Consider the following 230,686-nt stretch of genomic DNA (forward strand, 5'->3'; position numbering starts at 1 on the left):
TCTATTTCCCCGGCAATAGGCAATACCATCGCAATTGGTAAACGCTCTGGACGAGATCCTACTTGATCAATTGCTTCCAATATTTTCTCTTCTGTTTTTTTACCGAAACCTGCTAAAGCTTGTACTTTATTTTCCTCACAAACAGCTTTTAACGTTTCCATATCGACAACACCAAGCTCTTTGTATAACTTAGCTACCTTCTTACCCCCAAGGCCTGGTAGTTTTAATAGCGGTAATAAACTGCTCGGTACTTCTTTTTCAAGTTCTTGTAGTACTTCAGATGTTCCCGATTCTATATATTCTTGAATTACCGCTGCGGTTCCTTTTCCGATGCCCGGAATCTTTGTGAAATCTTCAATTTCAGAAAGACTACGGTCATCACTTTCTAGCGCTGCCGCCGCTTTACGGAATGCAGATATTTTAAATGGATTTGCGCCCTTTAATTCCATAAATAGGCCGATTGTCTCCAATAATTTAATAACTTGTTTTTTATTTACTTTCATCATTGCCCCCGCCTTTCTTTCATAGAAAAAAACTTCTCTTTCCGAAAAAAGAGAAGTTATACTCTGCTACCTGTCTGCCATAGTTCCTTCACCTTTTCAGAAAGAATCGGTGTATCGTCTATAATTATTTTGCTAATTGATGATTTTTGTAATGGTGTTTGCAATTGTTCAATTGGAAGAATTGTTCCAACAATAATTAAGACAAACAAAATAATATACACTTCTAAAAATCCGAGGATTGCCCCCGCAAGTGCATTCACTTGCTTTAAAACCGGTATTTCTGCAAACATATTTAACAAATTACCAAGTAATGAAAGTGCGATTTTTGTAATAATAAATAATACGATAAACGCAATTGCTTGATAAAATACTGTTTCAATATTATTTGCATCAATCCATTCTGGAACAGATACGTTTTTATCAAATGGATACGGAATAAATTTCGCAAGTGTTGGCGCTAAATCTTTACAGTACCAGTATGCAACAAGGTATGCGATAATAAAGCTTGTTAACTTTATAAGTTGCAAAATGAACCCTCTGCGTAAGCCAAGGAAAAATCCCATAACAAGCAGTAAAATGATAATAATATCAATCATGTTATTCCATTCCTTTTTTTGTCATACTTTCTTTCAGCTTCTCATGTTCTTCTTTTAATTTTATGTAATCGTGTATGACGTTTACCGCCGTCAATACCGCTAGTCTACTCGTATCAAGCGAAGGATTCTTGGCATTGAGTTCGCGCATTTTATCATCCACAATCGCTGCTACCATGCGGATATGACTTGTACTTTCATCGCCAACAACTGAATATTGCTGACCATAGATTTCTACATTAATTCGACTTTTCTTTCCCTTTTGTTGTGACAACTCACCGGCCTCCAATCACGTACAGAATCCTAAAGTTTATCATACCATGAACCATCATAATATGGAAACAGAAAGAACAATCCGATATGATAAAAATAACAATATAAAAAAGGAGCGACCATCTTGTCAAATTCTATCGTATTACAAACAAGTTCTACAGTAATTGAAGACATGAAACAACAATATAAACAGGCGCTTAGCCCGAAAATTCCGCAAGGCGGTATCTTTATGGCAAAAGTTCCATCTTGCACGATTACAGCATATAAATCAGGCAAAGTGATGTTCCAAGGTGGCCGTGCTGAAGCAGAAGCTACTCGTTGGCAAACTGTCTCTCAAGCACCAAAATCAGCTGTAAAAAAATCGGCTAACTCACATCGTTATGCCCCGCCCTCTTCCATCGGTACAATGTCTATTGTAGGATCCGATGAAGTAGGTACTGGCGATTACTTCGGCCCGATGACGGTCGTTGCTGTATATGTGGACGCAAAACAGATTCCACTTTTAAAAGAACTTGGTGTAAAAGACTCTAAAAACTTAAACGATGCCCAAATTGCTGAGATTGCAAAACAACTCCTTCACGTTGTTCCTTATAGCTCTCTCGTTCTTCACAATGAAAAGTATAATGAGCTATTTGATAAAGGAAACAACCAAGGTAAACTGAAAGCTTTACTACACAATAAAGCCATCACAAACTTATTAGCAAAAATTGCGCCTACAACACCAGAAGGCATCTTAATCGACCAATTTACGCAACCTGATACATACTATAAATATTTAGCGAAACAAAAACAGGTACAGCGTGAAAATGTTTATTTCGCTACGAAAGGTGAGAGCGTTCACTTAGCGGTAGCCGCTGCTTCCATTTTGGCTCGTTACTCATTTGTAAAACAATTTGACGAACTAAGCAAAAAAGCTGGTATGCCACTTCCGAAAGGTGCTGGCAAACAAGTAGATATTGCCGCTGCTAAACTCATTCAGAAGCTTGGAAAAGAAAGACTACCTGAGTTTGTGAAACTGCATTTTGCTAATACAGAAAAGGCGTTTCGCTTATTAAAATAGTATCGACAAAAACAGGAGCCTACAAACTCCTGTTTTTTGTTTCATATTGCCTCGATTCAATATAGTTGCATTTACTATTTTCCTCTCTAACATATCGCTCAACCACCTCATTTTTACTAATTTCCCTATATAAAAGGGAGAGTCACCACGACTCTCCCTTTTATATTAGCTTCGTTTTTGCTTCTTATTTGATGAAGATACTTTATGAGAACCAGTTTCATGTGTCGTTGTTCCTTGTCCTTCCACTTCTGGAGAACCTAGGCTTGATCTAGAATGATCTTTTTTCACTTTTTTACCCATTTACATTCACCCCTTCGCGTTACTATTTGCTGCGAGGTAATAAACTATTCAAAATAAAAAAGCGAGAGGATTCCCTCTCGCTTTTTTATATTTTAGAATTCAGAAGAACCTGGAGTTCTTGGGAATGGAATTACGTCACGGATGTTAGCCATGCCAGTGATGTACATTAGGAAGCGCTCGAAACCTAGACCAAATCCAGCGTGTTTTGTACCGCCGTATTTTCTAAGTTCTAAGTACCACCAGTAGTCCTCTTCGTTCATACCTAATTCTTTAATTCTGTCTACTAAAACGTCCATTCTTTCTTCACGTTGGCTACCGCCGATTAATTCGCCGATACCAGGAACTAGAAGGTCAGTAGCAGCTACTGTTTTTCCATCTTCATTAAGGCGCATATAGAACGCTTTAATGTCTTTCGGATAGTCAGTTACGAATACAGGGCGTTTGAAGATTTCTTCTGATAAGTATCTTTCGTGCTCTGTTTGTAAGTCAATACCCCATTCTACTGGGTATTTGAATTCAGCGCCTGACTCTTGAAGTACTTTAATTGCTTCTGTATATGTGATGCGACCGAAGTCAGAGTTGATTACGTTGTTCATACGTTCTAGAACTGTTTTATCAACGAAGCTGTTGAAGAATTCCATTTCTTCAGGTGCATGCTCTAATACGTATTTCATTGCATATTTCAGCATATCTTCTGTAAGGTTCATTACATCACCTAATTCAGCGAATGCAATCTCAGGCTCAACCATCCAGAACTCAGCTGCGTGGCGAGTTGTGTTAGAGTTTTCCGCACGGAATGTAGGTCCAAATGTGTACACATCACGGAACGCTAATGCATAAGCTTCAGCATTCAGCTGTCCACTTACCGTTAAGTTTGTTTCTTTACCGAAGAAGTCTTTTGATTCATCAACTTGTCCGTCTTCACCTTTTGGTACGTTGTTTAAATCTTGCGTTGTTACGCGGAACATTTCGCCTGCACCTTCTGTATCACTACCAGTGATAATTGGTGTGTGAACATGTACGAAACCACGCTCTTGGAAGAATTGATGGATCGCAAACGCTGCGATAGAACGCACGCGGAATGTTGCTGAGAATGCATTTGTTCTTGGACGTAAGTGAGCGATTGTACGTAAGTATTCAAACGTGTGACGCTTCTTTTGAAGTGGGTAATCAGAATCTGATAAGCCCTCAACATCAATTTTTTCTGCTTTAATTTCAAATGGTTGCTTTGCTCCAGGTGTTGCAATTACTTTCCCCTCTACTTTAACTGAAGAGCTTAGTGGAAGCTTCGCAATTTCTTTGAAGTTATCTAATTCTGTATCGAAAACGATTTGAACACTTTTGAAAAAGCTACCGTCGTTTAATTCGATGAAACCAAATGCTTTTGAATCACGTAAGTTACGAATCCAACCTGATACTTGTACTGTTTGATCTGCGTATTTCTCTGTATCTCTATACAGACTTTTTACTAATGTGTTTTCCATAGTGAAATTCTCCTTTGCTGATATATTTAAATACAAAAAAACCTTTCATCCATAAAGGGACGAAAGGTTAAACTTCGCGGTACCACCCAATTTGTCATAAAGACCAACTTTAACTCGTATGTAATACATACTTCCCGGTTTGTAACAGGCCGGATTCCCGTCTAAGTCTACTCTTGAATACAAGCTTCAATTTCGGTTAGCAACTCCAAGGTGTTCTTCACATATACCGCCTCATCAGGCTCTCACCGCCCCTGACTCGCTTTGGATTATAGTATATACTACTTTTCCTTATCATCGTCTTTCATTTTGTTAAACTAAAATTAATGTACTACATTCGAGGAAAAGATGCAAGATGTCGGAAAATATATCAGCGATTTTTATCATATATCGACCGTAACTCGAAATATATCAGCGATTCAACATAGAATATCGACTTACCGACAGTAATCGACAACCGCTCTACTAAAAAAATTGCCGGAATTAATCCGGCAATTTTTTATTACTTACGTAACTCCGCACCAAATTTTTCTTCTACCGCTGTTAATACACGGCTATGTGCTTCTGTTACTTCTTCGTCTGTTAATGTACGTTCTGCATCGAAGTAGTTCATAGAGAATGCAAGTGATTTCTTTCCTTCTTCCATTTTCTCACCTTCGTATAAGTCGAATAGTGTTACTTCTTTCAGAAGTTCTCCGCCAGCTTCAGCAATTACTTGCTTCATTTCACCAGCTTTTGTTTCTGTTGTTACCACAACAGCCATATCACGTGTCATAGATGGGAAACGTGGAATTGCTGAGTAGTAAGTTTCTTCAACGTCTGCACCGAATACTTTTACAAGAGATAGTTCGAATACAAATGTATTTTTCACATCTAGTTGTTTTTCTGTTTCTGGGTGCAATTGACCGATGAATCCAATTACTTCGCCATCTAATAAGATGTCAGCTGTACGGCCTGGATGCATACCTTCACGTTTTGCTGGTGCATAAGTGATTTGGTTTGCAACGCCAAGTACGTCGAATAATCCTTCTAACACACCTTTAACAACGAAGAAGTCTACAACTTTCTTCTCACCTTGCCATGCATGGTGAAGAGCAAGGCCTGTCATAACACCTGCAAGATGTTGTTCTTCTTTCGGAAGTTCTCCTGCTACTGTTGGTAAGAAGATAGAACCTACCTCGTATAAAGCAACGCTGTCGTTTTTACGTGCAACATTGTATGAAACTGCTTCTAACAATTGTGGCACTAAGCTTAAACGAAGTTGGCTACGCTCTTCACTCATTGGAAGCGCAAGATTTACAGGTGCTTTTTCGTTCGGCTCAACCATATATTGTTTCGCTTTTTCAGCACTTGTTAATGAATATGTGATTGCTTCATATAAACCAGCGCCTTCTAGGAAGCGGCGTACTTTACGACGTTTCGTTTGAGCTGCTGTTAATTTACCACGTGTCATTGTTCCAGCTGGTAATGTAACTGGAATGTGATCATAACCGTACAAACGACCTACTTCTTCTACTAAGTCTTCTGAAATTGTAATGTCAGGACGGCGCGCTGGTACATTCACATGGAATGTTCCTTCTACTTCTGTGAATGGGAATTTCAAGTTTGTGAACATTGTACCCATTTCACTTGTAGAAATGTCTGTACCTAATACACGATTTACTTTCTCAGCTGTAACAGATACTGTACGCTCTTCTACTTGTAAGTTATCAACTTCTACTACACCTTCAAGCGCTTCTCCGCCAGCATATTTTGCCATTAAAGCAGCAGCGTGTTGAATTGCTTCAAATGTACGTGTTGGGTCGATTCCTTTTTCAAAACGTGCACTTGATTCGCTACGAAGACCTAAGTCTTTTGATGTACGGCGCACTGTTTGACCTGCAAAGTATGCAGACTCAATTAAAACGTTCACTGTATTACTATCAACTTCAGAATCCGCTCCGCCCATTACACCAGCAACAGCTAAAGCTTTTTCACCGTTTGTAATAACAAGGTGGTGGCTTTGTAATGTACGCTCTTGATCATCTAACGTTTGAATCTTTTCGCTTTCTTTAGCTAGACGAACAACGATTTCTTTTGAACCTAATTTATCGTAATCGAATGCATGTAACGGTTGACCATATTCCATTAAAATGTAGTTTGTAATATCAACTACATTACTAATTGGGCGAATGCCAGCTGCCATAAGGCGAGTTTGCATCCACATTGGTGATGGACCAATCTTTACGTTCTTAACCATTTTCGCAATGTATAATGGATTCTCTTCTTTCGCTTCTACACTTACAGAAATATAATCAGATGTTTTTTCAGCTGATTCTTGTAAGTTGATAGCTGGAAGTTTTACTTCACGGCCGTAAATAGCAGCTACTTCATATGCAACACCTAGCATGTTTAAGCAATCTGCACGGTTTGGTGTTAAACCAAGCTCAAGTACTTCATCATGTAAGTTTAAAATCTCAAGTGCATCTGCACCAACCTCAGCGTCACTTGGGAAGATGAAGATACCATCTGCGTATTCTTTCGCAACTAGTTTCCCATCAATACCAAGCTCTTGAAGAGCACAAACCATACCGTGAGAAGCTTCCCCGCGTAGTTTCGCTTTTTTAATTTTGAAGTTACCTGGAAGTACAGCGCCAACTTTTGCAACTGGTACTTTTAAACCTTTTGCAATGTTAGCAGCACCACAAATAATTTGTACTGGTTCTTCTTCACCGATATCGATTAAGCATTTGCTTAATTTATCAGCTTCTGGGTGTTTTTCACATTCTAATACGTGACCAACTACAACACCTTTTACACCTTTATTTAATACTTCAACGCCTTCTACTTCAATACCACTTTTCGTGATTTTGTCTGCTAGTTCTTGTGCTGTTACATCTTTAATATCTACATACTCTTGTAACCAACGATATGATACGAACATATTTATCCTCTCCTTCCCTTACGCTCGTTTGAATTGTTGTAAGAAACGTACATCATTTGTATAGAAATGACGAATGTCATCTACGCCGTATTTCAGCATTGCGATACGCTCTGCGCCCATACCGAATGCGAAGCCTTGATATTCTTTTGAATCATAACCAGCCATTTCAAGTACGTTCGGGTGAACCATACCTGCGCCTAAAATTTCGATCCAGCCAGTTCCTTTACAAGTGCCGCAACCTTTGCCGTGACACATCATACAAGAAATATCCATCTCTACAGATGGCTCTGTGAATGGGAAGAAACTTGGACGAAGACGGATTTCGCGATCTTCACCGAACATCTTTTTCACGAATACTTGTAGTGTACCTTTTAAGTCACTCATACGAATGTTTTTATCAATTACAAGACCTTCAATTTGCATGAACTGGTGTGAATGCGTCGCATCATCATCATCGCGGCGATACACTTTACCAGGACAAATAATTTTGATTGGGCCTTTTTCTTTATTATTTTCCATCGTACGTGCTTGCACAGAAGATGTATGTGTACGTAGTAACGTTTCTTCTGTAATGTAGAATGTATCTTGCATATCACGCGCTGGGTGATCTTTCGGTAAGTTTAATGCTTCAAAGTTGTAGTAGTCTTTTTCTACTTCTGTCCCTTCAGCTACTTCATAACCCATACCGATGAATACATCTTCAATTTGCTCAACAACAGCTGTTAACGGATGGTGACAACCTGTTTCAACAGGACGACCTGGCAGTGTAACATCAATTGTTTCAGTAGCTAATTTTGCTTCGATTACTGCTTTTTCTAAGTTGCTAATTTTGTCTTCTAGACGCGTTTGAATCGCTTCACGTACTTCATTTACTAATGCTCCCATACGTGGACGCTCTTCTGCTGATAATTTTCCCATGCCGCGTAATACTTCTGTAATTGGACCTTTTTTCCCTAAATACGCTACGCGTACGTCGTTTAAGCCCTTTAGCTCTTTCGCTTCTTCAATAAGCTCTAACGCTTTTTGCTTTAGCTCTTTTAAACGTGCTTCCATTTGGAACCCTCCTAATTTTAAAAATAAAAAAACCTCGCTCCCAAAAAGGGACGAGGTAAATTCGCGGTACCACCCTAAATTGACAGAACAAGTCTGCCCACTTCATTAGTTATAACGGCCAGCTTTGGCCGGAACGCCTTTACATATAAATGGTCCTGGCGTCAACTCCAGAGGTGAATTCACTTTCGTCTACCATAAGAATGCTTTCAGTCTACGGCACTCTCTCCCTATATGGCGATTTTGTAAGCTACTCTTCTCTATCAACGTTTTTCATTATTTAACTTTTATTATATGTTCATTACGAACATGTACTTCAACTTATTATAAGAAGTTTTTTATTTGTTCGCAACTGGGCTTTGTAAATAATACGTTAAAATCCCTGCTGCAACCGCAACATTTAGTGATTCTGCCCCGCCGTAAATCGGAATATACAAGTTTTGATCAGTTTTCGCAAGAATTTCTTGGCGTACGCCACTTCCTTCATTTCCTACAATTAATGCAAAACTTCCTGTTGGTGTTACTTCACCATATGGAACTCCATTTTCAAGAGCTGTTCCATATACAGGGACGTTATTTTCTTTTAACTTGTCTACCCATTCTTCTAAGTTCCCTTTCACAATCGGTAAGTGGAAAATAGAACCTTGTGTAGAGCGGAGTACTTTACTATTATAAACATCAACGCAACCTTCTCCAAGCACAACGGCATGAATACTAGCTGCATCAGCTGTACGAATAATCGTCCCTAAATTACCTGGGTCTTGAAGACCGTCTAATAAAAGGAATTTCCCATCAGTAAGAGCTACTTCTTTCTCCTGTTTTTCACAAACAGCAAATACACCTTGCGTTGTTTCTGTTTCACGAAGTACCTTTACAATTGCTTCAGGCACGATATACATTTCAACATCATTAACTGTCCAATCTTTCGGAAGGTCTGTCTGATCTGAAACGATAAGTTCTGTTACAACTCCTGCCTTTAAAGCTTCCTCTACTAAATGGAATCCTTCTACAAAAAATAAACCTTTTTTATCGCGCTCTTTTTTCGTCTGCAGCTTTTTCCACTGCTTCACACGCGGGTTTTGTACTGAATCAATGTTTTTCATAATATGTATTTCCCTCTCTTCTTGTCTTATCATTATAGCCTATTTTTCATACATATTTACATAAAAAAGAACAAAAACTAACGTCAGTTTCAATTCTGAAGAAGAGGTGAAAGTAATGAATTTTAATTTACGCGGCGCTGTATTAGCGAATATATCTGGAAATTCACAAGACCAATTACAAGAAACGATTGTCGATGCAATTCAAAGCGGTGAAGAGAAAATGCTTCCAGGTCTTGGCGTTTTATTCGAAGTCATTTGGAAAAATGCTGATGAAAATGAAAAACACGAAATGTTAGAAACGCTGGAGCAAGGATTAAAAAAATAAATACTAAAAGGTCACCTTAGAAAAAACTAAGGTGACCTTTTATGTCTATAAAATTTTTCTTCTCCTAAACATTTCTACTTTACTAACGCTGATCGATGGAGTACAATGTTCAAAATACATTTAAACCGATCGATTTTCTTCATATACATCAATAGATAAAAGGAGTGAATGTTTTATGCACCGTATTACGCTTGAACAAATTTTCAAACATCATATTACACAAAAATACGTAAATCGTTCTGGGATGGTCCACGCGATTGCTGTCGCTTACCATGCGTTTCACTTAGCCAAAAAGCATCACGCCTCAGTCGACGCTGCAACAAAAGCTGGTTTCCTTCATGATATCGGACATCATACATGGTATACAGGCGGAGAATGGGACTATGAATTGTATAAAAAGAATGATATACATGCAATTAAAGGGGCGGAAAGAGCTCATAAATTATTAATCCGATTAGGAGAACATCCGAAGCAAGCAAAAGAAATTTCTGTTGCAATTCTATTGCACACTGATTCTTTCTTAGTAGAACAAACACTTGAAAGAACACCTCTACAAAACATTATTAAGTGGGCGGATGAAGCAGACGAAGAACCAGGCGGAGCTCACCATTACCGAACTATTTCTTATGAAAAAGCCCTAAAGGCAATTCAGCAATTAGATCGATTGGTAGAGCGTGAATTACAAATAGAGCAAAAGAAATTAAATAAAACAACAGAACACATTTACCAATGAAAAAGAGGCATCACTACAGAGTGATACCTCTTTTATTATTTTACCTTAAAAAATAAACAGAATTTTTCGATAATTTGTTTTCACAGAACATCAATATAAGATTATTACTGTCTGTAAATAGTGAAGTCAAAAATATACCTTTTACTATAGTAATGACTTTTTCTTACATATATTCTATAATCTTTATATACAATTTCGATATATAAGGATAGGTGATTCACTATTATACAACAAGCCACACAACTAACTTACTCACAAAAACATCCTATGTCACTCTCACAATTTCTATTTTCAATCGTTTTTGCGATTTGGGGAACAGGATTCCTGGCCGACCTTTTCATAGGCCTTCCTACTGTTATTTATACAGAAGGCCTAACCGATCCAAAACAAATTGCTTTAACCAAATCCCTTACTACTTCTGGAAGAAATTTATTTGTATTGTGCATTTTATTAATTTTAATTTATTCATACAAACCATTAAGAAATTTAATTGTCCCAACGTTAAACTTTACACCATTAAAAAAAGTAAGCACATATATATATATAATCCTTTTCTATGGACTATATATTGTTAGTGATATATTTATAATTACTAATCTTTTTCCTGATGCGGCAAAAGAACAGTCATCCGCTTTAAACCTAGAAATGTTAAAACAATACAAACTGTTATTGCTACTAGGCAGCGCTATCTTTGTACCTATTTTTGAAGAACTTATAGTCCGCGGTATTATTCTTCACTTCCTACAACAGCGCTTCCCTTTTTGGATTGCAGCACTTGGGTCTAGCTTCCTCTTCGGAATAGGTCATACATATTCAACTGGTGTTATGTTTAGTATGTTCATCATGGGTCTATTTATGGCTATTTTATGCAAAAAGACAAATTCAATTATCCCAGCTATTTTATTGCACATGCTGAATAATACCCTAGCATTATTATAAAACTTCCATCAGTGGTGGATTCTTTATCCTCCACTGATTATTTCTCACTTAAAAATCAAATTTATTGAAGACACCCCCATCCCACCTTTTTACTATCAAGAAATAAAATCAATATATAAATAAAAAAGAAAGGGTTTTTCATATGCAATCAAATGCACAGTTTTCAGATACTCAAAAACAATCCATGTCATGGGGACAGTTTATTCCCTCTGCTCTATTTGCATTTTGGGGCACTGGTTTTATAACTGGATTCCTTATACTCCCACTAATAATTTATAAAAGTTTTTTTGCAGATAAATCACAAATCGCCTTATGCGAATCTATTATAGATACGACTAGCATTGCACTACAACTGACTATTCTATTGTTCTTCATATTTAAATACGAGCCTGCCAAAAGGTTATTATTATCATCATTTAACTTTAGAGTATTAAAAGGATGGCGTACATACGCATATTTACTCATTTTCTTCTCATTAAATATCCTTTTCAATTTATTCGTATTAGAAAACGTATTTCCAGATGCATTAGAAGAACAAACGGCTGCATTAAACTTACATATTTTAGAGCAATATCAAATATTGTTACTTATTGGGTCCGCAATACTTACACCCATTTTTGAAGAACTTATTTTCAGAGGTTTTATGCTTCGCTTCTTCTCGGAGCGGTTCCCATTCTGGATTGCTGCAATTTTGACAAGTTTATTTTTCGGAGTCGCCCATACATACTCACTCGGGATAATGGTGAGTGCTTTCTTCGCAGGACTAATGATGGCCATTTTATACAAGAAAACAAATTCCATCATTCCAACCATACTATTTCATATTATAAATAATATGGTAGCATTTTTAGGATAAAGAGAGGTATCATCACGATACCTCTCTAACGTTCTCTACATCTATTAATTCGTATCGTTACTACTCATTTCTATCAAATTATACATATTTATTAATAATATCCAAAATAAACCTCATGTAGTAAAATATAACTTAATTAATATAAAGGAGTTTACATATGTTCAGTATTATTTGGATATTTTTTATGCCGCTTCTCTTATTATGTGGAATTGCTGGTGGTATTTTTTTAGTAGTAACAGGAATTATTCATCAAAAATTACTTGTTATCTTAATGGGGATTATTTGTTTCTCATTCGTTATAATGCCTTTTATTTTTTTGAGCAAAGGTATCAATGGAGAGGACATTCTTCACATTCCAACTGTTCTATATTGGATGCTTTTCTCTTTAGCTGGTCTATTAGCAGGAATTAATGGAGCACGTTCAAAAATTAATAGTATACGCAACATGGGATTCATTATTTTCTCAATAGGACTGTTCGCAGCTATTTGTTATCAACTCATGTCTATGCCTGATTCATTTTTCATTCGTTAAGGAGTTATTATACATGGAATCTACCGGATTATTTATTTGGCTTATCTTAGCCCCTATTTTATTGTTATGTGAAATCATCGTTGGTATTTTCTTAATTGCTGCCGGAATTAAATATCGTAAATTACTTACCATTATAGCTGGATTGATTAGCGTATTATTTATCGTTGTTCCTATCATTTGTATAGGTAACGGAATAGATTTAGAGGGGAGTCTCCCAATTTCAGGAACTTTATATTGGTGTTTCTTCTCTTTAGCTGGACTATTAGCTATTATAAGCGGAAGACAAATATCAAGTATTCTTTCTATGGGGACGATTTTGTTTATAACAGGATTATGCTCCGTGATTGGTTATCATTTTTTATATCTAACTCTTTAAAAAGACAAAAAAGCAGGGAATTTAATTCCCTGCTTTTCTATTTGGTTTATTGCCTGATGGTAAGAAGAACGATAATACCCAAGCAACGCCTGCTAATATCGTTGCAATTAAGAAGGCATCGTTAATACCGTTAATTGCAGATAGCTTTGAAATTTGTCCGAATAATAGTTGCGTGCTCATCGCATCTCCTGCTTGAGCTGATCCGGCTAATGCCGCTAAGCTTTGGCCCATACCGTGTACTTTATCAACTAAAATTGGGTTTGACGTTGTTAACATATTGCCGTAATCCGCTACGTGAGCAGTCGTTTGTTGCGTCATAAGCGTGATTAATATCGCTGTTCCAATTGAACCAGCTACTTGTCTTGACGTATTTTGTGTTGCTGTACCGTGAGAAATTAATTTCATCGGTAACGCGTTCATACCAGCTGTCATAATTGGCATCATAATGAATGACATACCAATTGAACGTATAATATAATCCGTCATAATAACGCTATACGGTGTATCCATCGATAACGTTGTAAATTTATATGTCGCAAATGTTGTAATGGCTAATCCGACAATTGCTAACGGACGAATACCATACTTATCAAATAGTTTACCTGCAACTGGTCCCATAATTCCCATAATTAATGATCCTGGAAGTAATAATAACCCTGATTCCATCGGTGTAAAACCGCGAATGTTTTGCAAGTATACTGGAAGTAATAACATACCTCCGAATAAGGCCATCGTAACGATTGCATTGATTACTAAAGTAAAAGTAAATACTGGATATTTAAACACTTGTAAATCAAGCATTTTATTGTCCGTTGTTAGCTCTCTCCAAATAAATACAGCTAAACCAATGACACCGATGATAAGTGTTATAACAACTTCTGCACTAGTCCAGCCATTATTTCCAGCTTCACTAAATCCGTACAGTAAGCTACCTAGTCCAATACTTGAACTAATAACACCGAATACATCTAACTTTGTTTTAGACACTGGCTGGGCTAGTGTAAAGAATTTTAAAGATAAGAACGTAATAATTAAACCGACAACAAACATCCCATAGAACATTAAGTTCCAGCTATAGTTTTCAATTACCCAACCTGTTACAGTTGGTCCGATAGCTGGTGCTAAAATCATCGCTACCCCTAATAGTCCCATAGCTGCTCCGCGCTTATTAGGCGGGAATAATGTCATGAAGATATTCATACCAACTGGCATTAAAATACCCGCACCAACCGCTTGAATAACGCGGCCCGTCATCATCATTGTAAAGTTACCTGATGTAGCACAAATGATAGATCCTACAGTGAAGAATAACATTGCTGCTACGAATAATTTACGATACGTAAACCGTGAAACTAAAAATGCACTAATCGGTACTAAAATTCCGTTTACAAGCATGAAGCCTGTAATTAACCATTGTGCTGTTGAAGTTGATACATTAAATTCGTTCATTAATGGAGGCAATGCAACATTAATGATCGTTTGGTTTAAAATAGAAACGAACATACCGAGAATTAATACAGCTACAACTGCCTTTACGTTTACATTCTCTAGAGGCATAGACATTTGTTTTTTCGGCACTTCTATTTCTTGTTTTACTTCTTCTTGCTTCCCTGTTTCTAATTCAACAACATTAGAAAGTTCTGTTTCTTGTTTTGATTCAATTTCTTTCTCTACTGTTTCTATCTTACTTACTTCTATCTTACTTACGGCTGGGACTTGTTCTTCTCCCACATTCGTTTTTTTCTTTCGTAAAAGACGATTTACAAGGAAGAAGACGATTATACAAAATAGCGCATATCCTACAATTGCAATTGAGGACATCTCATCTCCCCCTTACTTATGAATACGAACTGACACATTCATTCCAGGAACAATATTTACTGATTTACTATGATCTAAAGAAATTTTAACTGGTACAACTTGCTTTACTTTCGTATAGTTCGCTGTTGCGTTACTTGATGGTAACATCGAGAATGTATTTGCTGTTGTTAATCCAACCTGTTCTACTTTTCCTGTTAACGTTGTATCTGGGTATGCATCTACATACACATCTACTGTTTGACCTTTTTGAACATCATCAATATTTGTTTCTTCAATGTTTGCTGTTACCCATAAATTATTCATATCAAATGCGTAAGCAATTGGGCTTCCTGCTCCAACGAACGCATTTGTTGTTGCGTTTGATTGTACAACTGTTGCATTTTGTGGAATCGTTACGTCTACTGTTTGCTCACCATTTGCTCCTGCTACAGTAACAGCACCTAATTTATCATTTTCATTATAATTTTTACCTACTTCAGCTTTCCAGTCTGTTAATTTACCTGCTACTGGTGATGCAATTGGGATTACTTTCCCGTCAATCTTTGCATTTTCTGTCTTTAAATAATTTTCTGTTTGATTGTAATAGTAATAACCGCCAATACCGCCGCCAACTAATACAATTAATGTGATAATGTTGATAATTACCATTCTTCGAAACTGATTCATTGCATTCCTCTCCTTATATCGCATATAATTTTTTTCTAAACTATTTATATCCTTTTTGTTTAGATTGCTTAATTGTTAATTATATTAACTTTTAAGCAAAAAAATCACACCATCTGCAGTGTAAACCGTAGTTCATCTGCCTGCGATCGGTGCTGATTTCTAAAGGACTATCGTTTATAATTATAAATAATTATTCCGAATCTACAACCGACAATTTAAACATATATGTTGTTTAAACAACATTACACTATACATGTGTTGTTTAAGTAAAAAAAATTAAACGAGGTGAAGTAAAAATGTCTATTAAAAATACAAATGATCCACGCGTGAAACGAACGAGACAACTCATACAGGATGCTTTTGTCGCTTTAGTAGGCGAAAAGGGCTTTGAAAGTGTATCCGTTCAACATATCGCAGAACGCGCCCCCGTAAATCGCGCTACATTTTATAGCCATTATCACGATAAATATGACTTATTAGAAAAAAGCATAGAAGAGATGTTAGAAAAGCTAGTCGAGGTGATTAAGCCAGAAAAGCGCAGTAAAGAAGACTTTCAGCTTACGTTTGATTCTCCACATCCGACCTTTTTAGCTTTATTTGAGCATATCGCAGAAAATGCTAATTTCTATAACATTATGCTCGGTGATAAAGCAGCCGGAAACTATACTTATAAAATGATGAAAGCAATTCAAACACATTTAACGTTAAGTTTATCCATTTCACAGCCTAACGACGAAAAGCTTATGGTCCCTCGTGATATTCTCATTAGTTATGTTACTGGTGCTCATCTCGGAATGATTATGTCATGGCTAAAAAAGGGCATGATCTATACCCCGCATTTTATGGCAATGCAGTTAACGCGCTTAATTATTTTAGGAGCTCATACGGCAGCAGGATTAGAAAGACCCTTTTAACATAAAAAAAGCGAAGGAAATTCCCCTTCGCTTTTTTTCTATTAATTAAATGTAATGTTATGTACAGCCTCTTTATCAAGACGTTTAATAACTTCTACAATTAACTTCACTGCGTTTTCATAATCATCACGATGTAACATCGCTGCATGAGAATGAATGTAGCGTGTCGCAATCGTAATTGCCATAGACGGAATACCGTTTACAGAAATATGAATTGCTCCTGCATCCGTTCCGCCACCCGCTACAGAGTCATATTGATACGGAATTTGTAATTCGTCAGCAACATCCACAACGAAATCACGTAAACCTGTATGACCAATAACAGAAGCATCATATAAAATGATTTGTGGGCCATCACCCATTTTACTTTGTGCTTCTTTCGCCGTTACACCTGGTGTATCACCAGCAATACCAACATCTACAGCGAATGCGATATCTGGCTTAATATAGTTTGCAGATGTTTTCGCACCACGAAGACCAACTTCTTCTTGTACAGTCCCAACGCCGTATACAACGTTTGGATGCTTTTCATCTTTTAATTGTTTTAATACGTCAATTGCAATTGCACAACCAATTCGGTTATCCCATGCTTTTGCAAGTAACATTTTTTCATTCTTCATTACTTGGAATTCAAAGTAAGGTACAACTTGATCTCCTGGTCGTACGCCCCACTCCATCGCTTCTTCTTGGCTAGAAGCACCAATATCGATGAACATATCTTTAATGTCAACTGGCTTTTTACGAGCTTCTGGAGGTAAAATGTGCGGTGGTTTGGAACCAATTACACCTGTTACATCTCCTTTACGCGTTACAATCGTTACACGCTGCGCAAGCATAACTTGTGACCACCAGCCTCCAACCGTTTGGAAACGAAGGAATCCTTTGTCATCAATTTGCGTAATCATAAAGCCAACTTCATCTAAATGACCTGCAACCATAATTTTCGGGCCGTTTTCTTCCCCAACTTTTTTCGCAACTAAACTTCCTAAATTGTCAGTAGAAAGTTCATCTGCAAACGGCTCAATATATTTCTTCATTACTTCACGTGGTTCGCGCTCGTTACCCGCAATACCGCGTGCATCTGTTAATTCTTTTAGCATTGTCAATGTCGCGTCTAATTTTGTCATTGCCAACACCCTCCTTTTTCTTCAGTCACTTCATTATACAATAAGTAAATTGAAATATTCAAAAAATAACTTAGTATCCTTGTGTTTGACGCTGATGATTTACTTCATTTTTATCTAAGTATGCTTTTTCAATTTCTTCTTGTTCAAATTCAAGTGCTTGTCCAAGGCGAAGATAGCTTGTAAATAATTCAATATAGTTCGTAATAGAAGGTTGATCTGTAAAACGAATTACTTTCGCATATGTGTCTAAGAAAATTTCTACTTGTGTTTTATTCGTTTGCGCACATTTATAGAATAAGAAGTTTTTATCAATTCCTAAATCGATTCCGATTGATAAAATAAAATGTAGGCCATCTACGTATTCTTCTAATATTACTTCACGTTCTGATGCTGGTTTATTGCTCCAATATTTAAAACAACGTGTTTCATTTGCAAGTTCTCCAATTTCTACAAGAAGAGCTAACATTTTTTCTTTTAACAATTTCTTCGGTTGTAAGTCATGCTCTTTCACAATACGATCGTCTAATTCTTTTTGTAATTTAAATAGTTGTAGTAAGTCCATTCTATTGTCCTCCTCCAACATCGCATTTTCCGCAACAATGTTGTTTCATCTCAAAGTTCATTATTATTTTTCGTTTCTTATTAACAAGTCAGCTACCTACATCTTTATAAAGATAGCTTGTCCTTAATTTGCAAATACGTTTCAATCATCATTCATAGATTATTCATCTGATGAAAGTTCCATATCATCTTTCCATTATAGCAGTGTCGTTTCTGCTAGGAAAGGTACACTTCCTCACGAATGAGTGCAAATAAAAAAGTCAGGAGGATTCCTCTGACTTCATATGTATATTCTTCTATATTGCTATAACTTTTATATTGATTTTGTCATATCGATAACGACACGCCCGTAGATCTTTCCTGCTTTCATGTAAACACCTCTTCGTTATCTTTCCAAAAGTCCTTACAAGCACATACTAATATACTGAGGCGCGAAATAACGCACTCAACTGTGACGATATCACGTAGGGAATTTTATAAATTATTGAATAATTATAATGAATACAAATAAAAAACCTTAGAAGAAAAATCTTCTAAGGTTTTAAACAATTAGTTAATGTTGTTTTTTGCAACTGTTGCTAATTCAGCGAAAGCTTTTTCGTCATGAACAGCTAAGTCAGCAAGCATCTTGCGGTTAACTTCGATGCCAGCATTTTTTAAACCGTGCATTAAGCGGCTGTAAGAAAGACCATTCATACGAGCTGCTGCGTTGATACGTGTAATCCATAATTTACGGAAGTCACGTTTCTTTTGACGACGGTCACGGAATGCATACATTAGAGATTTCATAACCTGTTGGTTAGCAACCTTAAATAATGTGCTCTTAGAACCGTAGTAACCTTTTGCTAATTTTATAACTTTTTTACGACGTTGACGAGTAACTGTACCACCTTTTACTCTTGGCATAATATTACCTCCTATTTGTTCTATATATCAGCCGAACTTATTTTAAGTTGTCAAGCATTTGACGAATGCGTTTGAAGTCACCAGCGCTTACTACACCAGCTTTACGTAATTTACGTTTAGCTTTTGTAGATTTGTTAGCGAATAAGTGGCTTGTGTAAGCGTGAGAACGCTTCAGTTTACCAGATCCAGTCTTTTTGAAACGCTTTGCAGCGCCGCGATGAGTTTTTTGTTTAGGCATAGGTATTTCCTCCTCTATCTATTACTTATCGTTTTTCGGTGCTAAAACTAAGAACATACTACGTCCTTCCATTTTAGGCTTAGATTCAATTGTACTAACTTCAGCACAAGCTTCTGAGAAGCGATCTAAAACACGTTGACCGATTTCTTTATGAGTAATGGCACGTCCTTTAAAGCGAATTGACGCTTTAACCTTGTCGCCTTTCTCTAAAAACTTGATAGCATTACGAAGTTTTGTGTTAAAGTCGTGTTCATCAATTGTTGGACTTAAACGAACTTCTTTCATGCTAATTACTTTTTGATTTTTGCGCTGTTCTTTTTCTTTCTTTTGTTGCTCAAAGCGGAATTTACCGTAGTCCATAATGCGGCATACTGGCGGTTTCGCATTTGGAGCAACCAATACTAAATCAAGATTAAGATTTGCAGCTAAGTCTAAAGCGTCATTACGAGACTTGATTCCAAGTTGATCGCCGTTCGCGCCAACTAAGCGTACTTCACGTGCACGAATTTGCTCGTTAATCATCATATCCTTGCTAATAGTAAGCCACCTCCAAGGTTTTCTTAGAATACGTTTTGTAATTGTAGAACCCGAACAAAAAAAGTGCGGGCATACGGCACCCACACTTGTAATATCTTTAGTAAGAAATACATTTACCTGCTAACTGCGAATGCGTCCATCAGGTGAGAAGCGGGTGCTTCTACTTGTTCCAAAACCATATTCTATTATCCTTGATGAGTTTATCATAGGACATGACGTCTGTCAAGAAGACGCGATGTATTTTACTAACAACAAGAAATATTGTAACAAACAACTAGCATACTTGCAATACTTTTTTATGATAAGTATTGTTTGGTTATTTTTTCTAGATTTTCTTATTTATAATACATAAGAAAGCCGCGGTATACCGCGGCTCTTTCTTATCGTTTTCCTTCTACTTTAATCATGTCAACAAACGCATCTAATGCGATTGTTTCTGATTTTTGTTCACCATATTTACGTACGTTTACGCCATTTTCAGTCACTTCATTGTCACCTACTACAAGCATGTACGGGATCTTTTGCATTTGTGCTTCACGGATTTTGTAACCAATTTTCTCTTCACGAGTATCTACTTCAACACGGATACCAGCACGTTGCAGGTCTTCTTGTACTTTCTTCGCGTAGTCTAAATGTACTTGCGGAGAAACTGGAATTACTTGCGCCTGAACTGGAGCTAACCAAGTTGGGAATGCACCTTTGTATTCTTCAATTAAGAAGGCAACGAAGCGTTCCATAGTTGATACAACACCACGGTGAATTACAACTGGGCGATGTTGTTTACCATCTTCACCTACGTAAGTTAATTCAAAGCGTTCTGGAAGTAAGAAGTCTAATTGTACAGTTGAAAGTGTTTCGTCTTTTCCAAGTGCAGTACGAACTTGAACGTCAAGTTTCGGACCATAGAACGCTGCTTCACCTTCAGCCTCATAGTACTCAAGACCCATTTCATCCATAGCTTCTTTTAACATACCTTGTGCTTTTTCCCACATCTCATCATCAGCATAATACTTTTTAGTATCTGCTGGGTCACGATAAGATAGACGGAATGAATAATTTTCTAAGCCGAAATCTTTGTATACTTCTAAAGTTAAGTTTACAACGCGTTTTAATTCTTCTTTAATTTGGTCTGGGCGAACGAAAATGTGTGCATCATTTAAAGTCATCCCGCGTACACGTTGTAATCCAGATAATGCTCCAGACATTTCATAACGGTGCATTGTTCCAAGTTCCGCAATACGGATTGGTAGTTCACGGTAGCTATGAATATCATTTTTATAAACCATCATATGGTGAGGACAGTTCATTGGGCGAAGAACTAATTCTTCATTATCCATTTCCATTGATGGGAACATGCCATCACGATAGTGGTTCCAGTGACCAGAAGTTTCATAAAGCTCTCTGCTTCCTAGTACTGGAGTGTATACGTGGTCATATCCTAAGCTTGCTTCTTTATCAACGATGTAACGCTCAATAATGCGGCGGATTGTTGCACCTTTTGGTAACCAAAGTGGTAAACCTTGTCCTACTTTTTGGCTATTAGTAAATAGTTTTAATTCTTTACCTAATTTACGGTGATCGCGCTCTTTTGCTTCTTCAAGCATACGTAAGTGCTCATCTAATTCTGCTTTCTTAACGAATGCAGTACCGTAAATACGTTGTAACATTTTATTATTGCTATCGCCGCGCCAGTAAGCACCTGCAACGCTTAATAATTTAAATACTTTAATCTTTCCTGTAGATGGAAGGTGAACACCACGGCAAAGGTCGAAGAATTCGCCTTGCTCGTAAATTGAAATAACTGCATCTTCTGGAAGATCGTTAATTAAATCTAATTTTAACTCATCGCCAACTTCTTCGTAACGACGAAGTGCTTCTGCACGTGGTACTTCATGACGAACGATTTCTAAGTTCTCGTTCACAATTTTTTGCATTTCTTTTTCGATTTTCTTGAAATCTTCAACTGTAATTGCTTCTTCCATATCGATATCGTAGTAGAAGCCATTTTCGATTACTGGACCGATACCAAGCTTAACATCTTTATATAAACGTTTTAACGCTTGCGCTAAAAGGTGGGCTGTTGAGTGGCGTAAAATATATAAGCCATCTTCAGAATCTAATGTAATGATAGAAACTGCACCATCTTCTTCAATTGGTGTAGAAAGATCGATCATCTCATCATTTAACTTTCCAGCCACAGCTTTTTTCTTTAAGCCTGGGCTAATAGAAGCTGCGATTTCTTCAGTTGTTACTCCTTTTGGAAACTCCTTCACAGCTCCATCAGGGAAAGTAATTTTAACTACATCTGCCATCACTGGTCACTCCTCTTTTTTTCAAAATAAAAAACACTCATCCCATAAAAAGGGACGAGTGTTGAATTCGTGGTTCCACCCTTGTTCCAATTAACTTTATTGTTAATTGCTCAAGTTCAACATAACGGTGTTGTCCGTTAGCAATTACTAGAAAAAGGTTCACTGCTAAAGTTTAGAGGTGGTAAGTAATAATCCCGTACTAGGAAGCTCACACCCTAAGGCTTCCCTCTCTGAAAATCGTAGAAAACTACTCATGTCCTCATCATAACATTTCGATATATTTCATTTATGTAGGTAATTATATGCTCAAAAACTTAGAAAATCAAGGGCGTTACCCTTATTTTTTAAATTTTTCACGTTGCGCTCAAATTCATGTAATCCATGTAGTTGTACTCGTTCTTGAAATACATTTCGCAAAGTAATAATCATATTATGATCTTGTTCTTTCGTATATAAATAAATCTTTTTCGGCGAAATGGAAAGAAGTGGTGCAATTACTTTCGTATCGATATATACATCCTTTTGCTTTAATAATTCTTCATCTATATATTGAACCAATTTCTCCTGCTTTAAACGTCTACCTTTATCATCATAGAAAATAAAACTTTCATCAAAAATAAGATGCACACAGGACAAACGCGATTTCCGGCTCCTTACTTGTTGGCGAAGTGTCTCAATGAACATTTGATATTCCTGCTCCATCTTATACTCATCAATTGCAACTTCAGCAAGCCGATCTACCATTTCCCTATATGTACGAAGACGAAAACGAACGTATGATGAAAATGAAAATGAGAGCGGATCACAAAGCCAATCATTTAAAGACGACGCAATATAAGATTCAAATTTATGACGCGTTAAATCACTAGCTACCCCTTTTCTTCTTTCCTTTAAAATCTCATGTGCCATATGCAATATTTGATGACACTCTTCTTGTTCTTCATAAAAAAACTTTTCCTTTAAAATGGTATGAATCCATTCATTTTGTTTCACATTCATAATGAAATATAGTAATACTGGCAATAAAATCTTTTCAATATAATTCGATTCACATAATGGCATATGAATAACAACCTTTTGTTCATTTAAATATACACTTGTTTCCTTGTATAAGGATTCCATTTTTTTCGTTAGTTGTCTGTATACGTGCACAGCATCATTTTTTTCTTCGAAGCAAATTTCAATCACTTTTGTCCCCCCTTTTATCCCCGCTCTAAAGGATTTAAAAACCCTATAAGAGTCCGATCCGTGGCAAAGTCTCTCAGCAGAAACAATCTTCTACCCTTAGACAACCCACTCGATACAACTTGCTAATTTCATATATATTAAAGGAGAGAGAAAAAAATGATACAAGCCAATTTAATTTTTTTATTGTATAATTTACCCATTAATAAAAAGGGGTATATAAATATTTGAATATAAGTTTGTGAAAATCGAATTAACCTGGGGTTTTACCCGCTCGAAACCAGCTGAAGATTATCAAAAAATTATTCAAGAACATGCTAGAGACGGATGGAGGTTCGTGCAGATTTTCGCCCCTGCAATCGGTAGTTCCGGACAACCTGAATATTTCGAGCTCATATTTGAAAAGAAAATAACACTATAATAAAAAAGAGCAAGCTTCTCAGCTTGCTCTTTACTTATGACGACGGTTCTTTCCACCAATAGAAATGGGCTTCGCTAAATATTGAATTCGTTCCATAATACGGGCCGCTTTCATCTCTTCTGCTTCACCACGCTGTGTATACGTTAAATGATGTTCTAACTGTTTGAAATCAAAGTTAGACGTAAAGAACGTCGGTAAGTTTTCTAACATACGGAATTGCAAGATTGCACCAAGAACATCATCACGCACAAAACTTGACATTGCTTCCGCTCCGATATCATCTAACATTAATACTTGTACGCGTTTTACCGCATCAATCTTTTCACCAATCGTATTATCTTGAATCGAGCTTTTAATTTCACGTAAAAATTCTGGGAAGTATACGATCATTGAACTTATTTTCCTAAGAGCAAGCTCATTTGCAATCGCCCCTAAAAGATATGTTTTCCCTACACCAAATTTACCGTACAGATATAAGCCCTGCACTTTTTTCCCTGGTTCATATGCACGTAAAAATTCATTCGCTGCACCAATTGCATCAATACGCGCATCTAAATCTGAAGGGTCTAAGTTTTCCATAGACGCCTGTAAAATATCATTTGGCATATACACACTTTGAACAAGTTTTTCATGTTTCTTTCTCTCATCATATGCTACTTTTCTTACGCAGCGATCATATTGAATATCAATCATCTTACCTTGGATGACAAGCTTCGGCTCATATCCTTGCAGCATATTTTTACATGACCCTAAATCTGGACAATCAGCGCACCCTACACTTTGCCCAATATATTCATATAACTTCACAAGACTTCGTTCAATCATCGAAGTCGTTACTTCACCTTTATGTTCGTCTATAAATTCTTTCACACGAGGGTGCGCCATCACTTCTGCCTTTAAGACTTCATATCTATTCTTAAAGTTTTCATTCTCCATTAATTTCGCAAACGAATTTTGAATATGCTCCATTTCCTCACCTCAAAGAGCGTTCATTCTCTTCTATTAATCACGCTTATATTTTTTCAATACTTCTTCTAATCGTTTTCGTTCATCTTCTAACGTACTTGCATTTTTTTCCACACTCAAGTCATTTTTCACAGTTTCTTTCGCTTGTTCTTTCGGCTCTTCTTTAAGCCAATCAGGTACCATTTCTTTACGCACCGTTTTCTTGGTCGTACGGCCTTTCTTCTTCGTCTCAGCCCACTCTTGATATTGACGATTCTCTTCTTTTGCTAGCGCCATTGCTTCGCCTACTGTACCAACCTTTTTTCGCGCCCAATGCCCAGCAATCTTCTCAACATACGTTTTAGCAAGCTTCATATCTGAGCGTAGCATAACGTAATAAATAAGTACATTCACAACCCCTGGCGTTAATTTTTGGTTTATCATTACATCCTCGACAATTTGCAAGTCCGCCTTCGTCGCCTCTGCACCGCCCGAAATCTCCTTCAATAGTTGTTTTGGCGAGATTTCCTCTAACTGCTTCATTAGCATCTCTTCTTGCGTAGATGGCTCTTTCTCTTTCATTGTACGAGCAGCATGAGGTTGCACCCTTTCACTTAATACAGGTAATGCTTGACCATTTTCGAATTGATACCAATCGCGTGCTCCCTTTCGAAGCCTTTCAATATCAATTGTTTGCATCTCTGTCACTGCGCCAAGAACGATATTTTGCATCGATAACACATCCACACCGTACACATAAGAGAGTGTAATGACACATTCTCGCACTTGATCTGTAATCGCCTTTTTAGGAACAAGCGCTGATAATCCTTCTACAAATAAAGAGAAATCAAAGAAATCATTCCAAACTTTCGGAGCATCCCCATTCTCATTACTTGGCATAGTTGTCGTTTTCGGGATACGAAGTTCTTCTTGCGCATACTCAAACTGACCTGGGTTAAATGAATCAAATACATCATTGAAGGAGCGCGTAACATTTTCATAAGAAGCAAAATCGAATTCTTCTTCTAAGAAATATTGCTTTACTTGGTTGTATTTTGTCCGACTCAATCGATTGTATAAAAAGATACTTAAAACAATATCATCAAAAAACTGCTTCGGAGATAAAGGTGGTTGCAATTCATATATAAACATTCGAATATCTTTTTCTTTCTTAATATATACATTTAAAAGCCCAATCGCCTCTAACTTTACTCGTTCCCCATATATTTCAGGAAGTTGCATTTGCATGGTCACCATAAGGGAGTGATGTGTATTCTCTTTTCCAAACACACGATCTTGCTCTAACTCTCCCCATAGCGTCATGTATAAGCTAAAAGCTCTACTACCTACTAACGGCTGATACAACATCGTTAACACTTTCCGGTCGTAATTATGTAGCAACCCTTTCGCACTTACTTTATAACGATCAATCGGCAATAGCTCCATCCATGACTGTTTTTCCATTCTTGCTTTCCTTTCTCTCATCCAATCTAACCTATATTTCATTCGTTCTATCTTCATTATATAATTTCTTAGCGAAAAAGAGCTATTAGCTTCCGCTTCTAGCTCTCTTATCTCGTTTACTTACAGTATATAAAGAGAATGGATTACACCTTCTACTCTCTCTCTTTTTGCAGTATATCTTTTAATTCTTCAATAAATACATTTAAATCTTTAAATTGACGATATACAGAAGCAAAACGTACGTAAGCAACATCATCGATATCGCGAAGTTCTTCCATAACAATTTCACCAATCATATCACTTTTCACTTCTGATATACCTAAGTTACGAAGTTCACGCTCTACACTTTGCGTTACTTCCTCTAACTGCCTTAAAGATACAGGTCTTTTTTCACACGCTTTAATTAAACCGCGTAAAATCTTCTCTTTATTAAACTCTTCTCGTGTTCCTTCTTTTTTAACAACGATAAGAGGTGATTCTTCTACCCTTTCAAATGTCGTAAAGCGACTTAAACAACTCTCACACTCTCTCCTTCTTCGAATAGAGCGCCCCTCGTCTACCGGACGCGAATCTAACACTCTTGTGCCATTATGAAAACAGGATGGACAACGCAATTCATTCACTCCTTTACAATATACTCTTTATTTTTTACGATTCATCTACACGTGAAAATATATATACAATATTATATAACTCATTCTTCTACACTGACCACTCTAAGTTAATACATATCATGATCTTATTTTATATAAACTAAAAAAGAGGTGCATTATACACCTCTTTACATTTTAAATCAATTATGTTCTTTTTTAAAGAGCTTTTGTTTCTCTCTGCTTAATTTCGAAGCTACCAGTGCCTCGAGGAAGCTCGATGCTCTCACGCGTTTTCGCGTTTAAACCTTCTGCAATATATTCTGCAGCAACATTTGGATCAATACGATCCCCACAAGTATAAACATCAATACTTGCGTAACCGTGCTCCGGAAAGCTATGAATTGTTAAATGTGATTCCGAAATAATTACTACTCCACTTACACCTTGTGGTGCAAATTTATGAAAAGCAACCTCACGTACTTCAGCACCAGCTCTTAGTGCTGCATCCACAAATAATTGTTCAATATACGGCATGTCATTAAGCTTGTCGAAATCGCAATCCCAAAGTTCAGCGATCACGTGACGACCCATCGTATCCATAGTATCCATTCTACAGTTCCCCCTTGTAAATTTAATCTAACTGTTCGAATTGAAAACTAATTTGCAATTTGGCTTGCTCCACTACCACGGGGGAAAGTTAGTCCAGAGAGGTCCTAACCCTTTAAGTAGTGACTACGTACCTCAGCTCTTAAGTTTACGAGTGTTAGTATACTTTGTTTATTTTCATTTTGCAACAACAGTTTTTTCGATTTTCTGTCATATTTTCCTCTTTACTTTTCCCTAAAAAAAATAAACCATTCACAAATGCAGTAATCCCAATGGTTTTTGGTATGTCCACTTTTTGAAAATATACTCATATAATTTTTTCCCTTTTCAGAAAAAAATAAAAAAGAAGGCAAATATTTACTTGCCCTCCCTTTATTTCACTTAAATGTGTTGAACATTTTCTTGTTTCGCTAATTCATTAACAACTAACGTTACAAGATCTACAACACGACGAGAGTAGCCCCACTCGTTATCATACCAAGCAAGCACTTTCACTTTACGATCACCCATTACCATTGTAGATAAACCATCAATAATAGCTGAGTGTGTATTTGTATTAAAGTCGATAGACACTAAAGGCTCTTCGCTGAATTCTACAATTCCTTTTAATGCACCGTTTGCAACAGTTTTGAACGCTTCATTAATATCTTCAACTGTCACATCACGTTTTACGTCTACTACTAGGTCAACTAGAGACACGTTTGGTGTTGGTACACGAAGTGCCATACCATGAAGTTTTCCGTTTAAGTGTGGAAGAACTTTTGCTAGCGCTTTCGCAGCACCCGTCGTTGTCGGAATGATAGACTGTCCGCAAGCACGTGCTCTTCTTAAATCTTTATGTGGATTATCAATATTTTTTTGGTCATTTGTATAAGCATGAACAGTTGTCATTAAACCGTTTTCAATTCCGAACTGCTCATCTAACACCTTTACAACAGGCGCTAAACAGTTTGTTGTACAAGATGCATTTGAAATAACAGTATGTTTTGTAATATCTAATTGGTCATCGTTCACACCAACTACAATTGTTACATCTTCATTTTTACCAGGCGCTGTTAAAATAACTTTTTTCGCTCCAGCCTCAACATGAAGAATTGCTTGTTCTTTCGAATTAAATTTACCAGTTGCTTCAATTACAACTTCAACACCTAGATCTTTCCAAGGCAATTCCTTTGGATCGCGGTTGTTTAAAAGGCGAATCATTTTCCCATCAACTAGTAGGTGATCTTCAAATGCTTCTACTGTTCCGTCAAACTTACCATGAACTGTATCATATTTAATTAAATGTGCTAACGTTTCGGATGGATAGCTTGCATTGATTGCTACAATTTCGAATGCGCTTTCTTTTATTGCTTGACGAAATACCATTCTCCCAATACGTCCAAATCCATTAATTGCCACACGAGTCATAATATGTTATCCCCCTTGAATGCGTTATACTATTTATCTCCAATCCCAATAATAGTATAACACAAAAAGGAGATATGTCACTAAGCATTTTCATTAATTTCACAATTTTTTAATCAATAATGTTCCATTCTTTCAAAATAGCAGCTAATTGTGTTTTCGTTTCAACAATTGTGCCATCATTATAAATTACTTCATCCGCCATCTTTACCTTTTCTTCTAGTGGCATTTGAGATTGAATACGTGCCGTTGCTTCTTTTTCTGAAAAATCATTCCGTTTCATTAAACGTTCTAATTGCGTATTCGGCGTAACCGCTACAACTAATACTCGATCAACGAGATTTGTTAATTTACTTTCAAACAAAAGAGGGATATCTAACACCACCGCTTGCATACCTTCTTTTATGTACATCTCCTTTTGTTCATTCATTTCTTCACGCACCGCAGGATGAACAATTTTGTTTAACTGCAATCGTTTTTCTTCATTATAAAAAACAACACTTCCAAGCTTCGGTCGATCAAGTTCTCCATCTTTTTGTAACACTTCCGTTCCAAAAACTTCTACAATTTTGTTATATGCTGGTTTTCCACGTTCTACAACTTCTCGCGCAATAATATCGGCATCAATGACTGGTATATTTATTTCACGAAACATTTGTGATACTGTACTTTTCCCACTCGCAATGCCTCCTGTTAATCCAACTACAACTGTCATAATAATCCTCCTCATAATAATAGGCGCGAAACTAATGTTCCACGCCCATACTTACATTTTCCAAATTCCAATAATAATGAGTAAAACCCCAGGCAGGAATGTAAATTTTTGTAACCATTTCATATTCGATAAAACCGTACCGAGCTTCATTCCAATAAATAAAAATAAAGAACTCATAACCGCAACTATCGTCGCCATCATCGCAGGTGCATACCCTAATAAAGATGCACCAATTCCAGCACCAAACGAATCCACAGAAAGAGCAATACCGAGAAGTAGCGCTTCTCCTGCAGAGATGATTCCTGATTTATCAAAATCCGCAACAGTCGGTTTTCGCAAAATTTGAACGACTAGCCCTAACGAAGCAATTTCTAACTTCCAAACTTTCTCTTCTTGCTTCGGTTCTTCTTTTTTATCGCCCCGAAAAAACTGATATAGCACCCAAATACCTATTCCAATAAGAACAAGCCCACCGATACGCGTTGCGATAACAGGTGAAAATATTTTCGCAATCATATGTCCAATTCCCATGGAAACGAGCATGACAGCTGCTGAACAGATCCCGATAATTATAATGGATCTTAGCGGAATTCTTACGCTTCTTAACCCGTATGTCAGCCCTACACTACAGCTATCTAAGCTTAATGTAAAAGCTAATAAAATAAGAGATAAATAAAGGTACATCGGTAAGCTCCTCCCTTATACATAGCTCTGCTGTATGTATATGACAAATGCCTATCCGATGTTATCTCTTTTCTATATTCTAGGCTGGCAAGTTGGGCAGTAATGCGTTCCTCTTCCACCAACCACTGTTTTTTCTAATATCGTGCCACAAGTTACACACGGTTCTCCTTTTTTTCCATAAACATTCAGAAGCTCTTGGAACGAACCGATTTGACCTTGCGAATTAATATACGTTCTAATTGTACTTCCTCCGCGTTTAACAGCTTCTCCTAATGTCGTAACAGTCGCTTCATAAATTCTTTCTATTTCATCTTCTGTTAAAGATGCCGCTTCTCGCTCCGGATGAATTTTAGAACGGAACAACACTTCATCTACATATATGTTTCCAAGCCCCACCAAAAGACGCTGATCTAATAATACAACTTTTATTTTACGATTTGTCTTTTGTAGTCTTTCCCTTAAGTACTGCGGTGTCAATTCAGCATCAAATGGTTCTGGCCCTAAATCTGCAAGAGGCATTTGAGCAAATTCTTCACCTTTCTTAAAGAGATGCATCGTACCAAACTTTCTCACATCTTTATAATGCAATTCAGTTCCATCTGTAAATAAGAAACGCACATGTGTATGTTTATCGATTGGCTCATCCTCTTGATGAAGTAAAAACTTACCTTCCATACGCAAATGTGAAACAATTACATAGTTCGTTACATATAAAAGTAAAAACTTACCTCTTCGTTTTATATTTTCAATCGTCTCGCCTCTCAGCATTTCTTTAAAGATTTCTGCATCGTCCGGTCGTTTCACTATTTTTGGATAAGTGACAATTACATCTTCAATTACTTTTCCCGTTACAAGATTTTCAAGTGTCCGTCTAACGTTTTCAACCTCTGGTAATTCAGGCATTTTATCACTTCCTTATTTCGCGTCGTACCAAGTTGAGCCGTAAGAATAATCAACTTTTAATGGAACTGCCAACTCAATTGCATGCTCCATTACTTCTGGTACAAGCTTCTCTAATTTTTCCACTTCTTCTTTTGGTGCTTCAAAGATCAATTCATCGTGTACTTGCAGAAGTAGACGCGCTTCTAATCCTTCTTCTTCTAAACGATCCACCATAATAATCATAGCCTTTTTAATAATATCCGCCGCACTACCTTGAATTGGTGTATTCATTGCAGTACGCTCTGCAAAGCTACGCAAATTAAAATTACGGCTCGTAATTTCTGGAATGTAACGACGACGATTTAATAGCGTTGAAACATATCCTTTTTGCTTCGCATCTTTTACAATGTCATCCATATATTCTTTTACGCCAGGGAAGCTTTCTAAATACTTTTCAATAAATTCTCCTGCCGCTTTTCGAGTAATCCCCAAGTTTTGCGAAAGTCCGTAATCACTAATACCGTACACAATACCAAAGTTTACAGCTTTTGCTTGTCGTCTCATATTAGATGTCACTTCATCTTTTCCAACGCCGAATACGTCCATAGCTGTTTTCGTATGAATATCCATATCATGTTTGAAGGCTTCAACTAATCCTGGATCATTTGCAATGTGAGCAAGCACACGAAGCTCAATTTGTGAATAATCGGCCGCATACATAACCCATCCTTCTTCTGATGGAACGAATGCCTGACGAATCTTTCTACCTTCTTCTAATCGAATCGGGATATTTTGTAAGTTCGGATCTGTTGAACTTAATCGCCCTGTTTGCGTTAACACTTGATTAAAACGAGTATGAATTTTAGATGAATCTTCATGTACAACTTTTAATAAACCTTCAATGTATGTTGAATTTAGTTTCCCTAATTGACGATAGTGTAAAATATTCGGAATGATTGCATGATGATCCATAAGCTTGTCTAGTACATCAGCAGACGTAGAATAACCTGTTTTCGTCTTTTTAATAACAGGTAAGTTTAAGTTCTCAAACAGGATAACTCCAAGCTGCTTCGGTGAATTAATATTAAACTCTGTTCCTGCAAGCTCATAAATCTCTTGTTCCATTTCCTTCAGTCTGCCAGCTAGCTCTTCTCCCATATTACGAAGACGCTCCGTATCAACTTTCACACCTTTTACTTCCATATCAGCTAATACTCGAGCAAGCGGTAATTCTAATTCGGTAAACAGTTCATATTGCTCGTTCTTTTCTAATTCTTCCTCGAATGTTTGCTTCACATCATATAATACATGTACTTTACGGGCAACATGCTCAGCTACTACCTCTTGTTCTGGGACAGCACGCTTCGCACCTTTACCGTATACTTCTTCATCAGACTTTACCGCATGTGTTTCTTTCATTTTTGCTACAGTACGAAAATCTTTATCTGTATCAGCTGGATCAAGTAAATAAGCAGCAATTAATAAATCAAAGTCAATCCCTTGAATATCTACACCTTTCCAGTTGAGAGCAACGATAGCACGCTTCGCATCAAATGTATGTTTCCTCATTTCTCCATTCGCTAGCCACTCTTTGAAAGCATCTGATTTAAGAGCGACGTCTGTCGGAATAAAGTAACAACCATTTTCATTTTGAATACCAAAACCCTGAATATCAGCTTTATGGTAATTATCTTCTTGCACTTCCACAATAATCGCGCTATCTTGCCCGAGCATTTCTTCTGTAACTTCTTCGGCAATATCAAATGAAATATCATCTAGTTCAGCAGGAGCTGTTTCTTCTGGCGTAACACCTAACTTATTTAAAAGAGATGTAAATCCTAAATTCTCGAACATCGGAATAACATCACTTGCTTCGTATCCTTTATATTCCATATCATCTACATGCACAGTAATGGGTGCATCCGTAATAATAGTCGCCAAATCTTTACTCATAAGAGCTTGTTCTTTATTTGCTTCTAACTTTTCTTTTAATTTCTTGCCACTTACTTGATCTAAGTTTTCATATACAGCTTCTACTGTTTCAAATTGTGTTAACAATTTAATCGCAGTTTTTTCACCAACACCTGGTACGCCAGGAATGTTATCTGATTGGTCTCCCATTAAACCTTTCATATCGATAATTTGTTTTGGTGACAAGCTATATTTCTCAAATAAAGCTTCTTTCGTATATTCATCTACTTCCGTAATCCCTTTGCGAGGAATACATACGAGTGTATTATCTGAAACAAGTTGAAGTAAATCTTTATCTCCTGAAATAACTTTAACATGAAACCCTTGCTCACTTGCTTCTTTCGCTAACGTCCCCATAATGTCATCCGCTTCATAATTTTCTAACTCATAACGCGGAACATTAAATGCATCAAGTAGTTCACGAATAAACGGGAATTGCTCCGATAGTTCAGGTGGAGTCTTTTGACGCCCTCCCTTATAATCACTATATGTTTTATGACGGAATGTTGTTTTTCCCGCATCAAATGCTACAAGCATATGCGTCGGTTTTTCTTCCTCTAATATTCTCATTAACATCATCGTAAAACCATAAATTGCGTTCGTATGTATACCCTTGTCGTTATTTAAAAGCGGTAGTGCAAAGAAAGCACGATACGCGATATTATTACCATCTACTAATACGACTTTTTTTTCCAAACTGCAAACCTCCCCATACAAATTTGAAACGATTTTTCCACAGAAAAAAAACCGTTCCTTTCCTCTCTCTATATTAACATGACTAATAGAGAGAAGAAAAATAACGGTTTTTTCTATTATATATAAACAGACTTATATTGGCATAAAGGGAAGTGACGAGAATAGCATAACTACTCTCGTCCAAAATTACTCCTTGGATGAAGGGGTTTTCATGTATTATATTAACAGAACTTTATTAATATTTAATTAAGCAATTGTTAATATATTGTAAACATCCTTCGCCCTATTTTACAGTTGCCGATTTTGGTAAAACAACTGTAAATGTTGTTCCTTCTCCAACCTCACTATCCACTGTAATCGTACCTTGATGTGCTTCCACTAAATGTTTAACAATGGACAAGCCAAGACCTGTTCCACCTGTATTTCTACTTCTCGCTTTATCTACTCGATAAAAACGTTCAAAAATACGAGGGATTTCTTCTTTACTAATACCAATTCCAGTATCCGATACTTTTATATAAGCATTATATTTATCTTCTGCTAATTCAACAGAAACAACGCCTCCAGCTGGCGTATATACGATTGCATTATTAATTAAATTAATAAAGATTTGTTTTAAGCGGCTAGGATCTCCAATAACAGAAACTCGTTTCAATACATTCACTTGTAAAGAGATTTCTTTTTCTCCTGCTTTATTATCAAGCACCATGTGAATGTCTTCAAGAAGCCCCTTCATATCAACCGTACCCATATTCAACTTAAATCCTTGTTGCTCGATCTTTGACAAATCTAATAAATCCTCAATTAATCCTTGCATGCGTTCACTTTCTTTTAGAATAATATGTAAGAAATGTTCACAAAATCTTTTGTTATCCATCGCTCCATCCAAGAGCGTTTCTGAAAAACCTTTAATAGAAGTAATCGGTGTCTTCAATTCATGAGAAACATTCGCTAAAAAGTCTTTTCTCATTTGTTCTAATTTCTTTAGCTCAGTAATGTCATGGAATACGAGAACAATTCCCTTCCATTCATGGTTCGTCCCAATAATTGGCGCTCCATATACTTCGAAATGCTTTCGCTCAATGCCAAGCGGCAATAACATTTGTTTACGCACTTTCACTTCCGTCATAAAAATTTCTTCCACAAGTTCAATAATTTCCGTATGGTGAAACGATTCATAATATAAACGATTTAAATATTCTTCATCAGTTACGTGGAAAGTTTCCTTATAAGAACGGTTTACAAGGTTTATATATCCACGGCTATCAATTAAAATCATTCCGCTTCCCATATTTTCAATTAATGTGTGCAAACGATCTTGTTGCATTTCTTGTTCGAGTGTCATCTCTTGTAAATTACGAGCTAAAATATTAATCGCTTTACTCAGCATTCCAGTTTCATCTGAATGACTTTCATATGCACGCGCTTTATAATTCCCCTTCGCTAATTCAATCGCAACTTTCGTAACCGATTCAATCGGCCTAATATATTGCCCTGTAATTTTCATACCAAGGAATACAACTACGAGACAAGCGATGACAAATCCGATAATTAATAATCCCCACGTTTTTTGGTGAATGTCCCTCAAAGGTTCAATCGTACTTTTCACCAAAATATATCCTTGTTTCCCTGCTACATCCTGAACGAACACCGCATGATAAAATGCATTCTTTTGATCTGTTTTTTTCGTAATGACTTTATTTCTTTGGTTTGCTGTTTCGGAAGAAAGTTCTTTAATCGTCTCTTGACTAAATGCAGATTGTTGCCCACTGCTATATTGAACCTTCTTTTTTTCATCAACAAATAGAATAGAAGCTGGTATTTGTTCTTCTAACTTTTCAAATACATACGGCTTTTTTAAAACAGCATCAAACCCTTGCTCTTCTGCTAATAACGCAACATACTGCGTCTCTTTTACCATTCTCTCTTTAGCATGATCTATATAGTAATTTTCAAATACAGTTTCTAATAACACACCTAGTCCAACTAAAATAAAAACAATGAGAGAAACAAATGTAAAAAGAAGCCTGGAGCGAAATTTATTCATCCCCTTTTGGCTCCTCTAATTTATAACCTAAACCACGTATCGTTTTAATGTACGTCGGTTTTTTCGTATTTTTTTCAATTTTATCGCGCAAATGGCTAATATGGACATCAACAATCCTTGTATCACCGGCAAAATCATAATTCCATACAGCACTTAATAATTGATCACGAGTTAATACACGACTTTTATTTTTCGCAAGATAAACAAGCAGCTCAAATTCTTTCGGCGTTAACTCCAGCTTTCTCCCTTGGAAGTACGCTTCATAAAACTCAGGTAAAATTTTCAGTTCTGCAATCATGATGCTATCTTCATCTGGCGCTTCTGAAACTTGTTCTTCCTGTTGTAATTTCGTACGACGCAAAATCGCCTTCACACGAGCAACAACTTCCCTTGGACTAAATGGCTTCGTCATATAATCATCAGCCCCAAGTTCAAGACCTAGCACCTTATCAAATTCATCATCTTTTGCTGTTAGCATTAGAATCGGCGTCATAACACGCTGCAATCGTAATTCTTTACACACTTCCATACCATCCATTTTCGGAAGCATTAAATCTAATATAATTAAATCTGGGCGTTCTGTAGTCGCTTTTTGAAGCGCCATTTCTCCATCCATCGCCGTTATAACTTCAAACCCAGCTTGTTGTAAATTAAATTCAATTAAAGTTAAGATAAACTCTTCATCATCAACTACTAAAATACGATTGTTCATTCTTTTCCTCCAAGTTATAGACTTGAAACCTTCTTCACCCTAGTATTTTCCCCGTTATTCTCATCATACTAGAAAACAGGTTCCCCCTCAATAAAATTGTCTATTCATGAAGCTCAATTATAATAAAGTTGTTCCGAAAAATCGAAATAATTACAATTTCACTTTAGTGATCCAGTTGTTATCCAAACCTTATAAATCATCCTATCTTTTTTACAACTCACTTCTGTACAAACTATAAAATCTTGATTTTGCGCTAGGAAAAACGAAAGAGCATATGCTATTTTATAATCTGATGTTTCATATCCATCAAATACTCTCCCATACATTTCATTCGCGATCGAATCTGCCCATACTTCAGCTTCTCTCATCGTTTCAAAGATCGTGTCTTCACTTTTCCATCTCATTCCTCTAAAAACCACTCCTTCATTTGACTTCCATTATTTAATAATGCGATAATTAAAGTTAAAAATCACCATATATAAATTTAAAAGAAGCGAGGTTTTATTATGCGACTAGTACTACCTATTTTATCTTTAGTGGTAACATGTATTCTTACTTTTAACATCTCAAACTGGGATACAATTAAAACTAACTGCTCAGATTTCGCCCAAGGATTCGTAGATGGATTCTTCAACTAAAAATAGCGCTAGCATCTCTTTAATACAGGGATGCTAGCGCTATTCATATTTTCATGTTTTAAAAATTATCTAATGCTTTTTCCATAATAGAGACAGATTTAAAAGGTGGCGTTACTGTTAATGAACCTTTTACAACCTTCTCTTCTTGTTCATCATAAGCTGATACAAGCATATCAATTGTATGTTCCTCCTCAGAAACAGCCACAACTTCAAAGTGGATTTGTAACGTTTCATAATGGTGAACAGGCTTCACGAACGTAAGGTCCTTCCTAATAATATGACTACCTGGACCTGGCAAATATTTCGTAACCGCCGTTGTAATCATCCCTGTTAGCATAATGCTTGGTACAATCGGCTTTTCATACGGAGTTTGGGATGCGTAATCATGCTGAATATATAATGGATTGGCATCATTCGTTAACCCTAAATACAATAACAAATCTTTATCCTCAATTTTTTCAGTGATAGATAGTTTCTCTCCTACTGTAATTTCATCCATTCTACGACCAATTTGAACTTTTTTCTTTAACATGTTACAACCCCCTCCGATTTTTTCACCTTATTATCCTACTAAAAGCGATACCTTATCCGAAAATTACTATGATGAGGGCAATGTATAGTATAAGTCTATAGTTTCATTATAGGATCCTACAAATGATAGCGTTTTCATATTATTTTAAAAAAACAATTCAGTAAATAGTAGAAAAAGATTCGGGGCCCCGAATCTTTTTCTATCTATATTTAATTATTAAACAAGAACTTTCATAACGTTACGTACAGATTCTACAGAGCGATCTAACGCTTCTCTTTCATCTTCAAGAAGTTCTAATTCAATAATTTTTTCAATTCCGTTACCACCTAGAATTACTGGTACCCCCAAGTAAAGGTCACTATAACCATACTCACCTTCAAGGTATGCAATAGCTGGTAATACACGGCGTTGATCTTTCAAGATTGCTTCTGTCATTTCAACTAAAGATGCTGCTGGCGCATAATATGCACTACCGTTTCCTAATAGGCCTACAATCTCACCGCCACCTTTACGTGTACGTTCTACGATTGCTTCTAAACGCTCTTTCGGAATTAATGTTTCTAACGGTATACCACCTGCATATGAGTAGCGTACAAGAGGTACCATATCATCACCATGTCCTCCAAGAACAAATCCTGTAATATCTTTAACAGATAGATTTAATTCTTGCGCAATGAATGTACGGAAACGAGCTGTATCTAATACACCTGATTGACCAATAACACGCTCTTTCGGGAACCCAGCCTCTTTAAATACAGAATATGTCATTGCATCAACTGGATTTGTTAACACAACAATAATTGCGTTTTGTGAATGTTTTGCAATATCACGCGTAATACTTTTCATAATTTTAGAGTTTGTTGCTACTAAATCATCACGGCTCATACCTGGTTTACGCGCAATACCTGCTGTAATAACTACAACGTCAGAATCAGCAGTATCCGCGTAGTCAGATGTGCCAATGATGTTAGCATCAAAACCTTGTACTGGGCTCGCTTCTAACATATCTAACGCTTTCCCTTTTGTTGGATTTTCCAGCTGTGGAATGTCCACTAACACAACATCTGCAAGCTCTTTTTGCGCTAATAAGAATGCCGTTGTTGCTCCTGTAAATCCTGCACCGATGACTGAAACCTTTTTGCGTTTGATTGTCATAATTTACCCCCCGCTTTAATTATGCGTTTTTGATTATCGCTACATCCATGTTTTTAATAAGTTCATTAGCAAATTCAGAACATTTCACTTCTGTTGCACCTTCCATTAAACGTGCGAAATCATATGTTACTACTTTTGATGCAATTGTTTTCTCAACTGAAGCTGTTACTAATTTCGCTGCTTCATTCCATCCTAAATGTTCTAATAATAATACACCTGAAAGAAGAACAGAAGATGGGTTTACTTTATCTAAACCTGCATATTTCGGAGCTGTACCATGTGTAGCTTCAAAAATAGCATGTCCAGTAACATAGTTAATGTTTGCACCAGGTGCAATACCAATTCCACCTACTTGTGCAGCAAGTGCATCAGAGATATAGTCTCCGTTTAAGTTCATTGTTGCAACAACATCGAACTCACGAGGACGAGTTAAAATTTGTTGTAAGAAGATATCTGCAATAGAATCTTTTACGATGATTTTTCCAGCAGATTCCGCTTCTGCCATCGCTTTATTTGCTGCATCCTTACCATCTTTCTCAACAATACGGTCATATTCAGCCCAAGTAAATACTTTATCGCCAAATTCTTGTTCCGCTACTTCATAACCCCAGTTTTTGAAAGCACCTTCTGTAAATTTCATTATGTTTCCTTTATGAACTAATGTAACAGAAGAACGTTTTTCGTTAATTGCATATTGAATTGCAGCACGAACAAGACGCTTTGTCCCTTCTTCTGAAATAGGTTTAATACCAATCCCTGAAGTTTCTGGGAAGCGAATTTTATTAACGCCCATTGCTTCTTTTAAGAAAGCAAGAACTTTTTCTGCTTCTGGAGATCCTTGTGCATATTCAATCCCAGCATAAATGTCTTCTGTATTTTCACGGAAAATAACCATATCAGTATCTTCCGGACGCTTTACAGGTGAAGGAACACCTTCAAAGTAACGAACTGGACGTAGACATACATATAAATCTAATTCTTGACGAAGTGCTACGTTTAGAGAACGAATACCACCACCAACTGGAGTTGTAAGCGGACCTTTAATCGCGATTAAATACTCACGAATTTCATTTAATGTCTCTTCTGGTAACCACTCGCCTGTTTGGTTGAATGCTTTTTCCCCTGCAAGCACTTCTTTCCAAACGATCTTTTTCTCACCATCATAAGCTTTTTCAACTGCTGCTTCTAGTACGCGAGATGCAGCTGCCCAAATATCAGGACCAATTCCATCTCCTTCGATAAATGGAATAATCGGATTGTTTGGTACATTCATAACACCATTAGTTACAGTAATTTTTTCACCTGTTGTCAATGTGATAACCCCCATGTTTGAAATTTCATATGTATGAAACTGAGGGAGTAACCCCTCAGTTCAAACCGTTAGTCAAATTAAAATATTCTAATCATTACATCTTCCCAAAAAAGTCAGACTTTTGAAAGCGTATTTTCACTATCAAAATAGTGTTTTTCGCTTATCGTTGTGCTAGCGGAACATACACTTGATGTGTCGGTCCATTATAATCAGCACGCGGACGGATTAAACGGTTATTTTCATATTGTTCTAGAATATGAGCTAACCAGCCTGACATACGGCTAATTGCAAAGATAGGTGTAAATAAATCATGGTCAATTCCTAAACAATGGTATACAGAAGCTGAATAGAAATCAACATTTGGTGGAAGACCTTTTTCTTTTGTTACAATGTCTTCAATTTTGATAGACATATTATACCATTTCTCTTCTCCTAAAAGCACGCATAATCTCTTAGACATTTCACGTAAATGTTTCGCGCGTGGATCACCATGCTCATACACACGATGGCCAAATCCCATAATTTTCACTTTATTTTGAAGAGCATTATGAATATATGATTCTACATTTTCTTCTTCGCCAATTTCAGTTAACATCTTCATTACATTTTCATTTGCCCCGCCGTGAAGAGGACCTTTTAACGCACCGATTGCTGCTGTAATACCAGAATATACATCCGACAGCGTAGCAACACAAACACGTGCAGTAAATGTAGAAGCGTTTAACTCATGATCTGCATGAAGTACAAGTGCTTTGTCAAAAGCCTCAATTTCAACTTCATTTGGCTCACGATTATTTAACATGTACAAGAAGTTTGCAGCTAATGATAAATCTTCTCTTGGCTCAACAACCTCTAAACCTTTGCGAATTCTTGCATAAGCCGCAACTAAAGTTCCCACTTGCGCCTGTAATTTAACCGCTTTCAAATAATTGGACTTCTCATCCATTATTTCAGCGCTCTCATCATATAATGATAGCATGGAAATTGCAGTTCGTAAAACAGACATCGGGTGCGCAATATTTAAATCTACTTGTTTTAAATATGTTAAAATCTCACCTGGAACTTTATAGTATTGAGACACAGTTTCACTAAATTCCGCTAGTTCTTTTTCGTTAGGAAGCTTGCGGTGCCATAATAAGTACACTACTTCTTCAAATGTAGCATTCTCAGCTAAATCATCAATATTATACCCAACATAAGTTAATGTATCATCAATAATAGAGCTCACAGATGATGTTGTTGCTACTACCCCTTCTAAACCTCGAATAACAGTCATGACATTCTCTCCTTTTCCTGAAAATTCTCCCAATCTTGCTCCTTATATCTATTTGCTCCCCTTATAAATTATGAACGCTCGTTCACTCTTTAGGCAAGCAAAATGCACGATCATGCAAATTTATTGCGATGTTCCCCTCTTATTGTCCATTGCTTACATGGAAAGCATGAGCGTGAATGTCTCCCCGAATCCTCACGCTCAGAACAACAAGTTAGTGAGGAAAATTAATTCCGAAGAGTTTTATGATAAAAACAACATAAAACAATATCATTATAAAATTGTTTTATGTTGTTTTTATTTTATCTGGTGTAAAGTCTTTGCTGTTATGTAACTTTTCAAAGTTTCTAATCCTATTATAAACAATTATCTGACTTTTGTGAACAGAAAGAATTCAAAAATTTTATATTACTATAAAATTCCTCATTTAAACATTTGTATAATACTCATAACTGCATAGGCAATTCCAGCCCCAATTAATGGACCTACAGCGACCCCATTAAATAAAGCGACAGCTATAATTGTCCCAAAAACAAGCGCAGTTGTAATATGAGGGTCAGTCGTTAATAATTGCACTCCACCTTTCGCCAACAAGGCAACCGCTATCCCTGAAGCTAAGGCAATCCATGCATAATACGATTTCGCCGCTTCTCCAAGTTGTTTAAAGCCTATCTCACCCGTCGCAATTGGTACAAGCACCGCAATTGTAATAACCGTCACACCGAGGTTAATTCCCTTCGTTTGTAAATAAGGAAAAACCTTGTCTCCTAAAAACGTAAACTTCAATAAAAATAACACACCAACAGCTACAGTAAGCGATTGGTTTTTAGCAATTAGTCCTATAATAAATAGTATGAATAAAAATAACGTTGACTGACTAATCATGATTGCACTTCCTTTCTGAAAATAATGAACTTGTTTCCAAACAAAAATACCTTTAAACCTATCGTTATACATGCTATATCGATGCGCATTTATCAATTATAATAAAGCAACAAATTAATTTTTATATGCGTTTCAAAATTACAAACAAGACTTTAACCAGAAAAAAACTAAAGCATGCATACACCGGCTGTCTCTCCTTTCTTTTCTAATAAGAAACAGGTAAAATAAAAAGGAGAGAAAATGAAGTTTTTACCATATAGTAGAAGCATCACCAACAAGCTTTTACAGTCATTATTCCACTGCAAAAGCAAGCTAAATCCATCATTCCACTATAACATAAAGTGAAACTTTGATCAGTGAATCTCACTAGTTATAAGTTGAACGAATTAGGATAATCCAAATTGGAATGGGAGGTATACATCTTTGAACCGAAACTTACTATATACGATATTACGACTCATATTTGTCATTGTAGCAACGGTAGTTGGGTTCTATGCCTTACTTTACATGTCAGGCCTTATTTACCCTTTTATTATCGCTTTTGCATTCGCTTATTTGATTAATCCTGTCGTCAATTTCCTTAATCAAAAACTACAATTTCCTCGTGCGTTATCGGTACTCGTTAGCTTAATTCTCGTGTTCGGAGCTATCGTCGGACTTGTTACATACCTTGTAACTGAAGCAATATCTGCCACAACATACTTACTACAAATTGTTACAGTGAAGTTTCCAGATATCGTTGCATTCGCCCAAGAATTTGCACTTAATCATATTATGCCTCTCTATGATGATTTAATCTCTAAATTTAATCATCTCGGAGAACCACAGCGATACACCATTACACAAAACATTCAAAACTTAGGTACCGAAGCAACGACACAAATGAAAGAACTTTTAACCGCCATTATAAGCGGATTAACAAATTTCATTAGTGCATTACCAACAACTTTAACTGTCCTTGTATTCGTCTTATTAGCCACTTTCTTCATTAGTTACGATTGGCATCGTCTTGCTCATAAAGCAAGAAAACTCCTACCCAATCGTGTACATGGATACGGAAAAACTATTTTTGTCGATTTAAGAAAAGCTTTGTTCGGTTTTGTTAAAGCGCAACTTACACTCGTATCTATGACAACTATCATTGTACTAATCGGTCTTTTAATATTACGCGTGCCATACGCAATTACTATCGCGATTATTACAGGAGTTGTAGATTTACTCCCGTATTTAGGAACAGGAGCTGTCTTCGTTCCTTGGGTTATATACGTATTTTTCACAGGCGACACTGCATTCGCCATCGGTCTTCTCATCCTATACATCGTCGTGATTGTCCAAAGACAAATCATGGAGCCGAAAGTACTTTCATCTAATATTGGACTTGATCCATTAGCGACACTCATCGCTCTATTTGTCGGCTTTAAGCTCTTTGGTTTTTTAGGATTAATCATCGGTCCAGTCACATTAGTGCTACTTAATACATTACACAAAGCTCATGTATTCCATGACTTATGGAAATTCATCAAGGGCTCACCATCAAAATAATATTTTCTAATTCATACACAATAAAAAAATTAACTGTAATCAGTGGGAATTTCCCACTGATTATTCACTGTACTTTTTTTGTACTAACTACATCCGAAAGAGAATTTCCTAAAAAAGGATAATTCTCTTATTTTTTGCATAAAAAACGCATGTTTTAGGTTAAAATTACATTTTTATTCTATTTACCCTATAATTATTCCTTACATTTATTACTTTTTATGTAAATGAATAAATATACAAAATGAGGTAGGGGACCCTTTTAATCAGTAGTTTTCCTCTTCTCACCTACCTTCTTTGCACTAGTCAAACCCCAATATAAGAGCATCACTTAAAGTAAAACCTTTAATTCATAAGAAACACTCTCTATCCCTACTGATTATTAACTGGCAACAATCCAACTTTTACAGGAAGCTCACATTCCAACTAGATTCTAACCACTCATAATTAGCAAACAAAATAAAAAATAACGCGTAGATCACTATGATCTACGCGTTATTTTTGAACAATAATAGTAGTTCTCTTTCTAAATTTCCAATCAATCCACTTCATAACAACTGGTTTCAATAAAGCCCTCGTTGCAGGAACAACAAAGATAAAACCAATTATATCCGTTACGTATCCAGGCAAAACCAAAAGAATACCTCCTACGAATATAAAAATACCATCTAAAACCGCATCACCCGGCATTTCTCCTCTATTTAACCTGAATTGAATCTCCCTAAGTACTTTAAACCCTTGTCGTTTCGCCAAATACACACCTACAATACCCGTAAATACAATTATAGCGAACGTAGACCATAAACCTATTACATGACTCGACACTATTAATACCGTAATCTCAATCGCCGGTATTAAAATAAGCAAGCATAGTAACCACTTCATAACTCCACACTCCTTCATATTTCATTCAAAAGGCTTAAACATCGCCTCTTCCTCATCAACTTAACAAATCCCCTTATAAGCCCCTCAAAACGCTCATATAAGCTCTACAAAAGATAAATAACCTTTGGGCCGTTAAACATTATAACAAACGTTTTCCAAAGTAATTTCAGGCATTTAAAGCTATCTCTACCCTTGTTTGTGTAAAAAAAAGAGAAGGACTCCGCTCCTTCTCTCCGTATTACTTCTTATAGCACTTCCGCATGTCCATTATAAACAATTCCGCGTGCTGCATCAACTGTTACTTCTTGGCCATTTTTTAAAGTTGTTGTTACGCCGTTTACACCAACGATAACAGGAATACCGATTGATACACCTACAACAGCCGCATGGCTTGTTAAGCCACCTTCTTCAACTACTAGAGCAGCAGCTTTTTCAATTGCAGGAATCATATCTTTATCAGTGCTTGTTGTAACAAGGATATCACCTTTGTTTACGTTCGCTACAGCTTCAGCAGCTGTTTTCGCTACAACTACTTTACCTTTTGCAGCTTTACGACCGATACCTTGCCCTTTAGCAACTTCTTCACCAACAACGTGGATTTTCATTAAGTTTGTTGTACCAGTTTCAGCAACTGGAACACCAGCAGTGATTACTACAGTATCTCCAAGTCCAATTAGACCTGCATCCATACCTGTTTGAATTGCAGTATCTAACATTTCGTCAGTAGAAGCTGCACGTTTTCCAGCCATAAACGCTTGAACACCCCAAACAAGCGCAAGACGACGTCCTACTTGCTCGTCAGATGTTACAGCTACGATTGGAGATTTCGGACGGTATTTAGAGATCATTTTCGCAGTATATCCACTTTCTGTTGGAGCTACGATTGCAGCTACATCAAGAGCAAGTGCTGTGTGCGCAACAGATTGGCTAATTGCATCTGTAATTGTTGGAGTGAACTCTTTAATACGTTTTTTGAACATATCTTCATATTGTAATGATTTTTCAACACGTACTGCAATGTTAGCCATCATTGTTACAGCTTCTACAGGGTATTGACCCGCAGCAGTTTCACCTGAAAGCATGATTGCATCTGTACCATCGAAGATTGCGTTTGCTACGTCACTTGCTTCCGCACGAGTTGGACGTGGGTTACGTTGCATAGAATCTAACATTTGCGTTGCAGTAATAACTGGTTTGCCTAATACGTTACATTTTTTGATTAGACGTTTTTGTACTAATGGTACTTCTTCTGGTGGAATTTCTACACCCATATCACCACGAGCTACCATTAAACCGTCAGAAACTTCTAAGATTGAATCGATATTGTCGATACCTTCTTGGTTTTCGATTTTTGGTACGATTTGGATATACTGAGCGTTATGCTCTTCTAATAATTCACGGATTTCTAATACGTCAGATGCTTTACGTACGAAAGATGCTGCGATGAAATCAACTTTTTGCTCGATACCGAAAACGATATCTTTAACGTCTTTTTCAGTGATACCAGGAAGCTTAATGCTTACATTTGGTACGTTAACACCTTTTTTATTTTTTACAGTTCCGCTGTTTAATACTTTTGTACGGATGTTTCCGTCAGCTTTCTCGATTACTTCTAGTTCGATAAGACCGTCATCGATTAGAATGCGAGAACCTGGGTCTACATCATCATAAAGACCAGCATAAGATACAGAGAACTTCTCTGCAGTTCCTAATACTTGTTCAGTAGAAAGAACTACTTCTGCACCTGTTACAAGCTCAGCTTGTCCGTCTACGAAGTCATGTGTACGGATTTCTGGGCCTTTTGTATCAAGTAAAATACCAACTGTTTTACCAGTTTTCTTTGAAGCTTCACGAATGTTTTTAATACGAGCTCCATGCTCTTCATGGCTACCGTGAGAGAAGTTTAAACGAGCAACGTTCATACCCGCTTCGATTAATTGCTCTAATTTCTCAATACTTTCACTAGCAGGACCTATAGTACATACAATTTTAGTTTTACGCATATTGCACCTCCGAAAATTATGAAACCGTTCCCAAATATCTGACATTAAGTCAATTAGATGGATAATTCTTTAGATAATTGATACATATCTTTATCGATTGTATGCTTTTGAGCTAACGCCTCGATAATATCATGATCAACAAGTTTATTGTTTTGAATACCAACACAACGTCCGCCATTACCAGCAATTAATAATTCAACTGCTCTTGCGCCAAGACGACTTGCTAATACACGGTCTTGTGCACTTGGTGATCCACCACGTTGTACGTGACCTAATACAGTTACACGAGTATCAAAGTTTGTTGCTTCTTCAATGTGCTTACCGATATCAATTGCACTTCCAACACCTTCAGCTACAACGATAATACTATGCTTTTTACCACGTTCACTACCGCGTTTCAGACGAGCGATAACATCATCCATGTCATACTTCTCTTCTGGGATTAAGATAGTTTCTGCACCATCAGCTAAACCAGCCCATAATGCGATATCTCCAGCGTGACGTCCCATTACTTCAATAACATATGTACGTTCATGAGATGTAGCTGTATCACGGATTTTATCAATTGCATCAATAACAGTATTTAAAGCTGTATCGAAACCAATTGTGAAGTCTGTTCCAGGAATATCATTGTCGATTGTACCTGGTACACCTACACACGGGAATCCTTGCTCAGTTAATTTTTTTGCGCCTTGGTAAGAACCATCTCCACCAATAACAACAAGTCCTTCAATACCATGTTTCTTTAATTGCTCGATTCCTTTAAGTCGTACTTCTGGGTCTTTAAACTCAGGACATCTTGCTGTATATAATTTTGTACCACCACGGTGGATAATATCGCCAACAGAACCAAGTTCTAATTTTTCAATATGACCAGAAATTAAACCAGCGTATCCATGGTAAATACCATATACTTCAATATCATGGAAAATCGCTTTACGAACAACTGCACGAATGGCAGCATTCATACCAGGTGAATCTCCACCACTTGTTAATACACCAATACGTTTCATTTGTACTCACCTCATAAAGATTATTTGCCTTATAATAAAATAACACGAAAAAATATAAAAACACAATGGAGAAGATGTGTCTTTTCATAATAAAAACGTGCATTCGCGAAGAGGAACGCACGCTTTTCTTATTTTATCCAAATGGAAGCGTTTGAAAACGAAACTTGCCCAATTTTCATATATTTTTCATAACGTTTTTCGATTAATTCATCTTTCGAAATTCCGCTTAATTGTTCAAAAGTTTTTCTAAGCATTAAATCTATATTTTCTGATTGTTTCAAAACATTACGATGCGCCCCGCCTCGCGCCTCTGGAATAATTTCGTCAATTACACCTAATTCTTTCAAATCTAATGCTGTAATTCTCATCGCTTCTGCAGCCTCTTTCGCTTTTCCAGCGTCTTTCCAAAGAATTGCCGCCGCACCCTCTGGTGTAATAACAGAATAAGTGGAATTTTCTAGCATATGAATGTAATCTCCTACTCCAAGACCTAGCGCACCACCACTACCACCTTCACCGATAACAATACAAATAACAGGTACAGTTAAACCGGCCATTTCGAATAAATTACGGGCAATAGCTTCACTTTGACCACGCTCTTCAGCTGCTTTACCAGGATAAGCTCCCTTCGTATCAATGAAACAAATAATTGGACGATTGAACTTTTCCGCTTGTTTCATTAGACGCAGTGCTTTTCGATATCCTTCTGGATGAGGCATCCCAAAATTACGACGAATATTTTCTTTCGTATCTTTTCCGCGTTGATGCCCAATTACAGTTACAGGCATTCCCTTATATTTCGCAATGCCGCCGACAATCGCTGCATCGTCGCCAAAAAGACGATCTCCATGACATTCAAAAAAATCAGTAAATAAGTGCTCAATATAATCGAGCGTTGTCGGTCGTTCTGCATGACGAGCAATTTGGACACGGTCCCATACTTTCATATTGCCGTATATATCTTCCTCTAAATGTTCTAGCTTGTCTTCCAAAATACGAATCTCCTCACTGAAGTCCATCTGGCTGTTTTTCGTATAGTCTTTCAGTTCACGAATCTTATTTCTTAGCTCAACAACTGGTTTCTCAAATTCTAGCTCTGCCATACAGCCATTTCCCCTCCTTGATGAACTTCTAAAATCTTACGGAGTGATTCTCTCATATCATCACGATGCACAACCGCATCTAATTGACCGTGCTCTAGTAAAAATTCTGCCGTTTGGAAATCTTCCGGCAGTTTCTCACGCACTGTTTGTTCAATTACACGTCTACCAGCAAATCCGATAAGTGCACCTGGCTCTGCAAGATTATAATCACCAAGTGAAGCGAAACTCGCTGAAACCCCGCCCGTCGTCGGGTGAGTCATAACAGAAATAAATAACCCTCCTGCATTACTATGCTTTTTCAAAGCTACGCTTGTTTTCGCCATTTGCATTAAACTTAATATCCCTTCTTGCATACGGGCACCACCCGACGCAGTAAAGATAATAAATGGAACTTGTAAGTCGTATGCCTTTTCAACTGCACGGGCAATTTTTTCTCCTACAACAGAGCCCATACTGCCCATTCGAAAACGAGAATCCATTACTGCAACAACAACAAGCATGTCATCAATTGTTCCTTCACCAGTTACAACCGCTTCATTCAATTCAGTCTTCTTACGATCGTTTTCTAGTTTCTCTTCATATCCTGGAAACTCAAGCGGATTTAATGAAACCATCTCTTTGTCATACTCACGAAATGAACCTTCGTCCAATATACTGTCAAGACGTTCCCATGCATTCATTGGATGATGATATCCACAATTTACGCATACTTTTAAATTCTTAAGAAGCTCTTTCGTATACATGATTTTTTTACATTTCGGACATTTTGTCATAACGCCATCTGGTACATCTTTTCGTACTTGTTCTGAAGGTATTGCAGCGTACTTTTTCTTTTTCACGAATAAATCTCTTAGCACAATTTGACCCCCTTCGTTGAGAGCTAAGGTTAGCGTAAGAAGAAAATGGGGCTAACACCAAAGTTTGATGTTAGCCTTATCTTCTCAATCTGTCTAATAACCTCTCTCTTTACGTTTAACTTTAACCGCTATGCGGTAGAATGTTTGTCATAACGTGTCATGGTCATTTCGACAAATTTTATACATTACGAGTGAAACTGTATATTCTCTACTAATTCATCGTAAATTTTTAACGCATCATTTTCTTGTTTCACTTCCAAAGTAGTATACAGCTTTCTATACAATTCGATAGAATCTCCTGAAACTTCACAAGAAAGAGTTGCAACGTAATCATTTACGATCATCCAAATGCGATATAGTAAATAATTATCGACTTGTTCAATAAGTGTTTTAAAGAACGTTTGATGAAGCATCGGAATTGAACTTGCGTTTTCTTCAAGCACTTGATGTAATTTACTTAGCACTTTAGAAAACGCTTCTTTCGGTAAATTACATACAATTCGAATCATATCTTTCTCAAGCAATCGTTTTGTTTGTAATAAATCACGAATTGTTTTCTCATCTTGCAGTAGAAACGGAGCAATTAATTGTACAAGACCGTTATCGTAAAAGTTTCGAATAAACGTCCCCTCACCGCGTCTTGTTTCAATTAACCCTACCAATTCTAAAGCACGCAATGCTTCTCTTACAGAGGATCGTCCAACGTTTAAACGTGAACTTAACTCACGCTCAGACGGCAAACGATCCCCCGCTACTAAACCATCCTCTTCCATAATGGAACGGATTTTTTTTACAATTTCGAGATATACTTTTGTATTTGATGATGTCAATGGAAATTCCTCGCTTATTCTTTGCCAATCAGCGCTAATTGTTTTGTTTTCTCAGCGACTTCATTTGGATCTACTTGACGGCGAGCTACTCCTGTCTCCATTGCTGCTTTCGCAACGTAAGCCGCTACTTGAGGCGCTACACGCGCGTCAAACGGCGCTGGAATGATATGATCTGCATTCAACTCATCCTCTGATACAAGCTCTGCAATGGCTTTTACAGCTGCCATCTTCATTTCTTCATTAATTTGTGTCGCATGTACATCAAGTGCACCGCGGAAAATACCAGGGAACGCTAGTACATTATTTACTTGGTTCGGGAAGTCAGAACGACCTGTTCCAACAACAGCTGCGCCCGCTGCTTTTGCCAATTCTGGCATAATTTCCGGAACCGGATTCGCCATTGCGAAAATAATCGCATCGTCATTCATTGTACGAACCATCTCTTGAGTTAATGCACCTTCGGCAGATACACCAATGAATACGTCCGCACCTTTTACAACGTCAGCTAAAGAACCTTCTATACGATTCTTATTTGTATATTTTGCAACTTCATCCTTCACGGGATTCATACCGACAGGACGACCTTCATAAATCGCACCTTTACGGTCACACATAATAACGTCACGTACACCATAGCGATATAAAAGTTTAATGATTGCAATACCTGCTGCACCTGCGCCATTTGCGACAACTTTAATGTCAGACATTTTCTTCCTAACTAATTTCAGCGCGTTCACAAGGCCTGCTACTGTTACGATAGCTGTTCCGTGTTGATCATCATGGAAGATAGGAATATTTGTCTCTTTTTTCAAACGTTCTTCAATAATGAAGCAATTTGGTGCTGCGATATCTTCTAAGTTTACACCACCAAAAGTTGGCTCCATTAATTTTACAGTTTCAACAATTTTATCTACATCGTTTGTATTTAAGGCAATTGGGAATGCATCTACACCAGCAAAGCTCTTGAATAATACAGCTTTACCTTCCATTACTGGAAGAGATGCTTCAGGTCCAATGTTACCAAGACCAAGTACAGCCGTTCCATCTGTCACAACTGCTACCATATTTCCCTTCATTGTATATTCATATACCTTACTTTTATCGTCATAAATTTCTTTACAAGGCTCTGCTACCCCTGGAGAATATGCAAGACTTAAATCTTTTGCATTTTCTACTTTTACTTTTGATACAGTTTCTAATTTTCCTTGATGCACTTTATGCATGTGAAGTGCTTCTTCACGAAGTGTTGACAAACTATCCACTCTCCTCAAATTATTCTTGCTGATATCAATTTCTCCAAGTGGTCTGACCACGAACACTACTACTATAATAATCGAAGTGTAGGGAAATTGTCCATTATATTTTCACAACGACATTTTCGTCACCGACAATTTCACGAAGTGCTCCTAAACATTCTTCACTTGGATGAATTGATAAACTTCGAGATAATTGTACCATTTTATGTTCCTTTTCATAATAAATTAGTACTTTCGCAAAACCTGAATAGTCAAACAATGTTTTTGTAACTTGATTTACAAGCTTTTTTTCATACTGAGACGGCAATTTCACGTAAACAGACGCTTCTTTCATCTCTTCATAAACATCCATTTCTTCTAGCGGATATAGTCCATTCACAATCCATTGTAACTTATGATTTCTTTGCTCAATCGTGCCATCAACTAAAACAATTTCTCCTTCTTGTAGCCTGTTTGAAAAATGTATATATGTTTCCGGGAAAAGGACAGCTTCCATTTCATCATTTTGATCACAGAATGTAATAAACGCCATCTTTTGCAACTTTTTCGTACGAATAACTTTCACACTTGTTATATATACGATTGCCCTTTGTACTTTTTTCTTATGTCGCATCGCCTGAGCAAGAGATGGAATTTCTAATTCTTTTCCTAACTTCACATACTGCGCTGTCGGATAGCTAGATAGATAAAAACCGAGTGCTTCCTTCTCTTTATTTAACTGTTCAATAAAGGATAGCTCTTCTCCTTGTACGTATTTTGATTTCGGAACAGCATCTCCTAAATCACGTGCAAGATTTGCGTACTCTAACGCCCCTTTAAGACTTTTCCATAAAGTCGTCCTCGAAACACCAAAATCGTCAAAACATCCAGACCAGACGAAAGCCTCTAAATTTCGCTCTGTGACAAACTTTGATGGCATACGAAGACAAAATTCAAATAAATCTTCAAACATTTTGTTCTCTCGTTCCTCCAATAACGCCGTCACTGTAGCCATTCCGATATTCCGAATCGAAAGTAAACTATAACGAATCGCATTTCCTTCTATTTGGAAATTGTAACCACTTCTCTGAAGAGACGGCGGTAAGACGTGAAAACCTTTCCGCTTCGTTTCTCGTATATACTGCACAATCTTATCTTCATTACCAATTGCACTTGATAATAATGCTGTCATAAATTCCAGCGTATAATTGGCTTTTAAGTATGCAAGCTGATATCCGATCATACTGTAGGCTACAGCGTGACTTCGGTTAAAACCGTAATTCGCAAATCTTACAATTAAATCGTAAATTTGTTCTGATGATGTCTCGTCGTATCCATTTTTCAAACAACCTTGAACAAAATGTTTACGTTCTTGATCTAAAATATCACGATTCTTTTTACTCACTGCACGGCGCAGTAAATCCGCTTCTCCGAGCGAAAATCCAGCTAACTTCGATGCGATTTGCATAATTTGTTCTTGGTATACAATTACGCCGTATGTTCGTTCTAAAATCGGCTTTAAATCTGGATGTAAATATTCAATTCCTCTTTTTCCATGCTTCGATTCAATAAAGGTTGGAATTTGTTCCATCGGTCCTGGTCTGTATAACGAGTTAACAGCGACTATGTCTTCAAATTCATTCGGTTTTAACCCACGAAGTACATTTCGCATACCACCTGATTCAAGCTGGAATACACCTGTTGTATCCCCTCTCCCTAACAATTGAAACGTCTTTTCATCTTGAAGAGGTAGATTTCTTATATCAATTTGTTCCCCCGTTTTTTTAACGATAAACTTCATAATATTTTCAAGTAACGTTAAATTGCGTAAACCTAAAAAGTCCATCTTTAACAGGCCAAGTTCTTCTAATACATCAGCTGGATATTGCGTAACATAAACATCGTTATGCCCTTCTTGAATTGCTACACTTCCCGTTAACGGTTCTTGGCTCATAATAACGCCAGCTGCATGAATAGACGTATGCCGCGGTAATCCCTCTACACGTTTTGCAATTTCAAACACACGCTCATGCAAAAGGTTCCCTTGTATAAACTCACGGAGTGATTGTGATTCCTCATATGCATCTTTTAATGTTATACCAAGCTTTGATGGAATAAGTTTTGAAAATATGTCAATATCTCTTGGCGGTAGCCCCATTACACGAGCAATGTCTCTAATTGCAGCTTTTGCTGCAAGGGTTCCGAACGTTACAATTTGTGCAACACGAAGCTGACCATATTTATCTTTCACATATCGAATCATCTCATCACGTCTTATATCTGGAAAATCAATATCAATATCTGGAAGTGTCACACGTTCAGGATTTAAAAACCTTTCAAATAATAAGTCATATTCAATCGGATCAATATCTGTAATTTCCAATACGTAAGAAACGAGCGAACCAGCTGCTGAACCACGTCCTGGTCCTGTTAAAATATGATTTTCATGTGCATATTTCATAAAGTCCCATACGATGAGGAAATAATCACTAAATCCCATGCGGGAAATAACATTTAATTCATGATCCAAACGCTTTATATGCACTTCTTTCGGCACGCCATATCGTTTCTGCAAGCCTTCTTCACAAACACGGCGCAAGTACATATCACTCGTCTCGTTAGATGGAACAGGAAACTTAGGTAGTTGATTTACCTGGAAAGGAATCTCCACTTGGCAACGCTCCGCGATTTTTATTGTGTTTTGAATCGCTTCCTCAGTATGAGAAAATAGTGCTTCCATTTCATCCGACGACTTTAAATAATACTGATCCGTTTTCATCCTCGGCCTATCTGGATCAGTCATTTTCGTTCCACCCTCAACGGATAATAAACATTCATGAACAAGTGCATCGCTTTGATTAATGTAGCGCACATCATTTGTTGCAACGACTGGAACGTTTACCTTATTAATAAATTCAGGCAGTTTTTCTTGCAAAAGCAGTTCATCTTGAATCGCGTGATACTGTAAACTTATATAAAAATTGCCGAACATATTTTGATACGTGCGGGCTACTTCTTCAGCCTGACTCTCTTTGTCTTCTAATAATAACTGTTCAATTTCCCCATCTTTCCCTGGTGAAATCGCAATTAATCCTTTCGCATAATGAGCAAGCCATTTCTTCGGAATACCCTCTTTTGACTTCGTCATAATACTGCTAGAAATCTTTAATAAATTTTGATAGCCTATTTCATTCTCAGCGAGTAAGACGAGTGGATAAGACCTTTCTCCCTCTTCACTAAAAATAGAGGCTGTTAAGCCGATAATAGGCTGTATACCATTTTTCTTGCATGCTTTATAAAACGGAATAACTCCATACATGACATTTTCATCCGTAATGGCCAGCGATGAAAATCCAAGCTCTTTCGCCCGAATGACAAGCTCATCAATTTTACAAGCACTCTTTAATAAACTAAAAACGGTTTGACATTGTAAATGCACAAACTTCACTGTTGTACCCTCTCTTTACCTATTTGACTACTTTTATTATAGGTGATGAGGAAAGCGGAAATCAAAACATACTTCTCATACTTTGTCCATATATATGAAGAAGAAAGGGGAATGACGATGGATGTAAGAGAACATACTTTTTTCTCTCTGCTTATTATTAGTTACTTTATTGCCTTTGGAGTTATACTTGGTGGTTCATTAATTGGTGGATTTGGTGCATTTCTCATCGGAAAACCAGCTCTAACTTATATTAATCAATTTGCCCAAAATTTAAGGATTTGGGCACTCGTTGCAGCAATTGGCGGAACGTTCGATACCTTTTATAGCTTTGAAAGAAGCTTCTTTGGCGGAGATATGAAAGATATCGTAAAACAAATTCTCCTTATTTTTTTCGCAACTGGTGGTATGCAAACTGGTCTTATTATTATTAAATGGCTTACACAGGAACATGTATGAGAGTACCAAGTGCCAATACAGCAAAAAGGTGGTATTTAGTTTTAGCTGGTGCTGCTGTTGGAGGGGTTTTGAGCTGGTTTATTTTTTTGTACATATACGGTGTTTTCCAGCAAGAACAAGCTAGTAAAATAGCAGAACAAAAAGAAATTATAGAAAAGCAAGAAGCAAAACTCCACGTCCTTCTCGAAGATCAAGAGAAATTGAATACGGAAAATAAGCGGCTCTTAACAATTCAAGAAATCAAAATAAAAATTATAAATCGAGAAAAATATGACTTAGACAACCTTACACTCGAAAATATGACCACTTCTATCCATAACGATCTCCAACATCTTTTAACGAAAAACATTCAAAGCATCGCCAAAAATAAAGACCTACTCAAAAAGGTAATCGAAAATAAAACGTACAAACATTACGATCGTATATATCGCTTCAAAGTAGACACAGTCTCTTTTGATACCGTACTTGAAATTAGTATTGATATAGAGAAAGAAAAATAAACGAAAAGAAGGAGGGCTTCTACGCCTCTCCTTCTTTTCGTTTTAACATATAAGCTCTTATCTGCACAGCTCACGTAAATCAGCAAAAAGACGATCCGCTTCTTCCCAAGAAGATGCTTTTGCACCAGAAGCCATCGGATGTCCTCCACCGTTATATTGCATTGCTAATTTATTAATAACCGGTCCTTTTGAACGAAGACGAACACGAATAACATCGTCTTCCTCTAAAAATAGAACCCACGCCTTTAATCCATCAATATTACCAAGCGCTCCGACAACACCAGATGCTTCAGAAGGAAGTACATCAAACTTTTCTAATACCTCTTTCGTTAATTTAATGTACGCTGCTCCTTCTTCTACCATCGTAAAGTTTTGTAAAATATAACCGTTTAAACGAGCAATCTTTTCTTTTGTCTTATACATTTCGTTGTATAAATCCGTAAATTTAACTTCCATTTCGACAAGCTCACTTACGTAACGAAGCGTTTTTGCTGTTGTATTTGGGAATAAGAAGCGGCCTGTATCTCCAACAATACCTGCTAAAATAAGGCGAGCTGCTTCCTTTGGAATCGTTAATCCTTTATCTTTTCCATAAGAATAAAACTCATAAATAAGCTCACTTGTAGAGCTTGCTGTCGTATCCACCCACGTAATATCTCCGTACGGATCTTCATTTGGATGATGATCAATTTTAATTAACATCTTTCCTTTTGTATAACGCTGATCACAAACACGCTCTTGATTTGCTGTATCACAAACGATAACAAGTGCATCTTCATATACACTATCTTCAATATCATCCATTACTCGTAAAAACGATAAAGAAGGCTCGTTGTACCCAACCATATAAATATTTTTCTCTGGAAACGATTCTTGCAAAATTGTACCAAGTCCGCACTGAGAACCTAACGCATCTGGATCCGGACGCACATGACGATGAATAATAATTGTATCGAACTCTTTAATTGCTCCTAAAATTTGTTCATGCATATGTATAATCTCCTTTTCATTCAACTTCTTCACTTTATCCCGCATTAACGTGCAGTAAAACTCCCACCTCAAAATACATTGAAACTAATGAGACAAAGTTAAGCGGCAGATCAACTGCACGTAAACGCCCAATTCGTTCAACTAATAATTAGTGTGGGGGGGAAATATCCCCACACTAATTAAAGTTTCACTTTATCCTCCATTATAGCGGAAAATATTTCATACATGCGAACAATTGCTTTATAATAAAAGTTAGAAAGTTTAGATATTTCTTTATTCTCCACTATTTTATATAAAGCGATGGGAGTGTGCATTATGCCAGTTTTAGTCTTCTGTATTATCGTCTCATTTATGTTGTATCTCTTCTATAAAACAAAATTCTTTCGTACAAACCGTCCAATGGAGAAAGGTTGGCTCTCAGGGAAATCCGCTATGGCACTCGGCTTATTCGTCCTATTCTTTGGGATAAACCAATTTTTTTTAGAGCTTTCAACTGCCCGCATCATCGTTGGCGTTTTGTTTATTTTATTTGGCACTGCGAGTACATTTAATGGATTCCGCCAATATAAACATTTTCTACCATTAGCAGTAAAAGAAGCTGAATCTTATAAAACAACGTAAAAAAGCATCAATATTGTGATGCTTTTTTACGTCCCTTAATCTTCAAAATCATACTTGCAACAAACGCAGAAGGTATATTAAATAGATTGCCTTGTACGTGAAAATGTAATTGTTCTTCTTCAAAGGACATCTGTTTGTACAGTTCTTGCTGAGATAATCCTGTTCGTTTCTTTTTTTCATTTAATCCTTGTAAATATAAGTATTGAATTGGTATCATCACAAGAAAATAAAAGAGTGCGATACCACCAAAAAAGAGTAATTCTGATGACATATTGCATCCCCCTTCCGACATCCATTATCTTACAATCCAATTATAACATAGTATATAATCTAAAAGAATCAATATTCTGTCACTTCTCATTATATAATCATCTCTCCGCATAGCTCTTCTGTTAAAAATCCCCACACCTTTATTAATAACTTTAAAACCCAATAAAACAAAAAAGATGGAACAAATCAAAGCGATTTGTTCCATTTTTTTATTTATCGATCAATTGCACCATAAGCAATGCTTTTCCAACAACATTACCTTCATGATGCACTTCTACATCAACCTTACCAAATTTACGCCCAATTTCTAATACTTTCGGATGAACTGATACAACATTATCAATTTGAACTGGCTTTACGAAATAAATGGTTAAATTCTCAACAATTAAGTCACTCTTCTTCTGCGCACGAATGACGCGATTCGTTGCTTCTGTCACAATCGTTGCGAATACGCCGTAAGATAACGTCCCGATTGAATTGGTCATTTGTGGTGTCACTGAAAATTGGTATAGATGCTCATTTTTTGCTTCTTTCGGAGTCATAAATTGATTCGTTACAATATCATCAATTGTTTCACCAACTTGCGGTTGACGCTGAATCATTTGCAGCGCCTGAAGTACATCTTGGCGGCTAATAATTCCTTGTAATTTATTTCCTTCGTCAACAACAGGAAGTAACTCAATACCTTCCCACACCATCATACGTGCCGCAGCTGCGACAGACATTTTTCCATTTACCGTAATTGGATGCTTTGTCATTACTTTATCAATTGGTGTTTCTTTCACAACACCAATCATATCTTTGGAAGTTACGATACCTAACACCTTTTTATTTTCATCAACAATTGGATAACGTCCATGCATCGTCTCTTCATTATAGGCATGCCATTGCTGTACTGTATCACTTGGCTTTAAATATAACGTTTCTTCAATTGGTGTTAAAATATCTTCAACGAGTACAATTTCTTTCTTAATAAGCTGATCATAAATAGCACGGTTAATTAACGTTGCGACCGTAAATGTATCATAGCTACTCGAAATTATCGGTAGCTTTAACTCGTCTGCTAATTTCTTCACATGATCTTCCGTATCAAATCCACCCGTAATTAACACCGCAGCTCCAGCTTCTAATGCTAATTGATGTGCGTTCGTACGGTTACCGATAATAAGTAAGTTCCCTGCTTCTGTATAGCGCATCATCGCTTCTAATTTCATAGCCCCGATTACGAATTTATTTAATGTTTTATGTAGTCCGTCTCTGCCTCCAAGCACTTGACCATCGACAATGTTAACGACTTCTGCATATGTCAGTTTTTCAATATTCTCTTTCTTCTTTTGTTCAATTCGAATTGTTCCGACACGTTCAATTGTACTAACATATCCTTTATTTTCTGCATCTTTAATTGCTCTGTAAGCTGTCCCTTCACTTACACCTAAATCTTTCGCAATTTGCCTCACAGAAATTTTATGCCCTACTGGCAGGCTATTAATATGTTCTAAAATTTGATTATGTTTGGTAGCCAAATGGTTTCACCATACTTTCTTTTCCCTAAATTCTTCATGTGTTGTATTTTCAGTATACTATATTTTCAAAACTGTTACACACTCTCTTTGTATATCTGTACTATTTTTTTTATAACAAAATGCTCCTTACATTACACCAATCATTCCATTACAACAATGTAATGGTATTGTCATCTCGTTCGATAGTTTGTCCACACGCTTCCATATACAATTAAGACAAGAAATGAAACAAAGGAGCGAATAAATGATGAAAAAATTTTTAGAGGTTGTAGGTGCTGTATTTTTAGCTTTCGTAGATGGAAAAAAGGTTGCAATGGAATTGAATGAAACACCGGAACAGCCACTCCCAAAAAGAAAAGAATCACCAAAACAAGCGCAAACTTTAAAAGCTGTGCTACACACGTAAAAAACCCTTCACTTGTCTGTTCAAATGAAGGGTTTCTTTTTTATAGTGTAATACTTTCTCCAGCTTCTAATACTTTCCCTGTACAATTTTGTAGTTTTTCTACAAATTGATAAGGGTCTTGTTCAATAACTGGGAACGTATTGTAATGCATCGGTACAACTGTTTTCGCACCTACCCATTTTGCAGCTAAAACAGCATCTTCTGGCCCCATTGTAAAATTATCACCAATTGGTAAAAATGCTAGATCAACGTTATTAAGTTCTCCAATTAACTTCATATCAGAGAATAAAGCAGTATCTCCTGCATGATATACAGTTTTCTCCTCTGCCGTAAACAAAATACCAGCTGGCATACCTGTATATGTAATTGTTTTATTTTCTTCATCAATATAACTAGAACCGTGGAATGCTTGCGTAAATTTCACTTTACCGAAGTTAAATTCGTGTGAACCTCCAATATGCATTGGATGTGTATTTACACCTTGCCATCCTAAAAATGTCGCTAGTTCAAACGGTGCCACAACGACCGCATTATTTTTCTTTGCTAACGCTACTGTATCGCCGACATGATCACCGTGTCCGTGCGATAAAATAATCGCATCAACTTTTACATCTTCCGCCTTTAAATCTGTTTTCGGATTCCCCGTTAAAAATGGGTCAATTAAAATAACTTTTCCATTCGTTTCAATCTTTACAACTGAATGCCCGTGATAAGATACTTTCATCATTCCATTCCTCCCCTATTCACATTCACACTTTTTATTCTACACGATTTCTTAATTCCCTGTCTTTTCTAACATCTATTTACTTGTCATAACGCTTTCATCCGATGTAAAGTTATATTTGTAATTAAATATCTCGGGGGTGCCTATCGATGAATGCTAGATTAGAAAATTTAATGCAATGGCTAAAAGAAAAAAACGTAGAAGCTGCGTTCTTAACTTCTACACCAAACGTCTTCTACATGACAAACTTCCACTGCGAACCACATGAAAGACTACTTGGTATGTTTGTATTCCAAGAAAAAGAGCCTATTTTAATTTGTCCTAAAATGGAAGAAGGCCAAGCGCGTAACGCTGGCTGGGCACATGAAATTATCGGATTTACTGATACTGACAAACCATGGGATATGATTGCAAAAGCAATTAAAGATCGTGGTATTGATGCAAATGCAGTTGCAATTGAAAAAGAACATTTAAACGTAGAGCGCTACGAAGAGTTAACGAAATTATTCCCGAAAGCGGCTTTCAGATCAGCTGAAGAGAAAGTTCGCGAGCTTCGCCTAATTAAAGATGAAAAAGAACTTTCTATTTTACGTGAAGCAGCTAAAATGGCAGACTATGCTGTTGAAGTTGGTGTAAATGCAATTAAAGAAAATCGCAGCGAGCTAGAAGTATTAGCAATTATTGAGCATGAATTAAAAACAAAAGGCATCCATAAAATGTCATTTGATACGATGGTATTAGCAGGTGCAAACTCTGCTCTTCCACACGGTATTCCAGGTGCAAACAAAATGAAACGCGGCGATTTCGTACTATTTGATTTAGGTGTAATCATTGACGGTTACTGCTCTGATATTACACGTACAGTAGCATTTGGTGATATTTCTGAAGAACAAACTCGCATTTACAACACTGTACTTGCTGGACAACTACAAGCAGTTGAAGCATGTAAACCAGGCGTTACACTTGGCGCGATCGACAACGCTGCTCGCTCTGTCATCGCAGATGCAGGTTACGGAGACTTCTTCCCACACCGCCTTGGTCACGGACTTGGAATTAGCGTACACGAATATCCAGATGTAAAAGAAGGCAACGATTCTCTATTAAAAGAAGGTATGGTCTTCACAATCGAACCAGGTATTTACGTACCAAACGTAGGTGGCGTTCGTATTGAAGATGATATTTACATCACAAAAGACGGATCAGAAATTTTAACGAAATTCCCGAAAGAATTACAATTTGTGAAATAATAAAAAAAGGTAGCTTGATCGCTACCTTTTTATTAAAGAAGGCTCCTTAAAAAGTGCCTTCTTCTATCTCACTAATATTTATTTGAAATTTCACGATCCAAACTGAGAAGAGGTGGACAAGAAACGCAATCACCATACATGCTCCACTTAAAAAAGTTAATATAGGATGCGAATACACGTGCCCTAAACCATAGGATATCCCCACGAAAAACATTGTTATGTAAATATAAATTGCTCCATGTATTTGCCTCATATAAACCTCCTTTTCCCATATTATAACACAAGTTTTCTGATTATTCACATTAATTAGTTGTAATCAATATTTCTCAACTGTTACACCTCTTACAGCGGCCTTAATATATGGTGACCCTTGTAAACTTTGTAAATCCTCTGTTTTTCCGGTTACGACTACTCCGTATATTGGTAGGTCTTTTGGTTTGGTGTTTTTTTATTTCTTTTTATAGTATTGTTCAAAATAATCACTTGGTATACCTTCACTATTTTTTGCTAAAGACTTCATTTGGTACAGAAACTCTTTTGAGTATATTGTTAAATCGTTTTTCACACCTTCTTTTACTTTTGCATAACTCCCTTCAAATCCAAAAACATTTATAGCCATTTTTAGGATCTTTTAACCCTGTATCAGCACTAAAGTTTTATACAATGTATCTTGCACTATATCTTTCGCTTCTTTTCTATTTGCTCCAATTTTAATTAAGTATCCAAACACAACTTTTCTAAAAAAATTTTCATAATAAAAAGCACATCTGTTTTAATGTGCTTCTCACATATATTTTAATTTTCCAACATACAAATCAATTTTTTTGAAACAAAAACTTCCACTCTTTTAAAAGGTATATTCTCATAATATCGTTATGATTTAGTTGTCATAATAATTGAACGTGGATAAAATCCCAACTTTTGATAAAACGATACAGCTTCATTTCCGTACACTACCGTTAATTCAATTTCATCTATTTGTTGTTCTTTAAACCATTCCACTGCACTATTCATTAATTTCAAACCGAGTCCGTTTCTTCGATATTTTTCATCAACAAATAGAACCTCAATCTTCCCGCTTATTTTTTTACTATATGCTATACAAAATCCTAATATATTATCTGTTTCTGAATCAATTAATAATTCAATTCTGTATTCCCCATACTTTGAATTCCTTTTATACTCTTCAATACGTTCCTCAAATGTAATTCTTGGATAATCACCAGAAAAATATTTTGATTTACTGTTATGATATTCATGCAATTTATCTAAGGAGTCTCTTATTATCTCTATTTCATCGAGAGTGATATATTTATTACTAATTCTCATCCTACAGCATCTCCAATAATATATATTGCCGCAAAAAAGAAGACGGTTTTATCTTTTGCAAAATACTACTCTATTTTTCCATCGCTTCTTTCACAACATCTTGAATCATAACAACTTCCGTCTTCATATCGACAGCTGGATCATCCTCATCAATACATTCATACCAAAACTCTAAATGTTTTTTATCAACTTCATGATGAGAATTTTCGACAAGAGTACCACCTTCTCCTTGCACAGAATACCAATATAAGTACTCTTCTCCATCTCTTATTTCCCGGAAAATTGTCTCTACATACATTTTTTCGTCGTTTAATGTCAAAAGCACTTCTTTCATATTGTCATTAAGAAGCTGCATCCATTCATCTACACGATAACTTTTACCTTTCTTCACCTTAAATCTCGTTAATTCCACATTCATTTTTATTCCCCCGTTCTCTTACGCACAAATAGATCATATTCTACTGGATTATGAAAACTTATTTTACTAGCTAACTTTTGCGAAGGAATATTATCCACATTACAATCCCAGCACGGTGTAATATGATTTTGTATACAATGTTCAATGAAACTTGTTGCGACAACTTTAGCTAATCCTTTCCCTTGATATGCTTCATGCGTAGCAATATCAATTTCAGCAAAACCATTCCCGCTAAATATTGAGACGCATTCAGCTATGATTATCCCATCTTGTTCTATACAAAAACCAAAGCCACTATTTAAAAACGCTTCTTTTGATCCCCAATATTCTTTGTAATATTCCTCTGTAAATTCATTACTTCTTTCTATATTGCTTTTATCAATACGCTTAACTTCATATGTATTTTTGTTAAAATCTTGTTTTCTTTCTTCAAGAACTTCTCTTTGAAATTGAAATGTCATTCTTGGAATTTTCCGGAGTACATTACTAAAACGCTCTTCAATAATCATTTCCCACTCTTTACTCGAAGTGAACAGTGTAAATCGTTTCTCTGTTTTTTCAATAGCTGTTTCAATATATGAAACTAAATCTTCGGTAAAACTTCGGTCATAAGTGTCGCCAAACAAATAATAAATGCCGTTAGCTGTAACGATTAGTCCTGCTGTTAATTTCTCATTTATAAAAATTTCACCATCTATGATTTGATCACAAACTGCATACGCAAAAGTTGTTGTTCGTTGATTCCCTTCTAAAAGCGGAATTACTTTATCGTATTCCTCAATCTCTAACCTTCTCATACGACCTCCACAATTACTGTATCCGCCTCTACATTTTCAAAACAAAGATTTACCGTTCTCTTCAACGCTCTCGTTCTATGAATTGTACCTGCTGGAATTAAAATAGAATCATTTGGCTTTAAAACTGCCGTCTCTCTATCTTGAAAATCGATCAGTAATTCTCCCTCTAACACAATGAATAATTCATCCGAATTAGAATGATAGTGCCAATCATATTCACCAGTAAATACAGCAATTCGTAAACAATGACTATTTACATTTGAAACGACGAAGTTCTTATGTTGGTCTTTAATATCTTTTGTTAACTCTAATAGATTTACTGTTTCCATAGTTCTCCCCACCCAATCCCCTCTATCGACTTTCACTTTCCGTTTAATTCCAAATTATCACAAAAATATACATTGTAACAAGCAATATCTCTCGTAAAGTTTTGTTCACTTTTTGTAAAGTTTTATTTACATTTTACCTAAAAATGGATATAGTGAATGTAACAAATTTACAAAAAGGAGACTTTGTATATTTGATACAAAATAAAGTAAAACAATTCCGCGTCGTTAGAGACATCACTCAAGAGCAATTAGCTTCCGCTGTTAATATCACTCGTCAATCCCTCATCGCCATCGAGAAAAATAAATACAACCCAAGTTTAGAATTAGCATTGAAATTATGTGAGTTTTTCAACTGTAAAGTAGAAGATTTATTTCAATTAGATAAAACTGGGGAGGAAAAATAATGAAAAATACTTTAAATCAAGAATTCATTTCGAATCTTACCATTTTATTGTTAGGTTCAACTTTTCTTTATTTCAATAGTAATGATGAAGAAAAGATTCGCTCTGTCCTTCTATTCGCTGGCGTATACATACTCTTAGCCTTGATACTATTAGTAGTGAAACGAATATTCTTTAAGAAAAAAAAGAACGATGCCGAGAGATATCCATTACCTGAGATTGATGAAAGAATCGAGAAGATGAGTTTAAAACTTATGGCGCAAATTTTCGGTCTCTCTCATTTAATCGGCTCTGCGATACTATTTATTTTATATATCACTGATAAAAATTCGATGATACGAGTTGAGTATGCCTTGTATTACTTGTTTGGAATTCTTTTCTTCACAATGATGTTCGGCTTGAAAATTGTGAAGAAATTAGATAATTAGTTTAAACAAAAAGACCCTTCCTACAAAGGAAAGGTCTTTATTTTATTTCTATTATGATAAAGCAGGAGCTTTTTCAAGAAGTTCTTTTGCATCAGCATATTGTAAGCCGTGCGCTTCTGCAACTGCTTCGAATGTTACATATCCATCTAATGTGTTAATACCTTTTAGTAATGCAGAGTTGCCTAAGCAAGCATCTTTGTAGCCTTTGTTAGCAATTTGTACTGCATATGGTACTGTTACGTTTGTTAACGCAAGAGTTGATGTGCGTGGAACCGCACCTGGCATGTTTGCAACTGCATAGTGAACAACACCATGTTTTTCATAAGTTGGGTTGTCGTGAGTTGTAATACGGTCAGTTGTTTCGAAAATACCACCTTGGTCAATCGCGATATCTACAACGACAGAACCTGGTTCCATTGATTTAATCATTTCTTCTGTTACAAGTTTTGGTGCTTTTGCACCTGGAATTAATACTGCACCGATTACAAGATCAGATTCTCTAACAGCTTCTGCAATGTTGTATGGGTTAGACATTAACGTTTTTACTTGATTACCAAAAATATCATCTAATTGACGAAGACGTTCTGCACTCAAGTCAATGATTGTTACATCTGCACCTAAACCAACTGCAATTTTTGCTGCGTTTGTACCAGCTTGACCACCGCCGACAATTGTTACTTTACCGCGTTTAACCCCTGGAACACCTGCAAGTAAAATACCTTTACCGCCTTTGTTTTTCTCAAGGAATTGTGCACCGATTTGCGCAGCCATACGGCCTGCAACTTCACTCATTGGTGCAAGTAATGGTAAAGAACGATTCTCTAATTGTACTGTTTCGTATGCAATTGATACAACTTTGTTATCAATTAATGCTTTTGTTAATTCTGGCTCTGGAGCTAAATGTAAGTATGTGAATAAAATTAAACCTTCGCGGAAATAACCGTATTCACTTTCAACTGGCTCTTTTACCTTCATAACCATATCTTGATTCCATGCTTCTTCAGCAGTTTCAACAAGTTTCGCACCAGCTTGTACGTATTCTTCATCTGTAAAGCCTGATCCTACACCTGATCCTTTTTGAACAAAAACTTCATGACCATTTTGTACTAAATGTACAGCTCCCGCTGGCGTCATTGCCACACGGTTTTCATTGTTTTTAATTTCTGTTGGAATACCGATACGCATTATTAGTTCCCCCTTGAGTTATGAAATGACCCCTGAATCATTTTTTAAAGCGCTTTCTACGCTCTTATATTTTAACATAATATCTCAATATTTGACAAAAAATAATACAAGTTTTCCGATAGAATTTCTTCCACATAAAAGGACAGTATGATTCTTATATATGAAAATCACCTGTCCAATTACTACAACTACTCATTATTTAAGATGTTTATGGATAACATCAACCGCACCTGTTACTTCAATAATTGTACCGGTAATCATATCTGAATCTTCCTCACATAAAAACGAAATAGTTCTTGCGATATCTTCACCTGTTCCGGATCTACCAATTGGTGTGTTACTATCTTTTAGCTTTCGTGCTTCTTGAATCGTCGCTTCTTTCATTTCACCAATTATATCACCAGGACAAACCATGTTCGCAGTAATACCATATTCCGCTTCTTCGTAAGCTACTGTTTTCGTTAATGAAACAAGCCCTACTTTCGCAGCTGCAAAGGCTGAACGATAAATCCATCCAGGCGCGCTATCTGCTCCTTGAAAACCGTAGTTAATAATACGACCAAATTTCTGTTTTCTCATAATCGGCACGACAAGTTTTAATAAATGAAACACCGCTGTTAAATTACCTTGGATCATTTCATTCCATTCGTCTTCTTCGTAATCGACTAATTTTTTCCGTTCAAATACATACGGACCAGCATTATTAATCAAAAAGTCAATTTTGCCAAAACGGCTCATCGCTTCTTCTACTATTTTATGTAAATCTTCCTTTTTCGTGACATCAGCTTGCACGAACTGTAGACGTTCTTCCATATTTTTATAAGTTTCTTTCATTATTTCCATAGCACATATATCACTATGATACGTTACTGTTACTGAATATCCTTTAGCCAATAACTTTTCTGTTACTTGCTTTCCTAAACCTTTCGTACCGGCTGTAATGAGCGCGTGTCTCACAAAACTGCCTCCTTTTAAATTGCTATACTTCATATGTAACAAGTTCTCGCTCCAATTACAACTAAAATGAACTAAAACAGAGTTTTCGAAATTCTGTAACGTTTTAGCAAGCACATTACCATAATTTGTTTTATAATTAAGTTGTAAACGGTTATAAAAATGAATTGGGAGGAATCTACTATGAATAATACATATACAAATATTTTAATTGCAGTGGACGGTTCCAAAGAAGCAGAAAAAGCCTTTAAGAAAGCAATTCAAGTCGCAAAACGAAACAATGCAACATTAACAATTGCTCATATCGTTGATGTGAAAGCATATTCCGCAGTAGAGGCTTATAGCCGCGCTATTGCTGAGCGTGCAAACCTCTTTGCAGAAGACTTATTAGAAGACTACAAAAAGACTGCGGTTGAAGCTGGTCTTGAAAAAGTGGAAACTGTATTAGAATTTGGTAATCCAAAATCTAAAATCTCAAAAGAAATTGCCCCAACACATAAAGTGGATTTAATTATGTGCGGTGCAACTGGTTTAAATGCTGTAGAACGTTTCCTAATTGGTAGCGTCTCTGAACATATTATTCGCTATGCGAAATGCGATGTCCTTGTTGTTCGTGGTGATGAGGAGCAAGGTGATCTTTAATTTATAAAAATAAATAGGGTAGGTAAGAGGAAACCTCTTACCTACCCTATTTTTATTTATACTTTAGGAATTCGATAATCTGGATTATGTTGTTCCCAACCACCTTTGTTCCCCAAGTTTCTTTATTTCCTCTTCTATTCTCTTACTCGCTAGTTCTCTCGCTTCTTCTTAAATAGGATTTTCTTCTTCCCCTCTAAACTCTTCACCTAATATATGTAATTCTTTCTATATAGTATCGTTGAGTTCAGACACAAAAAAGGTTATCTTTCCATACGGTGTGTATGGAAAGATAACCTTTTTTGTCGGATTTTACTCATTTCCTTAACTTGATGGCTATGCGCCCTATAAGGATGCTTATTTTATCATTTTAATCTTTTCTCAATTTCAAGTGTCGGGAAATAATCACCAAACTCATTTGTTTCCTTTTCATTACGATTCATACTAATACTTCCTATATTATCATATGTAACATTTAATATTTGCCAACCTTTATGGTTTAATAACTCATCTGATAATTGGCTGTATCCATTAACTGCCATATCCTTAGCAGAAAATAATTCGTTGGATGCTAATACAATAGTTGCTTTTATTTCACCATTTTCAACAGAAACGTTATTTAATTTGTCATTTCCTCCAAGAGAATACTGCCCAATAATTTCTTTCACTTTATCAACTGTAATTTGCTCTTGTGATTGTTCTGCTTCTGCTGCTTTTGCATCCGCTTTAGCTTTAGCGGCTGCCTCTGCTTCTTGTTTTGCTTTTTCTGCCGCTAAACGTTTCTCTTCAGCTTCTTTTTGCTTCTGCTCATCTTGCATTTTAAACCATGGAGCTGCTTCATCTACTTTCGCTTGTAAATCTTTATTTTTTATTTCAAGGCTCGCTACGGTTTCTGTTTTAACAGACAGTTGTTTTTTTAATTCATCTACTCTAGCATTCGCATCATCAATTTGCCCTTGCGAAGGACCAACTGCAGCTCCAATACTAAGAGCAATCAATGCTGTTATTACATATTTCCATCTCTTTTTCAAAAATCCTAAAACCACTTTCAACTTGTAACTCCTCCTAAAGTATTTTCATATGATGTCAGCCTAATTTTACCAGAATAACATAAAAAAAGAACTAGACTTTTTTATTTCCCTCCAAAATATAGCCCGATTGTTGGATAGAATGACTTCCATTTTTTAACGACTTTATTGTAAATGAAACAATTTTTTGTCACTTTACACGTGTAATACAATTAGCGTGTACAAAATTAACCCTATAAAATAAATACGTCTCACCTTCCATTCCTTTCTTATTTCCTAACATTAGGTCAACATACATTTTTTAGAAATAGACGGACAAAATATATGTGTTTAAAAAAGGAGGATGCTTTATGGAAGATTATGAACGAATCATTTTAGATGTGAACGGAAAAGAAATCGAAATGTTAAATACAATTCGCTCACACTTTAAAGAAAAGCATGGGGTTGAACTAAGTCACGGAGCGCTACTTCGAGATTTGATGGATATTGAGTATATTCGAATTACGGAAGATCGACATAAGTATGATTAATCGATGGATAATTAAGCCTAGAACATATTGTTCTAGGCTTAATTATATTCACATGTAAAATGTTATAATTAGGAAAAACATGTATGGAGGATGCTCTACTATGAAATCTGAAAATATCTCAAAACACTTTCACACATTACATGTACAAAGAAACCAATTCCTTCCTAAACTTCATTCACTTTCACAAGAGCAACTATGGTATAAGAAAGAAGACACAAAATGGTCTATTGGTGAGCACTTTTATCACTTATATTTAATTGCAAGGATGCTAAAAGTAGCGATTAAATTCTCTTTCGCTCTTATCCCCTATGCCAAACTAAGAAGAAATACCCCATTTGAAACTGAAATACATGACATTTATGCCGAATATAAAGAAAAGCATGGAAAAGGGATGAAAGCCCCTTGGATTTTAATCCCTTCAAAAAAAGTCTATTACGCTATGAATGTAAACGAATTAGAAGAATTACTTTCACGTGAAACAGATGAAATAAAAAAACTAGTTCAAAATATAGAAGAAAATATTGCAGGACATATCGTATTTTTAGATCCAATTGCTCACTATCCTAACCTTATTCAATCTATTCAACTATTAGTGATTCATGAGAAGCATCATTTTATCATTATGAAAAATGACTATAAAACGCTCGATGCACCTCTAAAAATATAAAAGACTGCTAATATTACTTTTTAGCAGTCTCTCTTATCTATTTAAGTTCCTGATGCTTCCCACCCATACCACCTGGCGCATTGCTATCCTGGTGTACAGTTAGTTCATTTGTTTTAGCATCTTTCGAAACTCTATATGTATACGATTCATTTGGTTCATCTTTAAACTGTACATTCATACCGTAAGAACCGATTTTACTATAAAAGGCCGGTTTTATGTATGAAATATCACTTTCTTTATATCCTTTTTCTTGCAGATGCCACATCGTTGCAATAATCGCTTCTTCTCGCTTCTCTTGTTCACCAACAATCATATATTTGTCCAAAAGAAATACTTTAACATTTGCAAGTAAGCTAATTAATAGTACAACGATAAATATTGTTCTTTTCATAGATTCCCCTCAATTATTATTTTTTACTATATCATAACTTGAATACTAAAAAAAAAGAAAGTACGCCACCCTTTAACAGAATGGCGTACTTTCCAACTTAATTTTTAATAACCTCTTTAGTTAAACTCTTCGCTTTCTCCAAAGCTTTTTCAATTTGTTCAAAGCCTGTTCCACCAGCACTGTTACGGCGCTTTACAGCTGCATATGGTGAAAGAACCTCATATAAATCTTCTTCAAATAACGGACTCATTTCTTTATATGTTTCAAGTGGTACATCTAATAAATAGATTCCTTTTTGTGTGCAATGTAGAACTAACTTCCCAACAATTTCATGAGCTTGACGGAATGGCAGTCCCTTGCTTGCTAAATAGTCAGCAATTTCTGTTGCGTTAGAGAAATCTTGCGTCACAGCTTGCCCCATTTTTTCTTTGTTTACAGTCATCGTTTCAAGCATGCCCGCCATAATATGAAGGCATCCTTCTACTGTTTTCACTGTATCAAACATTCCTTCTTTATCTTCTTGTAAGTCTTTATTGTAAGCAAGCGGCAATCCTTTCATTACAGTAAGTAAGCTAAATAAATTGCCATATACTCTGCCTGTTTTACCGCGAATGAGCTCAGCCATATCGGGATTTTTCTTTTGCGGCATAATGCTACTTCCTGTCGCGTATTGATCACTCATTTCAATAAATTGAAACTCTTGACTACTCCATAAAATAAGTTCTTCACAAAAGCGTGATAAGTGCATCATGAGCATAGATGAGTTACTTAAAAACTCCAGTATGAAATCACGATCACTTACCGCATCTAAACTATTTTCATAGATTCCATTAAATCCAAGAAGCTCCGCACTATATTCTCGGTCAATCGGGAATGTTGTACCAGCTAGCGCTCCTGCTCCTAATGGTGAAATGTTAATACGCTTTAACGAATCTTCATAACGATTCACATCGCGCTCTAACATCCAAAAGTAAGCAAGGATATGGTGCGCAAATGAAATCGGCTGGGCACGCTGTAAGTGCGTATAGCCAGGCATAATTGTTTCAATGTTATTTTCCGCTTGATGAACAAGAACAGTTTGCAATTGTTTGGTAGCTTTTATAATATGTTCTACTTTTTCTTTTAAATATAAGTGCATATCTGTCGCTACTTGATCGTTACGGCTTCGGCCTGTATGAAGTTTCCCTCCTACTTCGCCAATTTGTTCAATTAACATTTTTTCAATGTTTAAATGAATATCTTCTGCTTCTACCGAGAATTGAAGCTTATTCTCTTTTGCTTCTTTTAATAAATACTGAAGCCCTATCTTTATTCTCTCTGCTTCTTCTTTCGTAACGATGCCTTGTTTTGCTAGCATTGTTACGTGTGCAATACTCCCATTTATATCTTGATTTACTAATTGTTGATCGAAGGAGATGGATGCTCCAAACTCTTCAACCCATGCTTCCGCTTCTTCTGTAAAACGTCCGCCCCAAAGTTTGCTCACGCTTCCACCTTCTTTTGATTCACTTGACTATATACTTTCGTAGGTAAACCGAATAATGAAATGAATCCAACTGCTGCATCATGATTAAATTCATCATCGACAGTATACGTTGCTAATTTTTCATCGTATAAAGAGTATTCAGACTTACGCCCTTCTACAATTGCATGACCTTTAAATAATTTCACACGCACTGTACCTGTTACATGTTTTTGCGTTTCTTGTAAGAAAGCATTGAGTGCTTGTTTTAAAGGTGAGAACCATAAGCCGTTATAAATTAATTCTGTTAGTTTTTGCTCAATCATCGGTTTGAAATGAGCAACCTCTTTCACAAGTGTTAAATCTTCAAGTTCTTTATGCGCTGTTATTAATGTCATTGCTGCTGGGCATTCATATACTTCACGAGATTTAATACCAACAAGGCGATTTTCTACATGGTCGATACGTCCCACGCCATGTTTGCCAGCAAGTGCATTTAACGTTTTAATTAATTCAGAAAGCGAATATGCAGTGCCGTTTAAAGTCGTCGGTACTCCTGCTTCAAATCCAATTTCTACAAACTCTGGTTTATTTGGTGTATCTTCTAATGCCAATGTCATCTCGTATGCATCTTCTGGCGGCGCTGCCCATGGATCTTCTAAAATTCCACATTCGTTGCTGCGTCCCCATAAGTTTTGGTCGATTGAAAATGGGCTATCTAAATTAATCGGAATTGGTACATCGTTTTCTTTTGCATATGCAATTTCTTCTTCACGTGACCATTTCCATTCACGCACAGGCGCAATCACTTCTAAGTAAGGATTTAATGCTTGAATAGAAACCTCGAAACGAACTTGGTCATTCCCTTTCCCTGTACATCCGTGTGCAACTGCAGTTGCACCTTCTTGTTCTGCGATTTCTACTAATTTCTTCGCAATAAGTGGACGAGATAATGCAGAAACGAGAGGATATTTCCCTTCATACAACGTATGGGCCTGTAATGCCATCAATGCATATTCATTCGCGAATTCTTCTTGAACATCAATCATATACGATTTAATTGCTCCTACTGAAAGTGCTTTTTCTTTTACAAATGCTAAGTCTTTACCTTCCCCTAAATCTAAACAAAGCGCGATAATATCATAATTCTTCTCTTGTAACCATTTAATTGCAACGGAAGTATCAAGACCTCCGGAATATGCTAACACAACTTTTTTCTTCTCCATTTTGCATCCCCCTAAAGAATAAATATTCATTTTCTTTTATAATAATTCAAACTTTAACACCTTTTATAAAATGTATCAAGGGGCATTTTCAATTTTTTTCAAACAATTTCGTCGAACTTCTTTCTGTTTTTATGTACAATATAAGCAGGAAAATGGGGGTGAACTTATGGAAAAGTATTTCTTATACGATGAACATCTAGAAATTGAAATTCCGCATTTACAAGAAGACTGGGAAGACATCCCCGAAAAAATGCAACATGCTATTTTACTAAAATGGGAACAAGTTCGCGGGAAAATTCCTGATCGCATAAAAGAACTCGAACACTATATTAATGCAAAACAACATCATTTAAATAACGAGGAAGACTTCGAAATTTCTTGCAAACTTAATTCAGAAATTGCCGATCTCGCTTCCATCATTAATGATCTTTGGCTTTGGTATCGACTTACTCAAAATGTATCTGAGGGAAAAGCACACCAATGAAAAAAGCATGCCCCTCAATTACTTTGGGTCATGCTTTTTTGTCGTAACACGATTTACAATATATTTCTTGCGCTGTTTTTGCTAAACATACATCAAACGGGCCAACTAATATACTTCTTTCTTTCGGCAACTTCACAAAAGCAACAAGCTCTTCTTCGTATTCAATCTTTTTCTGACATGAAACACATTTTAATTCTTTTCTTTTAAACATGTCTTTTAGCATATCTCCACTCTCCCTTTCATCTATCTATATCAATATAATCTCATAACAATTAGAATTTGTAAAAAAATGACACATCCCAAAATGAATTATTCATATACTATGTACAAAAGGAGGCCTCAAACTTATGCGAGCTTTCATTATTATCGCTTTAACTTTTTTAAGTGTGATTAGCTGGGATGCATTTTTTAAAGATAAAAGTGATAAGAACAATACCACTGAATAAAGACCCATCTTTTCTTACTTATTGGACAAACTTTAAAAACTGTCCAATCTTACGGAATAGCTTAGGCTTTTCTACAAAAATATTTAAACATAACAATTTTTGTAGATTCCCTCCGTTTATTGTCGGTTTCCATCCGCATACATTTTTTGAAAGTATGATATAATAATATAAATCTTGAAGGAAGGGATTTTGATATCATGATCGCTCGAAGGAGCATGTGGCATCGTATTGACGAATCATACACGTAGCGTATTTTTCAGCTCAGATACTTTAGTCTAGCGAAAAAAATACGAGAGTGGGGAAATTATGATTGCCCGAAGGATAATTTGGCAAAAAAAAGACTCTTCTTACACATAGCGTTTTGTTTAGGACTTAATTGTTACTAGCTAAACAAAACAAAGAAGAGCAGGATTGCTAAATGACGAATCCTACTCCACGTTTTGTTTAGTCGTTTTAAGACTTAAACTAAAACGAAGGTAGGGAGAATTGATGGACGAGAGGATTATTCGTTATTTCTTCAGCGACATATAGCGTAGTTAGTTTTTTCGTAAACTAACTGAAAGCTACATGTGAGCTCGTAGTTAGTTTACAACACAAAAAAGGACTACTAACTACGGAAAGAAGGAATAACGATGAGGAACATCCAAAGTCGACAAATTATTAAAGAAGTTTTTATGGTTTTAATCGGTTCATTTATTTTAGCAGCAGCGCTATATCACATTCACTTCCAAAACCACTTAACAGAAGGTGGCTTTGTAGGTATTGCACTATTCATCCAAAATTTTTATGATATTTCACCATCTATTTCAACTGTAATAATGGATATCCCTATTATTTTACTATGCGCTTCATTTTTAGGTAAAAAAATGGTTGGCTATTCATTCTTAGGTTCAATTTCATTCGGAGTATTTTATTCCCTTATGGAAAATTATTCTCCTTTTACGGTAGACTTATCAAATAATTTATTTATAGCTGCAATAGTTGGCGGTGCTTTAGCTGGTATTGGACTCGGTTTTATATTGCGATTTGGCGGTGCAACCGGTGGAGACGACATTTTAACAATTGTATTAAGTAAACGAACTCGTTTTACAATTGGGCAAATTTTCTTCGTCTTTGACGCGATTGTTCTTGCGCTTTCATTATATTATTTAAATTGGACAGAAATCGCTTTTACTATTCTTTCGATTGCCGTACAGGCAAAAACATTGGATTTAATTTACTATCCAAAAGCAGAAAAGCAACCAGTATCTATTCCAATGTCCAAAAAACATGCGACAAACTAAAAAGCGAAAGGCTTCGGCCTCTCGCTTTTTTTCATGCTCTCTTTTCTTTTTCTAATATGTAGCGTACTTGATAAAACTTATTTGCAAATTCAGTAACATTCCTCGTTAAGCGATAGTTCACTGTAGAGCCAATTGCCATTCCGAGTACAGGAATACCTTGGAGTAATTTACGACGAAGAGCATAAATCGAAAATGTCTTCAAAATTTGTTTTAACACAACCTCCGTAGAAGCTGGCTTTAACACTTCTTCGTCTCCTTCATAAAAGAATGAATCTTCTTGCTCGAGTTCTCTCAGTAAATTGTACCATGCATATTGCTGAAGTCTTGCTGGTAATAATGCTGCATGGAATACTTTCAACGCGAGCATCATTTCATACGGCTTGTTCACATCATGCCCAAATGATGTCGCAATAAGTTGTACAGCCTTCACATTTAACGCAATCATAACCGGAAAATCAGCTGTTAATAATAATAGACCGCCAGCACCTGTTGCCCCGCCTTGTACGAATGAATATAGACGATGACGTGCTGTTTGCTGCTCTGCTATGTATGTTAATTGATCAATAGATAACGCCTTCAAATCTTCAAGTTGCTCAATTGATTCATCAAATAATCTCGATGTTCCTAAAATACGATTACGTGCATCTAACTGTGATTGCGAACTTTGAATGAGTGCATGCAAATGAAAGAGCCATCCATCTGCTTTCGCAAAGAAATCTTTTCGTTTTTTCTCAGGCAGTTTCGTAATTGTAGTATGCAACCACTTATCAAACATTTTTTGAAAATCAGTCGCTTCTTGCTCTACTAATTGCCCTTCCCACTCTTTTATATTTTCTAAAATGGCTTGTTCTCGCTTCGATCGCATCGCAACAACCACCTCGTTCGATTTTTTTCTATTGTAACATATTTCCGCTTATTCTTTACAATTAGCTCAACCAATTGAATAAAAAGGTGATTTTCTCCATATTTCAAATTATAATTATCCACATATTAATGAATAAGGGGCGATCACATACATGTATCCACGTGCAAAGGCCTTCGGTATTGTAATACGAGATAATTTCCTTCTCGTACAAGAGTATAGCACGGCCGATGAAACATATTACCGACCTCTTGGTGGATCAATTGAACTCGGAGAAAAATCGGCTGAAACAGTCATTCGGGAGTTTAAAGAGGAACTTCATACAGAAGTGGAAATTATCGATTATTTAGGTTGCTTGGAAAACATTTTTCATGCAGATGATGAAATTGCTCATGAGATTATTCAACTATATACAATCCACCTTTTAAATACATCACTACATACAACAGAAATACTCCCCATATATGATGAACAAACATCTTCCTATGCAAAATGGATCCCCATCACTGCATTCATTCAAAAGGAAAAAGTACTATATCCGGATGGAATCATAAAGTTTATCCAAAAGAAAAAAGACGAAATCCTTTAGGATCTCGTCTTTTTCATGCATATATTAACCAATGTTTCCAAGACGTAATACGTCACGAGCAATCATAACTTCTTCGTCAGTTGGAATTACGATAATTTTTACTGGAGAGTGTGGGAAGCTGATGAATGCTTCTTCACCAAAGATGTTATTGCGTTTTGCATCGAAGTATACGCCCATGTACTCAAGGCCTTCTAATACGCGCTCACGAATAACTGCACTGTTCTCACCGATACCAGCTGTGAAGATGATTGCGTCAACACCTTTCATACGAGCTGTGTAAGAACCGATGTATTTGTGAATACGGCTTACGAATACGTCAAGTGCTACTTTCGCACGGTGGTCGCCTTCTTCTTCTTTCGCAATGATATCACGTAGGTCACTAGAGTAACCAGTAAGACCTAACATACCACTCTTCTTGTTTAATACGTTAATTACTTCTTCTACCGTTTGGCCTGTTTTTTCCATGACATATGGAATTAACGCAGGGTCAACGTTACCAGAACGTGTACCCATTGTTACACCAGCAAGTGGAGTGAAGCCCATAGAAGTATCGATAGACTTACCGCCTTCTACTGCTGTGATACTTGCACCATTACCTAAGTGACAAGAAAGTAAACGTAAGCTTTCAAGTGGACGACCTAATAATTCAGCTGCACGCTGTGTTACATATTTATGAGAAGTTCCGTGGAAACCGTATTTACGGATGCCGAATTTCTCATAGTACTCATATGGTAAGCTGTATAGGAATGCAGATTCCGGCATTGTTTGATGGAATGCTGTATCGAATACTGCTACTGATGGTACGTTCGGAAGTACTGCTTGAAACGCTTTAATACCAACAACGTGTGCTGGATTATGAAGTGGTGCTAATTCGCTTAAATTTTCGATCTCTGCTAATACTTCATCAGTAATTAAAGCAGAATCATCAAATTTTTCGCCGCCGTGTACAACGCGGTGACCGATACCACTAATCTCATCAAGAGATTTCAAAATTCCATTTGCAGTTAATTTGTTAAGTAACATATTAACTGCTACTCCATGATCTGGGATACTTGTTACTTCTGTTTGTTTTTCACCGTTCACAGTAATTGTGAAGATACTATCTTCTAAACCGATACGTTCTACTAAACCTTTTGTTAATACTGTTTCACTTGGCATTTCAAATAATTGGAATTTTAAGGAAGAGCTTCCTGCGTTAATCGCGATGATTTTTGACATCTAGTCTTTCGCCCCTTTTTTCTTGGTAGTTGTGTGGATCATTCCACAAACCGCTCGATTTTATCTAATTAAATTCACTCATAATGAAAACGTTTCATCATCAGTAAATTTTATACTCACGATTTTAATTTAAACATCGTACGACATATATTTCAAGTGAAAAAATTGTAACACCAAGAAAAAAAATATATTACAGATTTCAAAAAAATTCAGTTTAATCTTGTATATATTAAAAAATATTATATATCATATACAACTGTACTATATTAGATACTAACCCTGTTACATATATATTGTATTATTTATGTGTTGCAAACCAAGTATTTAATTGATCCATAATGTTCTCCATAGCCTTCATGTTAGAGAATTTAGGTAATTCCACTAGTAGTGCCTGTTTCGGCATTGTTACACCCTGGCCTTTCTTTTGGAGAACAAATATACTTTTTGCATTTTTCTCGTTTTTAAACATGGAAACAGGTAGCTGTAACAACCCTTGAATAAAGCATGTTTCTTTAATAAATGCATGTAGTTTTGGCGCTTGATCACTTTCAAAAATGAAGTTTGGTACTAAGTAGAATAAATACCCGCCTTCTTTCGTATGTTTCACACTTTGTTCAATAAACAAGTGATGCGCATATGACATTCCTTCGTCTGCTTTTAATGTATATTCACTTGCACCGATTTCATTTGGATAGTAACCAATTGGTAAATCTGAAACAACTGCATCAACTGGATCGATATAAAGTGGTGCTAGTCCATCTTGATGGAAGAATTCGATTGCATGCTTTTGTAAATTCGCATTTACTAAAGCAAGTTTGATTAACACTTCATCCACTTCTACACCAAATCCACTCATTGCTAGTCCTTCTTTGGCACTATTAAACACTGTAGTCATTAAGTTACCTGTTCCAATTGCAGGGTCTAAAACAGTAATTTCTTTTTGACCTTGCATAAATTTATGGAATAAGTAGCTCATGAACATTCCAACTGCATCAGGCGTCATTTCGTGATTCGCTTGCACGCCTTCTTTCATTCCTTTTAAAATGGCTAGCTGAAATGCTTTACGAATTTCTTCACCTTTATATGTTTCTTCATTAAACGTACTATATTCACGATTCAACCTTTCAATTGTTGATTCGGATAATTCCTCTTGTAAAATCGCTCCTTCAAACAAGTTATCACCTGTTTCTACAAGCGCCTCTAAATATGTTACATCTAATTCTTTACGTAAAACTACCGTAGAAGAATCAAAAATAGAAAATAATGTTTCTACTGCCTGACTCACGTACATTCCTCCTTCTCTCATTTACACATAACCTATATCATACCACAAAGTGATTTTTTCCAAAAAGAAAAAGCGACCTCTTCTAAAGAGCTCCCCTTCAAGTTGTTTATGATGTAACGTCTTTTCTCATATATTGGTCCTGTTAACAATATATGAGAAAAGACGACCTCTTCTAAAGTAAAACTTTAATTAGAGGTCGTCTTCTTTTACATTACTTCGCAGCTTTTGCTGCTTCTAATGCTGCTTCATAGTTTGGATGGCTTGTACCTTCGCTTACGTATTCTACGTAAACTACTTTGTCATTGCTATCTACTACGAATACTGCACGAGCAAGTAAACGAAGTTCTTTCATTACTAGGCCGTAAGCTTCACCGAATGAAAGGTCACGGTGGTCAGAAAGTGTCGCAACATTTTCTAAACCGTTAGCTGCACACCAGCGTTTTTGAGCGAATGGTAAATCAACGCTAATTGTTAATACTTTCGCATTCTCAATACCTGCTGCATCTTGGTTAAAACGACGAGTTTGTGCATCACATACACCTGTGTCGATTGAAGGTACAACACTAATTAATTTCACTTCACCTTTGTATGTTTCTAAACTTACTGGAGATAAGTCATTTGCTAATACTTGGAAGTTTGGCGCTTGGTCGCCAACTTTAACTTCTGTTCCAACTAAAGTAATTGGGTTACCTTTAAAAGTTACGTTTGCCACTTAAAAATCCTCCCTTATTTAAACAAAATATGTACAATGTAAATGATAGTTTGTCCCTATCGATAATGCAAATAAAATCGCTTCATTTACAAAAAAATAAAGAAGCTAATCCATTGATTAGCTTCTTTACTCATTAAATTTGAAATTCTGGATCATCTTCTTTTCGTTTATCCATCATTTCTTTCACTTTATCAACAGCTTGTGGCGCTAATTCAATTATTTTGTCAATAACATGTGTTTGTTTATCTAAATGTAAAACTTTCACACCTTCTCCATTTATAACGAGAAAGGCAACTGGATTAATGGAAACTCCACCACCGCTACCTCCTCCAAATGGATGACGACCAGAATGTTCTACTTTTCCAAATTCACTTCCACCAGCAGCAAATCCAAAACTTACTTTTGAAACGGTAAGAATTACACTTCCATCTGCCGCTTTAATTGGATCACCAACAATTGTATTTACATCAGTCATTTGTTTTAAATGCTGCATTGCGGTTGTCATTAAGCCTTGAATTGGATGGTCCATTCTATATCCCCCCTATGCTTGAACAGATTTATCTGCCATACCAGACTTTTGCTTTCTCATAAACATGAGTAGTTTTACCCCTGTTTTCACAGTACGAAATATATGAAAGGAAGCCGTTAATTCACATCTTGATGCAAATCCCTTCCCTTGAAAAACAGGTGTAATTTCAAATTCTGGTACGTCGACAATATGCATATATTGTCCTACAACTCCAGCAGCCATTCCTTTTGTCCCCCATGCATATCCAGTGACAATTCCAGTACTAGCTGCGTCGCCTGCTCCAATTTGCGAATGCCATTTCCAACCATTGATTTTCACTCGTTTGAGAAAATCTTTAAGAATAGTATGAACTTCTTGAAGCTTTTTTATCAGTTCTCCAATGCTATCAAGTTGTGCCATAATTTTATTATCTATTCCGCCATCTTTTTCAGCTTTTTCGATTTTTTGCCCTGTCTTTTTCTGCTGTTTCTCAATTCTTTCCAATACATCAAACGTATATCGAATCATCCATATTTTCACTTGAAATAAACACTGTTTTTCCATTTCTGAATATAAAAACGTCACCTTAAGCGATATTTTCGATAGTAGTATTAGCAAAATAAAAAGTAGAAGAATTATCATTCCAATTACGAGCCATTTCATTCGTACCATCCTTTCACTCCATACCCATTATCGACAAGTTTATTCATCATTAAACAACCTTTTATAAAATTGAATATAAAAATTTTTCTAAAAATAAAAAGGAATTTTGACATTTTATATCGAAATATACTATTTGAGCATATCATTCAGAATACACTCTCATGATATGCAGCACTAAGATTAGAAAATTTGACTGCAGTGGAGGGATACATAATGGCAGATCGTCGCAATTTATTTTTCTTTTATGGTGATGACAAAGTAACGCTCGTTGAAAAAATGAAACCAATATATCGTATTTTAGAGGAGAATGGATTTACCATATTAGATCATCCAAAAAATGCAAACGCTATCGTCAGCGTTGGAGATGATGGAACTTTCTTACAAGCCGTTCGCAAAACTGGTTTTAGAGAAGATTGCTTATACGCAGGTATTTCGACGAAAGATGAAATTTCTTTCTACTGCGATTTCCATATTGACCACGTTGATACAGCCCTTCAAGAAATTACAAAAAATGAAATTGAAGTGCGAAAGTATCCAACAATTAAAGTAGATGTAGATCACGGCACATCTTTCCATTGTTTAAATGAGTTCTCATTACGCTCTAGCATCATTAAAACATTTGTCGTAGATGTACACGTCGACGATTTATATTTCGAAACATTTAGAGGTGATGGATTAGTTATCTCCACACCAACAGGAAGTACCGCTTATAATAAATCATTACATGGTGCAGTTGTCGATCCACTTATCCCATGTTTCCAAGTAAGCGAACTAGCATCTTTAAATAACAACACATACCGTACACTCGGATCACCGTTTCTTTTAAATCACGAACGTACGTTAACTTTAAAACTTAGACCAGATGGAAATGATTATCCTGTTATCGGAATGGATAACGAAGCACTTAGCATTAAACAAGTGGAAAAAGCCGTTGTTCGATTAAGCGATAAACAAATTAAAACTGTTAAACTAAAAAATAATTCCTTCTGGGAAAAAGTACAGAGAACGTTTTTATAGTAATAAAATAACCCTCGAATTATGGAAATCCCATAATTCGAGGGTTATTTATTTCCCCCGCTATTGGCGCACAGCCTCATATCATTGTCAGTTTTTATCGGTAAATCGATATATTTTAAAAATCACTGATATATTTTGAGTTGCGGTCGATATATTCCGAAAATCGCTAATATACTTTCACACATCTTTTCTATACACAATCTCCCCATCAATGACGGTCATTTCTGCTTGTACTTCTTTTATTTCTTCTGGCTCAATTTCAAATATGTTGCGATCTAATATCGTAAAGTCTGCTTCATATCCTTTTGCGATTTGCCCCCGCTTCGCTTCTTTGCCAATTGCGTATGCACTTCCTGTCGTAAACAAAGAAACTGCCTCATATACCGTTAACTTTTCTTCTGGCATATAGCATACACCGTCAATAAAGCTTCGACGTGTAACAGCACTATATATGCCTAAAAACGGATTTACTTGTTCAATTGGAGCATCAGATCCTCCGTTACAATGTAATCCCGCATCGAGTAATGTCTTCCAAGCGTATGCATAACGAAGGCGATGTTCTCCTAGTTTTTCAATAACTGATGGAAAATCCGACGATACAAAGACAGGCTGAATATCAATGATTGCTTGCAAACTCTTCATTCTTTCAATTAAGTCTTCACGAGCAAGCTGGCAATGAATAATACGGTCACGCAATCCTTCTGCAGGTGGATATAATTCAAGCGCATCAATTACATATTCAAGCGATAAATCACCGATTGTATGAATGGCAACCGGCATTTGTAAATCACGTGCTTTCTTCACTAACTCTGCAAGCTCTTCACGTGAAAAAATGGCAACTCCATTCGTTTCCTTCGCATCTTCGTACGGCTCGCTTAATAAAGCCGTTCTTCCGCCAAAAGAGCCGTCAGAAAAAATTTTCATCGCTCCAAATTCAATATAATGCTCATTTTCATATTCGTTTCGTTCATTCGCTACTTCATGATGAACAAGTAAATGTGCTTTAAATGGCATTTCGTTTATAACATGCGAAAACGCATTATACGTTTTTTGAAAGCCACCATAATAATTTAAGTCTTCCGTATGTCCGCCAACTAACCCGTATTGCCAGCAGTCTAAAATAGCTGTTTGTAACGCGCTTTGCAAATACACTCCATCTATTTCAGGCTGAACATGTTTAATTAACTCTTGTCCTTGCTCATATAAAAGTCCTGTTAACTTATTAGACGCATCACGACCAATTTTCCCGCCTTTCGGGTCTTGTGTCGCTTCTGTTATGTTCGCTTGTTCCAATATGTATGAATTCACCCATGTAACGTGACGACAAACGCGCTTTAATAAAATCGGATGCTCTTTAGAAATCTCATCTAAATCACGTATATGAACATGCTTTGTATCTGTAAAATTATTTTCATTCCAGCCTTCCCCAATAATCCATGTTCCTTGTGGAGCTTCTTCTACTCGCTTCTGAACAAGAATAAGCACTTCGCTATAAGATGTACAATTTGATAAATCTAGACGAATCAACCTCTCCCCATGCCCAATAAGATGCATATGGCTATCAACGAGCCCCGGAATCATTGTTTTCCCTTTTAAATCATACAACTTCACCGCAGAATATTGGCTTTCTAGTTCTTCCTTATTCCCCACAGCAACAATGATGCCATTTTCAACGTAAATAGCTTTAGCTTTTTCATTTTCTTCTCTCATTGTATAAATGGTTCCACCATGCCAAATTTCTCCCATATACTCATCCCCTTTTTCCTTTAGTCTAAATTAAAGTGTATAAAAAAAGCACCATTCCGATTAAAAAATGGTGCTTTCCAAAAATTATTTTTGTTCAGTAGGATTCGTTGTAATTTGCCATTCAATACTAAATTTATCTTTTACTTGTCCGTATGCTGGGCTCCAGAAAGTTTCTTGAAGTGGCATTAAAACTTCTCCACCTTCTTGTAACTTATCAAATACTTCTTTTGCTTTCTCTGCATTACTAATTCGAATTGCAATCGTTACTTGAGATCCAATCGCATGCCCTTTACCTGGGAATGTATCAGAAATCATAAGTTCCGTATTACCAACTTTTAAATGCGCATGTAAAACGCGCTCTTTCGCTTCAGCTGGAATCGGGTATTCTGGATTTTCAGGCATGTCACCAAAAGTTTGCATTACTTCTACTTTTGCATCTAATGCCTCTTTATAAAACTGTACAGCTTCTTGCCCACTACCATCTAAAACTAAGTACGGATTGATACCTAAAATCATACGGACACCTCTTTTTTAAGTTTTTAAAACAGAACTTGTGTTCGATTTTATAATATCATACGTTTTACATCTTATTCAACTATTTACCCCTTCATTTTCGAAATTATTTTGAAGGAAGCTCCATCTCTTGTTTTCTAAGTTCAATACGGCGAATTTTTCCAGAAATCGTTTTTGGTAGTTCATCTACAAATTCAATTTTGCGAGGGTATTTATATGGTGCAGTCAGTTCTTTGACGTGTTCTTGAAGCACTGGAATTAATGTTTCTTCGTTCTCTTGTATATTCTCTCTTAATACGATAAATGCCTTCACGACACTTCCGCGAATTTCATCTGGACTTGCGACAACAGCACATTCTCTTACGTATGGATGTTTTACAAGTGCATCTTCTACTTCAAACGGTCCGATTGTATAACCAGAGCTAATAATGATATCATCTCCGCGTCCTTCAAACCAGAAATAGCCGTCTTCATCTTTTTTCGCTTTGTCACCGGTAATATAATAATCGCCGCGGAATTGCATCGCTGTGCGTTCATCATCTTTATAATATTGTTTAAAGAGTGCTGGTGTTTCAATATGAACCGCAATATCACCAACTTCTCCTACCTGTACTGGAATCCCTTCCTCATTTACGATATCAACATGGTTTCCTGGCGTCGGTTTTCCCATTGATCCTGGTCTAATGCCCATCCCTTTCATTATACCAACAAGTAACGTGTTTTCCGTTTGCCCATAGCCGTCTCTTACCGTAATATCGAAATGCCTTTGGAACGTTTCAATGACTTCCCTGTTTAACGGTTCACCTGCTGATACAGCGCTATGTAACGCCTCTAAATTGTATTCACTTAAGTTTTCTACCTTTGCCATTAATCTATATTCAGTCGGCGTACAACAAAGCACATTCACCTTGTTATCACCTAATAAATTTAAATACGTTTTCGGCTCAAATTTACCGTGATATACAAATCCTGTTGCACCTGAACCGAGAGTCGCTAAAAACGGGCTCCAAATCCACTTTTGCCAACCTGGACTAGCCGTTGCCCATACAACATCATTTTCTTCAATTCCAAGCCAGTTTGGAGCACTTGTACGTAAATGTGCGTATGCCCATGCATGCGTATGAACAACTCCTTTTGGATTTCCTGTCGTCCCTGACGTATAAGATAAAAAGACCATATCTTCTTTATCTGTCTTCGCTATTTCTAGCATGTCACTTTCTGTTTCTAATGCTGTTTTTAAGTTTGTCCATCCATCTACTGATCGCTCGCTCAGAACGAATTTTTGAAGAGAGTCCATCGCCTCTACCTCGTCAAATTGTCCAATATACGGTTCGTAGCTGACGATTGCCTTCACTTCCCCGTGCCCAATACGATACTCAATATCTTTTTTACGCAACATTTCTGAGCTTGGAATAACGACAAATCCTGCTTTAATCGCAGCGATATACGTCATGTAAGCTTCAATTAAGCGCGGCATCATAATAAGGAGCTTGTCCCCTTTTTGTAAGCCACTTTTTATAAAAGCGTTTCCAATTTTATTCGCACCTTGCATTAATTCAAAATATGTAACCTCTCGTCTATTTCCTTTATCATCTTGCCAAATTAAAGCAAGCTTCTCTTTATCGCCTGTATATTTCTCTATTTCCGAAACTAAATTATAAGACGGTGGCGCCAACAATTCCTCTCTCTTCATAAACATCCTCCTTTATTTCTATGCCTCCCTTATATAATAAAGAATTTTCAGTAAATTTTGAACCCTCTTATTTTGACAAATTTTTCAGTTTTGCCGAATTGGTAAATGAAACTATATCGACAATTTTTCAAATATATCGAACATAACTTGGAATATATCGACGTAAAACTAAATATATCAACGTTTCGACAGGTGATATCGACTTACCGACAAAAAGCGACACAACAAAAAGAAAGAGCGGGAAAACCCGCTCTTTCTAAGCCATCGTATATGGAATTATTTTTGGTAACCGCCTAATTGTTGCTCAGCTAGTGAAACTAGACGTTTAGTAATTTCGCCACCAACAGAACCGTTAGCGCGAGATGTTGCATCAGCTCCAAGTTGAACACCAAACTCTTGAGCGATTTCATATTTCATTTGATCTAATGCTGCTTGAGCACCAGACACTGCTAATTTATTTGTGCTTGCCATGTTGTATCACCTCCTTGTGAGTATAGAGTGTGATAAACAACATGACTTCATGCACATTTGAATGTGGTAATTTATGGGTTTAGAAAAGTTCTTCGAATTTTTCTTCTTCCGCCACTACTTCTACTGTTTGTAATACCATTTGTTCTGTGTTTGCTACAGCTTCTTCAATTAACGGCGTGAAATCGTATTTCGATTCAAAACGATTTGCTTTCTCACGCTTCGGTTTCGTCGCTGGGCTTGCTGGTGTGAATACTGTACAGCAGTCTTCGTATGGACGAATTGAAATATCATATGTGCCAATTTCTTCAGCGATTTTAATAATTTCTAATTTATCCATCGTAATAAGCGGGCGAATAACAGGATAGTTTGTCACTTCGTTAATCGTATGCATACTATCTAACGTTTGGCTCGCTACTTGTCCAAGACTTTCACCAGTCGTAATTGCAAGTGCATTACGCTCCTCTGCGATACGCTCTGTAATACGCATCATCATACGACGCATAACCGTCATAGAATAGCTAGATGGAATTTCTTTATTAATTGTTTTTTGCACTTCAGTAAACGGAACAAGATGAAGTGTTACACGTTTACAGTATTTCGTTAACTCTTGTGCTAAATCGATTACTTTTTGTTTCGCGCGCTCACTTGTGAAAGGTGGACTATGGAAGTGAACTGCCTCCACAGATACGCCGCGTTTCATCGTTAAGTAAGCTGCTACCGGGCTATCGATACCACCAGAAAGAAGTACCATTACTTTTCCGCCAACGCCAACTGGTAAACCGCCAGCTCCCATGCGCTCATCACACATAATATAGCTGTAACCACTGCGAATTTCTACACGTACATTCACATCTGGATTATGAACGTCTACTGTGATATCCTCTGTATTTTCTAAAATGTGCCCACCGATTTCTGGAAGTAACTCCATCGTCTTCATTGGGAAGCGCTTATCAGAACGGTGCACTGTAATTTTAAATGTTTTCACATCGTCTTTTACTTGTAAGAAAGCTGCTAGTGCACCTTTTTTAATATCTTCTAATTCTGATGGTACTTTCATCGCTAAGTTAAACTTATGAATACCGAATACATCTTTCAATCTTTCAGAAATTGCTTCATGGTCTTCACCGTTTAATTGGATGTACATACGATCATGTGTTGCATCGATTTTAATGTTTGGGAATTTTTTTAATTTGAATTTCACATTATCTCTTAACGTACTTACAAATTTAGAGCGGTTCTTACCTTTAGTCGTCATCTCTCCGTAACGAACTAAAATATATTCATATGTCATCATATTTCTTTACCTCATCACTTCATATAATTTTGGCATTGTCTCTTTAACAATACCTTCAAATTGTTTTACTTCTTCCATCGTGTTTTCCGGTGCTAGACTAATGCGAATCGCACTTGCAGCTGCGGCGTGCGGTACTCCCATTGACACTAACACTCGGCTCACTTCATTTGCTTTTGAAGAACAAGCAGACTTCGTCGATACATATACACCATGCTCTTCTAAAGCATGAACGACTACTTCTGGTTTTAAACCGACAAATGATACATTTAAAATGTGCGGTGCCGCATATTCAAGTGACGTATTAATCGTTACATCTTCCATCTCTTTAAAGAAACGGACCAGCTCTGTTTGTAAATTTTGCAAATGAACTACCTTTTCTTTCACTTGTTCCATCGTCATACGAAGTGCTTTCACCATCGCTACAATACCAGGTAAGTTTTCTGTACCTGAGCGATACTTGAGCTCTTGTTGACCACCTGATAAGATTGGATCTAATCTTACACCATCACGTACATAAAGAAGTCCTGTTCCCTTTACACTGTGAAATTTATGCCCAGATATTGAACAAAGATCAATATGAGAAGCGTATAAATCAAGTGGTACTTTTCCTATCCCTTGTACATGGTCCACGTGGAATCTTATTTTCGGATAATTCGATAATAACGTTCCAATTTCAGCAACGGGCTGAATCGCTCCCGTCTCGTTGTTCACGTGAATAATTGACACAAGAATCGTATCTTCACGAAGCGCTCGTTTTACATCTTCTACCGATACAACACCATGCTCATTAACCGGTAAATATGTTACATCAAAACCGAGATCCTCTAATTGTTTATATGCCTCAAACACAGACGCGTGTTCAATATTTGTTGTAATGATATGTTTGCCGCGCGAACGATTCCTCATCGCTATCCCTTTAATCGCAAGGTTATTCCCTTCCGTTCCACCTGATGTGAAAATAATTTCAGAAGGTTTAACGTGAAGGAGCTGTGCTGCAATCGTTCTCGATTGAGTTAATAGACGCTCTGCCTCTCCTCCAAGCGAATGAATAGAAGAAGGATTACCAAAATATTTCCCTGCAACCGTTACGTACGATTGAAGAGCTTCTGGATATGGCTTCGTCGTCGCACTATTATCAAAATAGATCATCGTTCTTCCCCTTTCAGCGCTATCACATCATATAATCATATCACAAATACGTGTAATTACGCTAAGACTACTCAAAGGTTCCGTTTTTATATAAAAGTGTACAGTTTTCCCCGCTATTTGCAGGCAGCCTGATTCGTGAAGATTAACAATCAGTGGTGGATGAATCCCCATCACTTATGATTTCACTTTATTTTGAAACGAACACCCTTACTATATTCCGCTATTCATTATAGCAACATCGTCTTCAAAATTACACAAAAAAACAAACCCTTTATTAAAGGGTTTGTTCATTGTCTACATATTCAGCTATTTTTTGAACAACGCCAGGTTCAAGCTGCTCTAATACAGAAGCTGCTTGCTCTAAAGCTGCATCGTATTGATATTCACGGAACAACTTCTCCGCATAATCTAAACTTTGCGCAAGTTCCACATCATGACTGCGGTAACGATTACCGTATTGAATTAATTTTTCAACTAAATATGCTTGTCCAATTAACTCTTCCGTCATTTCATATACACCATTCACAGTTGTATATGCTTCTTCTAAACTGCTATTTACAGCATTCATATTTAACGGTTTTACTTCTAATTGCTCATATACAGCTTGCATTGCCATTTGCCCTCTTTGTAAATCTTCCATAATGCTCTCTGGAAGGCCTGGCAAATTCGACTTTTGCATAAAGCGTTTCGTTTCAAAAATGGTATTTCGCATTTCTTGTAACTTTTCACGTGCTTCAAATTCTTCTTTACGCATCGTTTGTAGCATTTCTTTATATTCTTCATGAAGTACTTTTAAAGTTTCACATTGCTCATAAATCTCTTCTAGTTCCTCACGAATAATAGAGAATGCAATATCTTGCTCAGCAACTCGTAATTGCAATACTTCAAAACGTTTCAATAAAATATGCATTTGTTTTTCAATTACTTTTTGCGACTCAATATCTTTATCTTGTAATTGATAACTTTGTTTCACAAGTTGTGTTTCTGTTTTCGTTTCAATTGTTTCTATGCGAATTTCTTCTAAATCTTCATAAACAGAAAGTGTTTTTTGCTCCACATAATGTTTCGCATGCACTTCTTGTTCAAGTTGGTCATAAAAACCATCTAAACGAGTTTTTAAGTTTTCTACTTTTTCAGCTGCTTCCGTTATATGAAGCTCCTGTATATCCATTAAACATGTTTGTAGTTGTTTCGTCATATCACGGACTTCTTTAGGGATTTCTAAATACTCTAATACATAGCCTTGTTTTATCATATCGTCATGGCCGTGCAATAAATCTTCCAGCTGAACTGGTAATGTCGCTTGACACTCTACCAATAAATCTGGAATTTGATGAATAATAATTTCTAAACTTGCTAAACCTTCTTCTAAACTAATAACAATTTCTCTCGCTTTTAAATAATCACCATTATCTGTTGCTTCTTCAAAACTTTTAAATTTATTAGATTCAGCATCTAGCATCTCTTCAATTCTTTGCTCAGCTGCTCCATACATATGTCGATGAGCAAGAACACTTTTCTTCATACTACGATATGTATCACGTAACCCTTCAATTTCCGAACTATTTTTCTCATGGCTTTCTAACAGTTGCTGTAATTCATTTAAAATATCAGTAATACGATTATCAGCGTCATCTAAACCACTTATGGATTCGTTCATCGCATGCTTTGCTTTTCGGAAGGAGAATTGCGAGGCGAATTTTCGCGCTTGCCCTAAATCTTTTTCAGCTTTCGGAAGAGTTGTTGATACAATTTCATCCCACTCTTCACGCCATTTACCAAACAGTTCTTCTGTTTGACCTGTCATATTTAAATCTTTCACCCGTTTTAGTTCATCTGCCACAGGTTTATCTTTTATTTCTTGTTTCCACTGCTCCAGTGCTCCAATATCTTTATATGAACGATTTCTTATCACAAGCTCTATCATGAGCAGCACTAGAATAGAGCTTACTACAATGATAACGATCGTCAGGATAGAATCCATGCAAAAAAGCCTCCTAGTTATATCTCTTTTTTTGTCCGTTCCGTTTATGAAATGGAAGGCATTATGTATAAAAAGGGAATTCCCCTATATTTAACAACTAACAATGCACTAATCATACCATGTAATGGCGTGTTTTTGACCTAGTTTTTTTAAAAATTTCATGTTTCTTTAAATGAAATTGTAATCTTTCTCAACATTCCGTTTACTTCATCCTCTATCCTCAAATGAACGCGATAACAAGCACTCTTCCATATGAGATACGAAATAAATTTTTCGCAATAGTGATGGTTCTACAGAAATTGCATGCACATTACCTTGCATTACTGCTTGCTGTACAGCTATTTCTGGAAGCAACGTTATACCAAGTCCAGCTCCTACCATCGCAAGCATAGGTTCTGCATAAGAGGTTTCAACTGCAATTATCGGTTTCGCGCCCATACCTTGAAACATATTCATAATCATTTTCCTTACATCACATATTTCTGGGTATACAATTAACTTTTCATCCTGTAAATCTTCCATTCGAATTACCGTTTTCTCTTTATACGGATGATCATTTGAAACAGCACAAACAATTTTTTCTTCCCGAATTTCTTTTATAGACGTAGCGCCTTCTACTACTGAATCAATGAACATCGCTTCAATCTTCCGCTCTTTAAATAATTCCATTAATACTTTCGTATGCTCGATTTGCCACTCTACTTCATATACATCGCCTAATATGTCTTTACACTTTGATATGTAATGAGCCGCTAAACTCGGTAATATACCTATTGAGATTTTCCGCTTCTCTTGAAATTCCTTCATTTCCGTTTTCACTTCATTTATTTGTTCCAAAATCGGTGACATTCTTTTTATAAATAACTCTCCAGCTTTTGTTAATTCTACCCCTTGAGCGGAACGTTTTAATAAAGTAACCTCTAAGTCAGCTTCTAATCTTTGAATTTGTTTACTAAGCGCTGGTTGTGAAATATGTAAAAGTTTACTCGCTTTCGATAAACTTCGCGTTTTCTTTACTTCAATAAACGATCGTACTGCCTCCAAATCCATCATACACACCTCTAACAAAAAGTTATAACCGCCATAAAAAATCTATATTTCCTCTTAGAAAGAATCAATCATTATACTTATTTTATCAACTTACTATAACGAAATGTAAAGGAGAATGATACTCTTGGACAAAAAACAAATACTACTCGGATCCCTTCTATGCTTACTCGCTGTAACGGCTTGGGGATTTATGTTTCCTGTAATGGCAAATGCCCTGCAATTTATAGATCCATTCTTCTTCACAACTATCCGCTATGGATCAGCAGCTATTATTTTCCTTATTCTGCTCTTAATCATCGAGGGGAAGAATTCGCTCCGCTTAGAAAAACGAACACTTTCGTTATTCTTTTATGGAACAGTCGGTTTCGCAGGGTATGGATTTCTCGTTTTCTACGGACAACAACTTGCCGGACCTTCCGGAGCAATCCATGCAGCTATGATTCAGTCTCTTATGCCACTAATTGCTCTATTATTGCAATGGATAACTAAAAATAAACGCCCACAACACTACACCTTTCTTTGTATGTTCGTTGCATTATTCGGTGTTATGCTTGTCATTTCAAAAGGAAACATTCACTTATTATTCGGAACCGCAAGTCACTTATCAACAAATGTATTTATGTTATGTGGCGTTACTTGCTGGGTAATTTACACGAACGGCGGTGCTAATTTCAATTCTTGGTCACCGCTTAGATACACAACATTAACTTGTTTATTCGGCTCTATTTCACTCGTTGTAATCGTTACCGCATTAACAAACGCAAATATAGTCGCTGTACCATCACTACATACAATTATGAGCGTTCGTTTTGAACTCTTTTATATGTCAATTATTGCGGGCGTTATCGCTGTATTTTGCTGGAACACAGGAAATCGATATATTTCATCTATTAACGGCATATTATTTATGAATTTAGTTCCTGTGCTTGCACTTATCGGTTCTATATTTCGAGGTTATACAATTGACAACATAGAAATTGTCGGAGCGGTATTAACAATTATTGCGCTATTATGCAACAATTTATGGCAAAGAAAACAAGACATAAAAATCCCCACCTCAGTTCGTTAGGTGGGGGTTTTTCACATATGAACAGCTCTTGGCAATTCATAGTACATATTCGTTGTATACAATGTTCGTTCTATCCATTGCTCAATTTCTTTCGTGTACATTTCTAAGAAAAATGTCTCTGACGGAAAAGAATGTAGTACTTCTGATATATATTGCGGATATAAAAACGGCATATTCATCATGCCTTTTAATTGCGTCATAAACATTGTAAAAGATACCTTTTTAAATTCTTTCTTCATTTGTCCTTGTTTAATAATTTGCTCTATATAATATCTTTCTCTAGAAAAATAAACGGTCATCACTTCACGAATTAATGTCGTATCAAGCGAAAGCTCTCTATAAAAAAAACGTGTCAGTTCCCTATTATCAAATTGATATCGTAAAATCCCGCGCACCATTTGCACCATCGCATCTTTAGCCGATAAATATTCTCTCTGTTCAAATGATGTTTCAATCACGTGAATATATCCTTCTAAAAAATCAGTAATAAGCTGTTCTAATAATCCTTGCTTTCCAGCAAAATAATATGAAATATTCGCTACATTCACATCCGCTCGCTTTGCAATGTCTCGCACCGACGTTCCATCATAACCTTTCGTATTAAACAACGATATTGCCGCATCAATTACCTTTTGTTTCGTCTGCTTCATGCGCTCACTTCCTCTCACTGAACAGCTATAGTTTAAATTTCTTGACTTTTAAGACAAATTCCTTTAATTTTCTATCGACAAAGTCATGTGAAATACATCGTATTTTGCTAGCATTTTACATATCTCGATAAAAAGGGAGTTGTTTCCATGTTTACAAAAGAAAGTTATGCAGGATCTCGTGAGCAGCAATATGAGACAGTAATTAAACAACTGGATGCATTATTAACTGGCGAACCGAACGTAGTCGCAAACTTATCAAATGCGTCCGCACTATTAAATCAATTTTTAGATCGCGTTAATTGGGTTGGCTTTTATGTAACAGAAGGAAATCAGCTTGTTCTTGGACCATTCCAAGGAATGCCCGCTTGCGTACGTATTCCTTTCGGACGCGGTGTTTGCGGCGCGGCAGCTGAAACAAAAACAACGCAACTTGTAGCAGATGTTCACCAATTCCCAGGACATATCGCTTGCGATAGTGCCTCTAATTCGGAAATCGTTGTACCGATTATGAAAGAAGGAACTGTCATTGGTGTACTTGATATTGATAGTCCTGAAAAAAATCGTTTCGATGAAGTGGATCAGCACTATTTAGAAAAGTTTGTGGAAACACTCCTAAAACATATGTAAAAAAGAAAAGAGTGAGTTATCAATTACGTACGTAATGTACGAAACCGATAGCTCACTCCTTTTTATCCCGCTATTTGCGGGCAGTAAGACTCCCACCTCAAAATTCGGCGAATGCGAGGAAGTTAGGTGGGAGATAACTGCCCGTAAAAGCCCGATTGGTGAGGGCTGATAATCAGTGGGGGATGGACAAAACCCCCACTGATTAAAGTTTCACTTTATTGATTGCTAACAGTGGATATCTTTTTAAGCGCCTGCTCTAAATCGGAAATGATATCTTCCCATGATTCTAAACCGACAGATAGGCGTATTAAATTATCAAAAATACCCATTTCCTTCCGGAGCTCAGCTGGAATAGCCGCGTGCGTCATCGTCGCCGGATGCTGAATTAACGTTTCTGTATCACCTAAACTTACCGCAATCGTAATAAAATGGAGGTCATTAATAAACGACTGTGCTTCCTCTTTTCCACCTTTTACAGAAAAAGAAATAACGCCCCCGCCTCGTTTCATTTGCCGAGATGCTAACTCTCCCTCCGGATACCAAACACCTTCAACCGCTTCATGATTTTTCAAAAACGATACAATTTTTTCAGCATTATCACAATGACGATCCATTCTTACCGCTAACGTCTTTAACCCGCGTAATAATAACCACGCATCAAACGGCGCCATAATACCGCCAATATCTTTTCGCATCGGACGGATTTTTTCCGCTAACGCTTTCGTTTTACAAATTGTTACACCCGCTACAACATCCCCGTGACCCCCAATATATTTTGTCGCACTATGAACGACAGCGTCACATCCGAGCTCAAGAGGCCTTTGTAAATAAGGTGAACAAAATGTATTATCGACAATAACAAGTAAGCCATTTCGCTTTGCTACTTGTATCACCTTCTCTAAATCGATTAATTTCATCGTTGGATTAATCGGTGTTTCAACAAAAATGAGCTTTGTATTTGGACGAACCTTCCCTTCCAAATCCTCCTCTATTTCCATATCACAAAACGAATGAGTAATCATAAATTTTTCTTCTAACACTTCTAAAAAACCGTAAGTACATCCATATAATCCATTTGAACAAATAATATGATCTCCAGCCTTTAGAAAGCCAATTAACGTTGCTGAAATTGCTGCCATACCTGAACCGAACGCCAGCGCTTCCTCTCCACCTTCTAAAACAGCCATACGTTCTTCAAATAAATTCACAGTTGGATTTCCAAGCCTTGAATAAATATAAGATGGATCTTCTCCAGCAAAACTCGCTTCTCCTTGCTGTGCTGTCTCAAACGTAAATGTAGAAGTTTGAAATAAAGGTGGTGTTAAACTCCCTTTATGTTCATTTGATTCATAACCGTGATGAATTAATGCTGTCTCCATATGTTTCTTTTTCATAAAAACATCCCCCTTATGTTTTTATTGCCACTTATCCACCAGTAAAAAACTGATGAACGTTTTTACTACATTTTATGTAAGCGTTTTACTTATGTTTCTATCTCTTCTTTTATATTGTTTCAAATTCCTTCTTGTTAATTTCCAAAATTTATATGCATAAAACAAAAAGATACTCGCTTGACGAAATTGTAGGTAAAAGATATAATAGCGTTTGTGTAAAATAAAAAGGCAGCCTTGTAATGTGAGTTTATCGTTTGTATTTTGTTCCTCTGCGGAGGTGTATCTCGTAACTCCCTGCTGCTGGAGCGAAGGTACATGAAAACAAAATACCCGTAAATATCGATTACGTCTGTTTTTATTTTACGAAAATAAAAACATTTTTAAAGGAGGAGTCAACTATGGCTCGTTATACAGGTCCAGCTTGGAAACTGTCTCGTCGTCTTGGAATCTCTCTAAGCGGCACAGGAAAAGAATTAGAAAAACGCCCTTACGCACCAGGTCCTCACGGTCCTAACCAACGTAAGAAACTTTCAGAATACGGTTTACAATTACAAGAGAAACAAAAACTTCGTCACATGTACGGCATGACTGAGCGTCAATTCCGTCGCACATTTGACCAAGCAGGTAAAATGCCTGGTAAGCACGGCGAAAACTTCATGATCCTTCTTGAAGCTCGTCTTGACAACCTAGTTTACCGCATGGGCTTAGCTCGCACTCGTCGCGCAGCTCGCCAATTAGTAAACCACGGTCACATCATGGTAGATGGCGCTCGCGTAGATATCCCATCTTACCGCGTTAAACCTGGTCAAACTATCAGCGTTCGCGAAAAATCTAACAGCCTTGTTGTTGTTAAAGAAGCGATCGAAGTTAACAACTTCGTACCAGAATACTTAACTTTCGATGCTGATAAATTAGAAGCTACTTACACTCGTCACGCTGAGCGTTCTGAGTTAGCAGCTGAAATCAACGAAGCATTAATCGTAGAGTTCTACTCTCGTTAATGACAAAAAGCCAATCCTATGGATTGGCTTTTTTCGTTTATATATAAAATAAAATTATTTATTTTCCTCTTTTTGAACATATACATAAGCATCTTTCTGCTCTTTATGTATATCAACCTTCGTGTTCTCTGCAAGCTGACCCGCATTTAGCAAAGAAAAAATAATAAGCGCTTCTAGTGACATTTCGTTTTACCACTCCTTTCTAGTTGTTATACGATTATCATACCGCTTACATGTGATTTCCGTATGAACTCGAAAAGGAGATTAAAACAAAAAAATTTAAAGGACTGCCAACTGCACTCTATCTCCTGAGTAGTTTATTAAAGCAAATTATTACGTTATAATAACCAGAAAATGGGGGGTAATTTCATTTTGACAATAAATCAAATGGTTCAATTCGGCAGTTCGTTTATGCTGTTTATTACTTCAGCATTTATTAGTTGGTATCAGGGAAGTAATTTAATAGACAGCCCTGATGAATGGAAATATAGCGCGAAGTTTACGAATTATTTTAAAGGGCCCGTTTCAAGTTATGAAGATATTTATCAAATCGATTTCTTTATATATGCGGCAAAATTTTATCCCACAGCATTTGTCGTTATGCTAATTAGCTTACTTTATATGCTAGTATTAATTTTTCATATTCTATTTAAAAGAAATACTGAGGCAATCTAAATTCATACATAAAAAACCCCGAATCATAGATTTTTCAGCCTACAATTCGGGGTACTATTTGTTTTAAATTCTTTTCTGATTAGTAACGGATTAAGAAATATTTCTTCTTACCGCGGCGAATGATTGTGAATTTACCTTCGATGCGGTCGTTTTCTGTTACAACGTAGTCTAATGCTTGTGTACGTTCACCGTTTACGTAGATTGCACCGTTTGTTACATCTTCACGTGCTTGACGTTTAGATGGAGAGATTTTGCTTTCTACAAGTAAGTCGATTAATACTGTATCTTCTGCAGTACGTTCTACAGATGGTACATCTTTGAATCCTTGTTCGATTTCGCTTGCAGTAAGTTCTGCTACAGAGCCGCTGAATAATGCAGCTGAAATTTTAATTGCTTGCTCTAATGCTTCTTCACCGTGAACAAGTTTTGTCATTTCAGATCCTAATGCTTTTTGTGCTGCACGTTTTTCTGGCGCTTCAGCTACTTGCTTCTCAAGCTCAAGAATTTCTTCATGAGATAAGAATGTGAAGTATTTTAAGTATTTAACTACATCGCGGTCATCTGTGTTAATCCAGAATTGGTAGAACTCGTAAGGAGTTGTTTTCTCTGGGTCTAACCAAATTGCGCCGCCTTCTGTTTTACCAAACTTCGTACCGTCAGATTTTGTAACTAGTGGAATTGTTAAACCGAATGCTTTCGCATCTTCTTCTGATTTACGGATTAATTCAAGACCAGCTGTAATGTTACCCCATTGGTCACTACCACCAATTTGAAGACGGCAATTATGTTGTTGGTATAAGTTTAAGAAGTCGTATGATTGTAAAATCATGTAACTAAACTCAGTGAATGAAATACCAGTTTCTAAACGAGATGCTACTGTATCTTTTGCTAACATATAGTTTAAACCGAAGTTTTTACCGATATCGCGTAAGAATGTAATTACATCTAAGTTACCAAGCCAGTCATAGTTGTTAGCCATCGTTGCTGGGTTGTCCACATTTTCAAACTCTAAGAAGTTTGAAAGTTGGTTTTTAATGCTTTCTGTGTAGTAAGCAACTGTATCTTTCGTATTTAATGTACGCTCTGCTTTTTTACCACTTGGGTCACCGATCATACCAGTACCACCGCCAACAAGTGCGATTGGTTGGTGACCAGCTAATTGGAAACGACGTAACATTAATACTGGTAACATATGACCGATGTGTAAGCTATCCGCTGTCGGGTCGAAACCACAGTATAATTTAACGCTTTCTTTTTCTAATAATTGCTCAAGGCCTTCAGCATCTGTTTGCTGATTAATTAGACCGCGAAATTCAAGATCTTGTAAAATACCCATATCCTACATACTCTCCTTTAAGTTCATTCTAGCGTGAATGTTGAAAACATAAAAAAATCGCCCCTTCAAATAAGGGACGATTTTGATCATCGCGTTACCACCCTAGTTGCAGACCAAAAAGGCCTACCACCTTATTTACATAACGGCTTAGCACCGTCTTTTCCCTTTTGAATATAATTCAATCGAAAAAAGATGCTCTAGGGGCGTAATTCGCGATCATCTATGTGCTGATTTCCACCGACCATCAGCTCTCTAAAACAGGGAAATGATCACTACTTCTCCCTTTCCACGCTCAATTATTCATATACTTTTCTTTATATCATTATTTACTAGTATGTGTCAAATTGAAGAAAATAGGAGATTTAATTCGAATTATAAATGCCTTTTACGTTATAGAAATTATTAAATTCCTCTTCCGTCCCTTTTGTAAATTCCATTCTTCCTGAAGAAGTATCTTCTGGACTAAAATAATACAGCATTCCATCTTTTAATTCTAATGTTGCCATTACATTTTTCCCACGATCAGTCACATAGAAATTCACCGTATCTCGTTTATGATTTACGACATTTCCTTGAATAACTTTTTCTTTTCTCCTTTTATCATAGAAAACCATTTCAATATACTCATCATTTATTTCTCGAATTTGAATATAGTTATGAAATTTTTCCGTATACCAATAACCTTTCATCGTATTAAACGGAGATGAATTCATATAAATAAGGACGATACTACTCATGATAATTAAGAAAGCAAGTAAACCTCTTTTTACTAATTTTTTCTCCCATAACATAGCCATCTTACTCTTTACAGGTAATTGTTCTTTACTGTCTACTTCAGTCACGAAATCATCTTTTCTTACTTTCTCTAAATAATGACCACAACCGTTACAATAATTATTATAATCTTGAATTTTTCCTCCACAATTAGAACAATGTCTCACTTTTTCCACCTCTATTCCAAATCGAACATTAATATATTAACATAAAACACAATAACAAATAGAATAATTTTAGGTCTACAAAAAAAACATACCGTTTTCAAATACGGTATGTTTTTCACTCAAACGAATAATAGTATTGGCAGCAAAGAAATAACTGGAACCCCAACTAATAACGATACATGAAACACAACCGATAAATCATTTCCAATCGTAGCTTCCACAGGATCTTTCGCCGGAGAAGCAAGAAATCCGAGTAATCGATCAAAGCGACTTACCGTTTTTGGAAAATCCGGTATTTCTAAATGGTCACTGTCTAAATGCTGCTTTAATTTATATTCATTCTTAAAGGGATTTTCGCTCAATTTCATCCACCTCCAGCAATTGTTTCAATTTCTTTATCCCGTTATGGAGCCTCGACTTCACTGTTCCAATAGGAATGTTTAATACCTCTGCAATCTCTTTTTGCTGCATATCATGATAATAAGAAAGAATGAGGACAGCTCGCTGTTCTTCAGGAACTTTCAAAATCGCTTCTCTTACTGTAAGACGGTCTTCTTGCGAAAACTCTACCTCTTGCACTGGTACTAAAAACGGCAAGAGCGTACGCCACTTTTTTCTTCTATTTAATTTATTAATCATAAGACGATAACCGATTTGAAATAAATACGTTTTAATTTTTCCTTTTTTGATTTCATACATATGTTTCTTGCGTTCTAACGTCAAAAACGTATCTTGCACAAGGTCGATACTTAATTGTTCATCTCGGTTAAAACGATACAAAAATGTATATAGTGCTGGTTTAATTAAAACGTATAGTTTTTCCCCAGCCTGCTTATCTCCACTTTGGTACGCAAGCATGAGCTCCTCCTCAATCCCAATCTGCGCCATGATTTTTGATCTCCTTTATTCCTTTTAACGTTAACGAAATGCGGGAAATTAAATATACACTTGCGACAATAATCCACGCTTGTGATTGAAGCGTAAAAAATTGAACATATGAGTTTTGTATTGTATGACCACTTAACACTAAAATATTTAATGCTTGCACACATATGCATGCATACACTGCAAGACAAGCCGAAATCGTATCAAATACATTCCAGCGAAAATACACTTTTGTTTTTGTAAAATCAATTTTATATCCTTTTTTTCGTACTATATGTTTTCTATCAAACGGAATAATGATTGAAAACATAACAATCATTATGATTCCAACTGTAATCATTGAAACTTTAAATCCAATTGGTATTGGCAAAAATAATCCACCAGAAAATACAACTATAATTCCAACTACAGCAAAAGTAAGCATCAATTTATTAGACATATAAAAAGCCTCCCTCATCTATTCTTTCATAAATGTATACAGACGAGGAAGGCAATGCGTTCAAATATTATTTAATTTTTTTAATTATTTTTGCAGGATTCCCGCCAACTACTACATTATCAGGCACATCTTTCGTTACAACGGCGCCAGATGCGATAACCGCATTGTCTCCAATTGTTACCCCCGGATTAATGATAGCTCTTCCGCCAATCCATACGTTATCGCCAATTGTAACTGGTTTTCCGTACTCTGATCCACTTATGCGCTCTACCGGATCAAGCGGGTGTGTTGCTGTATAAATGTGAACTCCTGGAGCTAACATACAGTTCACTCCAATTGTTACTGGGCATACATCTAAAATCGTACAGTCAAAGTTTGCGTAAAAGTTTTCACCAACATGAATGTTATAGCCGTAATCACATCTAAAAGAAGATTCAAGATGAATATTATCTCCTGTCGTTCCAAATAGTCCTTTTACAATTTCACTACGCTCTTTTAATTTCACTTCTGGAGTATCATTTAATTTTCTCGTTAATATACGTGCTTGCTCTCTCTCTTGTACTAAAACTGGATCAGCTGGTATGTACATTTCTCCTAGTATCATCTTTTCTTTTTCTGTGTTCATTTTACTGCCCCCTTTAACTTATATATATGAGTTTATAATACCATAAAAAAGGTCTGAACGTTTTTCGTTCAGACCTTTCTCTCTTAATCTTCCATCGTCGATAAATCGCCTGTTGGTAAGTTTAATTCCCAAGCTTTTAATACACGGCGCATAATTTTACCACTTCTCGTTTTCGGCAATTTATCTCTAAATTCAATTTGTCGTGGCGCTGCATGAGCTGCTAGGCCTTTCTTTACAAATTGACGAATCTCTTCTTTTAATTCTTCAGATGGTTCATATCCTGCGCGAAGCGCGATAAATGCTTTAATGATTTCACCGCGAACCGGATCTGGAATACCAATTACACCAGCTTCTGCAACAGCAGCGTGCTCGATTAATTTACTTTCTACTTCAAACGGACCAACGCGCTCACCTGATGTCATAATTACATCATCAATACGCCCTTGGAACCAGAAGTATCCATCTTCATCCATATAGGCTGAGTCACCTGATACGTACCAATCTCCCGGCATGAAGTAAGACTCATATTTTTGCGGGTTATTCCAAACCGCACGCATCATAGATGGCCAACCTTTTGCAATCGCTAAGTTCCCCATTGTGTATGGAGGCACTTCATTTCCTTCATTATCAACAATCGCTGCTTTCACACCTGGAATTGGTTTACCCATTGAACCTGGACGGATTTCCATACAAGGGTAGTTACAAATAACTTGTCCACCTGTTTCTGTCATCCACCACGTATCATGAATACGAAGTCCAAATGCATTCATCCCCCAGCGAATTACTTCTGGATTTAACGGCTCACCAACGCTTAATACGTGACGAACTTGTGATAAATCATATTTTTTAATTGCATCTTGTCCAGCTCCCATTAACATACGGAACGCTGTTGGTGCGCTATACCAAACTGTTACACCGTAATCTTGTAACGCTTCGTACCACGCTTCTGGACTAAAGCGTCCACCTAAAATAACATTTGATGCCCCCACTAACCACGGTGCAAAAATACCGTAAGCTGTTCCAGTTACCCAGCCCGGGTCAGCTGTACACCAATATACGTCATCTTCTTTTAAATCTAATACCCACTTCGCCGTTTGATAGTGCTGAACCATTGCGTTTTGCGCATGAAGCACACCTTTTGGCTTACCAGTAGAACCCGATGTGTAATGAAGAATTAAACCGTCTTCACGGCCTAACCATTCGATATGTAATTCTTTTGAAGCTTGTTCAAATAAAGGATTGAACGCTACAAGTTTACCGCCTTCTTCTACATTGTCTCCAACAAGAAAGACTGTTTTTAAAGCCGGTAAATCATTTAATGGTATGCGCTCTAACAATTCAGGAGTTGTAATTAACACCTTCGCTTCGCTATCTTCTAAACGATCGCGAACTGCCCCTTCCATAAACGCTTCAAATAGCGGTCCAACAATAGCCCCTAATTTCACTGCACCAAGAAGTGCAAAATATAATTCTGGGGAACGCGGCATAAAAATAAAAACGCGATCGCCTTTCTCAACATCGCCATAGTTTTTCAGGACATTTCCTGCTTTATTAGAAAAATCCTTCATTTCCTTAAATGTATATTTCTCTTTTCGCGATCCATCTTGATAATAAAGCGCTACTTTATTCTTTCGATCGGATTTCGCATGCTTATCAATTGCCTCATACGCCATATTCACTCGGCCTGTTTCATTCCAAGTAAAATTTTTATTAACCTCTTCCCAGTTGAAATTTGCGTATGCCTCTTCATAATTCGGCAAATTATTTTCCCCTTTAATGACAGGAAGCGTTTCTACTTTCATACTTTACATCCCCCTCCTATGTATTCTATTATCTATTATAATGATATTATTTAAAATTTTCAGTATATTTGTTGATTTTTAGACAAATTTTTAATGACAAAATTCGATTCACATCGCATATATTATAAAGTACGATATTAATAGATTCACAAACCCTCAAGGTGGTGAGCAATACATTGATTCATAAAAAAATATATAATGCCAGAAACTTAAAAACAGCGAAAGGAACTTTAATTATTGAAGGTCCTGTCTCTACACATAATCTTGAAATGTATGAATTTCATCCAGACTTAGTTGCATTTCGCCCTGCCGAGCAGCAATATAAAGCAATTGTCGAAATTTCTAAATTACCAGAAGCTCGTCTCATTATTGCTAGACATGACCAAATGATCGTTGGATATGTTACATACTTATATCCTGATCCGCTCGAGCGATGGTCAGAAGGAAAGATTGAAAACTTAATTGAACTTGGGGCGATTGAAGTTGTCCCAGCCTTTCGCGGGTGCTCTGTCGGAAAAAACTTATTAGAAGTTTCAATGATGGACGATCATATGGAAGATTACATTATATTAACGACTGAATATTATTGGCACTGGGATTTAAAACAAACAGGCTTAAATGTTTGGGAATACCGAAAAGTAATGGAAAAAATGATGAATGCCGGTGGTTTACAATGGATGGCTACAGACGATCCTGAAATTTGTTCACACCCCGCTAACTGTTTAATGGTTCGCATCGGTAAGCGCGTCGATACGGATTCCATTCAAGCATTCGATCGTCTACGTTTTCACAATCGTTTTATGTATTAATAAAGGGGGCAACTGGAATGATTGTAGAAGAAATTATGAATCAAAATGTAGTAACATTACATCCAGATGACACAATCGAAACAGCAATCCGAACGATACGTACGAAAGGTATTCGGCACATTCCAATTGTCGATCAAAATAATCACGTAGTAGGCATTATTTCTGATCGAGATGTAAGAGATGCAAGTCCATCAATTCTTGATGAACAAGTTCCACTCAATATGCTGAAACAACCGCTCGAACTTATTATGAAACAGCCTGTTATGACTTGCCATCCTCTTGATTTCGTTGAGGAAATTGCTACTTTATTTTTTGAAAATAAAATTGGCTGTCTCCCTGTTACAAAAGCTGGAAAGCTAGTAGGAATTATTTCCGAATCTACAGTACTGCACACATTGGTGAAATTAACAGGGGCACATCAGCCTAGTTCGCAAATTGAAATTCAAGTAAAAAATGAACCGGGTATTCTCGGAAAGGTAGTTGCTATTTTTAGCGATTTACAAATTAATATTGTGAGCGTTCTCGTCTATCCAGCAAAAGATGAGAATGATAAAGTGCTCGTTTTCCGCATTCAAACGATGAATCCTTTAAGGGTGATTGATGCACTTGAAGCAGAGGGCTATCGCGTTTTATGGCCGAACATAATGGGGATGCAAGCATGAGTAGCGCATTTATTTATTCGGATGACTTTCGGGGCTATTCTTTTAGCCCTGATCATCCTTTTAACCAACTGCGGGTCACACTTACGTATGATTTATTACAAAAGAGCGGTTTTATCTCTCCCTCTCAAGTCATCGCACCACGAATGGCTACAGATGAAGAGATTGCCTACATTCATACAGAGGAGTACATAAATGCGGTAAAACGTGCTGGAGAAGGAAAGTTAGAAAAATCAATTGCTATGACATATGGGCTTGGAACAGAAGATACACCGATGTTCCCGAATATGCATGAGGCAAGCGCATTACTCGTTGGCGGTACGTTAACAGCTGTAGATGCTGTTCTTTCCGGAAAAGTGAAACATGCACTTAATTTAGGCGGCGGCTTACATCATGGCTTTCGCGGCAAAGCATCTGGTTTTTGCATTTATAACGATAGCTCTATCGCAATGAAATATATCCAGAAGAAATACGGTTTACGCGTTTTATATATTGATACAGATGCTCATCACGGTGATGGTGTACAATGGTCATTTTACGACGACCCTAATGTATGCACCATTTCATTACATGAAACTGGGCGTTATTTATTTCCTGGAACTGGTGCTGTGAATGAACGCGGACAAGGAAATGGATATAGTTACTCTTTTAACGTTCCGCTCGATGCCTTTACAGAAGACGAATCGTTTTTAGAATCGTATCGAACTGTTGTAAAAGAAGTTGCAGCATACTTTAAACCGGATATTATTTTAACGCAAAATGGTGCCGATGCACATTATTACGATCCACTTACACACCTTTGCGCAACGATGAACATTTACCGTGAAATACCGAAGCTCGCTCGTGAAATCGCTAATGAATATTGCAACGGTCGCTGGATTGCTGTCGGCGGCGGTGGCTACGACTTATGGCGCGTCGTCCCAAGAGCTTGGGCACTTATTTGGCTCGAAATGAACAACATCCAAAACATCTCAGGTTATCTCCCTCCAGAATGGATTGATGCTTGGAAAGGACAAGCAGAAACAGAACTTCCTCTCACATGGGAAGATCCAGACAACATGTATAAACCTATCCCTCGTAAACTTGAAATTGAAGAAAAAAATGCATTAACTGTAGCGAAATCCCTTGAAATTATTCGGAATAATATGAAAAAATCTTTGTATTAAACAGAAAGGAGGCTCGTTTTAGAATGGCCTCCTTTTATTTTAGTGTCGACTTTTGTCGAAAAATCGATATATTTTGAGTTGCTAACGGACTATCCATGGCTCTAATAAGAAAAAGAGTGATATTATGTGGGAACAACAAATCATCAATACAAATCGTGGCACATTCGAACTTTTTGCAAAAGGCGATGGCGAGCCACTTTGCATTACACATCACTATTCACAATTTAATGAAACTGGCGATTACTTTGCGGATGCTTTCACTTCTACACATTGTGTATTCCTCATTAATTTACGAGACGCTGGTAATTCTGTAAAAGCTCATTCAGAAAATGAATTAAGTATGATTGAAACGATTCATGACTTGGAAGCAATAAGAGAAGCTTTACAATTTCCTACATGGCATTTCGCTGGTCATTCAACAGGCGGTATGCTTGGGCTTTTATACGCGATTACATATCCAAATTCCTTACAATCATTAGTTATCGTGGGAGCTGCAGCCAGTAATTATACGAAAACATCAAATTGTATTTATCATCCAGAACATCCGCAGTTTCATTATATGCAAGAACTCATTGAGAACTTAAAAAGTCCCCTTCTTACAAAGGAAGAACGAAAAAAACTGTCTACTAAGCGAACTAAATTATCGTTGTATAAACCGGAAAACTACAACTCTTATTTTTGTAAACCAATTCAAAAAACAATGTCCGCTAGCCGGATGAACGCTTTCGCTAAAAAATATTCTTCATTTGATTTGAGAGAGTATTTACCTTCTATCCAAACAAAGACGCTTATTATTTGCGGAAAACACGATGTACAGTGCCCCATTCAATATTCTCTTGAGATGCATGAGGGCATACGTAATTCTATTTTTGTACCATTTGAGTACAGTAACCATTATCCTTTTTTAGAAGAAGCTGCTCAGTTTACTTCTACTACTCAAAAATTTTTGGGGATTTAAGAGAAAATTACGGACTCACAAAGGCATAAGTCCGGAAAGAGAGAACAAGTTTATTAATGTTATTTTACTAAAGGGGGAAAATAGAGTGCGAGAAAAATTATTAAAAGTTGGAACGACTTATATTCCAGTTACCAATGTAGAACTTTCTTCAAACTGGTATGTAAACAAACTGGGAGCAGAGTTGAGCTTTAAAGACGAAGACGAGGCTTATTCCATTAAAGCCTCGTTAGTGAGTTAATTTTCAGAAGAAATATTTCATACTATAAACAAAGAAAAGATAAAAGGAACAGAGCACTAAACCTAAATCAATTAATACCGACTTTTTATCCCCCTCTTTTAAACTTATCATAAAACCAGAAATACTTTTAACCATCCAAAATGCAACCAAAAATAACCAACCGAAATGGTCATTTGTATAATTTTCATCATAAAACATTTGTATTGCACCAATAATTAATAAAATAAGTATGATATTAGTTCCAATCCTTAAAGCCTTGTTTGATTTATTATTCTTTAATTTATCCCCAAAAATCTAGCACTCCCTCTCAAACTATCCTGCGTTTTAGCAAAACAAAGAAGTTTTATTTCTCTTTATATTTTAACATAAATTACCTAATATTCCCGACAATGATGGTGTTACCCCGCTGCAACACGCTCGTGCTCATAACTTTGAAGAGATAGAGAAGATTTTGTTAGAGGGGAATAAGTAAAAAATGCACTAAAAAATCCGAAGCGCTCATCACTTCGGATTTTTTAACAACCTTATTTATCCATAACAACAGGAAGCTGGAATGAAACAATCGTTCCTTTTCCAAGTTCACTTTTTATTTCTAATCCAGTTCCGTATAACTGTTTTAATCGTGCATCCGTATTCAATAAACCTATTCCCTGTTTTTGATTCGGTTTTTTCACTAATATTTCTTTTATTTTTTCATCTGACATGCCTATCCCATCATCCGTAATCGAAATGTTTATAAATCCACTCACACTCTTTATTTTTATATGAATACTTCCACCCTTTGCTTTTTTTAATATACCATGACGCACAGCATTCTCTACTAATGTTTGAATAGAAAACGGTGGTACTACACATTCTATTCCATCTTCGACTTCCAGCACGCTCTGTATTCTCTTTCCAAATCGCTCTCTTTCAATATAAAGGTATGATTGAAGTAAATCTAATTCATGCTGTATGGGTACGGTTTCCGCTAACACTTCTTCACCAAAACTGGCTCTTAAATACGTTCCAAACTCAACAATTAATTTCTCCATCCTAACAATATCAATTTCACCTAATGCAGCAATCGTATTTAGTGTATTAAAAAGAAAATGCGGCTGAATTTGCGCCTGAAGCCAAGCACCTTCCATTCTTATTCGCTCATGAATTGATTGCTTTAACTCTGTTAATGCATTAATTCTCACTTTTAATTCCAGTGCATCTATAGGCTTTACAATGTAATCATTCGCCCCAGCAAGAAATCCTGTATAAATATCTTCTGGCTGCGACCTAGCGGTTAACAGTACAATAGGCAACTCTGCAATAGAGTATTGGGTACGAATCATTTTTGTTAATTCATAACCTGACATTTTCGGCATCATCACATCTACTAATATCATATCCCACTCCATATTTAACCGCTCCAAAACCTCTCTTCCGGTTGTTACCGTTTCAAGTTCATATTCATCTTGTGGTAATATACTCTTTAATACTTTTAAATTTATAGGATCATCATCAACAGCAAGAATTCTCCTTCTATTACCGACTCTATTATCCTTCATTTCAACTTGTTTTAATTCCACTACTTTTTCAATTGTTTCTTTTGACACAATTAGCATCTCTTCTTTTTCAGCAAGTGGTAATGTGAATGTAAAAGTAGAGCCTTTATGTAAAACGGATGTAACAGTAAGTGTTCCCCCGTGCATTTCCACTAATTGTTTACAAATACTTAGCCCAAGTCCAAATCCTCCACTTTCACCATATGAATCACTACCTTGTTCATATGGAAGGAAGATTCGCTTTTGCGCTTCTTTATCAATTCCAATACCAGTATCTGTAACCTGAATAGCCGCGTAATTTTTTCGTTTTTCAACATCAATTGTAATAGCCCCTTCATCCGTAAATTTAACTGCATTATGAAGTAGGTTAAATAAAATTTGAATAAGACGATTTTGGTCAGCTAATACAAATGGAAACCGTTCAGGGATATTCGCGATAATTTGTAATTTCTTTTCTTCTCCAATAAACTTTTGCATATCAATCACCATTGTAATAATTGGTTGCAGATCAACCGGTCTCTTATGAATCGGTATCCCTTTCTGCTCCATTCTTGTAACATCTATTAAATCGTTCAACAAATACGACATACGCCTTCCTATTGTCATTAATAGTTTTAGATGTTGTTTACTTTCACCATTTATCGCTTTCTCTTCATCCATTACACTTTGTGCAATATTCATCATCCCATGTAACGGATTTCTAAGTTCGTGCGCTGTATTTGCTAAGAATTGATCTTTCTTATGATGCTCTTCTTTTAATTTTCCAACCAGTTCACTATTCTCATCACTCGTGTGAAAGAATCGGATAAACCAAAAAGTCGAAAATGATACCATTGCTATAACAATATCAAATGGATAAAAATCCGCATCAAATATCCTCGCAAACTCTATGCTATAAATGAAAGCAAACTCTTTAAAACTCGCACACAATACTCCACAAGTAGTACTAATCACTGTAAAAAGTAAAAAGATTAAATCATGCTTTCCACTTTCCACCACCCGTAAAACAATAATTGCTGTTAAAATGAATGGAATAATAATTGTAAAAAATAATATAAATCCAAAATCTTGCACAAGTCTAGGTGAAGAAAACAATACTACAAAAACATAAATTCCACATAATACGATAGTAAATAAAATAAATTTATTATCCCCATAACCTCGTAAAAACCTTTTCATATACAGTAAAATGAATAAAGCGAACCCTACAAACGATATATATATAATTTTTATATATATTGAAAAATCAAATTCATATAAAGAGAACAAAAAACGTTCATCCGTAATTAAAAATGTAAGACCTGCAAATATACTACAAAGTGAAAAATATAGAATCTCAACATTTTTCGGCTTCATCACAAAAATGATAAATGCATATATACCATGTAAAAACACTATTGTCGTTGCAATAATTTGCATCATAAGATTTTTAAAGCTATCCTGTACAATGGCATTTTCACTACCAAAACGAACTCCACCTGTAATCCCGCCATGTTTTGATTCTTGTGTCGTTTTCGTAACAGGAATAAGAAGGTTGATTACCCCTTGTTCATTCGCTTTTACCTTTATGATAGTTGGTGTAAGTGAAGTTTTATGTACATCATTCGGTTTAAAAATACTTCCTCTTTCCTGTACAAGTTCTCCATTTACATACAAATCGAACTGATTATGAACACGCTGTATTTTTAAGCCGTAATTTTCATTCGAATTCTTCACTTTGATAGATAGCGCATACGTGCCATATTCTTTTTCATGAGTACGATCAACTTTTTCTTTCCAGTTCCCCGGAACATCAATATATTCATAATCTTTATTATTTCCCTTCATTTGCTCCGGGGTAAGTAAAACATTCGGATAAAATTTCCATTCACCATTTAACGTAACTAAATTTTTTTCGCCAAATGTTATATCTGATAAATTTACTATCCCTTCTTCAGCATGTGGTTGATTTATATAAAGAGACTGTTTAAACCAAATGGAACGAAAACCGACAATACAAAGAATAAATAAGAATACTACTATCAATATTTTTCTTTTAGACATACTTATTCCCTCTTTATAAAATTACGAACTTTTTTTCAAATCTTTACCATAACATATCACACTTTCTTTATTGCGTGAATAATAACCATATTCAAAAAAATCTTGTCACTCGTACTTTAACGTTTTTTCACTTTAAAATAAAGAAACATTCCAATGAAAAATAATAGAACGATTACTATTCCAATCATCCACTTTTCTACTACAAATGGATTCACTTGAGCCACAACTGCTTCCTTTTCTTTCGCTTCAAAAGGAACCCGTTCCCCTCGAACCAGCATTCTATGTGTATTTACTCCATAAGGTGTGCATGTAACTAACGTAACGTAATCTTTATCTTTCACAACTAATAAATCATTCGTTTCATTTGGTAATACAACTTTTATTTGATCCACCTTATAAGCAAGCACTTTATTTAATGAATGTATGTAAAAAGTATCCCCCTTCTTCAACTTATCCAAGTCCGTAAATAATAAAGCAGAAGGCAAACCACGATGCCCCGTTAAAACAGCATGCGTACTTTCTCCCCCTACTGGCAAAGAAGAAGCATTAATATGTCCTACTCCTCGGCTCAAAACATTTTCAGATGTGCCAGCATAAATTGGAAGCTTTACATCAATTGTAGGAATTTCAATATACCCCATACTCTCACCTACATTTAATACATCTGCATATGAACGTCCACTCTCGTCGCCCCCTTTTTCATTAAATGGATCCGAAAGTGACTGTGACGTCGTCTGGACATTTTTATTATATTCATTCGCTTCTTTCTCCCTAAGCTCAATTTCTTTTTGCTGCAACTCTTTTACTTTTTTATCGTACGAACTAACTGCTGAATAATGCGCTCTTGTTGCCAACCAATTACTTACTGTCGGATATAAAAAAATACACAGTCCCAATAAAAAAATAGCACCAAATATAATGTTACGTTTCATCATATCCTCCTATAAAGTGAAACTTTAATCAGTGTAGGTTTTATTCACCCCACTGATTATTGGCCCTCAAATAACGGGCTAAAATGCCGAAAAAGAGGAAAGGCCTTCCTCTCCTCTTTTCATTACCATTTAAATCGCTTATTAATTATTTGTTGCTTTTTTTCTAAAGAAAACAAATGCTGCTATCATCATTAATACAAGACCTACTACAGTAAATAAGATTGTACCGATACCACCTGTTGAAGGTAAAATCCATCCACTCTTATTATTTTCTACAGTAAGTGTAACTGTTTTATGATCAGCATCAACCGTTACATGAATCGCTTCTCTTAATTGTTGATAACTACCTGTTGTACCATCTTCTTTTTCATAAGTTGGCGCTTTTGTTTCTACAACTCGATACTCACCGTAAGGTAGTTTACTCCATGTAATTACACCATTTTTATCAGATGTACCTACTACTTTCTTTCCATCGATTTCTACTGGATTTCCTTTTGTATCTTGCAGCGCAAATTCTGCACCTTCTAATTTCTTACCATCTTTTCCATCAACCTTCGTTAATGTAATACTACCAGTCGTTGGAGTAACGATAACTGGTTTTGTTGCCTTCTCACCTTTTACATCATCTTTGTTTTTAAAAGTAATTGTTGCCGTATTCGGAATCTCTACTCCTGTTTCTACGCCATCTCTAATTTGTGCTTTAATTTGCAAATGAAACTCTTTTTTGTTATCTAATTTAGAGAAATCTTTTACAGTAGCCGTTACTTTTTGACCGTCTACAACTACTTCTACAACACTTGCATCTACTACTTTACCATCAATTTTTACAACTGGTTGATCTTGAATTTCTAATCGACTATCTAATACATCTGTTACGACATAATGTTTATAATCCTTAATATCTTCTGGAATTAGTGTTTTAATATCATAGTTATAATCCGTCTTCGTATTAATTGGTAAATTGTTTAAATCTCCATTAATCTTCTTATCAATTGTTGGTTCTTCATAGTTTTTCACATCAACTTTAACTACTTCACCAGAAGTAACTGTACCATCTTTATTAATTACACCTGATTCTTTAATGAAGAATTCATATTTTTTCGGATCCAACACATAACCATCTAGCGCTTTCGTTTCTAAAAAGTAATACTTCCCGTACGATAAGTTACCGACACGAATTTTACCATTTCCATCTGTCTCCAAACCTTTTTCTAACTCTGTTCCATCTTCTTTATATAAAGAGAATTGAACACCCTTTAACGCTTTATCCTTCACACCAATTTTTGTTAATTCTACTGCACCACGTTTCGTTTCATTTTTCGGATAAATTTGAACATCATATGTTAATACTTTCCCATCTTCACTTGTCATCGGGATATCAACTTTGTATGTTTTTGTGTCTATATTTACATGTGGTGGTCCAGAAATTTCTTTCACTTCGTAACGACCTAGTGGTAAATTGTCAAAAAATGCAATCCCTTCCGCATTAGTTTCAATTTCAATTGGAACTCCATTTACTGGTTTGATGTCTTCTTTAACGATTTTTCCATCGTTTGAAATTGTTCCAAATGATTCAACTTGTTTAATTTGATACACAACTCCTGCTAAAGGCTTCGCACCTTTAGGAATTTCTACTCCTTTAGAGTTACTTTCTTTTAAAGCTGGACTACCATCCGGCTCTTGTTCAAATTTATGAATTGTTAACGTACCTTTACTTGGACTTTTCGATTCTGCTTTTATTAATATACTTGGCAATGAAGCAAATGTTAGCAAACAGATTAAAAACATACTTAAAAACTTTTTCATTTCTCGTTCTCCTCTTCTACCAATTTAATATTCTAGTAATTACTATTTCTCTTATGGAAAAACAAAAATACAACTACAATCATTAAAAAAATACCAATTAAATAAAATACATTTGTTCCAACACCGCCTGTGTTTGGAATTTCCCACTCGCTTTTTTTGTTTTCTACTTTTAACGTTTGTGTAGGTGTCGCTGCCGTTACCTCGACCTCAATTGGATCACGGAGCAACATATATCCATTCGGCGCTTTCACTTCTTTAATCGTATATTTTCCAAACGGTAGTTTCTCTAAGCTAGCCTTGCCATTTTCATCTGTAATTAACTTTCCAACTTCTTTCCCTTCTTGGTTAAAAACTTGAAATTCCGCATGTTGCAACTTAATATTTTCATCAGCTGCATCTACCTTTTCAATTTCGATCTTACCTATAGATGGCGGAATAACAACTACTTTATTCGAACTAATTGGCGTATTATCAAATACGAGCTCTGCTATGTTTGGCACGCCGCCATTTGCAATATATTTCGCTAACACCTCTACTGGTGTACCTTCTGCTATTTTGCTTTTAATATGCATCGTGTACTTTAAACCAGCTAAATACGCATATGAACCATCTTTCTTCTCTAACTCAATTGTCACTTTCTTTGTTTGCTTATCAATGTTCGGTGTTACTTTTACAACTTCACCTTTTTCATTCATAAGCTTCACATCTAAAATATCTAGAATATCCTCTAAGTCATCTTGTAAGGTAACCTTCTCTAAATTTGCGGTATCATTGCCAAATTGGTATGCTACATTCCAAGTAAACTCTTCATTTCTCTCTTGTAATGTACCTTTTTCCACTTCTTTCTCATTTTGAGTAGAAACGGTTTTTGTTACTTTCGGTTTTTCCTTCGGAGGAACCACATACACTTCGTTAGATTTCACTGACTTATTATTTAGTACTAACTCTGCTGTATTTGGAATTCCACCTTTTACTATATAACGTGCTAATTCTGATTGATTTACACCATCAGCAATTTTAGATGTAATTTGCATCGTATATACTTCACCTGTTAAATACGCATAACTTCCTTCTTGTTTCGGTACTTCAATCATTACATGTTTCTTAGCAGCATCAATTTTTGGTTTTATATTTACGACTTCACCTTTTTTATTGATGACCTTCACATCTAAAATGTCTAAAATATCTTCTAAATCATCTTGTAATACGATAGAATCGTATCCACTTGGTGAACTTCCAAATTCATACTGCACATTCCAAACAAATTTCTCTTTTACATTGGATAATGTAGCCTTTTCCACGTTCTTTTCATCGTCATCCGATACAGTCTTGCGTAATTTCGGCTCTTCAATTGGTGGCTTCACAATGACTTTATTAGAAACAACTGGATTGTTATCTATAATGAGCTTTGCCGTATTCGGAACGCCACCTTTATCTAGGTACCCTTTGATCACATCGATATTTGTACCAATCTTTATCTTCGCTTTAATCGTTAATCGATATTGTCCACCAGCTAAATACGCGTACGAATCATTTTGCTTCGGCAACTTATACGTAACAATTGCCTTCTCTTTATCTATAACTGGTGTTACTTTCACAGCTTCGCCTTTTTCGTTTAACAATTTCGCATCTAAAACTTCTAAAATATCTTCCAAATCATCTTGTATAACGATTTCTTGTTTTGACTCCACGTCAAATCCAAAGTTGTAATTGACATCATATACAAATTCTTCATGCAATGAATTTAACAATGCCTCATCGACCAATTTTTGATCTGAATCAGAAACTTTTTTCGTTACCGCCGTAGTACACTTAGTAGCATTTTCATTTGGAAGTGCCTTGACGGTTTGAATATCAAACTTTTGATCAAAGAACATAAAATATCCATCTGCAACGTTAAATTCTTTCGATTGCGGTGTTTTTTCCTTCACCTTATAAGTGACTTTATACGTTCCTTCCGGCTGTCCGTCTAAATCCCAAATGATCTGATTATCTTGTATAACAGGCTTCGTATTAACGCCATTTGGACCAGACCCTTGCACACCTGTTACAAGTAAATCATTATTAATATTTAAAACCATCTTATCTTTTTCTTTTTTTGTCACTTTTGTAACGGTTTCAATTAAATTTTTTGTAAATTCTTCAATATCATTTGCTAAAACAAACCACTCTGGTTTTGTTGCCATCTTTTTTAACTCTTGCCTTGCATACGGTCCTACTTGTGTATCGTATTTATCATAATATTGGTCAGATGCTGCTAGCATACTTTTATCTTCCCAAAAAGCTGTAACAAGTTTATATCCCGCATTTTTTATATTTTGAGCCTCTGTAGTTACTTCCTTCAAAGCACCTACATAATCTTGCCCATATTCATTCGAATAATAACCTTTACCCTCATCCGTTACTTGATTTGTTAATTTATAAATATAGCCATCCTTTCGAATGTTAGCAACACCATCTGTAACAAGCAGAAAAACTGTTTCTCGGTCTGGGTCGTTTTGCCCCTTTGCTTTCTCATACTCCGCTAACGCAAACTGAAGACCACTAGCAGTTGGTGTACCGCTATTCGGAGTTATTTTATTGATGCCATTCTTTGCAAGGGTGAAGTTACTAGTTAATTGTGCTTGCAAGGTTGTTTTGATCCCAGGACCATCATTCCTAAGCACCCTACCATAACTATCTTTATATCCCTTATAATCTTGATAACTAGTTACCATCACCCGATCTGTCTCAGGGTTTAAGTTATTGACAATATTACTTAATGCTTTTTTCACATCCGGCATTGTTTTTTTAAAACTACCACTCGCATCTTGCACAATAACAAAATCAACTTTCTTTTGTTTTGGTGCCGGCCACTTAAAACTTAGCTCCCCTTCATGCTCCCTTAAACACATATTCCCTGTCGATTTAGTTGTTACCTTATGCTGCACCACTTCTACCGTATTAGCAGCAAGCGCTATTATCCCTGGGCTAATCACTTGAAACATGAGTAGAAGCAACAAAAATAATGTGAAGTTCTTCTTCATCGTTCCATCCTCTCACTTAACATAAATTTATCTCGCCCCATTTCCCCCTTTTTCGCTAAATTACTTTTACGCTCAAAGTATAAATTGGGAAACTGAACAAAAACTGAACAAAAATTGAACAATAAAAATATTTAAACAAATTATTGTATATAACAATTAATAAGAATCATTTATAATAGTAATTACAAATAATTACCATGGAATATTTATGGTTATTTTTGGTTATATATGGAGGGATGAAAAATATCCTATTTTGTCTAAATATTTATTGGTGATATGACTTGAGTTAAATCATTAAACAAGATTGTAAGAAAGAGGTAATGAACTATGAGGGCAATTATTGTTGATGATGAACCATTAATACTCCAAAGACTTGAAAAGATGTTAAAAGAACTTCAAATTTTTAAAGATATCGTTTGCTTTGATGATTGTGAATCTCTTAGTTTTTATAGTAAAGATCATACAATTGATGTCGCCTTTCTTGATATTGAGATACCTGAAAAAAATGGCGTTATGTTAGCCCGCGAACTACAATCAAAACATAAAAATATAAAAATAGTTTTCATTACAGGACATGACCGTTATGCGGTTGAAGCATTTGAAATTTATGCATTGGATTACATTATGAAACCTATTACGAGGGAAAGATTGCATAATACTATTCAACGTCTTATGCAAAACATGACGATTGAAACAACTAATTCCGCTCCAATAGAAACTTCGACACTCAATTGCCTTGGTGAGTTACATTATGTAGATCATGAAAAGAACAAAAAAATCCCCCTAGAAAAATGGCGCACAAAAAAAGCGAAAGAACTATTCTTATTTTTAGTTCATAATCGAAATAAAGTTATTAATAGAGATACTTTAATTGAATTACTATGGTCAAATACTGATTTAGAACAAGCAAGAGTAAATCTACATTCAGCCATATATCAAATTCGAAGAACCATCCACGCTTACGAAATGAATGTAAACATTACTCGAGTGAATGACGGATATAAACTCGATTTACAAAACACTTTGATTGATGTTGATCTATTCGAACAAGCAGTAGCCGCTCTTCCAAAAGAAATATGTAGCGATACATTAGATAAATACATTGCATGCCTCTCTTTATATACTGGAGATTACCTTATTGATATGGACTATTGGTGGAGCGAAGGAGAAAGAACAAGATTACAAAACTTATATTTTCAACACGCCTTTTCCCTTATTCGTTTTTATATAGAAGGCGCGAGTTACACTGAAGCAATTGATATTGGCATGCGTATGCAATCTATGAATCCATTTGAAGAAAATACGTATCACCATTTAATTTCCTTATATGCTAAAACAGGGAATAAAACAGCTAAACAAAATCAAGAAAAAATGCTACACAAATTATTAAGCGATAGCGAACTTACTATGATATAAAGAATCTCTCAATATAGATTCTTCATTTTTGCCATTCTCAGCTATCCTATGCTACATTTATTCCGGCATATAAATATTGAATAATAAGGCGGGAATAAAATGAATATACCTAAAATTGGAATGATTGGTCTTGGAAATATTGCACAGAAAGCCTATCTCCCAACACTTACAAAAGAGACAGATTGGAATTTTGTAGGGGCGTTTACACCTAACGCAGAGAAAAGAAAACAAATTTGCCAGCAATATCGTATTCAAGATTTTCATTCTATTGAAACATTAGCTTCTGAATGTGATGCAATCTTCGTTCATAGTTCAACTGCTACACATTATGAAATCGTTTCTAAACTTCTCGAAAAAGGAATCGATGTTTATGTTGATAAACCTTTAGCAGCTACTACTGAACAAGCAGAAAAGCTAGTCGAAATGAGTGAAAAGTATAATCGAAAGTTAATGGTTGGATTTAATCGTCGCTTCGTTCCTATGTATGTCGCTGCAAAAGAGCAGGCTACTGATATTTCATGGATTCGGATTGAAAAGCACCGCACAAATAAAGTCGGGCCATATACGTATGACTTTACAATGTTAGATGATTACTTACATATTGTAGATACTGCTCGCTGGCTAGCTAATGATGACCTTAACGCCGTTCACAATATGATGCAAATAAATGAAAAGAATGAACTTCTTTACGGCCATCATACATATACAACTTCAAATGGACTGCTACTTTCTACAGCGATGCACCGCCATGCCGGTACAAATTTAGAACAAATTGAACTTGTGACGACAGGTAAAATCATTCGCGTAAAAAATATGAACACATTTGAAATTGAGCAGGAAAACTCCGTTTCACAAAGTGGTTCACCCTCATGGGAAACAACGTTAAAACAGCGCGGTTTTGAAGATGCTGTTCATCATTTTATCGAATGTGTACATGGGGATACAAAGCCTATAGTGGATGGATTAGAAGGATTAAAATCTCAGCAAATGCTGCAATCTCTACTTGACGATGTAAGCAAAAATTAAAACGGATACATTTTTCAGAATTTACTTTCATTCCCATTTCCCCTTTATTTCTATCAACATTTTCTATAGAATATGTTGATAGGAATTATAAATTTCATATTGAATCGTGGAAAGGATGGGAATAACACATGTGGAATGAATTTAAAAAATTCGCTTTCAAAGGGAATGTAGTTGATTTAGCTGTCGGGGTCGTAATCGGTGCTGCATTCGGTAAAATCGTTAGTTCTTTAGTAAAAGATATCATTACACCATTACTTGGTATGATAATGGGTGGCGTTGACTTTACAGATTTAAAACTTACATTTGGTAAATCATCTATTATGTACGGTAACTTCATCCAAACAATTTTTGACTTCTTAATCATTGCCGCTTCTATCTTTGTATTTATTAAAGTTTTCAACACTCTAACATCTAAAAAAGAAGAAGAAAAAGAGGAAGAAATTCCAGAACCAACAAAAGAAGAAGCTCTTCTTGGCGAAATTCGCGACTTACTAAAACAACAAAACTCTTCTAAAGATAGAGCATAATTGAACGGATAAAAGGCATGCCCCTCTCGGGACATGCCTTTTTTTATATGTTATAACGTTTCCGAATTCATATGAATAAATATAATAATACCTGCAACCATAAGTACCATAATGCTACCTGCAAATAGTGTAATACCGATAAACATTAAACTCGTACTTAAATCTATCGAAATACTTTCAGTAAAAATAGAAATTACATACGTGATAAGGGCGATTCCTGCAAGAATACTTCCTGGAACAAATCGCTTTAAGCCATTTTGTTTTAACGTTATATATGCAAAAATAGCAGTCATGCAAAGCGTAATTATCCAAAGAACGATCATCTCTTCTCCCCCCTCACAAACCTTTTCTTTCTATTATACATGACATTGCCCTATAATAGTTAAATTTGCACTTATGTGACATATAACAAGGAATAACCCCATAATATGTACGATGTGTAAGTAACTTGGAAGTTTCAAAAAGTGTGACATGTGTTCGAATTAGCTGAAACACCATTTGAGACAGGAAAAGAATTATATGCAAGATTTTTACACGTTAAGAAAAATGAAAATGTAGATATAGTAGTTAAACAATATTATCCTGAATATGAATAAAAGCTCACAGCTATCGCTGTGAGCTCTTTTATGCTTACTTCGTTGAATCTCTAAATTGGATACGGTGAGGTAAGATAACTGTGTGATCTTCCACTTTTTCTTTGTTCATATATTTTGTTAGTAGACGCATTGCTACTGCACCGATATCATACATTGGTTGTACAACTGTTGAAAGCTGTGGACGTACCATTAAGGCAAGGCGAGTGTTGTCAAAACCAAGCACTTCGATATCAGTTGGTACGTTTAATCCAGCGTCTTGTGCCGCGTGGATTACACCTAGTGCCATTTCATCAGAAGATACGAAAATTGCTGTTGGTTTTTCATCAATGCTCCAAAGCTTTTCAAACGCTTCTAGACCTGAATCATATGTGTAATCTCCATCGATTACAAGATTTTCATCATATGAAATACCTGCTTCTTCTAAAGCTTTTTTATAACCTTGTAACTTCTTCGCGCTTCCCGCTTTATCAATGAAAGGACCAGAGACGAAACCGATACGTTTATGTCCTCGCTCAATAAAATGCTTCATTGCATCGTAAGCTGCTTGTGTATAATCAATATTTACTGATGACGTTTCATTTTGCTCATCAAATGACGCTGCTAATACAATTGGTACTGGAGATTTTTTGAACTCTTCAACGTGAGTATCTGTAATATCTTCACCCATGAAAACAATCCCGTCCACTTGTTTCCCAAGCATCGTATTTAATAAGTGGAACTCTTTCTCTTTGTTTTGGTCAGAGTTACTTAAAATGATGTTATATTTGTACATTGTTGCGATATCTTCAATTCCACGAGCAAGTTCTGCATAAAACGTATTTGAGATATCAGGGATAATAACACCCACTGTAGTTGTCTTCTTACTTGCTAGTCCACGTGCAACCGCATTTGGGCGGTATCCTAAACGATCAATTGCTTCTAATACTTTCTTTCTTGTTGTAGGCTTTACGTTTGGGTTACCGTTCACAACACGTGATACAGTAGCCATTGAAACATTCGCTTCACGCGCTACATCATAGATTGTTACGTTCATCTCTTCGCACACTCCTTCTATTTATGTTATCTATTTTTATGTATCGGTTCACTTGAATGAAAAAAAGACATCAACTCTATTTGCAGATGCCAACAATCGTCCCGAGTTCTTCCTTTTACTAATGATACGATAAAAACGCAGGCTCATACAATATTTTCCCGCAAAAGTTTCGAAAAAATTCGCTTCTTTCCTCGTATTTTCGTATTTTTTATGCAAAAAAGGGCAATTTTTGTAAAAAGGAGATGTCCCATAAGTAAAAACTTATAAAATAAGAGAAGGCTGTTTCAAAATGTCTTTTTGGACCGCCTCTTTAAAAGTTTTTATAATTTACTTCCAAATGCTTTTAATTCTTTCATAAACTCATTGAATTCCGGAATATCCATTTGCTGTGCTGCATCTGATAAAGCAACCGCAGGATCCGGGTGTACTTCTGCCATAATCGCATCCGCACCAATTGCCATCGCCGCTTTTGCAGCTGGTAATAGAAGGTCACGACGCCCTGTAGAATGCGTAACATCGACAACGACAGGTAAATGCGTTTCTTTCTTTAAAATCGGCACAGCGGAAATATCAAGCGTATTACGCGTTGCTCTTTCATATGTGCGAATACCACGTTCACATAAAATGATATTACCATTACCCTCTGCCATGATATATTCTGCCGCATTAATAAATTCTTCGATTGTTGCTGATAAACCACGCTTTAATAATACTGGTTTATTTACAGCACCAGCTGCTTTTAACAGTTCGAAGTTTTGCATATTGCGAGCACCAATTTGAATAACATCAACGTAATCTAATGCCATTTCAATATCATTTGGATTTAAAATTTCACTAATAACAGCTAAATCATATTCATCTGCAACTTGGCGTAAAATTTGCAAGCCTTCTAATCCAAGACCTTGAAAATCATATGGAGATGTACGAGGCTTGAAAGCACCACCGCGCATTAATTTCAACCCTTGCTCTTTCATCGCTTCTGCAACTTGGCGTACTTGTTCATAACTTTCCACAGCACATGGCCCCATAATAAAATGCTGATTACCATCGCCAATTTTTTCACCATTAATTTCGACAATTGTATCTTCTGTTTTTTTCTTACGAGAAACAAGTAGCGCCTTACGATGATCGTCTTCTTGTAACTCTAAACTAGCTTGGAAAATTTGTTTGAAAATATGTTGTAAAGTTGATGTTTCAAATGGACCATCATTCTTTTCTGCAATTAAATCCAACATATTTCTTTCACGTACAGGATCAAAACGTTTCACACCTTGTACTTCTTTTAAATTCCCAACCTCTTGCACGAGACGGCCTCTTTCACTTAGTAATTCTAATATTTGTAGATTGAGTTGATCGATTCCAGAACGTAAACGATCCAATTCTTGTGATGCCATAAGAAAGCCACCTTTTTCAAAATTCTATATGCTACAGTCATTAATTTTTTTAAGATAACTTATTATAGCTGATACATATGCAGTTGTCACACGATATACAACAAAGAGTGACGTAGTGAACAGATAGAAAGAATACATGAGAATTTCATGCAAATATAGTAGTTTGCAATGAAAAAAAGACAGTATTTAAACTGTCTTTTTTTATTATAGGAAAGAAACAAACGGCTTATCGCTGTCCTTCTCTTTTATAATAACAGCCTCGATTTTACTCTCGGACTTGATTTGTAATTGTACTTTAGCATCTTTAGGCAATTGTTCTAACATACTTTGAACAGCAATTTGAGAGAGCCCCATTAATTCTGATTTACCATTGTATTTAACGACAATATCCAGATTTAATTTATCCATACGATTTTGCTTATATGAAATCTTAGCATTAACTGGAATATAATCTCCTTTAGAAAATTCCTTTATCGCTTTAGAAAAATCATTTAGCTTTTTATTATCTTCTCCATGTGCTCCCTCAAATTCTTGAGAAGGATACGAATACGACTTTTCATCAATAGCTTCCCAATTCCCAATATTTGTATCATTCTTTTGAACAGAAGCGCTAGAAATATAAGTACCATTCTTTAAAGAACTTGTACTTTCTTGCTTAAATATAGCAAACGTAATTGGAGATTTGTTATATTTATCATTTTTATTAATAGCTTCTATAAGCTTCTTAGCGACTTCAGTACCTTTAGAAATAGCTTCCTCATTAGATACATTTGAAGACATAGCTAAACCAATAACTACACCAGACAAGCTTAGTTCATTTGAATTTTGTTTGCTGAAATAGTCCTGTTCTATAATATTAGTCACAACCGGTACTTCTTGCTTCGTAACTAATTCATCAATAGTTTTCTCTGGAATATACTGATTTAATTGTAATACGTAATTTTCTGTATCGAATTGTTTTGAAGCAATATTCATTAAACCACTTTCATATTCTGCTAAATCTAGTTTAGAATTCGTTGTAACATTAACTGTATTAATTACTTTTTGTTCCTTTAAAGGAATAACAGTTCTATAATACTCCTTAGAAACCGCGGTTCTTGGAATCATACTTTTTTCTTTCGTATCTTTCTGTACAACTTCATCCTTCTTACCAATAGTATCATTACTGCAAGCCCCCAGTAATAAACTTACGGTTGTGAAGAATAACGCCATTTTCTTCATTGCTTAAAACCCACTTTCAAAATTCAATTTACTTAGTTCTAATGTATTTATAGTGTACCACTAAATATATTGCAACAAAATAAAAAAGAAGCAAGCCTCTCGCTTGCCTCTCTACTTTACATTCTCTTCTAAAGCTTCTTTTTTAATATTCCAATGAGATGTATGCCATACTACCATTCCATCTTTTATGTATAACACTTGCGGAGATTCATGCTTAATACTGTACTGCTCTGCAACATGGTTCGAAACGTCTCTCGCATCTTGTACGTATAAGTAATATGCTGGTACTTCTCTTTCTTCACCACAATACGCTTGAAACTCTGTATATGCACCATGGCTAATTGGACATGTTGTACTATGTTTAAAAAGAACATATGGCTCGTTCTTTTCTACTAACGCTTCAAGTTCTTCAATCGTTTCAATTTTTATCATACTCATCATTACTCACCTCTCATACGAAGTCTAGAGCGTTTCTCTCTCTTTTCAGCCTTCTGCTCAGCTCTCTCTAGTTTACGCTCTTCTTTTTCAATCTTTTTCTCTTGTCTCGTAGCACGGTAATGGTTGTATACTTCAATTGCTGCGCTGCTCCACTGTACAACTTGTGCTACTTTATCTGCATTATTTTCAATTTCGTCCGTAACAGACTCTGACACATTGCGAAGCTTCGTATTTAAAGAGTGAATCGTCGTTCCGATTCCATCCACACCTTCTACTACTTTATTTAGCGACTGTGACTTCTGTTGAATATCATCAGCTAACGCATTTGTCTTATGTAATAATTGCTCCGTCTCTACACTTATTCCTTGCATTTGCTTTTCTAAACCTTCTAACGTGCTTGCAACGTTTTCTAACGTCTTCTGAACCGATAACAACGTTCTGCATGCATATACTACTAATACAGCGAAAGCAACTGCAATAATAGCCGCACTTACATATAAAAGAACTTGCATTTCATCACTTCCTTTATCTTTTTCATACTTTCTCCTATTATACAATCATTTTCCGTTTCATTCTAATCCCTATCTTTTCATTAGAATTTTCATACTTATTCGTTAACTTTAACATAAATCATTCAACAAATTCCACTAAGTAGGTTACAATAGGAGAGGATACATAATTAGTAAGGAGGCTTTACATATGAAAGATCCACGCATTGAAAAGTTAGCATACAATTTAATTAACTACTCTATTCGCTTACAAAAAGGCGAAAAAGTATTAATTGAAAACTTTGGCTTACAAAAAGAACTTGTAACTGCACTTGTAAAAGAAGCATATGCAGCTGGCGGTTTCCCATTCGTTTCTTTAAAAGACCACTCAGTAGATCGCTCTTTATTAATGGGTGCTACGGAAGAACATTTCGAACAAATCGCTACATATGAAGCGAGCGTAATGAAAGATATGGATGCTTACATCGGCCTTCGCTCTGGTGATAATATTAACGAACAAGCCGACGTTCCAAGTGAACGTATGAAAATTCATGGCCAAACAGTTGGTAAAAAAGTTCATAGAGACATTCGCGTTCCGAAAACACGCTGGGTTGTTCTTCGCTACCCAAATGCTTCTATGGCACAGCTTGCTAAAATGAGCACAGAAGCTTTCGAAGACTTCTACTTCGAAGTATGTAACTTAGATTACGGAAAAATGGATAAGGCGATGGATAGCCTTGTTGCATTAATGAATAAAACAGATAAAGTTCGCTTAACTGGACCTGGAACTGACTTAACATTCTCTATTAAAGACATTCCAGCTATTAAATGCTCAGGTCATTTAAACATCCCAGATGGTGAAGTATACTCTGCGCCAGTTCGCGATTCTGTTAACGGTACAGTTTCTTACAATACACCATCGCCTTACAACGGCTATACATTTGAAAATGTACAACTTAAATTTGAGAATGGACAAATCGTTGAAGCAACTGCAAACGATTCAGAACGCATTAACAAAATCTTCGATACAGACGAAGGCGCACGCTACGTTGGTGAGTTCGCAATCGGTGTAAATCCATACATCTTACATCCAATGGGAGACATTCTATTTGATGAAAAAATCGATGGCAGCTTCCACTTCACTCCTGGACAAGCTTACGACGATGCATGGAACGGCAACAACTCTAACATCCACTGGGATTTAGTATGCATCCAACGCCCTGAATACGGCGGCGGCGAAATTTACTTCGACGACGTACTAATCCGTAAAGACGGACGCTTCGTTGTACCTGAACTAGAAGCTTTAAACCCAGAGAACTTAAAATAATATAAAAAAACGCTCGGAATTGTATCCGAGCGTTTTTTTATCAGTACTGTAATAAAGTGAAACTTTAATCAGTGGGGGTTTTGTTCATCCCCCACTGATTATTAGTTGAACCAATCGGGCGTTTACGGGCAGTTGATCTCCCACCTAACTTCTTTGCTCCAGCCGAATTTTGAGGTGGGAGTCTTACTGCCCGTTAATGCGGGATAAATCTTTAGCCACATCTTCTGGCACTTTAAAACTCATTTTCTTATTTGTTATTTCTTCCCAAACATATCTATTTTCACATTTGGATTCTCTTTTTCAACAAGCAATAAAAACTGTGTCATATCTTGTGGCATCGCAATCATATGTACTTTATATGTATTCGTCGTAATTTCAAGAGACTTTCCGACCTGACGGATAATTCTCATATCTTTTAATACAATGTCATCATTTAAAATACCGTACTTTAATACACCATTTTCTACTTTATGTTTTTTAATAAACACCTCCCAAACGAGTGGTACATTTACAATAAAGCATACACCCATCCCAATCAACGCTGACATCCACTGCTCTTTATTTATGAAAAACATGACAATTGGATACACAAACATAGAAGCTAACGTGAGACTAACGAAAATCAACGATGACTTACTTCTTTGAATCGGAAAGTTCATACCTACATCACCTAACCTAAATTATACTATATTTCCCATTCTTTATAAAAAAGGCCATTTCTGAATGACCTTTTTAAACGATGTACCTATAAAACTTCTTATCTACTTCTAGCACAGGAAAACTTTTTGGCAACTCTTCTATATTCATATTTTGGAAACCATTCTTTTCATAAAAGCGATGCGCCGCTAAAAATTTCACTGTCGTTCCTAAATAAATATCTTTCAACTTTTTATTCTCAGCCCATGAAATTGCTGTTTGAAGCAGCATATGTGATGCGCCCCATTCTTTTCCGCGGAACTCTTTCTTCACAAACATTTTCCTTAGCGCTACTTGATGATTCCCAATATCTAATAAAGCTATCGTTCCAACTACTTTCCCATCATAAGTTGCCACCCAAAAGTTTCCTTGATCCCTTTGATAGAACGTTTCTATTTCTAGTAAGTCAGGCTGCTCTTCTTTCGTAATTGGGACATTGTATTCTTTTCGCTGAATATGAACAATGAGATCTACTACTTCATCTTGAAACTTACTTTCATATGGCATAATGAAAATTTTCTCGTTCATCGAATCTCCTTCCATTCCGAAGCTAGTAAACTATACACAGCAATATCCTGAAAATGATCATATAGCCATTCTTCATCTCTTAAAATACCATCTAACTTAAAACCTAAACGTTCTGGAATTGCACGGCTTTTCGTATTTTCAACACCGCACCGGATTTCAATTTTATTCAGTTTCAAATTTTCAAATGCATAATGAAGCACAGCCTTCACACTACGCGTCATAACACCTTTTCCCCCAGTATCTTCTGCAAGATAATATCCAAGACTCGTCGCTTTCTTCCCCCAGCTCACCGGATGAATTCCCACCATCCCAACAAGCTTTCCTTTATAACGTATACCAGCTTCAAACCCATCGCCCTCTGCAAATTTCTTTAACCACATCGGAAAAATATCATCATACGCATCAGCAGATTTCGTCCCATCTACCCACGGAAGCCACCTTCTTAAATGATTACGATTTTGATCTATTAATTCATATAGTTCCTCTTTATGATGTTTTTCTAATAGTTGAAGTTCGATTTCATTATCTACTCGGAGTGTGAACATATTTTTTAGCCCCTTTTTTAGTTTTCTTATTATTCTAACATTTCTAGATAGAAAATGTTAAATATTCACACTTTCTTTCGATCTTATCTTAATAAAGCCAGAAGAATATAGTACTCCCGTAATAACTAATATTATCCCTATACATTGTGCGGCTGTTATATTTATTCCTTCTACAAAAGAAATAATCATAGTAACAACAGGCACTAAATTAAAAAATAAAGATGTTCTCGCTGCACCAATTTGAGCGATTCCATTATTCCACCATAAGTAACCAAGCACACTCATTCCAATTGCCATAAAGATGATAGATATCCAAGCTAATAGAGGAATTTCTAACACTGGTACTACACTCTTTTGCGTGAAAGATATCATAATAAAAGCAAGTGCCCCAGTAGTCATCGTATATGTCGTCGTTTGTATTGGGCTACCCGTCTTAATAAATCTTCTACTTAATACGCCGTATAGTGCCCAGCAAATATTCCCTAATAAAATATATAAATCACCTTTTGAAAACGATAAATTTTGTAGTATTGCAAACGAACCTTGTGTAAGGACAAAAACAACACCAAGTAGTGCAAGTAACATTCCAATCGCTTGGTGCTTCACTATTTTCTCTCGTAAAATTACACTTCCTAATAATGTCGTAACAAGTGGATTTGTCGCCATAATAAGCGCTCCATTAATAGCTTCTGTATGTTTCATTCCTAAAAAGAAAAAGAAGTTAAAACCGAATACACCAACTATACCAAGCAAAAGGTAATAAACCCTATTCTGCCTCCATACTTCCACTTTAAAATCTTTTCGTATTTTTAAAAGACATAACATCACAAGTGCAGCAATCCCAAAACGCCATGCCGCTATATGAATCGCTTCGAAATATTGCACCGCATATTTCGAAGCATTAAAGGTCCCACCAGTAAATATGGAAAATCCTAATAACTGAGCATATACTTTATTCTTCATTGTCGGCCTCCGAGTCTTTTCCCTCTAGAAAACCGTAATAAATTTCTAATTTCTCCTCTGTTAACTGAACTACTTTTTGCAATTGCTCCTGTTGTTCTTTTAACCGCTCTAAGTGAGTTGTTAAAATTGAAATTCTCTTTTTCACTTTCGTAGGTACTTCCTCTTTCCGCTGTTTGATTTCCTCTATAATGCATCCATCACTAGCAAACTCAGCCATCTCTTCTAATGACATTCCAGTTTGCTTTAATGAATATAAAAATTTTAATAGCCGCACATCACCTTCTGTATACTGCCGAATACCACTATTTCGCGTTGGTGGTGGTAATAAACCTAATTTCTCATAATAGCGCAAAGTGTGAATACCCATCCCCGTTAACTCTGCTACTTCACTGATTTTATACATATTCTCTCCCCCTTGTTTTTACATTTTCATCTTACAACCTAGAGTTGACTCTAGGTCAATACATAAAGTGAAACTTTAATCAGTGGGGGTTTTGTTCATCCCCCACTGATTATTAGCCCACACCAATCGGGCTTTTACGGGCAGCCCGACTCCCACCTAACTCCTTTGCTTTACAGCCGAATTTTGAGGTGGGAGTCTTACTGCTCGCAAATAGCGGGATAAAAATCGAACACAACAAAAAAAGACGCACAGCTCAGCTATGCGTCTTTTTTCTTACTTCTCTGCAACTTGAACTTCTTTTACGTAAGCTGCTTCGAATTTTTGGATGTCACCTGCGCCCATGAAAATAAGAACGCCGTTTTTATGTTTCTTTAATACCTCTGTTGTTGTATCTGTAATTAGCTCTGCACCATCGATACGTTTTTGCAGATCTTCAATTGTTAATTCACCTTTGTTTTCACGTGCTGAGCCGAAAATATCACATAAGTATACTTGGTCAGCTTTGCTTAGGCTTTCTGCGAACTCATCTAAGAATTTCTCTGTACGTGAGAATGTATGTGGCTGGAATACAGCGACAACTTCACGCTCTGGATGTTTTTGACGAGCTGCTTCAATCGTTGCATTAATTTCTGTCGGATGGTGTGCATAGTCATCAATGATAACTTGCTCTCCCATCGGCTTTTCATTAAAGCGACGTTTTACACCTTCAAAAGTTGTTAATTGATGTTTTACTGCTTCTACATCAACGTTTTCATAATGGCAAAGCGCGATAACTGCTAATGCATTTAATACGCTGTGATCGCCGTATCCTGTAATTTTGAACGTGTCATAATACGTATTACGAACGAATACATCGAATATAGTACCATCAGTTCTCTTTTGGATGTTACGTGCTTGGAAATCATTATCTTCTCCAAATCCATAGAAAATAACAGGTACTTTTGCTTGAATTTTTTGAAGTTCTTCATCATCACCACATGCAATAATACCTTTTTTCACTTGCAATGCCATCTCTTTGAATGCACTAAATACATCATTGATGTCTGCAAAATAATCTGGATGATCGAAATCGATATTTGTCATAATTGCATAGTCTGGATAGTAAGACAAGAAATGACGACGATACTCACAAGCTTCAAATACAAAATACTTACTATTTTCTACCCCATGCCCAGTTCCATCTCCAATAAGGTATGATGTTGGGTGTGCACCTTGCATTACATGGGCTAACAAACCAGTTGTTGATGTTTTTCCATGTGCACCAGTTACAGCAACACTTGTATATTTGTTCATAAGGTCACCTAAAAAATGGTGGTAACGGTGTACTGGGATATTTAATTCTTTTGCTGCTACGATTTCTTCATGCGTATCAGGAAATGCATTTCCTGCGATAATCACTTGTCCTTCTTTAATATTATTTTTATCAAAAGGAAGGATGGAAATACCACGCTTTTCCAATGCTGTTTGTGTAAAGAAACGCTTTTCATAATCAGACCCTTGAACAGTATGTTTCATGTCATGAAGAATTTGCGCTAATGAACTCATTCCTGTTCCTTTAATTCCTACAAAATGGTAAACTGTCATCTTAAAGAACCTCCAACATTTCGAACTAATACAACGGCCTATCTATAAGACAGTATATGAATCTTTTCTTATTTTGGTAATCATCATACATTTCTGATGCAGTGAATTTCTTTTTACCTTCACCTATCAGGATAAACTCGTACGTACTTCTTTTATGTCCATAACACATTTATTATAGCAAAAAACAAGCCGCTATACTATGATAACAGAAAAACTGATAGGGTCAATCACCTATCAGTTTTTCTCGCTTTTACATATCTTTTTTTGTTTCTAATTGAACACGCTCTAGACGTGGGTTTGGACGGTATTTACGACCAGCTTTTGCTTCTGGTTTTCCATTTAATTCTACGTTATCACCAGTAAAACCAATATTCATTTTTAATAAGCTGCTTCCTACTCCGTATATATCGACAGGAACATTTTGAGCTTCAAATTCACGAATACGCTTCTCATCAAATCCACCAGTTACAACGATATCTACATGTTGGAACCCTTCCTCATCAAGAGCCTTACGTAGTGCAAATACAAGCGATGGATTTACACCACGAGGATCAAATGTTCCAAGTACTTCTGGGTGACGAATGAAGTATTGATCAATCATTGTACGAGACGTATCGACACGTACACCTTTTAATATTGATCCAAATTCACGCGCTACGCGAAGTGCATCTGTAATGACATCATTGTTGTAATCAATTAGTACGACTAATTCATCCTCTGGGAATTTTTTATGATATGCTTTTGCAGCTTCAACAACATCACCATTAAACATTTGAATTAATGCGTGAGGCATCGTCCCCATACCACTTCTGCCCCACCATTCATTCATTGCATGCGTCGCTTGTGCGCTCATACCTCCGATGTATGCCGCATAACCGTCACCAGCTTGTTGCGTATAATGATCATCACGATCTCCCATGAAAATAACCGGTTTTTCTTTGTCTACGCTACGTGCAGCTTGGACAACGTTATATACGTTTGTCGCAACTGATGTACGACGAGCTAAAATCCCATCAATTACACCTTCTAAAAAGCCGAAGTATTCATAAGGACCATGAATTGTTAAAACCGTTTCAAATGGACTAATATTATCGCCATCCTTTAAAGAATGAATTTCTAATTCCTCAGGATTTTTGGCGAATGTTTGTAGCAATGCAATTACCTCATCTGTTCCGCAAAGAACTGCATGTTCTTTTTGGAAAAACTGCATTGTTACAACACTTTTTGGGCGAAATTCTTCAATGATTTCTCTAGTTTTTAAAAAGTAAACGGCAGAAAACCAACCTTCTCCAACACGTTCATCAAATTTAAATGTTTTATTTGTTAGTCGATTTATTTCACCTTTTAATTTTAATTCAATTTCTTTCATGTCGCTTTACTCCCTACTTTACTATCCAACATTTTCTCTTAGTATACAGCAAAACCGCGTACTATACATTCGTTTCCTGCATAGCAGCAAATTCATCCTCGGAAATAAGGACATCTCTCGGTTTCGTTCCTCTTGCTTCAGAAATAATCCCTTGCGATTCCATCTCTTCAATTAGACGTGCCGCGCGATTATAACCGATACGGAATTTTCTCTGTACAGAAGATGTGGACGCTCCCCCTTGCTCTACAACAAATTGACATGCATCAAAAAATAGTTCATCTTCAGACTCACTCTGCTCTGACTTTGCTAATAAATCCTCTTGCTTAAATAAGTAGTTCGGCTTCATTTGCTTTTTCACATGGTCAACTGTTTTTTCAATCTCATCATCCGATACGTATACGCCTTGTACACGAACTGGTTTAGACGTGCCGTTTCCTAAAAATAGCATATCACCACGGCCAAGTAATTTCTCCGCGCCCCCAATATCGATAATCGTACGCGAATCAACTTGAGACGATACTGTAAATGCGATACGCGTTGGAATGTTTGATTTAATTAAACCTGTAATAACGTCTACAGATGGACGCTGCGTCGCAACTAATAGATGAATTCCACAAGCACGAGCTTTTTGTGCAATACGACAAATTGCTTCCTCAACATCACCAGGGGCAACCATCATTAAGTCCGCTAACTCGTCAATGACGATAACAATATAAGGTAATGTCTCACCCGGAATTTCTCTCTCACTTACAATCGTATTGTAACGAGTCAAATCACGAGCACCAGCATGGGCAAACAATTCATAACGGCGTTCCATCTCTTCAACCGCCCACTTTAACGCAGCTGTAGCTGCTTTTACGTCAGTAATAACAGGTGCTACAAGGTGTGGAACAGAATTATATGGTGCAAGCTCAACCATCTTCGGATCAATTAGTATCAACTTCACTTCATGCGGCTTCGCTTTATATAAAATACTCGTTAAAATTGCGTTAATGCACACGCTTTTCCCAGAACCAGTTGCGCCTGCAATAAGTCCATGTGGCATTTTTCGAATATCCGTTACAATTGGCTCACCTGAAATATCAAGTCCAAGCGCAACTGTAAGCGGTGATTCACTCTTTGTAAATACAGGACTCCTTAAAATTTCACGAAGGAATACTGGCTTACTTTCCTTGTTCGGAACTTCAATTCCAATTGCACTCTTCCCTGGAATTGGCGCTTCAATTCGAATATCTTTCGCAGCTAAACTTAATTTAATATCATCACTTAAATTTGTAATTTTATTTACTTTCACACCTGGGTCTGGTTGTACTTCAAAACGAGTTACTGCCGGCCCTTGTGACACATTAATAACATGTGCTCCAACATGGAAATTATTAAATGTCGTATTTAATAATTCTTCCTGTTCTTCTAGCCACTCTGTATTATCTAACGCTGCCTGCTGTGGAATCGACAACAACGTTAATGACGGAAGTTCATATTCCGGTGGCGTTTGTAGTACGTTGCGCATATCGTTCTCTCTTTGATTTACAACATATGCTTTCTCTTGTACTTCCGTACTTGAAATTGGCTCTTGTACTTGTTCAGCTATCACTACTTGCTGCACTGGCTTTTCTTCCACTTGTGCTTCTACTACCACTTGCTGCATTGGCTTTTCTTCCACTTGTGCTTCTACTACCACTTGCTGCATTGGCTTTTCTTCCACTTGTTCAGCTACTACCACTTGCTGCATTGGCTTTTCTTCCACTTGTGCTTCTACTACCACTTGCTGCACTAGCTTTTCTTCCACTTGTGCTTCTACCGCCACTTGCTGCATTGGTTTTTCCGCTACTTGTTCAGCTACTACCACTTGCTGCATTGGCTTTTCTTCCACTTGTGCTTCTACCGCCACTTGCTGCATTGGCTTTTCTTCCACTTGTGCTTCTACTACCACTTGCTGCATTGGTTTTTCCGCTACTCGTTCACCGAAAGTAGATTGCGTTACATTCGTTCTTGCCGCATGTCTTTCCATTAACTTCTTTCTGTCTTGTTTTAGCATGACAACGTTAAATGGGACATGGCGCTTTTTCTCACGCTTCGGCTCTTCTGTTTGTGTAGCAGGCTGTTCTTCAGCAACTTGTTTCTTTTCTTCAGCTTCTTCAATTAAAACATTCGCAAAGCTTTGAACATCTTTCTTTGTTTGCTCATCCGCTTCTGAATCTGGTACGAGCACTTCACGTTCTTCCTTGAACTCAATTGTTTCTTGCTGAGAAATTACTGGTTGCTCTGCAACTGGTGTATTGTCCACCAACTCTTTATTTATCGTTTCTTCAATTGCTATTTCTTGAGAAGTTTCCTCTAATACGAATTCCGTAACTGGTTCTTCTTCCTCAGATTCTTCTAACTCCGCAACTTCTGCTTCTTCCTTAGATTCCTCTAATTCCACAGCTTGGGCTTCTTCCTTAGATTCCTCTAACTCCGCAACTTCTGCTTCTTCCTTAGATTCTTCTAACTCCGCAACTTCTGCTTCTTCCTTAGATTCTTCTAACTCCGCAACTTCTGCTTCTTCCTTAGATTCTTCTAATTCCACAACTTCTGCTTCTTCCTTAGATTCCTCTAATTCCACAGCTTCTGCTTCTTCCTTAGATTCTTCTAACTCCGCAACTTCTGCTTCTTCCTTAGATTCCTCTAATTCCACAGCTTCTGCTTCTTCCTTAGATTCCTCTAATTCCACGGCTTCTGCTTCTTCCTCAGATTCTTCTAATTCCACAGCCTGGACTTCTTCTTTAGATTCCTCTAATTCCACAGCTGCTTCTTCCTTAGATTCTGCCAATTCTGCTTCAGAAGCATCTGGTATTTCTACAATGATCGTTTCTTCAAGCTTTTCATCTGCTTTTACAATCACTGCATCTTCTAAGAACTCTTCTTCGACTTGATTTGCTACAACTTCAACAACAGTTTCTTCTATTTCTGTATTACATTCATTTTCTTCTGTTAATATCGAATCCACGTGCTCTACTTTAGAACCTACTGATTCTTCTTGTAAAGTTTCTTCGTTATCTTCTGTAGATGATAACACCACTACATCTTGCTCCTGCTTCAAGGCTTGTACCGTTGTAGCCTCTTTTTCCATATGCTGTCCTACTGTTTTATGAAGCTGATCATCACTCTGGCTTTCTTCTAATGAAGGGGCTTGACGTTCAACTTCATAACCGTTTTTCTCTAACCATGCATCCACAACCGATTTTTCTTCTACTTTATTACTTCGTTCATTCACTTCGTTCTTAACGGATGAACTCCCTTGTAGAACCCTCGAAAAGTCGGATAATGTATATCCCTTTTTCTCTAACCATGCGTCAACGACAGCTTTTCCTTCAACGGATATTTCAAGATCTTCTCTTTCCTCTTCTTCCTCCTGTACAACCTTCGTTTCTACTGAAGGACGATTGTATCCATAAATCGGAGAAATCATTTCTGTTGGACGAAATGGTCTACGGTTACTTTCTTGTGACGGTACAGATGCTCTTTTTACGACAGGCTCTCGTTCCTGTTCATATTGCACTTCCGGTTCTTCATATGTAGGGACTGCTTTTTCCACATATGGTCGTCTGCTTCTTTCCACTTTTATTCCTCTTTGAGTAGGTTGTTCTTCATATGTTCCTCTTTGAACAGATTGTTCTTCAAAGCGGGGTAATTCTCTTACATCCTCCTCATCGAAGCCATTGTCTGGTATTAATGGAAAACGGCATTTCCCTGCATTCCGACTTGCCATTTGTGCTTCTCTTGCTTCAGTGTAGTGGTTTACACGAGGAATTTTCGGCTGACTTTCAATTTGTTCCGGTACTTCTTTATTCATCGCTGTTTTTTCTTCCTCTTTGTTAAACAGCTTTTTCATCCAATCTAACATGCTTACCACTCTTTCTACTAAATAGTAACATCCTTTATTGTATCAGCATTCGGCAAAAAGTGCAGGTAAAATTAAGCACATTAGATTTATCCATAATATTCTAATTTACGAGTGTTTTGCATATAGAAAAAAGCAACCTTTCATATAAGGCTGCAGTTTAAGCTTTATTTTTTCGATATTCATCTACACTATCCGTCACGCTTTGTAATAAAGAATTTACATACTGTGGGTCAGATAATTTTTTGTCTTCTTCTGGGTTTGACATAAATCCGAGTTCTAATAGTACTCCAGGCACTTTCGACCAATTAAATCCAGAAAGGTCATCCCGAAATTTAATTCCATTTACTTTCACCTGATGATTTTCCCTCATTTTATTTACAATTGTTTGAGAGATTTGAAGACTTTCGGCATAGATTTCTTTCGTATATTGATTTCCTTCTGCTGGCGTCAATACAGCAAATCCACTTTGATTTGGATTTTCAGAACCATCCGCGTGAAGACGTAAAAATAAATTCGCCTTATGATCATTCGCGAATGTCGCTCGTTCCTTATTACTTATATCAACCTCATGTGACGTTCTCGTCATCAATACTTGTATACCTTTTGCTTCCAGTTTTTCTTTCAATATAAAAGCCATTTCTAATACAAGAACTGATTCCCTCTTTTTCGTTACAATCCCTGTCGTTCCGTCTGTTACTTTATATTTTTGCGTAGTTGCTCCTGGGCCAATCGGTTCTAAATTTAAATTCGCTTTTTGTTGATGCCCTGGATCAATTACAACGAGAAACTTTCCTTGTTTCTCATTACTCTCTACTTTTTTCTCATTATTTTGTGCTGGGTGCTCAGTTTGCTGCGTAGGTAGGACTTCTTCTTTCTTTTCTTGGGCCGGCACTTCCTCCTGCCTAGGCTCTGCTTGTTCACTCGTTTGAATAGATTGTGGCTCTTCTTTCTTTTCTTCTTCCTGCTGCTTTTCTACCGGTGCGTCTTCCTTGTTATCTTTGCTTTTTTCTTGTACAGAAGATGTTGTTTCTTTTTGCAGTTGTTCTTGTGAACAACCTCCCATATATATTCCAATGACTGCAATAGCACACATTATTTTTATATACTTCATTTTTCTCCCCTATCACTTTGCACCGGACTCAAAGCATTTTCTTATAGATTTTTTATAACCTCATCCATATTCCCGATATGAATAGGTTGCCACGTTTCTGTACCGCGCTCTGCCGTATAAACTGGATAAGTATCCTCATCAACATTAACGAAAATAGGATCTCCCATATCCGTTTCATATCCAATAACAATCCATCCTTCTTGCCATTTTCCACTTTCTTTACTTATTAATGAATTTTTATGTTTATCATACCGATAACCAATTTGTCCTTCTTCTAATTCATTTTCACTAAATACATATACTTCATAAGACCCCAATTCAATATCTTGTTGTTTTGAAGTTTCAATTCGTTTCAGAAGTTCTGCTACTTTTAGTTGTTGTTTCATACGTCTATTCCCTTCTTTTTTCCTAAATTTTAACTATATTGTTCATAAAATACAATATAGATTTTAAGAAAAAAGTTACAAATAAAATAAGGATGTCCCATCAGTCGAATTTCCGACTAGGTGACATCCTTACTTTCTCTTATACCATCTTGAAATTATATTAACAATTTTCCAAATATATCTATCGTAACTTACAATATATCAACGATTCGACAAGGAATATCGAATTACAGACAAAAGTTCACAAAAACAATAAAAGAGAGGCTATCCCAAAAGGACACCCTCTCTTTTATTACATCAATTAAAACTTAAATTCTTGTCCAACTTCAAAGCTATCTTCTAATACAAGAATACCTTTTTCTTGTGGAGCGTCTGGAAGCTCTAACTCACGTGCAGAGCAAATCATTCCTGAAGAAGGAACACCACGAAGCTCAGCAGGTTTAATTAACATACCGCTTGGCATTACAGCACCGATTTTTGCAACAACAACTTTTTGTCCTGCATCAACGTTTGGTGCACCACATACGATTTGTAATGTTTCTGTGCCAATTTCTACTGTACAAATGTTTAATTTATCAGCATTTGGATGCTTTTCTTTTTCAGCTACATAACCTACAACAAATTTCGGCGTGAAATCTGCTTCTACTTTCTCATCAAAGCCGTTCTTCGCTAAAATTCCGTTAATTTTTTCAACAAATTCTTTCGTTAATGTAACGTTTCCTTTGTCTGTTACTTCTACATAAGAAGATGCATTAAAGATGTTAAAGCCTGCTGTTACATTGCTTTCACGGTCATAAACACGAGCAACATCTCCTTTGCGGTCAAATGTACGGTTTTCTAAAGTAATATCTTGTAAGGTAACAATTAAAGTGTCACCAATTCCTTCAAGGTTGTAAAAAACGTTCACTTCGTTCATCCTTTCTCTTTTCCATCTGTCTTCTTCCGATTCTTCGCTAAAATAAAGATTGGTTCGAAGTCTCCATCTTCATATACGAATGAAAGTGATGTAATCGGAACATGCCCTTCGGCAAAAAATTTCATTGTCATTTGTGCAATAATATCATAACCGATTTCGTTGACGATATCAGCAATAATTAATACATCTTGGTGAGGAACAGCAACAACCATATCACCAGAGATTTTTTCACGCATCGATTGTAGTAACGATTCGTTTAAAATACGACTCGCATCATACCCATCATTTGTGTTTAAAAAGTAGAATGTATTACCGGCTACTGTATCCTGTTTAAATTCATAACCTAATGAGCGAGCATTAAATAATGCCATTTCACGTACTTGTTGCTCTGTAAGTTCTAATTTTTTTAATAAACGCTCATCAATGAGTCGATACGTTTTATTAGAATCTAACGCATAGTAAATACGTGTTTCCGCCGTATGATCCGTCATAATAAACGGATTTCCTTCTTCTGCTTGTTTTGGGAAAGAAGTAGAGCGAATAACAGGTAAAATTTTTGCCGTGCTATTTTCTTCTTTATGCATTGCAATTAGCGCTTCTTGTACGTAATAAGCGACCTCTTCAATCGCTTTTTCTTTGTTCACTTCCCATTTTGCCACTACTCCTGGAAGTGATACGTTAATACCTTTTTTCGAGTTTTTTTGTTCAATACGAAGAACTTCTTTCTCGCTATCATAATGAAAATCCCATTCTGGTCGAGATAATTTCTTCATTAACTCGTCTTTCATCTTTTTACTTGTCATCTTCATCTCTTTTTCCTCCCTTCCAAAAAAATAACCTCCCCCGCGAAGGTAGAGGTTGTTTTTACAATTCAATTGGCTAATTGTCTTATTTTAAACCTTCAATAAACTCTTCGATTTGCTCTTGTGTTTTACGGTCTTTGTTTACATAGCGTCCAGTTTCTTCCCCTTTATTGTACGCTACAAAGCTCGGAATGCCAAATACGTCTAATTTCACGCATAGATCAATAAACTCGTCACGATCTACATAGTAAAATGAGAAATCGCTATACTTCTCTTCTACTTCTGGCATAAATGGATCAACGAAACGGCAATCTGGGCACCATTCTGCTGAGAACATGAAGACTACATTCTCTTCATTTTTTAATTCTTGGAATTGTTCCATGCTTTCTAATGATTTCATCTATATTTCCTCCTCTAACGAGTGCACTTTTTTCACACTATAATCTTTTCTTTATACTACCATACATCGCACACGGTGCAAGGTTTATGCTTGCTTTTCATCATACTTATATTGTCCAACTAGTAACTTAACAACGTGTACAAATAATTCCGTTCGGTCTACATAATCATCTGTAAAAATACCGATGGCACCTTCGTGACTACGAATATCTTTTCGCTGCACAAACTCTTCCATCACTTCACTTAGCTCTTTTCCTTCTTCTAGAGATGCTAAAAAATCATCTGGTAACTTAATACGTGCCCCGCCCGCAACAAATGTTTTACCGTCAATCGTCGCTAAGGCACCCCAGTTACACATAAATAACCCATGCTCCGTTTTCATAACGCCACCTTCGAGTCCAATACCGATATGAGCTTCACCTTCCTGCAGCGCTCGCTTCGCTCTATTAATCGCCCCTTGCATCGTTTCTTCATCTGAAAATGGCTGAGCTGATACTCCTGACGGAACAGAAAGGGACATAACCGTCACATCTGTCCAAACCTTCTCCACAGCCCCAACCTTCGTCTTATTCTTCGATCCAACTACCACTTTCATCTCAATCACCTCTATATAAATTCACACTCATATTCCTTCTACAATCAAGCTTTTCACTTTCACGCCTTCAAAACTTCGAGCCTCGAACATAAAAACAGGCTTACTCTCTCTTCATACCTAGGGTTTATACGTGGCGCGAGCACCTATTAGGCACTGACCGCTACCACTCATCGATGGGTCATTTATTCAACCCAAAAAAAGAAAGAACTTTTTCAAAATCATTCCCGGCCCCTAACATTAAAACAGGCTTACTCTCTCTTCATATCTGAGATTTATACATCGCTCGAGCACAAATTAAGCACTAACCGCTCCCTCACATCGATGGGTCATCTCTCCTACCTAAAAAAAGAAAGAGCTTTTAGCCCTTTCTTCTATGCGTTATTCTTAATCGTCTCTAATGTCGTTTTATCCGTCGCTCTCACAAGCTTCGTAATTAATTCCTTCGCAGCTGCATAATCATCAACATGCAAAATCGAAGCATGTGTATGAATATAGCGGGCACAAACACCAATTACTGCTGATGGGATACCGGAGTTACTTGTATGTACACGACCCGCATCTGTACCACCTTGTGAAATAAAGTATTGGTACGGAATATTATGAGTTTCTGCTGTATCTAAAATAAATTCACGCATTCCTCTATGCGTTACCATCGTGCGATCATAAATACGAAGAAGAGCTCCTTTTCCTAATTGACCGAACTGCGTCTTATCACCAGATGCGTCATTTGCTGGACTTGCATCAAGTGCATAGAAAATATCTGGTTGGATCATATTTGCAGCAGTTTGTGCTCCGCGAAGGCCTACTTCTTCTTGTACAGTAGCACCAGAGTATAATGTATTTGGTAATGTTTCATCTTTTAATTCTTTTAATAATTCGATTGCAAGGCCACATCCGTAACGGTTGTCCCAAGCTTTCGCCATAATTTTCTTCTCATTTGCCATCGGCGTAAACGGGCAGATTGGCACGATTTGCTGTCCTGGTTTTACACCAATTTCAATCGCATCTTCATAACTATCTGCACCTATATCAATTAACATATTTTTTATATCCATTGGTTTTGCACGTTGCGCATCACTTAATAAATGCGGAGGAATTGAACCAACAACCCCAACAACAGGACCATTCTTCGTCATAACTTGTACACGCTGAGCTAATAGTACTTGGCTCCACCAGCCACCTAACGTTTGAAAACGAAGCATCCCATTTTTCGTAATTTGCGTAACCATGAAGCCTACTTCATCCATATGACCTGCTACAAGAACGCGTGGTCCAGTTTCGTCCCCTTTTTTCAGACCAAATACGCTACCTAAACCATCTTGAACAATTTCATCCGCATATTTACTTAATTCTTGCTTCATAAAACGGCGTACATCATGTTCAAAACCTGACGCACCTTGTAATTCTGTTAACGTACGAAATAATTGTAATGTCTCTTTATTCACGAAGTCCCCTTCTTTCAAACCTTAGTAGAATACCTCTTTTATTGTAACGAAATTTTCGAAATGTTTCTAGTTTCTTCTTTTTTAGTTGCGTTTGCATTATAATTATTATTGGTACACTATTTTTATTTTATAGAATTGAGGTGAATATATGAGCTGGAAAGGTTTAGTAGCAGGTCTTGGCGTTGGATTCGCAGCTGGTTATTTCGTTGCAAACAAAGTACAAGAACAATCCCATATTTCTTCAGAAAAAGCATTGAAAATGGTGAAACAAGCATTAAGTCATAAAGGTGAAATTACTGGCTCTTGGGTACATATGGTTCCAGAGACGTTTGAAAAATACGATGTCGCGTATGAAGTTTATCGCGGTGGTCTTACAACAATGTTAGATGATATACAAGAACGATTTGAATTTTTAGTTGATGCTAAAACAGGTACTGTTTTAGAGGTTATAGCAGCATAAAAAAGAGGTTTCCCATTAGGTGAACCTCTTTTTTTCGAAAAAGGTACGATAGTAATTGAAATTATATCGGCGATTTTTCGAATATATCGATCGCAACTCCAAATATATCGGCGATTTTTAAAGTATATCGATTTACCGACAAAAGCTGACAATAATAGCGACCAATAATAAGAGGAGGCTGTTCCAACTGACATTTTGGACAACCTCCTCTTATTATGCTTCTATACTTGTTTTTCTCTCTATCTTTTCTACGATATGCCCTTCCTCATCCCACTTCACAGCGCGATAATATGCATCATGATAAAAAGTAAACCACGCCTCTTTTTCAGCACCATACTTCATCCACTTTTGCTTATGCTCTATTGATTTCATCGGATAATCATCGTATGCCATTACCCATAATACATTTTGATGTGCATGCGTTGGCAACAGGTCCGCTAAATGAAGCATCGCTTCTCCCTGGCTTTCAAGGGCGATAACGGCATGTCCATCACTATGACCACCCGTATGTGCCATCTTTATTTCATCCGTAATTTCTATTTCTTGCTGAAAGGTAACAACTTTATCTACGATTGGCTCCCAATTTTCCTTCCAATATGTATTACGCGATCTAATATTCGGATTTCTCATTTCATTCCACTCAGTTTCACTTACATAAATCGTTGCGTTCGGAAACGCCGGAACAAGATGATTTTCCTCCCATTTTGTTAAACCAGATGCATGATCAAAATGAAGGTGCGTCATTAAAACGTAATGAATATCCTCAGGCTTTAGTCCGAGCTTTTCTAAAGATTCATAAACCGATGATTCTTCTGTTACACCTTGATTTCGCTTCATTTTCTCATTCAATTTACCGTTCCCTATCCCTGAATCAATAAGCATGTTTCCTTCTTTCGTTTGCAAGAGTAACGGATCTGTTCGTAAATAAATATGATTTGTATCATTATGTTTATATTTGCGTGACCAAAGTACTTTCGGCACAACTCCAAACATTGCACCCCCATCTAAATGTGTATTCCCGCCTTTTAGCCATGTCACTTTTATATTTCCAATTTGTAACTGTTCCATCTTCCATCCCCCTTTTCCCTTTAATTTTAACACAAGATTCTGATTATTTTTCGTATAAAAAACCTATGCATTACTGCATAGGCTCCGTACGATATTTCGCTTCCACTCGGTAAATACGATGACCTTTACTAGAGAATTTCTCTTCGTACTCTGTCATAATGTTTCCTTCATAATCACTATTATGAAGATCTAGGCTAAGGTAAGTTAATAACATACCATACTCAGCCATGCTCATAAGAGAATATTCAAATAAACCTTGGTTATCAGTTTTGAAATGAATTTCTCCACCCTCTACTAACACTTCTTCGTAATTGCGTAAAAATGTTTTATATGTTAAACGACGCTTCGTATGACGATTCTTCGGCCATGGATCTGAGAAGTTTAAATAAACGCGGTCAATTTCACCTTTTGCAAAGAAAACTGTTAAGTCTTCAGCATCTTTATTAATTAACTTTAAGTTCGGTAATTCTTCTTCAATTAATTTATCAAGCGCATCTACAACAACACTTGTGAATTTTTCAATTCCGATATAGTTAATATGGGGATTTGCTTTTGCCATATCATACATAAAGCGGCCACGACCTGTACCTACTTCAATATGAATTGGTTGTTCATTTCCAAATACTTCTTTCCAGTTACCAGCTCGCTCCTCTGGATTTCCAATTACGATATGTGAATACTCATTAATTCGATCCATTGCATAAGGTTTATGTCTTAAACGCATAGATGTCTCCCTCTCTTTACAAAACTATTTTAAAGGAATGATTCCTTCTGTCTGTTTTAATCAATCTATCAAATAAAAAACCAAGTACGTACGAGCACTCGGTCCGTTTCTTTCAAGTATAAGATGTACCATTTTGATAAAAACTACATACAGCATTAAACGAAACTCCGATGTTTCGTTAGCCAATGATTAACTACTCCATGACGAGCAGCTTTTTCTCCTACATGTTCCAAAGAGAACAACAATCGAAAGGATGATCCGTTCATGCCAATTAATCAACAGCATCAATTAGAAGTGTTAAAAGATATTTTAATCAACCATCAAAGTGATTGCTGCGGGACAGTTTCTGAATGCGAGCAATTAGAGCGCCTCATTCAATCGTTACTCGCAAACGATAGTATAAGTAGTGACGCTAAAGCAATGCTAAACGATGTATATTCTTATAGTCAATCGGGTAAATCTTCCTCTAATTTGGACAACCATATTTCCAATAATCAAGAACAACTTACTCAGTGGATTGCTGGAATGGACAATTTTTCTTAATACTTTATTCTGAAGCAAGTAGTTGCTGTAAATATTGGTGCCAATATTTAGCTTCTGCTTGCTGCTTTTTTGTTGTGTGCCATTGAATAGATAAAATCGTTTGTGCTATAACATACCATCTCATACGCCTAAGCAATGATTCATCCAGTTCAACATCATAATATCCGAGCCACTCACTCCATTCATGGCGCGGAACATACCAATATAATAACATACCAAGGTCTAAAGCTGGGTCAGCAATCACAGCTCCATCCCAATCAATTAAAAACAATTCATCTTCATCCGACAATATCCAATTGTTATGGTTTACATCACAATGGCATACAACGAATTCATCGTACTCAATATCTTTTAATGACTCAGTTAAATATTGAAGACCTTGTTGAATTGTCTCATCGACTCTTATATCTCCTCTTAAAACAAGCTGTAATTGTTGTAATAACTCTTGTGCATGAAGCGGCTGCTTACCAAGCCGTTGAATCATCTGCACAAGTGCTTTAGAAGAGTGTATTTTCTTCAAAAGCTTCGCAACACGTTCTAGTTTCATATCCTCCGGCTCTAGCTTCTGTCCCGGAAGCCATTTTTGAGCGGAAATTACATCACCATTCGTTACCCTTCTTGTCCAAAGTAATTTTGGAACAATTCCTTCTGCTGACAATACCGCTAAAAAGGGCGATGTATTCCGCTTTAAAAATAACTTTTGTTGTCCGTTTTGCGCAATATATGCATCGCCCGTTACTCCACCAGCCGGTATAAGACTCCACTCTTTTCCTAATAATTGTTCCAACCATTCCATATTCATTACCCGTTAACAAATCCTTATCTTTTATAGTTATGAAAAGAAAAACCGCAACATTTCTACACATGTTGTGGGTTCATATATATTTTACTGTAGTTGAATGAAAAGAAAACTTGGCATAAGCCGAAAGTAGGACAAATCGCCTACTCTTCTAGTTTATTTTACAAAACCACTCGTAGAATGACAACTTCTCAAAATCGTCACCTTTGTCAATTCTACATTTATTACATTCTCATCGTCAAGTAGCGATTTGTCACATTATCGTCAATATATACGTGCTAGTTGGAGCCATTTGAAGTTCCTTTCCTCTAAATGAAGAAATTGGCTGTACTTTTGCTTGTTTTTCGTCTACTAACACATGCCACGTTTCTTCTTTAGGGAGTTGGACTATTTCAGGTTGCAAACTGCTATTGAATAAAACGATAATCTCTTTCCATGGCCCAAAAGATTCTACGTGTTGTAAATGGTATGCAAGGACTTCTGTGGATGTTTGTAAAAAAGTCATATACTTTTTTATGAGGTCAGCATTTTGTAATCGAAATGCCCCATGCTCCTTCCGAATCGCAATTAACCCTTTTATATAATTAACTGTCTCCATCTCTTTCTCTTTTTGATCCCAATCTAATCGATTAATTTCATCAGTGGCATTATAACTATTTTCATTTCCGTTCTTAGTACGATAAAATTCTTGCCCGGCATGCAAGAAGGGAATTCCTTGTGAAAGGATAACCATTGCGGTTGCTAAACGATGACGCTTTTTCAAAATTTCTTCTGATTCTTGATTACTACGCACTAGTTTATCCCACATCGTCATATTGTCATGACATTCTACATAATTGATACTTTGCACTGGCTCTAGAAACAACCCTGTTTCCTTCACACTTAAAAGACTACCACCTACTATATACTGCAAATGATTACAGTCTACATGCCCACCAAATGCAAAGCCGCGTTTATTTATATTAAAAGTACTTCCTTTTATCCCATCACGAAATTGATCATTGAACTGCGCGATATGCGGCATTTTATTTGCATTATTTAACGTAGCTTTTTCCTCAAGAGGAAGCGGTGTTTGTAAATCCCATCCTTCTCCTAATAACAGCGCATCACGCTTTATTTTTCGTACTTCTTTTTCTACCACATTCAGCGTTTCAACATCTAAAATTCCCATTAAATCAAATCGGAACCCATCAACATTGTATTCTGTAAGCCAATATAAAACAGACTCTATAATAAATTTCCTCATCATTCTCCGTTCAGATGCTATATCATTTCCAACTCCCGTCCCATTAGACGGCATACCATCCTTACCGTGCCTGAAATAATATCCTGGCACCAATTTTTCAAATGAAGATGTCTCTCTTTCATATACGTGGTTATATACAACATCTACAACAACTCGGATGCCGTGTGCATGAAATGTTTCAATAAGTTGTTTGCACTCTACTATCCTGTTATACGGATTAGAAAGGTCTGTAGCATAAAATCCTGTTGGAGCATTGTAATATAATGGATTGTAACCCCAATTATATGCGGAGGAAGGATTCGCCTCATCTATGCCACCGAAACAATATAAAGGCAATAGTTCAACATGTGTAACACCTAAATCTTTTATATGAGATAATCCCGTTAACGTTCCATTTCGTCCCGTCGTTCCCTCTTCCATCAACCCTGTATATGTCCCTTTTTTATGCACTCCACTACTTGGATGCATAGTAGCATCACGAATATTCAGTTCATACAATATGGCATCTGTCATTGACTGTAATGGTGGTAATTGTTCTCGTTTTGTTACATTTGTCTTTTCCAAATCGATAACAACGCCATATTTCCCATTTACAGTCACTGACTTTGCGTATGGATCTACCGCTTCATTCCATATTAAATTAATACAAACAAGAAATGTATATTGCGCTCCGTCTAAATCGCCTTGTAATGTCTGAATCCAAACTCCGTTTTCTTCCCTGTACATTTCATGATCGGTATATTCTTTATCACTTTTATAAATTCTTACTTTCGCAAGCCTCGCAGTTGGAGCCCACACTTTAAATGTTGTTGCTTCTTTTTGATACACAGCACCTAAATCTGTACCTTCGTAATAATACTTCTCATCGAAAATCGCTGTTCGAATCACAGCACCTATTTGTAAATCTGTTTCTTCGTTCCGTTCATCTCGTACTGTATAATACTTCCCCACATCTAGCGGCTCTTCTATAAAGCACTCATACTTCGTTGCATCCGGAAGTGCGATAGTATGAGCAATCGGTAAATCTTTCACATTGTTTCCTTCTTGTAAACGAAATGTCCGACTTGTTCCATACGCATGTGGGAGCAAAATTGTAATTTTATTCATTTCATCTAAATAAGCATCAAATGGACGTTTTACTTTCAACATAAAAAATCACCATCATCCTCAAAATTAAAATAAAGTGAAACCTTAATGAGGAAGGGATTCATCCCCCCACTCATTATTAGCCCCCACCAATTGGGCCTTTACGATCAGCAAATGATACGGCTTTTCTTATCAGTAAGACTCTATACAGTAACTCCATTATTCTCTATAGTATATTCACCTGTATAAAAAACGTTTTCATACATTCTATTTTTGTAATTTTATTTCAGCAATCGCTTTATACTTCGGTGTTTCCTTCACGTGAGATTCGTATAAAGTAATCGTATCCGCTCGAAATGATATTTCGGCCACTTCTTTTATATTTTCTAAGTCAAACTTTTCTTCTCCTACCCATTTACGGGCAACGGTAATGTGCGGATGATACGAACGTGTTTCTAAAGAAAACCCATTCCCTTCACAAATAGCATGCACTTGCTTTTGTAACTGAAACAAATCGTGATTCTCACTTACCTTCGCCCAAAAAATACGAGGCTCGTCTTCTCTGCCAAACGTTGAAAATCCTTGTAATGTGAAAGATAGTTCCTTTTTTTCTATAAGTGTTTGTAATCCATTCTTTATTCCTTCTAACTGTTCCTCTGTCGCACTCCCTAAAAAAGAAAGGGTAATATGATAGTCTTCCTTATGTACCCACGAGCGAAATGGTAATTCCTCCTTCATGTCCTCTTTATAATTAGAGAGCACTTCTTTTATATGATTTGGTAAAGTAATTGCGACAAAATAATGCGGCTCCATGTACATCTTCTCCTTCTTTATATTGTTGCTTTTCTTTCTTATCTCATTCAGCTAAAAAGAAGCCGCTCTCTAAATTAGAGAGCGGTCATAATTACAACATCCTTTATTTTGCTAATTCATAAATCGCTTGAGCATAAATTGCTGTTGCTTTTAATAAATCTTCAATTTCAATGTATTCGTCTTTTTGATGAGCAAGTTCTTCTTTTCCTGGGAATAACGGACCAAATGCAACCCCAGCTTTCAATGAACGAGCATAAGTACCACCACCAATCGCTAACAATTCGGCCTTTTCACCAGTTTGTTCTTCATACACGCGCTGTAAAGTACGAATTAATACATGATCTTTATCAACGTGATGTGGGCGAGAATTTGAATAATCCGCTACTTCAAATCCGTGATTATGGGCATACCCTTTTAACTTTTCAATCGTTTCTTCAAAGTTAGTCGTAACTGGATAGCGCACATTCAATCCTAAATTACCACCGTTTTCTTTCGTGTAAGAAAGACGGCCAACATTCACTGTTAGCGGGCCACTAATATCGTCTTTATAAGAAATACCAGCTTTTTCTCCAAGAATATCGCCTGTAAATGTTTCTGTTACAAACGATGCAAATGAAGTCGCTTTTCCATCAAGAGAAACTGTCGTTAAGAAGTTTGCCAATAACAAACCTGCATTTTCTCCCTTTTCTGGAGTAGATCCGTGAGCTGAAACTCCTTTAACTTGCAACGTTATCGTATTTCCTTCTACAATTGCTTTGCCTATTTTCTTAGCAGTTTGTAAATACTCTTCATATGCTACTGTAAGTGCATTTACATCTTCTCCTGTAATCACTGCTTCTGCAAAATCAGGAACCATATTTAAACGACGGCCTGACTCAAATGAAATAAGCTTATATGCGCCGTCTTTCTCTTCGCTACCATTTTGCACAACTTGTATATCAGAAATTCCTTTTTCGGCATTAATAATTGGAAAATCTGCATCCGGCGCAAAACCGATCGTTGGCATTTCTTCATTTTTAAAATAATGATCTACACACTTCCAATTACTTTCCTCATCTGTTCCTAAAATCATTCGAACACGTTTTGAAAGAGGCAATCCTAATTCTTTTACAATCTTCATTGCGTAATAAGCTGCCATCGTCGGCCCTTTATCATCAATTGCACCACGTGCAAAAATCTTCCCGTCGCGAATATCAGCACTATACGCAGGAGTTGTCCAGCCGTCTCCTTCTGGTACAACATCAACGTGACAAAGAATACCTACTAACTCTTCTCCTTGTCCCATTTCAAGATGGCCTGCATATCCTTCTAAATTTTTCGAAGCGAAACCTTCAGTTTCTCCTTTATGTAACATGAAAGATAAGGCTTTTTCTACACCTTCACCAAATGGTGCGCCCTCTTTCGCAGATTCTTCTTCCCATACACTTTTAATTTGTAAAAATTGTTGTGTATCACGAATTAAATCATCTTTTCGTTTTGTAACTTCTTCTGTCCAATTAATCGTTGACATCACGCATCCATCCTCCTTCTATATTCTCTCTTTTATCATAGCAAACCAAAATCTCTTATGCCATATACCGAAACCCAATAACGAACAATTGTAATATTTCTGATATTTCTTATTAGTTTTTCTTTTATTTTTTCAAAAAAATTTGCAGGAATTTGGCGTTTTACGTAGAAATTTATGAGTTAGTTGACTGACCAGACATACAATGTCAACTACCAATATTTTTCTATATGAATATTTGTTAAACTTTTGTAAAATTTAAGTAAGTTAAGGCATGAATTTTATCATGTAGAGTACAATGGTAGTAACGACCTTCTTTCCTGAATGGGGTCAAAAAAACTAGTAGAGGAGTGGTTTTCTCTTGAAACCTACAACTACTCGTATGCTAACACGCATTAAATCAATTTATATGTACATCAATGAAAACGGAACGGTAACGACGAAAGACCTTGTAGATGAGTTCGGGATCACACCGCGAACGATACAACGTGATCTAAATGTGTTGCAGTTTAATGAACTCGTGTATAGCCCTTGCCGCGGTAAGTGGACAACAACAGGAAAGAAAGTGAGAATGACCTCATAACGAAAACAATTGTATGTAAAATAAATACATACCCCTTTCTATATAATTAGAAAGGGGTTTTTTCTGCGCCTTAAAATCGGCATTATTTTTCGTTATCTACTTGATACGTCTTTAACATTTCTACTTCTTCATCTGTCAATTCACGATACTGTCCAAGTTCTAGCTCTTCATCCAACACTAAAGGTCCCATCTCTGTTCTCTTTAAGTAAACAACTTTTTTCCCTACCGCTTCAAACATACGCTTCACTTGATGGAACTTTCCCTCTGTAATAACGAGCTCGATTTCCGAAATATCATCGCTTTTTAAAATTGTAAGTTCGCCTGGCTTGGTTTCATAGCCATCATCTAAAATAACACCTTTTGCAAACTCTTTTATATCATCTTCCGTTACAACGCCTGAAACGTGTGCATAATATTTTTTCGGCACGTGCTTTTTCGGCGATAATAATTGATGCGTTAGCTTCCCATCATTTGTTATTAATAAGAAACCTTCTGTATCAATATCAAGTCTTCCAACCGGGAATGGATCAAAAATCGCATCTTCTAATTCTAATAAATCTATTACTGTTTCATGATTATCATCTTCCGTCGCTGAAATAACACCTTGTGGTTTATGCATCATTAAATAAACAAACTCTTTATATTCCACAACTTCACCGTGAATCATAACTTCTTGCTCTTCTACATTCACATGAAACTTCGCATCTTTCACTGGCGTTCCATCAATCTTCACAACGCCGTCTTTCAATAATTTTTTTACTTCTTTTCTACTTCCGTATCCCATATTCGCTAATAATTTATCTAATCTCATATTCTTCACCTTCTTTATTTATCATAAGAAAAGGGGACGTATTTACGCCCCTTTTGATTTCAACTTTATTTTGAATCTACTACCAAGTTTACGCTGGATTTTCTCTAAAGCCTCTCCGCCAAATACTCTTTCTAGTACCCCTGTGCGAATCGCTAACAATCCGTAAACAAGGCCACCAATACCTGCACAAATCGCAACTGTAATAAGAGCACCAATACGGCCATCAGGCGAAATCATGAAGGATAGAAGCCATTGTGATAGCTTTACAGCAATAACCATTACAAGTGTTAATATTGCAATTTGGAATGTTCTCTTATATACAACACCAAATGAATAGTTTGCATGTTTTTTGATTTGTTTATTCGTATACCATACGGAAGCTAAGAAGCCGACTGCAGTAGCTAAAATCGCCCCAACTGTACCGAAATAACGAATAAAGATTACGTTGCATACAAACTTCAAAATAACACCCATCACAAGCGCAATAACCGCGTGTTTCTGCTGGTTAATCCCTTGTAGGATCGCCGCTGTTACCGTGAACAAAGCAAACAATAGCGCGACTGGTGCATACCACATTAATACTTGTCCACCTAGTGGATCTGAATCGTAAAAAGCAGTGTAAATCGGATATGCAAGTGTAGAAATACCGATAACTGCTGGCAATGTTAAAAACATATTTGCCTGGAATGTTTGTGTAATTTGTAATTTTAAATAACGGTATTGCTTTTCAGTAAACGACTTTGTAATCGCTGGCACGAGCGTTAAACTAAACGCTGTTGCAAGTGATACAGGAATCATAATTAATTTATGCGTCCACATCGTGAAAATACCAAGCGCTCGCTCTGCGATATCCCCTTGACCAATTGCCTGCATAATAGAGTTAAATGTCAATGTATCAATTTGTTGATATAAAGGAATTGTTAACCCAATTACAACGTAAGGAATTGCATACGCAAATAATTCTTTAAACAATTGAACGGTACTTACTGTCGATTCTGGTACAGTTTGCTCAATTAAATATTGATCCAAATATTTTTTACGTTTTAACCAGTACCAAACTAATACGCCGAGCGCTCCAACTGCTGAAACGAATGCAGCGAATGTCGCAACCCCAACTGCCGTTGCTACTGTACCGCCAAGCACTTTAATAACGATGAAACTACCCGCTAATAAAAAGACGATACGAATAATTTGCTCAATAATTTGTGAAACCGTAGTCGGTCCCATCGATTGGTGACCTTGGAAATAACCACGAATCAAACTTGCTGCCGGCACAACAATAAGCGCAAAACTTACGAGGCGAATAATCGTCGTAACTTCTTCTATCTTATTTTGTAAACTTTGTTTACCAAGCATTGCTTCTGCAAATAATGGTGCGGTCATGTACAGTACTAAGAAGGAAAGAACTCCTGTTACTATCATCATAACCATTCCCGAACGGAACATTCTCCGGCTCGTTTTATAATCTCCAAGTGCATTATATTTGGAAACAAACTTCGAAACAGCAAGCGGCACCCCTGCCGTTGCAATACTTAAAAATATCGTATATGGAATATATCCATATGTATAGAGCGTTCCGCCTTCTGTGCCTACTAATGCATGAAACGGAAAGACGTAAATCATGCCTAAGAACTTTACTAAAAATGTCCCTAACGTCACAATAAGCGTTCCGCGCAGAAATTTTGAATCGGACATACAAAAATCCTCCTACTTCCTTTATAACGCTGAACTCTAACTTTTGTATTGTACCACAATTCTCTCCCGAAGCAGTACTTCACTCTATTTTTCTTTTAAGAGAAAACATGCTATTCTTTTAGGCAGGAAATGTAGAAAATGAGGTCGATATATTATGCATTATGATGTTATTGTCATCGGCGGCGGTCCTTCAGGGCTAATGGCTGCAATCGGTGCTGCTGAAGAAGGCGCAAATGTCTTACTTCTTGATAAAGGAAATAAACTAGGACGTAAACTTGCGATTTCTGGTGGTGGTCGTTGTAACGTAACGAACCGTCTACCACTTGATGAAATCGTTAAACATATACCTGGAAATGGTCGCTTCTTATACAGCGCTTTTTCTATTTTCAGTAATGAAGATATTATTACATTCTTCGAAAATCTCGGTGTAAAACTGAAAGAAGAGGATCATGGCCGCATGTTCCCAGTATCAAATAAAGCACAATCTGTTGTAGACGCACTTTTAACACGATTAAAAGATTTAGGTGTGAAAATACGTACGAATACGCCTGTTGACACGATTGAATATGAAAACGGTCAAACGAAAGCAGTTGTATTGCAAACAGGTGAAGTGTTAGAAACAAATCACGTCGTTATCGCTGTTGGCGGAAAATCTGTTCCTCATACCGGTTCTACTGGAGACGGATACGCATGGGCTGAAAAAGCCGGACATACAATTACAGAGCTTTTCCCAACAGAAGTACCAATCCTTTCAAACGAACCATTTATTCGTGACCGTACATTGCAAGGTCTTGCTTTACGAGACGTAAACTTAAGTGTATTAAACCCGAAAGGAAAAGCTGTCATTTCTCATAAAATGGACATGCTCTTCACTCACTTCGGCCTATCTGGTCCTGCCGCTCTTCGTTGTAGCCAATTCGTTATAAAAACGATGAAGAAGTTTAAAACGAACACGGTGCAAATGAGTATCGATGCATTGCCAGAAGAAAATAGTGAGCAACTGTTCCAACGCATGCTGAAACAAATGAAAGAAGATCCGAAAAAAGGAATTAAAAACGTTTTAAAAGGCTATGTTCCTGAACGTTACTTCCTATTCTTATTAGAAAAAAATGAAATTGACGGTAGCGAACAAGCTGGACAAATTTCTCATGAGAAGATTCGTGCACTTGTGAAAGACTTTAAAGAATTTACCGTTCATGTAAATGGTACTCAGCCGCTTGAAAAAGCATTCGTTACTGGCGGAGGTGTATCCGTTAAAGAAATTAACCCGAAAGAAATGTCTTCGAAATTCACGAATGGTTTATATTTCTGCGGAGAAGTTCTTGATATTCACGGTTATACTGGTGGCTATAACATTACATCTGCCCTTGTTACTGGTAGAATCGCCGGAACAACAGCTGGGCAAAATGTGAAAATGCAATACTAAAAGAAACAGGGATTCCTGTTTCTTTTTTATATGTTGAAATAATAAAATAGCATATAAAATTATATCGACCGTTTCTTCAAAATTATTAGCGATTTTTTCAATATATAAGCACTCCGACAAGGAACGACAAATCTCCTATCCTTATAATTTCTGTTTCTTTTTTGTTGCTTTATATAGCTTAGTACCTTTATATTTTATATTGTTGAATATTTGAAAAAGGGTAAGGGGAAAACAAATGAGAAAAAAAGTCATGATGTCTTTAATGCTAATGACGTTTCTTTCTGCGGTAGAAGGAACGATTGTTAGTACAGCAATCCCTCGTATAACGAGTGATTTGTCAGGCGTCGAACTTGTTAGTTGGGTATATGCAATCTATATGCTTGCAACAGCTGTTTCGACTCCAATATACGGAAAACTAGCTGATTTATTCGGCCGTAAAAAAGTTTTGCTCATCGGAGCAACAATCTTCTTAATCGGTTCTACACTTTGCGGAGTCGTTACATCAATGGAACAATTAATCTTCTTCCGTGCTCTTCAAGGTATAGGGGCTGGGGCTGTTATGCCGATTACAATGACGATTATTGGAGACTTATATAGCGAAGCGAAAGACCGTGCGAAAGCACAGGGCTGGATGAGTGCCGTTTGGGGTGTATCTGGTGTTATCGGACCGTTAGTAGGTGGATTTTTAGTTGATTCCCTTTCTTGGCGCTATATCTTCTTCTTAAACGTTCCGTTTGGAATTATCGCTTGCTTAATGATTGCCACTTCTTATAAGGAATCTATTAAGTCATCTAAGCAACATATTGACTACCTTGGTGCAACAGTCTTCTCATTAAGTACAATTGCTTTACTATATGCACTATTAACAGGTAGCAGTAAGCAAAACTGGGGAGACATTACAATTATCGGCCTATTAATCTTTGCCGCTGTGTCATTCATTATTTTCTTATACATCGAGAAAAAATCTCCGGAACCATTAATTCCGCTAGCACTTTTCTCTAACCGTACATTATCTACTATAAACATATTAACGCTTATTGCTGGTGCAATGATTATTAGTATTACAGTGTACCTTCCAATTTGGAGCCAAGGTGTATTAGGGAAAAATGCGACAGAAGCAGGAATCATTTTAATGCCGATTCCTGTTATGTGGACATTTGGTGCTATTTTCTCTGGTAACTTAGTTGGCAAATTAAAAACGAAGCAAATTATTTTACTTGGAGCTAGCATTTTATCAATTGCTACATTTTTATTATTTACATTATCAACAGATTCACCATCATTCCTTATTTATGTTGCAGTCGGATTATTCGGCTTAGGAATGGGGCTTGTTACACCAATTTACATGGTAACAATTCAAGCAGCTGTACCAGCTCATACGCGCGGAACAGCAGTTGGTTTAAACACATTCATTAATACATTTAGTCAAACGTTAGGTGCTGCAATTTTCGGCATGGTCTTCAATACGATGATACATGCACGTGGCATCAAAAACCTTGACCTCGTATCTTCTGGTGGACATGGAGGATCTGTGGCAAACGTAGTAACTGAATCACAAGAAGCATTAGCTTCAAGTATACACGTCATTTATATGAGCACTTTCGCATTAGCAGTATTAACATTAATTATCGCTTGGCTCCTATTAAAGCCAGCTAAACAAACAAGTGAACAATAAGGAAAGAGGATGACCATTTCGGTCATCCTCTTTCCTTATATGAGCGTTAAAATCTACTCTTCATTCTCCACAATATATTTAAGCATAGACAATTTATTATCCCAAAATCGTTCATAATACGAGAGCCACTGCTGTAATTCCGCTAACGGCTCTGGCTGCAAACGATATATCTTTTCTCTTCCACTCTTTCTTCCACTCACTAAATTCGCTTCTGAAAGAATATGCAGATGCTTCACAACAGCCGTACGACTCATCGGAAAATGATCCGTTATTTTTGAAATTGGTAACTCTTTATCACTTAATAACCGTAATACTTCTCGGCGGGTTGGATCAGCAATTGCCTGAAACACATCGTATTTTACTGCCGACGATGCCACTTAGCCCTCAACAACCTTTTTCAGTTTTTCATTTACAATCGCTACCCAACCACCATTCATTCTGTCGCGAATAATAGAGCTCTTCGCATTCACTTTCGGAAGAATTTCATCAGGATGTTTCCAACCGCCGTGGATTAACGTAAATTCTGTTTTATCCCCTAAGTCTTTCAAAATGAACGAAACGATCCAGCCATCTGTATCCCATGAGAAAGATAAACGATTCGGTTCATCAATTTCTAACACTTTACATGGTGATGGCCCAAAAGGTGATTGTATATGAAACTCATGTCCTACCTTTAGTTCGAAATCATTTGGCATAAACCATGACGCAATTCCTTCTGCAGTTGATACTGTATCCCATACTTTTTGAATAGATGCATTAAAAATAACCGTTTGTTTAATGTCGTTTAATGTATTTTGTTGTTCCATTTTATTTCTCCTTTATTCAGCATTAATACATAACACCTTTTAGTTGTATCCAGATAATATAACACCTTTTAGTTTCATGTCAATAGAGTGAAACTTTAATCAGTGAGGTTTTGTCCATCCCCCACTGATTATTAGCCCACACCAATCGGGCTTTTACAGACAGTAAGACTCTTTTTACTGTTGAGAAATTCTCAACATTTTTTCAACAGGACAAACACTCTCTCACCATTCCTTCATAATATACTCACAAAGGCAATAAAAAATAAAAACTTCGCTCAATATGAAACTCCATCATTCATATCGAGCGAAGCGCCTAACTTATCTCACCTGTACTTCGTCTCTCCTCCTTCCCTCGGGGACAATACGCGAGATATGTGAAATCAGAAGGAATATGCCCACCATTTGGGTAGGTAGTTATTTCTCTTCTCCTCAACATTTCCTTAGGAGCGAAATGACTACCCACTCATTTTTTTAACCAACAATGAAAAGGGGATGAAAGCTATGTTCTACTGCATTAACTGTTCTGAAATTCACCACGAAAAACATCCGAATGATAAAGTATTTAAAAACGGTTTTTATATTGATCCATTTTTAGGTGATCGTTATCACCTCGGCATGTGCACTGATGCTCAGGAACATGCAACAGAGGAAGTTCTTTTAACGACAAAGAAGATAGATGCAACGCAATCTATTATGAATATTTTACCGACACATGTTGTCCCAACATAAAGCATAAAAAAGAGCTGGCTTTCCAGCTCTTTTTTATGCTTTATAAACAATCATCGCTGAAAAACAATAAATTTGGTTTTCATCATCATTAATTGAAACACCAACTTGATACTTTATATCTACAAAATTTCCATCATCAATTTTTTTCAAAAACACATTTACAGCGTCTTCTAAGTCTTTTTCATGACTTTCATCAAACACTTTCACACGAATCATGTTAACACCATCCTAGATCGCAGCCCTCCGCCGCTTGATTATTGCCACGGTGCGTATCTATGATGCGATAAAACTTTCCGTCTTCATATATATATCCGTCTTCTAACACATATTGTTTATCTTCAGTATAGACATAAAACTTACCTATCATAAATTTACTCGTATATAATTCCAAATAATCTGGCCTAAATTTAGCTACAACTTTATTTGTAATATCAATCCTAATTGTGCGCCCCACCTTCTCTCCCTCCTCTACAAAGAACGGATTTAGGTATATTGTATTAGCGATTTTACATTTTATGCTTAAAAATAAGTGGATATGCCCTCTTTCTTCCCCTGTACTATTTTTCTAAAAAAATTTCCCATATTTATTCAACATATAAGAGCAAAAAAAACCATAAAAAACCACTTTTATATATTGACTTCAATATATTTTTTGTGATATTATATAAAATTTGACATTTTTATATCAGTATGTTATCATTAAAAATGGTTACCACATATGGAGGTGGATGATTTGTTTCAAATTGGTGATAAAATCGTTTATCCAATGCACGGTGCAGGAATCATCGAAGCAATTGAAGAGAAAGAAATATTAGGTACTTCGCGTCAATATTGTGTTATACGCATCATTAGTAAAGATATGCAAGTAATGCTTCCGATGGATCAATTACAAAAATCAGGTATACGTTATATCGTTGATAAGGGTACATTAGATGGTATCCTTCTTGAATTTCATCATGGGGAATCAGACCCCTCACTCTCATGGAAACAAAGATATACAATGAATATGGAAAAAATGAAGAACGGCAACCTTCAAGATAGCGCAGAAGTTGTTCGTGATTTACTTCGCCGTAATAAAGAAAGAGCATTAAATGCGAGCGAAAAACAAATGCTAGATAATGCGCGCAAAATGGTTATTAGCGAAGTTGCGCTCGTACAAAATGTCTCAGAACATCAAGCAACAGAATTTCTTCAAGATACAATCAATCACTAATTTTAAAAATAGCCGACCGCTATTTTTTTTTTATATTACCCACGTCCAGCTTGAAACGATGGGTATAAAGTCATTCCACCATCTGCAAATAACGTAATTCCGGTTACGTAACTCGCCTCTGCTGAAGCAAGCCATGTTGCTATTGCTGCGATTTCTTCAGGTTTTCCAATGTAGCCCATCGGAATCATACTTTCTACGTCAGCACGCTGTTTAGGATCAGCAAACTTTTCAGCATTGATTGGCGTATTAATTGCACCTGGTCCAATATTATTGACTCGAATGCCTTTTGGTGCATACTCTAACGCTAACGTTTCAGTCATAAGCTTAATCCCACCCTTACTTGCCGCATAGTGCACGAATAATGGCCACGGGATTTTTTCATGAACACTAGACATATTAATCACCGATCCTTTAATACCGTGTTCCACAAAATATTTAATCGCTTCACGACTTCCTAAGAAAGCACCTGTTAAATTTGTATGAATTACTTTATTCCAATCCTCTAACGGCATTTCATGCGATGGTACAGCATTTTCTATGCCTGCATTATTAATCATAACGTCAAGCGTCCCAAATTCTTTAACAGCAGATTGAATCAAATTTATAACATCCGATTCAACCGTAACATCACCTTTTACAGCAATCGCTTCTCCGCCTATTTTTTTTATTTCTTCTAATACATCGTTCGCTTCTGATTCTCTTGAGCGATAGTTAATAACAACTTTCGCCTTCTCCTTAGCAAACCGTACTCCCATCGCTCTTCCAAGACCAGTTGCTGACCCTGTAATAATGACGACCTTCCCTTCTAAATCGCTATACATTTCAATACCTCCTTTAGCTTTTTGCGACCCCTAGCATAATTCCAGCTGCAATAATAAAAACGATACCAACAACAATCCCAATTAATTGACGCTTCGTTTTCCTTTCACCTAATATAAGAATCCCGCCAAGCGTCGAAATAATAATCCCCATTTGTGAAAGGGAAAAACTTGTTGCGACTCCGACACGCGGCTGAGAAATGAATAAAAACATATTTCCAGCTGCCCAAATTAATCCCGGAAGAATATTTCGAATCGCATATTTATTGAATGGATGATGTTTAAATGTGAGTAAAATCCCGCCTAATACCATACCGACCGCTTGTGGCAATAAAGCTGACCAACCGTTCACGTTAAATAATCGAATAACTACTACGTAAACTAAATATCCGACTGTTGAAATTAATAAAATAATAATTCCTTTTTTAAAATTCCCTGCTTGCTCTGCATTCTTTTCTTCTTCACTTTGGAGTGATGTTAAAATAACACCGATAATAATACAAACAAGCGCCAAAACTCCAAGAACGACTGATATCGTCGTTGACCATTCATGAAACACGATAACCCCAAATAAAGTCGTCGCAACTAATTGAAGCCCTGTTGAAATCGGCATCGTTCTCGAAACACCCATTAAATCAATACTTTTCAACTGATTCGCTTGACCAAGCGCCCAAAACAAACCGGACACGATTCCAACCCCGATAACCGTAGGAGTTAATACTGGCTTCACAAAAATATAAACAACAATTGAGAAAATAAGCGCTCCGAACGTTGTACCGAGCGTTTGACTATAAGGTCCCCCGCCCAGTTTCACGTTAAATAGCACAATACTTCCCCAAAATATGGCTGGTAAAATCGCTAAAAATATATCCATCGCTCATTACCTTTCTCTACAAAATGTCATAGGTTACCGCTCTAAATCATTAGAGTGAGCTTTTATTTTCTCTTTTGTTCGTTCACAAACCTTATCTGCAGTAGCACCAGAAACATTTTTTTCTCGCTCCACTTTTTTTATTTTTATGTGATCCAAATGATCTTCTAAAGTGAGTGTAATACGATCATTCGGCGGATTATGCGCCCCTTGAAATGTAAGAAACTGTATCGTAACTTCAAATCTAGGAACAAACTCATCTTTCTTGCCTAGACGCTTTATATTTGTAACTGAATCACATTCATATTGATCTTCTGTCACTTGCCTTATAACTGAATAATACCGATTAAGTAGCGCACTCTCTAAAAGCTGTTCCTTCGATTCTTTTGCCCAAGAATAGCTTGGAGAAGAGAAGAAAACAGAACATATCATTGCAATCATTACACATAACTTTTTCATAATTCCCTCCTTATTCTATACAATAGTGTTCTCCAAACTGCCATAAAAAAACGACTTCTCCTATTCAGGAAAGTCGTTTTAATGAATCCAATATTAACCACCACTCACTGGTGGTATTAACGCAACAATATCACCAGATTGTATAGCATCATCTTCATTCGCGTACTCTTCATTAATTGCAACCATAATTGGCGCTGACACTGGTACATTATATTCTTTCGCAACAATTTCTTTTAATTGTGCAACAGTAATATTTTCTTCCTCTATTTGTAATTCACTTACTCCTGCTTCTTCTTGCAAGTTCGCAAATAACAATACTCGAATCATATTTATAGCTCCTTCCCAGGCTCTCCTGCTGGATATGGCGTTTTTTCTAATTGATCACCAATCCATGAGTCACCATCTTCCCAAAACTCCTTTTTCCAAATCGGAACAATTTGCTTAATGCGTTCCATAATATATTCATTCGCTTCATAGGCCTCTTTACGGTGTGGTGTTGATACAGCAACAACAACCGCGATATCAGAAATTTGCAGCGTGCCGATACGATGTGTAATCGCAACATGTGTACTAGGCCACTTCTCCTTCACTTCTGCCCCTATTTTCTGTAGCATCTTTTCTGCCATCGTCTTATAAGCTACATACTCTAAGTATAGTGTACGACGCCCTTTCGTAAACTCCCTAACTGTTCCGATAAATGTTGTGACAGCACCGCATTCACGGCGAATTACTTTCTTTGTCACCTCTTCAATCGAGATTTCTGTATCAATTACTTCATAATACATATTTGTCATTTCGCACTCCTAACCGTTTGCAAAAACCAGTCTATATACAACTTTTCTTCTGTTATATGAAATACTTTATATTCTTCTCGTAAACTTAATGGAGCATCATGCCACGTAATAACCGCTACTACATTTTCTACTTTATGTAAAAGTTCAGCGTCTTCCGTGGAACGAAGTAATACTACTTTTGGATATTTCTCCGCTTTATAACCCTCTATTAAAATCATATCCACTTCAAAAAATCCGTACAAGCGGATAATTTCTTGCAAGGACCATTCATCTCGCAAGGAGGACAAAGATAGTAATCCAGCGCCTTCTACACTACTTACTACAGCACCAGCTTTTCGGTGTCTTTCACTATCTTTTTGCGCTACTTCGGGAAAACCACCATGGCCATGATGCTTAATTGTAGCAACCTTCATTTCGCTTTGAGCTAATGCATGTACCATTTTCTCTACAAGTGTTGTTTTTCCGCTATTTTGATACCCTACTATTTGTAAGATTGAAGAGGCTTTGCCCACGGCCAATCACTTCCTTGAGAGTATTCTAACAATAATACGGACACTTTCATTCCTGCTTCGAACCCTCTCGTTCCTCCAGGCAACACGATAAAAGCATTTGCATCCGCAAGTGAAGATACCGCACTCGATTTATCTAAACCGACTGGCACCACTTGTAATGACCCATTAACGATCGTCACGTTTGCTCTTACAAAGCGAGTAAACGGATTTGGTTTTGGAAAATCTTTTTGTAAAATAGCGTCCGCTCTATATATGTGAGGCTCCTTCGCATACAAATACGTTTTCATAATTGGATGCACAAATAATTCGAAACCTACATAACAAGCCGACGGATTACCTGATAAACCGAAGAGTAGCTTTCCATCAGCTTCAGCTACTGTCGTTACACTTCCCGGTCTCATCGCTATTTTATTAAAGAGTACATTCGCCTGTAACCTTTCATAAATAGCTGGTAAATAGTCATAATCTCCTACCGAAACACCGCCCGTTGTAATTAAAATATCAACCTCATCCATCGCTGATTTAACAGCTGTAAAACATGCATCTAACTCATCGGCAAGTTGTCCATAATAATGCACTTTCCCGCCAGCTTTCATAATTTGAGCTGCAATCATATAAGAGTTACTATTTCTAATTTTCCCTGGCTCTAACGGCTCATGTACTTCCAGTAATTCACTTCCTGTCGTTACAATACCGACAACAGGCTGCTTTACAACTTTTACAGTGCTATATCCAAACGTCGCTAATAACGCTGCAACACCTGGATTAATTGCAGCACCTTTGTTAACAAGCACTTGACTTTGTTTTATATCTTCCCCTTTAAACGATACGTTGTCACCATTTTTGAAAGGGCGTTTTAACTTCATATATGTTTTTCCGTTCTTCTCGAATCCTTCCGTCAGTTCTAGCATTACGACTGCATTGCAATCTTCTGGAATAGCTGCTCCTGTCATAATACGAACCGCCTGAAAAGCTTCTACTTCTTCTGTAAAAACAGATCCTGCTCCGATTTCTCCTATTACTTCAAATTCAACCGGATGCTCTTGACTTGCTTCTTTCGTATCTTCTGCTCGAATTGCGAAACCATCGTAAGGAGAACGATCAAAATGAGGAACATCGTGATCTGAGACAACATCCTCCCCAAGAATCCTCCCATAACTTTCTGTAATAGAAACTTCTTCTACTTCACCATGCTTAGCATATTTCATAACCCGCTCTACTGCCTCAGCAACTTGAATCGGGATTCGTTTTTCTACCATTGTTTCTCACCTCGTATTTGCAAAATATCTAATCTCGATTACACTTTATATATTAAATAGCAATCACTTCAAGGAGGAGTTCCATGTCTTCATTCACACACTTCAATGACCAAGGGCGCGCTAAAATGGTTGATATAAGTGACAAACAAATAACCGTTCGAACAGCAATCGCACGCTCTAGCATTATCGTTACAAAAGAAATTCACGATAAAATCTCTCACAATGAAATTGGTAAAGGTGACGTATTAGCCGTTGCACAAATCGCAGGTATTATGGCTGCGAAACGTACTTCTGATATTATCCCAATGTGCCATCCCTTATTATTAAAAGGTGTTGACGTCTCTTTCGATTGGAAACAGTCAGAAGAACAATATCGACTACTCATTGAAGTAAAAGTTAAAACAGAAGGTAGTACTGGCGTTGAAATGGAAGCTTTAACAGCTGCTTCTGCTACCGCTCTTACCGTATACGATATGTGTAAAGCTGTTGATAAAGGTATGATTATTGGCGAAACGTATTTACTTGAAAAAACGGGCGGAAAAAATGGAGATTACATTAGAAATTCTTAATCCTACATTTCTCCTTTGAACCTAAAGGTTTTCCTTTAGGTTCAACCTATGTATCTTGCATATAATCGTTTCGCCACATTCATATCATTCGTCCCATGAATAAATGCTCTGCCATCTGTAAATAAAACAAAACGATATTCTTCCACCAGAAATGATAATAAATACGGCGTGGCCTTTACATCCACACTTTTTTGTAAGCGCTTTTTAATTTCTTCTAAATTAAACCCCTGACGCACACCTGGACGGATTTGAACTGTATTTCGTCCACATAATACTTCTGTTTTCGTTTGTGCTTCAAATGTTAAACTCGGATATGTACGTAGCTTTCCACAAGATAAACATGTATCCTTTTTCTGCCTATTCACTTTAAATGCCATCTGTTGATTATTCCAAAGATCAAATGATAGCATCGTTTCACGAAGTGCCTCAAAATCTTCTACTAATATTTTTAAAGCTTCTGTTATTTGATGCGCAACTACTAATTGTACTGCTGGCTGTATAATACCGGCCGTATCACATGTCGCTCCGCTCGCCGGATGTTCCATTAAACATCGAAAACACGGCGTTTTTCCTGGTAAGATTGTATACGTTACTCCGTAGCTTCCAACGCATCCTCCATATATCCACGGAACGTTATACATCTGGGATATATCATTAATAAGAAGGCGCGTTTCAAAATTATCCGTCGCATCTAATATTAAATCTACACCTTTAATTAACTCTTCCATTTCTTGCACCGTTACATCCGTCACAACCGGTACAATTTCTACTTCGGAATTAATAGCTTTTAAATGTTCTGCCGCCGCTATCGCTTTCGGCTTATAATGCTTTGCATCTTCCTCTGTATATAATTGTTGCCTTTGTAAATTGCTCCATTCTACATAATCACGATCAGCAATTGTTATTTTTCCAACCCCTGCTCTAACTATTGCTTCTGCATTCGCTGCTCCGAGCGCACCAGCACCGATGACGAGCACGTGCTTCCCTCTTATTTTCCGCTGCCCTTCTTCCCCAACACCAGAAAATAGCATTTGTCTTGAATATCGCTCCTGCATACGACATCCCCCTTTCTTATCCTCCTATATAAGACATTTCAATTTTCGGACGATTTTTCGCACTTTCTTCTGTCCGTTCATCTGAATATCGATCTTTTCTATCCTCCCATACATCTTGTATGGCTTTTAATAAATCATTATCCGAAAGGTTTTCCCTGAGAAGTTTCCTTAAATCCATTCCTTCTGTCGCAAACAAGCAAGTATAAAACTTTCCATCTGCTGAAATTCTTGCTCTCGTACAAGAAGAACAAAACGACTCAGAAACAGAGGTAATAAAACCAACCTCTACATCCGTTCCAACGTATCGATAGCGCTTCGCAACCTCACCAAAATAATGAGATTCAGCTGGTTCAATTGGATATACTTGATGAATCATATCGATCAATTCTTGTTTCGTAATAACTTGATCAAAATTCCATCCATTCGTACTGCCCACATCCATAAACTCAATAAATCTAAGTGAAATTCCTTGTTCTTTAAAATACGTAGCCACCGGAAGTACTTGATGATCGTTCATCCCTTTTTTTACAACCATATTTACCTTCACTTCAAGTCCTACTTCTTTCGCTGCCATAATTCCCTTTAGTACGGGTTTCGTATTAATATTCCGGCCATTAATTGTACGAAACACTTCATCATCTATCGCATCCAAACTAACATTTACTCGGTGTAATCCAGCTTCTTTCAACGCCTTCGCTTGCTTCGTTAAATGAATCGCATTTGTCGTTAATCCTATATCTACTAAACCATCAAGCTTTGCAAGACGTGCGATAAGTTTTGTTAAATCCTTACGGAGCAATGGCTCGCCACCAGTAAGTCTAATTTTCCGTACACCGATGCTAACAAATACTTTTGCTAATCGCTCGATTTCATCAAATGTCAGTAAAAACTCATCTTTCAAAAAAGCATAATCAGGCCCAAACACTTCTGCCGGCATACAATACGTACACCGAAAATTACAACGGTCAATGACAGAGATGCGCAAATCTTGAAGTGGGCGTCCGAAAAAATCTTTAACCTTTTCCTGCATCGCCACTCTCCCTTTCTGCCAAACTTATACCTATCTTCATTCTATTATAATATATTTTCGAACTGCGATGTTTTTGCTCAAACAAATAAAAAGCCTTGAAGCATAAAAGTTTCAAGGCTCCCCTCTTATTAACTTAAGCGAATAATTGTTAATACCGCTCCCGGTATAGTCATTGACAATGTCGCAGAAGTAAGTAAACCATTTAACTGTAAACTAACAGCTGCTCCCGCTGGAAGATTCGCAATCATCGTAGCACCAAAACTAGTTGTAGCTACTAACGGGGCATTAATAGTTCCTGATAAAGCTGATCCCTGTCATTCCAGTTGGCACTGGAGGAAAAGTAGGGCCGACAAGATCTGGCGATATTTTAAAATTGGAATTTATCAACTTTTGTATTTTTTGTTTTCCATCATTTCCACCACCCTCAAAAGCAAACTACAGCTACAAAATATGTTCTATATAAAGTGAAACTTTAATCAGTGGGGGTTTTGTTCATCCCCCACTGATTATCAGCCCTCACCAATCGGGCGTTTACGGGCAGCCCGACTCCCACCTAACTTCCTCGCATTCTCCGAATTTTGAGGTGGGAGTCTTACTGCCCGCAAATAGCGGGATAAAAATTCACCCTCCATTTGAATTGTATTTTCCAAAACCGTCTCCAATACTACTTTTAAAACAATTACTCCTATTTTTATGTAGTACAAGCTCTTCTTTCAAATAAAAACTCCCCTAATCTCTTAGGAGAGTCCTGCAACTGAATCTGTATTATCGGTATTTGGTGCTGCTTGCATAGTACTCGACGCATTTGCACCTTGACCCGTATTTGTTCCTGTTAGAGTGCCAGCAGGAGTACCTCTCGTATATGTCGTCGTCACACTATCTCCCGGTTGTAAACAAAGATTCGTCTCAGTTCCGATTATCGTAACAACATCAATACAAGTTGGTCCCGTTGAGCCACTATACGTTTTTGAAGCAGTAAACGAAGTATCTCTCAAATTATCACCCGTAAATATATTCCCAGTATTATTAACAATAATAAACTCTTTAATATGCGCAGGCATAATTACACTCTACCTTTCCTTTACGAACCTAGCGTACGTGTACTCGTCGCTAATGGCGGAATAAACACCGATGTTACAGGCACAACAGCTGCCATACGTTTTCCATTTAAAAATGTCGCCGCGCTAGAACCACCCGCACCTGTATATATTTTTGCTACAGCGAAAGGTTCTAAATTATAACAGTCACCTACATTAACAGCCCCTGTATTATTTATAATTTTTACTTTACGCATGTTAATACTCATTCATCTCAACCTCCCTTTCGTATACTGTATGCAAAATAAAAAAAACTTGAAACAGATACGTTCCAAGTTTTTACAAGCTAATTATTTAGTTTCACCTTCGTATTGAAGCATACCGCCAACCATATTCACTGTTTTAAATCCTTGCTCATTTAAATAATGGCATACATTTTCACTACGCATTCCCGAACGACAAATAAAGATATATTCATTCTCTTTCTCAAAGAAATCTACTTTATTTGGGATATCGCCCATTTTAATATGTACAGCTTCCGGGATTTTCCCTGCTGCTACTTCTTCATCTTCTCTTACATCTACTAAAAATAATGTTTCTCCATTTTCTAGACGTTCTTGCACTTCTTCTGTAGTAATTGTTTTTACTTCTGTCATATGTCGTTCCTCCTTATATACAATAAAACTTTCAGTTTCTTCTTTAAATAAACAGCTCTCATCAATTTTAGCATGCAATGGAATGAACGCAAAGAATGGAAAATTTATTCTTTACAAACATAACTCGCGCATTGTATCCTCAATATACTTGTTTGATGAAAGGAGTCGACTAAAATGACACTTTTTCTTTTCATTATGGGCAGCATTTTCTTAGTTTCTGCAGTTATTGCTCTTAGTATGAAAAATAATAAAAAGATAAAATCCCCTCAAGAAATGTCATTTTTATTTTTATTACTTAGTATAGCTTTCTTTGGTTTATCAATTGCTACATATCTTTTCCGTCTACAAATCATGTAAAAAAAGGTGCCTCCTACAAACAATGCACCTTTTTCACATCATGTATTTCCTACACAAAACTAGATACTTTCCGATTTAAAAACTCATAAACTTTCTTTTCAAACAAATGAATATCTAATACCCCAGCCATATGCCCATTTATACTTTCAATTTCATACACTTCTGCATACTTCCCCTGTGTTTGCAAAATATCTACCATTTTATAATTGGAACGAGTCGGCTGAAGTAAATCTTGTTTGCACGGGATCATGAGTACATTCGCTTCTATGTTAGAAAGAGCCTCTTCTAAAGAAGCAAATCCATGCGCAATATCATGTAATAAGACTGCTTTCGCAGTGTACATCCATGAATTCGCATCTACTAAATCTATACTTTTGCATGTTACTTTATTTATTTCTTTCTCAAATGATGTTAATGTAGAAAATTTTTGATAAGGTGCTATTTCTATACTATTACGTGGAAATGCCGTTTCATAAAACTGTTCATCAAACGCATTAATAAACATCATTCTATTCGCTAAATGAAGCCCCTTCATTGGCTGCTCCTCTCCATACTTTCCGCCTTTCCAATTTGGATCTAACTGAATTGCTTCAATCGCATTTTGCGCTACATTTACCGACGTTATAATTGGATTTTGAGGATTCGTAATAACTCCAATCATTCGCTCTACCATATGAGGATAGTGAACAGCCCATTGTTGTGCAATCATTCCTCCTGCAGATGGCCCCATTACAGCATACAATCTAGTAATACCCATATCTTTTATTAGTTCATATTGCATACGCGCTACATCTAAAAACGTAAACACCGGAAAATCCATCACATACTCAAAACCCGTCATCGGATCTATCGATTTTGGTCCTGTTGTAATGACATACGGGTTCTTCACCTGTACATTGCAAAGGTTATCAGTACATATTACAAAATATTTATTTGTATCAATTGCTTTCTCAGGTCCAATTAATCCATCCCACCAACCAGACTCTTCATCATGCTCTGTATATTTTCCCGCTGCGTGACTTGTTGCACTAAAATAATGGCAAACCAAAATCGCATTTGACCTTTCTCTATTTAAAGTACCGTAAGTCTCATATCCCATTTGAACAGGAATTTCCCTACCATTTTCAAATGTAAATTCTTTCAAAACAAACTTTTCCTTTTTTACAATTTGCACAGACTCACCTTCTTCCTGTCATATTATGAACTTCTTTATTAAAGGTTTTTTTCTACGCAAACCAATCTCCTCCTGCTTTTCATAAATAAATGAATAAGATACAAAATTAGCCACAAAATAGCACTATATTACAAAATCAAAGAGGGCATACATATGATTTGGAATTGGTTACGTAAGAAAAAAAACTCAAATACAGCAGATACAAAAGAGACAGATGACTCGAAACAACAACCTAACGATCAAGAGAACACTAACACAAAGCAGACTAGAAGCATGAAACATAGCAAAGATAAGAATAGCCAGCAAAAAAAGACGGAACAAATTGAGGAACCTTCTAAGCAACAGGATTCTTCTCAAAGCAAACAACAAGGTTCTAAACAAGGCCATTCTTCTCAAAGCAAACAACAAGGTTCTAAACAAGGCCATTCTTCTCAGAATAAACAACAAGATGCTAAACAAGGCGACTCTTCTCAGAACAAACAGCAGGATACTAAACAAAACGACTCTTCTCAAAATAAACAGCAGGATACTAAACAAAACGGGTCTTCTCAAAATAAACAGCAGGATACTAAACAAAACGGGTCTTCTCAAAATAAACAGCCGGATACTAAACAAAACGGGTCTTTTCAAAATAAACAGCCGGATACTAAACAAAACGGGTCTTCTCAAAATAAACAGCCGGATACTAAACAAAACGGGTCTTCTCAAAATAAACAGCAGGATACTAAGCAAAACGATCCTTCTCAAAATAAACAACAGGATACTAAACAAGACCATCCTTCTCAACACAAGCAACAGGATACTAAACAAAACGAGCCTTCTCAAAACAAACAACAGGATACTAAACAAAACGACTCTTCTCAAAATAAACAGCAAGATACTAAACAAAACGATCCTTCTCAAAATAAACAGCAGGATACTAAGCAAAACAAGTCTTCTCAAAATAGACAGCAAGATACTAAACAAGGCGACTCTTCTCAACACAAACAGCAAGATACTAAACAAGGCGACTCTTCTCAACACAAACAGCAAAATGCTGGAAACAACAGTATTTATGACTTTAGCAAACCAAAACAAGACCATATTCATTCTCTGCAAGATTTAATAGAGAAGCTAAAAAAGTCTAGTGACTTTATTAATTACCATACATCTGACGATGAAACGATGCCTTATTGGATTTCTTACTATCGTCCTTCACTTGATGGGGAGAAATTACAAAAATATTTAATGCCTACTCTGTTAGAACGACCTTGTACTTCATTAGAAGAATTAAAAGAACATATTCCGATGAGTGGTATTACAATTACGAACGACTTACAAAAAATTGAGGATATGGTTTTAAAGGGACATGCGATTATTCAATTGAACCAGCAAGATCAAAAATGTATGCTTGCAAACATTGCAATTGATAATTATCGTGCGCCAACTCCTCCTTTAAATGAATCGACTGTTATTGGTCCTCAAGAAGGTTTCGTAGAGGATATTGATACAAACATTAATTTAGTACGAAAGCGTCTTCCAGTTTTAGATTTACAAACAAAAGAGATGATTATCGGAGAGTTTTCAAAAACAAAGGTTGTCATGATGTATTTAGAAAACCTTGCTGAAAAAGATAATGTAGATTTTCTAGAAGAATCCTTACGCGCTCTTGAATATGACCAAATTAACGATAGTGCTTATATACAAGAATTAATGGGTGAAAAGTCAATTTTCCCTCTCTATATAAATACAGAACGCACTGATAGAGTCACAAAAGCACTTATTGATGGGAAAATTGCTATTTTCGTTGATGGTTCTCCAAGTGTCTTATTAACACCTGTATCATATTTCGATTTTTTCGTTTCACCTGAAGACTATAACGTATCTTGGCTATACGCGACATTTTCAAGGATTTTACGCCTTATCGCCGTTCTATTCTCAATTTGTGCCACACCGTTATACGTTGCAATTTTGAATTATCATTATGAATTAATTCCAAGTGACTTACTTGAAACATTGATTTTATCAAGAGCACAAGTGCCATTTCCACCCTTAATCGAAGCACTCTTTTTAGAACTCGCTATCGACTTATTAAGAGAGGCCGGTGCCAGATTACCAATGAAAGTTGGTCAAACACTTGGTATTGTAGGTGGTATCGTAATCGGGCAAGCATCTGTACAAGCTGGTTTAACGAGTAATATTTTATTAATTATTGTTGCCTTATCAGCGTTAGCTTCCTTTATTACGCCCATTTATAAAATGGGTAACGCCGTTCGTTTACTACGTTTCCCATTTCTCGCATTTGCAGAAATAGGTGGTCTATTTGGTATATCTCTTGGGTTTCTCTTGTTATTTACCCATCTGTTTAGGCTTACTTCTTTACGTAAGCCGTACGCACTGTTTTATCCAACTAGGCAACAATCCTTTAAAGATTCTTGGATTCGTTTTCCATTGACAATGATTGATACACGAGATGTTCAAGCAAGGCCACAACATGTAAAAAAATCAGCAAAAGGGATTTCAACAAAACATAGATCGGACTTTGATGATTAAGGAATGAGGTGCATTTGATGAGTAAAGTTCAAGAAAAATATCAAATATCTCCTGTCTTTGTTTTCTTCTTAATTCACAGTGCACAGTTCGGTGCTGGCGTTCTTGGATTCGCTCGAATTATTGCAAAAGCCGCTGGATACGACGGCTGGATGGGGGTTGTAATCACAGGAATCTGTATCCATATTCTTATATGGATGATGTATTTCTTATTAAAAGAAACAAACGGGAATTTAATTGATTTACAACGACAAACGTTTGGAAAATGGCTCGGAAACGGTGTTAATCTCATCTTTATAGCCTATTTTTTAACTGTTAGTATTTCAGTCATTCGAACATACGTTGAAATTATTCAAGTATGGATGTTTCCTACCGCTTCAACTTTTATGTTAACACTCTTTTTATGCCTAGTTAGCTATTACATTATTTCTTCTGGTTTTCGCGTAATTACTGGCATTTGTGTCATCTCTATTGGTGGTACACTCGGATACCTATTTCTTAGCCTTTTCGTTTTGAAATACTCACATTGGACGAATTTACTACCTGTGTTCACACATTCTTTTTCAGATATTGTAAAAGCGGCTCGTCTTTCAGTATATACCATGACAGGGTTTGAGATTTATCTCATGATTTACCCATTTGTGAAAAACCCTAAGAAATCTCATAAATTCGCTCAATTCGGAGCACTGTTTTCAAATCTTCTATATTTATTTAGTACCCTCTTAGCCTTTGCGTTTTTTAGTGAAAAACAATTGTCAAAAACAATATGGTCACAACTTTCCATGACTCAGGTAATCCAATTACCATTCATAGAAAGGCTAGAATATCTTGCTATTTCAGCTTATATACTCGTAATTATTACGAGTTCCATCCTTCCTTTATGGGCAGCAACGAGAGGAACACATGAAATATTTCGCGTAAAACAAAGAGGGGTTTTAATTGCTTTCATGCTTATTACCCTCATTGTTTCACAGCTTTTAACGAACAGACATGATATTAATGATTTTACTAGTAACGCATCAAAGGTTAGTTTTTGGCTTATATACATATACATCCCAATCTTATTTATTATTGTGTGGGTGAAAAGAAAATGGAAAAAATCAAAAGAAACTTAATGCTTCTTTCTTGTATCAGCGTCCTTAGTCTAACTGGTTGCTTACAAAAGAATATTATTGATGATGTAAATCTCATTCAAGGGACTGTTTTTGATACAGCAAAAGATAATAAAGTAAAAGTCACATTCGTTTGTCCTATACAGAAAAAAGGTAATAAAGTTCAAGTCTTCGAAGGAGTAGGAAACGCAGTAAAACAAGTAAAAGCGGATACTTCTTTAGAATCCTCTCAACCGTTTGCAAGTGGACAAATGCGTGTTGCTTTATTTACTACAAGAATTGCTAAAAAAGGGTTATCAACTTCCTTTGACACATTAATTCGTGATGTGAACATCGGGAACTCAATGTATGTCGGTATATTAGAAGGAACTGGGATGGACTTACTAAAAGGTAAATATACAACATCATCTAACGTTGCCATTTATATAAAGAAAATGTTAGAACATAATATGCAAACAGGCCCTTTACCTACTGACAATCTACATTTAGGAGCCTATCGATATTATCGTGAGGGGCAAGATTCCTATTTACCAATCCTCAAAAAAGATAAAGATAAAATAAGAATTACTGGTATCGGACTTTTAAAAAGAGACAAATATGTTGGTAAAATTAGTTATCATGATATGTTTGTCTTTAAAGACTTATTGGAAAAACACCGATTAGATTCACATGAATTTAAAGCAAACTCCGGATACACAATCATTAATAACATTCGGTCCGTCCCAACTTACCAAATAAATATAAAAAACGGGAAACCATCATTTTTTATACACGTCAAACTAGAAGCGCGTATTCAAGAACTATCTAAACCATTCAACTTAGAAAATAAAAAGAATACACAAAAAATAGAAAAATCAGTCAAAAAACAATTAGATGCAACAGCTAATAAACTAATTAAACAGTTTAAATCTTTAAATGTGGATCCACTCGGCCTTGGTGCAAAATACAAAGAACATTATCGCTCATTCAAATTAGAAGAGTGGCGAAGAATGTATAAAGATGTTCCAATTAAAGTGAAATACACTGTCAACATTACAAATTCTGGTGTAATTGAATGATAATGATTGAACTCCTCTCTCCGGCATGATACAACGGAGAGAGGAGTTTTTTATTACCAAATATAGAGAGAAAAGATATTCACGGGGGAGCTTATGTCTAAAAAATTAGTAAAACCTATTTTAAACGGTATTTTATTTCTCGGCGTCTTTTTATTTGCTCATACATACTTAAAAAATGTTTCTTTCACACGTTATTTACTTGTCATTATACCGATGCTACTCATCGGAATATTTAGTATCGATCTTATTTTATCCATTTTAATAAAAAAAGAAGAATAACGAGCGAACATCTTATTTCTCATAAGATGTTCTTTTTATTTAATAACTACCTTATGTTACAATAAACTTCGGCATAACGTAAGAAAGGATGAAACAACATGACAAACGAAAAAGGTTTAGATAAAGGATACGAACTTGTTGCGAAAATGCATGAAGTATTCGGACATCCTGTGACAAGTACTCCAACAAAATTAACAGAAGAGCGTGCAAAAATCCGTGCTAGCTTTATGCAAGAAGAGTTAGAAGAATTTCTAGAAGCAACAACTGTCGAAGATCAATACGATGCACTTATTGACCTTATTTACTTTGCATTCGGAACGTTTGCAGAAATGGGCGTACGTCCAGATAAAGGATTTGAAATTGTAAACAATGCCAACATGGCAAAACTATTCCCTGATGGAAAGCCTCGATTCCGCGAAGGCGATGGCAAAATTTTAAAACCAGAAGGATGGCAAGCACCGGAACCACAACTTCGTGCTGAAATCGAACGCCAGCGTCAAGAGGCGGAAAAAAACTGCTAGGATCTCCTAGCAGTTTTTTATTATGTCTTTTTTCACCGATATATTTTTCACGCAATTCATTAATGATCCGCGCGTCCTGCTGCTCCCGCTCCCGTTCCAACTCCACCGGTCCAAGGCTGTTGTTGCTGCTGATATTGTTGTTGCTGGTGTTGCTGTTGACCGTGGTGTTGCTGTTGACCGTGGTGTTGATGCTGGCCGTGGTGTTGATGCTGGCCGTGATGTTGATGCTGGCCGTGGTGTTGATGCTGGCCGTGGTGTTGAACTTGGTGAGTTTGATAATGGACAGCCTGTGGATGAACTTGGTGATGGCCTTGGTGATGTACTTGTTGCTGATGTTGGCCGTGGTGTTGCTGTTGGCCGTGGTGGTGATGTTGACCATGGTGATGATGTTGACCGTGGTGACCATGATGATGAGCTTGATGAGTTTGATAATGGACAGCCTGCGGATGCATTTGGTGGTGTCCGTGGTGATGTACTTGTTGTTGATGATGGCCATGGTGACCGTGGTGCTGATGTTGGCCGTGATGACCATGGTGGCCTTGATGATGTTGTTGACCGTGATGAACATGATGGCCTTGATGATGTTGTTGACCGTGATGACCATGGTGTACATGATGTACATGATGGTCATGAACAGCTTGCGGATAACCACCTACTCCTCCTGCCACAACACCTACTCCCGGTACAGGGGATCCTGTTTGTACGCCTCCAACGAAAGATGGAAATGTAGTTGGCATACCTACAGGCACTCCTCCTTGTGTACCTCCTACTAATGTCGGGATTCCTGTTTGCGCTCCAGCCACTGATGTCGGAAATCCTCCTGTTAATGTTGGCATTCCTGTTTGCATACCAGCCACTGATGCCGGCATTCCTCCTGTTAATGTTGGCATTCCAGTTGGCATTCCAGCCATTGATGCCGGCATTCCTCCTGTTAATGTTGGCATTCCAGTTGGCATTCCAGCCATTGATGCTGGAATTCCTCCAGCTGCTCCACCCATCCAGCTCGGCATTCCACCGTATCCTTGTTGCCCTGCTCCACCCATTAACATCATTTGTGCATAACTGTCCGATTCGCCTCCGAAGAAGCCATGCGGTGCATTATTATCCATCCCTTTCATTCCTTTCACCTCTTCTACTCAATTTAGCCTACCTTTTTTATCATATTTCCTATAGAAGAATAGGTGTTTGTCTGTATAGGAATTCCGCACCTTTTTCTTCGCTCTTCATTCATGATAGGATTAATTGACTGATTATTCTTTCCTTATAAAAAAAAGGGGGCATTTCCATTGGAGAACGTAACAAAAGCTTCAATCAACGATTTAGACTCAATCGTACATATAGATATCGAAATAATCGGAGACGATAGTAGAAGAAATTATATTAAACACACTATTAATGAAGGACAATGCATAATTGTAAAAGAGGGCAATTCCATTTCCGGTTTTCTAACATACGATACAAATTTTTTTGGTTATACTTTCCTCTCATTAATAATTGTTTCGCCAACTAAAAGAAGAAAAGGTCATGCAAGCTCATTAATCTCATATATGTTAAGCCATTCTCCTACTCAAAAAATATTTTCATCAACGAACAAATCTAATGAAAATATGCAAAAAGTTTTTCAAGCGAACGGATTTATACGTAGTGGAATGATCGAAAACTTAGATGAAGGTGATCCAGAGTTTATTTTCTACACAAAAAAGCTCAGAGCATAAACGCTCTGAGCTTTTATTTAAAATTAATTAGTTTGCAACAACGTTAACAAGCTTTCCAGGAACTACAATTACCTTACGAACTGTTTTCCCTTCGATTTGTTCTTTAATTGCCTCAAGTGCAAGTTGTTCCATTTCTTCTTTTGATGCGTCTTTGTTCATTGTTAATTTCGCACGAACTTTACCCATAATTTGAACAACGATTTCTACTTCGTCTTCTACAAGTTTAGACTCATCAAATGTTGGCCAGCTTGCATATGTGATTGTTTCATTGTATCCAAGTTTGCTCCATAGTTCTTCCCCGATATGAGGTGCAACTGGTGCAATCATTTTTACGAAACCTTCTACATATTCTTTCGGAAGTGTCTCAGCTTTGTATGCATCGTTGATGAATACCATCATTTGAGAAATTGCTGTGTTGAAGCGAAGCTCTGCATAGTCTTCTGTTACTTTCTTCACTGTTTGGTGGTAAGCTTTTTCAAGCTCTTTGTTTGGTGCATCAGTAATTTTCTCACTTAATTCACCGTTATCTTGAACGAATAGACGCCATACGCGATCTAAGAAACGACGAGCTCCGTCAAGACCATTTTCAGACCAAGCGATTGAAGCATCTAATGGTCCCATGAACATTTCGTATAGACGAAGTGTATCTGCACCATGGCTTGCTACGATATCATCAGGGTTTACAACGTTACCTTTTGATTTACTCATTTTCTCGTTGTTTTCACCTAAGATCATACCTTGGTTGAATAATTGTTGGAATGGCTCTTTCGTTGGAACCACACCGATATCGTATAATACTTTATGCCAGAAACGAGCATATAGTAAGTGAAGTACAGCATGCTCTGCACCACCGATATAAATATCAACTGGAAGCCATTGTTTTACTTTTTCAGGATCTACAAGTGCTTCGCTGTTGTTTGGATCGATGTAACGTAGGTAGTACCAGCAGCTACCAGCCCATTGTGGCATTGTGTTTGTTTCACGACGACCTTTTTTACCAGTTTCAGGATCAACAACATTTACCCACTCGTCAATGTTTGCAAGTGGTGATTCACCTGTACCAGATGGACGGATGTTTTCTGTTTTCGGAAGAACTAGTGGTAATTCTTCTTCTTTCACAGCTGTCATTGTACCATCTTCCCAATGGATTACTGGAATTGGCTCGCCCCAGTAACGTTGACGACTAAATAACCAGTCACGTAGACGGTACGTTACTTTTTGATTTCCTGCGCTTGTTACTTCAAGCCATTCAATCATTTTTACAATTGCTTCTTCTTTATTTAACCCGTCAAGGAATGCTGAGTTTACGTGAGCGCCATCACCTGTATATGCTTCTTTCGAAATGTCTCCACCTTTTACAACTTCCTTCATCGGAAGGTTGAACGTTGATGCGAATTCATAATCACGCTCATCATGAGCTGGAACTGCCATTACAGCACCTGTTCCGTAAGTTGCAAGAACATAGTCAGCGATCCAGATTGGTAATTTCTCACCATTTACTGGGTTAACTGCATAAGCACCAGTGAATACACCTGTTTTCTCTTTCGCAAGTTCTGTACGCTCTAGGTCACTCTTCATTTTTACAGAATTAATGTAAGCTTCTACAGCTTCTTTTTGCTCTGCTGTTGTAATGTCAGCAACAAGTGCATGCTCTGGAGCAAGTACACAGTAGCTTGCGCCAAATAGTGTATCAGGACGCGTTGTGAAAACTGTGAATTTCTCATCTGTACCATCGATGTTGAAGTGTACTTCTGCACCCTCAGAACGACCGATCCAGTTACGTTGCATGTCTTTTAAGCTTTCTGGCCAATCAAGCTCATCTAGATCTTCTAATAGACGATCTCCGTAAGCTGTAATTTTTAACATCCACTGTCTCATCGGACGACGCTCAACTGGATGTCCACCGCGCTCGCTCTTACCGTCAATTATTTCTTCGTTTGCAAGTACTGTACCAAGTGCTGGGCACCAGTTTACAGGTACTTCATCAACGTAAGCTAAGCCTTTTTCAAATAGTTTTAAGAAGATCCATTGTGTCCACTTGTAGTAGTTTGGATCTGTTGTATTTACTTCACGGTCCCAATCGTAAGAGAAACCTAATGATTTAATTTGATTACGGAACGTATTAATATTAAGCTCTGTAAATTCTGCCGGGCTGTTTCCAGTATCAAGTGCATATTGCTCTGCTGGAAGACCGAATGCATCCCATCCCATTGGGTGAAGAACGTTATACCCTTGCATACGCTTCATACGAGATAAAATATCTGTCGCTGTATAACCTTCTGGATGTCCTACGTGTAAGCCTGCACCTGATGGATATGGGAACATATCTAGTGCATAAAATTTTGGTTTTTCTGTCTCATCTGGCGTACGGAATGTTTTATTCTCTTCCCAGTACCCTTGCCACTTCTTCTCAATTTCTTGATGATTAAAGCTCATGAGATACCCTCCTTGAAATTTTATTTATTTTCACCGCCCAAAATACAAAAAACCTCTCATCCCTAGAAAGGGACGAGAGGTTATAGATTCCCGCGGTACCACCCTAAATTAATGTAAAAATATACATTCGCTTAGATCCGTAACGTGGATTAACGGCAATTGCTACTATTAGTTTCACAACTGCAACTCAAAGGCGAGTTCATAACGAAACGTGGATTGACTTGCACCGACCGTCAACTCTCTAAACCAGCTTCTATTACTACTACTCCTTCTCACTGTTATTACAAGTATGAGTTAATTAAATATATTCTAAAACATGTTACATGTTCCGTCAAACTAAACTGCAATTTTTTCTTCAACTGTTTCTTCTACTTTTACTCGTTTATCATAAATGCTCGTTGCAATAAGCGCTACTACAAGCATTACCATGATCGCTATAAACAATACTTCCATATTGTATAAATCAACAATTGCCCCACCAACGACCGGTCCGAACATTTTACCTACAGTCGCCGCGCTATTTACAACACCTTGATAAAACCCTAATTTATCTTTCGGTGCAAGTATATTTGCAATGGTCGGAACTGCCGGCCATACGAATAATTCACCAATCGTTAATGTCACCATCGCAACGAGGAACATCGTAAATTGCTGCGCTTGACTTAACACAATGAATGACGCCGCAAAAATGACGATTCCAATCATAATTTGTTGTTTTAAAGAACGCTTCATCCAGCGAATTAGCATACTCACAAGAGGCTGCGCACAAACAATCATCGCTCCGTTTATCGTCCATAATAAACTATAGTGACGAAGGCTAATATTTAATTCCTGCATATGTGTTGCAATCGCTCCTTGCCACTGTACGTATGTAACCCAGCATAAAGCATATGCTACACATACAATAAGAAGTGCTTTGAAGCCTGGTGTAAGTGACCAACCTTTTTTCGTTTCGATTTCCTTTTGCACTCCTGGCTCTTTTTTGTCTTCCATACCACGGAATCCAATAAAAGCAATTAAGAAGAAAACAAAGTATAAAATAAAGTTCGCTAAGAAAATATAATCAAAACGATAAGACGCAACTAAACCACCACACGCTGTTCCGATTGCAATACCAACGTTTTGTCCAACATACATCGCATTAAACGCTCGTCTTCCGCCTTCTGGCCAAACCGTACCAACCATCGCATACATCGATGGGAAGACCATTCCAGAGCCAAAGCCGATTAACGCTAGCCACACGACATATAACGGCCATCCATGGAAGAACACAAGACCTAAAATCGATACGAGTGTAATAACAATCCCTACTAAAGTTGATTTATAACCGCCCCATTTATCAAATAAAACACCGCCGAGCAAGTTTCCGATTACACCAGTAAGTGAGTTAATCATTAATACCATTCCGGCCACAGATAAAGATTTCCCTAGATGATCATGCAAATAAATTGTATTAAAAGGCCATAAAAAAGAAGCACCCGTGACATTAATAATCATCCCAGCTACTAATAGCCATACTTTCCTTGGCATAGTCTCCCCTCCTATTCTATTTTTTCGTTCATATATATAACATTAAAATTGTAGTCGTTTTTAAATAGGATGGCAACTGATTAATAGTTGATGAAATTCAGATAATAGGACGTTAGTATATGAAATTATATCGATTGCTCCTTAAAATATATCAGCGATTTTTTAAATATATCGACCGCAACTCGAAATATATCGACGATTTTCCAATTATATCGATTTACCGACAAAAAGCGACAGCGGTAACAATCTATATAAAATAAAAGGAGGTTGTATTAAGTTTATACAATCTCCTCTTATTTTAGATTATCCAACTTCTTTTTTACGTTTTGCACTTTCTTTAGAGCTCCATTTAAATATTTTGTCCAATAGAGAGTATATTCTCCCAGATTCCTTCGTCAATAAAGGTCCTAACGATGCCAATATTAAAACATATAAGGCTGAGAATGGTTTGATAGTTGTCATTAAGCCACCAGCAATTCCAATATTCGCGACAATAATGGAGAATTCTCCGCGAGATACGAGGGTTAATCCAATATTCGTGGAAGCCTTATGCGATAAACCCGCTTTACGTCCGGCAATCATTCCAGCTGTAAAATTACCAATGACAGTTATGAGTACTGCTCCTAACGTTAACCAAACAGCCCCACCTAATGAAAACGGATCTATACTTAAACCGAAGCTGAAGAAGAATATAGCTCCAAAGAAATCACGAAACGGGACGACGAGATGCTCAATTCGATCACTGTGCTCTGTTTCAGAAAAAACGAGTCCTAATAATAAGGCTCCAATTGCTTCAGCAACATGAATTGTCTCTGAGAATCCTGCTACAAAGAATAAAATGGCGAATATTACGATAATAAAGATTTCATTAGACGAAATATCTAATACTTTATTTAGGAAGCGTGTGGCTTTTCTAGCAATTACAAAGAATAGTAACATATATCCTAATGCAATTAAGACAGATGTAAGGGCACCTACAAATGAAGTCGCCCCTCCAAGAACTAGACCTGAAACGACTGATAAATATGCCGCTAAAAAGATATCATCAAACATAATGATTCCTAAAATTAGCTCTGTTTCTTTATTACCAGCTCTTCTTAAATCAACAATTACTTTTGCAACAATTGCACTTGATGAAATTGTAATAATCCCAGCAATAATTAATGTTTCTAATAGAGGAAAGCCCATTACATATCCGTAGAGTAAACCTAATGTGAAATTAAGTGATATATGAACAGTGCCTCCAATAGCAATGGACTTTCCTGATTTTATGAGTTTTTTCATTGAGAATTCTAAGCCTAAGTAGAATAGGAGGAATATGACGCCGACACGGCCGAGGAAGGATATTACTTCTCCGCTTTCAATAAACCTTAAATCGATAAGTCCTAAATCTGGGGCGTGTGGCCCCACTAACATACCGAGTATAATGAGAAACGGAATAATCGAAAACTTTAACTTTGCAGCAAGGATAGCTGCAAAAGCCACTAATACTAACGCAGTTCCAACTTCAAAGATTAAAGTATCCATCGATTATGAATCACCCCCTGCTGAAAGTAACTCTTTAATGATTCTTTTCACTTCATGCCTTTCACCCGATAATACGAGCATATCACCAGCATCAATAATAGAATCTGGGCCTGGATTTAAAAATTTCTTCATATTCTTTTTCAAAATAGCAATGATTGTTACGTTATACGTTTTTCGAACATGTAAGCTACCAATTGTTTTTGCAATTACAGGTGCATTATTTTCCACCTTAAACCATTCAATTGATAATCCTTCAAAAGCCATTTCAATCGTGTCTAAAGCTTGTGGTCTATAAACCATTCCACCTAATATAGCAGCAATTTGTCTCGCTTCAGAATCTTGAAGAGAAATGCTTGAAATACTCTCATCATGATTAGCATCAAAATGATACATTTCCCTTCTTCCATCATCGTGAATAACAATAACCATTTTTTCATTGCCTTTTGTTATAACTTCAAATTTACATCCGATGCCCGGTAGTTCACTCTCTCTAATATTCATATTCCCGCCTCCTAAAGTTTTTTAGTTACGGCTCTTCCCTTTTACAAATCTACATCAATCTCCGTTTTAAACTTTTCATCTTTCGAGATCCCTAAATACTTTAACGTTTCTGACGGAGTCGCGTGATGAAAATGTTTTTGCAGAAGCGCAATTGCTATTCCTCTTTTATATGCATGAAATCCAAATGTTTTTCGCATTGAGTTCGTTCCAATCTTACCAAGTATTCCGACCGCTTCCGCTGCACGATGGATAACACGATACGCTTGTTGGCGCGAAATTGAATTTGTTGTTTTATTAGATTGAAATACGTAGTTCTCTCTTTGAATAGCAAAAGATTGCACATAATTCGAAAGCGCTTCTTTTACCTTTGGATTTAAATAAATATCTTGTTTAAATTTTTCATCTTTCACAGGAAGAGAATAAAAGTCTTTAACAGTTCCATCTTCATTTAATACATCTTCAAATTTAATGTTCAGTAGTTCTGTAATTTTTAATCCAGTGTTAATTCCAATAACGAATAAAAGATAATCTCGCTGCGAGTGCTCTTTTAAATATTCTTTCATAGCCTGAATTTGCTCTATATCTTTTAACGCCTCTACAACTTCCATACATGTATTCTCCTCATCTTTATGAACGGTAATTTTCTCATTATGTTGTCCATTTTACCTTATCATGCTATGAGATTTCCATGTATTATCCATTATTTTCACAATATACTGCTGTGGTCTCGACAATTTTTCATTTGGAAATTTACGATTGTACAAATACGGTGTGGTTAGAAAAGAAATGGGGGATAAAAGTTCAGCTTCTTTCTACAAATCGGATTCCTCCTTTCATTTTCCAGCTGATGATACTCTTATATTATGTTACTTATTTATATTATATTATATATTTTAGTAACATTAAAGTGTTTTTTCTGAAAATAATAAAAACCGAGCAGCTTCGCTCGGTTTTTTATTAGTCTTCTTTCGGAAGAACAATTCCTTTATACAATTGAACTGTTATGAAGTAATAAATCGTGTAAATGACTACGAAAATTACGATTGGTAACCAAATACGGAAGTACGGATCGATTAAAATAAATCCGAAAATATTCATACCAACTAATACGTGAGCGATACCCACAATTGCTGGGAATAAGAATACTAAGAACAACTCTTTATAAATTGATTTCGTTAATAATTCACGGCGCACACCGATTTTACGAAGCATTTGATAACGCGTAATATCTTTTGATGCACCAGAAAGAATTTTAAACATTAAACAACTTGCCATCATTGCTAAGAAAGCAATTCCAAGGAAGAATCCCATAAACACTGTTCCGCTCGCAACGCCGTAGAGCATATCATACATTTGATATTTACTATTCATTTGTTCAGCTTTTATATTTTTATATTTAACTAGCTGCAACTCGTCAATTTTTTTCCATTCTTTTGTGTATGCTACGAAATCGTCTGTTTTTCCAGTAAATACGATTCCTTCTTTGCCATTTACAGTATCGTACATTTTTTGATCTACAATTTTAATTGCACGATTTTCGTATATATAATATGGTTGGATCGTGTCAAATGCAGACGCCCATTCTTCAGGCATTACTTTTTCATTTTGATTCTGCTCTGTGCTCGCTCCTGCTACCGCAACTGTACCTACTGGAGCCTCTCCTGGAACTTCTTTAAATTTACCGAAACTCTCTTTACCTACACCATCTCGAATAAATGGTTTTTGTTTCTCTAGATCTTCTTTTACATAATAAACATACTTATCGTCTACCTTATAACGATATTCAGCTTTATTTTTAAATGATATACCATCTAAAATTTTCTTCTCTTCAGCTGTAGGATTATGAACAACTGAATCATAAATTTCAAATCCATCAACCATTTTTATAACGTTATTTTTAAACGCCATACCACCTGAAATTGCACCCGCTCCAAGAGCAACTAACATCGCTACCGTCGCAAGCACCTTTGTTAAGCTATTAATACGGAAGTTTAATTGTGCAAATGTAAAAGCATTAAGGCCTTTTTCACTACGTTTTTTATTACTCTTTAACTTTTTAATAATAACCGGGAGAAGCGATCCAAATAGCATGTAAGTACCAGCTGTTGTTGTAATTAATGCAATAAGGATTCCCATCTCTCTTAGTTTTTCCATATAAATCATTGATGCATAGCCAATTCCTAATAAAATAACCGCAAGAATTGCAACTAAACCTGTCATTTTTCCTTTTACCGCAACACGTTCTGTTTGTGCGTCTGCATGTACAAGTTGCAGTACAGAAATACGTGATAACTTAATACTGTTCATAATTGCTGATAATACAAATAGTGCAAAGAAGAAAATGCAAGTAACAGTCATAGATGGTAAATAAAATGCTTTATAGCCTTCACCAGCAAATTCTAATTGTTTCATTAATAACTGTCCGATACCCTCTGCAAGTCCTACACCAACTATAATACCAATCGCAAGAGACGCAGCACCTAATACGATTGTTTCAATAAACATAAGTAATGTAACTTTATGCTTTTTTGCTCCTAACATCATATACATACCAAACTCTTTTTGACGAAGAGATAGTAAGAAAGAGTTCGCATACAAAATATAGAAGAACGTTATAATAGCTAGTAAAAATGAACCTGCTTGGAATACAAATCCAATAGAACTAATAACAGAATTAGATTCAAGAAACGCTTTATTCAGCGCTAACGTTTGAAACATGTAAAAAATTGAAATAGACATAACAAGACCGACAAGTAAGACAATATAATCTTTTAGCTTACTTTTCAGCCCTGACATGGAAAGTTTAAATAACATGCCTGAACCTCCTTTCTTACGCTTTTTGTGTGCCTAAGTCTGCAAGCACATCTAAAATTTCTTTATAAAACTCTTCACGCGTACCACCACGGTGAATTTCTTTATATAGCTCACCATCTTGAATGAATAAAATACGTTGACAGTAACTTGCACTATATGGATCGTGAGTAACCATCATAATAGATACGCCTTGTTCTTCATTTAAGTTTGTCATCGCATCAAGTAAACTTGCTGCATTTTTAGAATCAAGAGCTCCTGTTGGCTCGTCCCCTAAAATAATTGCCGGCTCATGCACAAGTGCACGTGCTGCTGCTGAACGCTGTTTTTGTCCACCAGATACTTCAGATGGATACTTTTGAAGAATTTCCGAAATCCCTAACATATCCGCTACCTTTTCTACTTTCGGGCCAATATTACGTGATGAAACACCTTGAAGGGAAAGTGGAAGTGCAATGTTTTCATAAATAGATAAGTTCTCTAATAAGTTAAAATCTTGGAAGATGAATCCTAATTTTTGCGAACGGAAATCAGAAAGCTCACCTTGCTTCATTTTCGTAATGTCCGTACCCGCAATTTCAACAACGCCGCCTGTCGCTTTATCTAACGTTGAAATTACATTTAATAATGTCGTTTTACCAGAACCAGATGGTCCCATAATACCAACAAACTCACCCTCTTGAATTGAGAATGATACACCTTTTAACGCATGCGATTGGTTCTCGCCTTTTTTACCGTACACTTTTTGAACGTTTTTCACGTCTACAACTGGTTTCGTCATATATATCCTCCTACGCTTGTTTTTCCATTACCTATTTTGCACCTTTTGGAGGTGAACTGCTATTTGTTAACATTACATTTACCTTACACTTTTGTAAGAAAAAAAACTGAGCGTGTAAGCTCAGTTTTTTATCCTTTTAAAACAAATTCATTTCCTTCATTAACGATTTTTAAAATATATCGATTTACCGACAAAAACTAACCTAATAAAGTGAAACTTTTATCAGTGGTTTTTTTGTTCATCCCCCACTGATTATTAGCCCACACCAATCGGGCTTTTACGGGTAGCCCGACTCCCACCTAACTACCTCACATTCGCCGAATTTTGAGGTAGGAGTCTTACTGCCCGCAAATAGCGGGGCAAAATAAAACCAGGTCATACTGCGACCTGGTTTACTCTGATTGTTTTGATTTTTGAGGCTGTCCTTTTTTACTGTTACGTTGTTTCACCTGAACAATCGGATCAAGTTCATTTGAAAACTCAGCGTTATGTCCATTTTGCGTTTTTTGCTCTGGGTTATTTTGATCTGAACGTTTCGCCATTACATTCACTCCTTATTAGTGCGGTGTAATAATCATTTGATGTTGCAATTGGCGAATTGCCATACGTGCTCTATTTAACTGCTCACGTTGCTCATCATTCGCATGTTGCTGCATCGTTTGTAAGTCATTATATGCTTGTTCTAATTGCAACTGAGCATCCGAATACTCCATCGTATTGTAATGCTCTTGTCTCATACCAAGATCTAATTGTTCTTTCGCATATTCCACTGCTTGTTCAGCTTGTGTAATATACGATTCAAGTGATTGACGCTCTGCCATACTTGTCCCTCCTTGCTTCAATTCTCCTTTAGTGTGTCCCTTCCATATGAACCTTATGAGTATGTTATAATGGATTTTGTTTCATTTTGACTCGTCTTAGGAGGGAAAGTAATGAAGGTTCAAAACCCTTTTCCATATACAAACGACAATAAACGTTATCATACATGGAATTATCACTTACGAAATGAATTTGGTGAGAAAATCTTTAAAGTTTCATTAGATGCTGGCTTTGATTGCCCGAACCGTGACGGTACAGTCGCTTACGGCGGCTGCACATTTTGTAGTGCTGCTGGATCTGGTGACTTCGCTGGAGATCGCCGCGATGATGTTATAACGCAATATCATGAAATGAAAGAAAAAATGCGCTCAAAGTGGAAAGACGGAAAATGTATCGCTTATTTCCAGGCGTACACAAATACTCACGCGCCACTTGAAGTGTTAAAAGAAAAATTCGAACCGCTTCTAGCAGAAAAAGACGTTGTCGGTCTTTCTATTGCGACTCGTCCAGATTGCTTACCTGACGATGTTGTTGAATATTTAGCGGACTTAAATAAACGCACATACCTTTGGGTTGAACTCGGACTACAAACTGTTCATGAACGTACTGCAAATCTTATTAATCGTGCTCACGATTATCCATCTTATGTAGAAGGTGTTAATAAATTACGCAAGCATGGCATTAGAGTTTGCTCTCATATTATTAACGGTCTTCCACTTGAAAATTACGACATGATGATGGAAACAGCTCGTGAAGTAGCAAAGCTTGACGTACAAGGAATTAAAATCCATTTGCTTCATTTATTAAAAGGAACACCAATGGTGAAGCAATATGAAAAAGGACAATTAGAATTCCTTTCACTTGAAGATTACGTAAGTCTCGTTGTCGATCAACTTGAAATCATTCCTGAAGACGTAATTGTGCACCGCATCACAGGTGACGGTCCGCCCGATTTAATGATCGGCCCAATGTGGAGCTTAAATAAATGGGAAGTATTAAATTCCATCGATGCAGAATTTGTACGCCGCGGAAGCTGGCAAGGAAAATATGCAAATGAGGAGAAACAACAATGAAATTAGAACGCGTATTACCGTTTGCACGCACACTGCTGCAAACGGCTGTTAAAGAAGGCGATTATGCAGTAGATGCAACACTTGGAAATGGACATGACACTTGTTTCCTAGCTGAAATCGTTGGAGATAACGGAAAAGTATTTGGCTTTGATATTCAAAAAGAAGCGATTGAAAGCTCTATTATCCGCCTAAAAGAAAAAGAGCTTTTCGAACGTACTGTTTTAGTTCACGATAGTCACGATACACTCTTATCCGTACTACCGGAAGATGCAAAAGGAAAAGTAACAGGAGCAATTTTCAACTTAGGTTACCTCCCAGGCGGTGACAAGCACATCGTTACAAAGCCAAACTCAACAATCTCGGCCATCGAACAACTATTAGAAGTAATGGCACCTGAAGGTATCATTGTCCTTGTCATTTACCACGGACACCCAGAAGGACAAGTAGAACGCGACGCTGTTCTCAAATTTGCAGAAGAACTAGACCAAAAACAAGCTCACGTACTAAGATACGGCTTCATTAACCAGCAAAATAACCCGCCATTTATTGTGGCGATTGAGAAGCGATAAGATATCAACGATTTTTTCGATATATCGATTCTTCGACAAAACATAACAAAAAAAGACGTGCATTCACTGCACGTCTTTTTCTTATCCTCCTATATAATGGATATATACAATATTAAAGGGGACTAAACAATGATTGGAATACTAGCAGGAATGGGTCCAAAATCAACTGGACCATTCGTCGATACAGTTGTAGCACAATGCCAAACAATATACGGAGCAAAGCATGATATGGACTTTCCTCATATGATGATTTATTCGTGCCCAACACCGTTTTATATGGATCGCCCTATTGATCACGCGGTGATGAAAAAAGCGATTATTGAAGGGGCACAAAAACTTGAAAGTACTGGAGTAGACTTTATCGCTATGCCTTGCAATACGGCGCATCTTTATTTCAAGGAATTACAGCATTCTCTTTCCATTCCTATTTTGAATATAGTCGATGAGGCGTTACAAGCAATTCCTGATAACACGAAAAGAGTCGCTCTTCTCGCAACGCAAGCTACTGTTCAAGCTGGGATTTATCAAGATGGGATTACAAAGCGTGATATAGAGTACATTCATAATGAAAAATGGCAGGAAATGATTAATCAAATTATTACTTGTATTAAATGTGGGGAAGTTGAAGAAGCTCGCAAATTATGGAGTGCGCTCGTTTTACATTTAAAAAATGAAGTAGATACCGCTATTATCGCATGTACTGATTTGAATGTAGTTGCAAATGAAGATTTTGTAGATTCCTCTCAATGTCTTGCTGATGCCGTTGTTAGGATGTATTTAGCAAATATAAGGAGGACCTAATGAATATACCTTTTGAAATGGGTTATACATTTGACAAAAGTCTTAGAGAAAAGCCATTATCCCTTGCTGAAATGAAGCAGGGGATTGCATTTTTGAAAGAGCATTTACAAGAAGATCCGTTATACGGAAAAAACTGCGGATTAATCGGCGTTTATGAAAGAATCGTTGGTAACCTTTCTGAAAGTAAATATTACTTACATGAGGCAATTACCTATTTCACAAAATTAGAGAATAACCAAGGGCTCTTTATTAACAAACTACGACTTGCACATACATATCATTGGGAACGGGATTTTTATAAGGCGAACGCACTCTTTACTGAACTTCTACCCACACTGTCAAACTTCCCTACTTATGAGGATTTCCTCTACCAACATTACGGAAAAAGTAAGTTAGATGAAGGCGACTTACATACCGCCTTATCTTATTTTCAAAAGGCGCTTCAAATTCGGTTACAAAAAGGAAATGAGGAACTTATCCGCTCAACTAAGATGTGCATCGAGTATTGCATGTCACACTGATAAAGTGAAACTTTAATCAGTGGGGGTTTTGTTCATCCCCCACTGATTATTAGTTGAACCAATCGGGCGTTTACGGGCAGTTGATCTCCCACCTAACTTCCTCACATTCTCCGAATTTTGAGGTGGGAGTCTTACTGCCCGTTAATGCGGGATAAATATATCAACGATTTTCCTGACATATCGATTTACCGACGAAATTCGACCAAGCGACCCATCCTTCCCCTAAAACTTTTAACTTTTTTCACAATTCTTTCAAAGTAATCACACTTAATCTCGCTATATTAAATAAGTAATTTATTCATATAGGGAAGGTTAGGGGAACTGAAGTATGAAACTGAATCGTTCGCTTCATTACATTTTTTGGCGATGGCATTTTTATGCTGGGCTTTTTATTACGCCGCTTCTTATTACTTTGTCACTGAGCGGGATTGGGTATTTATTTCGAGAGGAAGTTGAAGATTTCATCTATAAAGATTTATATTTTGGGAAGAGCGCCCAAACTGAATCTATTTCGATGGCTGATTCTATTTCATTAACAGAGAAAAAGTATCCACATTATAACGTGACGAAAATTAGTGAGTTTAATGGAGATTACAATACGAGGCTCACAATTGCAAATGAATATACAGGAACACAAAAATATGTGTATTTAGATAGCAACAATCAAATTGTCGGGGATCAAAACGCAAGTGAAACGTTTGCCAATATTATGCGTGAATTGCATAGTTCCCTCTTAGTCGGCGGTACAGTTGTCAATTATTTAGTCGAACTCGCTGCATGCTGGACAATCTTTTTAATTGTAACTGGGTTGTATATGAGTATACGCCAATTTAAAAACACGCCATCATCCAATAAACGCGAACGAGCAAAACGACGTCATTCTATTATCGGTATTATATTTACAATTCCTCTCGTTCTGCTAGTCGCAACTGGATTACCTTGGTCAGGATTTATGGGCAATCAAATTTATAAAATCGCAACGTCAAATGAATCACTCGGATATCCGAAGTTATATATGTCACCACCTGAATCAAAGTTTAAAGAATTACCATGGGCAACAAGACAGGAAACTCCTCCTGAGTCTAACTCGAATGAACAGAAAGGAATATCAGTTGATGAGTTACAAAAAGGGATTCAAATAAAGAAGCCATATGTTATTTCACTACCAGCTGATCCGAAAGCTGTATTCACTGTTTCGAAATCGAGTGGTTCTGGTATTACAGGCATGCACGTAGCACCGAATGAAGAAATTACTGCCTACTTTGATCAGTATAGTGGAGAGCTTATTTCAAAAACAGACTATCGTGACTACGGATTATTTGCAAAATGGTTCTCTTACGGTATTCCTCTTCATGAAGGACATTTATTCGGATGGCCTAATAAAATATTATGCTTATTAACGACATTATCTTTATTACTTCTCATTTATTACGGAATAAAAATGTGGTTAGCAAGAAAACCGAAAGGAAAATTAGCAGCACCTCCAAAGCAAAGAGATAAGAAAAGCGTATTCATTTTCTTTATCATGATGGTTATACTAGGCGCTGTCATGCCTTTATTCGGACTATCTGTTTTAGTTATCTTCACAATTGAACTTCTCATATACGTATTTTCAAAAATACGATCATAATAAAAAAACCACTCTCCCTGAGTGGTTTTTTTCATCACTGCGCCATTTTCTTTCGGTACATCTTCCCGTTCCAATAGAAGAATCGTGAAGTTAGTCCCCCGTACTTTACAATGCGCCGTGCCATTTTTTGCATATTCTTTTCAGCGGATACTTTTTGATCTGATAAATAAATACCAAGTAAACCTCGGCTAATAAGACGATGAAACTTCGCATGAGGCAAATCACCAATGCTCTTTTCTGCTTTTTCTACAAAGTGCTTCATGCGTTCTAATATTACTTGTTCGTTTTCATAATAACTACAGAAATTCAAATCTCCACCGATACGGTCTTCTTCTTGATCGATGAAATAATCAAGTAAAATGTGAAGTCCTTGTACATACGGGAAATACCCTTGTCTAATTTTCGCAATATCTTCGTCATGTAATTCATCATGAAATGCATATGCCACAAGACAAAAGATTCCTAACGTTGATCCTGCACACGCCGAAAATTCAAACCAGCTCATCGGTGGTAAATTTTCTTTATGAGCTTCAAACCATGTTTTTAGACGCGGTTCTCTTTCTTCTAATTTCACATGTTTATGAATTTGCAAATCACAATAATAACAAGCAAGCTCATGAAGAATGGGAGCAATTTTTTCATAGTGCTTCGTTTTCTTTAAAACATCTTGGCATGTTTCAACAAGTTCGTCTAAATAACCACCATCATCTTGATCATCACGGTAACGATAATAATTACCGCCCCCTTCAACTTCAGGACTTAACGCCGTTAACATCGACTCATGAAGAGCCGCAAAGTCTTTCGGATCAAGTGATGTACTACGATCACATAAATTATCTAAGTAGTCACTAATCGTTTGATACGCTACGATAAAACGAATACATTCCTCTCGGTGTTCATTTGCTAATAACGCTAAAATGCCACCGCCCTCACAATGAAACGTTTTATGCTCAATACTTGCGATTGCCTGACTATGAAGCTCGTCATTCGGAATATGGTAGGCACGCTCTTTCCACATCGCTAGCTCATGGTGTACAACCGGAAACACATCACGGTATACTTTCGCCATGAGCGTTATGGGATTACTCGGTACGTTCACTTCTTCCTTCATCTCCTCTATTCAATATACAAATAATGATTTATTTGTTTGTTTTTACTATATTATTGACATGTATTTCAGTAAATGACTGAATATAATTCAAAATTTCATCACGTTCATACTCATTTAATAACTCATGATAGCAATTAGGCCATTCTTTATACGCCTTATCACTAATTTTAACATTATCAAACCATGTACGGACACGTATTTTATCTACAAGTTTATCCTCACATGCCTGCATTAGCAAGAGCGGAACATCTGGAAACTCATCTATTTTCTCATGAGCAATCTCGATAGACTTAATCAACTCACTATACCAACGTACTGATACTTTGCGCAAGAACAATGAATCATTTTCCATCGCATCTCTCACTTCATGATTGCGAGTTGACATTTCTACAGTGAGATTTGTTGCAAATTGTAACTTCGGGGCAACAACATTTAATATTTTCGAAGCTGCACGAAGCGAAGCGGAAGGTGCAGCTAATACGCCTAAACAAGGCGAGCTTAGTACGATTCCATCTATGTCCTCTCTTTTCGTTTCTTGCATCATACGAATAACGACAAGTCCTCCCATACTATGACCAAATAAAAAAATGGGCAATCTATACTTTCTTGCTTCTTTCACCCATAACTTTATTTCCTCTATGTATTCATCAAATGAATCGATATGTCCTCTATTTCTTGAAGTTGTTCCGTGTGCTGGAAGGTCTCCCATAACGACGTGATAACCGATATGATTCCACATTTCTGCAACTGCTTCATAACGCCCGTGATATTCCATAGCACCATGCACTATAATAATGACGGCTTTCGCTTCTTCCGCTTCGTAGTTCCACATACGAAACTCCTCCATTTCACTCTTTTTCATAATTTGATACACTAAAATTAGTCTCTAGGAAAGGAAGGCTTTACATGATATATCCTTACAAAGAAAAAAATCCGAAAATTGCGAGTAGTGCTTTTATCGCTGACTATGTTACTATTACAGGCGATGTGACAATTGGTGAGGAATCTAGTATTTGGTTTAATACAGTCATTCGTGGTGATGTATCACCAACGATGATTGGAAATAGAGTAAATGTGCAAGATCAATGTACGCTTCACCAAAGCCCTCAGTATCCTCTTATTTTAGAAGATAATGTTACAGTTGGGCATCAAGTTATTTTACATAGCTGCAAAATTGAAAAAGATGCTTTAATTGGAATGGGATCTATCATATTAGATGGTGCTGAAATTGGTGAAGGAGCTTTCATCGGTGCTGGAAGTCTCGTTTCACAAGGAAAGAAAATTCCTCCTAATACGTTAGCTTTCGGTCGTCCTGCGAAGGTCATTCGCGAATTAACAGAAGAAGACCGTAAAGATATGGAACGTATCCGCACACAATACATTGAAAAAGGACAATATTATAAATCGTTCCAAAAATAATTTTACCGCTGCCATAAGACTGGCAGCTTTTTTCATAAAAAAATCTAACTTTTTCTTTACAAAACATTATTATTCCCTCAACAAAACCTTATTAGAATAGGAGCTAATATCTCCATATATATGTAAATGAGGGAGGAAAAATCTCATGAAGGTCAGTGAATTATATAAAATAGAATGTTACATTTTCAAAGGAATTAACCGCTACTTTGATCAAAAAACATTAAATATCTTTTTCCGTAACATTACTCATATCGGTGGTGCAAGCTTCTCCATCGCGCTTACACTTTCCTTTTTATTGTTTGCAAAAGGCGCTCTATATCAAGCTGCAATTGCAACTGCCATTTCTTTAGCAATTAGCCATATTCCCGTACAAATATTAAAAAAATGGTACCCAAGAAAACGCCCTTATTTAACAATTCAAGATGCGAAATATCCAGTACATCCGTTAAAAGATCATTCTTTTCCATCTGGTCATACGACAGCTGCTTTCTCCGTTTTCGTTCCATTTATTTGCTATAACCCAAGCTTACTTATTTTTCTACTGCCACTAGCACTATGCGTCGGTATCTCCCGTATTTATTTAGGGCTTCATTATCCATCAGATGTATTTGTAGGTATGTGCCTTGGCACCTGCTCTGGCATCATCTCTTTTTATCAATTCATTCCACTTTTCACGTAAAGGAGCGATATGATGAGAGTCGCCATATTTACCGATACATTTACACCACAAGTCAACGGCGTCGCGAAAACATTGGCACGGTTAACACGTTATTTTCAGAAAGAAAATATCGCCTATTCTGTTTTCGCCCCTCAGCATACGGCTGAAGATAATTTCGTAGCGAATGTGAACAAAATGAGAAGTCTCCCGTTAACAATATTATATCCAGAATGCCGCTTTTCTTTTCCTACTCCGCGCATTAAACGGGAACTTCTTGCTTTTAAACCTGATATCATTCACATTGCCACACCTTTCAACATGGGACTTTGTGGGTTATATTATGCAAAAGATTAAACATCCCAGTTGTCGGTTCTTATCATACTGATTTTGACGCCTATTTACGTTATTATAAAATTGAATTTCTCTCCACTATGCTATGGAACTATTTAAAATGGTTTCATAGCCATATGCAAAAGAACTTTGTTCCTTCCCCTGAAACATTACATCAATTAAAGAATAAAGAATTTCAAAATCTCTATATTTGGGGACGCGGTGTAGATTGCTCTCTCTTTCATCCAACTTACAATAAAGACCTATTCCGAAAAAAATATAATATTACAGCGGACTATATTCTTTCCTACGTCGGACGCCTTGCTCCTGAAAAAGATATCGACACTCTTCAAACACTTATTCATACAACCAATAAAGAACGTAACAATATTCATTGGCTCATCGCTGGAGATGGCCCTCTTGCAAAGATCTTGCATGAAAATGTTCCAAAAACAAATGTAACCTTTACTGGATATTTACAAGGTGAGGATTTGGCTGAAGCCTATGCTTCTTCCGATTTGATGGTATTTCCATCTGCTACTGAAACATTTGGGAACGTCGTACTTGAATCACTCGCATGTGGTACACCTGTCATTGGTGCGAATAGTGGTGGGGTTAAAAATATTATTAAAGATGAAAAAACTGGATTTCTATGTGATCCAAAAAATGAGGACTCCTTTTTATCATCTATTTATTATTTATTAAACAATGAAGAAAAATTGAAACAAATGGGTTTAGCCGCCTCGTCTTATGCGAAATCACAAAGTTGGGATGAAATCTTTCTTAATTTACTTAACCAATATGAAGAAGTCCTTCACCGAAACAAGGCAGAGCTACTAGCTTAATTATAAAATAAACTCCCTACAATGAACCGTAGGGAGTTTACTACACAATCGTAAATTTTAGTTTAATAAATGATACATAAGGTGAAACATAATCTTGTATCTATAGCCATTATAACAGAATAATACATAACCAAACAGACTTGTAATAAAAACCCATAAAAATTAATATATGGTTATACAGTATTTTTACTGTATAATGATTTTAAGAAATTCTCCTTAAAATCAACTTACTCATATACCTTTATACAGCAATTGTTCCCCAATTTCTGTATATCAAAAAACCTTTCATTCATTTGAAAGGTCTTTTTGAGCCTGTACATATTCTTCTTTCGTATTCACATTTATAAACCAATACGAATTCGCTTGCACATCTTCTCCGGCAACATATTTCACATTACATTGTGATAAAAGCTGTCCCATACTTCTTTTTTCTTCCTGAAGCAGTTTATCAATTTTCCCTTTAACTCGTTTATGATACGCTGCCAATAGCGGCTGTTTTCTACCTTCAATTATAGGAACGATCGCATCATACTCATCGCTCGTTTGCTCTATTAAAATTGCAAACCATTCTTTTGAAACATTCGGCGCATCACAAGGCATTATGATATACCAGTCTGAATCTATGTATTCCATTCCTGATACAATTCCAGCAAGCGGCCCGTTCCCTTTATAGTGCGGAATATCTTCCATAACAGGAACTTGTATTAATTGCTCCAATCGCTCTTTTATATCAACATGACTAATGACTACAATTTCTTGCAAAGTACTTTCCATTACTTTCACAATATGCTCAACAAAAGTAGTCCCTTTCCAAATCGCTAACGCTTTCGGTTCTCCGAATCTACTCGACATGCCTCCTGCTAATACAATTCCAGTACACCTTTTCATTGGCGGCGCAGCTCAAATGTAATATGACCTAATTCAGGCAAAATCAATTTATTCATCGCAAGACGAACAGCTCCGCTAGACCCTGGCATCGAAAAGACTACTTTACGCCCGATTGTACCGCCAATTGCTCTACTTAACATTGCACTACTTCCGATATCTTCTAAGTAACTAATCATGCGGAACAGCTCACCAAATCCAACAATCTCTTTATCCAATAACGCTGACACTGCCTCAATCGTTACATCACGCTTCGTAATACCAGTACCGCCATTCGTTAGCACAACATCAACATCTTCTTGATGATAACCAGCTAACACAGCCTGCTGAATACTTTCTTTATCATCTTTCACAATTTCATAAGCAGTCACTTTATGTCCCGCTTCTATTAATAATGCATGTAATAATTGTCCGCTCTTATCAGTCTCTTCCATACGCGTATCAGAAATCGTAACAATTTTGCAGCGTACCTCTTTTGGTGCTTGTTTTTTATGTTCGATTGCGCTCATTTTGTATCCTTCCTTCCTTAAAGACTTTTCTTCATTTTATCATACATACCTTTACACAATTATGTATGAAGCCACTGATACGTCATGATACAATATAAGTATGTACAACCACAAAAAGGAAACTGAAAGATTACACTGTCTATTCCATGTCTTATACTCCTAACTTTCACATCATTAGCTACTATTTAATTGTCCTTATCTTTTTTACATAGTAAATTTTATTTTAAAACTCACATTACAAAATAATTTGGAGGTTCACACACTATGGAACTTTACAAAAAATTAACAACGACATTCATCCTCTTATTTATCGCTTCAATCACTGTTGGCTTTTCGTTAAAAGGCGCAATTCCATACGCTACATTAGTGGGTATTATATTCGCAACACTCTTTTTACTGTGCAGTGCCTTTTGCGCGGGAAAAGCACGTCAACTGAAAGGATGATCGTCTATGTTCCGTAAGAAACCAACCCTTTGTAAATCATGTGAAAAGGAAATACAAACGTATGAAAAAGCGTGGATTCATATGCCATTTCCGGCAAGCGGTATGACAAATATGAAAAAGTATATTGAGCTAGACGGAGAAGTTTATTGTGGTTCGTGCATTCAAATAATAAATAAAGAAAAATAAAAAAGCTTTGCGACACGCGCAAAGCTTTTTTCATATATTATAGACTAGCTTGCTCTTTTAAAGCAGCTGCTTTGTCTGTACGTTCCCACGATAAATCTACATCAGTACGTCCGAAGTGTCCGTAAGCTGCTGTTTGTTTGTAAATCGGGCGACGTAAGTCTAGCATTTTAATAATACCAGCTGGGCGAAGATCGAAGTTGTTACGAACTAGTTCTACTAATACATCTTCAGATACCTTACCAGTGCCGAATGTATCAACTGAAATTGATACTGGTTGCGCTACGCCAATTGCGTATGCAAGTTGTACTTCCGCTTTATCAGCAAGACCAGCTGCTACGATATTTTTCGCAACATAACGAGCTGCATATGCTGCTGAACGGTCAACTTTCGTTGCATCTTTACCAGAGAATGCACCGCCACCGTGGCGAGCATATCCACCGTAAGTATCAACGATGATTTTACGTCCTGTTAAACCAGCATCACCTTGTGGTCCACCGATTACGAAGCGACCAGTTGGGTTAATGAAGAATTTCGTTTCTCCATCCATTAATTCTGCTGGAACTACAGCTTTAATTACGTGCTCTTTTAAATCGCGATCGATTTCTTCCCATGTAACATCTGGATGATGCTGTGTAGAAATTACAATTGTATCTACACGTACAGGTTTACCATTTTCATCATACTCAACTGTAACTTGCGTTTTTCCATCTGGACGTAAGTATGATAATGTGTCATCTTTACGTACTTCAGTTAAACGACGAGCTAATTTGTGAGCAAGCGAGATTGGAAGTGGCATTAATTCTTGTGTTTCATTACATGCGAAACCAAACATTAAACCTTGGTCTCCTGCACCAATTGCCTCAATCTCAGCGTCAGTCATTTGACCTTCGCGTGCTTCTAGCGCTTGGTCAACACCCATAGCGATGTCAGCAGATTGCTCATCGATAGATGTTAAAACAGCACAAGTTTCTGCATCGAATCCGTATTTTGCACGTGTGTAACCAATGCCTTGAATTGTTTCACGAACGATTTTCGGAATATCTACGTAAGTAGAAGTCGTAATTTCCCCCGCTACCAATACTAAACCAGTTGTTACAGTTGTTTCACAAGCCACACGTGCATTTGCGTCTTTTGATAAGATCGCATCTAAAATTGAATCAGAAATTTGGTCACAAATTTTATCTGGATGTCCTTCAGTTACAGACTCAGATGTGAACAGATGACGTTTTTTTGTCATGTGGTAAACCTCCCTACAGTAATTGTATATATTGTACGGAACTCATCCTTAATTTGCCACAAACTGCGACATACATTTATTCTCCCACACAAGCATACAGAAAAACCTTTCCTACTTAACATAGAGGAAAGGTTTAATTTGCTACTTGCATACTGCTTTTTGCCCTTTGCTCTTATCGTTCGAGACCATTAGCCTCGCACAGGTTTTAGCACCTATTCACTTGTTATTTACCATCACAAGTGAGGTTGCTGGGCTTCATCGGGCCTGTCCCTCCGCCAGCTCGGGATAAGAGAGTATCCGTCCCAACCTATACTAAAGAAATGATATTCATTTGTCAATTAATATTCACATTTTCCTGAAAGTTTTTCTCAATAAGCATAGAATGAAATATTAATAAGGAAATAATGCATTCACACAAACAAAAACAAAGAAATAGTATACATTATTTATATGATTGTGTTATACTCTTGATGGGGATTACGAGAAATATTTCATTAAATGAAAAGGATGGTATATAAATATGAGTACTGTGAATGTCCAAATTGGTTTACATGAATTATTGAACGGAAGCAATGCACAGATTCAACTAAGTGTTCCGCAATTAGTGGAAAAAGTATTAATGCGAAATGAAGGGAAATTAACTTCTACTGGTGCCGTTTCTGCTTCAACAGGAAAATATACAGGACGTTCTCCTAAAGATAAATTTATTGTGAAAGAAGCATCGGTTGCTGACAAAATTGCTTGGGGAGCTGTGAATCAACCGGTTTCTGAAGAACATTTTAATAAATTATATACTAAAGTTTTAGAATACTTAAAAGAAAAAGAAGAGTTATTCGTATTCAAAGGATTTGCAGGCGCTGATCGTAACTATCGTCTACCAATTCAAGTTGTTAACGAATACGCATGGCATAATTTGTTCGTGCATCAATTATTTATCCGTCCAACTGAAGAAGAATTAACAACTCACGAATCGGAGTTCACAATTGTTTCTGCACCAAACTTTAAAGCTGATCCAGCAGTTGACGGTACAAATTCTGAAGCATTCATCATGGTTTCATTCGAAAAACGTATCGTACTAATCGGTGGTACAGAATACGCTGGAGAAATGAAAAAATCAATCTTCTCTATTATGAACTTCTTACTTCCAGAACAAGATATTCTTTCTATGCATTGCTCTGCAAACGTAGGCGAAGAAGGCGACGTGGCACTATTCTTCGGTTTATCTGGAACAGGTAAAACAACATTATCTGCTGATCCAAACCGTAAATTAATCGGTGATGATGAACACGGTTGGTCTGATAACGGTGTATTCAATATTGAGGGTGGTTGCTATGCAAAATGTGTAAACCTTTCTCATGAGAAAGAACCACAAATCTTTGATGCAATTAAATTCGGTTCAGTTTTAGAAAACGTTGTCATTAATGACCAAACACGCATCGCAGACTATAACGATACTACTTTAACAGAAAATACACGTGCTGCATACCCTATGCATGCGATTGACAATATCGTACTGCCAAGTGTTGCAGGACATCCAAATACAATTATTTTCTTAACTGCTGACGCATCTGGCGTATTGCCTCCAATCAGTAAGTTATCAAAAGAACAAGCTATGTACCACTTCTTAAGCGGTTACACTAGCAAACTAGCAGGAACAGAGCGCGGCGTTACATCTCCGCAAGCTACATTCTCAACTTGCTTCGGTTCACCGTTCTTACCGCTTGATGCATCTCGCTATGCTGAAATGCTTGGTGAAAAAATCGAGAAACATGATGCAAAAGTATTCTTAGTAAACACTGGCTGGACTGGCGGCGAATACGGCGTTGGTAAACGCATGAACTTAGGTTACACTCGTGCAATGATTCAAGCAGCACTAAGCGGTGAACTTGCGAAAGCAGAAACTGCAAAGCACGACATCTTCGGTCTAGAAGTACCTCGTCACGTTCCAGGTGTACCTGACGAAGTATTAATGCCTGAACAAACTTGGGCTGATAAAGCTGCTTACAAAGCGAAAGCAATTGAGCTTGCGAACGAGTTTAAAGCAAACTTCAAAAAATTCGATAGCGTTTCTGAAGATATTATTAACTTAGGCGGTCCAATCGCTTAAATTTAACTTTTCTGTTGAATAACCCTTTACTCATATGAATAAGTATTGTGTAATCACAAAGTTTCGCGTACTCACCGACAAAACCCAATGCGGCTTAACGGTTACACATACTTACATAAAAAAGAAGCTTACGTTTTTCACGTAAGCTTCTTTCTATATATTCTTCAATTTATCCACATACAAATCAAGTCTTCGAAAATATAAACAGATTTCTCGCTCACTTACTCTTTCTGTTTTCACGCGGCATGGGACAAAAAAGGCTCTGACCGCTTCTAACCATCGCTAGATCCCCTATTCCACCTAAAAAAGTTCTAAACCCAGTTTTCAATTTATACACTTGGATTTTCTCACATACAAATCAAGTCTTCGAAAATATAAACAGATTTCTCGCTCACTTACTCTTTCTGTTTTCACGCGGCACGGGGCAAAAAAAGGCTCTGACCGCTTCTATCCACCGCCGGATCCTCTATTCCATCTAAAAAGAAGCTTTTTTAGCTTTTTTAGCTTTTTTAGCTTTTTTAGCTTTTTTAGCTTTTTTAGCTTTTTTAGCTTTTTTAGCTTTTTTAGCTTTTTTAGCCTTTTTATCTATTTCGTTAATTCTTTTTCATCTTTCATACTATAGTAGCCTAAATTAATAACAATTAAAAAATAACCGCCCATAATACCAACTGCAAATGCCCACATAACCATATGGTGCTCAATTTCATACATAATAATGGCACCAAGAATTGCAGCTGCAAAACGATTAAACATACCAAGTGTCGGCGCCTTTGTTTTCTTTACAATGCTATCTCCAAGCTTCTCAATACGTCTTCCTAAAATCCAAACACAATACATGCTTACAATAAGTCCAATTCCAGCACCTAAAAAATGAGCTGAAAATGGTGTTATCGCCCAACCTAGTAACATAATACCTAGTAGATAATACGCTTGAATTTTAAACGACCTTAATGACATACTAATCATGCTGTACTCCTCTTCAATAGTTTTTATCTATCCAACAAAGCTGTATAACTCACTTAGTTCGAGTCCATACTACTTAAAAATTCATTTACATACCTATTTCATCCAAATTAAAAACAACATAAACACAATGTTTACGTTGTTAAAATGTTTTTAGGAAATAATATTATACAAGATTCCTAGTATAGAATCACCGATAAATGTGACGTTTTTCAAAACATTTTTCGTCCATTTATGAAAAAAATGATATCAATCTATGAACATACGGATATGATGTAATAAGCACATAAATAAAGGGGGCGTCTAATGATTTATTTTTTAATGGCTCTCATTCACCTCATTGTCCCTGCCCTTATTGGCCTTTCATTATATTGGTACACGAAAAATCATAGTATCTTCTATGCTGTCCTCGGTGTTCTTCTTCCAGGAATTATTCTTATTACACTCTTCCGCATTCCTTTTCTTAATTTAATTCCACTTATTACTGCCATTTTATTTCTCGTATTTTTACCTAAAATAAAAAAATAGGAAAGCAGATCATAGGTGATCTGTTTTCCTATTTTGATATAGATTCTTGCACGGTAGACTGCGCTTCTACTTTCTCTGACTTCACAAACCATAGACCGAAGAAAATGATGATTCCACCGATAATTTGCTGTAATGAAATATATTCTTTTGCCCATACAGCTGCAAATAAAACCGCTATAAGCGGTGTAATATACATATATACCATCGTGTGCGACGCACCAATTTTTTGTACACCAACATACCACATAACTAAACCGAATACCGTTACAAAGAAAATAGAATAAAGCAAGGCAAACCATGTCATCCCATTTGCAATATGAAATGGCATTGAAAAAACATGTGGTCCACTTAACACAGCAAGCGGAATTGCTCCAACAACTGCTGACCATGCCGTAACACGAAGAGCAGAATATTTTTTTATAAGAGGACCTGCTAAAACAGGGTAAAGTCCCCAGCATATTGATGTAATAAGTCCAATTCCGTTTCCGTAAGAGGAACTAACAAGTGAATGTCCCGCCAACAGAACAAGCACAGTACCACCGCAAGCAATAATAGAACCGATTAACTTTCGAGAAGAAAACTTTTCTTGTTTAAGCGAAATAGCAAATAAAGTTGTAAAAATAGGTGAAATAGAAATGAGTAAAGAGGCATTTGTAGCGGATGTATATTTGACAGTTTCCATAAATAACGTTTGATACAGTACAATACCTACAACGCTAACAATGATTAATCTTGGTATATCCTTTCGCTCCATGTAAAGTGACTTTTCAATAAAGAACGTAAGTAATAACAATAACGGTGCCGCTGCCATCATTCGAAGTGCCGTAAACTCAATCGCTGTAAACTCTAAAAGTCCGTATTTCGCAATCGTATAATTGACGCCCCATATAATAACAACACTTAAAATTAATAATTCAATTCCCCATTTTCTCATGCGTAATCCCCTCCGCAAAGAAAATTATACAGAAAATTCAATCACATGTACATTTCATTATGTGAAAAAAACAAAGACAGAGAGGCGTATCATATACGCCTCTCTGTCTTTGTTATACTCGAATATGTAGCTTCATATTCGGATTATAAAACTGGCTCGGACTCTTCAGTAGAAAATGCCCTCCAGATTCATGTAAATCAACCGTTAACTTATCATCCATAAATACAAGCTTTGTGCGATCTGCAATAAAGTTTAGTGCACTTGATTCAATATTTACATCGCGCTCATCTTTCTCTGAAACGGCTACTAAATCAATAATCCCGCTCATGACACAACCGCAACCTTCATTATCATAAAATAACTTTATATATTTCGCTTCACTTGGAATCGTATCCATAATCTTTTTATATGCTGCATCTGTTACAGTAACGTACATATGTGAATCTACATCCTCTCTTCTCATATCATTCATATATTGTACCACTATTTTTCTTAATTATTGTATACAGAAAATTAAGAAAAATGTTAGAATAGCAATGATAAAGGAGGAATCACAATGCCAGCCTTAAAAGAAATAGAGCGATTGCTTAATCATTTATTCCAAATTGAAAAATACGGAAAAGACAGTTCCTTTAGTCGTTTCATTCCAGCTACATATGATCAAATCCAGTTTCCGTGGAAACAATTTTTTGAAGCAAATTTTGTTGAACAATTTAATGGTCTTATGATACGAGGGGCTGAAAATGTAAACACAGTATTTTTGGCTGTCTTCCCTACAGATGATGTTCTTGAAAAATTCATTTCACAATCTATGACAGGTGATTTACTCTTTATGCACCATCCACTTGTGATGGAATGCGGTGATCCGCTCGGGAAATCAGGGCGAGGATTTGTTCCAATTCCATCGAAATATTTGCACGCAATAAAAGAAAAACAACTTTCTATATATACATGTCACGGTCCAATGGATTTTCATCAAACATATGGAACTAGTATTTCAATTGCAAAAGCACTTCAAGCTAATGTAATTGACGGATTTGCTCACGGTGGTCCTGAACAAGAGGCAGTCGGTCTCATTTGTGAAATAGATGAAACATCAACAGAAAAACTCCAAAAACATCTAAAAAAACTCTTCAACATTCCGTATACAGACTTTGAAGGTAAACAACATGACTCCATTACAAAAATTGCAATTATTGCTGGCTGCGGTGATGTCGTATCTTTAATGAAAGAAGCCGAAGAAAAAGGTGCTGAAGCTTACATTGCGGGGGAAATCCATTGTCATATTGATAACGAATACGGTAAGCATAAGTACTCCCTTATTATGGATTACGTAAAAGAAACAAATATGTCACTCATCGGTGTATCGCACTCTGCCTCTGAATTTTTAGTGAAAAAGACATTGATACACGATTGGTTTAAAGAAAATTTTGATGTGAGCATTACTTTGTTGCCGCAGGAAAAATGGTGGTTATAATTTTTAAAGAGGTATCTTACTTTAGCTACCTCTCTTTACTACATTTAAAATTTCATATGTTACTTTAAAAACATGATTAGCCCTGGAATTACTGACAGTGCTGTATACTCCGTTTTTTTAATTACCTCTATTTAAACTGTACTCTACAGAAAGAACTTTAATCAGTGGTGGATCCCTTCACTACTGATTATTAGTTGAACCAATTGGACCTTAACGCAGGATAAATCAATAAAAAAACATCACTTTTGACAAAGTGATGTTTTCTATTTATCTCTTGCACTATCATTAAATCGGCAACATAATCTCTACCGTCGTTCCAACTCCAACTTCACTTTCAAAGTTCAATTTACCGTGGTGATCTTTAATAATTTTTTCTGTAACTACTAAACCTAAGCCCGTTCCAGTTTCTTTCGTTGTGTAAAAAGCTTCATTTAGCTTCGGAATTTTATCTTTGGGAATACCGCATCCCTCATCTATAATTTGAATAACAATTACATCTTCTACTGTAACTTTTACAGTAATAGTTCCGCCAACTGACATTGCTTCAATCGCATTTTTTATTAAATTAAAAAATACTTGCTTCAATCGTTTTTCATCGCATGTGATTGAGGGTATATCCTTACTATAAATAGCCTGTATGTTTACCCCTTGTTCTAAAGCCGGTTTTTCCATAACTCGAATAACATAAGAGATGATTTCTTTTATATTATGAGTTTCTGATTCTATCGATTTAGATTTCTCAAACCCACTTAGTTCTGTAGCGATTGTATTAATACGATCTACTTCCTGCTTCATAATATCACTATAAATCTTATCTTCTGGATGTTTTTTCGCTTGCCTATTCACAAGTTTTTTCAATTTTGCTAGCGGTCTTTTAATCTTATCGCCAATTACTGTTGCCATTTTTCCAACCGTCGCTAATTTTTCTACCTTTTGTATTTCTTTATCCATCATTTCAAGTGTGCGAACGTAAGACTGGAGTCTTACAAGTATAATCCAACATATAATAGCAAACACGCTGCACAATGCCATTGGGATAAGCACAATAAAGGATTGAACAACGAATCCCATCAGTGCATATTTTCCGACAAGAACTCCGGCAACTAACCAAAAATACCTTTTATTCACAAAGATCGGTGCAAATAAAATAAAGAATCCTTCTACTATATTCCCACCATCAAATTCAGCATCACTTCCGTAATAAATAATGAAGTTATTAATAAAATCCAATATATTATAGCCAATTAAAATAATATACTTCACAATATATGGATTTTTCCGCTTCATACAATATATTCCGATAAGAAACAATAAAACCATCAAACTATATAACCATAAACCTAATCCTTCTCCAAAAATATCTGCTAACTTTTGATCTCCTTCTGATAAAAGGACCATAGCCTTTTCAGCAAAATCATACATAAAAAATATAACGAAGAATAAGCATAAAAATATTTTTAACGCCTTTATTTCTTCTTTTTCAAATATATAGCCTTTGTCCATATGATAGCTCCTTTTACAACACCTCTTACTCTTGTGTTACATTGCGCTCAAGTTTTTTCGGAAGCAGTATTTCTACTCTCGTTCCTTTCTTTACTTCACTAGAAATATGTAATTCTCCAAGGTTCTCTGTAATAATTCGCTCTGCTAACGTAAGGCCTAATCCAATTTTATCTTGCTTCGTTGTATAAAAAGCCTCTGTAACTCTTCCTAAATTCTCTTTTTTTATCCCGAAACCACTATCTACTATACTTATTACTACATAATCTCTTTTTTTATCTTCAACTTGTATTTGCAATGTTCCACCATGTTCCATTGCCTCTAGAGCATTTTTAATAACATACAAAAATACACCTTTTAATTTTCGTTTATCACATTCAATCTCACTTCTATTATGCTCTTCATTAAAGGTGAAATTTATATTTAACTCGTCCATTTTTTCATGCATTTTTTCTATTGCTTGTACTAGAACATCACTTACAATATGTTTTTCATAAACAGAAGGTTTACATGTAGCAACCTCCATTAATTCACTAATCATATTATTCATATTTTCTATTTCAAGAATCATTTGTCCATAAGTCGCATCTTTTTTGTGCTTCTCTTTTTGTAATTGCGTAAACCCTTTTAATGAAGCAAGTGGATTTTTAATTTCATGTCCGACTGTCGCTGCCATTTTTCCGATAACCGCCAATTTTTGTGCCTGACTAGCCTCGGCAATACTTTTCTTGACTGCTGAAAAATATTGCACAAATCGATTTAAAATAATATATGACACGAAAAGCAACAACATATTCATAACAAGAGGTATAAACCGATTCAGTTCTCCAAATACAAATAGGTATATCATATATTTTCCTATAAGAAATGGCGCTAAGATAAATAAATATCGTTTACTTAAAAATATTGGCACGAAGAAAATGAAAATAAATTCGATTACATTCCCTTCATCAAATGCTATTGTATTATGAAAAGCATACCATCCAATATTGAAAATCTCTGCAATCATGTATGCAAGTAAATATGTATATTTAACTAAATGTGCTTTTCCTCTCTCAAATAAGTAAACACCGATACCTAATATAATCATGATGTATGCAATCTTCAATATCCCTTTATGCCAATTTTCTAAAGGCATTTTATCTTCTAATATAATCGCATATGCAACCTCATATACAATCACAATGACATGCAGTACCCATAAGAAAATCTTAGCGTTTTTCTTTTCTTCTTTAGCAGATAGAAAGCTCTCTCCCACTTCAACACCCCTTCAAAATCATATCTCGAAGAATACCATTTATTATAATAAATGATTTTCATAGACAAACAAAGATAAATTGAACAAATGAGGAAAATCAATCCATGGACACCCAAATAAAAACTCTCTTAGAAATGCAAAAGAGTTTTTTTGCGTGTTAAACAAATTGTCAAATTATGTACAGAATCCAAATATGAAATGGATAAAATATGTAAAACATATATTTCATCCACGTCCGATTATAACCTCATTGTCCGTTATAAAGATTACTCCTCCTAATACATATTCTAGTTCCTAAATCCAGAGGGGCTTTTATTATAACTTTCTACTCATATAATATTAAAATGGATAAAAATTCACATATTTCTCACAAATCAATCACTTAAACGATTCTATTTTAATTTATACTAAATGTACAAGTAATACTCCCTAAACCCAGCTTGTCTGTTTACCCCGTTAAATACTATGAAAAAAGAACTTGTATCGTATACAAGTTCTTTTTGTCGCCTATTTAAATAATATATCCTTACTATATTGCTTTCCAATAAGTAAGTCATATTGAATAAGCTCATATTGCTTTAACATTTCTTTTTGTTTCGCTGTTAAACTTTTTATTGCTTCTCTGTCTTTTCCTATCTTCAATTCGTCACGAAGTACGGGAATTTCTTCATATAACTTCGATAAAAATTGATAGAACGGTACCTTATTTAATCCAGCATAATCAAGGACAAGATTTGAAAAATAAATTGGACTTACTAGGCCTAAATTGTCATTTGGTATATCAAAGTTTGCATACATTAATAACGGCGTTTGTGCCATCGCTAATCGTTCACTTGGTGTTTTTTCATTTGTTATATAACCAGTCTCTTTATAAAGAGATTTATTTGTTCCTAGTGATGGGAGATGATCGCCAAAGAATACTAATAATGTAGGTCTATCTAAATTATCTAGTTGCTCTATTAAATATTGCAGAGCTTCATCTGAACGTCTTAACCCTTCTGTATAAGTCTCTAATTCAGCTTTCGATTCTTCATTTTCTAATCCACTAATCTCTATTTGATTTTCGCCAAATCTTCCTTCTGTAAATGGAAAATGATTTTGCATCGTAACTGCATGAACAAACGTAGGTTTCTTTTGCTTCTCTAATTCAGTTATTATCTCTTTACTCATAGATAAATCGCTAATATAATCTCCATCAATTTCTACATTTTCCATCGTATCTTGTGCATTAAACTTATCAAATCCTAACACTTTATATACATCATCACGTTTAAAAAATGAGCGACCGAACGAATGAATAGCGCTTGTGTAATACCCTTCTTTTTTCAACGTTCGAGTAATCGATGGAATTTCTACTTTATTTGTAACGACTTGCTGATATGGTATAGATCCTGGCTTTAACAAACTCATTGAATAACTCGTTAACGCCTCAAATTCAACGTTCGCAGTATTTCCTCCAAATGCCGGCGAAATAGTTTGTCCACCAGGGAAACTTTCTATATAATGATGTAAATTCGGTAAAGGATCTTCACTAAAGGAAAGATTCGTTAATTTCGTTGGATCCCAAAACGACTCACTCATTACAAAAATAATATTTGGTTTCTCTTTTTGCTTCTGCACCCCTATATTGCTACTATATTGTTTCTTTACATCGTTTGCTATTTGAAGCATATTTTCTTTTGAATAGTTTTCCGGCTTTTCCATGACTGTCGTATCTAAATTACTTATAAAGCCTAACACAAAACCATTTGAAGCATAATTTTCATTTTGATTCCACAACACGAACTCTATACCCGACTTTTGAAACCATTTATTCATAAACGTATTCGAAAAATTACCATACGCATATAAAACAAAAACGGATCCTATTATAAATAGAACTCGTACGCCTGCATGAACCTTTACATTTTGAATATATTTCCTCACATACATACCCACCAAAATACAGGCAACAACACTTACAATAACGAGAATAATATAACCCCAACTAAAATAATCCATCACCATCGGTATAACAGATTGCATATGTCCAATCTGTGTAAAATCAGAAGGATATAGTGGGTCCCCTCTAAAAATAAGCTTTAAATGGTTTACAATACCTAAAATGACTAACGTGCAACTCGTTAAAATAACACTCAGAAAAAATTTCCCTAGCACACTATATACAAAAACATATATTGCATAAATTACTAGTAAGCTAAATATAAACTGCATATTATAATAGTAAATCCAATTTATCGCTTCTACGAAGTTCATATTAACTTGTAACACAATATAAAATAAAGTTACTACATGCGCTATAAAAAATAATATAAGATACACTCGAAGGGACGATTTAATTATGAACGTCTCTTTTTTATTTGAATACACAAAATATAAGATTGCACCCCATATTAAAATCATCATACTCCTTAAAATCAACTTATGATTAAAAATATCTTTAATCATATCTAAATTAAAAAACTTTAAAATCATAAACAGCACAGTTGTTACTAGTAAGGTCATCATGCCACTTAACATGGTAGAAATTAATATATTTCTTCTCTGAAGATGATAAAGTGTGTAACCATACTTCACTTCATTCCCTCTTTTCTATCTATTAATTTCACCCCGCATCGTAAAAACGCTTTCTATAAAAATAACATAAAACGTGTATTTCGTCTTGCGACTTGCTTTTACTATAAATATATTTTCTTAATTATGCCTTAATAATCAGTTAAATTTTGGAATTTAAACTATGGAATATTGAAAAATCAAATTACTACGCTCCACTTTATGATATAATAACTATGTTTTGGAAAACCTTAATACTATTAGGGTTTTATCATGAAAACAAGAAAGAATTAATAAAAAAGGAGATGCTCATTTTTGCTAAATAAGTTTAAAAGTTTGCCTAAAGCGGTATATGCAATTTTGGCGCTTTCTTTCCTGTTGCACGTTTTTTGTCTAGTAAAACAGCCGGGATTAGATGGAGAGTTAGTCAAAGTAACATATGGTGCAAATGATGCGTTTAACTATTCGTTAACAGCTGAACAATTATTAAAACATGGTGTATTTGGCTATGTGTATTTAGAGCCTAGTGAAGTTCCTGGAAAAAATGCATATATCACACCAGGTCAACCATTACTATTAGCTGGTGCTATGATTATTTCTGATGTTACATCAATTCCTTACTATTACGTGGCAACTGTTATTAATATGATACTGAACCTCGGCACAGTGTTATTGGTATTCTTAATAGGAAAAGAGTTATTTGAAAAGAATATTTATGGAATTGTCGCAAGTATTTTATATGCTATTTATCCAAGTAACTATACATACTTCCGTACATTACTAACAGAAGTTCCTTCAATATTCTTATTATCGTTAAGCGTGTATGTATTTGTTCTCGCTTGGAAATACAATAAAGTAAAATTCCATATATGGTTTGGAATTGTTGTTGCTATTTTACTTATGTTCCGTCCAAACCCGGCTCCAATGATGCTCATTCCTGTTCTTGTCGTCTTGTTCACATATGGATTTAAAGACTCAATTCGAATTGGATTATTATGGCTCATTGGCCCGTTCTTTATTATCGGCGCCTGGGTTGTTCGTAACTATTTAGCGTTTCATCAATTTATTTTATTCTCAACGCAAGGTGCGGACCCATTAATTGCCGGCGCAGATCCATTTAACAAAATCGGCTATGAAAATGTAGTTAACCAAATGAGAGCCCAAGGCTTAGAGGATAAAGGGGCCTACGCAAAAGATTTAATCAAAAATGGATTTAAGACGGACTTCACATATTGGTTCTCTTGGTTCACTGTTGGTAAAACAATTGAGTTATTCAAAACAGCTCCTGCTGTAGACCAATACCGTATTCATAATTTTATTCAAATGTGTCATAGAGTCTTTATCATCGGTACATTCTTAAGCAGTTTCTGCTTCATGCTAAATTCATTTAAACATAAACGCGTTATGATGCTAGTAGCAAGTTCTGTTATTTACATCATCTTCTCAAACTTATTCTTAGCAATTAATCGCTACGGATTTTTCATTAACCCTCTTATGTGCTTAATTCTTGCATATGGGTTAGTTTACGCTGTGCAGAAGCTTCCATTTTTCCGCACTAACCAAGCATAATAAAAAAGAGGTCGTCCAAAGATGGACGACCTCTTTTTTATTATCCAACACTTTGAACACGACCAATTTACCCATCTTGTAATCGAACTTTAATTCCGTACGTATGTGTTTCCATGTTTGTAAAAATATCTTTCACAACACCGCTCACAGTTTTACTATAATCTTTATCTAATTGGATAATTACATGTGAACCGACCAAAATTTGTGATCTTGTCGGCACGAGTTTCGGAAAACTATTACTATAGAAAAAACCTGTCATATGACAGGTTCTTTTCGTTATTTATTATGCAAGGGAAAATGTTAAAATGATTAGCATGTTTACTATATAAGAGGAAGCATCCATATTTTCCATATGATACTCACGATTACTATAAGTACAAAATCAAAAAAATCTAATCTCGGACCCTTTTTCATAGTCATATCTAGCCACATATGAATCCACTTCACTTCTTTGTATTTATGAATATTTTTCTTTGCAAATCGGTAAATGAGCACTTGCATGATGAAAATTCCAACTACGCAAATGAATAATAAGATGAGAAATTCAACCACGAAATTCCTCCTATTTTTGAAGTGTTTTCGCTACTATATGGTTCCTCAAAATCCATTCCTCAAACTGAGCACTTCCAAATTCCCAGCTCAAATCACGAGCATGTACAGAAAAAACGTAATAACCGGCATATTCGTCCATAAACATTCCTGCCTCTACATCATCTTTCTGAATACCGTATACTCCAAAATTAAAATACACATCCCATACGTCTTCATGCTTCCTCTTATAAGCAATCGATTCCATATCACATTCAGTTCCGAAATAATCAAGATGTAAATGTATGCTATCATCGTATTCGTACTCCATTTTATCACCCCTTATATTTGTACTTCTGTACTACCCAAAAAATTCCTGCTATATATACTCACATATGGGCACTAACCTACATATCATGCTTGTAGATTAACTTCTAGGAGGTGCCATATAGTGAAAAAATTAATAACCGTTTTTTGCATCATGTTACTAGCTGTTTTCACATTTGCTGCTTGTAGTAGCACAAAAGAAAGTACGAAAGAACAAGCTCAAAAAATTCGAGTTGGCGAAGTTACCCACTCTCTGTTCTACGCACCATTATATGTTGGAATTGAAAAAGGTTTTTTTAAAGATGAAGGCTTAAATATTGACTTACAAACAACCGCTGGCGGGGATAAAACGATGACTACCCTATTATCCGGCGGAATTGATATTGCTCTCGTTGGTTCAGAAACGTCCATTTATGTTCATCAACAAGGAGCAAAAGATCCTATCATTAATTTTGCACAGTTAACACAAACAGATGGTACATTTTTAGTTTCACGTAAAAAATTAGACACTTTTAATTGGAATGACGTAAAGGGCGTTACGTTTTTAGGACAGCGTAAAGGCGGCATGCCACAAATGGTTGGAGAATATGTTTTAAAGAAAAATGGCATTGATCCTCACAAAGATACGAACTTAATTCAAAATATCGAGTTTGCTAATATTGCAAATGCCTTTGCATCTGGTACAGGAGAATTTGTACAGCTCTTTGAACCGACTGCAAGTATATTTGAAAAAGAAGGAAAAGGTTATATTGTCGCTTCTTTCGGAGCTGAATCTGGCACTGTTCCTTATACAACGTTTATGGCAAAAGAAAGTTTCTTAAAGAAAGATAAAGCTGCTGCAGAAAAATTCACGCGTGCGCTATATAAAGCGCAGCAATGGGTTGATACACATAGTCCTGAAGAGATTGCTGATGCTGTTTCTCCACTATTTAAAGACACTTCAAAAGACATTTCAATAAAAGTCATTGAGCGCTACAAAAAACAACATTCTTATGCGACAAATCCATTATTAGATGCTGAAGAATGGAAACAGCTCCAAACGATTATGAAAGAAGCTGGCGAATTACAAAAGGAAGTTCCACATGAAACGCTCGTCAATACAAAAATTGCTGAAAGCGTCATTAAGAAATAGAGGCGAAATATATGAATTTTTTACAAATACGTAACGTTTCTCACTGCTTTTTTGCAAAAGAAAATGCCAAACTTATTCTTGAAGATATGAGCTTGCAAGTAGAAGAGGGGGAATTTATTTCTATCCTTGGTCCGAGTGGTTGCGGAAAAACAACGCTCCTCTCTATTATTGCAGGGCTACTCGACCCAATTGAAGGGACCGTATTTTTAGATGGTGAGCCGATTACAACTATGACCCCATCTATGGGCTATATGCTCCAGCAAGATTACTTGTTTCCGTGGAAAACAATTGAAGAAAATATTATGCTCGGACTTCATATTCGGAAAATTTATGATAAAAATATGAAAGAACATACATTAAAGCTTTTAAAGCAAGTCGGCTTACATGATATAGAACAGCAATATCCTCGTGAACTATCCGGCGGCATGCGCCAACGTGCTGCACTCGTTCGAACATTAGCGACCGATCCAAAAATTTTATTGCTAGATGAACCATTTTCCGCTCTCGATTATCAAACAAAATTAAAACTAGAAGAACTCGTCTTCACATTGCTACGTAAATATAAGAAAACATCACTACTTGTGACACATGATATTGAAGAAGCAATCGCAATGAGCGATCGTATTTATTTACTGCAAGCGAACCCTGGGAAGATTGCAAAAACATTCATCGTCCCAGATAGTATCCGTTCCTTATCGCCATTAGAAGCACGCCACCACCATGACTTCCCGGCCCTCTTCCAAGAAATATGGAAGGAGTTGGAACAACTTGGATAATATAAAACAACTACATGAACAGTTTCGAAAAAAAGAAAGACAACGTGCATGGTTAGCTCGCTCTTTACAACTTTTACTTCTTGTTCTTTTCTTTGCACTATGGGAAATAGCTAGCAAGAAAGAGTGGATTGATCCTTTACTCTTTAGCTCTCCTTCGAGTATTTGGGATCTCTTCTTAACGAAATGGATTGACGGTTCACTTTGGATTCACATATGGACGACATTACTCGAAACAGGAGTAGGCTTCATTCTCGGAACAGTACTCGGAGCTATTATCGCTACTTTCCTTTGGTGGATGCCCCTTTTAGCTCGCGTACTTGATCCATATCTCGTTGTCCTAAATGCAATGCCAAAAGTAGCACTCGGCCCAATTATTATTGTCATTTTTGGTCCAAATATTTCATCTTCTATCGCAATGGGGGTAATCATCTCCATCATCATTACCATTCTCGTTATTTACAGCGCATTTCAAGAAGTCGATTCCAACTATATAAAAGTAATGCACACATTTGGCGCAAATAAATGGCAATGCTATAAGCACGTTATTCTCCCTTCATCCTTCCCTGCCATCATTTCAACGTTAAAAGTGAACGTTGGCTTATCATGGGTCGGTGTTATTTTCGGAGAGCTCCTCGTTTCTAAACAAGGACTTGGCTATTTAATTAGCTACGGATTCCAAGTCTTTAACTTCACACTCGTCTTACTCAGTGTATTGCTCACTTGCGTCCTTGCAACTCTTATGTATGTATTTGTCGAAGCATTTGAAAAAATCCTTGTTGGAAAACGAAAAAGAAGCTGACTCAAAACCATACGCCAGAGTCAGCTTCTTTCTTTTATCTTTTATCGCACATTTTTGAATCATTTGTAACATTGCCATTAGCAACCGTAACTGTGTGGAAACAATCTTTCACACGCACCGTAACGACATTATCTTTTCGATCAATAATATGATAATCATTAAACTGTTTATTTAATGCACTACGAATTTGCTCTCCTTCAAAAATCGGAAAACCATGAGACATTACCCAAATGAGACCAGCAACAGCAAGAATCGTTTTCATACGTTTCATTACCTCCTCGAGAGTAAACTTATAGTCCCTATACTATGCGCATTATAATTGTGTCTAATTTGTGACATTTTTATACTAATTCTATTTTAAAGCTTCAGTTCCTGCTTCTTTTTATTAAAAGACTGAATTTTCAATTTTATCAACATAAAAAAAACGCAAAGGACGGAACGTCCTCGCGTTTTCATTTGATCGACTAAAAATATATCGAACATAACTCCAATTATATCGACTTACCGACAAATAGTGAAAACTACACTATGACTGCTCTATATCCCTCGAAATATCATATAATCCCGACAACACTTCCGCTCTCATTTTTACAAGCTCGGGGAATTGATAGAAGAAGGCAATTTTTTTATGTTTTAATTCTGATCCTTCTTTCACCTTTTTTGAATCTTGTAAAATAAACGCTGTAAATGTATCCGCAATATCCTCTGCCACATTTGTCGTCCCATACAGTGAAACAAAATCATCATGCTTTTCCTTAAAAAATTCCATTTGAGCTTCTTCACTTTCTTCCACTTTCTTTTCAATCCATTCCTGCTCAATTGGTTTCCAGAAAGATGTATGGAATTGATTTATATAAGAATTCTTCTTCGCACAGCCTTCTTGTAAGAAAAGAGATTCACATTTATTTTGGTATGATGAAATATCTTTATCTTCTTCAAAAGCTTTTAAGTACTTTTCGTTTACTGGTATTTGTTTATGCCCCAGCGTCAATACATGAGCCGTCTCATGTATTAACGTTTTTATCACTTGATCGATATTTACTGCAGAATCAAGCGTATCTAAACTAATGGTCCACTCTTTCGGATACTCCATACTTGGCATAACGTGGGCGACAATTCCGTCGTAACCATCTGTTACCATGTCAAACTCTTTTATGTCAGTGCGATACTTAGCTGGAATAAGAGTGCTATATATCTCCCATAACGATTCATGATAATCCCTATCTTTACGTTGCTTTAATACTTCTTCTTTCGCTTCCTTATCCTCCTCAAAAGCCTTATTCAATCGTTTACGATCTAGTTTGTCGAAATAAGGATCTATAATTTCATCACCATCAATATAATAAGAAGCTAAAAAGAAATAATTTTCATCATCCTCTTTTTTCTTCTCTGCTTCTTTCCTATCATTACTTACATGTTCTTCTACATCATAATCCTCTGGTACCTCAAGTTCTGAAAGTCCATCTATCTTTTTATATACTTTTTGAAGTGTTTTATCTCCTATTTGCGTGCATTCTTCTGTCGTTTCGCACACATCTTTCTTCTCTCTTTTCGAAGTTTGCTTCGTCATATCACATCCAGCCACTAAGCCAATTGAAATAATAAAACAAACTAACCTTCCATACAGTTCCTTCATATAAACCTCCATCGCTTCATTCTACAAAAATATAATAATCATTTTCTAACAAATATGCGATAATTACTTATGAAAATATCCCTATTTTTTAAGGAGGTTACTTATGATTCGTGCAGTACTTTTCGACCTAGATGGGACACTATTAGATCGTCGTCAATCTTTAAAGCAATTTATTCACGACCAATACAATCGCTTTTCTCTTCATTTTATAAACATAGAACGAGCCGAGTATTGTTCTCGTTTTCTTGAACTCGATAATAATGGCTACACTTGGAAAGATAAAGTATATGCTACTCTCCTTTCCGAATACAACATTACCACTTTAACACAAGAGCAACTGCTGCATGACTACACTACAAACTTTCAACATCACTGCATTCCTTTCCAAAACATGCATGAATTACTTCAGCAACTAACTCAGCACAATATAAAAATTGGTATTATTACAAACGGCTTTACTGACTTTCAAACAAATAATCTTCGTGCCTTAAACATACATACGTATACAAATACAATTCTCATTTCAGAAGCAGAAAAAATTAAGAAACCACACCGAGAAATTTTCGAACGAGCTTTGCAAAAGCTAAACGTAAAAGCTGAAGAATGCCTTTATGTTGGGGATCATCCAGAAAACGATGTGCTTGGAGCTGAAAACGTAGGAATTCGGGGCGTTTGGAAGAAGGATTTGTTTTGGGGTGATTTTGAACATTCACGTGTGGTGGATGATTTGTTAGAGGTGATTTCGTTTTTAGAGGTGGAGATTCAGTAAATTTTTTAAACGATATGATAGTAAATGAAATTATATTAGCGATTTTCCGAATATATCGACCACAACTCCAAATATATCAGCGATTTTTAAAATATATCGATTTACCGACAGAAACTGACAATAATAAGAGGAGGCTTTGATTCCTGAATGTAAAGGTATATTCACACCATTTTTGGGGGCAAAAAAAGAAACCGGCCATTTTACTTTGTAAAACAGCCGATTTCTTCTATATGTTTCATCGTACGCGCTAATACATCATCGCGCATAATAAAGCTAAATTTCCTATCAGTTTTAATGTTACCAGGAATGTCTTTTAATAGAACAGACCCTTTCGTTTCTTCGTAATGCGTATGCTGCTCTACCGCACTAATTGTTGCAAAATAAATGTTTTTAATGATTATTTTGTCTTTTCCGGATACTTTATATTGTCCTAAGTAAGTTAAATCAGAAACTATGCCGCCGGTTTCTTCATGAACTTCCCGAACTGCCGCTTCTTCCGGTGTTTCCCCGAGTTCGACTTTACCACCTGGAAATTCAAGACCGCGACGTAAATGATGCGTTAATAACCATTGATCCCCGTACCGGCATACAACCCAAACATGCTTTGGCTCAGGAGAAAATGGATAACGTTCAAACGATAATTGTACAGTATTGTGGTAATAATCTTTAAATTTGTACATGCCATTACTCCCCTATTGATGGTTACAAGTTTTTCCTACCACAAATTGTAGCATATTCTCGCTTTTCTGCATAATATTATCCAATTATAATCCATTGATTATTCCCATTTGCGCGACTAATTCTTTCGTTTCATGATTCCCTAGATCATAAATCATTTTATATGCTTTTTGTAGTTGTTCATCATATCGGTCATTATTCGAATCGTGATGATACTCAACGAATGGAACGTGGGAGCGTACAAACGAACCTAAGTCCTCTTCATATGCTTGATCAAAATACTCTCTTAACTCTGTAATCTCTTCGTCATTTGCGTAAATCTCAAAATTATACGTATCCGCCGTCTTCACTTGCGAAATTTGACCATTTCCAACTGATATATAATATGTTTTTTTATTCTCCATGTAACACCCTTCTTTCATCCTTTTAATTTCTATTGTTTTCATCAATTACAAAATTATGTAAAATAAAGAAAAGGAGGGATTTCATGCTCAAAATATTAATTATCGGCATTATAATCGTACTGATCGTATTAGTACTCTCCATCATGACAATTAATAAAGGCTATGCATATAAACATTCCGTTGATAAGCCAGAAGATAACCCCTATACAAAAAACAACAAGGAGAAGTCATAACATGCTTCGTATACTACGCATTTTAATCGCACTCAGTGTCATCATCATATCCAGCATTGGCTTACTGACAGGTCAACATAACTTTCTACCACTTTCACAATTTCTATTAGGAGCTTTAATGTTCCTCATTGCAATTGAACAAATAAAGAAAAAGGATTCAGGAACTGGATTTATTTGTATTGTTGCCGGGGCTTTCTCTTGGATTGTTCTCATCATTACCCACATAAAATAGAAGGAGGCCCCTTTATGTTAAAAGGATTCCGAATTACTTTTTCACTTATCGCTTTATCTATAGCAATCTATAGTTTTATCAGTGACAACAGAAACATAATGCCTTACATGTTCATTTTCTTAGGATTGATGGCTTTCACCATAGGTCTAGAAGAAATAAAAAAATATAGAAAAACTAGTGGTACACTTGCTTTAATAGCTGGTGCTGGTGCTGGTGCTTTATTGCTTGGCTTCTCAGAAATATTTCGTTAATTAGTCTATTTAAAGGAAGGGCTACGATGCTAACTGGATTACGGTATTTTTTCACGTTTCTCGCAATCTCTCTTTGCACTTATTCTCTTATTACCGATAATTTCATACTTCTCCCATACATACAATTTACGCTCAGTTGTTTTTTTATTCTTATAGGAATTAATGAACTGAAATCCGGACGAAAATCGATGAGTATTCCGTATTTTTTCGTTTCTAGTCTTATGTTCTTCATACTAATATCGAACTACTTTCGCTAAATATAAAATTTAATTTTAATCACCTACTGACTATTACCTTTCACCAATTTTGCTTTTACAAACAGTTAATAAATTTGAGGATAATCTAAAAAACAAAAAAGGTTGGGAATAGTATGCTAAAAACTTTTCGCATTATATCCGCTCTTACTGTCATCTCTCTTGCCCTATATGGAATGTTCACAAACCCGCTTGTTACGATGCCCTATATGTTTATCGCCTTATCTATTATGACTTTCATCATGAGCGCAGAAGAAAAGCAGAAACAAAATAAAGTAAATAGTACAATCTCCTTCTTTTCTGGCGTATTCACTTTAATCGTTGCTATTATGATTATTTTCATTCGATAACACTATGTTTGCCATTCTTTTCATAGGCCTATTTTTCTAAGGAGGATACTACGCTAACAAACCTTCGAATCTTAATAGCTGCTATTGCTTTTATTCTTGCTATATTTAGCCTCTTTGCACAAATCTCTATTCTTTTCCCCTACGTATTTATCCTTTTAAGCATCATATTTATCCCTTGTGGAATTGATGAAATACAACAAAAGCAAAAATCGAAAGCTATCTCTTGTTTTATCGTTGCAACAATCACTTTCTTCGCTGGAATTTCTGATATACTTCCATAAGAAAAGAAGAACAGGACAGTTGAAAGAATACGACCAAAGCAAATAAGAGAACCAATAAGTGTTAAACAACACAAATTCGGTTCTCTTATAACTAATTGTTATCTTCCTCTACAGACGTTTTTAGAGCAGATAGCTTATCCTTCCAATAGTACAGCCAACTTTGTATAGTAACTAATGATTCTTGTTTAAGCATATAACGTGCTTCACATCCTCCCTTTTAACTTCAAAGTTTAAAAGAATATGGAGTGTACAGCTTATTAGAAAACATTATGTTTAGATTGTTTCTTCTTATTTATTACCGTAGTTTCCAGAAAATTGTTTTACTACAGCTTTTACTTCCTCTAATTTTTCTGGTTTTAGTAGACTAATCATTTTAGGTATAAATTGTTCAATATCCTCTTTTGAGAACGCACCCTCATCTTGTTTCTTGAAGTTTTCTGTAAGTATTGCTTTTGCTTCATCCTGCTTATCTTCTTGAACTCTTTGTAAAATAAAATTCAAAAACATTTCTTGTCCTTGCTTGTCCATTCCTTTTACCTCCTAAAAAAACTAAAAATAACACCATTTGGTTTCGTTTTTCATTATAACACCTAAAGGTGTTATGTCAAATGCTATTTTCATTTCGCTTTCCAATAAGCTCACATCAATATTCTTGCCCAATTATATTTTTCATTTTGGCTACAGGTGCGTTCGTTTAACGGAAATAGGAATTATCGACAGAGGAAAAATAAAAAACTGCCCTTTCACAGGCAGTTTTCCTTTTATCCAAATACTTTCTCAAGTTCATCTTTATCTTGGCTTAACCAGAAATTCATTAAGCGTTTCGCTCCTTCTAAGTCGTGAAGCTTTGCTTGGCCACACTGCGTTTCATTTGCAGCTGGAATTTCTGTAATTTGAACCGCATCTTTTAATGTTAGTTCTAATAAATCAATGATTTCACGAACTGTTGGTGTCCCGCTTACAACAAGATAGTATCCTGTTTGGCAGCCCATTGGTGAAATGTCGATAATATCAAAATGCGGATAACGATCAATATGTTTACGTAAATTAAATGCTAATAAATGCTCTAACGTATGAATAACATCTGGTTTCATCGCTTGTTTATTCGGTTGGCAAAAACGAATATCAAATTTATTTACAATACCGTCACTACCTACATTGTGAACTCCGCAATGTCTTACATAAGGTGCCTTTACAATCGTATGGTCTAATTCAAAGCTTTCTACTGATGGCATACAACATCTCTCCCGCTTTTAATTTAATTCCGTTATATCCAATATGATATAACGGAAATTAACATTAGTAAAGAATTATGTACGGTCGTGCTATAATACTTTAAGACTATGCTGAAAAGGAGACCATTATGAAACAGATTTTTATCGGTATTATACGCTTTTATCAAAAGTTCATTTCTCCGATGACGCCACCAACATGTCGCTTTCATCCGACTTGTTCTCATTATGGATTAGAAGCGTTTCAAAAACATGGTGCACTCAAAGGATTTTGGCTTACGTGTAAGCGTATATTAAAATGTCACCCCTTCCATCCAGGAGGATTTGATCCTGTCCCAGATAAAAAGGATGACAAAGTAAATTCTTAAGCTTCGTAGCCATTCACAACTAAATCTAATTTTCCTGTATCAGGGTGAATAACAAGACCGTGAACAGGTACTTCTTCAGGTAGTAACGGATGGTTGCGAAGTACCGATACACTATGTTCTACACTTTCTTCTACACTAGAGAATCCTCGCAAGAATTTTTCTAAATCGATTCCAGAATAACGAAGCGTATCTAACTTTTCTTCTGTTACACCGCGTTCTTTCATTTTTTCGATTGTGCTGCTTGCTTGAATTTTTGCCATACCACAATCGTGATGACCAACAACACATACTTCGTCAGCACCAAGCTCATATACAGCAACTAAAATACTACGCATAATACTTCCGAATGGATGAGAAATAACAGCGCCTGCTACTTTAATAATTTTCACATCACCGTTACGCATATTCATTGCTTTCGGTAATAGTTCAACAAGACGTGTATCCATACAAGAGATAATTACCATTCTTTTATTTGGAAATTTCCCAGCTACAAACTCTTCATATTTCTTCTCTTCAACGAATTTTTCATTGTACTGCAAAATCTCTTCTAATGACTTCATAGTAAAAAACCCTCTTTTCTCTCATTTACACTACATAAATAGTGTACCAAAATATGAAAAACTCAAAAAGGATATTGTCTTATTATAAAAACAATATATTTTCAGATAACCGACATAATTCTTTCAAAATATACACACAGCTTTGTAACAAGTCACACATACTCCCCCCCTATTTTCACTATAAACTAACTGTAGATAATGTAAAAAGGAGTGAATATTTATTATGTCCGACGTTCTGTTACTGAGTCGTTTTCAATTTGCAATTACTATTTTTTATCACTTTTTATTTGTACCTTTGACAATCGGACTTGTTATTTTAGTAGCATGTATGGAGACTCAATACGCCCGCACATTGAATCCAACATACCGCAAAATGGCAAATTTCTGGGGAAAACTATTTACAATTAACTTCGTAATGGGGATTATAACTGGGATTACGATGGAATTCCAATTTGGAACAAACTGGTCTGAGTACTCCAAATATATGGGAGATATTTTCGGATCACCTCTCGCAATCGAAGCACTCGTCGCCTTCTTCTTAGAATCTACTTTCATGGGAATATGGTTATTCGGTAAAGACAAAATCTCACCAAAGTTCCGTGCTTTCTGTATGTGGATGGTTGCACTTGGAACAAACATTTCTGCCCTTTGGATTATTACGGCAAACGGATTTATGCAAAATCCTGTTGGTTACGTAGTACGTAACGGCCGCGCTGAATTAAATGACTTCTGGGCTCTTGTTACAAATCCATATGCATGGAATATGTTCTTCCATACTGTAATTGGTTGTTATATTGTCGGTGCTTTCTTCGTTATGGCAATTAGCGCATATCACTTACTACGTAAAAATGAAGTGGAATTCTTCAAAAAATCATTTAAGTTTGGTTTAATGCTAGGGTTATTCGCTGCAACTATTACACCTTTTATGGGACATCAATCCGGTGTATCAGCAGCTAAGTATCAGCCAGCAAAAGGAGCTGCGATGGAAGCTGTTTGGGAAACTGGAAAAGGACAAGGCTTCTCAATCATTCAAATTCCTGATGTGAAAAATGAAAAAAACTTTGAACTGCTTACAATTCCAAAACTCGGAAGTTTCTTCTATACAAACTCATTTGATGGAGAAATTGTTGGTTTAAAAGATATTCCGAAAGAAGATCGTCCAAACGTTAACCTCGTGTACTATAGCTTCCGCTTAATGGTTGCACTTGGCATGTTCTTTATGGCATTAACTTGGTTCGGTTTCTATTTAAACCGAAAAGGAAAACTAGAAAACTCAAAACGTTATTTAAAAATTACAATGTGGTCTGTCTTACTTCCATATATCGCAATTAACGCTGGTTGGATTGTTGCTGAAGTAGGTCGTCAACCATGGACAGTATATAAATTGATGCGTACAGCAGAATCTGTATCACCTATATCAGTTCCACAAATTTGGTTCTCATTAATTAGTTTAATATTGTTCTACACTTTACTCTTAATTGCAGACGTATACTTAATGCTGAAGTTCGCGAAAAAAGGACCAGCTGCATTAGAAGAACATAATACTGAGGGAGGTGTGGCTCATGTCTCATGATATGCTTGCAATCATCTGGTTCGGTTTATGGGGTGTGATTTGGACAGTTTACTTTATTCTTGACGGCTACGCACTCGGTAACGGGATGATTTTCCCGTTCGTTGCGAAAGATAGACAAGAACGAAATCAATTACAAGAAGCAATTGGACCATTCTGGGGTGGTAATGAAGTATGGCTAATTACAGCTGGTGGTGCAACATTCGCTGCCTTCCCAATCACATATGCAAATATGTTTAGTTACCTGTATACACCACTATTTTTAGTATTACTTGCACTATTTGCTCGTGCTGCTGGACTTGAATTTATGCATAAAGACGATTCACCAATATGGCAAAAAACTTGTAAATGGGCATTTGCAATTGGTAGTTTCCTAATCGCCTTCTTATTCGGTGTTACATTCGCTAACCTATATTACGGACTACAAATCGGAAAAGATGGTTATGAAGGAAATTTACTTAGCTTACTAAACCATTACGGCATTTTAGGTGGTCTTTTCTTCACCGCTATATTCGTCGTATCTGGTGCCCTTTGGGTTATGATTAAAACAACTGGTGAAGTATCCGATCGTGCTTATAAAATCGCAAGACCATTTTCAATGGCAGCTGCTATCATTTTAGCTATTTTCTATGTAGCAACTGCAAATCGCACAAATTTATTCCAAAACTTTACGGAATATCCTGTACTATTCATTCTTCCAGTACTTGCAATGTTAATGAGTGTACTAGCACTTATTATGGTGTACAAACATAAAATCGGCCTTGCATTCACATTCGTTTGCTTAACAATCACAATGTTTATGACAACCGGCTTTGCAGGTATGTTCCCAAGAATGTTACCATCACGTATTAACGACGCCTATAGTACAACGTTATACAACGCAGCAGGTAGTCAATTAAACTTGAAAATTATGTTCTTCGTTGCAATGGTCATGGTACCAATCGTTATTGGATATCAACTTTGGAGCTACAGCATATTTAAAAATAAAATTCATAAAGACTCTGCTAAAGGGTATCACTAAAATGAAAAAAGACACTTCAAGCGAAGTGTCTTTTTTCTTATACGTATGATTTTCGATAAGATGTTACATTTCTAATCTAACAACTATGATAAAGAAGAATCACTAACAGCTCACAGCTAAATTGTATCACAGGGCAAACACATCACTTTATGCAATTTTACATATAAAAATTATAACGTAGATTGAATTACTTGATCATACACATCGCTATCAATTACATCTGCTGTACTAATACCATTAAATGTTCTCACATTAAATCCAGTATTTGATGACCCCGATCCATTATACGCTTTTGTTTTTTCAATTGGCTGCACATTATATTTATCACCTAAATTAACTGTTCCGTTACAGTTTTCAATAATAACTCCTTCAACAACAGCTGGCATTTTGTCACCCACTTTCATTTCGTTACTTTTATTTTATGAGAATTGCCTAAAAAAATAGCATGTTTAAATAAGAAAAAGCACTCTGGCTGAGTGCTTTTTCTCTAAGCATGAATGGCTAGTTTGGAGACAGTTGACTTCTTCAAAATTTTATTAGGGGTAATATTTTGAAAAAGAAAGCCTTTCATATGTAGCTTATCACCACTGGAATATATAGTAAATTGATAATCTTTATACGGAAGATTGCTAATGTTTAGTATAGATATTTTCCACTATATCAATGGTGATAACCATTTGCACTAAATAACAAAAAGGCGCCTTTCAAGAAGACGCTCTTTCCCCTGTTTATATCCAGCCCATCCCACTTTTCGTAAACACACACTAGAAAACAGAATCATTAATTGTTACAAGATTGTTAGATACAAAAAGAGTAGAGGTAAATGTTTATATAAAATTCTGCTTTATAGCGTGTATCCACAACTTATATTTTAATCCTCTTTCCCTGAAAATAAACACAATATGCATAATTACATACCCAAAAGAAAAAAGACACTCTACAGAGTGCCTTCTCAACCATTTTACTTTTAATATATCGCTTTGAATACATTTTATCATATTTATCTATAACATTTATTGAGAAAATTCTAAATCGTTATTTTTTCATCAACAACTTCAAAATCATGTAATATTAAAAGGGTAATAAAAACATTATAAAAATCGAGGTGTACTATATTTATGTATTTTGGAATTATTCCTCTTATATTGTTTATTATTTTTCTTATCTCTTACTTAAAAGATCCACGAAAAATAATAAATGGTTTTTTGTTTAATGCCTTTTTCTGTTCATTTCTATTATTTTGTGCAATCGTCTCGTTTGCATCTGGTAATAACGCTTTACATTTTATCGTTATTATTCCCATGATAGCGCTAATTGTAATGATACCTTTTGCTATAGTCGCTTTAATGTTTGGGTTATTTCTTAATGCAAGAATTTTAATGCAGAGAGAAGGACGACGCTTCACAAACTCTTTAACTTTAATTGCGGCTTTAGGGATTTTATTCTTTATACTACTCCCTATCATAAACCCAGCAAGTTTATTCTCAACACATTTTCAATTTATTTTTGCTGCTATTTCTCTTATAACTATGTATTTCTTTATACATTTATCTAACTTCTTAAGCGCTTATTTTTTATATCAATTCAATAGACCGAGACGTAACCAAGATTTCATCATCGTTCTTGGCAGTGGTTTAATTAATGATAAAGTGCCACCTTTACTTGCAAGTCGTATTAATAAAGCGATCGACTTTTATTGGAAACAAGCAGCTGTTACTACACCGCCGACAATCATTTTCTCTGGCGGACAAGGCCCAGATGAAAATCTTCCAGAAGCAGAAGCGATGCAAAATTATGCTGTTGAAAAAGGAATTCCTTTTGAACATACAGTGCAAGAAAATCGCTCTGTAAACACATATCAAAATATGTTGTTTTCTAAAGAAATTATGGATTCATTAAAACCTGAAGGTAAGTATAAAAGTATCTTTACAACGAATAATTTCCATCTTTTCCGTGCTGGTATATATGCAAGACAAGCTGGTCTTAACAGCCAAGGAATTGGCTCCAAAACAGCATTTTATTACTGGCCTAACGCAATGATTCGCGAATATGTTGCAATCGTCGTTATGGGTCGTAAGCGCCATATGAAAGTATGTGGAACTATTTTAGGTTTCGCTTTATTCCTAACAGTCATTAGTTTTATATTTTCTTAACACCCTCCCATCCTTTGAAAGGATGGGATTTCTTATACGAATTTCAAAAATATTTTAATGGTAATATGGTGATAATATTCCCTGCATACATCCAATAAAGGAGAATTTTTTCAAATAAAATGTTAAAATGAAATTTAAGTGTGAATTATGTAACAAACAAGAAACTGATTTGAAACGAGGAAATTATATGAAGAAAATTATCAAAAACAAGCCCAATAAGCTAAAAATCGCTTTAAAAGCTTTGATGATTATTATTGGGGCATTTATCACAGCGTACGGATTAGAAGCTGTCTTAATTCCAAATAACGTATCAGACGGTGGTGTGACTGGTTTAAGTATCGTTAGTTCAAGATTATTTGGATTACCATTAGGACTTCTAATCGCAATTATTAACATTCCTTTCGTTTGGTTAGGATATAAGCAAATTGGTAAAAGCTTTGCAATTTATTCTATTATCGGGATCGCTTCACTAGCAATAGGTACCGTTCTCATGCACGGCGTACCAACCATTATTGAAGGCGACACACTTTTAATTACTGTTGTTGGTGGTATTATTATCGGTTTTGGTATGGGACTTGCGTTACGTAACGGTGGTGCATTAGATGGAATCGATATGCTAGCCGTATTACTTTCTCGTAAATTACCATTTGGAACAAGTGACCTTATTTTATTCTTAAATATGTTTGTCTTTATTTTTGTTTCAACAGTATTTGGTCTTCAAGGAGCTATCCTTTCGGCAATTGCTTACTTTATTGCTTCTAAAGTAATTCATATTGTTGAGGTTGGTTTAAGTGGATCAAAAACATTTAAAATCATTACAAAAGAACCTGAGCTAATGGTAGAAACGATTCGCGATCGTTTAGGCCGAAGCGCAACATACAATGAAGTTTATGGTGGTTATTCAAGAGAGAAATTTAAAGAAATTTCTTGTGTAATTAACCGTTTAGAAGAAAGTAAAATGAAAGAACTTATTCAGGAAATTGATCCAAATGCCTTTATTACAGTTTATGACGTAGCAGAAGTAAAAGGCGGTAATTTCAAGAAACATGATATTCATTAATAGTTATAACAAACGAGGCTTTCCAAAAAAAATTTGGAAAAGCCTCGTTTTATTATTAGGTTGCTAGTGTTTTCAGTTTTTGTCGGTAAGTCGATATATTCCAATAATCGCTGATATAATTTTACTCCCCCCATCTTCCCCCGCTTTTAATCCATACTACGTATTTTTGAAAGGCGGGTACTTCATGTTGAAAGCGTAGCGGAATATACAAAAATAGAGTACATGTACATAGTATCCATAGAATACCTACTACAAAGTGAAATTTCATCGTTGTACTATTGAACTACCCCCACTTAACACTCTAACGAGCTGTTTGAATTACGATACCTTATACTGATTCTTCACCAAGAAGAGCCTTTAGGCTTTTTCCTAACCGACTTTCATCTCCTACCTACTCATTGGACCATATCCTACCCATTCCTTGAGGTGGGAGTTTTCTGTAAGAAAATGACAAACAAACTCAAGAATAATACGAGGAACATAATTACACTAAATCTTTTATACATAGTCATACTATCCCCCCTTATGCCTTAATTGCACCAGCTACAAGGAATTAATTCCCATAACAAAAAAGACCGAAAAGCAAATTACACTCCTCGGTCTCTCCACTATCTTCTCTTCGTAATTGTTCCTGAGCCGCCAACCCTCGTTTTCGGGGGAGACGTATTCTTTGGCGGAGTTTTAATGGATGATTTCGGCTTCACATCAGATCCACTCGAGCCACCTGGCGTTTTCGTGATTGTTCCTTTACTTCCAGTAGACGGTGGCGGGGTATTACTTCCTTTTTCCGTAATACTACCTGTATCACCTACTGATGGTTTCGAATCAACATTATCGCCTCGCTTAATAATCGATCCTTTCCCTTCCTTCGTAATTGGAGGCGGGGTTTTCTTTTCTTCTTTCGTAGGTGGTCTTTCCGGAATAACCGGTTTATGATTTTGTCTGTCGTTATATCCGCGATAATCACCGTATGATGATTTTCGTGAACCGAATATGTCGTTTATTATACTCCCCATAATATATCCTTGTAAGAAGGATGGTTGGTAATTTTGACGGACAAATTCTTCATTACTTATTTCAATTAGCGTATCAGATGGTTTCTCTTTATCCTTTTGAAGGTTATACATTTTATCAGAATAAACGAGGAACATTTGATTTTCGTCTTCTTTAGATGCTTGCTTCGGTTTCCTTTCGGCTATAAGTT

Annotated in this window: 244 protein-coding genes, 8 pseudogenes, 1 riboswitch and 6 other annotated features (2 of these 259 running past the window's edge); of the genes and pseudogenes, 82 read left to right on the forward strand and 170 right to left on the reverse strand. The window is 36.4% G+C overall.

From position 1 onward, the window contains the following. The 3 genes in view from polX to zapA are tightly spaced (at most 56 nt apart) and all read right to left on the reverse strand, a layout consistent with a single transcriptional unit that may run on beyond the window. On the reverse strand, positions 1 to 503 hold the 5' end (the start) of the coding sequence (polX, locus tag ACTFQM_RS17585; RefSeq protein ID WP_440035817.1) for a DNA polymerase/3'-5' exonuclease PolX. Its footprint begins 1,216 nt before the window's first position; only the first 503 of its 1,719 coding nucleotides appear in the window; the start codon lies at positions 501 to 503; the stop codon falls past the left edge of the window. 56 nt (positions 504 to 559) lie between these two features. Next, positions 560 to 1,099 carry a CvpA family protein gene (locus ACTFQM_RS17590; protein ID WP_002173684.1) on the reverse strand — a complete coding sequence of 180 codons (540 nt, stop codon included), beginning with the start codon at positions 1,097 to 1,099 and terminating at the stop codon, positions 560 to 562. A 1-nt stretch (position 1,100) separates the two neighbouring features. Continuing rightward, a complete protein-coding gene (gene zapA, locus ACTFQM_RS17595) occupies positions 1,101 to 1,370 on the reverse strand; it encodes a cell division protein ZapA (RefSeq protein ID WP_000082701.1) in 270 nt (89 codons plus the stop codon). Positions 1,371 to 1,493: 123 nt separating this feature from the next. Between zapA and rnhC the strand changes: the two genes are divergently transcribed. Then, entirely contained in the window at positions 1,494 to 2,429 is a 936-nt protein-coding gene (gene rnhC / locus ACTFQM_RS17600) for a ribonuclease HIII (protein WP_328046446.1), read from the forward strand. A gap of 165 nt (positions 2,430 to 2,594) precedes the next feature. Here rnhC and ACTFQM_RS17605 read toward each other — a convergent pair whose 3' ends face one another. The 5 genes from ACTFQM_RS17605 to ACTFQM_RS17625 form a co-directional block, all read right to left on the reverse strand. Beyond that, positions 2,595 to 2,729 (reverse strand): YuzL family protein, encoded by a 135-nt coding sequence (locus tag ACTFQM_RS17605; RefSeq protein WP_002173687.1) that lies wholly within the window; start codon positions 2,727 to 2,729, stop codon positions 2,595 to 2,597. Positions 2,730 to 2,821: 92 nt separating this feature from the next. Continuing rightward, complete coding sequence (gene asnS / locus ACTFQM_RS17610; protein ID WP_440035414.1) at positions 2,822 to 4,213, reverse strand: asparagine--tRNA ligase; 1,392 nt, start codon at positions 4,211 to 4,213, stop codon at positions 2,822 to 2,824. A gap of 52 nt (positions 4,214 to 4,265) precedes the next feature. Next, positions 4,266 to 4,517: a binding site (T-box leader), on the reverse strand. 195 nt (positions 4,518 to 4,712) lie between these two features. Continuing rightward, positions 4,713 to 7,133, reverse strand: coding sequence for a phenylalanine--tRNA ligase subunit beta (pheT, locus tag ACTFQM_RS17615; protein WP_440035416.1), 2,421 nt, complete (start codon positions 7,131 to 7,133; stop codon positions 4,713 to 4,715). A gap of 18 nt (positions 7,134 to 7,151) precedes the next feature. Further along, positions 7,152 to 8,186, reverse strand: coding sequence for a phenylalanine--tRNA ligase subunit alpha (gene pheS / locus ACTFQM_RS17620; RefSeq protein ID WP_000388222.1), 1,035 nt, complete (start codon positions 8,184 to 8,186; stop codon positions 7,152 to 7,154). A 43-nt stretch (positions 8,187 to 8,229) separates the two neighbouring features. Then, positions 8,230 to 8,459 (reverse strand) — a binding site (T-box leader). 62 nt (positions 8,460 to 8,521) lie between these two features. Beyond that, a complete protein-coding gene (locus tag ACTFQM_RS17625) occupies positions 8,522 to 9,319 on the reverse strand; it encodes a TrmH family RNA methyltransferase (protein WP_440035417.1) in 798 nt (265 codons plus the stop codon). A gap of 82 nt (positions 9,320 to 9,401) precedes the next feature. On the opposite strand from ACTFQM_RS17625, the gene sspI reads away from it, so the two are divergent. The 6 genes from sspI to ACTFQM_RS17655 all read left to right on the forward strand — a co-directional run bounded on the left by sspI (position 9,402) and on the right by ACTFQM_RS17655 (position 13,047). Beyond that, positions 9,402 to 9,611, forward strand: coding sequence for a small acid-soluble spore protein SspI (sspI, locus tag ACTFQM_RS17630; protein ID WP_002173691.1), 210 nt, complete (start codon positions 9,402 to 9,404; stop codon positions 9,609 to 9,611). Positions 9,612 to 9,786: 175 nt separating this feature from the next. After that, positions 9,787 to 10,344 (forward strand): HD domain-containing protein, encoded by a 558-nt coding sequence (locus ACTFQM_RS17635; RefSeq protein WP_002173692.1) that lies wholly within the window; start codon positions 9,787 to 9,789, stop codon positions 10,342 to 10,344. Between the two features lie 267 nt (positions 10,345 to 10,611). Beyond that, the gene (locus tag ACTFQM_RS17640) at positions 10,612 to 11,283 is read left to right on the forward strand and encodes a CPBP family intramembrane glutamic endopeptidase (RefSeq protein WP_083594663.1); all 672 of its coding nucleotides are present in this window, start codon (positions 10,612 to 10,614) and stop codon (positions 11,281 to 11,283) included. Positions 11,284 to 11,425: 142 nt separating this feature from the next. Beyond that, on the forward strand, positions 11,426 to 12,139 hold the full coding sequence (locus ACTFQM_RS17645; protein WP_178938836.1) for a CPBP family intramembrane glutamic endopeptidase: 714 nt from the start codon (positions 11,426 to 11,428) through the stop codon (positions 12,137 to 12,139). Between the two features lie 157 nt (positions 12,140 to 12,296). Beyond that, the gene (locus tag ACTFQM_RS17650; RefSeq protein WP_440035419.1) at positions 12,297 to 12,671 is read left to right on the forward strand and encodes an ammonia permease; all 375 of its coding nucleotides are present in this window, start codon (positions 12,297 to 12,299) and stop codon (positions 12,669 to 12,671) included. 13 nt (positions 12,672 to 12,684) lie between these two features. Next, positions 12,685 to 13,047 (forward strand): hypothetical protein, encoded by a 363-nt coding sequence (locus ACTFQM_RS17655; protein WP_002173695.1) that lies wholly within the window; start codon positions 12,685 to 12,687, stop codon positions 13,045 to 13,047. A gap of 21 nt (positions 13,048 to 13,068) precedes the next feature. On the opposite strand, the gene ACTFQM_RS17660 is transcribed toward ACTFQM_RS17655, so the two are convergent. After that, complete coding sequence (locus tag ACTFQM_RS17660) at positions 13,069 to 14,868, reverse strand: DHA2 family efflux MFS transporter permease subunit (RefSeq protein WP_440035420.1); 1,800 nt, start codon at positions 14,866 to 14,868, stop codon at positions 13,069 to 13,071. A 12-nt stretch (positions 14,869 to 14,880) separates the two neighbouring features. Continuing rightward, positions 14,881 to 15,534: an HlyD family secretion protein gene (locus ACTFQM_RS17665; protein WP_098473602.1), complete on the reverse strand. Its 654-nt coding sequence runs from the start codon at positions 15,532 to 15,534 to the stop codon at positions 14,881 to 14,883. A gap of 296 nt (positions 15,535 to 15,830) precedes the next feature. On the opposite strand from ACTFQM_RS17665, the gene ACTFQM_RS17670 reads away from it, so the two are divergent. Continuing rightward, the gene (locus ACTFQM_RS17670; RefSeq protein WP_098473603.1) at positions 15,831 to 16,448 is read left to right on the forward strand and encodes a TetR/AcrR family transcriptional regulator; all 618 of its coding nucleotides are present in this window, start codon (positions 15,831 to 15,833) and stop codon (positions 16,446 to 16,448) included. Positions 16,449 to 16,489: 41 nt separating this feature from the next. On the opposite strand, the gene ACTFQM_RS17675 is transcribed toward ACTFQM_RS17670, so the two are convergent. The 7 genes from ACTFQM_RS17675 to ytxC all read right to left on the reverse strand — a co-directional run bounded on the left by ACTFQM_RS17675 (position 16,490) and on the right by ytxC (position 23,317). Beyond that, entirely contained in the window at positions 16,490 to 17,575 is a 1,086-nt protein-coding gene (locus ACTFQM_RS17675) for a M42 family metallopeptidase (protein ID WP_002173699.1), read from the reverse strand. Positions 17,576 to 17,645: 70 nt separating this feature from the next. Next, positions 17,646 to 18,137, reverse strand: coding sequence for a dUTP diphosphatase (locus ACTFQM_RS17680; RefSeq protein WP_000365057.1), 492 nt, complete (start codon positions 18,135 to 18,137; stop codon positions 17,646 to 17,648). Positions 18,138 to 18,685: 548 nt separating this feature from the next. Continuing rightward, positions 18,686 to 19,042 (reverse strand): 50S ribosomal protein L20, encoded by a 357-nt coding sequence (rplT, locus tag ACTFQM_RS17685; protein ID WP_001138364.1) that lies wholly within the window; start codon positions 19,040 to 19,042, stop codon positions 18,686 to 18,688. A gap of 37 nt (positions 19,043 to 19,079) precedes the next feature. Continuing rightward, positions 19,080 to 19,280, reverse strand: a complete 201-nt coding sequence (rpmI, locus tag ACTFQM_RS17690; RefSeq protein ID WP_001125945.1) for a 50S ribosomal protein L35 — start codon at positions 19,278 to 19,280, stop codon at positions 19,080 to 19,082. A 21-nt stretch (positions 19,281 to 19,301) separates the two neighbouring features. Then, entirely contained in the window at positions 19,302 to 19,805 is a 504-nt protein-coding gene (gene infC, locus ACTFQM_RS17695; RefSeq protein WP_000973214.1) for a translation initiation factor IF-3, read from the reverse strand. 63 nt (positions 19,806 to 19,868) lie between these two features. Continuing rightward, positions 19,869 to 19,989: a sequence feature (ribosomal protein L20 leader region), on the reverse strand. A 208-nt stretch (positions 19,990 to 20,197) separates the two neighbouring features. Continuing rightward, the gene (thrS, locus tag ACTFQM_RS17700; RefSeq protein WP_048372894.1) at positions 20,198 to 22,129 is read right to left on the reverse strand and encodes a threonine--tRNA ligase; all 1,932 of its coding nucleotides are present in this window, start codon (positions 22,127 to 22,129) and stop codon (positions 20,198 to 20,200) included. A 47-nt stretch (positions 22,130 to 22,176) separates the two neighbouring features. Further along, positions 22,177 to 22,404, reverse strand: a binding site (T-box leader). Between the two features lie 31 nt (positions 22,405 to 22,435). Next, positions 22,436 to 23,317 (reverse strand): putative sporulation protein YtxC, encoded by an 882-nt coding sequence (gene ytxC, locus ACTFQM_RS17705; RefSeq protein ID WP_002173702.1) that lies wholly within the window; start codon positions 23,315 to 23,317, stop codon positions 22,436 to 22,438. Positions 23,318 to 23,537: 220 nt separating this feature from the next. On the opposite strand from ytxC, the gene ACTFQM_RS17710 reads away from it, so the two are divergent. Beyond that, positions 23,538 to 23,735, forward strand: coding sequence for a DUF4177 domain-containing protein (locus ACTFQM_RS17710; protein ID WP_440035819.1), 198 nt, complete (start codon positions 23,538 to 23,540; stop codon positions 23,733 to 23,735). A gap of 30 nt (positions 23,736 to 23,765) precedes the next feature. Here the strand turns inward: ACTFQM_RS17710 and dnaI are convergent, their stop codons facing one another. The 17 genes from dnaI to ACTFQM_RS17795 all read right to left on the reverse strand — a co-directional run bounded on the left by dnaI (position 23,766) and on the right by ACTFQM_RS17795 (position 42,252). Continuing rightward, positions 23,766 to 24,704, reverse strand: a complete 939-nt coding sequence (gene dnaI, locus ACTFQM_RS17715; protein ID WP_002173703.1) for a primosomal protein DnaI — start codon at positions 24,702 to 24,704, stop codon at positions 23,766 to 23,768. 33 nt (positions 24,705 to 24,737) lie between these two features. Further along, on the reverse strand, positions 24,738 to 26,144 hold the full coding sequence (locus ACTFQM_RS17720; RefSeq protein ID WP_440035822.1) for a replication initiation and membrane attachment family protein: 1,407 nt from the start codon (positions 26,142 to 26,144) through the stop codon (positions 24,738 to 24,740). A 152-nt stretch (positions 26,145 to 26,296) separates the two neighbouring features. After that, positions 26,297 to 26,758, reverse strand: coding sequence for a transcriptional regulator NrdR (nrdR, locus tag ACTFQM_RS17725; RefSeq protein ID WP_001203686.1), 462 nt, complete (start codon positions 26,756 to 26,758; stop codon positions 26,297 to 26,299). Between the two features lie 195 nt (positions 26,759 to 26,953). Next, complete coding sequence (gene speD / locus ACTFQM_RS17730) at positions 26,954 to 27,337, reverse strand: adenosylmethionine decarboxylase (RefSeq protein WP_002003660.1); 384 nt, start codon at positions 27,335 to 27,337, stop codon at positions 26,954 to 26,956. Positions 27,338 to 27,724: 387 nt separating this feature from the next. Further along, complete coding sequence (locus tag ACTFQM_RS17735) at positions 27,725 to 28,753, reverse strand: glyceraldehyde-3-phosphate dehydrogenase (protein ID WP_427349340.1); 1,029 nt, start codon at positions 28,751 to 28,753, stop codon at positions 27,725 to 27,727. A gap of 109 nt (positions 28,754 to 28,862) precedes the next feature. Next, positions 28,863 to 29,465 (reverse strand): dephospho-CoA kinase, encoded by a 603-nt coding sequence (gene coaE, locus ACTFQM_RS17740; RefSeq protein ID WP_025147561.1) that lies wholly within the window; start codon positions 29,463 to 29,465, stop codon positions 28,863 to 28,865. A gap of 51 nt (positions 29,466 to 29,516) precedes the next feature. Next, on the reverse strand, positions 29,517 to 30,149 hold the full coding sequence (gene ytaF / locus ACTFQM_RS17745; RefSeq protein ID WP_025147562.1) for a sporulation membrane protein YtaF: 633 nt from the start codon (positions 30,147 to 30,149) through the stop codon (positions 29,517 to 29,519). 72 nt (positions 30,150 to 30,221) lie between these two features. Then, positions 30,222 to 31,052, reverse strand: coding sequence for a DNA-formamidopyrimidine glycosylase (mutM, locus tag ACTFQM_RS17750; RefSeq protein WP_002173708.1), 831 nt, complete (start codon positions 31,050 to 31,052; stop codon positions 30,222 to 30,224). Between the two features lie 12 nt (positions 31,053 to 31,064). Further along, entirely contained in the window at positions 31,065 to 33,698 is a 2,634-nt protein-coding gene (gene polA / locus ACTFQM_RS17755; protein WP_440035422.1) for a DNA polymerase I, read from the reverse strand. Between the two features lie 283 nt (positions 33,699 to 33,981). Continuing rightward, positions 33,982 to 35,745 (reverse strand): sensory box histidine kinase PhoR, encoded by a 1,764-nt coding sequence (phoR, locus tag ACTFQM_RS17760; protein ID WP_440035423.1) that lies wholly within the window; start codon positions 35,743 to 35,745, stop codon positions 33,982 to 33,984. Further along, the gene (gene phoP / locus ACTFQM_RS17765; protein ID WP_071718474.1) at positions 35,738 to 36,457 is read right to left on the reverse strand and encodes a two-component system response regulator PhoP; all 720 of its coding nucleotides are present in this window, start codon (positions 36,455 to 36,457) and stop codon (positions 35,738 to 35,740) included. The genes phoR and phoP overlap by 8 nt, the downstream gene beginning before the upstream one ends. Positions 36,458 to 36,615: 158 nt before the next feature. Beyond that, on the reverse strand, positions 36,616 to 36,861 hold the full coding sequence (locus ACTFQM_RS17770) for a hypothetical protein (RefSeq protein WP_327902209.1): 246 nt from the start codon (positions 36,859 to 36,861) through the stop codon (positions 36,616 to 36,618). Between the two features lie 292 nt (positions 36,862 to 37,153). Continuing rightward, positions 37,154 to 37,627 carry a MaoC/PaaZ C-terminal domain-containing protein gene (locus ACTFQM_RS17775; RefSeq protein ID WP_002173714.1) on the reverse strand — a complete coding sequence of 158 codons (474 nt, stop codon included), beginning with the start codon at positions 37,625 to 37,627 and terminating at the stop codon, positions 37,154 to 37,156. Between the two features lie 216 nt (positions 37,628 to 37,843). Next, a complete protein-coding gene (gene mdh / locus ACTFQM_RS17780; protein WP_440035425.1) occupies positions 37,844 to 38,782 on the reverse strand; it encodes a malate dehydrogenase in 939 nt (312 codons plus the stop codon). Positions 38,783 to 38,801: 19 nt separating this feature from the next. Beyond that, positions 38,802 to 40,094, reverse strand: a complete 1,293-nt coding sequence (gene icd, locus ACTFQM_RS17785) for an NADP-dependent isocitrate dehydrogenase (protein ID WP_002173716.1) — start codon at positions 40,092 to 40,094, stop codon at positions 38,802 to 38,804. 160 nt (positions 40,095 to 40,254) lie between these two features. Next, complete coding sequence (gene citZ, locus ACTFQM_RS17790) at positions 40,255 to 41,403, reverse strand: citrate synthase (RefSeq protein ID WP_440035426.1); 1,149 nt, start codon at positions 41,401 to 41,403, stop codon at positions 40,255 to 40,257. Between the two features lie 387 nt (positions 41,404 to 41,790). Continuing rightward, the gene (locus ACTFQM_RS17795) at positions 41,791 to 42,252 is read right to left on the reverse strand and encodes a DUF441 domain-containing protein (RefSeq protein WP_002173718.1); all 462 of its coding nucleotides are present in this window, start codon (positions 42,250 to 42,252) and stop codon (positions 41,791 to 41,793) included. A gap of 423 nt (positions 42,253 to 42,675) precedes the next feature. Between ACTFQM_RS17795 and ytvI the strand changes: the two genes are divergently transcribed. Then, positions 42,676 to 43,794 (forward strand): sporulation integral membrane protein YtvI, encoded by a 1,119-nt coding sequence (gene ytvI, locus ACTFQM_RS17800; RefSeq protein ID WP_098306390.1) that lies wholly within the window; start codon positions 42,676 to 42,678, stop codon positions 43,792 to 43,794. Between the two features lie 492 nt (positions 43,795 to 44,286). Here the strand turns inward: ytvI and ACTFQM_RS17805 are convergent, their stop codons facing one another. From ACTFQM_RS17805 to dnaE, 8 genes are all read right to left on the reverse strand, one after another. Then, positions 44,287 to 44,676: an FxsA family protein gene (locus ACTFQM_RS17805; protein WP_265621989.1), complete on the reverse strand. Its 390-nt coding sequence runs from the start codon at positions 44,674 to 44,676 to the stop codon at positions 44,287 to 44,289. 245 nt (positions 44,677 to 44,921) lie between these two features. After that, positions 44,922 to 46,679: a pyruvate kinase gene (gene pyk, locus ACTFQM_RS17810; protein ID WP_002173721.1), complete on the reverse strand. Its 1,758-nt coding sequence runs from the start codon at positions 46,677 to 46,679 to the stop codon at positions 44,922 to 44,924. Between the two features lie 53 nt (positions 46,680 to 46,732). Continuing rightward, positions 46,733 to 47,692, reverse strand: a complete 960-nt coding sequence (pfkA, locus tag ACTFQM_RS17815; protein ID WP_002173722.1) for a 6-phosphofructokinase — start codon at positions 47,690 to 47,692, stop codon at positions 46,733 to 46,735. Positions 47,693 to 47,820: 128 nt separating this feature from the next. After that, entirely contained in the window at positions 47,821 to 48,795 is a 975-nt protein-coding gene (gene accA, locus ACTFQM_RS17820; RefSeq protein WP_048372219.1) for an acetyl-CoA carboxylase carboxyl transferase subunit alpha, read from the reverse strand. Continuing rightward, a complete protein-coding gene (gene accD, locus ACTFQM_RS17825; protein WP_002173724.1) occupies positions 48,783 to 49,652 on the reverse strand; it encodes an acetyl-CoA carboxylase, carboxyltransferase subunit beta in 870 nt (289 codons plus the stop codon). The genes accA and accD overlap by 13 nt, the downstream gene beginning before the upstream one ends. Before the next feature lie 185 nt (positions 49,653 to 49,837). Beyond that, complete coding sequence (locus ACTFQM_RS17830) at positions 49,838 to 50,482, reverse strand: FadR/GntR family transcriptional regulator (protein WP_440035429.1); 645 nt, start codon at positions 50,480 to 50,482, stop codon at positions 49,838 to 49,840. Positions 50,483 to 50,496: 14 nt separating this feature from the next. Continuing rightward, positions 50,497 to 51,705 (reverse strand): NAD(P)-dependent malic enzyme, encoded by a 1,209-nt coding sequence (locus tag ACTFQM_RS17835; RefSeq protein WP_440035824.1) that lies wholly within the window; start codon positions 51,703 to 51,705, stop codon positions 50,497 to 50,499. A gap of 133 nt (positions 51,706 to 51,838) precedes the next feature. Continuing rightward, positions 51,839 to 55,165 carry a DNA polymerase III subunit alpha gene (gene dnaE / locus ACTFQM_RS17840; RefSeq protein ID WP_440035431.1) on the reverse strand — a complete coding sequence of 1,109 codons (3,327 nt, stop codon included), beginning with the start codon at positions 55,163 to 55,165 and terminating at the stop codon, positions 51,839 to 51,841. A gap of 42 nt (positions 55,166 to 55,207) precedes the next feature. Between dnaE and ACTFQM_RS17845 the strand changes: the two genes are divergently transcribed. Then, entirely contained in the window at positions 55,208 to 55,621 is a 414-nt protein-coding gene (locus ACTFQM_RS17845) for a YtrH family sporulation protein (RefSeq protein WP_002034291.1), read from the forward strand. Beyond that, positions 55,618 to 56,121: a sporulation membrane protein YtrI gene (gene ytrI / locus ACTFQM_RS17850; RefSeq protein WP_002173728.1), complete on the forward strand. Its 504-nt coding sequence runs from the start codon at positions 55,618 to 55,620 to the stop codon at positions 56,119 to 56,121. Before ACTFQM_RS17845 ends, ytrI begins: the two co-directional genes overlap by 4 nt. Positions 56,122 to 56,178: 57 nt before the next feature. Here the strand turns inward: ytrI and ACTFQM_RS17855 are convergent, their stop codons facing one another. Beyond that, a complete protein-coding gene (locus tag ACTFQM_RS17855) occupies positions 56,179 to 57,111 on the reverse strand; it encodes a DHH family phosphoesterase (protein WP_440035433.1) in 933 nt (310 codons plus the stop codon). Positions 57,112 to 57,426: 315 nt separating this feature from the next. Here ACTFQM_RS17855 and ACTFQM_RS17860 point away from each other — a divergent pair, with 315 nt between their 5' ends. Continuing rightward, positions 57,427 to 57,732, forward strand: a complete 306-nt coding sequence (locus tag ACTFQM_RS17860) for a YtpI family protein (protein ID WP_002173730.1) — start codon at positions 57,427 to 57,429, stop codon at positions 57,730 to 57,732. A gap of 7 nt (positions 57,733 to 57,739) precedes the next feature. Here the strand turns inward: ACTFQM_RS17860 and ACTFQM_RS17865 are convergent, their stop codons facing one another. Together ACTFQM_RS17865 and ACTFQM_RS17870 are read right to left on the reverse strand one after the other, a co-directional pair. Further along, the gene (locus ACTFQM_RS17865; RefSeq protein WP_025147574.1) at positions 57,740 to 58,003 is read right to left on the reverse strand and encodes a DUF3949 domain-containing protein; all 264 of its coding nucleotides are present in this window, start codon (positions 58,001 to 58,003) and stop codon (positions 57,740 to 57,742) included. A 208-nt stretch (positions 58,004 to 58,211) separates the two neighbouring features. Further along, positions 58,212 to 59,525, reverse strand: a complete 1,314-nt coding sequence (locus tag ACTFQM_RS17870) for a CBS domain-containing protein (RefSeq protein WP_002173733.1) — start codon at positions 59,523 to 59,525, stop codon at positions 58,212 to 58,214. 244 nt (positions 59,526 to 59,769) lie between these two features. Between ACTFQM_RS17870 and ACTFQM_RS17875 the strand changes: the two genes are divergently transcribed. After that, entirely contained in the window at positions 59,770 to 59,931 is a 162-nt protein-coding gene (locus ACTFQM_RS17875; RefSeq protein WP_002122994.1) for a hypothetical protein, read from the forward strand. 40 nt (positions 59,932 to 59,971) lie between these two features. Here the strand turns inward: ACTFQM_RS17875 and ACTFQM_RS17880 are convergent, their stop codons facing one another. Beyond that, complete coding sequence (locus ACTFQM_RS17880; RefSeq protein ID WP_025147575.1) at positions 59,972 to 60,655, reverse strand: metal-dependent hydrolase; 684 nt, start codon at positions 60,653 to 60,655, stop codon at positions 59,972 to 59,974. 149 nt (positions 60,656 to 60,804) lie between these two features. Here ACTFQM_RS17880 and pepQ point away from each other — a divergent pair, with 149 nt between their 5' ends. Next, positions 60,805 to 61,902, forward strand: coding sequence for a Xaa-Pro dipeptidase (pepQ, locus tag ACTFQM_RS17885; RefSeq protein WP_440035436.1), 1,098 nt, complete (start codon positions 60,805 to 60,807; stop codon positions 61,900 to 61,902). Positions 61,903 to 61,948: 46 nt separating this feature from the next. On the opposite strand, the gene ACTFQM_RS17890 is transcribed toward pepQ, so the two are convergent. The 7 genes and pseudogenes from ACTFQM_RS17890 to ACTFQM_RS17920 form a co-directional block, all read right to left on the reverse strand. After that, entirely contained in the window at positions 61,949 to 62,155 is a 207-nt protein-coding gene (locus ACTFQM_RS17890) for a hypothetical protein (RefSeq protein WP_002173739.1), read from the reverse strand. 63 nt (positions 62,156 to 62,218) lie between these two features. Then, positions 62,219 to 62,524: pseudogene (locus tag ACTFQM_RS17895) on the reverse strand (anti sigma factor C-terminal domain-containing protein); the annotation flags it as partial. Between the two features lie 15 nt (positions 62,525 to 62,539). After that, positions 62,540 to 62,632 (reverse strand): annotated as a pseudogene (locus ACTFQM_RS17900) (RNA polymerase sigma factor); the annotation flags it as partial. Between the two features lie 143 nt (positions 62,633 to 62,775). Then, the gene (locus ACTFQM_RS17905; protein ID WP_427286872.1) at positions 62,776 to 63,231 is read right to left on the reverse strand and encodes a GNAT family N-acetyltransferase; all 456 of its coding nucleotides are present in this window, start codon (positions 63,229 to 63,231) and stop codon (positions 62,776 to 62,778) included. 70 nt (positions 63,232 to 63,301) lie between these two features. Continuing rightward, positions 63,302 to 63,649, reverse strand: a complete 348-nt coding sequence (locus tag ACTFQM_RS17910; protein WP_440035438.1) for a DUF6176 family protein — start codon at positions 63,647 to 63,649, stop codon at positions 63,302 to 63,304. Positions 63,650 to 63,651: 2 nt separating this feature from the next. Beyond that, positions 63,652 to 64,446: a GNAT family N-acetyltransferase gene (locus ACTFQM_RS17915; RefSeq protein ID WP_440035439.1), complete on the reverse strand. Its 795-nt coding sequence runs from the start codon at positions 64,444 to 64,446 to the stop codon at positions 63,652 to 63,654. Further along, a complete protein-coding gene (locus tag ACTFQM_RS17920) occupies positions 64,443 to 64,775 on the reverse strand; it encodes a cupin domain-containing protein (RefSeq protein ID WP_025147582.1) in 333 nt (110 codons plus the stop codon). Before ACTFQM_RS17920 ends, ACTFQM_RS17915 begins: the two co-directional genes overlap by 4 nt. Before the next feature lie 143 nt (positions 64,776 to 64,918). Here ACTFQM_RS17920 and ACTFQM_RS17925 point away from each other — a divergent pair, with 143 nt between their 5' ends. Both ACTFQM_RS17925 and ACTFQM_RS17930 read left to right on the forward strand, forming a co-directional pair. Next, the gene (locus tag ACTFQM_RS17925) at positions 64,919 to 65,179 is read left to right on the forward strand and encodes a helix-turn-helix transcriptional regulator (protein WP_440035441.1); all 261 of its coding nucleotides are present in this window, start codon (positions 64,919 to 64,921) and stop codon (positions 65,177 to 65,179) included. Next, on the forward strand, positions 65,179 to 65,604 hold the full coding sequence (locus ACTFQM_RS17930; protein ID WP_440035444.1) for a hypothetical protein: 426 nt from the start codon (positions 65,179 to 65,181) through the stop codon (positions 65,602 to 65,604). Before ACTFQM_RS17925 ends, ACTFQM_RS17930 begins: the two co-directional genes overlap by 1 nt. Positions 65,605 to 65,655: 51 nt before the next feature. Here ACTFQM_RS17930 and ald read toward each other — a convergent pair whose 3' ends face one another. Beyond that, a complete protein-coding gene (ald, locus tag ACTFQM_RS17935; protein WP_327915975.1) occupies positions 65,656 to 66,789 on the reverse strand; it encodes an alanine dehydrogenase in 1,134 nt (377 codons plus the stop codon). Positions 66,790 to 66,984: 195 nt separating this feature from the next. Beyond that, a complete protein-coding gene (locus tag ACTFQM_RS17940; RefSeq protein WP_440035827.1) occupies positions 66,985 to 67,779 on the reverse strand; it encodes an SDR family oxidoreductase in 795 nt (264 codons plus the stop codon). Between the two features lie 147 nt (positions 67,780 to 67,926). Between ACTFQM_RS17940 and ACTFQM_RS17945 the strand changes: the two genes are divergently transcribed. Further along, positions 67,927 to 68,385, forward strand: a complete 459-nt coding sequence (locus ACTFQM_RS17945) for a universal stress protein (RefSeq protein ID WP_071718455.1) — start codon at positions 67,927 to 67,929, stop codon at positions 68,383 to 68,385. 362 nt (positions 68,386 to 68,747) lie between these two features. On the opposite strand, the gene ACTFQM_RS17950 is transcribed toward ACTFQM_RS17945, so the two are convergent. Then, positions 68,748 to 69,434 carry a hypothetical protein gene (locus ACTFQM_RS17950; protein WP_440035446.1) on the reverse strand — a complete coding sequence of 229 codons (687 nt, stop codon included), beginning with the start codon at positions 69,432 to 69,434 and terminating at the stop codon, positions 68,748 to 68,750. Between the two features lie 326 nt (positions 69,435 to 69,760). Here ACTFQM_RS17950 and ACTFQM_RS17955 point away from each other — a divergent pair, with 326 nt between their 5' ends. Both ACTFQM_RS17955 and ACTFQM_RS17960 read left to right on the forward strand, forming a co-directional pair. Continuing rightward, positions 69,761 to 69,940 carry a hypothetical protein gene (locus tag ACTFQM_RS17955; RefSeq protein WP_002173750.1) on the forward strand — a complete coding sequence of 60 codons (180 nt, stop codon included), beginning with the start codon at positions 69,761 to 69,763 and terminating at the stop codon, positions 69,938 to 69,940. 100 nt (positions 69,941 to 70,040) lie between these two features. Further along, positions 70,041 to 70,607 (forward strand): DinB family protein, encoded by a 567-nt coding sequence (locus ACTFQM_RS17960; protein WP_440035448.1) that lies wholly within the window; start codon positions 70,041 to 70,043, stop codon positions 70,605 to 70,607. A gap of 37 nt (positions 70,608 to 70,644) precedes the next feature. Here ACTFQM_RS17960 and ACTFQM_RS17965 read toward each other — a convergent pair whose 3' ends face one another. The 3 genes from ACTFQM_RS17965 to ACTFQM_RS17975 form a co-directional block, all read right to left on the reverse strand. After that, complete coding sequence (locus tag ACTFQM_RS17965; protein ID WP_327915970.1) at positions 70,645 to 70,998, reverse strand: DUF3139 domain-containing protein; 354 nt, start codon at positions 70,996 to 70,998, stop codon at positions 70,645 to 70,647. A 97-nt stretch (positions 70,999 to 71,095) separates the two neighbouring features. Then, complete coding sequence (argH, locus tag ACTFQM_RS17970; protein WP_002173753.1) at positions 71,096 to 72,484, reverse strand: argininosuccinate lyase; 1,389 nt, start codon at positions 72,482 to 72,484, stop codon at positions 71,096 to 71,098. Then, positions 72,481 to 73,686: an argininosuccinate synthase gene (locus ACTFQM_RS17975; RefSeq protein ID WP_002173754.1), complete on the reverse strand. Its 1,206-nt coding sequence runs from the start codon at positions 73,684 to 73,686 to the stop codon at positions 72,481 to 72,483. The genes argH and ACTFQM_RS17975 overlap by 4 nt, the downstream gene beginning before the upstream one ends. 166 nt (positions 73,687 to 73,852) lie before the next feature. Between ACTFQM_RS17975 and ACTFQM_RS17980 the strand changes: the two genes are divergently transcribed. Beyond that, on the forward strand, positions 73,853 to 74,170 hold the full coding sequence (locus tag ACTFQM_RS17980) for a radical SAM protein (RefSeq protein ID WP_440035450.1): 318 nt from the start codon (positions 73,853 to 73,855) through the stop codon (positions 74,168 to 74,170). Between the two features lie 28 nt (positions 74,171 to 74,198). Here the strand turns inward: ACTFQM_RS17980 and ACTFQM_RS17985 are convergent, their stop codons facing one another. After that, complete coding sequence (locus ACTFQM_RS17985; RefSeq protein ID WP_440035452.1) at positions 74,199 to 74,393, reverse strand: hypothetical protein; 195 nt, start codon at positions 74,391 to 74,393, stop codon at positions 74,199 to 74,201. An 855-nt stretch (positions 74,394 to 75,248) separates the two neighbouring features. Here ACTFQM_RS17985 and ACTFQM_RS17990 point away from each other — a divergent pair. Continuing rightward, positions 75,249 to 75,899, forward strand: coding sequence for a YitT family protein (locus ACTFQM_RS17990; RefSeq protein ID WP_440035454.1), 651 nt, complete (start codon positions 75,249 to 75,251; stop codon positions 75,897 to 75,899). A 31-nt stretch (positions 75,900 to 75,930) separates the two neighbouring features. On the opposite strand, the gene ACTFQM_RS17995 is transcribed toward ACTFQM_RS17990, so the two are convergent. Next, a complete protein-coding gene (locus tag ACTFQM_RS17995; protein ID WP_002173758.1) occupies positions 75,931 to 76,764 on the reverse strand; it encodes an EcsC family protein in 834 nt (277 codons plus the stop codon). A 151-nt stretch (positions 76,765 to 76,915) separates the two neighbouring features. Here ACTFQM_RS17995 and ACTFQM_RS18000 point away from each other — a divergent pair, with 151 nt between their 5' ends. Continuing rightward, a complete protein-coding gene (locus ACTFQM_RS18000; RefSeq protein WP_440035457.1) occupies positions 76,916 to 77,350 on the forward strand; it encodes an NUDIX hydrolase in 435 nt (144 codons plus the stop codon). A 24-nt stretch (positions 77,351 to 77,374) separates the two neighbouring features. Here the strand turns inward: ACTFQM_RS18000 and ACTFQM_RS18005 are convergent, their stop codons facing one another. From ACTFQM_RS18005 to ACTFQM_RS18025, 5 genes are all read right to left on the reverse strand, one after another. Beyond that, complete coding sequence (locus ACTFQM_RS18005) at positions 77,375 to 78,568, reverse strand: acetate kinase (protein WP_178938799.1); 1,194 nt, start codon at positions 78,566 to 78,568, stop codon at positions 77,375 to 77,377. A 298-nt stretch (positions 78,569 to 78,866) separates the two neighbouring features. Next, positions 78,867 to 79,853: a class I SAM-dependent methyltransferase gene (locus tag ACTFQM_RS18010; RefSeq protein ID WP_440035458.1), complete on the reverse strand. Its 987-nt coding sequence runs from the start codon at positions 79,851 to 79,853 to the stop codon at positions 78,867 to 78,869. A gap of 211 nt (positions 79,854 to 80,064) precedes the next feature. Next, positions 80,065 to 80,565 carry a thiol peroxidase gene (tpx, locus tag ACTFQM_RS18015; protein WP_042980312.1) on the reverse strand — a complete coding sequence of 167 codons (501 nt, stop codon included), beginning with the start codon at positions 80,563 to 80,565 and terminating at the stop codon, positions 80,065 to 80,067. A 133-nt stretch (positions 80,566 to 80,698) separates the two neighbouring features. Next, positions 80,699 to 81,094, reverse strand: a complete 396-nt coding sequence (gene ytfJ, locus ACTFQM_RS18020) for a GerW family sporulation protein (protein WP_000350005.1) — start codon at positions 81,092 to 81,094, stop codon at positions 80,699 to 80,701. Between the two features lie 12 nt (positions 81,095 to 81,106). Then, complete coding sequence (locus tag ACTFQM_RS18025; RefSeq protein WP_440035460.1) at positions 81,107 to 81,745, reverse strand: DUF2953 domain-containing protein; 639 nt, start codon at positions 81,743 to 81,745, stop codon at positions 81,107 to 81,109. A 204-nt stretch (positions 81,746 to 81,949) separates the two neighbouring features. Here ACTFQM_RS18025 and ACTFQM_RS18030 point away from each other — a divergent pair, with 204 nt between their 5' ends. Further along, complete coding sequence (locus ACTFQM_RS18030; RefSeq protein ID WP_002173765.1) at positions 81,950 to 82,753, forward strand: NAD kinase; 804 nt, start codon at positions 81,950 to 81,952, stop codon at positions 82,751 to 82,753. 177 nt (positions 82,754 to 82,930) lie between these two features. Here ACTFQM_RS18030 and ACTFQM_RS18035 read toward each other — a convergent pair whose 3' ends face one another. The 8 genes from ACTFQM_RS18035 to ACTFQM_RS18070 all read right to left on the reverse strand — a co-directional run bounded on the left by ACTFQM_RS18035 (position 82,931) and on the right by ACTFQM_RS18070 (position 92,656). Then, complete coding sequence (locus ACTFQM_RS18035) at positions 82,931 to 84,499, reverse strand: amidohydrolase (RefSeq protein WP_440035461.1); 1,569 nt, start codon at positions 84,497 to 84,499, stop codon at positions 82,931 to 82,933. Between the two features lie 84 nt (positions 84,500 to 84,583). Next, complete coding sequence (locus ACTFQM_RS18040; RefSeq protein WP_440035462.1) at positions 84,584 to 85,015, reverse strand: VOC family protein; 432 nt, start codon at positions 85,013 to 85,015, stop codon at positions 84,584 to 84,586. A 103-nt stretch (positions 85,016 to 85,118) separates the two neighbouring features. Further along, on the reverse strand, positions 85,119 to 86,705 hold the full coding sequence (mbcS, locus tag ACTFQM_RS18045) for an acyl-CoA synthetase MbcS (RefSeq protein WP_002173768.1): 1,587 nt from the start codon (positions 86,703 to 86,705) through the stop codon (positions 85,119 to 85,121). A gap of 276 nt (positions 86,706 to 86,981) precedes the next feature. Further along, on the reverse strand, positions 86,982 to 87,176 hold the full coding sequence (locus tag ACTFQM_RS18050) for an alpha/beta-type small acid-soluble spore protein (RefSeq protein WP_000168891.1): 195 nt from the start codon (positions 87,174 to 87,176) through the stop codon (positions 86,982 to 86,984). Between the two features lie 79 nt (positions 87,177 to 87,255). Further along, positions 87,256 to 88,470, reverse strand: a complete 1,215-nt coding sequence (thiI, locus tag ACTFQM_RS18055) for a tRNA uracil 4-sulfurtransferase ThiI (RefSeq protein WP_178938794.1) — start codon at positions 88,468 to 88,470, stop codon at positions 87,256 to 87,258. 6 nt (positions 88,471 to 88,476) lie between these two features. Beyond that, on the reverse strand, positions 88,477 to 89,619 hold the full coding sequence (locus tag ACTFQM_RS18060) for a cysteine desulfurase family protein (RefSeq protein ID WP_048372153.1): 1,143 nt from the start codon (positions 89,617 to 89,619) through the stop codon (positions 88,477 to 88,479). Between the two features lie 274 nt (positions 89,620 to 89,893). Next, entirely contained in the window at positions 89,894 to 91,603 is a 1,710-nt protein-coding gene (ezrA, locus tag ACTFQM_RS18065; protein ID WP_440035465.1) for a septation ring formation regulator EzrA, read from the reverse strand. A 207-nt stretch (positions 91,604 to 91,810) separates the two neighbouring features. Next, positions 91,811 to 92,656, reverse strand: a complete 846-nt coding sequence (locus ACTFQM_RS18070; protein ID WP_440035467.1) for a LysR family transcriptional regulator — start codon at positions 92,654 to 92,656, stop codon at positions 91,811 to 91,813. A gap of 121 nt (positions 92,657 to 92,777) precedes the next feature. Between ACTFQM_RS18070 and ACTFQM_RS18075 the strand changes: the two genes are divergently transcribed. Then, positions 92,778 to 93,722: a DMT family transporter gene (locus ACTFQM_RS18075; protein ID WP_440035469.1), complete on the forward strand. Its 945-nt coding sequence runs from the start codon at positions 92,778 to 92,780 to the stop codon at positions 93,720 to 93,722. 11 nt (positions 93,723 to 93,733) lie between these two features. Here ACTFQM_RS18075 and refZ read toward each other — a convergent pair whose 3' ends face one another. Then, positions 93,734 to 94,372 carry a forespore capture DNA-binding protein RefZ gene (gene refZ, locus ACTFQM_RS18080; protein ID WP_440035470.1) on the reverse strand — a complete coding sequence of 213 codons (639 nt, stop codon included), beginning with the start codon at positions 94,370 to 94,372 and terminating at the stop codon, positions 93,734 to 93,736. A gap of 147 nt (positions 94,373 to 94,519) precedes the next feature. Between refZ and ACTFQM_RS18085 the strand changes: the two genes are divergently transcribed. Beyond that, positions 94,520 to 94,999, forward strand: coding sequence for a GAF domain-containing protein (locus tag ACTFQM_RS18085; RefSeq protein WP_002173777.1), 480 nt, complete (start codon positions 94,520 to 94,522; stop codon positions 94,997 to 94,999). 215 nt (positions 95,000 to 95,214) lie between these two features. Here the strand turns inward: ACTFQM_RS18085 and megL are convergent, their stop codons facing one another. Beyond that, entirely contained in the window at positions 95,215 to 96,393 is a 1,179-nt protein-coding gene (gene megL / locus ACTFQM_RS18090; protein WP_440035471.1) for a methionine gamma-lyase, read from the reverse strand. Positions 96,394 to 96,791: 398 nt separating this feature from the next. Between megL and rpsD the strand changes: the two genes are divergently transcribed. Continuing rightward, positions 96,792 to 97,394: a 30S ribosomal protein S4 gene (gene rpsD / locus ACTFQM_RS18095; protein ID WP_000135316.1), complete on the forward strand. Its 603-nt coding sequence runs from the start codon at positions 96,792 to 96,794 to the stop codon at positions 97,392 to 97,394. Between the two features lie 54 nt (positions 97,395 to 97,448). On the opposite strand, the gene ACTFQM_RS18100 is transcribed toward rpsD, so the two are convergent. Continuing rightward, positions 97,449 to 97,577 carry a hypothetical protein gene (locus tag ACTFQM_RS18100; protein WP_002112286.1) on the reverse strand — a complete coding sequence of 43 codons (129 nt, stop codon included), beginning with the start codon at positions 97,575 to 97,577 and terminating at the stop codon, positions 97,449 to 97,451. 189 nt (positions 97,578 to 97,766) lie between these two features. On the opposite strand from ACTFQM_RS18100, the gene ACTFQM_RS18105 reads away from it, so the two are divergent. After that, the gene (locus tag ACTFQM_RS18105) at positions 97,767 to 98,069 is read left to right on the forward strand and encodes a YjdJ family protein (RefSeq protein ID WP_440035473.1); all 303 of its coding nucleotides are present in this window, start codon (positions 97,767 to 97,769) and stop codon (positions 98,067 to 98,069) included. A gap of 79 nt (positions 98,070 to 98,148) precedes the next feature. Here the strand turns inward: ACTFQM_RS18105 and tyrS are convergent, their stop codons facing one another. The 7 genes from tyrS to acsA form a co-directional block, all read right to left on the reverse strand. Next, positions 98,149 to 99,405, reverse strand: coding sequence for a tyrosine--tRNA ligase (tyrS, locus tag ACTFQM_RS18110; protein ID WP_097905702.1), 1,257 nt, complete (start codon positions 99,403 to 99,405; stop codon positions 98,149 to 98,151). Between the two features lie 69 nt (positions 99,406 to 99,474). Then, positions 99,475 to 99,703 (reverse strand) — a binding site (T-box leader). A gap of 64 nt (positions 99,704 to 99,767) precedes the next feature. Further along, entirely contained in the window at positions 99,768 to 100,346 is a 579-nt protein-coding gene (locus tag ACTFQM_RS18115; protein ID WP_440035474.1) for a hypothetical protein, read from the reverse strand. 119 nt (positions 100,347 to 100,465) lie between these two features. Beyond that, entirely contained in the window at positions 100,466 to 100,708 is a 243-nt protein-coding gene (locus tag ACTFQM_RS18120) for a hypothetical protein (protein ID WP_440035475.1), read from the reverse strand. Continuing rightward, on the reverse strand, positions 100,689 to 101,234 hold the full coding sequence (locus ACTFQM_RS18125) for an RNA polymerase sigma factor (protein ID WP_440035477.1): 546 nt from the start codon (positions 101,232 to 101,234) through the stop codon (positions 100,689 to 100,691). Before ACTFQM_RS18125 ends, ACTFQM_RS18120 begins: the two co-directional genes overlap by 20 nt. After that, entirely contained in the window at positions 101,215 to 101,670 is a 456-nt protein-coding gene (locus ACTFQM_RS18130; RefSeq protein WP_440035478.1) for a hypothetical protein, read from the reverse strand. Before ACTFQM_RS18130 ends, ACTFQM_RS18125 begins: the two co-directional genes overlap by 20 nt. Positions 101,671 to 101,737: 67 nt before the next feature. Then, the gene (locus tag ACTFQM_RS18135; RefSeq protein WP_440035480.1) at positions 101,738 to 102,295 is read right to left on the reverse strand and encodes a maltose acetyltransferase domain-containing protein; all 558 of its coding nucleotides are present in this window, start codon (positions 102,293 to 102,295) and stop codon (positions 101,738 to 101,740) included. A gap of 83 nt (positions 102,296 to 102,378) precedes the next feature. Next, on the reverse strand, positions 102,379 to 104,097 hold the full coding sequence (gene acsA, locus ACTFQM_RS18140) for an acetate--CoA ligase (RefSeq protein ID WP_002173786.1): 1,719 nt from the start codon (positions 104,095 to 104,097) through the stop codon (positions 102,379 to 102,381). 176 nt (positions 104,098 to 104,273) lie between these two features. Between acsA and acuA the strand changes: the two genes are divergently transcribed. The 5 genes and pseudogenes from acuA to ACTFQM_RS18165 all read left to right on the forward strand — a co-directional run. Further along, positions 104,274 to 104,906: an acetoin utilization protein acetyltransferase AcuA gene (acuA, locus tag ACTFQM_RS18145; protein WP_025147620.1), complete on the forward strand. Its 633-nt coding sequence runs from the start codon at positions 104,274 to 104,276 to the stop codon at positions 104,904 to 104,906. 17 nt (positions 104,907 to 104,923) lie between these two features. Beyond that, positions 104,924 to 105,568 carry an acetoin utilization AcuB family protein gene (locus ACTFQM_RS18150; protein ID WP_242273240.1) on the forward strand — a complete coding sequence of 215 codons (645 nt, stop codon included), beginning with the start codon at positions 104,924 to 104,926 and terminating at the stop codon, positions 105,566 to 105,568. Continuing rightward, the gene (acuC, locus tag ACTFQM_RS18155) at positions 105,565 to 106,731 is read left to right on the forward strand and encodes an acetoin utilization protein AcuC (RefSeq protein WP_440035483.1); all 1,167 of its coding nucleotides are present in this window, start codon (positions 105,565 to 105,567) and stop codon (positions 106,729 to 106,731) included. The genes ACTFQM_RS18150 and acuC overlap by 4 nt, the downstream gene beginning before the upstream one ends. Positions 106,732 to 106,855: 124 nt before the next feature. Then, positions 106,856 to 107,689 (forward strand): alpha/beta fold hydrolase, encoded by an 834-nt coding sequence (locus tag ACTFQM_RS18160; RefSeq protein ID WP_440035485.1) that lies wholly within the window; start codon positions 106,856 to 106,858, stop codon positions 107,687 to 107,689. Between the two features lie 85 nt (positions 107,690 to 107,774). Further along, positions 107,775 to 107,897, forward strand: a pseudogene (locus ACTFQM_RS18165) (VOC family protein); the annotation flags it as partial. Between the two features lie 33 nt (positions 107,898 to 107,930). On the opposite strand, the gene ACTFQM_RS18170 reads toward ACTFQM_RS18165, so the two are convergent. Then, positions 107,931 to 108,221 (reverse strand): hypothetical protein, encoded by a 291-nt coding sequence (locus ACTFQM_RS18170; RefSeq protein WP_440035830.1) that lies wholly within the window; start codon positions 108,219 to 108,221, stop codon positions 107,931 to 107,933. A gap of 82 nt (positions 108,222 to 108,303) precedes the next feature. On the opposite strand from ACTFQM_RS18170, the pseudogene ACTFQM_RS18175 reads away from it, so the two are divergent. Then, positions 108,304 to 108,399 (forward strand): annotated as a pseudogene (locus ACTFQM_RS18175) (ankyrin repeat domain-containing protein); the annotation flags it as partial. A gap of 52 nt (positions 108,400 to 108,451) precedes the next feature. Here ACTFQM_RS18175 and ACTFQM_RS18180 read toward each other — a convergent pair. From ACTFQM_RS18180 to ACTFQM_RS18195, 4 genes are all read right to left on the reverse strand, one after another. Next, positions 108,452 to 111,508 (reverse strand): hybrid sensor histidine kinase/response regulator, encoded by a 3,057-nt coding sequence (locus tag ACTFQM_RS18180; protein ID WP_440035487.1) that lies wholly within the window; start codon positions 111,506 to 111,508, stop codon positions 108,452 to 108,454. A gap of 116 nt (positions 111,509 to 111,624) precedes the next feature. Next, positions 111,625 to 112,440, reverse strand: coding sequence for a class C sortase (locus ACTFQM_RS18185; RefSeq protein WP_440035488.1), 816 nt, complete (start codon positions 112,438 to 112,440; stop codon positions 111,625 to 111,627). A 141-nt stretch (positions 112,441 to 112,581) separates the two neighbouring features. Then, positions 112,582 to 114,246, reverse strand: coding sequence for a SpaH/EbpB family LPXTG-anchored major pilin (locus tag ACTFQM_RS18190; RefSeq protein ID WP_440035490.1), 1,665 nt, complete (start codon positions 114,244 to 114,246; stop codon positions 112,582 to 112,584). Positions 114,247 to 114,278: 32 nt separating this feature from the next. Next, positions 114,279 to 117,272: an isopeptide-forming domain-containing fimbrial protein gene (locus ACTFQM_RS18195; RefSeq protein WP_440035492.1), complete on the reverse strand. Its 2,994-nt coding sequence runs from the start codon at positions 117,270 to 117,272 to the stop codon at positions 114,279 to 114,281. A 327-nt stretch (positions 117,273 to 117,599) separates the two neighbouring features. On the opposite strand from ACTFQM_RS18195, the gene ACTFQM_RS18200 reads away from it, so the two are divergent. From ACTFQM_RS18200 to mscL, 3 genes are all read left to right on the forward strand, one after another. Further along, complete coding sequence (locus ACTFQM_RS18200) at positions 117,600 to 118,688, forward strand: response regulator (protein WP_440035493.1); 1,089 nt, start codon at positions 117,600 to 117,602, stop codon at positions 118,686 to 118,688. A gap of 99 nt (positions 118,689 to 118,787) precedes the next feature. Continuing rightward, complete coding sequence (locus tag ACTFQM_RS18205) at positions 118,788 to 119,714, forward strand: Gfo/Idh/MocA family protein (protein WP_440035495.1); 927 nt, start codon at positions 118,788 to 118,790, stop codon at positions 119,712 to 119,714. A gap of 128 nt (positions 119,715 to 119,842) precedes the next feature. After that, positions 119,843 to 120,241, forward strand: coding sequence for a large conductance mechanosensitive channel protein MscL (gene mscL, locus ACTFQM_RS18210; RefSeq protein WP_440035497.1), 399 nt, complete (start codon positions 119,843 to 119,845; stop codon positions 120,239 to 120,241). Positions 120,242 to 120,291: 50 nt separating this feature from the next. On the opposite strand, the gene ACTFQM_RS18215 is transcribed toward mscL, so the two are convergent. After that, positions 120,292 to 120,564 carry a DUF3917 domain-containing protein gene (locus ACTFQM_RS18215; RefSeq protein WP_071718413.1) on the reverse strand — a complete coding sequence of 91 codons (273 nt, stop codon included), beginning with the start codon at positions 120,562 to 120,564 and terminating at the stop codon, positions 120,292 to 120,294. A gap of 150 nt (positions 120,565 to 120,714) precedes the next feature. Here ACTFQM_RS18215 and ACTFQM_RS18220 point away from each other — a divergent pair, with 150 nt between their 5' ends. Further along, positions 120,715 to 120,837: a hypothetical protein gene (locus tag ACTFQM_RS18220; RefSeq protein ID WP_440035836.1), complete on the forward strand. Its 123-nt coding sequence runs from the start codon at positions 120,715 to 120,717 to the stop codon at positions 120,835 to 120,837. Positions 120,838 to 120,871: 34 nt separating this feature from the next. On the opposite strand, the gene ccpA is transcribed toward ACTFQM_RS18220, so the two are convergent. From ccpA to ACTFQM_RS18245, 5 genes are all read right to left on the reverse strand, one after another. Beyond that, complete coding sequence (ccpA, locus tag ACTFQM_RS18225; protein ID WP_002173804.1) at positions 120,872 to 121,870, reverse strand: catabolite control protein A; 999 nt, start codon at positions 121,868 to 121,870, stop codon at positions 120,872 to 120,874. Positions 121,871 to 122,190: 320 nt separating this feature from the next. Continuing rightward, positions 122,191 to 123,264: a bifunctional 3-deoxy-7-phosphoheptulonate synthase/chorismate mutase gene (locus ACTFQM_RS18230; RefSeq protein WP_440035500.1), complete on the reverse strand. Its 1,074-nt coding sequence runs from the start codon at positions 123,262 to 123,264 to the stop codon at positions 122,191 to 122,193. A 204-nt stretch (positions 123,265 to 123,468) separates the two neighbouring features. Continuing rightward, a complete protein-coding gene (locus ACTFQM_RS18235; protein WP_440035502.1) occupies positions 123,469 to 124,485 on the reverse strand; it encodes a CamS family sex pheromone protein in 1,017 nt (338 codons plus the stop codon). A gap of 111 nt (positions 124,486 to 124,596) precedes the next feature. Further along, positions 124,597 to 124,923: a bacillithiol system redox-active protein YtxJ gene (gene ytxJ / locus ACTFQM_RS18240; protein WP_025147632.1), complete on the reverse strand. Its 327-nt coding sequence runs from the start codon at positions 124,921 to 124,923 to the stop codon at positions 124,597 to 124,599. A 2-nt stretch (positions 124,924 to 124,925) separates the two neighbouring features. After that, a complete protein-coding gene (locus ACTFQM_RS18245; RefSeq protein WP_002173808.1) occupies positions 124,926 to 125,435 on the reverse strand; it encodes a DUF948 domain-containing protein in 510 nt (169 codons plus the stop codon). A gap of 187 nt (positions 125,436 to 125,622) precedes the next feature. On the opposite strand from ACTFQM_RS18245, the gene ACTFQM_RS18250 reads away from it, so the two are divergent. Next, positions 125,623 to 126,738 (forward strand): aminopeptidase, encoded by a 1,116-nt coding sequence (locus tag ACTFQM_RS18250; RefSeq protein WP_025147634.1) that lies wholly within the window; start codon positions 125,623 to 125,625, stop codon positions 126,736 to 126,738. A 254-nt stretch (positions 126,739 to 126,992) separates the two neighbouring features. Here the strand turns inward: ACTFQM_RS18250 and ACTFQM_RS18255 are convergent, their stop codons facing one another. The 15 genes from ACTFQM_RS18255 to ACTFQM_RS18325 all read right to left on the reverse strand — a co-directional run bounded on the left by ACTFQM_RS18255 (position 126,993) and on the right by ACTFQM_RS18325 (position 142,367). Beyond that, a complete protein-coding gene (locus ACTFQM_RS18255; RefSeq protein ID WP_048372086.1) occupies positions 126,993 to 127,397 on the reverse strand; it encodes a PH domain-containing protein in 405 nt (134 codons plus the stop codon). 73 nt (positions 127,398 to 127,470) lie between these two features. Further along, a complete protein-coding gene (locus ACTFQM_RS18260; protein ID WP_440035505.1) occupies positions 127,471 to 127,962 on the reverse strand; it encodes a GNAT family N-acetyltransferase in 492 nt (163 codons plus the stop codon). Then, positions 127,959 to 128,507 carry a GNAT family N-acetyltransferase gene (locus ACTFQM_RS18265; protein WP_440035507.1) on the reverse strand — a complete coding sequence of 183 codons (549 nt, stop codon included), beginning with the start codon at positions 128,505 to 128,507 and terminating at the stop codon, positions 127,959 to 127,961. The genes ACTFQM_RS18260 and ACTFQM_RS18265 overlap by 4 nt, the downstream gene beginning before the upstream one ends. Before the next feature lie 57 nt (positions 128,508 to 128,564). Beyond that, a complete protein-coding gene (locus ACTFQM_RS18270; RefSeq protein ID WP_440035510.1) occupies positions 128,565 to 129,470 on the reverse strand; it encodes a DMT family transporter in 906 nt (301 codons plus the stop codon). After that, a complete protein-coding gene (locus ACTFQM_RS18275; protein ID WP_002173814.1) occupies positions 129,460 to 129,873 on the reverse strand; it encodes a MerR family transcriptional regulator in 414 nt (137 codons plus the stop codon). The genes ACTFQM_RS18270 and ACTFQM_RS18275 overlap by 11 nt, the downstream gene beginning before the upstream one ends. A gap of 273 nt (positions 129,874 to 130,146) precedes the next feature. Further along, positions 130,147 to 131,457 (reverse strand): UDP-N-acetylmuramate--L-alanine ligase, encoded by a 1,311-nt coding sequence (murC, locus tag ACTFQM_RS18280; RefSeq protein ID WP_048372078.1) that lies wholly within the window; start codon positions 131,455 to 131,457, stop codon positions 130,147 to 130,149. A 250-nt stretch (positions 131,458 to 131,707) separates the two neighbouring features. Further along, on the reverse strand, positions 131,708 to 132,826 hold the full coding sequence (locus tag ACTFQM_RS18285) for a nicotinate phosphoribosyltransferase (protein WP_440035514.1): 1,119 nt from the start codon (positions 132,824 to 132,826) through the stop codon (positions 131,708 to 131,710). 61 nt (positions 132,827 to 132,887) lie between these two features. Further along, on the reverse strand, positions 132,888 to 136,712 hold the full coding sequence (locus ACTFQM_RS18290; protein WP_440035516.1) for a DNA translocase FtsK: 3,825 nt from the start codon (positions 136,710 to 136,712) through the stop codon (positions 132,888 to 132,890). Between the two features lie 157 nt (positions 136,713 to 136,869). Further along, positions 136,870 to 137,823: an N-acetylmuramoyl-L-alanine amidase gene (locus ACTFQM_RS18295; protein WP_400559013.1), complete on the reverse strand. Its 954-nt coding sequence runs from the start codon at positions 137,821 to 137,823 to the stop codon at positions 136,870 to 136,872. Between the two features lie 41 nt (positions 137,824 to 137,864). Further along, positions 137,865 to 138,209 carry a thiamine transporter gene (locus ACTFQM_RS18300; RefSeq protein ID WP_242273219.1) on the reverse strand — a complete coding sequence of 115 codons (345 nt, stop codon included), beginning with the start codon at positions 138,207 to 138,209 and terminating at the stop codon, positions 137,865 to 137,867. 301 nt (positions 138,210 to 138,510) lie between these two features. Beyond that, positions 138,511 to 139,125, reverse strand: coding sequence for a YtpR family tRNA-binding protein (ytpR, locus tag ACTFQM_RS18305; RefSeq protein ID WP_440035521.1), 615 nt, complete (start codon positions 139,123 to 139,125; stop codon positions 138,511 to 138,513). Continuing rightward, positions 139,122 to 139,934: a DUF1444 domain-containing protein gene (locus ACTFQM_RS18310; RefSeq protein ID WP_440035523.1), complete on the reverse strand. Its 813-nt coding sequence runs from the start codon at positions 139,932 to 139,934 to the stop codon at positions 139,122 to 139,124. The genes ytpR and ACTFQM_RS18310 overlap by 4 nt, the downstream gene beginning before the upstream one ends. Before the next feature lie 79 nt (positions 139,935 to 140,013). Next, a complete protein-coding gene (locus tag ACTFQM_RS18315) occupies positions 140,014 to 140,328 on the reverse strand; it encodes a thioredoxin family protein (protein ID WP_000838192.1) in 315 nt (104 codons plus the stop codon). An 84-nt stretch (positions 140,329 to 140,412) separates the two neighbouring features. Further along, positions 140,413 to 140,922, reverse strand: coding sequence for a DUF84 family protein (locus tag ACTFQM_RS18320; protein WP_002173824.1), 510 nt, complete (start codon positions 140,920 to 140,922; stop codon positions 140,413 to 140,415). A 371-nt stretch (positions 140,923 to 141,293) separates the two neighbouring features. After that, positions 141,294 to 142,367, reverse strand: coding sequence for a M42 family metallopeptidase (locus tag ACTFQM_RS18325; RefSeq protein WP_048528744.1), 1,074 nt, complete (start codon positions 142,365 to 142,367; stop codon positions 141,294 to 141,296). A 148-nt stretch (positions 142,368 to 142,515) separates the two neighbouring features. Here ACTFQM_RS18325 and ACTFQM_RS18330 point away from each other — a divergent pair, with 148 nt between their 5' ends. Next, complete coding sequence (locus ACTFQM_RS18330) at positions 142,516 to 142,827, forward strand: PepSY domain-containing protein (RefSeq protein ID WP_000118537.1); 312 nt, start codon at positions 142,516 to 142,518, stop codon at positions 142,825 to 142,827. A 213-nt stretch (positions 142,828 to 143,040) separates the two neighbouring features. Here the strand turns inward: ACTFQM_RS18330 and ACTFQM_RS18335 are convergent, their stop codons facing one another. Together ACTFQM_RS18335 and trmB are read right to left on the reverse strand one after the other, a co-directional pair. Further along, positions 143,041 to 143,895, reverse strand: a complete 855-nt coding sequence (locus tag ACTFQM_RS18335) for a YtnP family quorum-quenching lactonase (protein ID WP_427287540.1) — start codon at positions 143,893 to 143,895, stop codon at positions 143,041 to 143,043. A gap of 70 nt (positions 143,896 to 143,965) precedes the next feature. Further along, positions 143,966 to 144,619 (reverse strand): tRNA (guanosine(46)-N7)-methyltransferase TrmB, encoded by a 654-nt coding sequence (gene trmB / locus ACTFQM_RS18340; RefSeq protein ID WP_001239382.1) that lies wholly within the window; start codon positions 144,617 to 144,619, stop codon positions 143,966 to 143,968. A gap of 264 nt (positions 144,620 to 144,883) precedes the next feature. On the opposite strand from trmB, the gene ACTFQM_RS18345 reads away from it, so the two are divergent. Further along, complete coding sequence (locus ACTFQM_RS18345) at positions 144,884 to 145,162, forward strand: YtzH-like family protein (protein ID WP_002112336.1); 279 nt, start codon at positions 144,884 to 144,886, stop codon at positions 145,160 to 145,162. A 4-nt stretch (positions 145,163 to 145,166) separates the two neighbouring features. On the opposite strand, the gene ACTFQM_RS18350 is transcribed toward ACTFQM_RS18345, so the two are convergent. The 4 genes from ACTFQM_RS18350 to pepV all read right to left on the reverse strand — a co-directional run bounded on the left by ACTFQM_RS18350 (position 145,167) and on the right by pepV (position 150,616). After that, on the reverse strand, positions 145,167 to 145,964 hold the full coding sequence (locus tag ACTFQM_RS18350; protein ID WP_002077574.1) for a phosphotransferase family protein: 798 nt from the start codon (positions 145,962 to 145,964) through the stop codon (positions 145,167 to 145,169). 250 nt (positions 145,965 to 146,214) lie between these two features. Next, positions 146,215 to 148,356 carry a type I pullulanase gene (pulA, locus tag ACTFQM_RS18355; protein ID WP_440035529.1) on the reverse strand — a complete coding sequence of 714 codons (2,142 nt, stop codon included), beginning with the start codon at positions 148,354 to 148,356 and terminating at the stop codon, positions 146,215 to 146,217. 204 nt (positions 148,357 to 148,560) lie between these two features. After that, positions 148,561 to 149,106 carry an RNA 2',3'-cyclic phosphodiesterase gene (gene thpR / locus ACTFQM_RS18360; RefSeq protein ID WP_002173829.1) on the reverse strand — a complete coding sequence of 182 codons (546 nt, stop codon included), beginning with the start codon at positions 149,104 to 149,106 and terminating at the stop codon, positions 148,561 to 148,563. A 103-nt stretch (positions 149,107 to 149,209) separates the two neighbouring features. Beyond that, positions 149,210 to 150,616: a dipeptidase PepV gene (gene pepV, locus ACTFQM_RS18365; protein ID WP_265622063.1), complete on the reverse strand. Its 1,407-nt coding sequence runs from the start codon at positions 150,614 to 150,616 to the stop codon at positions 149,210 to 149,212. 358 nt (positions 150,617 to 150,974) lie between these two features. Here pepV and ACTFQM_RS18370 point away from each other — a divergent pair, with 358 nt between their 5' ends. Continuing rightward, positions 150,975 to 151,196, forward strand: a complete 222-nt coding sequence (locus ACTFQM_RS18370; RefSeq protein WP_000805512.1) for a DeoR family transcriptional regulator — start codon at positions 150,975 to 150,977, stop codon at positions 151,194 to 151,196. Between the two features lie 82 nt (positions 151,197 to 151,278). Here ACTFQM_RS18370 and ACTFQM_RS18375 read toward each other — a convergent pair whose 3' ends face one another. Both ACTFQM_RS18375 and ACTFQM_RS18380 read right to left on the reverse strand, forming a co-directional pair. Beyond that, complete coding sequence (locus tag ACTFQM_RS18375; protein ID WP_002173831.1) at positions 151,279 to 152,007, reverse strand: pseudouridine synthase; 729 nt, start codon at positions 152,005 to 152,007, stop codon at positions 151,279 to 151,281. A 42-nt stretch (positions 152,008 to 152,049) separates the two neighbouring features. Next, positions 152,050 to 153,702, reverse strand: a complete 1,653-nt coding sequence (locus ACTFQM_RS18380; protein ID WP_071718400.1) for a putative polysaccharide biosynthesis protein — start codon at positions 153,700 to 153,702, stop codon at positions 152,050 to 152,052. A 154-nt stretch (positions 153,703 to 153,856) separates the two neighbouring features. Here ACTFQM_RS18380 and ACTFQM_RS18385 point away from each other — a divergent pair, with 154 nt between their 5' ends. Together ACTFQM_RS18385 and ACTFQM_RS18390 are read left to right on the forward strand one after the other, a co-directional pair. Then, positions 153,857 to 155,128, forward strand: a complete 1,272-nt coding sequence (locus ACTFQM_RS18385; RefSeq protein WP_440035535.1) for an NAD(P)/FAD-dependent oxidoreductase — start codon at positions 153,857 to 153,859, stop codon at positions 155,126 to 155,128. Positions 155,129 to 155,363: 235 nt separating this feature from the next. Continuing rightward, positions 155,364 to 156,803 (forward strand): MDR family MFS transporter, encoded by a 1,440-nt coding sequence (locus tag ACTFQM_RS18390; RefSeq protein ID WP_440035536.1) that lies wholly within the window; start codon positions 155,364 to 155,366, stop codon positions 156,801 to 156,803. A 53-nt stretch (positions 156,804 to 156,856) separates the two neighbouring features. Here the strand turns inward: ACTFQM_RS18390 and ACTFQM_RS18395 are convergent, their stop codons facing one another. Both ACTFQM_RS18395 and ACTFQM_RS18400 read right to left on the reverse strand, forming a co-directional pair. Beyond that, positions 156,857 to 157,180, reverse strand: a complete 324-nt coding sequence (locus ACTFQM_RS18395; RefSeq protein WP_002173835.1) for an ArsR/SmtB family transcription factor — start codon at positions 157,178 to 157,180, stop codon at positions 156,857 to 156,859. Next, positions 157,181 to 157,609: an SRPBCC family protein gene (locus ACTFQM_RS18400; protein ID WP_440035539.1), complete on the reverse strand. Its 429-nt coding sequence runs from the start codon at positions 157,607 to 157,609 to the stop codon at positions 157,181 to 157,183. A gap of 501 nt (positions 157,610 to 158,110) precedes the next feature. On the opposite strand from ACTFQM_RS18400, the gene ACTFQM_RS18405 reads away from it, so the two are divergent. Continuing rightward, positions 158,111 to 158,338: a DUF3973 domain-containing protein gene (locus ACTFQM_RS18405; protein WP_002173837.1), complete on the forward strand. Its 228-nt coding sequence runs from the start codon at positions 158,111 to 158,113 to the stop codon at positions 158,336 to 158,338. A gap of 33 nt (positions 158,339 to 158,371) precedes the next feature. Here ACTFQM_RS18405 and ACTFQM_RS18410 read toward each other — a convergent pair whose 3' ends face one another. Together ACTFQM_RS18410 and ACTFQM_RS18415 are read right to left on the reverse strand one after the other, a co-directional pair. Next, a complete protein-coding gene (locus ACTFQM_RS18410) occupies positions 158,372 to 158,554 on the reverse strand; it encodes a sporulation protein Cse60 (protein ID WP_000621746.1) in 183 nt (60 codons plus the stop codon). Between the two features lies 1 nt (position 158,555). After that, positions 158,556 to 158,792 (reverse strand): DUF2553 family protein, encoded by a 237-nt coding sequence (locus tag ACTFQM_RS18415; RefSeq protein WP_002173838.1) that lies wholly within the window; start codon positions 158,790 to 158,792, stop codon positions 158,556 to 158,558. Between the two features lie 264 nt (positions 158,793 to 159,056). Here ACTFQM_RS18415 and ACTFQM_RS18420 point away from each other — a divergent pair, with 264 nt between their 5' ends. Continuing rightward, positions 159,057 to 159,551 carry a CarD family transcriptional regulator gene (locus ACTFQM_RS18420; protein ID WP_098308104.1) on the forward strand — a complete coding sequence of 165 codons (495 nt, stop codon included), beginning with the start codon at positions 159,057 to 159,059 and terminating at the stop codon, positions 159,549 to 159,551. A 35-nt stretch (positions 159,552 to 159,586) separates the two neighbouring features. Here the strand turns inward: ACTFQM_RS18420 and ACTFQM_RS18425 are convergent, their stop codons facing one another. The 7 genes from ACTFQM_RS18425 to ACTFQM_RS18455 all read right to left on the reverse strand — a co-directional run bounded on the left by ACTFQM_RS18425 (position 159,587) and on the right by ACTFQM_RS18455 (position 164,264). After that, complete coding sequence (locus ACTFQM_RS18425) at positions 159,587 to 160,372, reverse strand: glucose 1-dehydrogenase (protein ID WP_440035543.1); 786 nt, start codon at positions 160,370 to 160,372, stop codon at positions 159,587 to 159,589. 13 nt (positions 160,373 to 160,385) lie between these two features. Beyond that, positions 160,386 to 161,243, reverse strand: a complete 858-nt coding sequence (gene glcU, locus ACTFQM_RS18430) for a glucose uptake protein GlcU (protein WP_098308100.1) — start codon at positions 161,241 to 161,243, stop codon at positions 160,386 to 160,388. Between the two features lie 33 nt (positions 161,244 to 161,276). After that, positions 161,277 to 161,699, reverse strand: a complete 423-nt coding sequence (locus tag ACTFQM_RS18435) for a DUF3888 domain-containing protein (RefSeq protein WP_440035546.1) — start codon at positions 161,697 to 161,699, stop codon at positions 161,277 to 161,279. A 93-nt stretch (positions 161,700 to 161,792) separates the two neighbouring features. Beyond that, complete coding sequence (gene moaD, locus ACTFQM_RS18440; RefSeq protein ID WP_002173843.1) at positions 161,793 to 162,026, reverse strand: molybdopterin converting factor subunit 1; 234 nt, start codon at positions 162,024 to 162,026, stop codon at positions 161,793 to 161,795. Positions 162,027 to 162,028: 2 nt separating this feature from the next. Then, positions 162,029 to 162,493 (reverse strand): molybdopterin synthase catalytic subunit MoaE, encoded by a 465-nt coding sequence (gene moaE, locus ACTFQM_RS18445; protein ID WP_002173844.1) that lies wholly within the window; start codon positions 162,491 to 162,493, stop codon positions 162,029 to 162,031. Then, positions 162,490 to 163,011: a molybdopterin-guanine dinucleotide biosynthesis protein B gene (mobB, locus tag ACTFQM_RS18450; protein ID WP_440035548.1), complete on the reverse strand. Its 522-nt coding sequence runs from the start codon at positions 163,009 to 163,011 to the stop codon at positions 162,490 to 162,492. The genes moaE and mobB overlap by 4 nt, the downstream gene beginning before the upstream one ends. Next, the gene (locus ACTFQM_RS18455) at positions 162,975 to 164,264 is read right to left on the reverse strand and encodes a molybdopterin molybdotransferase MoeA (RefSeq protein ID WP_440035551.1); all 1,290 of its coding nucleotides are present in this window, start codon (positions 164,262 to 164,264) and stop codon (positions 162,975 to 162,977) included. The genes mobB and ACTFQM_RS18455 overlap by 37 nt, the downstream gene beginning before the upstream one ends. Positions 164,265 to 164,347: 83 nt before the next feature. Here ACTFQM_RS18455 and moaC point away from each other — a divergent pair, with 83 nt between their 5' ends. Further along, positions 164,348 to 164,833, forward strand: a complete 486-nt coding sequence (gene moaC / locus ACTFQM_RS18460) for a cyclic pyranopterin monophosphate synthase MoaC (protein ID WP_440035553.1) — start codon at positions 164,348 to 164,350, stop codon at positions 164,831 to 164,833. A 41-nt stretch (positions 164,834 to 164,874) separates the two neighbouring features. Here the strand turns inward: moaC and ACTFQM_RS18465 are convergent, their stop codons facing one another. The 7 genes and pseudogenes from ACTFQM_RS18465 to ACTFQM_RS18495 all read right to left on the reverse strand — a co-directional run bounded on the left by ACTFQM_RS18465 (position 164,875) and on the right by ACTFQM_RS18495 (position 168,611). Then, positions 164,875 to 165,888 carry a molybdopterin-synthase adenylyltransferase MoeB gene (locus tag ACTFQM_RS18465; protein WP_002138701.1) on the reverse strand — a complete coding sequence of 338 codons (1,014 nt, stop codon included), beginning with the start codon at positions 165,886 to 165,888 and terminating at the stop codon, positions 164,875 to 164,877. A gap of 16 nt (positions 165,889 to 165,904) precedes the next feature. After that, positions 165,905 to 166,918, reverse strand: coding sequence for a GTP 3',8-cyclase MoaA (moaA, locus tag ACTFQM_RS18470; protein WP_025151470.1), 1,014 nt, complete (start codon positions 166,916 to 166,918; stop codon positions 165,905 to 165,907). Positions 166,919 to 167,046: 128 nt separating this feature from the next. Then, positions 167,047 to 167,229 (reverse strand): annotated as a pseudogene (locus ACTFQM_RS18475) (BclA C-terminal domain-containing protein); the annotation flags it as partial. Further along, positions 167,225 to 167,314 (reverse strand): annotated as a pseudogene (locus ACTFQM_RS18480) (exosporium leader peptide-containing protein); the annotation flags it as partial. The pseudogenes ACTFQM_RS18480 and ACTFQM_RS18475, both read right to left, overlap by 5 nt. A gap of 341 nt (positions 167,315 to 167,655) precedes the next feature. Next, entirely contained in the window at positions 167,656 to 167,979 is a 324-nt protein-coding gene (locus tag ACTFQM_RS18485; protein ID WP_328046910.1) for a hypothetical protein, read from the reverse strand. A 20-nt stretch (positions 167,980 to 167,999) separates the two neighbouring features. Beyond that, positions 168,000 to 168,224, reverse strand: a complete 225-nt coding sequence (locus ACTFQM_RS18490) for a spore germination protein (RefSeq protein WP_440035556.1) — start codon at positions 168,222 to 168,224, stop codon at positions 168,000 to 168,002. Positions 168,225 to 168,305: 81 nt separating this feature from the next. Then, positions 168,306 to 168,611 (reverse strand): rhodanese-like domain-containing protein, encoded by a 306-nt coding sequence (locus ACTFQM_RS18495; protein WP_000141214.1) that lies wholly within the window; start codon positions 168,609 to 168,611, stop codon positions 168,306 to 168,308. 174 nt (positions 168,612 to 168,785) lie between these two features. Here ACTFQM_RS18495 and ACTFQM_RS18500 point away from each other — a divergent pair, with 174 nt between their 5' ends. Next, positions 168,786 to 168,968, forward strand: a complete 183-nt coding sequence (locus tag ACTFQM_RS18500) for a hypothetical protein (RefSeq protein ID WP_098308088.1) — start codon at positions 168,786 to 168,788, stop codon at positions 168,966 to 168,968. Positions 168,969 to 169,017: 49 nt separating this feature from the next. On the opposite strand, the gene ACTFQM_RS18505 is transcribed toward ACTFQM_RS18500, so the two are convergent. Further along, positions 169,018 to 170,142, reverse strand: a complete 1,125-nt coding sequence (locus ACTFQM_RS18505; protein ID WP_440035560.1) for an alpha/beta fold hydrolase — start codon at positions 170,140 to 170,142, stop codon at positions 169,018 to 169,020. 153 nt (positions 170,143 to 170,295) lie between these two features. On the opposite strand from ACTFQM_RS18505, the gene ACTFQM_RS18510 reads away from it, so the two are divergent. The 5 genes from ACTFQM_RS18510 to ACTFQM_RS18530 all read left to right on the forward strand — a co-directional run bounded on the left by ACTFQM_RS18510 (position 170,296) and on the right by ACTFQM_RS18530 (position 175,641). After that, positions 170,296 to 172,674: a spore germination protein gene (locus tag ACTFQM_RS18510; RefSeq protein ID WP_440035562.1), complete on the forward strand. Its 2,379-nt coding sequence runs from the start codon at positions 170,296 to 170,298 to the stop codon at positions 172,672 to 172,674. Between the two features lie 17 nt (positions 172,675 to 172,691). Beyond that, positions 172,692 to 173,786: a spore germination protein gene (locus ACTFQM_RS18515; RefSeq protein ID WP_440035564.1), complete on the forward strand. Its 1,095-nt coding sequence runs from the start codon at positions 172,692 to 172,694 to the stop codon at positions 173,784 to 173,786. Then, positions 173,762 to 174,841 carry a Ger(x)C family spore germination protein gene (locus ACTFQM_RS18520; protein ID WP_440035566.1) on the forward strand — a complete coding sequence of 360 codons (1,080 nt, stop codon included), beginning with the start codon at positions 173,762 to 173,764 and terminating at the stop codon, positions 174,839 to 174,841. Before ACTFQM_RS18515 ends, ACTFQM_RS18520 begins: the two co-directional genes overlap by 25 nt. A 93-nt stretch (positions 174,842 to 174,934) precedes the next feature. Beyond that, a complete protein-coding gene (locus ACTFQM_RS18525) occupies positions 174,935 to 175,120 on the forward strand; it encodes a hypothetical protein (protein WP_002173856.1) in 186 nt (61 codons plus the stop codon). 98 nt (positions 175,121 to 175,218) lie between these two features. After that, the gene (locus ACTFQM_RS18530) at positions 175,219 to 175,641 is read left to right on the forward strand and encodes a hypothetical protein (protein ID WP_002173857.1); all 423 of its coding nucleotides are present in this window, start codon (positions 175,219 to 175,221) and stop codon (positions 175,639 to 175,641) included. A 59-nt stretch (positions 175,642 to 175,700) separates the two neighbouring features. Here ACTFQM_RS18530 and ACTFQM_RS18535 read toward each other — a convergent pair whose 3' ends face one another. Further along, on the reverse strand, positions 175,701 to 176,759 hold the full coding sequence (locus ACTFQM_RS18535) for a VrrB protein (RefSeq protein ID WP_440035569.1): 1,059 nt from the start codon (positions 176,757 to 176,759) through the stop codon (positions 175,701 to 175,703). Between the two features lie 168 nt (positions 176,760 to 176,927). Between ACTFQM_RS18535 and ACTFQM_RS18540 the strand changes: the two genes are divergently transcribed. Next, positions 176,928 to 177,356, forward strand: coding sequence for a GNAT family N-acetyltransferase (locus tag ACTFQM_RS18540; RefSeq protein ID WP_440035572.1), 429 nt, complete (start codon positions 176,928 to 176,930; stop codon positions 177,354 to 177,356). A gap of 27 nt (positions 177,357 to 177,383) precedes the next feature. On the opposite strand, the gene leuS is transcribed toward ACTFQM_RS18540, so the two are convergent. From leuS to ACTFQM_RS18585, 9 genes are all read right to left on the reverse strand, one after another. Further along, the gene (gene leuS, locus ACTFQM_RS18545; RefSeq protein ID WP_440035573.1) at positions 177,384 to 179,792 is read right to left on the reverse strand and encodes a leucine--tRNA ligase; all 2,409 of its coding nucleotides are present in this window, start codon (positions 179,790 to 179,792) and stop codon (positions 177,384 to 177,386) included. Between the two features lie 65 nt (positions 179,793 to 179,857). Further along, positions 179,858 to 180,077, reverse strand: a binding site (T-box leader). A 51-nt stretch (positions 180,078 to 180,128) separates the two neighbouring features. Continuing rightward, complete coding sequence (locus tag ACTFQM_RS18550; protein WP_025148914.1) at positions 180,129 to 181,322, reverse strand: MDR family MFS transporter; 1,194 nt, start codon at positions 181,320 to 181,322, stop codon at positions 180,129 to 180,131. Between the two features lie 303 nt (positions 181,323 to 181,625). Then, positions 181,626 to 182,849, reverse strand: coding sequence for a cation:proton antiporter (locus tag ACTFQM_RS18555; RefSeq protein WP_440035575.1), 1,224 nt, complete (start codon positions 182,847 to 182,849; stop codon positions 181,626 to 181,628). Positions 182,850 to 182,852: 3 nt separating this feature from the next. Continuing rightward, a complete protein-coding gene (locus ACTFQM_RS18560) occupies positions 182,853 to 183,350 on the reverse strand; it encodes a cation:proton antiporter regulatory subunit (RefSeq protein WP_440035578.1) in 498 nt (165 codons plus the stop codon). Between the two features lie 41 nt (positions 183,351 to 183,391). After that, a complete protein-coding gene (locus tag ACTFQM_RS18565; RefSeq protein WP_440035580.1) occupies positions 183,392 to 183,958 on the reverse strand; it encodes a tyrosine-type recombinase/integrase in 567 nt (188 codons plus the stop codon). A gap of 349 nt (positions 183,959 to 184,307) precedes the next feature. Then, on the reverse strand, positions 184,308 to 186,164 hold the full coding sequence (locus ACTFQM_RS18570) for an FtsX-like permease family protein (RefSeq protein ID WP_440035582.1): 1,857 nt from the start codon (positions 186,162 to 186,164) through the stop codon (positions 184,308 to 184,310). A 16-nt stretch (positions 186,165 to 186,180) separates the two neighbouring features. Further along, on the reverse strand, positions 186,181 to 186,942 hold the full coding sequence (locus ACTFQM_RS18575; protein WP_440035584.1) for an ABC transporter ATP-binding protein: 762 nt from the start codon (positions 186,940 to 186,942) through the stop codon (positions 186,181 to 186,183). A 392-nt stretch (positions 186,943 to 187,334) separates the two neighbouring features. Beyond that, positions 187,335 to 187,484 carry a hypothetical protein gene (locus ACTFQM_RS18580; RefSeq protein ID WP_001129340.1) on the reverse strand — a complete coding sequence of 50 codons (150 nt, stop codon included), beginning with the start codon at positions 187,482 to 187,484 and terminating at the stop codon, positions 187,335 to 187,337. A gap of 15 nt (positions 187,485 to 187,499) precedes the next feature. Then, positions 187,500 to 187,763 (reverse strand): YtzC family protein, encoded by a 264-nt coding sequence (locus ACTFQM_RS18585; RefSeq protein WP_000840865.1) that lies wholly within the window; start codon positions 187,761 to 187,763, stop codon positions 187,500 to 187,502. Between the two features lie 111 nt (positions 187,764 to 187,874). Here ACTFQM_RS18585 and ACTFQM_RS18590 point away from each other — a divergent pair, with 111 nt between their 5' ends. The 5 genes from ACTFQM_RS18590 (at position 187,875) to ACTFQM_RS18610 (ending at position 192,355) form a co-directional block, all read left to right on the forward strand. Next, on the forward strand, positions 187,875 to 188,834 hold the full coding sequence (locus ACTFQM_RS18590) for a TIGR01212 family radical SAM protein (RefSeq protein WP_002173869.1): 960 nt from the start codon (positions 187,875 to 187,877) through the stop codon (positions 188,832 to 188,834). After that, positions 188,831 to 189,403: a class I SAM-dependent methyltransferase gene (locus ACTFQM_RS18595; protein ID WP_440035587.1), complete on the forward strand. Its 573-nt coding sequence runs from the start codon at positions 188,831 to 188,833 to the stop codon at positions 189,401 to 189,403. Before ACTFQM_RS18590 ends, ACTFQM_RS18595 begins: the two co-directional genes overlap by 4 nt. Positions 189,404 to 189,532: 129 nt before the next feature. Further along, positions 189,533 to 190,204: an aspartate/glutamate racemase family protein gene (locus ACTFQM_RS18600; RefSeq protein ID WP_440035588.1), complete on the forward strand. Its 672-nt coding sequence runs from the start codon at positions 189,533 to 189,535 to the stop codon at positions 190,202 to 190,204. After that, positions 190,204 to 190,725 carry a hypothetical protein gene (locus ACTFQM_RS18605; RefSeq protein WP_440035590.1) on the forward strand — a complete coding sequence of 174 codons (522 nt, stop codon included), beginning with the start codon at positions 190,204 to 190,206 and terminating at the stop codon, positions 190,723 to 190,725. Before ACTFQM_RS18600 ends, ACTFQM_RS18605 begins: the two co-directional genes overlap by 1 nt. Positions 190,726 to 191,053: 328 nt before the next feature. Continuing rightward, entirely contained in the window at positions 191,054 to 192,355 is a 1,302-nt protein-coding gene (locus ACTFQM_RS18610) for a PepSY-associated TM helix domain-containing protein (RefSeq protein WP_440035591.1), read from the forward strand. A 34-nt stretch (positions 192,356 to 192,389) separates the two neighbouring features. Here ACTFQM_RS18610 and ACTFQM_RS18615 read toward each other — a convergent pair whose 3' ends face one another. Beyond that, the gene (locus ACTFQM_RS18615) at positions 192,390 to 193,454 is read right to left on the reverse strand and encodes a tetraprenyl-beta-curcumene synthase family protein (RefSeq protein WP_025148906.1); all 1,065 of its coding nucleotides are present in this window, start codon (positions 193,452 to 193,454) and stop codon (positions 192,390 to 192,392) included. A gap of 40 nt (positions 193,455 to 193,494) precedes the next feature. Beyond that, the gene (locus tag ACTFQM_RS18620) at positions 193,495 to 194,298 is read right to left on the reverse strand and encodes a lysophospholipase (RefSeq protein WP_440035593.1); all 804 of its coding nucleotides are present in this window, start codon (positions 194,296 to 194,298) and stop codon (positions 193,495 to 193,497) included. A 74-nt stretch (positions 194,299 to 194,372) separates the two neighbouring features. Between ACTFQM_RS18620 and ACTFQM_RS18625 the strand changes: the two genes are divergently transcribed. From ACTFQM_RS18625 to ACTFQM_RS18635, 3 genes and pseudogenes are all read left to right on the forward strand, one after another. Beyond that, positions 194,373 to 194,885 (forward strand): gamma carbonic anhydrase, encoded by a 513-nt coding sequence (locus ACTFQM_RS18625; RefSeq protein ID WP_440035595.1) that lies wholly within the window; start codon positions 194,373 to 194,375, stop codon positions 194,883 to 194,885. Positions 194,886 to 195,030: 145 nt separating this feature from the next. After that, the gene (locus tag ACTFQM_RS18630) at positions 195,031 to 195,564 is read left to right on the forward strand and encodes a phosphatase PAP2 family protein (protein ID WP_002173876.1); all 534 of its coding nucleotides are present in this window, start codon (positions 195,031 to 195,033) and stop codon (positions 195,562 to 195,564) included. A 12-nt stretch (positions 195,565 to 195,576) separates the two neighbouring features. Beyond that, positions 195,577 to 196,718: pseudogene (locus ACTFQM_RS18635) on the forward strand (glycosyltransferase family 4 protein). A 285-nt stretch (positions 196,719 to 197,003) separates the two neighbouring features. Here the strand turns inward: ACTFQM_RS18635 and ACTFQM_RS18640 are convergent. Together ACTFQM_RS18640 and ACTFQM_RS18645 are read right to left on the reverse strand one after the other, a co-directional pair. Continuing rightward, positions 197,004 to 197,606 (reverse strand): molybdenum cofactor guanylyltransferase, encoded by a 603-nt coding sequence (locus ACTFQM_RS18640; protein WP_440035597.1) that lies wholly within the window; start codon positions 197,604 to 197,606, stop codon positions 197,004 to 197,006. Beyond that, on the reverse strand, positions 197,603 to 198,112 hold the full coding sequence (locus ACTFQM_RS18645; protein ID WP_440035599.1) for a MogA/MoaB family molybdenum cofactor biosynthesis protein: 510 nt from the start codon (positions 198,110 to 198,112) through the stop codon (positions 197,603 to 197,605). The genes ACTFQM_RS18640 and ACTFQM_RS18645 overlap by 4 nt, the downstream gene beginning before the upstream one ends. A 264-nt stretch (positions 198,113 to 198,376) precedes the next feature. Here ACTFQM_RS18645 and ACTFQM_RS18650 point away from each other — a divergent pair, with 264 nt between their 5' ends. Next, positions 198,377 to 198,556: a hypothetical protein gene (locus ACTFQM_RS18650; RefSeq protein WP_002173880.1), complete on the forward strand. Its 180-nt coding sequence runs from the start codon at positions 198,377 to 198,379 to the stop codon at positions 198,554 to 198,556. Positions 198,557 to 198,562: 6 nt separating this feature from the next. Continuing rightward, positions 198,563 to 198,742, forward strand: a complete 180-nt coding sequence (locus ACTFQM_RS18655) for a hypothetical protein (RefSeq protein WP_440035601.1) — start codon at positions 198,563 to 198,565, stop codon at positions 198,740 to 198,742. A 37-nt stretch (positions 198,743 to 198,779) separates the two neighbouring features. Here ACTFQM_RS18655 and metK read toward each other — a convergent pair whose 3' ends face one another. Continuing rightward, on the reverse strand, positions 198,780 to 199,979 hold the full coding sequence (gene metK / locus ACTFQM_RS18660; RefSeq protein WP_025148899.1) for a methionine adenosyltransferase: 1,200 nt from the start codon (positions 199,977 to 199,979) through the stop codon (positions 198,780 to 198,782). 169 nt (positions 199,980 to 200,148) lie between these two features. Beyond that, positions 200,149 to 200,271, reverse strand: a riboswitch (SAM riboswitch). A gap of 228 nt (positions 200,272 to 200,499) precedes the next feature. Here metK and pckA point away from each other — a divergent pair. Then, the gene (gene pckA / locus ACTFQM_RS18665; RefSeq protein ID WP_440035604.1) at positions 200,500 to 202,086 is read left to right on the forward strand and encodes a phosphoenolpyruvate carboxykinase (ATP); all 1,587 of its coding nucleotides are present in this window, start codon (positions 200,500 to 200,502) and stop codon (positions 202,084 to 202,086) included. Between the two features lie 585 nt (positions 202,087 to 202,671). Here the strand turns inward: pckA and ACTFQM_RS18670 are convergent. After that, entirely contained in the window at positions 202,672 to 203,052 is a 381-nt protein-coding gene (locus ACTFQM_RS18670) for an ATP synthase subunit I (RefSeq protein ID WP_002173884.1), read from the reverse strand. A gap of 303 nt (positions 203,053 to 203,355) precedes the next feature. On the opposite strand from ACTFQM_RS18670, the gene ACTFQM_RS18675 reads away from it, so the two are divergent. Then, positions 203,356 to 203,577, forward strand: coding sequence for a hypothetical protein (locus tag ACTFQM_RS18675; protein WP_000639048.1), 222 nt, complete (start codon positions 203,356 to 203,358; stop codon positions 203,575 to 203,577). Positions 203,578 to 203,605: 28 nt separating this feature from the next. Here the strand turns inward: ACTFQM_RS18675 and ACTFQM_RS18680 are convergent, their stop codons facing one another. Then, entirely contained in the window at positions 203,606 to 204,511 is a 906-nt protein-coding gene (locus ACTFQM_RS18680) for a DMT family transporter (protein WP_025148897.1), read from the reverse strand. A gap of 112 nt (positions 204,512 to 204,623) precedes the next feature. Beyond that, positions 204,624 to 204,947: an iron-sulfur cluster biosynthesis family protein gene (locus ACTFQM_RS18685; protein WP_025148896.1), complete on the reverse strand. Its 324-nt coding sequence runs from the start codon at positions 204,945 to 204,947 to the stop codon at positions 204,624 to 204,626. 120 nt (positions 204,948 to 205,067) lie between these two features. Between ACTFQM_RS18685 and ACTFQM_RS18690 the strand changes: the two genes are divergently transcribed. Continuing rightward, the gene (locus tag ACTFQM_RS18690) at positions 205,068 to 205,988 is read left to right on the forward strand and encodes a Nif3-like dinuclear metal center hexameric protein (protein WP_440035607.1); all 921 of its coding nucleotides are present in this window, start codon (positions 205,068 to 205,070) and stop codon (positions 205,986 to 205,988) included. Positions 205,989 to 206,273: 285 nt separating this feature from the next. Here ACTFQM_RS18690 and ACTFQM_RS18695 read toward each other — a convergent pair whose 3' ends face one another. The 3 genes from ACTFQM_RS18695 to ACTFQM_RS18705 all read right to left on the reverse strand — a co-directional run bounded on the left by ACTFQM_RS18695 (position 206,274) and on the right by ACTFQM_RS18705 (position 211,323). Continuing rightward, positions 206,274 to 207,491: an ATP-binding protein gene (locus ACTFQM_RS18695; protein WP_440035610.1), complete on the reverse strand. Its 1,218-nt coding sequence runs from the start codon at positions 207,489 to 207,491 to the stop codon at positions 206,274 to 206,276. 25 nt (positions 207,492 to 207,516) lie between these two features. Next, positions 207,517 to 208,746: an ATP-binding protein gene (locus ACTFQM_RS18700; protein ID WP_440035613.1), complete on the reverse strand. Its 1,230-nt coding sequence runs from the start codon at positions 208,744 to 208,746 to the stop codon at positions 207,517 to 207,519. A 507-nt stretch (positions 208,747 to 209,253) separates the two neighbouring features. Continuing rightward, positions 209,254 to 211,323 (reverse strand): LTA synthase family protein, encoded by a 2,070-nt coding sequence (locus ACTFQM_RS18705; RefSeq protein ID WP_440035615.1) that lies wholly within the window; start codon positions 211,321 to 211,323, stop codon positions 209,254 to 209,256. A gap of 291 nt (positions 211,324 to 211,614) precedes the next feature. Here ACTFQM_RS18705 and ACTFQM_RS18710 point away from each other — a divergent pair, with 291 nt between their 5' ends. Beyond that, positions 211,615 to 212,868 (forward strand): glycosyltransferase family 39 protein, encoded by a 1,254-nt coding sequence (locus ACTFQM_RS18710; protein ID WP_429699920.1) that lies wholly within the window; start codon positions 211,615 to 211,617, stop codon positions 212,866 to 212,868. 67 nt (positions 212,869 to 212,935) lie between these two features. Here the strand turns inward: ACTFQM_RS18710 and ACTFQM_RS18715 are convergent. The 3 genes and pseudogenes from ACTFQM_RS18715 to ACTFQM_RS18725 form a co-directional block, all read right to left on the reverse strand. After that, positions 212,936 to 213,085: pseudogene (locus ACTFQM_RS18715) on the reverse strand (DUF2196 domain-containing protein); the annotation flags it as partial. Positions 213,086 to 213,189: 104 nt separating this feature from the next. Continuing rightward, positions 213,190 to 213,420: a hypothetical protein gene (locus tag ACTFQM_RS18720; protein ID WP_025148889.1), complete on the reverse strand. Its 231-nt coding sequence runs from the start codon at positions 213,418 to 213,420 to the stop codon at positions 213,190 to 213,192. A 10-nt stretch (positions 213,421 to 213,430) separates the two neighbouring features. Next, positions 213,431 to 213,727: a DUF3986 family protein gene (locus ACTFQM_RS18725; protein WP_440035618.1), complete on the reverse strand. Its 297-nt coding sequence runs from the start codon at positions 213,725 to 213,727 to the stop codon at positions 213,431 to 213,433. A gap of 120 nt (positions 213,728 to 213,847) precedes the next feature. On the opposite strand from ACTFQM_RS18725, the gene ACTFQM_RS18730 reads away from it, so the two are divergent. From ACTFQM_RS18730 to ACTFQM_RS18740, 3 genes are read left to right on the forward strand one after another with little or no spacing between them, the layout of a single operon-like run. Next, complete coding sequence (locus ACTFQM_RS18730) at positions 213,848 to 214,855, forward strand: ABC transporter substrate-binding protein (RefSeq protein WP_002173896.1); 1,008 nt, start codon at positions 213,848 to 213,850, stop codon at positions 214,853 to 214,855. Positions 214,856 to 214,866: 11 nt separating this feature from the next. After that, on the forward strand, positions 214,867 to 215,631 hold the full coding sequence (locus tag ACTFQM_RS18735; RefSeq protein WP_440035621.1) for an ABC transporter ATP-binding protein: 765 nt from the start codon (positions 214,867 to 214,869) through the stop codon (positions 215,629 to 215,631). Continuing rightward, positions 215,624 to 216,430 carry an ABC transporter permease gene (locus ACTFQM_RS18740; RefSeq protein ID WP_002173898.1) on the forward strand — a complete coding sequence of 269 codons (807 nt, stop codon included), beginning with the start codon at positions 215,624 to 215,626 and terminating at the stop codon, positions 216,428 to 216,430. The genes ACTFQM_RS18735 and ACTFQM_RS18740 overlap by 8 nt, the downstream gene beginning before the upstream one ends. Positions 216,431 to 216,464: 34 nt before the next feature. On the opposite strand, the gene ACTFQM_RS18745 is transcribed toward ACTFQM_RS18740, so the two are convergent. Then, positions 216,465 to 216,692, reverse strand: coding sequence for a hypothetical protein (locus ACTFQM_RS18745; protein WP_002173899.1), 228 nt, complete (start codon positions 216,690 to 216,692; stop codon positions 216,465 to 216,467). A gap of 264 nt (positions 216,693 to 216,956) precedes the next feature. Continuing rightward, the gene (locus tag ACTFQM_RS18750) at positions 216,957 to 218,066 is read right to left on the reverse strand and encodes a recombinase family protein (protein ID WP_440035624.1); all 1,110 of its coding nucleotides are present in this window, start codon (positions 218,064 to 218,066) and stop codon (positions 216,957 to 216,959) included. A gap of 103 nt (positions 218,067 to 218,169) precedes the next feature. Here ACTFQM_RS18750 and ACTFQM_RS18755 point away from each other — a divergent pair, with 103 nt between their 5' ends. Then, on the forward strand, positions 218,170 to 218,835 hold the full coding sequence (locus ACTFQM_RS18755; protein ID WP_440035626.1) for an HAD family hydrolase: 666 nt from the start codon (positions 218,170 to 218,172) through the stop codon (positions 218,833 to 218,835). Between the two features lie 200 nt (positions 218,836 to 219,035). Here the strand turns inward: ACTFQM_RS18755 and mutTA are convergent, their stop codons facing one another. Beyond that, a complete protein-coding gene (gene mutTA / locus ACTFQM_RS18760; RefSeq protein ID WP_002173902.1) occupies positions 219,036 to 219,515 on the reverse strand; it encodes an antimutator 8-oxo-(dGTP/GTP)ase in 480 nt (159 codons plus the stop codon). 84 nt (positions 219,516 to 219,599) lie between these two features. Further along, entirely contained in the window at positions 219,600 to 219,917 is a 318-nt protein-coding gene (locus tag ACTFQM_RS18765) for a hypothetical protein (protein WP_002173903.1), read from the reverse strand. A gap of 83 nt (positions 219,918 to 220,000) precedes the next feature. On the opposite strand from ACTFQM_RS18765, the gene ytzI reads away from it, so the two are divergent. The 5 genes from ytzI (at position 220,001) to ACTFQM_RS18790 (ending at position 221,518) form a co-directional block, all read left to right on the forward strand. Continuing rightward, a complete protein-coding gene (ytzI, locus tag ACTFQM_RS18770; RefSeq protein ID WP_440035629.1) occupies positions 220,001 to 220,150 on the forward strand; it encodes a YtzI protein in 150 nt (49 codons plus the stop codon). A 1-nt stretch (position 220,151) separates the two neighbouring features. Continuing rightward, entirely contained in the window at positions 220,152 to 220,382 is a 231-nt protein-coding gene (locus tag ACTFQM_RS18775) for a DUF3953 domain-containing protein (protein WP_440035631.1), read from the forward strand. Positions 220,383 to 220,396: 14 nt separating this feature from the next. Beyond that, complete coding sequence (locus ACTFQM_RS18780) at positions 220,397 to 220,633, forward strand: YczI family protein (RefSeq protein ID WP_440035634.1); 237 nt, start codon at positions 220,397 to 220,399, stop codon at positions 220,631 to 220,633. A 370-nt stretch (positions 220,634 to 221,003) separates the two neighbouring features. After that, positions 221,004 to 221,237 carry a DUF3953 domain-containing protein gene (locus ACTFQM_RS18785; RefSeq protein ID WP_242273624.1) on the forward strand — a complete coding sequence of 78 codons (234 nt, stop codon included), beginning with the start codon at positions 221,004 to 221,006 and terminating at the stop codon, positions 221,235 to 221,237. Positions 221,238 to 221,305: 68 nt separating this feature from the next. Next, entirely contained in the window at positions 221,306 to 221,518 is a 213-nt protein-coding gene (locus ACTFQM_RS18790) for a DUF3953 domain-containing protein (protein ID WP_440035832.1), read from the forward strand. 288 nt (positions 221,519 to 221,806) lie between these two features. Here ACTFQM_RS18790 and ACTFQM_RS18795 read toward each other — a convergent pair whose 3' ends face one another. After that, positions 221,807 to 222,046: a hypothetical protein gene (locus ACTFQM_RS18795; RefSeq protein ID WP_002173908.1), complete on the reverse strand. Its 240-nt coding sequence runs from the start codon at positions 222,044 to 222,046 to the stop codon at positions 221,807 to 221,809. 233 nt (positions 222,047 to 222,279) lie between these two features. Beyond that, on the reverse strand, positions 222,280 to 222,753 hold the full coding sequence (luxS, locus tag ACTFQM_RS18800) for an S-ribosylhomocysteine lyase LuxS (RefSeq protein WP_025148878.1): 474 nt from the start codon (positions 222,751 to 222,753) through the stop codon (positions 222,280 to 222,282). Between the two features lie 128 nt (positions 222,754 to 222,881). On the opposite strand from luxS, the gene yidD reads away from it, so the two are divergent. Next, on the forward strand, positions 222,882 to 223,118 hold the full coding sequence (yidD, locus tag ACTFQM_RS18805; RefSeq protein ID WP_000809328.1) for a membrane protein insertion efficiency factor YidD: 237 nt from the start codon (positions 222,882 to 222,884) through the stop codon (positions 223,116 to 223,118). Here yidD and ACTFQM_RS18810 read toward each other — a convergent pair. After that, positions 223,115 to 223,678: a beta-class carbonic anhydrase gene (locus ACTFQM_RS18810; RefSeq protein ID WP_025148877.1), complete on the reverse strand. Its 564-nt coding sequence runs from the start codon at positions 223,676 to 223,678 to the stop codon at positions 223,115 to 223,117. The two genes, yidD and ACTFQM_RS18810, sit on opposite strands and share 4 nt — an antisense overlap. A gap of 223 nt (positions 223,679 to 223,901) precedes the next feature. On the opposite strand from ACTFQM_RS18810, the gene cydA reads away from it, so the two are divergent. Continuing rightward, a complete protein-coding gene (gene cydA, locus ACTFQM_RS18815; RefSeq protein WP_025148876.1) occupies positions 223,902 to 225,251 on the forward strand; it encodes a cytochrome ubiquinol oxidase subunit I in 1,350 nt (449 codons plus the stop codon). After that, on the forward strand, positions 225,241 to 226,269 hold the full coding sequence (gene cydB, locus ACTFQM_RS18820) for a cytochrome d ubiquinol oxidase subunit II (RefSeq protein ID WP_440035639.1): 1,029 nt from the start codon (positions 225,241 to 225,243) through the stop codon (positions 226,267 to 226,269). The genes cydA and cydB overlap by 11 nt, the downstream gene beginning before the upstream one ends. Positions 226,270 to 226,439: 170 nt before the next feature. Here cydB and ACTFQM_RS18825 read toward each other — a convergent pair whose 3' ends face one another. Further along, a complete protein-coding gene (locus ACTFQM_RS18825; protein WP_071718159.1) occupies positions 226,440 to 226,673 on the reverse strand; it encodes a spore germination protein in 234 nt (77 codons plus the stop codon). A gap of 714 nt (positions 226,674 to 227,387) precedes the next feature. On the opposite strand from ACTFQM_RS18825, the gene ACTFQM_RS18830 reads away from it, so the two are divergent. After that, the gene (locus ACTFQM_RS18830) at positions 227,388 to 228,422 is read left to right on the forward strand and encodes a YdcF family protein (RefSeq protein ID WP_440035643.1); all 1,035 of its coding nucleotides are present in this window, start codon (positions 227,388 to 227,390) and stop codon (positions 228,420 to 228,422) included. Between the two features lie 187 nt (positions 228,423 to 228,609). Next, positions 228,610 to 229,482, forward strand: coding sequence for a YitT family protein (locus ACTFQM_RS18835; protein WP_440035646.1), 873 nt, complete (start codon positions 228,610 to 228,612; stop codon positions 229,480 to 229,482). 608 nt (positions 229,483 to 230,090) lie between these two features. Here ACTFQM_RS18835 and ACTFQM_RS18840 read toward each other — a convergent pair. After that, positions 230,091 to 230,686 carry the 3' portion of a DUF4247 domain-containing protein gene (locus tag ACTFQM_RS18840; protein ID WP_071718161.1) on the reverse strand. It continues 220 nt past the right edge of the window, so 596 of the gene's 816 nt are visible here — the last part of the coding sequence; its start codon lies off the right edge, out of view; its stop codon occupies positions 230,091 to 230,093.

Origin of the sequence: Bacillus cereus group sp. MYBK30-2, assembly GCF_051915945.1 — a bacterium.
GTDB classification, from domain to species: Bacteria; Bacillota; Bacilli; order Bacillales; family Bacillaceae_G; genus Bacillus_A; species Bacillus_A paramycoides.

What these genes read in the sequence shown, in the direction of transcription:
- ACTFQM_RS17590 (WP_002173684.1), bottom strand. Translation starts at nt 1,099, where the DNA reads ATGATTGATATTATTATCATTTTACTGCTTGTTATGGGATTTTTCCTT.
- ACTFQM_RS17605 (WP_002173687.1), bottom strand. Translation starts at nt 2,729, where the DNA reads ATGGGTAAAAAAGTGAAAAAAGATCATTCTAGATCAAGCCTAGGTTCT.
- asnS (WP_440035414.1), bottom strand. Translation starts at nt 4,213, where the DNA reads ATGGAAAACACATTAGTAAAAAGTCTGTATAGAGATACAGAGAAATAC.
- pheT (WP_440035416.1), bottom strand. Translation starts at nt 7,133, where the DNA reads ATGTTCGTATCATATCGTTGGTTACAAGAGTATGTAGATATTAAAGAT.
- pheS (WP_000388222.1), bottom strand. Translation starts at nt 8,186, where the DNA reads ATGGAAGCACGTTTAAAAGAGCTAAAGCAAAAAGCGTTAGAGCTTATT.
- ACTFQM_RS17625 (WP_440035417.1), bottom strand. Translation starts at nt 9,319, where the DNA reads ATGATAAGACAAGAAGAGAGGGAAATACATATTATGAAAAACATTGAT.
- sspI (WP_002173691.1), top strand. Translation starts at nt 9,402, where the DNA reads ATGAATTTTAATTTACGCGGCGCTGTATTAGCGAATATATCTGGAAAT.
- ACTFQM_RS17635 (WP_002173692.1), top strand. Translation starts at nt 9,787, where the DNA reads ATGCACCGTATTACGCTTGAACAAATTTTCAAACATCATATTACACAA.
- ACTFQM_RS17640 (WP_083594663.1), top strand. Translation starts at nt 10,612, where the DNA reads ATGTCACTCTCACAATTTCTATTTTCAATCGTTTTTGCGATTTGGGGA.
- ACTFQM_RS17645 (WP_178938836.1), top strand. Translation starts at nt 11,426, where the DNA reads ATGCAATCAAATGCACAGTTTTCAGATACTCAAAAACAATCCATGTCA.
- ACTFQM_RS17650 (WP_440035419.1), top strand. Translation starts at nt 12,297, where the DNA reads ATGTTCAGTATTATTTGGATATTTTTTATGCCGCTTCTCTTATTATGT.
- ACTFQM_RS17655 (WP_002173695.1), top strand. Translation starts at nt 12,685, where the DNA reads ATGGAATCTACCGGATTATTTATTTGGCTTATCTTAGCCCCTATTTTA.
- ACTFQM_RS17660 (WP_440035420.1), bottom strand. Translation starts at nt 14,868, where the DNA reads ATGTCCTCAATTGCAATTGTAGGATATGCGCTATTTTGTATAATCGTC.
- ACTFQM_RS17665 (WP_098473602.1), bottom strand. Translation starts at nt 15,534, where the DNA reads ATGAATCAGTTTCGAAGAATGGTAATTATCAACATTATCACATTAATT.
- ACTFQM_RS17670 (WP_098473603.1), top strand. Translation starts at nt 15,831, where the DNA reads ATGTCTATTAAAAATACAAATGATCCACGCGTGAAACGAACGAGACAA.
- ACTFQM_RS17675 (WP_002173699.1), bottom strand. Translation starts at nt 17,575, where the DNA reads ATGACAAAATTAGACGCGACATTGACAATGCTAAAAGAATTAACAGAT.
- ACTFQM_RS17680 (WP_000365057.1), bottom strand. Translation starts at nt 18,137, where the DNA reads ATGGACTTACTACAACTATTTAAATTACAAAAAGAATTAGACGATCGT.
- rplT (WP_001138364.1), bottom strand. Translation starts at nt 19,042, where the DNA reads ATGCCAAGAGTAAAAGGTGGTACAGTTACTCGTCAACGTCGTAAAAAA.
- rpmI (WP_001125945.1), bottom strand. Translation starts at nt 19,280, where the DNA reads ATGCCTAAACAAAAAACTCATCGCGGCGCTGCAAAGCGTTTCAAAAAG.
- infC (WP_000973214.1), bottom strand. Translation starts at nt 19,805, where the DNA reads ATGATGATTAACGAGCAAATTCGTGCACGTGAAGTACGCTTAGTTGGC.
- thrS (WP_048372894.1), bottom strand. Translation starts at nt 22,129, where the DNA reads ATGGCAGATGTAGTTAAAATTACTTTCCCTGATGGAGCTGTGAAGGAG.
- dnaI (WP_002173703.1), bottom strand. Translation starts at nt 24,704, where the DNA reads ATGGAGCATATTCAAAATTCGTTTGCGAAATTAATGGAGAATGAAAAC.
- ACTFQM_RS17720 (WP_440035822.1), bottom strand. Translation starts at nt 26,144, where the DNA reads ATGGAAAAACAGTCATGGATGGAGCTATTGCCGATTGATCGTTATAAA.
- speD (WP_002003660.1), bottom strand. Translation starts at nt 27,337, where the DNA reads ATGGATACGATGGGTCGTCACGTGATCGCTGAACTTTGGGATTGCGAT.
- ACTFQM_RS17735 (WP_427349340.1), bottom strand. Translation starts at nt 28,753, where the DNA reads ATGACTCGTGTGGCAATTAATGGATTTGGACGTATTGGGAGAATGGTA.
- coaE (WP_025147561.1), bottom strand. Translation starts at nt 29,465, where the DNA reads ATGACAGTTGTAGTTGGATTAACAGGAGGCATTGCGAGTGGGAAAAGT.
- ytaF (WP_025147562.1), bottom strand. Translation starts at nt 30,149, where the DNA reads ATGTACCTTTATTTATCTCTTATTTTATTAGCTTTTACATTAAGCTTA.
- mutM (WP_002173708.1), bottom strand. Translation starts at nt 31,052, where the DNA reads ATGCCTGAATTACCAGAGGTTGAAAACGTTAGACGGACACTTGAAAAT.
- phoR (WP_440035423.1), bottom strand. Translation starts at nt 35,745, where the DNA reads ATGAATAAATTTCGCTCCAGGCTTCTTTTTACATTTGTTTCTCTCATT.
- phoP (WP_071718474.1), bottom strand. Translation starts at nt 36,457, where the DNA reads ATGAACAATCGTATTTTAGTAGTTGATGATGAAGAGTTTATCTTAACT.
- ACTFQM_RS17770 (WP_327902209.1), bottom strand. Translation starts at nt 36,861, where the DNA reads ATGAGATGGAAAAGTGAAGACACGATCTTTGAAACGATGAGAGAAGCT.
- ACTFQM_RS17775 (WP_002173714.1), bottom strand. Translation starts at nt 37,627, where the DNA reads ATGTTAAAGAAAAAAGTTCAAATTGGTCGTAGAATGGATGAAATTACA.
- mdh (WP_440035425.1), bottom strand. Translation starts at nt 38,782, where the DNA reads ATGACAATCAAACGCAAAAAGGTTTCAGTCATCGGTGCAGGATTTACA.
- ACTFQM_RS17795 (WP_002173718.1), bottom strand. Translation starts at nt 42,252, where the DNA reads ATGATTAGTCAGTCAACGTTATTTTTATTCATACTATTTATTATAGGA.
- ACTFQM_RS17805 (WP_265621989.1), bottom strand. Translation starts at nt 44,676, where the DNA reads ATGAAGTGGTTACTATGCTTGCTTATTTTAATACCGGCGATTGAGATT.
- pyk (WP_002173721.1), bottom strand. Translation starts at nt 46,679, where the DNA reads ATGCGTAAAACTAAAATTGTATGTACTATAGGTCCTGCTAGTGAAAGT.
- pfkA (WP_002173722.1), bottom strand. Translation starts at nt 47,692, where the DNA reads ATGAAACGTATTGGTGTATTAACAAGTGGTGGAGATTCACCTGGTATG.
- accA (WP_048372219.1), bottom strand. Translation starts at nt 48,795, where the DNA reads ATGGCAGAGCTAGAATTTGAGAAACCAGTTGTTGAGCTAAGAAATAAG.
- ACTFQM_RS17835 (WP_440035824.1), bottom strand. Translation starts at nt 51,705, where the DNA reads ATGCATAAAGTGCATCAAGGAAAATTAGAAACTGTATCAAAAGTAAAA.
- ytrI (WP_002173728.1), top strand. Translation starts at nt 55,618, where the DNA reads ATGAGAGTACCAAGTGCCAATACAGCAAAAAGGTGGTATTTAGTTTTA.
- ACTFQM_RS17855 (WP_440035433.1), bottom strand. Translation starts at nt 57,111, where the DNA reads ATGCATGAACAAATTTTAGGAGCAATTAAAGAGTTCGATACAATTATT.
- ACTFQM_RS17860 (WP_002173730.1), top strand. Translation starts at nt 57,427, where the DNA reads ATGCCAGTTTTAGTCTTCTGTATTATCGTCTCATTTATGTTGTATCTC.
- ACTFQM_RS17865 (WP_025147574.1), bottom strand. Translation starts at nt 58,003, where the DNA reads ATGTCATCAGAATTACTCTTTTTTGGTGGTATCGCACTCTTTTATTTT.
- ACTFQM_RS17875 (WP_002122994.1), top strand. Translation starts at nt 59,770, where the DNA reads ATGATGAAAAAATTTTTAGAGGTTGTAGGTGCTGTATTTTTAGCTTTC.
- ACTFQM_RS17880 (WP_025147575.1), bottom strand. Translation starts at nt 60,655, where the DNA reads ATGAAAGTATCTTATCACGGGCATTCAGTTGTAAAGATTGAAACGAAT.
- pepQ (WP_440035436.1), top strand. Translation starts at nt 60,805, where the DNA reads ATGAATGCTAGATTAGAAAATTTAATGCAATGGCTAAAAGAAAAAAAC.
- ACTFQM_RS17890 (WP_002173739.1), bottom strand. Translation starts at nt 62,155, where the DNA reads ATGAGGCAAATACATGGAGCAATTTATATTTACATAACAATGTTTTTC.
- ACTFQM_RS17905 (WP_427286872.1), bottom strand. Translation starts at nt 63,231, where the DNA reads ATGAGAATTAGTAATAAATATATCACTCTCGATGAAATAGAGATAATA.
- ACTFQM_RS17910 (WP_440035438.1), bottom strand. Translation starts at nt 63,649, where the DNA reads ATGAATGTGGAATTAACGAGATTTAAGGTGAAGAAAGGTAAAAGTTAT.
- ACTFQM_RS17915 (WP_440035439.1), bottom strand. Translation starts at nt 64,446, where the DNA reads ATGAGAAGGTTAGAGATTGAGGAATACGATAAAGTAATTCCGCTTTTA.
- ACTFQM_RS17920 (WP_025147582.1), bottom strand. Translation starts at nt 64,775, where the DNA reads ATGGAAACAGTAAATCTATTAGAGTTAACAAAAGATATTAAAGACCAA.
- ACTFQM_RS17925 (WP_440035441.1), top strand. Translation starts at nt 64,919, where the DNA reads ATGGATATAGTGAATGTAACAAATTTACAAAAAGGAGACTTTGTATAT.
- ACTFQM_RS17930 (WP_440035444.1), top strand. Translation starts at nt 65,179, where the DNA reads ATGAAAAATACTTTAAATCAAGAATTCATTTCGAATCTTACCATTTTA.
- ald (WP_327915975.1), bottom strand. Translation starts at nt 66,789, where the DNA reads ATGCGTATCGGTATTCCAACAGAAATTAAAAACAATGAAAACCGTGTG.
- ACTFQM_RS17940 (WP_440035827.1), bottom strand. Translation starts at nt 67,779, where the DNA reads ATGAAGTATAGCAATTTAAAAGGAGGCAGTTTTGTGAGACACGCGCTC.
- ACTFQM_RS17945 (WP_071718455.1), top strand. Translation starts at nt 67,927, where the DNA reads ATGAATAATACATATACAAATATTTTAATTGCAGTGGACGGTTCCAAA.
- ACTFQM_RS17955 (WP_002173750.1), top strand. Translation starts at nt 69,761, where the DNA reads ATGGAAGATTATGAACGAATCATTTTAGATGTGAACGGAAAAGAAATC.
- ACTFQM_RS17960 (WP_440035448.1), top strand. Translation starts at nt 70,041, where the DNA reads ATGAAATCTGAAAATATCTCAAAACACTTTCACACATTACATGTACAA.
- ACTFQM_RS17965 (WP_327915970.1), bottom strand. Translation starts at nt 70,998, where the DNA reads ATGAAAAGAACAATATTTATCGTTGTACTATTAATTAGCTTACTTGCA.
- ACTFQM_RS17975 (WP_002173754.1), bottom strand. Translation starts at nt 73,686, where the DNA reads ATGGAGAAGAAAAAAGTTGTGTTAGCATATTCCGGAGGTCTTGATACT.
- ACTFQM_RS17980 (WP_440035450.1), top strand. Translation starts at nt 73,853, where the DNA reads ATGGAAAAGTATTTCTTATACGATGAACATCTAGAAATTGAAATTCCG.
- ACTFQM_RS17985 (WP_440035452.1), bottom strand. Translation starts at nt 74,393, where the DNA reads ATGCTAAAAGACATGTTTAAAAGAAAAGAATTAAAATGTGTTTCATGT.
- ACTFQM_RS17990 (WP_440035454.1), top strand. Translation starts at nt 75,249, where the DNA reads ATGAGGAACATCCAAAGTCGACAAATTATTAAAGAAGTTTTTATGGTT.
- ACTFQM_RS17995 (WP_002173758.1), bottom strand. Translation starts at nt 76,764, where the DNA reads ATGCGATCGAAGCGAGAACAAGCCATTTTAGAAAATATAAAAGAGTGG.
- ACTFQM_RS18000 (WP_440035457.1), top strand. Translation starts at nt 76,916, where the DNA reads ATGTATCCACGTGCAAAGGCCTTCGGTATTGTAATACGAGATAATTTC.
- ACTFQM_RS18005 (WP_178938799.1), bottom strand. Translation starts at nt 78,568, where the DNA reads ATGTCAAAAATCATCGCGATTAACGCAGGAAGCTCTTCCTTAAAATTC.
- ytfJ (WP_000350005.1), bottom strand. Translation starts at nt 81,094, where the DNA reads ATGGACCATCCAATTCAAGGCTTAATGACAACCGCAATGCAGCATTTA.
- ACTFQM_RS18025 (WP_440035460.1), bottom strand. Translation starts at nt 81,745, where the DNA reads ATGGTACGAATGAAATGGCTCGTAATTGGAATGATAATTCTTCTACTT.
- ACTFQM_RS18030 (WP_002173765.1), top strand. Translation starts at nt 81,950, where the DNA reads ATGGCAGATCGTCGCAATTTATTTTTCTTTTATGGTGATGACAAAGTA.
- ACTFQM_RS18035 (WP_440035461.1), bottom strand. Translation starts at nt 84,499, where the DNA reads ATGGGAGAAATTTGGCATGGTGGAACCATTTATACAATGAGAGAAGAA.
- ACTFQM_RS18040 (WP_440035462.1), bottom strand. Translation starts at nt 85,015, where the DNA reads ATGATTTTAGGTATCAATCCGTACTTAGTTTTAGATGGTAGTGGGCAA.
- mbcS (WP_002173768.1), bottom strand. Translation starts at nt 86,705, where the DNA reads ATGAAGAGAGAGGAATTGTTGGCGCCACCGTCTTATAATTTAGTTTCG.
- ACTFQM_RS18050 (WP_000168891.1), bottom strand. Translation starts at nt 87,176, where the DNA reads ATGGCAAGCACAAATAAATTAGCAGTGTCTGGTGCTCAAGCAGCATTA.
- thiI (WP_178938794.1), bottom strand. Translation starts at nt 88,470, where the DNA reads ATGATGACATATGAATATATTTTAGTTCGTTACGGAGAGATGACGACT.
- ACTFQM_RS18060 (WP_048372153.1), bottom strand. Translation starts at nt 89,619, where the DNA reads ATGATCTATTTTGATAATAGTGCGACGACGAAGCCATATCCAGAAGCT.
- ezrA (WP_440035465.1), bottom strand. Translation starts at nt 91,603, where the DNA reads ATGGATTCTATCCTGACGATCGTTATCATTGTAGTAAGCTCTATTCTA.
- ACTFQM_RS18070 (WP_440035467.1), bottom strand. Translation starts at nt 92,656, where the DNA reads ATGATGGATTTGGAGGCAGTACGATCGTTTATTGAAGTAAAGAAAACG.
- refZ (WP_440035470.1), bottom strand. Translation starts at nt 94,372, where the DNA reads ATGAAGCAGACGAAACAAAAGGTAATTGATGCGGCAATATCGTTGTTT.
- ACTFQM_RS18085 (WP_002173777.1), top strand. Translation starts at nt 94,520, where the DNA reads ATGTTTACAAAAGAAAGTTATGCAGGATCTCGTGAGCAGCAATATGAG.
- megL (WP_440035471.1), bottom strand. Translation starts at nt 96,393, where the DNA reads ATGAAAAAGAAACATATGGAGACAGCATTAATTCATCACGGTTATGAA.
- rpsD (WP_000135316.1), top strand. Translation starts at nt 96,792, where the DNA reads ATGGCTCGTTATACAGGTCCAGCTTGGAAACTGTCTCGTCGTCTTGGA.
- ACTFQM_RS18100 (WP_002112286.1), bottom strand. Translation starts at nt 97,577, where the DNA reads ATGTCACTAGAAGCGCTTATTATTTTTTCTTTGCTAAATGCGGGTCAG.
- tyrS (WP_097905702.1), bottom strand. Translation starts at nt 99,405, where the DNA reads ATGGGTATTTTACAAGATCTTGAATTTCGCGGTCTAATTAATCAGCAA.
- ACTFQM_RS18125 (WP_440035477.1), bottom strand. Translation starts at nt 101,234, where the DNA reads ATGGCGCAGATTGGGATTGAGGAGGAGCTCATGCTTGCGTACCAAAGT.
- ACTFQM_RS18130 (WP_440035478.1), bottom strand. Translation starts at nt 101,670, where the DNA reads ATGTCTAATAAATTGATGCTTACTTTTGCTGTAGTTGGAATTATAGTT.
- ACTFQM_RS18135 (WP_440035480.1), bottom strand. Translation starts at nt 102,295, where the DNA reads ATGAACACAGAAAAAGAAAAGATGATACTAGGAGAAATGTACATACCA.
- acsA (WP_002173786.1), bottom strand. Translation starts at nt 104,097, where the DNA reads ATGAAAGTAGAAACGCTTCCTGTCATTAAAGGGGAAAATAATTTGCCG.
- ACTFQM_RS18150 (WP_242273240.1), top strand. Translation starts at nt 104,924, where the DNA reads ATGATTGTAGAAGAAATTATGAATCAAAATGTAGTAACATTACATCCA.
- acuC (WP_440035483.1), top strand. Translation starts at nt 105,565, where the DNA reads ATGAGTAGCGCATTTATTTATTCGGATGACTTTCGGGGCTATTCTTTT.
- ACTFQM_RS18160 (WP_440035485.1), top strand. Translation starts at nt 106,856, where the DNA reads ATGTGGGAACAACAAATCATCAATACAAATCGTGGCACATTCGAACTT.
- ACTFQM_RS18180 (WP_440035487.1), bottom strand. Translation starts at nt 111,508, where the DNA reads ATGTCTAAAAGAAAAATATTGATAGTAGTATTCTTATTTATTCTTTGT.
- ACTFQM_RS18185 (WP_440035488.1), bottom strand. Translation starts at nt 112,440, where the DNA reads ATGAAACGTAACATTATATTTGGTGCTATTTTTTTATTGGGACTGTGT.
- ACTFQM_RS18190 (WP_440035490.1), bottom strand. Translation starts at nt 114,246, where the DNA reads ATGAAAAAGTTTTTAAGTATGTTTTTAATCTGTTTGCTAACATTTGCT.
- ACTFQM_RS18195 (WP_440035492.1), bottom strand. Translation starts at nt 117,272, where the DNA reads ATGAAGAAGAACTTCACATTATTTTTGTTGCTTCTACTCATGTTTCAA.
- ACTFQM_RS18200 (WP_440035493.1), top strand. Translation starts at nt 117,600, where the DNA reads ATGAGGGCAATTATTGTTGATGATGAACCATTAATACTCCAAAGACTT.
- ACTFQM_RS18205 (WP_440035495.1), top strand. Translation starts at nt 118,788, where the DNA reads ATGAATATACCTAAAATTGGAATGATTGGTCTTGGAAATATTGCACAG.
- mscL (WP_440035497.1), top strand. Translation starts at nt 119,843, where the DNA reads ATGTGGAATGAATTTAAAAAATTCGCTTTCAAAGGGAATGTAGTTGAT.
- ACTFQM_RS18215 (WP_071718413.1), bottom strand. Translation starts at nt 120,564, where the DNA reads ATGATCGTTCTTTGGATAATTACGCTTTGCATGACTGCTATTTTTGCA.
- ccpA (WP_002173804.1), bottom strand. Translation starts at nt 121,870, where the DNA reads ATGAACGTAACAATCTATGATGTAGCGCGTGAAGCGAATGTTTCAATG.
- ACTFQM_RS18230 (WP_440035500.1), bottom strand. Translation starts at nt 123,264, where the DNA reads ATGGCATCACAAGAATTGGATCGTTTACGTTCTGGAATCGATCAACTC.
- ACTFQM_RS18235 (WP_440035502.1), bottom strand. Translation starts at nt 124,485, where the DNA reads ATGAAGAAAATGGCGTTATTCTTCACAACCGTAAGTTTATTACTGGGG.
- ytxJ (WP_025147632.1), bottom strand. Translation starts at nt 124,923, where the DNA reads ATGAGTATGATAAAAATTGAAACGATTGAAGAACTTGAAGCGTTAGTA.
- ACTFQM_RS18245 (WP_002173808.1), bottom strand. Translation starts at nt 125,435, where the DNA reads ATGCAAGTTCTTTTATATGTAAGTGCGGCTATTATTGCAGTTGCTTTC.
- ACTFQM_RS18250 (WP_025147634.1), top strand. Translation starts at nt 125,623, where the DNA reads ATGAAAGATCCACGCATTGAAAAGTTAGCATACAATTTAATTAACTAC.
- ACTFQM_RS18255 (WP_048372086.1), bottom strand. Translation starts at nt 127,397, where the DNA reads ATGAACTTTCCGATTCAAAGAAGTAAGTCATCGTTGATTTTCGTTAGT.
- ACTFQM_RS18260 (WP_440035505.1), bottom strand. Translation starts at nt 127,962, where the DNA reads ATGAACGAGAAAATTTTCATTATGCCATATGAAAGTAAGTTTCAAGAT.
- ACTFQM_RS18265 (WP_440035507.1), bottom strand. Translation starts at nt 128,507, where the DNA reads ATGTTCACACTCCGAGTAGATAATGAAATCGAACTTCAACTATTAGAA.
- ACTFQM_RS18270 (WP_440035510.1), bottom strand. Translation starts at nt 129,470, where the DNA reads ATGAAGAATAAAGTATATGCTCAGTTATTAGGATTTTCCATATTTACT.
- ACTFQM_RS18275 (WP_002173814.1), bottom strand. Translation starts at nt 129,873, where the DNA reads ATGTATAAAATCAGTGAAGTAGCAGAGTTAACGGGGATGGGTATTCAC.
- murC (WP_048372078.1), bottom strand. Translation starts at nt 131,457, where the DNA reads ATGACAGTTTACCATTTTGTAGGAATTAAAGGAACAGGAATGAGTTCA.
- ACTFQM_RS18285 (WP_440035514.1), bottom strand. Translation starts at nt 132,826, where the DNA reads ATGAAAGAAATTGAATTAAAATTAAAAGGTGAAATAAATCGACTAACA.
- ACTFQM_RS18290 (WP_440035516.1), bottom strand. Translation starts at nt 136,712, where the DNA reads ATGTTAGATTGGATGAAAAAGCTGTTTAACAAAGAGGAAGAAAAAACA.
- ACTFQM_RS18295 (WP_400559013.1), bottom strand. Translation starts at nt 137,823, where the DNA reads ATGAAGTATATAAAAATAATGTGTGCTATTGCAGTCATTGGAATATAT.
- ACTFQM_RS18300 (WP_242273219.1), bottom strand. Translation starts at nt 138,209, where the DNA reads ATGAAACAACAACTAAAAGTAGCAGAACTTCTGAAACGAATTGAAACT.
- ytpR (WP_440035521.1), bottom strand. Translation starts at nt 139,125, where the DNA reads ATGAACGAAGTGAACGTTTTTTACAACCTTGAAGGAATTGGTGACACT.
- ACTFQM_RS18310 (WP_440035523.1), bottom strand. Translation starts at nt 139,934, where the DNA reads ATGAAGATGACAAGTAAAAAGATGAAAGACGAGTTAATGAAGAAATTA.
- ACTFQM_RS18315 (WP_000838192.1), bottom strand. Translation starts at nt 140,328, where the DNA reads ATGAAATCATTAGAAAGCATGGAACAATTCCAAGAATTAAAAAATGAA.
- ACTFQM_RS18320 (WP_002173824.1), bottom strand. Translation starts at nt 140,922, where the DNA reads ATGAAAGTGGTAGTTGGATCGAAGAATAAGACGAAGGTTGGGGCTGTG.
- ACTFQM_RS18330 (WP_000118537.1), top strand. Translation starts at nt 142,516, where the DNA reads ATGAGCTGGAAAGGTTTAGTAGCAGGTCTTGGCGTTGGATTCGCAGCT.
- ACTFQM_RS18335 (WP_427287540.1), bottom strand. Translation starts at nt 143,895, where the DNA reads ATGGAACAGTTACAAATTGGAAATATAAAAGTGACATGGCTAAAAGGC.
- trmB (WP_001239382.1), bottom strand. Translation starts at nt 144,619, where the DNA reads ATGCGTTTAAGACATAAACCTTATGCAATGGATCGAATTAATGAGTAT.
- ACTFQM_RS18345 (WP_002112336.1), top strand. Translation starts at nt 144,884, where the DNA reads ATGCCAATTAATCAACAGCATCAATTAGAAGTGTTAAAAGATATTTTA.
- ACTFQM_RS18350 (WP_002077574.1), bottom strand. Translation starts at nt 145,964, where the DNA reads ATGAATATGGAATGGTTGGAACAATTATTAGGAAAAGAGTGGAGTCTT.
- pulA (WP_440035529.1), bottom strand. Translation starts at nt 148,356, where the DNA reads ATGTTGAAAGTAAAACGTCCATTTGATGCTTATTTAGATGAAATGAAT.
- thpR (WP_002173829.1), bottom strand. Translation starts at nt 149,106, where the DNA reads ATGGAGCCGCATTATTTTGTCGCAATTACTTTACCAAATCATATAAAA.
- pepV (WP_265622063.1), bottom strand. Translation starts at nt 150,616, where the DNA reads ATGTCAACGATTAATTGGACAGAAGAAGTTACAAAACGAAAAGATGAT.
- ACTFQM_RS18375 (WP_002173831.1), bottom strand. Translation starts at nt 152,007, where the DNA reads ATGAGATTAGATAAATTATTAGCGAATATGGGATACGGAAGTAGAAAA.
- ACTFQM_RS18380 (WP_071718400.1), bottom strand. Translation starts at nt 153,702, where the DNA reads ATGTCCGATTCAAAATTTCTGCGCGGAACGCTTATTGTGACGTTAGGG.
- ACTFQM_RS18385 (WP_440035535.1), top strand. Translation starts at nt 153,857, where the DNA reads ATGCATTATGATGTTATTGTCATCGGCGGCGGTCCTTCAGGGCTAATG.
- ACTFQM_RS18390 (WP_440035536.1), top strand. Translation starts at nt 155,364, where the DNA reads ATGAGAAAAAAAGTCATGATGTCTTTAATGCTAATGACGTTTCTTTCT.
- ACTFQM_RS18400 (WP_440035539.1), bottom strand. Translation starts at nt 157,609, where the DNA reads ATGGAACAACAAAATACATTAAACGACATTAAACAAACGGTTATTTTT.
- ACTFQM_RS18405 (WP_002173837.1), top strand. Translation starts at nt 158,111, where the DNA reads ATGTTCTACTGCATTAACTGTTCTGAAATTCACCACGAAAAACATCCG.
- ACTFQM_RS18410 (WP_000621746.1), bottom strand. Translation starts at nt 158,554, where the DNA reads ATGATTCGTGTGAAAGTGTTTGATGAAAGTCATGAAAAAGACTTAGAA.
- ACTFQM_RS18420 (WP_098308104.1), top strand. Translation starts at nt 159,057, where the DNA reads ATGGAGGTGGATGATTTGTTTCAAATTGGTGATAAAATCGTTTATCCA.
- ACTFQM_RS18425 (WP_440035543.1), bottom strand. Translation starts at nt 160,372, where the DNA reads ATGTATAGCGATTTAGAAGGGAAGGTCGTCATTATTACAGGGTCAGCA.
- glcU (WP_098308100.1), bottom strand. Translation starts at nt 161,243, where the DNA reads ATGGATATATTTTTAGCGATTTTACCAGCCATATTTTGGGGAAGTATT.
- ACTFQM_RS18435 (WP_440035546.1), bottom strand. Translation starts at nt 161,699, where the DNA reads ATGAAAAAGTTATGTGTAATGATTGCAATGATATGTTCTGTTTTCTTC.
- moaD (WP_002173843.1), bottom strand. Translation starts at nt 162,026, where the DNA reads ATGATTCGAGTATTGTTATTTGCGAACTTGCAAGAAGAAGCAGGAGTA.
- moaE (WP_002173844.1), bottom strand. Translation starts at nt 162,493, where the DNA reads ATGACAAATATGTATTATGAAGTAATTGATACAGAAATCTCGATTGAA.
- ACTFQM_RS18455 (WP_440035551.1), bottom strand. Translation starts at nt 164,264, where the DNA reads ATGGTAGAAAAACGAATCCCGATTCAAGTTGCTGAGGCAGTAGAGCGG.
- moaC (WP_440035553.1), top strand. Translation starts at nt 164,348, where the DNA reads ATGTCTTCATTCACACACTTCAATGACCAAGGGCGCGCTAAAATGGTT.
- ACTFQM_RS18465 (WP_002138701.1), bottom strand. Translation starts at nt 165,888, where the DNA reads ATGCAGGAGCGATATTCAAGACAAATGCTATTTTCTGGTGTTGGGGAA.
- moaA (WP_025151470.1), bottom strand. Translation starts at nt 166,918, where the DNA reads ATGCAGGAAAAGGTTAAAGATTTTTTCGGACGCCCACTTCAAGATTTG.
- ACTFQM_RS18485 (WP_328046910.1), bottom strand. Translation starts at nt 167,979, where the DNA reads ATGCCTGCGCATATTAAAGAGTTTATTATTGTTAATAATACTGGGAAT.
- ACTFQM_RS18490 (WP_440035556.1), bottom strand. Translation starts at nt 168,224, where the DNA reads ATGAGTATTAACATGCGTAAAGTAAAAATTATAAATAATACAGGGGCT.
- ACTFQM_RS18495 (WP_000141214.1), bottom strand. Translation starts at nt 168,611, where the DNA reads ATGACAGAAGTAAAAACAATTACTACAGAAGAAGTGCAAGAACGTCTA.
- ACTFQM_RS18500 (WP_098308088.1), top strand. Translation starts at nt 168,786, where the DNA reads ATGACACTTTTTCTTTTCATTATGGGCAGCATTTTCTTAGTTTCTGCA.
- ACTFQM_RS18510 (WP_440035562.1), top strand. Translation starts at nt 170,296, where the DNA reads ATGATTTGGAATTGGTTACGTAAGAAAAAAAACTCAAATACAGCAGAT.
- ACTFQM_RS18515 (WP_440035564.1), top strand. Translation starts at nt 172,692, where the DNA reads ATGAGTAAAGTTCAAGAAAAATATCAAATATCTCCTGTCTTTGTTTTC.
- ACTFQM_RS18520 (WP_440035566.1), top strand. Translation starts at nt 173,762, where the DNA reads ATGGAAAAAATCAAAAGAAACTTAATGCTTCTTTCTTGTATCAGCGTC.
- ACTFQM_RS18525 (WP_002173856.1), top strand. Translation starts at nt 174,935, where the DNA reads ATGTCTAAAAAATTAGTAAAACCTATTTTAAACGGTATTTTATTTCTC.
- ACTFQM_RS18530 (WP_002173857.1), top strand. Translation starts at nt 175,219, where the DNA reads ATGACAAACGAAAAAGGTTTAGATAAAGGATACGAACTTGTTGCGAAA.
- ACTFQM_RS18535 (WP_440035569.1), bottom strand. Translation starts at nt 176,759, where the DNA reads ATGAAAGGGATGGATAATAATGCACCGCATGGCTTCTTCGGAGGCGAA.
- leuS (WP_440035573.1), bottom strand. Translation starts at nt 179,792, where the DNA reads ATGAGCTTTAATCATCAAGAAATTGAGAAGAAGTGGCAAGGGTACTGG.
- ACTFQM_RS18550 (WP_025148914.1), bottom strand. Translation starts at nt 181,322, where the DNA reads ATGCCAAGGAAAGTATGGCTATTAGTAGCTGGGATGATTATTAATGTC.
- ACTFQM_RS18555 (WP_440035575.1), bottom strand. Translation starts at nt 182,849, where the DNA reads ATGGATACTTTAATCTTTGAAGTTGGAACTGCGTTAGTATTAGTGGCT.
- ACTFQM_RS18560 (WP_440035578.1), bottom strand. Translation starts at nt 183,350, where the DNA reads ATGAATATTAGAGAGAGTGAACTACCGGGCATCGGATGTAAATTTGAA.
- ACTFQM_RS18565 (WP_440035580.1), bottom strand. Translation starts at nt 183,958, where the DNA reads ATGGAAGTTGTAGAGGCGTTAAAAGATATAGAGCAAATTCAGGCTATG.
- ACTFQM_RS18570 (WP_440035582.1), bottom strand. Translation starts at nt 186,164, where the DNA reads ATGTTATTTAAACTTTCCATGTCAGGGCTGAAAAGTAAGCTAAAAGAT.
- ACTFQM_RS18575 (WP_440035584.1), bottom strand. Translation starts at nt 186,942, where the DNA reads ATGACGAAACCAGTTGTAGACGTGAAAAACGTTCAAAAAGTGTACGGT.
- ACTFQM_RS18580 (WP_001129340.1), bottom strand. Translation starts at nt 187,484, where the DNA reads ATGGCGAAACGTTCAGATCAAAATAACCCAGAGCAAAAAACGCAAAAT.
- ACTFQM_RS18585 (WP_000840865.1), bottom strand. Translation starts at nt 187,763, where the DNA reads ATGGCAGAGCGTCAATCACTTGAATCGTATATTACACAAGCTGAACAA.
- ACTFQM_RS18590 (WP_002173869.1), top strand. Translation starts at nt 187,875, where the DNA reads ATGAAGGTTCAAAACCCTTTTCCATATACAAACGACAATAAACGTTAT.
- ACTFQM_RS18595 (WP_440035587.1), top strand. Translation starts at nt 188,831, where the DNA reads ATGAAATTAGAACGCGTATTACCGTTTGCACGCACACTGCTGCAAACG.
- ACTFQM_RS18600 (WP_440035588.1), top strand. Translation starts at nt 189,533, where the DNA reads ATGATTGGAATACTAGCAGGAATGGGTCCAAAATCAACTGGACCATTC.
- ACTFQM_RS18605 (WP_440035590.1), top strand. Translation starts at nt 190,204, where the DNA reads ATGAATATACCTTTTGAAATGGGTTATACATTTGACAAAAGTCTTAGA.
- ACTFQM_RS18610 (WP_440035591.1), top strand. Translation starts at nt 191,054, where the DNA reads ATGAAACTGAATCGTTCGCTTCATTACATTTTTTGGCGATGGCATTTT.
- ACTFQM_RS18620 (WP_440035593.1), bottom strand. Translation starts at nt 194,298, where the DNA reads ATGTGGAACTACGAAGCGGAAGAAGCGAAAGCCGTCATTATTATAGTG.
- ACTFQM_RS18625 (WP_440035595.1), top strand. Translation starts at nt 194,373, where the DNA reads ATGATATATCCTTACAAAGAAAAAAATCCGAAAATTGCGAGTAGTGCT.
- ACTFQM_RS18630 (WP_002173876.1), top strand. Translation starts at nt 195,031, where the DNA reads ATGAAGGTCAGTGAATTATATAAAATAGAATGTTACATTTTCAAAGGA.
- ACTFQM_RS18640 (WP_440035597.1), bottom strand. Translation starts at nt 197,606, where the DNA reads ATGAAAAGGTGTACTGGAATTGTATTAGCAGGAGGCATGTCGAGTAGA.
- ACTFQM_RS18645 (WP_440035599.1), bottom strand. Translation starts at nt 198,112, where the DNA reads ATGAGCGCAATCGAACATAAAAAACAAGCACCAAAAGAGGTACGCTGC.
- ACTFQM_RS18650 (WP_002173880.1), top strand. Translation starts at nt 198,377, where the DNA reads ATGGAACTTTACAAAAAATTAACAACGACATTCATCCTCTTATTTATC.
- ACTFQM_RS18655 (WP_440035601.1), top strand. Translation starts at nt 198,563, where the DNA reads ATGTTCCGTAAGAAACCAACCCTTTGTAAATCATGTGAAAAGGAAATA.
- metK (WP_025148899.1), bottom strand. Translation starts at nt 199,979, where the DNA reads ATGACAAAAAAACGTCATCTGTTCACATCTGAGTCTGTAACTGAAGGA.
- pckA (WP_440035604.1), top strand. Translation starts at nt 200,500, where the DNA reads ATGAGTACTGTGAATGTCCAAATTGGTTTACATGAATTATTGAACGGA.
- ACTFQM_RS18670 (WP_002173884.1), bottom strand. Translation starts at nt 203,052, where the DNA reads ATGATTAGTATGTCATTAAGGTCGTTTAAAATTCAAGCGTATTATCTA.
- ACTFQM_RS18675 (WP_000639048.1), top strand. Translation starts at nt 203,356, where the DNA reads ATGATTTATTTTTTAATGGCTCTCATTCACCTCATTGTCCCTGCCCTT.
- ACTFQM_RS18680 (WP_025148897.1), bottom strand. Translation starts at nt 204,511, where the DNA reads ATGAGAAAATGGGGAATTGAATTATTAATTTTAAGTGTTGTTATTATA.
- ACTFQM_RS18685 (WP_025148896.1), bottom strand. Translation starts at nt 204,947, where the DNA reads ATGTACGTTACTGTAACAGATGCAGCATATAAAAAGATTATGGATACG.
- ACTFQM_RS18690 (WP_440035607.1), top strand. Translation starts at nt 205,068, where the DNA reads ATGCCAGCCTTAAAAGAAATAGAGCGATTGCTTAATCATTTATTCCAA.
- ACTFQM_RS18695 (WP_440035610.1), bottom strand. Translation starts at nt 207,491, where the DNA reads ATGGACAAAGGCTATATATTTGAAAAAGAAGAAATAAAGGCGTTAAAA.
- ACTFQM_RS18725 (WP_440035618.1), bottom strand. Translation starts at nt 213,727, where the DNA reads ATGGAGTACGAATACGATGATAGCATACATTTACATCTTGATTATTTC.
- ACTFQM_RS18735 (WP_440035621.1), top strand. Translation starts at nt 214,867, where the DNA reads ATGAATTTTTTACAAATACGTAACGTTTCTCACTGCTTTTTTGCAAAA.
- ACTFQM_RS18745 (WP_002173899.1), bottom strand. Translation starts at nt 216,692, where the DNA reads ATGAAAACGATTCTTGCTGTTGCTGGTCTCATTTGGGTAATGTCTCAT.
- ACTFQM_RS18750 (WP_440035624.1), bottom strand. Translation starts at nt 218,066, where the DNA reads ATGAAGGAACTGTATGGAAGGTTAGTTTGTTTTATTATTTCAATTGGC.
- ACTFQM_RS18755 (WP_440035626.1), top strand. Translation starts at nt 218,170, where the DNA reads ATGATTCGTGCAGTACTTTTCGACCTAGATGGGACACTATTAGATCGT.
- mutTA (WP_002173902.1), bottom strand. Translation starts at nt 219,515, where the DNA reads ATGTACAAATTTAAAGATTATTACCACAATACTGTACAATTATCGTTT.
- ACTFQM_RS18765 (WP_002173903.1), bottom strand. Translation starts at nt 219,917, where the DNA reads ATGGAGAATAAAAAAACATATTATATATCAGTTGGAAATGGTCAAATT.
- ytzI (WP_440035629.1), top strand. Translation starts at nt 220,001, where the DNA reads ATGCTCAAAATATTAATTATCGGCATTATAATCGTACTGATCGTATTA.
- ACTFQM_RS18775 (WP_440035631.1), top strand. Translation starts at nt 220,152, where the DNA reads ATGCTTCGTATACTACGCATTTTAATCGCACTCAGTGTCATCATCATA.
- ACTFQM_RS18780 (WP_440035634.1), top strand. Translation starts at nt 220,397, where the DNA reads ATGTTAAAAGGATTCCGAATTACTTTTTCACTTATCGCTTTATCTATA.
- ACTFQM_RS18785 (WP_242273624.1), top strand. Translation starts at nt 221,004, where the DNA reads ATGCTAAAAACTTTTCGCATTATATCCGCTCTTACTGTCATCTCTCTT.
- ACTFQM_RS18795 (WP_002173908.1), bottom strand. Translation starts at nt 222,046, where the DNA reads ATGGACAAGCAAGGACAAGAAATGTTTTTGAATTTTATTTTACAAAGA.
- luxS (WP_025148878.1), bottom strand. Translation starts at nt 222,753, where the DNA reads ATGCCATCAGTAGAAAGCTTTGAATTAGACCATACGATTGTAAAGGCA.
- yidD (WP_000809328.1), top strand. Translation starts at nt 222,882, where the DNA reads ATGAAACAGATTTTTATCGGTATTATACGCTTTTATCAAAAGTTCATT.
- ACTFQM_RS18810 (WP_025148877.1), bottom strand. Translation starts at nt 223,678, where the DNA reads ATGAAGTCATTAGAAGAGATTTTGCAGTACAATGAAAAATTCGTTGAA.
- cydA (WP_025148876.1), top strand. Translation starts at nt 223,902, where the DNA reads ATGTCCGACGTTCTGTTACTGAGTCGTTTTCAATTTGCAATTACTATT.
- cydB (WP_440035639.1), top strand. Translation starts at nt 225,241, where the DNA reads ATGTCTCATGATATGCTTGCAATCATCTGGTTCGGTTTATGGGGTGTG.
- ACTFQM_RS18825 (WP_071718159.1), bottom strand. Translation starts at nt 226,673, where the DNA reads ATGAAAGTGGGTGACAAAATGCCAGCTGTTGTTGAAGGAGTTATTATT.
- ACTFQM_RS18830 (WP_440035643.1), top strand. Translation starts at nt 227,388, where the DNA reads ATGTATTTTGGAATTATTCCTCTTATATTGTTTATTATTTTTCTTATC.
- ACTFQM_RS18835 (WP_440035646.1), top strand. Translation starts at nt 228,610, where the DNA reads ATGAAGAAAATTATCAAAAACAAGCCCAATAAGCTAAAAATCGCTTTA.